The sequence below is a fragment of the Sideroxydans sp. genome, assembly GCF_054604835.1.
Genome location: NZ_JBTSFG010000006.1, coordinates 1 through 210,101 on the forward strand (window position 1 = coordinate 1; position 210,101 = coordinate 210,101).

The window sequence follows — 210,101 nt, forward strand, 5'->3', positions numbered from 1 at the left end:
CTTTCAGTTGACCCCTGTCGGTGCGGCAGTCACGGGGTTCGGTGACTGCCGCACAGCCGAGCCGCGATTATTTCTGCGGCGTAATGTGCGTGACGAAATACATGCGAGGTCCTTCATTGACCACTTCGAACATCACTTTCTGGCCGGGCTTGATGCCCTTCAGGATCGCGGCATCCTTGACCTTGAAGTCCATGGTCATGCCGGGCCAGCCGAGCGACTGGATCGGGCTGTGCGTCATGTTGACCTTGTTGTGCTGCATGTCGATCTTGTTCACCACGCCCTGTCCCACATGTTTCTGAACGGCATGCGCATCGGCCAGATGCATGTCGGCCTGGGGCATGTGCTGCATATGATCGGCTGCCAGTGCGGCAGTGGAAGTGGCGAGCAAGAATGCAGAAAAGCTGAAGGTTGCGAATTTCATGTTTGATCTCCTGATAAAAATTGAATGGTGCGAACTTGATGCCGGTGCTTGCGCCAGGGCTGCAAATGCAACGCGCAGACGCAAGCCGACAGAATCGGTAAGCTCTGGGCACAGTTAAGTTGGACAACGCCTTGACGATCACCTGTTCCCAGTCCATCCGATCAGGTTCGAAACCGTATCTGAATGGGACTCGTCAGCCGCGATAGTCCTTGTTCAAATAGTCGTCGAGGCGCATCACTTCATCGCCATGCATCATGATTTTCTGCCCGTCCTTCGTTTCCATGACCTGATTCTCCTTCATGCGAGTAGCACGGCCATACTTGTCCTCCATGCTCATTTTCCCATCCTTAAAAATGTATAGCGTAGTTCCGTCCTTGAGTGGAATCGACTTGTCCACCTGCGCAGCATCGACAGCGAACACAGATGTGGACATGGCAGCGAAAATTGAGGCAATCAGCAGTTTTTTCATGGTAGTTGCTCCTTTTATGTTGCGTTCTAATGGATTCATTGCGAATGAATTGGCTGGGACGAATGGCTTCCCAGTTGTTGCCATGTTAGTCACTTTACTCCTACAGCGAGGTGACCCGCTCATTACCCTTTTGTCATGGTTTTGTCACCCTGCGAGCCTAATTGAATGGTGGCTAACATGCCGCCCTCCCGATTACATTTCCGTAAGGAAGAGGATTCTGGTGTAATGTGAGAGCATAATTTCGGCGTAATTCATTCAGATATTGGAGATAGTTCAATGAAGATTCTTGTCGTCGAAGACGAGCTCAAGACTGGGGATTACCTCCGTCAGGGGCTATGCGAGGCTGGTTTTGTTGTCAATCTGGCGCGGGATGGGCTGGATGGTCTGCATCTGGCCCTAACCGAAGCTTATGACCTAGCAATCCTGGACGTAATGCTGCCCGGCATCGACGGTTGGCAGGTGCTTCAGGGTGTGCGTCGGTCAGGCAAGGAGATGCCCGTACTTTTCTTGACTGCCAAGGACGCCATAGACGACCGTGTCAAGGGGCTGGAACTCGGCGCCGATGACTATCTTGTCAAACCGTTCTCTTTTTCCGAACTGTTAGCGCGCGTTCGTACCTTGCTTCGCCGGGGGAATAAGCTTAGGGAGCCCGATGTCCTGCGGGCGGCTGATCTCGAACTAGATCTGCTGCGCAGGCGTGTGACCCGCTGCGGGAAGAAGATCAATCTGACCGCGAAGGAATTTTCCCTGCTCGAACTTCTGCTTCGCAGACAAGGCGAGGTGCTCCCACGGTCCATGATCGCCTCCCAAGTTTGGGACATGAACTTCGATAGCGACACCAACGTCATCGAAGTGGCAATCCGCCGGTTGCGCGCTAAGATAGATGACGGCTACGTGCCGAAGCTGATCCATACGGCACGAGGCATGGGGTATGTCCTAGAGGTCAGCGAGTGAGACTCCCGCATGGAAAATCGGTTACGTTACGCCTGACCCTGCTGTTCGCTGCCGTTTCTTCGTTCGTACTTCTATTGCTTGGGCTGGTCGTCGGCCATCTGGTCGACCGGCATTTCGAGGAACTCGATGGCGAGTTGTTGGTCGGCAAGCTCGAGCTCGTCCGTGGTGCGCTGGCAGAAGTGAAGTCAGACGATGATCTGAAATTTCTGGCTACGCGCCTGGAAGGAGCTCTCGTCGGTCACCACGGACTGTTTGTACGGATTCTGGCGGCGGACGGTCAGATTGTCTATGTCACTGCAAATTCCGATATTCTGCCTCCGCCAGCCAATTCTTCGGTTGTCACACAACCGATACGCATGACCGGGCGCGATGGTACTTCGCTCAGAGTCTTGTCCGGCGTCGCTCCCATGGATATACCCGGGTTTTCACCGGCGATCATAGAATTGGCGACTGACCTGGCTCATCACGAAACCTTCATGGCGTCATTCTGGAATGCGTTGTGGACCATCGTTGCGCTGGCGACCGTTGCGAGCGGCATGTTGGGTTGGTTTGCCGCAATGAGAGGCTTGGCTCCGTTGAGAGTCATCAGTCGGGACGCGGCACAGATTACCGCCCACCGATTGAACCAGCGGCTGCCTGTTGAGTCCATTCCCGTCGAATTGGCGGAAGTGGTACGCACGCTCAACGAAATGTTTGCCCGCCTCGAGGAATCTTTTCACCGATTGTCGGATTTTTCTTCCGATCTCGCCCACGAACTACGGACCCCAGTCAGCAATCTGATGACGCAGACACAGGTGGCTGTATCCAGGGAAAGGTCGGTTGATGAATATCGCGAAGTGCTGTATTCGAACCTAGAGGAATTCGAACGGCTGGCGCGCATGATTGCCGACATGCTTTTTCTGGCGAAAGCCGACAACGGGTTGATCATACCGAACAGAGAAGCGGTAAATTTGGCCGCTGAGGTGCGAGAAGTATTCGGCTTCTATGAGGCTATTGCTGAAGAGCAAAACGTCAGCTTGATTCTTGCCGGAGAAGGTTATGTGCAAGGGGATAAACTGATGCTCCGCAGGGCATTCAGCAATTTGCTCTCAAATGCCATCAGGCACACGCTCCGCCACGCCATGGTCAAAGTAATCATCGCGCAGGAGGCGAAATCCGGCAAAGTCCGGCTTACCTTTGAGAATCCGGGTGAGAATATCCCGGCTGAACATCTACCCAAGCTATTCGACCGATTTTACCGAGTGGATTCTTCGCGCCAAAAAGCCAGCGATGGCGCGGGTCTCGGGCTTGCAATCACAAAATCCATCATTGAAGCGCACAAGGGAACGATCCGGGTATTCTCAGCTGATGGATTGACGCGATTTGAGATTGTTTTTCCTGCTGTAGTTCCGAGTTAACTGATAACTACCTTTCCTCTTCCTGTAGCCTACAGAGGCAAGCATCAAAACTTGATTGCCGAAAAGGGTTTTGTCCCGTCGAACCGATAGCTTGCAAAGGTTTGATGTTTGCTGCCTGGCACCACCGGATGCAGCGTCAAGCAGAGTCAGCAACCATGCAAATTCAGCCAAGCTCATCTCCTGCATACGGCAGAAGCCTCGCTGCCTCGTCTTGTCCCCAGAGCCACGGCAAATAGCAACCGACGATTTCCGCAATCGCCGTGACGAGATAAAGAAAAAACGTTTTCATGCCGCCGCGACAACCCCTGCGGGCACATCGGAGCAATAATGAATCTCGATGGTCGAATGGACGATTTCCTCGTGCATTGACAGACGCTCACGCACGACGTTTGGTGTCAGGGTCGCATCGTGGGTCACCACGGTCATGGCGCACGAATAGACCTTCTTGCCAACACGCCAGACGTGCAGGTCAGTGATTCGGGTGTCACCGGCATCGGCAGCCGTTTCCACCACTTCCCGAATCTCATCGACCACCGGGTGATCCATCTCGCGGTCGAGCAGCACCTTGCCCGTGTCGGCAATCAGCCCCTTGGCCCATATCGCCACAAGTACCGCTCCGACGATGCCCATGACCGGGTCTAGCCACGACCAGCCATAGAGCCACCCACCGAACAACGCCACAATGGCAAGAACCGAAGTGGCCGCGTCGGCGATGACATGCAAGTAGGCTGACTTCAGGTTGAGATCGTGATGCTGGCTGTGGTGATGGTCATGACCATGATCGTGTCCATGCGAATGACCATGATCGTGATGGTGCGCCTTGCCGAGAATCAAAGCGCAAACGACATTCACGGCCAACCCGAGGATGGCAATCACAATCGCTTCCCGGTACTGGATGGGTTGCGGCGAGATGATTCGCTCCGCCGAGCCAACCAGCATCATCACGGCCACGCCGAGCAGGAAGATAGCGCTGGCAAAACCGCCCAGAATCTCGACCTTCCATGTGCCGAACGCGAAGCGCGGGTCTTTCGCGTAACGCCGCGCTGTGACGTAGGCCATCGCGGAGAGGCCAATCGCGACGGCATGGGAGCTCATATGCCAACCGTCCGCGAGCAGGGCCATCGAGTTGTACCACCAGCCCGCAGTGATCTCGACCACCATCATCACAGCCGTGATCCACATCACCACCCACGTGCTGTGCTCGGCGGCCTCGTTACTTGTATCGAAAACGTGGTCGTGCATCCAGTTGGACAAATTTTCGGTATTCATGCTGGATTTCCTTGATGGAAAGTCATGGCTGATATCCTCTTGGTGCAGATGGTTTGTTACAGGGATTTTCTGTATGCGGTTATCTCTTCGTCATAACTGGCCTTGTTGCTCAACATCTGTAACCCGGAAAATCCCTCTTCCCGTCAATCCGCAATCGGCAGCGCGCAGGCCCCGCAATACTTCGTCCACGTCTTCGTTCTTGAGCAGAATGTCAACGCGCACATGCGGGGTATAGCCAACCACACGATCGCGTGCTGAAAGCGCGCTGTTGTACTCGTCTTGTGTGCCATGCCCCTCGACGCGGGTAAATGTGAAACCCGTCACCGGCTCAATACTGCGCAATGTGTCGGCCAGCGCCTGTTCAATATCGGCGGGTACGATCAACATGAGATTCTTCACAATATGCCTCCTTTGGTGTGTTTACTGGGTATCTCGGTGCGTGTTTCAAGCCAGACATAGAGTGTGGGCAACAGCACCAGCGTGAGCAGTGTCGAGGTAAACAGCCCGCCGATCACCACTATCGCAAGCGGTTGCTGCAATTCTGAGCCGGGACCGGTGGCAAGCAACATCGGCACGAGACCAAGGCTGGCGATGAGCGCTGTCATCAGGACTGGCCGCAGCCGCCGTTCCGCGCCTTCCTGCACCGCTTGCAGCACCGTGCGTCCGGATGAACGCAACTGATTGATATAGGTCACCAACACTACACCGTTCAGCACTGCTACGCCGAACAACGTGATGAATCCTACCGATGCAGGGACCGAAAGATAGAGTCCGGAAAGGTACAGACTTACCACGCCACCTATCATGGCGAACGGGATATTCAGGATGATCAGGCCCGCTTGGCGCACCGAACGGAAGGTCGAGAACAGCATAAAGAAGATTAGTGCGACCGACACGGGAACGACTATCCCCAGCCGCTGTGCCGCACGCTGCTGATTCTCGAACTGCCCGCCGTAGTCGATGTAATAGCCCTGCGGAAGTTTGATTTCCCGTTCGATTGCGGTGCGTACTTCCTCTACCAGACTAACCACATCGCGACCCGCCACATTCACCTGCACCACGGCAAGACGCTTGCCTGCCTCGCGGGTGATTTGCACCGGCCCTTCTACCTCGCGGATATCGGCCAGCAAGGAAAGCGGAACCTTGGCACCACCCGGCGTTCCGATCAGCAGATGCGCAAGCGCTTGCGGCGTGGTACGCGCGGCTTCCGGGAATCGCATCAGTACTCCGGTGCGTCGATTAGCCTCGATCACATCCGTGACCACCTTGCCGCCGACAGCAGTTTCGATCAACTTGTTGATGTCTTCAACCCGGATCCCATAGCGCGCGATTCGCTCGGCATGTATCTCGATTTGCAGGTACTGCTGCCCGAGAACGGGTGATCGAACGATGTCCACTGCGCCGGGTATCTTTGCCGCCAGTTCCTCTATCTGCTGCGATTTTTCCTCTAACACCGCGAGGTCATCACCGTATATCTTGATCGCCAGTGCGGCGCGCACGCCGGAGAGCATCTCCGATACGCGCATGTCGATAGGTTGGGTGAAAGCGACCTCAATATCTTCGAACTGTTCGAGTTTATGGCGCAGCGCCTCTTGGAATTCGCCTAGGCTGCGTGTCCACTCGCTACGGGGTTTGGTAAGCACGAAGTTGTCGGTCTGATACAGTCCCATCGGATCAAGCCGCAGTTCGTCCGCTCCGGTGCGTGACACAACACCGATGACCTCCGGCAATTCCATCATCGCACGATGGTACTGCGCATCCGCTGCCAGCGAGGCTTCAAGCGTGATGTCGGGCTTCTTCTCGATAATCACCACGGTCGATCCCTCATCCATCGCCGGCATGAATTCGCTGCCTATGAGGGGGACCAGCATCGCTGTGGCGATCAGCGCAACAAGAGCGCCGCTCACTGCGGTCTTGCGGTATGTGATGGCCCAACGCATCACCGGCAGATACAAACGCTTGACCGCCGCCAGCAATCGTTCATCGCCGTGCGCACCGCTGCGCATGAACAGGCTGGCAAGTACCGGGATGACGGTGAGTGACAGCAGCAGCGAACCCGCAAGCGCGAAACAAATAGTCAGTGCGAGCGGTGCGAACATCTTGCCTTCCAGTCCGGACAGCGTGAACAGCGGCAGGAACACGATGACGATGATGAGCACGCCGGACAGTACCGGCATGCCGACCTCGGTAGTGGCGCGGTATACCAGATGCAAGCGGCTCACCCCTTTCGGCGACTGAGCAAGCTGGGCGTGGATGTTCTCCACGATCACCACGGCGGCATCCACCAGTATGCCGATCGCGACCGCCAGCCCTCCGAGCGACATGAGGTTGGCGGAAACATCGAACAATCGCATCATCAGGAAAGTGAACAGTACCGATAAGGGCAGAATAAATGCCACCGTGAGGGCAGCGCGCAGGTTGCCGAGCAGCACGATGAGCACGATCAACACCAGCAACACGGCTTCGCCAAGTGCCTTCTCAACCGTCCATACGGCCTCATCTATCAGTTCGGTGCGGTCGTAAAATGGCACGATCCTGACGCCTTCCGGCAATGTAGAGGAAAGTGCGGCAAGTTCGCGCTTCACGCCCTCGACCGTAGTGCGTCCGTTCGCGCCCTTGCGCAACAGAACCAGACCGGTGACCACTTCACCCTTGCCATCGGCAGTCACGCCGCCGTAGCGTGTGAGCGAACCCATGCGCACTTCCGCCACATCCTTAACGAGTACCGGCATACCGCTACGCGTGGCGATGACCACCCTGCCGATGTCGTCCAGACCACGCAGTACGCCTACTGTGCGCACCAGCAGCGTCTGCTCCTGCCGGTTGATCCGATCTCCGCCGGCATTGCGGTTGCTCGCTGCAAGCGCCAGTTCGACATCGTCGAGTACGAGGCCATGACGTGCGAGTTTTTCGGGTTGCACGATAACCTCGAATGCACGCGCTTCGCCGCCAAGCGAGTTCACGTCGGCGACGCCGGATACGGTGCGCAAGCGCGGCCGGATCGACCAATCCTGAAGCGTGCGCAATTCGGCGTTGCTCAACCCTCCGCCCTCGATGCGATACATGTAAATCTCGCCGAGCGGGGTCGTGATCGGTGCCAGCACCGGCTCAACTCCTGGCGGCAGGCTGGCGCGCACCTGATTCAGACGCTCGGCCACCTGCTGGCGCGCCAGATATATGTCGGTGCCGTCCTCGAACCAGACAGTCACCAGACCGAGTGCGTATTTGTTGAGCGAGCGCAGCGCCGTCTGGCGCGGCAGACCCTGCATCTCGATCTCGATCGGGAAGGTGATGCGGCTTTCGACCTCGGCCGGTGTCATACCCGGCGCATTCACAATTACCTGCACCTGCGGCGTGTAAATATCAGGGAAAGCGTCGATGGGGAGCGAGCGAAATGCCCACAGGCCACCGACAACAACAGCCACGGCGATCAACAGCAACATCAAGCGCTGGATCAGGGCAAAACGGATCAGAGCGGCGATCATGGCGCAACCTCCTTCGGGAAATCGATCACGGAAATGCCGGCTGCAAGGCGCAGGTCGGCAGCTGCGAGCGCGCTTTCTTGCTGTAGCTGCAGGTGACGTGTATGGGCATCAAAATAGGTGTTGTTGGCATCAACCAGCGTAAGGACATTCAACTCGCCCGCACCAAAACCACGGCGCGTGAGCGCATATACCTCGCGCGCAGGTTCAAGCAGATTCACGCGTAACCGTTCGGTCTGTTCGAGCAAACGCACTAGTTGAAAATGTGCTTGTGCAAGACTGCTGTAGGCATTACGTTGCATCGTCGCAAGTTGTGCCTGCGCCCGCCCGGCATCTGCCCCAGCCTTGGCAACCAGACCGCTGCTGTTGTTCCACAGCGGAATCTGCACACTCACGCCAATGCCGGTCACATCGCGTCGCTGGCCCGCTAGGAAATCGCGTTCACGGAACAGGTTCAATGACGGATCGGCATAACGTTGAGATTCGGCGACGGCAATTCCAGCCTGCGCCGCCTCGGACTGTTTGCGTGCTGCCGCCAGTGCCGGATGGGTATCCAGCGCGCGCACATACACATCCAGACTGGCAGGTGTTTGGGGAGGAGCGATCTTTGTCAACTTGACTGGTGCGCCATCCTGCAAGGCGAGTAAAGCGCGGAAATCAATGAGCGCTTTTTGCTGCTCTCGCTCGGCCGTCACAGCGGCCTGGCTTGCCTCCTCGCTCAGGATTGCCAGCCGTTGGCGCTCAAGAGGGGTGAGGTAGCGGACCAGTCCGTCTGCGCTTTTCTTGCGCGCGATGCCGGGCGGTTCCGCAACGAGTTGCAACCGTTCCAGGGAAAGCTGGCGTTTGGCTTCAGCCAGTTGCAACGCATGAAAAGCCCGCGCGACTTCGCGTTCCAGCAATAGCTGCTGGTTGCGGAGATTTTCGCGCGCACTGTCAAGATTAGCTTCGGCAACGGCTCGCTGGCGGACAAGCCGGCGTAGCGGAAGCGGCTGGCTTAGTGCGAACTGGGTAAGCCCGCTCCCGCCGCTTCCATCTTCGATACCAAGCCTGTTATCGGCGCGAATATCCACGGTCGGATTCGGCCAGACATCGGCCTGTTCAAGCTCTGCCTCGCGTGCGGCAATCTCCGCTTCGGCGGTACGAAGCTCAGGTGCTATGTCATGTATGCGTTGCACACTGTCCGCAAGCGACCATACGGTAGCTTTATGTACCAATAGTGGCGGCGAGTTATCGTTTCCTACAGCGTCGGCAGGTGCTGCTGTCAGGGTTTGTGCAAATACCGGATTGAAAAGCTGCGCCGCCAACCCAAGCGGCAATAGAAATTTGCGCATCGAATTCTCCTGATTGAAAGAGGAATGAATTCGGCGAGACGCGTGAGGTCGCTAAATAAGGGTGAACAACAAGAGGCGTCTCGCCGGATCAGGCAAGAGCGGTTCTTGGGGGACGTTCGAGTCGAGAAGGTGCTACCGAGATGAAAGTGTCGGATGTAACTACCGCCAGCGTGCTCCCACCTGTTAGTGGCACAACGCCGTTCATTTCCGTGAGCAGGTAAAGGAAACTGGGATGCACATGTGTATGGTGGTGATCACTTGCCGCAGCAGAGTTGCCAGCTTCTGATATGTCCGCTTGATGTTCATCGTGGTGATGATCGTCGCCGTGTTCATGGCTGTGATGCCCCAAATGTGCCGTGAGGCCAGATGAGTGTTCCAGCGTATCGCAAATACCTACTGCAATCGCATGAGTGGCATTCAGCGAAAGCATAATAGAAAAAATCAAGGTAAAAACGGCGCGCATGCTGGAAAGTATAACAGACAAAAAAGTACGTTTGCTTGAGGGGGCGAAATCGGCACTCTCGTATTCATGATTCCAGGTCGCGTTTCATCCGCTCGTATTCTTCCCGGTCCATCTCGCCGCGCGCATAGCGCTCCCGTGCAATCTCCAATGGTGTCTTGTCGCGCGGACTCCTGTCCGGCGACGGCTGCTTAATCAACCATCGAATCAAGGCGACTATCCCGAGTATGACCAGGCCCCAGAACAGCAGCATGAAAACGAAACCAAATCCCATACCCCATCCGCCGAATCCGTTCCAATTGTTCATCATGTCGCTCCCCCTCTAGGTCGCATCTTAAACCTCGCATTGTTCGAGTGCGTAATGCTGCTTTCGTGCCCATCGATTCAGACGAGCCACAGTATCATGCAGTTTCGGGGGCGGGAACCGGCTGCGTCATCAAACTCAAGATCATTATTCCGCCCCGGTACAGGCGCAACTCGCCCGGCTGGAAAGCGGTCCACGCTGCATTCTCGTCCAGAGGTTCAGTTGCGATCAGAACGCTGTTGCCCAACCCGCCATCGGTCTGGCCGCTATCGGCGCGTTCCAGATAATGCAGCCAGTACTGCCCGTAGCCGGTGTAGAGACCGCAGCGCCCACCCGGTGGAATTTGCGAGATCACGCGCACATCAATCATTTCTCTTATCCTCTGCAGGGTTAATGCGCGGATGCGTCTCCTCTCCGAACAGCCAGAGCCAGCCTCCCGACAGGAACATCGAGAGCACCACAAACCAGAACGCCGCGTCCACCGAGCCGCTGAAGTGCGCGGCGATGCCCAGGCCGAGTGCGCCGATGCCGTAACCCAGATCGCGCCAAAAGCGGTAGATGCCGATGGCGGAGCCGCGCCAGTCGGGATGGGAGATGTCTGCGATGGCGGCCGACAGGTTGGGATACAGCAGCGCCATGCCGATACCGGAAACGGCGGCGGAGAACGACCACCACACCATGCCTTCGCCGAACAGCATCATCGCCACGCCCGCACCGCAGATCCACATGCCGAGGACATTGGGAATATGACGGCCGATGTGGTCGGACAGTTTGCCGGTGAAGAATTGCGAACCGCCCCAGACGAAACCGTACACGCCGACGATCCAGCCGATGTCGGGCAGGCTGATGCCGCGCTGGTAGAGGAACACCGGATAGAACACCCACACCAGCGCATCGACGAACTTCTCCACCAGCCCGGCCTGGCTGATGGCAGCGAGGCGCTTGTCGCGCCACGACACCAGCGTGAACACTTCCCACGTGGTCGGCTGTGCGCTGATATTGGTCGGGTAACGTGCCAGCGGGCCGCTACTCAAACCGGCCTTATCCTTGGCCGCCTCATGCCTCGCCCAAGGCAGCGTGTCCTTGACCCACAACAGGGTGAGCAGGATGGCGAGCAGGATGGTGGTCATGCCGAATATCAACAGACCGCTGCGCGGACCCAGCATGGTCGCCAGATAGGCGGTGATGATGCCCGCCAGCGCAAGGCCGACATAGCCGGAGAACTCATTCAGACCAATGGTCAGGCCGCGCTGGTCGGCGCGGGTGATGTCGAGTTTGGAAGTCTGCGTCATCGACCACGTCAAACCCTGGTTGATGCCGAGCAACACGGTGGCGGCGACGATCCAGCTCCACGATGGCGCGAAATACACCATCAAGGGAATCGGCAGTGCTGCGGCCCAGCCCAGCAGCAACACCTTCTTGCGCCCGATGCGTTCGGACAGGCGACCTGCCACGAAATTGAGCGTGCCCTTGACCAGCCCGAACGCCACCACGAACGCGGTGAGCAGCATGAAGGAATCCTTCGGCACGCCGAATTCGGATTCGGACAGCGCGGGCACCACTGTGCGCATCATGCCGATGGTGAAACCCACCAGCATGACTTGCAGCAGTTGGTGCAGGAACTGGCCCAGGTTGTCGCGGATGCCGTGGGTCAGTGTGACGTGCGTCATCATCAGCCCGCGATGTTGGCGGCGACCATCTTGTCCATCTCGGCGGGGCGCGGCGGGATCTCCTGCAACAGCGATTCGACGAACGCTTCCTTGCTGCCCGCCAGGGCTGAGTTCCAGCGTTTCTCGAAACCGATGGTCGAACTCGGCTTGCCGGACAAACCGGCACCGCAGACGCTGCCTGCCTGATGGCCGGGATATATCTCGACCTCGTTAGGCAGGGTCAATAATTTGGCATGGATGCTGTCGTAAAGCTGGGAGGCCATCTCCTTCTCGCGGCCGAGCAAGTCGGGGCGGCCGATGGCACCGACGAACAGCGTGTCGCCGGTGATGACGAACCAGGGCAATTCGCCGCGACGCATGTCGGTCACCAGCAGGCAGATGCTGTCGGGCGTGTGGCCCGGCGTATGCAGCACTTCGACGTTGACGTTACCGAGGTTGAGCGATTGACCGTCGGTCAGGGATTCGAACTCGAACTTCACGCGCCCCTGATCGGATTCGTGCAGGCAATAGGGCGCGCCCACCATCTGCGCCAGCTTGCGGCCGCCGGAGTAATGGTCGGCGTGCACATGCGTGTCGATCACAAAATTGATGGTGACGCCCGCCTTCTTCGCCTCTTCGATGTACCACGCCTCGTCGCCTGCCACCACGTCCACCGCCATGGATTTACCCTTGGTGCCGCAGCCGAAGAAATATGACAGTGAAGATTCCTTTGTTGCCAGTTGTTTAAAGAACATCGCTCTCTCCCTGAAGTTAAAACACCAGAACCTTGTCGGCCCAGATGGTCCATTCGGCCAGTTCGGCCAATGTGCTACGACGGGTGCCGTCGGCGATCCCGTTTTCGTTTATGCCGCGCGCATCCATGCAGGTGCCGCAGACGCCGATCTCGCCGCCGTGGCGTACCACATTGCCGATCATCACTTCGGCGTTGTAGAAACCCTGCGGGACCTTTTGCCCCTTGTTCGCGGCTGCGGCGGCATCGCCGATCAGGAACACGCGCACCGTGTTACCTTCCACTTTAGAGACCGCGCCCGCCAGGCGCAGTGCGTTATAGGTTCGTTCGCTGCCGTATGGGGCGTCGTTGAGGATGTACAGGTGATTCATGGTGACCTCCTGATGTTGAACAATCTAGGAACCACTGGAATGATTAGAGCACCGCTTGTTTACGCATGTCAATCTGTATTACAGTGGCAGATATACATTCTATAAATCAATGGATTGATAATATGAAAGACGCCCGCAAGATCAAGGATCTGCTGTACGAACAGGTCGCCCGCATCGGCAAGGTGTTCTCCAGCCCCAAGCGGCTAGAGCTGATCGAATTGCTCTGCCAGGGTGAGAAGACGGTGGAGACCCTCGCGCGCGAGGCCTCGATCAGCGTGAAGCTGACCAGTTCGCATCTGCGCGAATTGCGTATGGCGCAATTGGTCGAGACCGAGCGGCAAGGCAAGAACATCCTCTACCGTCTGGCCAACAAATCGGTGGCCGACCTGTGGGTGCAGGTGCACACGCTGGCCGAAGACCGACTGGTCGATCTGCAACTGGCATTGCAGAAGATCGCCACACAGCCGCACGACCTCATCGCCAGCGACCGCGATAGTCTGTTGAAGGCTGCACGCAAGGGCGAAGTGGTGGTGCTGGATGTGCGTCCGTCCGAGGAATACCTGAACGCGCACCTGCCGTTCGCCAGATCGATCCCTCTGGAAGAGTTGCGCCAGCGCCTGAGCGAATTACCTAAGGATCGCTCTATCGTTGCCTACTGCCGGGGACCGTATTGCCTGATGGCAAAAGATGCCGTTGATCTGCTCAAGAAGGAAGGATATTCAGCGATTCATCTGCGGGAAGGTGTCGCCGAGTGGGCGACAACCAAGTAACTCGAATACTAAATACTCCGCAACTCACAAGTGAACATCTGCTTCCAGAGAAGCGCTTACTATAAATATGCACATAGTGAATGACCATTATGAGGCAGCGTATTTTGGATACTGAAGGGCCGTTGTGGGTTAGCAGGCGACGGTCGATCACCATCAAGCTCTTAGTTTTGAACGACCGCTGTTGAGCAAGCAGCGGACATCTCCTTAGCCTGCTCGGGCAATCATTTCAGCAAACCGAAGATGTCTCCTTTGGCCGATGATCTGCCAGGTCGGCAATTCGTCCTAATGTGAAGCTTCGCATTAAGACGAACCGGACAGCACATTTAGATAAAACTGAACTGTTGCGCCTTTAGGCATCGAGAGATGCTATCAAACCGATGAACAAGAATTGCATCTCACTGTTCTTCAATGATCAACATTCCGTTGTCGATAATGTTTGGATCATCCGTCCTTGGCTTGAATGCAACTACGCGCCATCCATGCTTGTAAATTTCATCAATGCCGACAAGTTTGTTCCCGAACATTCCCCAGCAAGTGAACATGCTGGCCTTGCTGCTTTCCTGCACGCAAGAGGCTCCTTTCTTGTAGGGTGAGGGCGAGGTGCTGTTGTCTGGAATGTTTCCTGCATGAGCTAGCGGTGCCAGGGCCAATCCAAGCATCACGAACCCTGCTGTTACTTTACGAAGATTATGGCAATTCACAGAAAGTCCCCTTTCTAAGTTTGAGCGTCTTTCATAATCTCCGAATCCCGCTTCTACGCAGGGCCCGGACCAGCATATCTTCTTGCGCTTTTTCCTCGGCGATCTCTTGGTAGATCTTCCTCCAGTCGCTTGGCTTGAGGTTTCTGCATCTTTCAGCGGAGCGTCGAGATGCGCGGTTTGCTGCAGGTGTGAGCCATAGCAATGACCAGGCATAGAACAGGCCGGAAAGTATCAATACGGTGATTATGGGCGCCCCAGCCAGGATGAACATCACTGGAAAAAACAGTTGATATGCAATCCCTTTGGCATCCAAACCACCTGAGAAATTGGATATCACGTCATACACGTACTGTTTGATTGGATGATCCATGTATTCCACGGTTGCATAGCTGTGCTTGTCTGGCACCTTCACGTCGCGATAGTGGGGGAGGCCAAAGTGCATTGTGCGGCCGTTGTATTGCGGAAGGTCTTCCCATCTCGTCAGCTTGTTCTCCCACATTTCTTCTGTCCTGCAGACTTTAAGTAATGTCCCCGTTCCATTTGGCTTGAAACAATTTGCGAGTGGCAACGCTCCCCGCTGATCGCGGTGCAGCTTCACCACTTCCCTGTATAGCCAAGAAAGAACGGACATGGCGCCGATCGCACATACCACCAACATGACAATTCCGAGAACAGTAGTCATTCTGGTTATCTCCTTATCTGTAGGGCTCCAATTTAGCACAAATGAGAAGCAAACTCCGTGGAAACAAACACCGCAAGCACGGATTCTTCGCGGCATGGCAAAACGTACAGCAGTCAATGTTGGGCAATCCTCGGAGGAGCAAGATCTGCGAAGCATTCTTGCGCAGAATGTTCGTCGCATTAGGCGTGAACAGTCTCTTTCGCAGGAAGACTTGGCATTCAGATGTGATTTGGACCGCACCTATATTTCTGCGGTCGAGCGCTGCATCTGGAATGTATCGTTGGGGAACATCGGGAAGATTGCCTTGGCGCTTGGAGTTGAGCCGTGGCAGTTGCTTATGCCTGAGGAGTAGCTGGCCTACTTATTCAGTTTTGCAAGAATCGAACTTGGTGTCAGATGCGTGTACTTCCGCAACTCCGAAAGCGTCTTGTGCCCAGTGATACTTTGGACCTCAAATACGTTGAGACCTTTTTCGAACAGTCTCGATGCGCCTTCATGCCTCAAATCATGAAAATGTAGGTCGTGGGCGCCGATGTCATCTCTGGCGGCCTCCCATGCTCTCCTGAGCTGCCCTTTGTTGATCGACCATACCTCACCTTCATCTTCCCAGCCAACTGCATCAAGGGCGTTCATGGCAACGCGAGAAAGGATGGTGGTACGAGACTCGCCGTTCTTTGTGTCGGTGAGTAGGGCTGTGCATTTCTTTTTGTTTATATTCTCCCAGCGCAAGGAGAATATTTCCGATTGGCGCATGGCCGTTTCTACCGCAATGATGACGAATTGCTTCGGCTCGCCGATTAGCGCTTTCATCAGCTTGTCGTATTCCCCTTTTTTGAGCCGCCTGGTTCTCGCCACTCCGTTATCTGGCAGGTCCATCTGGCCGGTGACTGGATTCGTCACCGGCAGGCGCCACTGACGTATTGCTACGCGATACAGGTGAGAGATGAGTGAGACATACTTGCGCTGATTGTTTTCGCTTCCGCCAATCTCTCCCATGAAAGCGATTACGTCGTCAGCGGTGACCCCATGGAAAGGCTTCTTTGCCAACTGCATGCGCTTCGCTTTGCCGATTCGCCATTCCTCGGTATCGGCACCTTTCTTGTGTGGAGTTATCTCCAGCAGGTAGCGATCAAGCGCATCGCTGACTGATAAACCCTTTATTGTCTGTTTTTTTATGCGACTCTCAATTACTGCGCTCTCATGTACATCGAGCGCTTGAGAGAGTTTGTGACTGTCACGAAAGACGCGCGCCTCTGCTAGACTGTCGAGCGTCTTGTCTAGCTTGTGGCCGTTCACCATCATGCGTACGCGGAAAGAGTACAAACCTTCTTGGTATATGCCTTTCTCGACCTTTTTCCACATGATGGTGCCCACGAACTATTTGCCGGATTTTGCCGGATAATTATTATTGAATCAATATAAACAGCGCAGGCAATGGGTTTGGTGGGATTTAATCTATGGATTTAGGTTCCAGCGCCGCAAGGCGTGAGAGTTCGAGTCTCTCCTTTCGCACCAGTTATACCCCCTGCTTTCCGCCAGGTATTCATACCTTCACATTGTCGTGCCGGCCTTTAAAGGCTATATTGCGTCACAGGAGCGATAAATGTCGAACGAAAGCCAGAATAAGCGCGCCGTATTAGAAGCGCGTCACCATGACCCCTTTTCTTACCTGGGGTTGCACCAATCCAAATCCGAATACGTATTCCGAGTGTTCCAGCCTTACGCCACCGAAGTCTCGGTGTTCGATGGAAAGGTTTGGCTGCAACTGGAGCGTGTCGATGCGGCGGGACTGTTCGTGTGGCACGGCAAACAGGATTTGCCCACACCTTGCCGCCTGCGTCTGAACTATTTCAATCATCTGCTGGAAGTGCATGATGCCTTTACCTTCGGCAGCAGCATCAGCGAACACGACCTGCATCTGTTCTCGGAAGGCACGCTGCAACAAGCCTACCGCACACTGGGCGCACATCACATGGAGCTGCAAAGCGTGTGGGGCGTGCGTTTTGCGGTGTGGGCGCCGAATGCGGAACGTGTCAGCGTGGTGGGGGATTTCAACGGCTGGGACGGACGTGTGCATCCGATGCGCTCATTGGGCAGCAGCGGGATCTGGGAGATGTTCATTCCCGACATCGGCATCGGTGAACTGTACAAGTTCGAGATACGCAGCCGCCATAGCGGTGCCTTGCTGACCAAGACCGACCCCTACGGCTTCAGCTTCGAGATGCGTCCGGGCACGGCATCGCGCGTCGTCTCGTTGGCAAACTATGATTGGCGCGATGAGTCATGGATGAAGCAGCGTGCCGAGAACGATTGGCAGCATCGGCCGCTCAATGTGTATGAGGTGCATGCGGGATCCTGGAAGCGGCATTGGAACGGAAGTTTCTACAACTTCCGCGAACTGGCTGAGACGCTGGTGCCTTACGTGCAGGAGATGGGCTTCACGCATATCGAGCTGATGCCGGTCAGCGAACATCCGCTGGACGAGTCCTGGGGTTATCAGACCACCGGTTATTTCGGCGTGACCAGCCGCTTTGGCACGCCCGACGACTTCCGCTATTTCGTCGATTGCTGTCATCTGGCGGGCATAGGTGTGCTGCTGGACTGGGTACCGGCACACTTCCCGAAGGACAGCTGGGCGCTGGCACATTTCGACGGCACGGCTTTGTACGAACATGAGGACCCGCGTCTGGGCGAGCATCAGGACTGGGGCACGCTGATCTTCAACTACGGTCGCAACGAGGTGCGCAACTTCCTGCTGACCAATGCCTATTTCTGGCTGAAAGAATTCCATATCGACGGTCTGCGCGTGGATGCGGTGGCTTCCATGCTTTATCTGGACTACTCGCGCGAAGCGGGGCAGTGGCTGCCGAACAAATACGGCGGACGCGAGAACATCGAAGCCGTGGATTTCTTCCGCCAGTTGAATGTGATGACGCACGAGCATTTTCCCGGCACGCTGACCATGGCCGAGGAATCCACCTCGTGGCCCATGGTGTCGCGCCCCACTTATCTGGGGGGCCTCGGCTTCTCCATGAAGTGGAACATGGGCTGGATGAACGACACGCTGGCCTATATCAAGCACGATCCCGTGCACCGCCGCTATCACCAGAACATGCTGACCTTCGGCCAGCTGTATGCCTACACCGAGAACTTCGTGCTGCCGTTCTCGCATGACGAGGTGGTGCACGGCAAGCATTCGCTGCTGGACAAGATGCCGGGCGACGGCTGGCAGAAGTTCGCCAATCTGCGTCTGCTGTTCACCTATCAGATGACCATCTCGGGCAAGAAGCTCAACTTCATGGGCAACGAGATCGCACAGGGGCAGGAGTGGAAGGTCGGTGCCGAGCTGGAGTGGTATCTGCTGGACCGCGCCGAGCACAGCGGTATCAAGACCCTGGTGCGCGATCTGAACATGCTGTACCGCGATGTGCCGGCGCTGCATGAACTGGACTTCTCGCATGAGGGTTTCAGTTGGGTCGACTGTAACAACGCCGACCAGTCGGTACTCATCTATCGCCGCATCGCCCGCGACGGTTCGGAAGTGATCGTGGCGCTGAACTTCACCCCGGTGCCGCGCGAGAACTATCGCGTCGGCGTGCCGAAAAAAGGCGGCTACCGCGAGATATTCAACAGCGATTCGCATTTTTACGGCGGCAGCAACATGGGCAACGGCTTCGGCATGTATTCGAACGATGTCGAATGCGACGGCATGGCGCAGTCCATAGCGATCACTTTGCCGCCGATGGCGGGCGTCGTATTGCAGCGGATGGCTTGATGCAGGACTGGGTCGAACAGGTATAACAAAAGCAGGCAGGGTTCAGGATATGTCTCAATTAACGCAATCTCCGGCATGGCAGGCGCTGCAAAAGCATAGAGCATCGTTACAGGATTTCTCATTGCGTCAGGCGTTCGCCGCCGATGCGAAACGTTTCGAAGACTTCTCGCTGCGCTTCGATGATCTGCTGCTGGATTACTCCAAGAATCTGATCACCGGCGAGACGATGTCGCACCTGATGGCCTTGGCGCGACAGACCGATGTGGCAGGCATGCGCGAGCGCATGTTCGCCGGTGACAAGATCAACTTCACCGAAGGCCGCGCGGTGCTGCATACCGCGTTGCGTGCGGCCACGGTCGCCGATCATGCGCCGGTGCGTGTGGACGGTCTGGATGTGTTGCCCGGTGTTCGCTATGTGATGGAGAAGATGCGTCTGTTCTCCAACAGCGTGCGCAACGGCGTATGGCGCGGCTATAGCGGCAAGCCGATCACCGATGTGGTGAACATCGGCATCGGCGGTTCGTATCTGGGGCCGCTGATGGTATGCCAGGCTTTGCAGCCGTATGCCTCGCCAAACTTGCACGCGCATTTCGTCTCCAACGTGGACGGTGCGGACATCGCCACCAAACTGGCCACTCTGGATCCTGAGACGACGCTGTTCATCGTTGCTTCCAAGACTTTCACCACACAAGAGACGCTGATGAATGCCCGTTCGGCGCGCGACTGGCTGCTGGCCAGTGCGGTCGACGAGGCGCATGTCGCCAAACACTTCGCGGCCCTGTCCACCAATGCCGCGGCGGTCAAGGCGTTCGGCATCGATCCCAACAACATGTTCGAGTTCTCCGACTGGGTCGGCGGCCGTTACTCGCTGTGGTCGGCAATCGGCCTGTCCATCGCGCTGTACGTCGGCATGGACAGGTTCGAGGAGTTGCTGCAGGGCGGCAACGACATGGACGAACATTTCTGCAGCGCGCCGCTGGAGCAGAACATGCCGGTGATTCTGGCCATGCTCGGCGTGTGGTATCGCAACTTCCATGACGCGGCTTCCATCGCCATGCTGCCCTACGACCAGTCGCTGGAATATTTCACCGCCTATTTCCAGCAGGCCGATATGGAGAGCAACGGTAAGCGCGTGGACAGGCAGGGCAATGCGGTCGATTACGCTACCGGCCCTATCCTGTGGGGCGGCACCGGCACCAACGGGCAGCATGCCTACTACCAGTTGATCCATCAGGGCACGCAGATGATCCCGGCGGATTTCATCGCGCCGGCGAACAGTCACTATCCGCTGGGCGAGCATCACGCCACGCTGCTGTCCAATTATTTCGCGCAGACCGAAGCGCTGATGAAGGGCAAGAGCGAAGCCGAGGCACGCGCCGAACTGGAAGCGAGCGGCATGGCTGCTGCAGACATCGAAGTGCTGCTGCCGCACAAAGTGTTCACCGGCAACAAGCCGACCAATTCCATCCTGTTCGAGCGCCTCACACCGCGCACGCTGGGTCGTCTGATCGCTTTGTATGAACACAAGATATTCGTGCAGGGCGTGGTGTGGAACGTCAATTCCTACGACCAGTGGGGCGTGGAGCTGGGCAAGCAACTGGCTTCGCATATCCTGCCCGAGTTGCGCGATGCGCAGCCGGTGAGCACGCACGATGCTTCGACCAACGGCTTGGTCAATCACTACAAATCAATCAGACAATAACTACCATGCGCATCCTGTTCGCCACTTCCGAAGTGCATCCGCTGATCAAGACCGGCGGTCTGGCCGATGTCAGTGCCTCGCTGCCCGCCGCCTTGCAGGCGCTGGGGCAGGATGTGCGGGTGCTGCTGCCTGGCTATACGCAGGTGCTGGATGCGCTGAAGAGCAAGAAGGTGGTCGCCACCTTCAAGCCGTTCGAGGATCAGGAAGAAGTGCGCCTGCTGAGCGCGAAGATGCCGGGCACCGGTGTGCCGCTGTATGTGCTGGATGCGCCGCACTACTATTGCCGTGTGGGCGGGCCCTACCAGTACCACTTGGGCGGAGACTGGCCGGACAATCCGATGCGTTTCGGCCTGCTGTCGCGCGTGGCAGCCATGTTGGGTAGTACTTCATCACCGGTGAACTGGCAGGCTGAGCTGGTGCATTGCAACGATTGGCAGACAGGGCTGGTGCCCGCCTATCTGCATCTGGAGCAGGAACCCCGCGCGAAGACCGTGATGGCGATCCACAACATCGCCTTCCAGGGTAATTTCGACCGCGAGTGGACCAAGCATCTGCATCTGCCGCAGTCGCTGTATCACATGCACGGTGTGGAGTTCCACGGTCTGCTGTCCTTTCTCAAGGCCGGTCTGCAATACGCGGACCGCATCGTCACGGTCAGCCCGACCTATGCGCACGAGATCCAGGCGACGGAGATGGGCTATGGCATGCAGGGACTGCTGACGGTGCGCAGCGCGCAAGTCAGCGGCATCCTCAACGGCATCGATGACAACGAGTGGGATCCCGCCACCGATCCGCATCTGCCTGCCCATTACGATGCGCAGGATCCGTCCGCCAAGGCGCAGGTCAAGCAGGCCTTGCAGCAGCGCTTGGGCTTGGAAGTGAATGCGCAGGCCCCGTTGCTGGGCGTGGTCAGCCGACTCACCTATCAAAAGGGATTGGACCTGTTGCTCGAATGTCTGCCGACCCTGTTGGACAGCGGCGCGCAACTGGCGGTGCTGGGCAGCGGCGATGCGGAGTTCGAGCGGCGCTACAAGTTGCTGGCGCAGCGCTATTCCGGACGGGTGTCGGTCACGACGCGATTCGACGAACCCTTGTCGCACCAGATCATGGCGGGGGCGGACATCTTCCTGATGCCGTCGCGCTTCGAGCCGTGCGGTCTCAATCAGATGTACGGCATGCGCTACGGCACGCCGCCGGTGGTGCGCCGTACCGGTGGGCTGGCCGATTCGGTGACCAACGCCAGTCTGGAAGGCGGCACAGGTTTCGTGTTCGACGACCCGGGTGTGGCCGCCTTGCAGCAGACCATCAAATGGGCGATCGAGTGTTATCACGATGCGCCGACGTTCCGCCGCATACAGCTGAACGGCATGAACAAGGATGTCAGTTGGCGTCACAGTGCCCAACTGTATTTGGATCTGTACGAATCAGTATTGAAAAAGCAGCATCAATAAAAGGGAGAGCAACATGGCACAGGATGCACAATCACCACGTTTCATCAGCGCGCTCACCAAGAACACCGTCGCCTTGATCCTCGCGGGCGGGCGCGGCAGTCGCCTGCATAACATGACCGACTGGAACGCCAAACCGGCCGTGCAGTTCGGTGGCAAGTTCCGCATCATCGACTTTCCCCTGTCCAACTGTATCAACTCGGGCATCCGCCGTGTCGGCGTGGTCACCCAGTACAAGGCGCATACGCTGATCGAACACATCCAGAAGGGCTGGGGTTTCCTGCGCGGCGAGTTCAACGAGTTCGTCGCTTTGCTGCCGGCACAACAGCGTATCCAGGAAGAGTGGTATCGCGGTACGGCGGATGCGGTGTTCCAGAACATCGACATCCTGCGCGGCTACAGTCCGGAATACATCGTCATCCTGGCCGGTGACCATATCTACAAGATGGACTACGGCGAGATGCTGGCCGCGCATGTGCAGTCGGAGGCGGACATGACCGTGGGCTGTATCGAAGTGCCGGTGACAGAAGCAAGCAGCTTCGGTGTGATGACGGTAGGCGAGGAAGACCGCGTCGTTAAATTCTCCGAAAAACCGGCCAATCCGACCGAGATCCCGGGCAAGCCGGGAGTCGCACTGGCCAGCATGGGTATCTATGTATTCAATGCCAAGTTCCTGTATGAGCAACTGGTGCGCGATGCCGATACCAAGTCATCCACACACGATTTCGGCCACGACATCATCCCCTACCTGATCGAGCGCTACCGCGTGTACGCGCACCGTTTCGAGAAGAGCTGCGTGGGTATGACCGATGCGGGCGGCGCATACTGGCGCGACGTGGGAACCATCGACGCCTACTGGGAAGCCAATATGGAGATGGTCGATGTGGTGCCCGCCCTCGATCTGTACGACAAGACCTGGCCGATTTGGACCTATCAGGAGCAACTGCCTCCTGCCAAGTTCGTGTTCAACGAGGATGGGCGGCGCGGCGAGGCCATCGACTCCATGGTGTCCGGCGGCGACATCATCAGCGGAGCGCGGGTATTCCACAGTGTGCTGTTCTCCGATGTGCGCGTCGGCGAACGCAGCGAAGTGACGGACTCCGTCATCCTGTCCGGTTGCCGCATCGGCGGCGACGTCAAACTGAACCGCGTGGTGCTGGACAATCGCTGCGAGATACCCGACGGCATGCAGATCGGTTTCAATCGCGAGGAAGATGCCAAGCGCTTCCACGTCTCCAAGGGAGGCGTCACACTGGTCACGCCGGACATGCTTGGCCAGTCCATCCATCACGTCAGATAATTCGAGAGAATCAAAGTAACTTATGCCTCATCGCAAGAAACAACCAACTGAGAAGAAGTTGCAACTGGTGTTCTGCTGGCACATGCACCAGCCGGACTACCGCGATTACCTCACGGGGGAATTCACCCTGCCGTGGACCTATCTGCACGCCATGAAGGATTACGCCGACATGGCTTATCACCTGGAGCAGCATCCCAAGACGCGTGCCGTGGTGAATTTCGTGCCCATCCTGGTCGAGCAGTTGCAGGATTATGAGCAGCAGTTCCGCACGGGCGAGATACGCGACGGCCTGCTGAAGATGCTGTGCCGCGAGGATCTCGACTCGCTGGGCGATGAGGAGCGATTGCATATCCTGGATAGTTGTTTCAAGAGCAACCATACCAAGATGTTGCAGCCCTATCGTGCCTACCAGCACTTGTTCGATCTGCAGAAGATGATGGAGGAGCGCGGACGCGAGTGCGTGACCTATCTTTCCGGCCAGTATCTGGCGGACCTGCTGGTGTGGTATCACTTGGTGTGGTCGGGCGAGAGCGTGCGCCGCGAGAACGAAGTGGTCGCGCGCCTGATGACCAAGGGCGCACAGTTCACTTATGCCGAGCGCATGGAACTGTTCAAGCTGATCGGTGAGTTGATCGCAGGCATCATCCCGCGTTATCGCGCCTTGTCCGAGCGCGGTCAGGTTGAGATATCGACCACGCCTTACAATCATCCCATCCTGCCCTTGCTGCTCGATTTCAAGACTGCGCGCGAGAGCGAGCCGGAAGCGCCGCTGCCGCAGGGGGCCAACAACTACCCCGGCGGTCTGCGCCGTGCGCAGGCCCATCTGAACAAGGCGGTGGAAAGCCATCAGCAGAACTTCGGCAGCAAACCGAACGGCATGTGGCCGTCCGAGGGCAGCCTGTCGCGTGCCACGGTGAAGTTGCTGGGCGAGCACGGCTGTCACTGGACGGCGACCGGGCAGGCGGTACTGGCGCATAGCCTGCAGCAGGAATTGAACACCAATCCGCTACCGGACAAGTCCGAATATCTGTACCAGCCCTATCTGCTGGAGGATACCGGCAAACCGGTGTATTGCTTCTTCCGCGACGACCATCTGTCCGACCGTATCGGTTTCGAATACGCGAAGTGGAAGGGTGACGATGCGGCGGCGGATTTCGTACATCAGCTGGAAGACATCTACAAGAGATCGCACGGTGACCACGACCCGGTCGTGTCCGTGATCCTGGATGGCGAGAACGCCTGGGAGTATTACCCCTATAACGGCTATTACTTCCTGTCTGAACTGTATGCGTTGCTGGAGGATCATCCCTTCATCAGTACCACGACCTTCAACGAAGTGTCGCGCGGCCTCAGAGAGGGCAAGAGCCGCAGCCGTAGCGGCAAGTTGAAGCAGATGGTGGCGGGTAGTTGGGTGTACGGCACGTTCAGCACCTGGATCGGTTCGGCGGACAAGAATCGCGGTTGGGATCTGTTGTGCGAGGCCAAGCGCAGTTACGACATCGTCGCCAACAGCGGCCGTCTGAATGACGCAGAGCTGAAGTTGGCGACCGAGCAGTTGGCCGACTGCGAAGGTTCGGACTGGTTCTGGTGGTTCGGCGACTACAACTCGGCGCAGAGTGTTTCCTCGTTCGACACCCTGTTCCGCAAGAACCTGAGCAACCTGTATCGGCTGCTCAAGTTGCAGCCGCCGGTCGATCTGCAGCATGTGATCAGTGTCGGCGGCGGGGCCCCTGCGGCTGGCGGCACCATGCGCCGCTCCGAATAAGGTCTATCGAATCAATCCAATATGGATGCGAGGGGGGAAGGGGTGGGCAGTTTGATAGAATCCCCGCCTCTCGCACCATTCAAATAGCAGGAATCCCATCGTGAACGTACCCACCAAGCCATTCATTGAAAAACACCACAGCATCATGAGCATGCCCCCTTTGGGCACCGATGCGATCAGCGTCATGGAAGACTTTCGGCGCTATTTTAGTCACACCCTGGGTTGGGGCAAGGCTACGATCTCGGGTTATCCGGTCTATTCCTCGCTGGCGCACACGCTGCGCGACCGACTGATCGAGCGCTGGCGCCACACGCAGCGCGCGCATGACGAATCGGACTGCAAGCAAGCCTATTATCTGTCGCTGGAATTCCTGATGGGACGTGCCATGGGCAATGCCATGCTCAATATGGATATGGAACAGGAGACCGCCGATGCGATGCGCAATTTCGGCGTGATGCTGGAAGATGTGCAGGAGCAGGAAAGCGATGCGGGCCTGGGCAATGGCGGTCTGGGTCGTCTGGCCGCTTGCTTCCTCGACAGTTGCGCCACCCTGCAATTGCCGGTGACCGGCTACGGCCTGCGCTACGAGTACGGCATGTTCCGTCAGCGCATCGAGCACGGCAAGCAGGTGGAGGATCCCGACCACTGGCTGCGCAACGGCAATCCCTGGGAGGTGGAGCGTCCCGAACACGCGGTGCGCGTCAAGTTCGGCGGCCGCAGCGAGATGTTCACCGATATGTCCGGCAAGTTGCATGTGCGCTGGGTGGATACGCAGGATGTGATGGCCTTGCCGTTCGATATGCCCATCCCCGGTTACCAGAACGGCACGGTGAACACCTTGCGTCTGTGGAAATCCACGGCGACCGAAGAGTTCAATCTGGAAGAGTTCAACGCGGGCAGTTACACCGAGGCGGTGGCCGCCAAGAACGCGGCAGAGCACATCACCATGGTGTTGTATCCCAACGACGCCAGCGAGAACGGCAAGGAGCTGCGTCTGCGCCAGCAGTATTTCCTGGCTTCGGCCAGCTTGCAGGATATTTTGAACCGCTGGGTGCGCAGGCATGGTCAGGACTTCAAGCAATTCGCCGCGAAGAACGCTTTCCAGCTGAACGACACCCACCCCACCTGCGCGGTGGCAGAGTTGATGCGCCTGCTGATGGACGAGCAAGGTTTGTCCTGGGCTGATGCATGGCAGATCACTTCGAGCACCATGGCCTACACCAACCACACCCTGTTGCCGGAGGCGCTGGAGAAGTGGTCGGTGGGCATGTTCGGTCGTCTGCTGCCGCGCCTGCTGGAGATCATCTACGAGATCAATGCCCGCTTCATGGAGCAAGTCTCGTTGCGCTGGCCGGGCGATGTGCCGCGTCAGCGCCGCATGTCCATCATCGAGGAAGGTGATGTGCCGCAAGTGCGCATGGCCTATCTGGCCGTGGCGACCTGTCATTCCGTGAACGGTGTGGCTGCGCTGCATTCCGCATTGCTGCAGCAGAACCTGTTCCGCGACTTCTACGAGATGTGGCCGGAGAAGTTCAACAACAAGACCAACGGCGTGACACCGCGCCGCTGGATGGCCTCCAGCAACCCCGAGCTGAGCGCGCTGATCGACCACACCATCGGTGATGCATGGCGTACTGACTTGTCGCAATTGCAGGGCCTGCGCGAGTTCGCCGATGACAAGACGTTCCGCGGCAAATGGCGCAGCATCAAGCACAACAACAAGCAGCGTCTGGCCGAGATGGTGTTGCGCGACTGCGGGGTCGAGTTCGACACCTCGGCGCTGTTCGATGTGCAGGTCAAGCGCATCCATGAATACAAACGCCAACTGCTCAACGTGCTGCATGTCATCCATCTCTACAACCGTATCAAGAACGGCGATACCAAGGACTGGACACCGCGCTGTGTGCTGATCGGCGGCAAGGCGGCACCGGGCTACGCGATGGCCAAGCAGATCATCCATCTGGTCGGCGCGGTGGCCGAAGTGGTCAATCAGGATCCGGATACCAAGGGGTTGCTGCAACTGGCGTTCCTGCCCGACTATCGCGTATCCGCGATGGAAGTGATCTGCCCGGCAGCCGAGTTGTCCGAACAGATCTCGACAGCGGGCAAGGAAGCGTCCGGCACAGGCAACATGAAATTCATGATGAACGGTGCCCTGACCATCGGCACGCTGGATGGCGCGAACATCGAGATCCGCGAAGAGGCGGGTGACGACAACTTCTTCCTGTTCGGTCTGACTGCCGAGGAGGTCGAGGCGACCCGTGGACATTACGATCCGGCGGCCATCGTGGCGGGGGACGACGATCTGCAGCGCGTGGTCGAACTGTTGTGCTGCAATCACTTCAACCTGTTTGCGCCCGGCCTGTTCCAGCCCATCGTGGATGCCATCCTCAATCCGCACGACCCCTGGCTGACCGTGGCCGATTTCCGCAGCTATGTGGATGCACAAGAGCGTGTGGCCGAGGCTTACCGCGACCAGGATGCCTGGACCCGCATGAGCATCATCAATACGGCGACCAGCGGCAAGTTCTCCAGCGACCGTACCATCATGGAATACAACCGTGATGTATGGGGGCTGTCGCACATTCCGCCGCATGAGGCCTGATTAAGGCCGATTTATCCGCTTTGATGTATCATTCGCTGCGACTCAATCGTCGCATGTCTCCCTATATTCGAAGGAATCAGTATGTCTAACGTAGAAACTCTGACCGGCCTGCAGCGCCGTCTGACCGCAACCATTCCCCAGCAACAGATCCGTACCGAGGTCGAGAGTCGCCTGAAGCGTCTGGGCCGCACCGCCAAAGTCTCCGGTTTCCGTCCCGGCAAGGCACCGATCAAGGTGCTGGAGCAGCAATATGGCGATTCCGTGCAGCAGGAAGTGCTGGGCGAATCCCTGCAGCGCTCGTTCGCTGAAGCCGCGATCGCCAACAAGCTGGATGTGGCCGGTTATCCCGAGTTCGAGATCAAGACCACCGACCTGAAAGCGCCCGAGATCGAGTTCAGCGCGACTTTCGAGGTCTATCCGCAAGTCGTCATCGGCGATATCAAGGGCGAAAGCATCACCCGCGTCGCTTTCAAACTGAGCGAAGACGATGTCGCGGACACGATCAAGACCCTGCGCAAACAGCGCGCTGTGTACAAAGCCGTGGATCGTGCCGCAAAGAACGACGACCAATTGCTCATCGATTTCACCGGCACGCTGAACGGCGAGCCGTTCGAGGGCGGCTCGGCCAAGGATTTCAAGGTGTTGCTGGGTTCCGGCCGCATGCTGGCCGACTTCGAGAACGGTATCGTCGGCTGCAAGGCCGGTGAGACCAAGTCCTTCGACATGACTTTCCCGGCCGATTACCACGGCAAGGATGTGGCGGGCAAACAAGTCACTTTCACCATCACGGTGCATAAAGTGGAAGAGCCGCAACTGCCCGAGGTCGATGCCGACTTCGTCAGATCCGTCGGCGTGGCGGACGGCGATGTGGAGAAGTTCAAACAAGAGATTCGCGACAATGTCAGTCGTGAAGCACAGCGCCGCGTCAAAGTGCGCAACAAGGAAAGCGTGATGGCCGTGCTGCTCAAAGTGGCGCAACTGGAAGTGCCGACTTCCCTGCTGCAAGGCGAAGCACAGCGTCTGATGGAGCAATCCATGCGCGATATGGAAGCCCGTGGCATGAAGATCCCCAAAGGTATGAAGCTGCCGGCGGAGATGTTTCTGGAGCGTGCCGAGTCGCGTGTGAAGCTTGGCCTGATTCTTGCTGAACTTGTTAAGCAGCAGAACCTGAAAGCCACCCCGGAACAGGTCGAGGCTTTGATCGAGGAATATGCGCAGAGCTTCGAGCGTCCGGACGAGGTGCGCAGCTGGTACCGCGCCGAACCTGCCCGCATGCAGGAGCTGGAGAATCTGGCACTGGAAGATAATGTGGTCGCTTGGGTGATGGCGGGTGCCAAGGTGACCGAGCAAGAAGTAAAACTGAACGAACTGATGGGGAACTGAAGATGACGTACGGCGCACTCGGCGGCATGATGGAACCGCAGGATTCGGGCTTGGTCCCGATGGTGGTAGAGACCAGTGGTCGCGGCGAGCGCGCCTACGACATCTATTCGCGCCTGCTCAAGGAGCGGATCATCTTCCTGGTCGGCCCGATCAACGATCACGTGGCGAACCTGGTGGTGGCGCAACTGTTGTTCCTGGAGTCGGAGAATCCGGAAAAGGACATCCATCTGTACATCAATTCGCCCGGCGGCTCTATCTCTGCCGGTATGGCGATCTATGACACGATGCAGTTCATCAAGCCGCAGGTCTCCACTATGTGTATCGGCATGGCCGCTTCCATGGGCGCCTTCCTGCTGCAGGCGGGTGAGAAGGGTAAGCGTTACGCGTTGCCCAACTCTACCGTGATGATCCATCAGCCACTGGGCGGCTTCCAGGGGCAGGCGAGCGATATCGAGATCCATGCCAAGTACATCCTCAGTCTGCGCGAGCAACTGTACAAGTTGATGGCCGAGCACACCGGTCGCACGGTGGAAGAGATCGCACGCGACAGCGAGCGCGACAACTTCCTGCCGGCGCAAGAGGCGATGGCGTATGGTTTGATCGACAAGGTGTTGGATAAACGAGCTTGATAAGGCCGGCAGACTGCCGCTGTCAGGTATGGAGGTGAAGAGATGACATCTGAAAAGAACAAGGGTGAGAAGCTGCTGTATTGCTCCTTCTGCGGCAAGAGCCAGCACGAGGTGAAGAAGCTGATCGCCGGGCCGTCGGTGTTCGTCTGCGACGAATGCATCGCGTTGTGCAACGACATCATCCGCGAGGAGACGCAGAACGCCATCGGCACCGAGAGCGCCGAGAAGAAGGACCTGCCGACCCCGCACGAGATATGCGCGCGTCTGGATGAATATGTGATCGGCCAGCCCATGGCCAAGAAGATCCTTTCCGTGGCGGTCTATAACCACTACAAGCGGCTGAATCACAAGAATGACGACGGCGTCGAACTGTCGAAGAGCAACATCCTGCTGATCGGTCCGACCGGTTCCGGCAAGACGCTGCTGGCGCAGACCCTGGCGCGTCTGTTGAATGTACCGTTCGTGATGGCCGATGCCACCACGCTGACCGAGGCCGGCTATGTCGGCGAAGACGTCGAGAACATCATCCAGAAGCTGTTGCAGGCCTGCGATTACGACGTGGAGAAGGCGCAGCGCGGTATCGTTTACATCGACGAGATCGACAAGATCTCGCGCAAGTCGGACAACCCTTCCATCACGCGCGACGTGTCGGGCGAGGGCGTGCAGCAGGCATTGCTCAAGCTGATCGAAGGCACCAAGGCATCCATCCCTCCTCAGGGCGGGCGCAAGCACCCGAACACCGAGTTCCTGCAAGTCGATACCTCTAACATCCTGTTCGTGTGCGGCGGTGCGTTCGACGGTCTGGAGAAGGTGATACGCAACCGTTCCGAGAAAGCCGGTATCGGTTTCTCCGCCAACGTGGCCAAGCGCGACGACAACAAGGATGTGGGCAAGACATTCAGCCTGGTCGAGCCGGAAGACTTGATCAAGTTCGGTCTGATCCCCGAGTTCGTGGGTCGTCTGCCAGTGGTGGCGACCTTGGAAGGGCTGGATGAGGCGGCGCTGATCCAGATCCTGTCCGAACCGAAGAACGCGTTGACCAAGCAGTATCAGAAGTTGTTCGCGATGGAAGGCGTCGAGCTCGAGTTCCGCGAGGGCGTGCTGAACGCCATCGCCAAGAAGGCGCTGGCACGCAAGACAGGCGCACGCGGCCTGCGCTCCATCCTGGAACTGGCACTGCTGGACACCATGTTCGATCTGCCGACCGCAGAGAATGTAGAAAAAGTTGTGCTGGACCAGAACGGTGCTGGCGAGATCCAGCCTATCGTGATGTACGCGGATACCCCGAAAGCCGCATGAAATCCATGTGATGGGAGGGGTTGATTTATCCGGCCCCGGCCCAATGTGGCGAACACAACCTTTTATAGCGAAGTGACTGCCATGACCGAATCCGAAAAAACACCCTCTTCAGACCAGTATCCATTGCTGCCCTTGCGCGATGTAGTGGTGTTTCCGCACATGGTCATCCCTCTGTTCGTCGGGCGGGCCAAGTCCATCAAGGCGCTGGAGGCCGCGATGGAGGCTGGCAAGAGCATCGTGCTGGTCGCGCAGAAATCGGCGGCGAAAGACGAGCCTGCCACCGAAGACATCTACCGCATCGGCAGCATCGCCAACATCCTGCAGATGCTGAAGCTGCCCGACGGCACCGTCAAAGTACTGGTGGAAGGTACGCAGCGCGCGCGCGTGATCGATGTGTTCGATGACAAGTCGCATCTGGATGCCACCATCGAAGCGATCCCGGTGGACGAACATCCGGACAGCGAAGCCGAGGCGATGCGCCGCGCGCTGATCAGCCAGTTCGACCAATACGTGAAGCTGAACAAGAAGATTCCGCCCGAGATACTCACCTCGCTGGCGGGTATCGACGATGCCGGTCGTCTGGCCGACACCATTGCCGCACACCTGCCGCTCAAGCTCGAGCAGAAGCAGGAAGTGCTGGAGATCTTCGACGTGCGCAAGCGTCTGGAGCATCTGCTGGGTCTGCTGGAAGCCGAGCTGGACATCATGCAGGTCGAGAAGCGCATCCGTGGTCGCGTCAAGCGCCAGATGGAGAAGAGCCAGCGCGAGTACTACCTGAACGAGCAAGTCAAAGCCATCCAGAAGGAACTGGGCGAGGGCGAGGACGGTGCCGACATCGAAGAGATCGAGAAGAAGATCAAGGCTGCGCACATGCCCAAGGATGCGCGCGCCAAAGCTGAAGCCGAGTTGAAGAAGCTCAAGCTCATGTCGCCCATGTCCGCCGAAGCGACCGTGGTGCGCAACTACATCGACATCCTGATCGGTCTGCCGTGGAAGAAGAAGACCAAGATCGACACCGATCTCAAGCACGCCGAAGGCATCCTGGAAGCCGACCACTACGGTCTGGAAAAAGTAAAAGAACGCATCGTCGAGTATTTGGCGGTGCAGCAGCGCGTGGACAAGATGAAGGCACCCATCCTATGTCTGGTAGGTCCGCCGGGCGTGGGCAAGACCTCGCTGGGTCAATCCATCGCGCGTGCCACCAACCGCAAGTTCGTGCGCATGTCGCTGGGCGGTGTGCGCGACGAATCCGAGATCCGAGGTCACCGTCGCACCTACATCGGTTCCATGCCGGGCAAGATTCTGCAGAACATGAGCAAGGTCGGGGTGAAGAACCCGCTGTTCTTGCTCGACGAAGTGGACAAGATGGGCATGGATTTCCGTGGCGATCCGTCGTCGGCGCTGCTGGAAGTGCTCGATCCCGAGCAGAACCATACCTTCGTCGACCACTACGTCGAAGTTGAATACGACCTGTCCGACGTGATGTTCGTTGCCACTTCCAACAGCATGAACATCCCCGGTCCGCTGCTGGACCGTATGGAAGTGATCCATGTGTCGAGCTATACGGAAGACGAGAAGGTCAACATCGCCATACGCTATCTGCTGCCCAAGGCGATCAAGAACAGCGGCCTGAAACCGGAAGAGGCCAGCGTCTCCGAAAGCGCCATCCGCGACATCCTGCGTTACTACACGCGCGAGGCTGGTGTGCGCGGACTGGAACGCGAGCTGTCCAAGATATGCCGCAAGATCGTCAAGGCGTTGCTGATCAAGGGCGAAGCGAAGAAGGTCACGGTCACCGCGCGCAATCTGGACAAGTATCTGGGCGTGCGCCGTTACAGCTACGGTATCGCGGAGAAGAACAATCAGGTCGGTCAGGTCACCGGTCTGGCATGGACCGAGGTGGGCGGCGAGTTGCTGACCATCGAGACTGCGGTGCTGCCGGGCAAAGGCAAGACCACCACCACCGGCAAGCTGGGCGAAGTGATGCAGGAATCCATCCAGGCGGCATTGAGTGTGGTGCGTCGCCGTGCGCGCACGCTGGGCATCGCGGACAACTTCTACGAGAAGAAGGACCTGCATATCCACCTGCCGGAAGGCGCGACACCCAAGGACGGTCCCAGTGCCGGTATCGGTATCTGCACCGCCATGGTGTCCGCGCTGACCGACATCCCGGTGCGAGCCGATGTGGCCATGACCGGCGAGATCACCTTGCGCGGTGAGGTGTTGCCGATCGGCGGCCTGAAAGAGAAGTTGCTGGCCGCGCAGCGCGGCGGCATCAAGGTCGTGCTGATCCCGGAAGAGAACGTGAAGGACCTGGTGGATATCCCGGACAATGTGAAGAACAAGCTCGACATCCATCCAGTCAAGTGGATCGAGCAGGTGCTGGAGATCGCCTTGGAACGCAAGCCGGAGCCGTTGCCGGAGACGGCGGCCGACACCGCAGCCCCCGCCATCGTGGACGCTGCAACACCGGTCGCAGTCAAGCATTGATGTGTCGAAATACGCGGCGGCGAGCACATCGCCGCCGCGTATTTTTTTGCCAGCTGGAACGTGTGGAAGTTTTTTTGTGCAGGGCCGTTGGCAAAGAGCAAAGTTTCTGTATAATGCGCCGCTTTCCGAGGGTGCTTAGCTCAGCTGGTAGAGCACCGCCCTTACAAGGCGATGGTCGGCGGTTCGAACCCGTCAGCACCCACCAGTAAAGGAAATTGCAGCAAAGGTTTATGGAGTGGTAGTTCAGTTGGTTAGAATACCGGCCTGTCACGCCGGGGGTCGCGGGTTCGAGTCCCGTCCACTCCGCCAAACAAAGGCGAACGAAAGTTCGCCTTTTTTCTTATGTGGTGCACGTTTCGCATCAATCTTTTGACACAGGTGTCTCTATGTTCAATTTTGTGCATGAAAGAAAGCGTGTAGTACAAGTCGTACTAGTGCTTATCATTTTGCCTTTCGCATTCTGGGGCCTTGATTCGTACCAGAACTCCGGTGATGCCGGCGTGATGGCGACGGTGAACGACACCCAGATCGGCCAAGCGGAATTCGAGGATGCGCTCATGCAGCAGCGTCGTCGCATGCAGGAGCTGGCCGGCGAGAATTTCGATCCCGCATTGTTCGACCGCCCGGAGATCAAGCGCTCCGTGCTGGAAGGTCTGGCCACCCAGCATCTGTTGCTGGCGAACGCCAAAGCAGAAGGCCTGACGGTGAGCGACGAGCAGATCGCCCAGATCATCGCCGGTGTCGGCGCATTCCAGAAAGACGGCCGTTTCGACAAGCAGATGTACGAAGCCGCTTTGCGCGCACAGGGCATGTCGCCCGAGCTGTTCGAATATCGCGTGCGTCAGGACATCCTGAACCGTCAATTGACCGATGCCTATGCACAGAATGGTTTTGCCGCCGATACGACTGCGGAAACGCTGATCCGTCTCAATGAGCAGCAGCGCGTGGTTTCGGTCAGCACACTCGCTATGGACGATTTCCTGAAGAACGCGGTCGTGGCGGATGCCGATGTACAAAAGTACTACGAGCAGAATCCTCAGCAGTTCGAGTTGCCGGAGCGCGCGCAAGTCGAATACGTGCTCTTCTCCGCCGATGCATTGGCAGACAAGATCGAGCCGGCGGCTGCCGAGATCAAGGCTTACTACGACGAGCATCTGAGCGAATTCAGCACGCAAGAACAGCGCCAGGCTGCCCACATCCTGATCTCGGTCGCAGCACAGGCGAGCGAAGCGGAAAAGCAGGCGGCCAAGCAACAGGCCGAGCTACTGCTGGCAGATGTGAAATCTGCGCCGGCAAAGTTCGCGGCATTGGCCAAAGAGCATTCGCAGGATCCCGGTTCGGCAGTGAACGGTGGCGATCTGGGTATGTTCGCGCGCGGCATGATGGTCAAGCCGTTCGACGACGCGGTGTTCTCGATGCAGGTCGGCCAGATCAGCGATCTGGTGCAGACCGATTTCGGTTATCACATCATCAAGGTGACAGCGGTCAAGCCGTCCAAGGCGCAGCCCCTGAAAGAAGTGAGCGCGCTGATAGCACAGCGCCTGCGCGCGCAACAGGCGGCAGACCAGTTCGCCGAACTCGCGGAACGATTCAACGATATCGTCTATGAGCAGAGCGACAGCCTCAAGCCGGCGGCCGAACTGGTCGGCGCCAAAGTGGTGTCGGGTCAATGGCTGAGCCGTGACCAGCAACCCGGCGAACTGTGGACTGCCAAGGTTCTGGAAGCGGTCTTCTCTGAAGATGCGGTGAAGAACAAGCGCAACACGGCTTCGGTGGAAGTGAAGCCGAACACCCTGCTGGCTGCGCATGTCACGACCTATCAGCCCGCTTCGGTGCGTCCCTTCGCGGAAGTCGCTTCCGGTATCCGCAAGTTGCTGCAGCATCGCGCAGCGCTGCAGGCTGCAGAAGAGCAGGGCAAGCAGACCCTGGCAGGCTTGCAGGCTGGCGAGAAGAAAAAGATGGTCTGGAAGAGCGGCCTGAAGTTGTCGCGTGCGCAGCGTTCCGATCTCGAGCCGACCCTGTTGCAGCAGATCTTCCTGGCGGACACCAGCAAGCTGCCGGCATATGTGGGCATGGTCGATGCGAAGAGCGGTTATGTCATCGCGCGTATCGACTCGGTAAAGGATGTGGAGAGCACCGATCCTGCCAAGCGTGAACGTTATACGCAGCAGATGCGTCAAGTCACCGGCGAGGCGCTGCTGTCCGCTTATCTGGCCGATGCCAAGGCGGCTGCCGATATCACGATCAAGGCCTTTGCCGACGACAACGTGAAATAAACGATTATTGAAGCACCGAACGAACGCCGCTCACCGAGCGGCGTTTTTCATGGTGAAAAGCCTTTGTGAACGGCGGTCAAGGGGCGGCGCATGGGGCTGGCGCTATCGTATATAATCCCGCGTTCTTTTTTATTGAGCCGAACCTGCAGATTCCATGCAAGCGTCCCCCAAACTGGAAGTGATCGATCTGGCCTGCGAACGTGGCGACCATCGCCTGTTCAGCGGCCTCAGCTTCACGCTTTCCAGCGGCGAACTGATGCAGGTGCAGGGCGAGAACGGCAAGGGCAAGACCACCTTGCTGCGTGCGCTGTGCGGTTTCGTGCAGCCGGTGGCTGGTGCGGTGCATTGGTGCGGTCGCAACGTCGAGGAATGGGACGAGGATTTCCATGCGCAGACTTGTTACCTCGGTCACCTGAACGCGATCAAGGATGAACTGAGCGCGCTGGAGAACCTGCTGCTGACGGCGGGCCTGTCCGGTGTGCAGCTCGGCGAGAAAGCGGCGCTGGATGCCTTGCGCCGCATGGGGCTGCGCCGCAAGGAACACCTGCCGGTGCGCGTGCTGTCACAGGGCCAGCGACGCCGTGTCGCGCTGAGTCGCCTGCTGGTGGTCGATGCCGCATTGTGGATATTGGACGAGCCTTTGACCGCACTGGATGTGGGGGCAGTAGACCTCATGCAGGAACTTATCGGAGAACATCTGTCGAACGGCGGCATGACGATATTCACCACGCATCAACCTTTGCATGTGGCGGGTATCGAAACACGGGAGTTGATGCTGTCATGACGCGTTGCGTGGGAGTAAAGGATGAAGGAATGACAGCATGGCGCCTCCTCCCGCAAACGGCTGGCTGCGCCAGTAACGTGTCGGAGGCGCTGCAGTCATGAGCCGTCTCTCCGTGTTCGGTCTGTTGGGTTTGGTGATCCGGCGTGATCTGTTGCTGGCGATGCGTCGCCGTGCAGACGTGCTGACCACGCTGATCTTCTTCGTGATGGTGGTCAGCCTGTTCCCGCTCGGTGTGGGGCCGGAGCCGGACATGTTGCGCAAGATGGCCGGTGGCGTGTTGTGGGTTGCTGCGCTGTTGGCGTCGATGTTGTCGCTGCCGCGCATGTTCTCGGCGGACCATATCGACGGCACGCTGGAGCAGATGATGCTGGCGCCGCAATCGCTGACCATGATGGTGCTGGGCAAGATCGTCGCGCACTGGATGCTGTCCGGTCTGCCGCTGGTGCTGATCGCCCCGGTGCTGGGTCTGCAGTTCGACATGCCTGCCGATGCGATCGGTGTGCTGATGCTGGCTTTGTTGCTGGGCACGCCGGTGCTGAGCATGATAGGCGCGGTCGGTGCGGCGCTGACGCTGGGCTTGCGCGGCGGCGGTGTGCTGGTGTCGTTGCTGGTGTTGCCGTTGACCATCCCCGTGCTGATCTTCGGCGCGGGCGCGGTCGAAGCAGTAAGTGGTGGTATGGACGCGGCATCCAACTTGTCGTTGTTGGGTGCGTTCTTGTTGTTTGCGCTGGTGTTCTCGCCCTTTGTGGCAGCCCAGGCGTTGCGAATTTCGATGGAGTGATGAAGATTGGCGATCAACTGGTTTAAATATTCTGCCCCCTCCACCTTTTACGGTCTGGCGGGAAAACTGACTCCCTGGTTCGCGTGGCCCGCAGGACTGTTGTTCGTGGCCGGCCTGTACATCGGCTTCTTCGTCGCGCCGACCGACGCCATACAGAGCGAGGCCTACCGCATCATCTTCATCCATGTGCCGGCCTCCATCCTGTCCATGTTCCTCTATCTCATTCTGGCCGGTTATGCCGCGCTCGGACTGATCTTCAAGACCCGACTCTCTTCCATGATGGCCTCCGCGCTGGCACCGACCGGTGCGTTGTTCGCCTTCATCTCGCTTTGGACCGGCGCGCTGTGGGGCAAGCCGATGTGGGGCGCGTGGTGGGTGTGGGATGCGCGCCTGACTTCCGAACTGATCCTGCTGTTCCTCTATCTCGGCTTCATCGCGCTGCAGGCCTCCATCGAAGACCCGCGCCGCGCGGACAAGGCCAGCGCCTTGCTCGCCATCGTCGGCTCGGTGAACGTGCCCATCATCTATTACTCGGTGCAATGGTGGAACACGCTGCATCAGGGCGCGACCATCAAGATGACCGGCACCAGCATGCATGTCGCCATGCAGCAGGGTATGTTCTTGGTGCTGGCCGCCTGCTGGCTGTATGCCATCGCCGTGGCGTTGACGCGCGTGCGCAGCATCATCCTGGAGCGTGAAGCGAATACGCAGTGGGTTAAAGAATTGCAGGAGGTGAAGCAATGACAATGTCCGAATTCTTCTACATGAACGGTTACGCGTTCTATGTCTGGGGTTCCTACGGCGTGACGCTGCTGGTACTTTTGATCGAGATCGCCATGGTCAGGCACAGAAGGCAGTTGGCATTGCGCCAGTTGCGATTGATGAACGAAAGCGGGGACGAGTGATGACACCGAGACAGAAACGACTGGCCTGGATATTGGTAGGTGTCGCCCTTGTGGCGGCAGCGGTAGGACTGGTGCTGTTCGCGCTGAAGAACAACGTCAGCCTGTATTTCACGCCGACCCAGGTCTACAACAAGGAAGCGCCGCAGGAACGCAACTTCCGCATCGGCGGCATGGTGGAAGAGGGCAGTGTGCAGCGTCAGAAAGACGGACTGACCGTACACTTCAAGATCACCGACACTGCAAATTCCATGGAAGTGGAATACAAGGGCATCCTGCCCGACCTGTTCAAGGAAGGTAAGGGCGTGGTCGCGCAGGGCAAGCTCAACGCCGACAATATATTCGTGGCCGAGGAAGTGCTCGCCAAGCATGACGAGAACTACATGCCGCCTGAAGCGATGGATGCGATCAAGAAAGCCGAAGACGCCAAAGCCGCAGCCGGCAACGCAACACCCGCCACAACAAAATAATCTTAGAAAGCGCCAGCATGATTCCAGAGATCGGTAGTTTCGCACTCGTCGTCGCCCTGTTCATCGCCATTGTGCAGGGCGTGTTGCCCATCCTCGGTGCGGCACGCGGCAACGAGGTATTCATGGGCACGGCGCGCACGCTGGCGAACGGGCAGTTCGTGTTCGTCGCCATCGCCATCGCCTGTCTTACTTACTCCTTCATCATCAACGACTTCTCGGTGCTGTACGTGGCGCAGCATTCCAACTCGCAGCTGCCGGTCATTTATCGTGTGGCGGCGGTGTGGGGCGGACACGAAGGTTCGCTGCTGCTGTGGGCCTTCATCCTCACGCTGTGGACGGTCGCCGTTGCCGCCTTCAGCAAGCACCTGCCGCTGGAGATGGTGGCGCGTGTGCTGGGTGTGATGGGTCTGGTCTCGGTCGGCTTCCTGATGTTCATGCTGTTCACCTCCGATCCGTTCGACCGCCTGCTGCCGGCCGCGCTGGACGGGCGCGACCTGAATCCGCTGTTGCAAGACCCCGGCCTGGTGATCCACCCACCCATGCTGTACATGGGTTACGTCGGCTTCTCGGTGGCGTTCGCCTTCGCGCTGTCCGCATTGTTGGGCGGCAAGCTCGATTCCACCTGGGCGCGCTGGTCGCGTCCGTGGACCACGGTGGCTTGGGTGTTCATGACAATCGGTATCGCGCTCGGTAGCTGGTGGGCGTATTACGAATTGGGCTGGGGCGGCTGGTGGTTCTGGGACCCGGTCGAGAACGCTTCCTTCATGCCGTGGCTGGTCGGCACCGCGCTGATCCACTCGCTGGCTGTCACCGAAAAACGCGGCGCGTTCAAGAGCTGGACCGTGCTGCTCGCCATCGCCGCCTTCTCGCTGTCGCTGCTGGGCACCTTCCTCGTGCGTTCCGGCGTGCTCACCTCGGTGCATGCCTTCGCCACCGATCCCGAGCGCGGCGTGTTCATCCTGACATTCCTGGTCGTGGTGATCGGCGCTTCGCTGCTGCTGTTCGCATGGCGCGCGCCCAAGGTCGGTCTGGGCGGCAAGTTCGACATCATCTCGCGAGAGTCGATGCTGCTCTCCAACAACGTGCTGCTGTCCGTGGCCTCCGCCTCGGTGTTCCTCGGCACGCTGTATCCGCTGTTCATGGACGCACTCGGCTTCGGCAAACTGTCGGTCGGCCCGCCGTACTTCAACACAGTGTTCGTGCCGCTGATGGTGCCGCTGGTGATGATGATGGGTCTGGGTCCGGTGGCTCGCTGGAAGAAAGCCAGCCTGCCCGACATCTGGCTGCGCGTACGCTGGGCGCTGGCGACCAGCATGGTGGTCGCCATCCTGCTGCCGCTGGTGATGGGTGAATGGACGCCGCTGATCGGTCTTGGCATCCTGCTGGCCGCCTGGGTCATCACCACCGGGTTCGCCGATCTGAAGCGTCGTATGGGTAACGAAGGCTCGTTCATGCAGCGTCTCAAGGTGCCGTCGCGCAGTTACTACGGTATGCAACTGGCGCACCTCGGCATCGCCGTGTTCATCATCGGCGTCACCATGGTGAAAGGCTACGAGAGCGAGCGCGACGTGCGCATGGACGTGGGCGACACGCTCACCACCGGCGGCTATGTGTTCCGCTTCGACGGCGTGACCGAAGAAGAAGGCCCTAACTACGTCGCAGCGCGCGGCATCGTCAGCGTCAGTCGCGACGGCAAGCCGGTGACCGTGCTGCATCCGGAGAAACGCCAGTACAACGCCTCCGGCATGCCGATGACCGAAGCGGCTATCGACACCGGCTTCCTGCGCGACCTGTACGTGTCGCTGGGTGAGCCTATCCCCGACAGCGAAGCCTGGGCGGTGCGTATCTACCTCAAACCCTTCGTCGACTGGATCTGGGCAGGTTGCCTGCTGATGGCGCTGGGCGGGATGCTCGCAGTGACCGACCGCCGCTACCGTATCAAAGGGCGCAAGGCACAGACCGTCGCCACTGAAAACAAGGAGCAGACAGCATGAGCCGATTCCTGTTACCGCTGGTCATCTTCATCGTGCTGGCCGGCTTCCTGTTCGTCGGCCTCGGTCTCAATCCGCGCGATGTGCCGTCGCCGCTGATCGGCAAACCCGCCCCGGCCTTCACCCTGCCGCAGTTGCACAACGAGAAGAAGAACTTCTCCCCGGCCGACATGAAAGGGCAGGTATGGTTGCTCAACGTGTGGGCCTCCTGGTGCGTGTCCTGCCGCGAAGAGCACCCGGTGCTGATGGAGCTGTCTCAAAGGAACATCGTCCCTATCTACGGCCTCGACTACAAAGACAAAGCGGAAGACGGCAAGATGTGGCTGGCGCGCGGCGGTGATCCTTACGTGCTGAGCGTGATGGATCGCGAAGGCCGCATCGGCATCGACTACGGTGTGTACGGCGTGCCCGAGACCTACGTCATCGACAAGCAAGGTGTCATCCGTTACAAACACACCGGCCCGGTAACCCAGTTGAGCCTGATCGAAAAGATCCTGCCACTCGTCGCGGAGCTGCAAAAGAAATGAAAAAACTATTCATCCTGATGTTGTGTATGTTGCCGACATTCGCTATGGCCGGTGAAGCACAAGACATGGCAGCCGACCCTGTGCTGGAGAAGCGCATGATCGGTCTGGCCGAAAAACTGCGCTGTCTGGTGTGCCAGAACGAATCACTGGCCAGCTCGCACGCGGACCTGGCGGAAGACTTGCGCCGCGAAGTGCGCGAGCTGATGCAAAAGGGCATGAGCGACCAGGAGATACTCGACTATCTGGTCGCCCGCTACGGTGATTTCGTGCTGTACGAGCCGCCCATGAAGAGCTATACCATGCTGCTCTGGTTCGGCCCGTTCGCCTTGCTGTTCGTGGCCGGTCTCGGCCTTGTGATGCAGTTGCGCAAACGCCGCGAGACCGTGCCCGAGGCAAACCTGACACCCGAGGCGCATCAACGCGCCGCCGCCCTCCTTAACGAAGAAGACAAATCATGACCCTGTTCTGGATCCTCTGCGCGGCGCTGGTCGCCATCGCCATCGCCTTCATCGTCTATCCGCTCTGGCGCGGCGCACCCAAGCGCAACGACGTCGCGCGCGACGCCGCCAACCTCGAGATTCTGCGCGACCAGATCGCCGAGATGGATACCGACTTGAAGAACGGTCTGCTCACCCCCGAACTGTACGAGCAAGGCAAGCGCGAACTCGAAACGCGCGTGCTGGAAGAAGTGGTGCCTGCCGCCACAACACCGGCAGGCAGCCCGAGCAAGACACTGGCCATCGTGCTGGCCGTGCTGCTGCCGATCATGTCGGTCGGCGTCTATCTGGTGGTGGGTGACGTCGGCGCGCTGTCGCCTGCCAACCCGCATGCCGGCATGAGCTCGGGCGGCGAAGTGCGCACCGACACCGGCATCAGCGCGCTGGAGAAACGCGTCGCAGCCAACGATCAGGACGGCGAAGCGATGGTGTTGCTGGCGCGCAGCTACATGGAGATCGACCGTTTCGCCGACTCCGCCAAGGTCTATGCCAAGCTGGTCAAACTGATCCCTGATGAGGCCTGGGTATGGGCCGACTACGCCGATGCGCAAGCCATGGCAGCAGGCCAGACCCTGCGCGGCAAGCCGACCGAATTCATCAACAAGGCGCTCCAGCTCGACCCCAACCACATGAAGGGTCTGGCGCTGGCCGGTTCCGCCGCCATGGAACGCGGTGATTTCGCCGCCGCCATCAAGTACTGGGACAAACTGCTCAAGCAGTTGCCACCGGGCAGCGAGGACGCCATGGCCATCCAGGGCGGCATCAACGAGGCACGCCAACTGTTGTCGCACATGAAGAGCGGCGGCAAGACGGCGCCGATGCTGGAACAGATCGCACCGCCAGAGCAGATGGCGCCCGCTGCCGCAGGCAAGGAACGCATCACCGGCCGCGTCACGCTCGATCCTTCACTGAAGGGCAAGTACAGCCCGGACGACACCCTGTTCGTGCTGGCCCGCGCAGCCGAAGGTCCCAAGATGCCGCTCGCCATCGTGCGCATGCGCGTGGCCGACCTGCCGCTGGACTTCGAGCTGGACGACAGCATGGCCATGGCGCCGCAGATGACGCTCTCCGCCTTCGACCAGGTCGTGATCGTGGGCCGTATCTCCAAGTCGGGCACGGCCATGCCGCAAGCGGGCGACGCCGAAGGCTTCAGCGTCACCGTCAAACCGGGCACCAGGAACGTGAAGCTGAAGATCGACCGCGTCGTGCAATAGGTTGTGAATGCGCCGCGAAAAAGCCGCCCCGATCTTCCGGTGCGGCTTTTTTGTTGGCGGTAACAATATAAGGAGCGTGATATGAGATCGAAACTGATGACAACTTGCCTGACCGCTGCGATGTTGCTGTGGCAATCGACAGCCGGTGCTCAACCCTTGCAGACCGTCGCCGAGGTCGACCTGCAACGCTATCTCGGTCGGTGGTTCGAGATCGCCAGCATCCCGCAATATTTCCAGCGGCAATGCGTAGGTGATGCCATGGCTGAATACGCGCAAGCCGGTGAAGACATCGCCGTCACCAACAGTTGTCGCACGGAGAACGGCGAACGCTCGGTAGCGCAGGGGCGGGCGAGGGTGGTCGATGCGGCCAGCCGCGCCAAGCTCGAAGTGACCTTCGTCAAACTGTTCGGCTGGCTCTACCTGTTGGGCGGAGACTACTGGGTGATCGATCTCGCATCCGACTATCGCTACGCCGTGGTCGGCCATCCCGACCGCGACTACGCCTGGATACTGTCCCGGCAGCCCGCGTTACCGATGCCGGACCTGATCGCCATCGAACAGCGTCTGCGCGAGAACGGCTACGACAGTTGCGCCTTGCTCACCACCATCCAGACCGGCGGCCTGTCGGAGAAGATGCCGCTGTGCAAAGTCGTCAAGAAGGAATAGCACCATGTCTGCCAAACCGGATGCGAATGGTCGCGTCTCACTGCTGATCGATGACAGATCGAGTGACTCGCTGCATATTGCCGGCGACCGTGTATGGCGCATCGTCACCGACACCGTGATGGGCGGCGTCTCCTCGGCCACGCTGGAGCCGGCACGGACACAAGACAGAAACTGCCTGCGCATGCGGGGGGATGTCTCGCTTGAGAATAACGGTGGGTTCGTTCAGGCGACGCTTGATCTGCTGCCGAACGGATTCCTCGATGCCAGCGCCTACCTCGGGATAGAGATCGATGTATGCGGCAACGGCGAGTCCTACAACTTGCATCTGCGAACGGCGGACACCCGCATCGTGTGGCAATCCTATCGGGCCGGATTCATCGCCGACAGTCGCTGGCAGACATTGAAGATCCCTTTCCAGTCGTTTCACCCGCACCGTATCGACACGCCGCTGGATACAGCCCATCTGCGCAGGCTGGGCGTGGTTGCGATAGGCAGAGCGATGCAGGCCGATATCAGTATCGGTCGTCTGGCACTGTACGCATGACTGTCATACACGGACGATAAGTCTTTGGCATTGTCAGTAGGTCCGACATCGCATATGACAAGGTGCCGTTAGCTTAGTATTGCTGCGCCTTATCCACGTTCAGCTGCAACCAGTATTCCAGCAGTGCCAGATGCCACAGCTTGCTGCCATTCAGTCGCGTGAAGTGCGACTCCGGTTCTGCCAGCAGTTTTTCCACGTAAGCCTGATTGAATAATCCGCGTTTCTGGCAGGCATCCGACAGCAGGATGTCGCGCATGAATTGCAGGAATTCGCCGCGCACGTATTTGAGGGCGGGGACGGGGAAGTAGCCTTTGGGGCGGTCGATGACGCTGTCGGGGATGAGGCCGCGCGCGATGGCTTTGAGGGGGAACTTGCCGCCTTCTTTCAGGCGCAGCGAGGGCGGCATCTTCGCTGCCAGTTCCACCAGTTCGTGGTCGAGGAAAGGTACGCGCGCTTCCAGTCCCCAGGCCATGCTCATGTTGTCCATGCGCTTCACCGGATCGTCCACCACCAGCGTGCTCACGTCGAAACGCAACACCTGGTCGAGGAATTCGTCGGCATGCGGCTTCGCCAATTCTTGGGCGACCAGTTCGCTGGTGACATCCTCGGTGCGGTAAGCGTCGCTCACCGTCTCCAGATATTCGGCGTGGTCGCGGTCGAAGTAGTGGTTGCGGAACTTGTCCAGCGCGCTGCCTGCGGCCGCATCCATCTTCGGATACCAGAAATAGCCGCCGAACACTTCGTCCGCACCTTGTCCGGCCAGCACCACTTTCACATCCTGCGACACTTGCTCCGCCAACAGATAGAAGGCGATATTGTCCTGGCTCACCATCGGCTCGGACATGCTGCGCACCGCTTCCGGCAGGCGCTTCAAGACTTCGCTGTTGGGGATGAGCATCTTGTGATGTTGTGTGTCGTAACGCGCCACCACCTGATCGGAATATTCGAACTCGTCGCCTTTTTCTGCATCACCGCCGATGTCTTCGAAGCCGATGGAGAAGGTGCGCAGGTCGGGCACATGGTCGGCCAGCAGCGCCACGATCAGGCTGGAATCCAGCCCGCCGGAGAGCAACACGCCGACCGGCACGTCCGCCGCCAGACGGTGGCGCTCAACCACTTTCTTCAACACATGACGCGTGGCGTTGAGCCAGTCCTGTTCGCTCAGTCCCACATCGGGGCGTGTCGCATCCAGTTCCCAGTAACGCTTGAGTTCGACGTCGCCCGCCGCCGTGATGCGCATCCAGTGCGCCTGCGGCAGTTTGCGGATGCCGTTGAGCAGGGTACGCGGTGCGGGGACGGAGGAGTGCAGCGTGAGGTGATGGTGCAGTGCGATGGGGTCGATGCTGGTGTCGATGCCGCCGCCCGCCAGCAGCGCTTGCGTGCTGGAGGCGAAACGCAGCGAGGCGCCATCCAGCGAGTAATAGAGCGGCTTGATGCCGAAACGGTCGCGCGCCATGAACAGTGTGTTGTCGCGCATGTCCCAGATGGCGAAGGCGAACATGCCGTAGAAGTGCGCCACGCAATGCTCGCCCCAGGCGTGGTAGGCCTTGATGATGACTTCGCTGTCGCCGTCGGAGAAGAAGTCGTAGCCCATCTCCTGCAACTCTTCGCGCAGCTCGCGGTAGTTGTAGATGGTGCCGTTGAACACCAGAGCCAGATGCAGCGCCTCGTCCACCATCGGTTGGCGCGAGCGGTCGGACAGGTCGATGATGGACAGGCGTCTATGGCCGAAGGCGAGCGGCCCGTCGGCATACATGCCGGAGGCGTCCGGCCCGCGCCGGGTCAGCGCGTCGGTCATGCGCAGCAGTCGCGCGTGGTCGGGAGTTTGTTTATCGAAGCGTAGTTCGCCGCACAGGCCGCACATGGATGGTTACTTTCAGAATTCGATGGAGGGACGGATCACGAAGGTCAGCGTGTTGTCGGTGATGCTGCGCAGACTGCCGGCATACTCCTCCGGACTGGTCCAGATGAAACCGGCGCTGAGCGTCGGCGTAAAGCCTTTATCGGGCAGCGGCAGCTTCTTGCCGGCAATCAATTCAGTGCGCACCAGCTTGCCGGTCTGCTGCAGGAAGTGCATGCGGAACTCGGCGGTGGTGTTGTCCAGCCAGTCGAGACCAGGGGAATGCAGTTCGGTATTGCTGCGCGACAGGGCGATGTAATACACATCGTTCACTTCGACATTGTTGTGGAACTTGGCACCGCCACGGAAACTCCAGGAAAGTTTCTTGTCGGTGTAATCGAGCTGGCCTTTGATCTTCCATTCCAGTTCGAACCAGTGATCCTCGACCAGCATGTTGTTCTTGATGTGCTTCTCGCCCATGCTGATCAGATAGCCGGTGTAGCCGTAGTTGTTGCCGATACGAGTTTCGCCGGGACGCTTCAGCTTGGCCACGTTGCCGAAGAACAGCGACACAGCCCACGGCTCCTGGAAACCGGCGGTCAGTGACTCGATGATGTTGAAATTCTTGCCTACCGCCGCGCTGTCGTAAAAGCCGCGATGATGGGTCTTCAGCCAGGTGCCCAGTATCGGCATCGGATACAGACTGGCTTCCACCGTCATATAGCGCGGCACGACAGAGTCCTTGATCAGCTCGCGGTAGATCACCGCTTCGCTGCCGGATTCGATGGTCGGGATGGGTTTATCCGTGAGCGGGATGTTGTAGCCCGCGTTGGTGTAGTAAGGGTCGAACTCGTAGACGAACTCGGACTGCGCTGACTCTTCCTGTGCCTGGGCCGTCCCGAATGCCAGAGCGGCGAGGGCGGAGAGCAGGTAAGGGCGCAGGGATAGAGGCATGGCTGGATTCTATAGGGCATCTCTAAAAATCCAAACTTCGTCGTAATACTGCGTTGCTCGCAAAAAATTACTCCTTACATATCAATCATATGCTGCGTCGCAATTTTTTGCTCGCGCCTTGTCTTACTTAGAATTTTGAATTTTTAGAGACGCCCTTATCGGCAGATGCCCCGGCCGCAAAGCAAAGCCGACTGCCGCAAAGGGTTTCGGTAGAATGAGCCATCACCAACAGGAGCGAACCTTGAAACGACTCACCACCAGCGATCTGGCCGATCTGGGCCAACAGGCGCAAAACGCGCCGCGCCTGCGCATGAACAGCAACCTGCATACCGACCTCGCCGATCCCGTCCAGCGCCTGGCCATCGCCATGGAACCGGACACCCTGATCCTGCCGCACCGCCATCCGCATACTTGGGAAGTGCTGACCGCGCTGAAAGGACGCTTCACCGTGCTGGTGTTCGACGATGCGGGCAGCGTTACCGAGCGCGCCGAGCTGGGCGAGGATTGCAGCGTGGTCGAGATCCCCGCCGGCGGCTGGCATGCCGTGTTGTCGCGCGATGTTGGCGCGGTGATCTTCGAAGTGAAGCACGGCCCGTATGCGCCCATCGCGGAAGCAGACGTGGCGGCGTGGGGCAAGGGCCGCACGGCCACGGAATTGAACGCGTGGTATGCCAAGGCACAGGTGGGCGAGCGTATCGCCTGACGAAGCGATCCATGGAGGAGCGATGCGACTGATGTGGCATGTGCTGGGTATGTTGCTCGCGGTCTATGTCGGCCTTGCGTTGCTGCTGTTCCTTTTCCAATCGCGACTGGTGTTCTATCCGCAGATGGATCGAACGCTTTCCACCACGCCCGCGCAGATCGGCTTGCCTTTCGAGGAGGTAAATCTTAAGGCCGCCGATGGTGTCGAACTGCACGGCTGGTATGTGCCGGCCGTAAAACCGCGCGGCACGATACTGTTCACGCATGGCAACGCGGGCAACATCTCGCATCGTCTCGACTATGTGGCGATGTTCCACCGTCTCGGCTACAACACCCTCATCTTCGACTACCGCGGCTACGGCAACAGCAGTGGCTCGCCTTCCGAGCAGGGCACCTATCTCGATGCCGAATCGGCATGGGCATACGTCACGCAGATCAAGCATGAACCGGCCTGTCGCATCGCATTGCTCGGCGAATCGCTGGGCGGCGCGGTCGCCGCGCAGCTGGCCTCCCGGCATCGACCGGCCGCGCTGGTGCTCGCCTCCAGCTTCACCTCCGTACCCGATCTCGGACAGCAACTCTATCCCTGGCTGCCGGTGCGCTGGCTGGCGCGCATCCGCTACGACACGCGCGCCTATCTGCAGCAGGCGCAGGTCCCGCTGCTGGTCGCCCACAGTCCGCAGGACGAGATCATCCCCTATGCGCATGGGCAGGCGCTGTACGCCGCAGCGCGCGCGCCCAAGACCTTCCTCGAACTGGCCGGTGGTCACAACGACGGTTTCATCTTCATGCGCGAGGACTGGGTCGGTGCGCTGCGCGATTTCCTCGATCACCACGTGGGGGCCGGCTGCGGGCGCTGAGCGCGACATTTGGCAGGCGGACGCGGTAGTATCGGTATGCGTGTCAGGCAGACACGGAACAGAGGAAGAACATGAAAGTCGGCATTCCTAAAGAGATCAAGACCAACGAGAGCCGTGTGGCGATGGTGCCGGCAGGTGTCGAGGCGCTGGTCGCCGCCGGTCACAGCGTGCTGGTGGAAACGGGCGCGGGCATCGGCAGCGGTTTCGATGACTTCTCCTTTATGGCGGTGGGCGCGCAGATCGCGCGCGATGCCGATGCGGTATGGGCGGCAGCCGATCTGATCGTGAAAGTGAAAGAGCCTATCGAGGCGGAATGGAAACGCATCCGTCCCGGCCAGATCATCTTCACCTATTTCCATTTCGCGGCCAGCGAACGTTTGACGCAGGCCCACCTTGTATCCGGTGCGATCTGCATCGCCTACGAGACTGTGGAACTGCCCTCGCGCGAGTTGCCTTTGCTGACGCCGATGTCGGAAGTGGCGGGGCGCATGGCGGTGCAGGAAGGCGCCAAGTATCTGGAGAAGCTGCACGACGGTCGCGGCATCCTGCTGGGCGGCGTGCCCGGTGTGGCACCGGCTAAAGTGGTGGTGCTCGGTGCCGGTGTGGTCGGCGTCAACGCGGCCAGGATCGCCGCCGGAATGGGTGCCAATGTGGTCATGCTCGATGTCTCGCTGGAACGGCTGCGCTACCTGAGCGAAGTGATGCCGGCCAACGTGCAGCTGCTGTTCTCCGACCGTCACCAGTTGCTGGCGCAGATCGCCGATGCCGATCTGCTCATCGGCGCCGTGCTGATCCCCGGCGCGGTCGCGCCCAAGCTGGTGCGTATGGAAGACCTCAAGCTGATGCGCAAGGGCGCGGTCATCGTCGATGTCGCGGTCGATCAGGGCGGTTGCGTCGAGACCACGCGCCCGACCACGCACGAGCATCCCACCTATGTGGTGGACGGCGTGGTGCATTACGCCGTGGCCAATATGCCCGGTGGCGTGCCGGTCACTTCCACACTGGCGCTGACCAACGCCACCCTGCCGTATGTGCTGCAACTGGCGGACAAGGGCTACCGCGAGGCGCTGAAACAATCGCCGGCCTTGCTCAACGGCCTGAACATCATCGCGGGCAAAGTCACGCACCGCAAAGTCGCCGAAGCCTTCGGCATGCAATACCATCCCGCAGAATCCCTGCTCGATTGAGAAGATAAACAATATGCCGACACCCAGCCTGACACCCGCCGAACTCCGCCTTTCCATCCAGCCCGACGCGCTCGGTTTCGCCGACACCAGCGAACTGCTCGACCACCCCTTGCGCTGGATCGGTCAGGAGCGCGCCGAGATGGCCGCGCAATTCGGTTTGCAGATGGCGCAGCCGGACTACAACCTGTTCGTGCTGGGCGAGGTCGGCAGCGGCCGTACCTCTTTGCTCAAGCGTGCGATGCATGCGGCAGCCGTCAACCGTCCGGTGCCGCCCGACCTTTGCTATCTGCACAACTTCGATGTGCCGGAGCGTCCGCTGGCCCTGCGCCTGCCTGCCGGGCAGGGGCGGCAGCTGCGCCAGATGATGGTGCAGATGGTGAAGACGCTGATCAAAGAGATCCCGCTACGCTTGAACGGACAGGACTTCAAGACCGAGAGCGAGCGCATCGAGAGCGAGTACAAAGCCGCCGAGGCGAAGGAATACGCCGCGCTGGACGCATCCGCCGAGCAGCGTCGTTTCACCCTGCATCGCGAGAGCGGCCACATGGTGTTCACCTATCGCAATGCCAAAGGCCGCACGCTGACCGAAGAAGAGATGCTGGCGCTGCCCAAGGAACAACGCGCCCAGATCGACCAGGCCGAACTGGAACTGCGCGGCGAGATCAGTGTGTATTTCGACAAGACGCTCGCCATGGGACGCACCAAGGACGAAGCGCTGGCCGCGCTGCGGCGGCAGGTGGTGAAACCGCTGCTCGATCACGAGCTGCAGGAGATACGCACCGCACTGAAGAAACAGATCAAGGACTCGGTAAAACTCGGCACTTATCTGGATCAGGTATCGCGGGATATTCTGGACAAGGTGGAATTGTTCGACCCGCTGCCCAGCGATGACGACATCCGGCTGGAGGCGCTGAACAAGCTGTTGTCGCGCTACCGCGTCAATCTGGTGGTGGACAACGACGGACTCACCGGCGCGCCGGTGATCGTCGAAGACAATCCCATGTACCGCTCGCTTTTCGGCAGCATCGAATACCAGTCGGAGAACGACGTGCTGATGACCGATTTCTCGCGCATCCGCGCCGGCAGCCTGCACAAGGCGCACGGCGGTTTCCTCATGCTACATCTGCGCGACCTGCTGGCGGACGGCTTGGTGTGGGAGAAGTTGCGCCGTCTGTTGCGCAGCGGCCGCCTGCAGATCGAAGAGCCGGGCACGGCCTTCACGCCCATCGCCACCGTCTCGCTGGAACCGGAAGCGGTGGATGTGGATATCAAGATCGTACTGATCGGTTCGCGTGAACAATATTACGAACTGCAGGAGAACGACCCCGAGTTCGCGCGCCGCTTCCAGGTCAAGGTGGACTTCGCCGGGAGTTTCTATGCCAGCGCCGAGACGCGCCATGCCACGGCGATATTCGTCGCCGACGCCTGCAAGCAGCGCGGCCTGCCGCATTTCACCGCCGCCGCCGTGGCGCGTCTGCTGGAAGATGCGCACCGCGCGGTGGACGACCAGTCGCGCCAGAGCGCGAACTTCGCGCGCATCGAAGCGCTGGTGATGGAAAGCGCCTCGTTGTGCACGGCGCGCAGCGCAAAGCTGGTGGAAGTGGCGGATGTCGATGCCGCGCTGGCCGCGCGCATCAAGCGCCACGACTATCCCGAGCAACGCATGCACGAAGCCTTCGCCGAGGGCGACCTGCTGGTCGATGTGCACGGTGCCAAGGTCGGGCAGATGAACGCGCTCACCCAGATCGATCTGGGCGAATACCGTTTCGGCTTCCCGGTGCGGCTCACCGCGCGCACCTACGCCGGCGAGGATGGGCTGGTCAACATCGAGCGCGAAGTGGAACTGTCCGGCCCCATCCACGACAAGGGTGTGTTCATCCTGCAGAACTATCTGTCCGCCCTGTTCGCGCATAACGCGCCGCTAAACTTCAACGCCTCCATCGTGTTTGAGCAGGAATACAACGGCGTGGAGGGTGACTCGGCCTCCTGTGCCGAGCTGTACACCCTGCTGTCGTCACTGTCCGGATTGCCCATCAAGCAGGGCATCGCCGTCACCGGCGCGGTGAACCAGCACGGCGAAGTGTTGCCGGTGGGCGGGCTGAACGAAAAGATCGAGGGTTACTTCAACGTTTGCGTGGCGGCGGGTCTGGACGGCAGTCAGGGCGTGTTGATCCCGCACCGCAACCGCCGCCATCTGATGCTGTCACGCAAAGTGATCGACGCGGTCGATCAGGGCTTGTTCCACATCTACACGGCGGAGCATGTCAGCGAAGGCATCGAATTGCTCACCGGCCTACCGGCGGGTGTGGCGGACGAACATGGCGAATATCCGCAAGGCAGCGTGCTGGGCCACGCCCAGCAGACCTTGCTGGCGTTCCATCACGCGTGTCAGGAATCAGGGCACCACAAGAAAGAGGACTAGGGAAGGGCGGATTAAGTCCGTTCGTGGTGAGTATTTTTCGTTCGCTCCCTCGATACACCGCGCAAGCGCGGCACTCGGGACGAACGGAAAATGTATCGAACCATGGCTTGCGGATTTAATCCGACCTTCCCCGTCCGTTCAGCGCGACCAGCTCACCCGCAACAGATTCTGGTCCGGGTTGTAGTGGTATTCGAGATCTCCCTGATAGGCATGCTGCAATGCCTCGCCGATGCCGCGCGCGAGATGCATATCGGTGGTGGTCACCATGAGACCGTCGGGTGTCTCATCGATATCCATGACGCGCTGTAAAGGGTGTTCGGCTTTCTCGTGATCTTCGTGATGGCTGATCAGTTGCCGGATCTCCGTCTCGTGCGCAGTCAGAAAATCCCCGCTCAGTGCCAGGAAGCCCGCCGGGAATTTATCGCGTATGCGCTGGCAGGCCGGGCATGGCGTCTCGTGCGCGCCGGCGGGCGCGTCCATCCATTGCCAGCGTCCGCCATGGAACACGGCACCGCAATCCGGGCAGCGGGTCGGTTCGGCGGGTTTGCCTTTGCTCTGATAGGTGTCGTGCACCGCTTCCTGCATGAGCTGGTCGCGACGGACGAGATTGAAACCGGGGGGGTGCTTGGACATGACGATCTCCTTTTCTTAGCAACGGGCTGCCGTTTCGAAACAATCCTCACGCCAGCGGCAATTCAACTGGTCGCATCGGCCTTCTTTGGCCGTGGCGAAACAGTCGAAATTCTTTTCGGCGGTCTGGATGCTGCGGATCAATTCGATCTTGTACATATGATCGGGGCGGACGCCGCGAGATTTGGCGATGCTGTGTAGCTCTCGCATATTCATGACGATTCTCCTTGTTGCAAGGCGCTGGTCACAATAAGCTTGCACGCGGTGATCAGCGTGGGCGGGAGGATTATTCTTCTCCTATAACAATATGATTGCAAGGAGCAATTTATACCCATGAAACGGGTGTTCGGCAGAGCTGGGCAGGACGGCTTGAATAGTCCCGTATCAATGCATCCGGCATCTGTGCTGTTCCGAACAGATACACTCGACACGAATCGTTAGGGATGGAAAGGACGGGGAAATTGAGCAGGTTTTTGCTGTTTTTGCTGTTCTCGCTGCTGTCAGTAACGGCGAGTGCAGTGTCGGACGTGGCACCGACGGCGGACATCGAAGCCTTCGTGCACGAAGGCTGTCCGCACTGTGCCAAGGCGCAGGTGTTCCTTGCGCAGTTGCAGCAGGAACAGCCGGACTTGCACATCGTCGTGCGCGATGTGGGCAAGGAAGATGCCGCCATGCAGCGCCTGCAGCAGATCGCCGCCGGCCACGGCCCGGTGCGCGTGCCGACCCTCTATATCGGTGGACAGCTCATCGTTGGTTATTCCGCAGAGAGCGGCACCGACCGCCTCATCCGCGACACGCTGGCGAACCACCGCCAGCACACGCGCGAGTTCAGTGTTGAACTTTTCGGGCAGGTGCTGACGCTGGAACAGATCGGCCTGCCGCTGTTCACGCTCACACTGGGTCTGCTGGACGGTTTCAATCCCTGCTCGATGTGGGTTTTGCTGCTGATGCTCTCGCTGCTCGCGCCGCTCAACGACCGCAAGCGCATGTTCGCCGTGGCGGGCACTTTCATTGCAGTGCAGGGCATCGCCTACTTCCTGTTCCTTGCCGCGTGGCTCAACCTGTTCCTGCTGGTCGGGCTGTCGCGAATTTCCGAGCTCGTCATCGCGGCGCTCGCGCTGTTCGCTGGGGCGGTCAACCTCAAAGACTTTTTCGCCTTCGGTCGCGGGCTGTCGCTGTCCATCCCGCAAGCGGCCAAGCCCGGCATCTACCAGCGCATGCGCAACATCCTGCAAGCCCGCAACCTGGGGGCTGCCATCGTCGCCACCATCGTGCTCGGCGTGCTGGTGCAGTTCGTCGAGCTGATGTGCACCTCGGGTTTTCCCGCGCTGTTCACGCGCATCCTCACCCAGAACGAACTGGACGGGGCGAGCTACTACGGCTATCTGCTGTTGTACGACCTGGCCTACATGCTGGACGATCTGCTCATCCTCGCCGTCGGCGTCTATACGCTCAGCCAGCATCGGCTGCAGGAGAAGGAAGGGCGCGTGCTCAAACTGTTGAGCGGGCTGGTGATGGTGGGGTTGGGGATATATTTGCTGCTGCCTTGACGCCGGATGCACCGGCGTTTCGCTGATGATAGAAAGCCAGGGAAGGTCTGATTAAGTCCGTTCGTGGTGAGTATTTTCCGTTCGCTCCCTCGATACACCGCGCAAGCGCGGCACTCGGGACGAACGGAAAATGTATCGAACCATGGCTTTCGGACTTGATCAGGCCTTCCCTAGGCGGTATGCAACGCCAACCTGAACAAGGCCCCGCCGTCCGGTGCATCCGTAAGGGAGACATCGCCGCCGCCGTGCGCTTCGACGACCGCTTTGCACAAGGCCAGCCCCACGCCGGTCGACGGCGCATTGCCTGACGGGTGATGCAGTCCGGGGCCGTCGTCCTGCACGAAGAAGGTCACCGTTTCTGCATCCTGCTCGAACCATACCCGCACATTCCCGGCGGCATAACGCACCGCGTTGTTCAACGCCGATTCGATGGCCATGCCGGTCAGGTACTCGTCCAATTGCGCGGTGCCGCCATGTTTCAAACCGGGCGCGATGCGGATGCGCGCTTCGTCCACTTCCAGCGCGAATTCGTGGCCGTGTTTGCCGCTGGCGGAAGGGCTCACATCCAGCGTGTCCTGCAGGAACTCGTTCAGATCGACCTCGGCCAGATTGGGCTTGAGTCCGAACTGTTCATGCTTGTAGAGCGTGAGGAATGAGACCAGCCGTCCCTTGAGTTCGCTGCAACGCTGGTAAGCCTTGCGCGCCTCTTCCGGCATGTTCGGGTGATGGTTGAGCTGCTCCAGATCGGCTTCCAGCAGGGCTAGCGAATTCTTGATGTCGTGGATGACCAGTGTGGATAGTGCTTGCTTCATCAGGCCCCCGATAGTTGGTTATAGAAGCGGTAGAACGCCATCACCTTCTCGTTCTGCGGCACCAGCTTGTCCAGCGTCGCCAGATACTGCTTGGCACGTGCGTCGATCTCTTCATCCATGCCGTCCTTCTTGAGCCACAGCAGATGCAATTGCGCGGCGGCCAGCAGGGCTTCGATGTTCTCGTCGTGGATGGCCAGTGCTTCGTTCACCTTGCTGAACGCATCTTCGAAACGCGCATCGCGCATCAACTTGTGCGCCTCGTCCACCAGCACCAGTATCCGTCGTTGCCCCGCGTCGATCACGTCGTGCACCTTGTCGTGCCGGCCGGTGTCGTGCATCGACTTGCTCACATGACGCGCGATGCGATGGCGTTCCTTGCCGCTGGCCTGCACCGCCTGGGTCATCAATTTCAAGCCGAGGATCTCGTCGCCCAGTTTCAGTGCCGCCTTGCCTAGCCGGTTCATCGCGGCGCTGGTGTTGTTGTCCGGCGTGATGAGGCGCTGCGAACGCTCCAGCAGCTTCTTCGCCTTGTCCTCATCACCGCTGTCGAAATACGCCTGCGCCAGAATGGCGTTCTTGGAGATGCCGAACTCGTCCTTCTCGGCATATTTGCGCGCGTTCTTCTCCAGCGTGTGGATCGCGCCCAGCGGATCGCCCAGGTCGGTCTGTATCTGCGCCAGCGCCAGAAAGTCATCCGGCTTCTCCGTGATGGAGCCGTTGGAAAGCTTGATGGCGGATTCCGAGAACTGTTTGGCGTCATCCAGCTTGCCCAGCAGAAAGGCAGATTCCGCCGTGGTGCGGAAGCGCTTCGCCGTGGGCAGGATCTCGGCAGCACGCGCCGCCATCTCGTGCGCGCCTTCCTCGTCGTGCAGCTCCAGGCGGATGTCGGCCAGCAACTCGTAGGCCGCCACATAGCTCGGATGGCTCTCGATGATCTCGCGTGCAGACTTCTCGGCCGCTTCCAGATCGCCGGACATGCGCTGCGCCCGCGCAAAACCGATCTTCACCCAGGGCACATTGTCGTGTTTCTCGAGTGCCTGCCGGTAAGTGGCGAGCATGTTCTGCACATCGTTCAGTTCATGCTGTGCCTCGGCCTTCAAACGCAATGCCGCCATCTGCCAGCGGTCGATGCTTTCCATGGCCAGCAACTTGTCGCATTCGCTCACCACCTGTGCATAGTCTTTCGCGTCCATCGCCGTCAGCGCGGGCATCAAAAAGTTGCGGCGGTCGAACAGGCGCTCAAGGCGCGCACGCAGCTTCTTTTCGGGGCAGGGCTTGAGGATGTAATCGTCCGGTGCAAACTCGGCCGCGTTCGCCACATAGGCGTATTCCGCCTCGGCGGTGACCATCACGAAGATGGTCTTCGCGCTCAGCATGTTTTCGTTGCGCAGGAATTCGAGGAAGTGCTGGCCGGAGCTGGCACGGTTCAGGTTGTAATCGCACAGGATCAGGTCGAACTGGCGGATCTCAAGCTGGCGCAGCGCCTCTTCGGCATTGGATACGCCTTTCACCGAATTGATGCCCATCCATTCCAGTTGTGAGGTCAGCGCATGGCGCATCGCGCCCATGTCGTCGATCACCAAAGCGGTGAATTTGTCGAACTGGATGAACTCGCTCTGAACGGTCGGTTTGGTGCCGCCGATGATGTCGGCCATCGTCCCTGCGCCGGACTTTTCCTGCATCGATACGCTCCCTGATCGATATTGCGAAGTGTCGTAACGTACGTTGCGTTACGGTAATGACCAGAATCATAACGAAAAACACAGACGTGTCAGGGTTTTTCTCGGTGAACATAGCGGAGCTTTGCGGTAAGCTACGCCACCTTTTTGAATCAACTTCCAGCAAAGAAAGCACAAGCAAATGGCACAAGGTCAATATGTAATGTCCATGCTCCGCGTGAGCAAGACAGTCCCCCCCAAGCGTCAGATCATCAAAGACATCTCCCTCAGCTTCTTCCCCGGCGCCAAGATCGGCCTGCTCGGTCTGAACGGCTCGGGTAAATCCACCGTGCTGCGCATCATGGCCAAGCAGGACAAGGAATACGACGGCGAAGTGCAACACCTGCCCGACATCAAGATCGGCTACCTGCCGCAGGAACCCGTGCTCGATCCAGAGAAGACCGTGCGCCAGGAAGTGGAATCCGCCCTTGGCGAAGTGATGGAAGCGCAGTCCAAGCTGGACGCGGTGTACGCCGCCTATGCCGAAGAAGATGCAGACTTCGACGCGCTGGCCGCCGAGCAAGCACGGCTGGAGAACATCCTCGCCGCCAGCGGCAGCGATGCCTCGCACCAGATGGAGATCGCTGCCGACGCATTGCGCCTGCCGGAGTGGGACGCCGTGATCAAGAACCTTTCCGGTGGTGAGAAGCGCCGCGTGGCGCTGTGCAAGCTGCTGCTGGGAAAGCCCGACATGCTGCTGCTCGACGAGCCCACCAACCACCTCGACGCCGAATCCGTGGAATGGCTGGAACAATTCCTGGTGCGCTTTCCCGGCACCGTGGTCGCCGTCACCCACGATCGCTACTTCCTCGACAACGCCGCCGAATGGATCTTGGAACTCGACCGTGGCCACGGCATCCCGTGGAAGGGCAACTACTCCAGCTGGCTGGAGCAGAAGGGCGAGCGACTGGCACAGGAACAGAAGCAACTCGACGCGCATTCAAAAGCGATGAAGCAGGAACTGGAATGGGTGCGTCAAAATCCCAAAGCGCGCCAAGCCAAATCCAAAGCGCGTATCGCACGCTTCGAAGAACTGAACTCGCAAGAACACCAAGCGCGTAACGAAACGCAGGAGATCTTCATCCCCGTCGGCGACCGTCTGGGTAACGAAGTCATCGAATTCGAGAACGTCAGCAAAGCCTACGGCGACCGTCTGCTGATCGACGACCTCAGCTTCAAGATCCCGCCCGGTGCCATCGTCGGCATCATCGGCCCCAACGGTGCCGGTAAATCCACACTGTTCCGCATGATCACCGGCAAAGAGACACCGGACAGCGGCACCATCAAGATAGGCCAGACCGTGAAGGTCGCCCACATCGACCAAGCGCGTGACTCACTGCAAAACGACAAGACCGTGTTCGACGCCATCTCCGGTGGAAACGACATCTTGACCGTCGGCAAATACGAAACTCCGGCGCGTGCGTACATCGGCCGCTTCAACTTCAAAGGTGGCGACCAGGCAAAACTCGTCGGCCAACTCTCCGGTGGTGAGCGTGGCCGTCTGCATCTGGCGCAAACCCTCATCGCGGGTGGCAACGTCCTCCTGCTGGACGAACCCTCCAACGACCTCGACGTGGAAACCCTGCGTGCGCTGGAAGACGCCTTGCTGGAGTTCGCCGGCTGCGTCGCCGTTATCTCCCACGATCGCTGGTTCCTCGACCGTATCGCCACCCACATCCTCGCCTGCGAAGGCGATTCGAAGTGGACGTTCTTTGATGGTAACTATCAGGAATACGAAGCGGACAAGCGGAAGCGTTTGGGTGAGGAAGGCGCGAAGCCTAAGCGGATTCGGTATAAGCCGATTAGTCGGTAATTTACTAAATTAAATGGGGTAAGTATGGAACCGTTAACGTTTCGGGAAGTAGCCAAGCTCATTAATAGAGCTGGTTCAATTCGCATTCAAGAATCACCCATTCGCGATGAGCGAGGGCAGTGGGTTGCGCACGATGCAACTATCCAGACAGGGTCGATACAGATTGGAGTAACGATTGTCTATGTTTATGCTGATGCCACAGTAGAGGGCACTCGATCTGCTCGCTCTTTCATAAAAACACGTAACAGTTCAAATAATCAAGTGCAGGTTGTGCTGGCATCATCGCACCGAAAAGACTCTTCGTTAAAAAGTAGGTTTGAAGAAGTTACTCAGAACTGCCTTTACCTCGAGGATTTTTTTAGTTCCTTTATTCGAAATCAACTTGATGTATACCTTCGCAAAGTATCGGCGCTGGCATTCAAGAATTATGTTGATCCTCAGATTGAAGTATCGCAGACATTCAAAATCGGAGGGGGAGCTAATCCTGTATTAAGGTTCTTGATTACCCCTCGAATTTCTTCAGAAGTTTTCTCAAGAGAAATTGGAGTTTTGTTTGCCGAACCTGGGCAGGGGAAAACATTTATGACGCGATATCTTGCAAGTGAGATATCTAAGAAGCAAAAAATCCCGTTGTACGTGCATTCTGAGCAATGGTCACGTATGCAAACTGATGAAATATCCTCGCTGTGGAAAACTCTCGTACACTCATTTAAATATTTTGAGTCGCCAATTGGGTGGGCTGATGGAGCTGAAGAGGATTTTGTGAAGGTGGCGCTTAAAGCTGGATTGTTTGTGGTTATATTTGACGGCTTTGATGAATACGTTCTTTCGAATGCTGGGAAAGTAGATGCAATCGAAACTATAACCGCACTTCAAGACCTCACCGAAGAGAGCGGCGCTCCGATTTTGCTTACGACGAGGACGAGTTTCTGGGATTCTGAGATTGAACAAAATCCCAGGAAAGATGACATTTCATTGCCAGTGAAATTCGAAATCAAACCATTTGATGAAAATAAGGCGCGTGCATATTTTAATCAGAGACTTAAGGATTTGGCTGCACAACAAGAAGCATTAAAACTCTTTAGCGAACTGAAAAGACGGACTGGAAATAATGTTGATTTTGTCGGTCGAGGATTTTTCTTGTTCCTAATAGCTGATTTGGTAGAAAGAGGTTTTTCACTTAGCAGTTTAAATCTCGCTAATAAAACAACTCTCCAATGGGTAATGGAGCAGCTATGCGAGCGGGAACGAACGAGACAGAAGGTTGTTATGTCTGCACAAGAGCAAATAACCTCACTGCGTGAATTTGCAACATGCGTTCTTGAGGGCATGCCAAGCACAACAGAAACCCTGCGACTTGCGATTCAATGCTGTGCTGCAATTTCGGAAGCTGAACTCGAGGCTTCTTTATCTTCGACGGGAAAGCTGAAGGATCATCCGCTGATTAGGAAAGTGGGCCAAGAATCTTGGGAGTTTACTCAAGATCAAGTACGAATTTCCCTTTTGGCGGAAAGATTTTTGGAATTGTGTAATCCGCAGAATAACAACACGAAGCAGCTAGCTAAATTTCTTACTGCAAGCAGCTTTGATACAAATCTACAAACCGAAGTGGCAGCAAGTATTGTTAATAGCCTCATAGAGACTATGGGGCATTCGCGTACTAAAGACCGCCTGACTGAAGTAGTAAAAATGGTTTTTGCAGCCGGGGAGAGTGGCCGCGCGGAAAAAATCTATGCTTTTGGAACCACCTTGGCACTTATTGTAATCAACAAACTTCTGCCAGATGGCTCTGCTCATATAGATCGGACGCTTGAGCTTATTTCTCTACATCCCCAAAAGACATTAGATAACCTCTGCTTCTCTGGGACAGTATCGCGTTTTGATTTTTCTGGAGTCAATTTTTCGGACTGTCGTTTTGTCAATGTTAACTGGGCGAACTGTACGTTTGATCAAAGTACGACGTATTCCCACTGCCAATTTTTTGGTGGTGCTGTTTCGGGCTGTAAGGGCTTTGGAATGGCAAATTGGTCTGCAGATTGCACTCAGGATGATGAGGCTCGCGCACTTATTGATTCAGAGAAGATTCGTGCTGGGAAAAGAATGTATAGCGAAGAAGACCTCAAGTTGGACATACAAGCTCTTCTGCGTAAGTTCGTCCCTCGAGAAAGTTTGGGAACAAAATCTATCATTGATAAACACCTTATGTCGGGGCAAATTGCCACTTCAATTAATGGAGGGATTGTTGCTGATGAATTTAAGAAGAGGATCGTAGATATTCACGATATTTCCGGCCTTGAATCGAAGGGGCTTCACATAAAAGAGGAAGCTAAAGATGCAGTGGTTCACTGGGCTGCAAATGGGGTATTTACGGGGCTTTTGGCTGAGTTGTTCGATCGACTTATGGAGAGGCTGAATATCCCAAATTAAAGGGGCAGCCTCGCAATTGTTTTGGCACTGGGCTAAAGGGGCCAGGCTCGAAATAGTTTTGAGATGAGCGGAGATCATGACTTCCACGGCACACAACAAGCGCATCGTCATCATTGCCGCGCCAAAAAACTCAAAAGTGATATGGGGTCAGCATCGCATTACCTTCACAGCCTTATCCACAAAAAACAATTCGATGCTGTCCTCTTTGATTTGCTTGATCGAAAAAAAAGCGCCTGCGGGCGCTTTTTTCATTTCCGCTTGCGGGGTTTTGCGGGCGTTCGCATAGGCAGCCCAAGGGCGCTGCGGGAAAGATAGTCTGCCTCTGTATTGCGGTGCTGCGGAATCCAGCGTAACTCGAATTGGTCAAAACACTTTATCTGCGAGCGGATTTCGGCGAATAAGGGGGCGAGGCGGGCAGCTTCGGTGCTACTGGCATTTTGCGCGAGGCGTACGACGACGTCGCTATCGCAGTGAATGAGCAAGGCGCTGGCTTGCAGTGTACGTGCCAGTTGCAGGGTGGCCAGCAGGGCGCGGGCTTCGGCTTCGTTGTTGCAGCCGCTGTGTGGGCTGCGTTGCGAGAGTTCGTGGCGGCTACCATCCGGCCCCAGCAGGAGGGCTCCGAGGCCGATATGGCCGGGGTTAGGGCGGGCGCAGCCATCGCACCAAGCTTGCCAGAGATGCTCTTCGTTCATGCCCACATGGTAGCGAGCAAGGCGGTGTTTGTGCTGATAAAAAGGAATCAAAAAATTAAAGGGGGCAGGTTCGAATTGATTTCAGAATCAATGGGGCCAGCATCGCAATCGTTTTCCAAACATCGCCCGCAAGGGCAATGTTCATTTTAAGGCCAACGATCTCGCTTACTGGATGAGTCCGGCGTACAGGAAGTAGCCGTAGGCCGAGACGAGTGCACCGCCACCGATGCGCGGGAGACGCCCGAGGATGCCGATGGAGAGCAAGTGCACCAGCCCGGCGCCGAGGATGAGGTAAGTGCCCATCAGGAAGGTGCCGGGTAGCTGGATGGGGTTGGAGAGGGCGAACAGGCCGATGCACATGGGGATGCAGATGTGGCCGTCGCCGATCTGCGAGCTGACGACGATATCCGTGCGGCCTTTATGTGCGTAGTAGAGGGCAATGAAGGCATTGGGCAGGACCATGAGGAGGCCGCTGAACCAGCCGATCTTGGCGATGCTGAACAGGGGGCTTTCTGCGGTGGTGACCCAGTTGATGAGGTGGTCGACGGAATAGTAGATGCCATAGGCGGCGAGGCCGATGAGGGCGAGGTCGATGACGATGGACCAGTGGGTACTGCGCTTCTTGCGGATGTTGTCCTTGAGCACTTCGAACACGTGCAGGATCTGCCAGAACACGAACAGGCCGACCAGAATGAGTCCGTCGTAGAAGTTCAGTTCACCGTCCTTGCCCAGTGCCCAGAGCGTGCCGGTGAACAGGAACAGGGCGATCAGGGTGACCAGCAGGTTGAGGCGGTTGAGGCGGGCGAATTCCGCCTGTTTCTGTTTGCTCTTTTCCTTCGACGCTACGGCGGCAGCGCCGAACAGGGCGGTTAGGCCGAGGATGAGGGTGAGGTTGGTGACGTTGTTGACCAGACTGTTCTCGATGACCGCGCCGCCGTTGCTGGCGGATTTGCTCATGATCAGCGCGAACATCAGGTTCGCGAAGCCGGAGCAGTAGGGCATGATCAGGGTGCCGAGCACGGTGCCTTCGAAACCTTTGCTTTCCATGACATGCAGCCGCCAGATCATCAGTGCATTCGCCAGCGCGAAGATGAGGAGCAGGCCCAGCGGGTGGTCTATGTAGGGCAGGGCGTTGGCCAGGCTCGGTAATTCGTTGGGCACGGTCGGCAGTCGGAAATTTTGTGCGCGGGATTATGGTGGCGGGGCGTGGCGCCGTCAATTTATGGGCAGCGGCCGCTTTGTTTTGGCGTAGCCAGGGCGGTTTGGGTACACTGCCAGCCTTCAGGGAACGGGTGGATTTCGATGAACAACACAGATATTCAGGCACGGCATGAAGCCGAGGCTGCGAACGCGGCGGCTGAGCGCATCGTGCGGCATTTTCAGAGCAAAGGCTTCACCCGCATCACGGAGGCGCTCATCCTGCATATCCGCCATATCGCGGGGAATCGCGCGGAAGTGGACAAGGCTTTCGAGACAGCCCATAAACAGGGACGGGTGCCGCCGCTGAGCATGTATTTCAGCATCCACCCCTATGCGCATTATTCCGAATTCCGCAGTTTCGATGAGGCCAAGGCCGCCCTGGCCCACGACTTCACCCTGTCGCTGATCTATGACATCCCGCAGGTGTTCTTCGACCCGGCACCGGTACTGGCCGACGATCCGCTGGCGACCGGTGCGAAATACGATGTAATCATGAAGGTGTGGGATAACGACGAGGGCTGTGCGATCGCCATCCTGCTGAACGATCCCGATGCGTCGTTCGTCGATTACATCGGCACCCACCCGGGGGCCGACTGGCAAAAGATCATGGGCGATTTCAAGGTGGCTTCGTCCTTGCTGAGTGATGTGTTCACGCTGGAGTGAATAGGGCGGCAACGCAATAGTTTTCTCTCATCGCCCGCAAGGGCGATCTTCTTTTGCAAAGGTAATAAATGACAGCGATGCGCCAAAAGACATGGCTCAGTTGGAGCAGCGGTAAGGACAGCGCGTGGGCGTTGCAGGTGTTGCGCCAGTCGGATGAATACGCAGTCACGGGTCTGTTCACCACCATCAACATGGCTTTCGACCGGGTGGCGATGCATGCCGTGCGTGTCGATCTGCTGCGCGAGCAGGCCAAGGCGGTGGGGCTGCCGCTGTACCTGATCGAGATACCCTATCCGTGTTCGGACGAACAATACGCCGCTGCGATGGCGGACTTTGTGGCGCGTGCACTCAGCGAGGGCGTGCAGTGCATGGCGTTCGGCGATCTGTATCTGGAGGATATCCGCCGCTACCGCGAAGAACGCATGCAGGGCACGGGCATAGAGCCGGTGTTCCCGTTGTGGGGCAAGCCGACGCGCGCTTTGCTGGAGGAGATGCTGGCCAGCGGTTTGCGCGCCTGTCTGACCTGTGTCGATCCGCGCGTGCTGCCTGCCGAGTTTGCCGGGTGCGAGCTGTCCGCGGACCTGCTTGAGCGTTTGCCTGAGGGCATCGATCCCTGCGGCGAGAACGGCGAGTTCCATACTTTTGTGTTCGATGGACCGATGTTCGACTACCCGCTTGCAATCGAAGCGGGCGAGGTGGTCGGCCGCGATGGTTTTGTATTTGCCGATTTCCGTCTGCATGGGCAATATGTCGCGTAATGCCCGAAGCGCGAGCTGGCCCAGCTCGCTTTTGTTTTGAATAACTTTCTCGGAGTCCAGGCATGCTAAAGAAATCGTTGTTCCCGGCCGCGTTGTTGCTTTCCTTTGCGCCCTTCGTCGTTGCGGCGGAGCCGGAGAACAATTGCAGGCTCAAGCATGGTTCGATGGTGATGCTGGATACAGCGGCTTGTGCGATGGAAGGCGGTGTGGCCGTTACGCGTTCTGCGCCGCCTGTGCTGCCTGTCGCCAGCCTTCAGTTGTCTGCCAAGCCCGAGCTGGCCGCCGCGCAACGGGCGGTGGCTGAGCTGTTGATGAAGCCGGTGGTGGATGCGAATCCGAACAAGCGGACGCCGGAGGAGATCTCGCGTACGGTGAAGTTCGACGGTTGCCGCTTGCTGGTGGATGAGGATATGTTCGTCGAGCACGGCAATGCATTCTCTTCGCGCAAGCATTTCAAGATCAGTTCGATGGTGGATATGGGCAAGGTCAGCCGTTCTGCCTTGGGTGAGCTGGGCAAGGTGACTTCTTACGGGGGCGGCTTGGAGGCCTATGCCAATTACGTTGAAGAGCGCAAGGAAGGTGATGGCAACAACATCTCTGTTTCGATGCAGTTGCAGACCGAGAGGGGCCCTGTCAGCCACAAGGTGCGTGCTTCCGGCATCTACTGGGACGCGCCCAATGATGATCTATGGATGGTGGATGGATACGGCTACCCTGTAGATGTCATCGACCGCGGCGCGGCGACCGACAAGGTGAGGCTGTTGTTCCTGATGAACACGGCTGACGGTTCCGCCGCGCTGAACAAGGCTTTGGGCGAGGTGCATGCACTGTGTCGGCGTTAGTGGACAGCCAGGCGAATTAAACGGGTCAGGTTCGAATTGATTTCCGAGCAGTCGGAGACAGGCGGGATTTCAGAACAGAAACTAATGGGGACAGCATCGCAATCGTTTCCGCGCTGGAATAAGACGATTGCGATGCTGTCCCCGTTTGGTTCAGTTTCTCAGGACTTTCGTTCAGAGATGATCAGTAGCGCGCATCCTTGGGTTTGTCGCCATTTGGCCAATCCTTTTTCTTGGCGGCATAGTCCGGTCGTGGCTGCTGGGTGAAGTACGCTGCGACATCGTAGGCCTCCTGATCGGTGAGGCTACCGCCTTGCCCCAGTGGCATGTTGGCTTTGACGAATGCGGCTGCAGTGTTCAGGCGTGCCATGCCGGCTGCGATGTTGAAAGACTTCGGTCCCCAGAGCGCCGGGAACATGTATTCCCCTTCTGGCCCTTTCATCCCTTGCCCATCGGCTCCGTGACAGGCCGAGCACTTCTCGGCATAGATAGCCTTGCCCTTGGCAGTGTCCGGCGCACGTTCCGCTTTGATGCGCTTGAAGCCGCGTCCCGCCACGTCCACGCCAGTCGGTACATCCTTCGATAGCCACCACATGTAGGCCAGTATCCCGTTCATCTCCTTGCTGTCCACCGGCAAAGGCTTGCCGTTCATCGAGCGCTGGAAGCAGTCGTTGACGCGATCCTGCAGCGTGTTGACCTGGGCGTTGCGGGTGCGGTATTCGGGGAATACGCCCCAGATGCCGACCCAAGGCGCTGCGTTGGGGGTGCGGCCGCCATTGAGGTGGCAACTGGTGCAGTTCAGTTCATTGCCCACGTACTTCTTGGCGTAGACCTGTGTCTGGGTCGTCAACTGATGTCCATAACGGATCGCGTCGCCCATGGGGCCGGATGGCATAGATTCCTCGGACGGCGGAGTGAAGGGGGCAGCGGCTTTTCCGGCATCGCCAGCCAGTGCACTGGAACCATGCATGGCCATCAAGCCTGCCATCAGCCAAGCTGACAACGAAAGGGTGGATCTCATAATTACCTCCTGTGATTGTTGGGTGTTGCAGATATCTTCGTCAGACTCGCTGTAGATGCCAGTTCTAATATTAAAATATCAGCAATTGCTAATGTTACTCAAAACGGCCTGCATGTCAATGTTGATTAAATTGGTCGGGATTAACCTTCTTGGAGAAACAACTAATCGGGGACAGGCCACGATTTCAGAACAAGTAGTGCAAGAACCTCGTCTGGGCTGCAGTGACACTGATTGAAAAATGGTTGATGGATTGTCTGCATAGGTACAAAGTGGAACGCCTGTAGTTGGCTTGAGCGGTTCTATTTAACCTGCTTCACTTCAACAGGAGGTCATCATGTTCTCACCTGTCACTATCCCTTTCGGGGCGAAGATGCTTTTCAATACGGCCACGATCAAACCCGGCGTGGCTTTCGAGGATGTCGAGGTGGCGCTGGCCGAGATGTGCAACGTGGTGAAAGACACCTACGGCGGCGACAAGGGCGGCTTCATCGCCGGCCAGGTCTATGCTTTCTCCGGTTTCCTTTCGGCGGAGGGCTCGCTGGGCGATCCGGGCTCGGCGGAGAAACATATCGCAATCGTGACGTACTGGAAGTCGTTCGAGGAGCATGAGCGCTCGCACGCGGACAAGGCATTCAAGGATAAATTCGCGGCCCTGGCCAAGCTCTGTGTCGAGACCAAGGAACTGGGTTATGACATGCTCTGGCAGGGCGCGCTGGAATAGGCGTTCAGATGGCGTGACCGTGCCGGGATGGTTGCCCTGCGGGTGTGCGATGATCGGTGGGCATCGTGAGTGGGAGTTACTCAAGGGCTAAAGGAGGTCAGGATGGGAAGCAAAGTTGCGCGGCGGGAATCCAGGCGGGCAGGTGCAAGCTTCGCCGGTTTCGATCGCCCCATGAATATCCGTTTTTGTTCCTGCCAACGATCCGGTACCCGATCATGATGAATCCGCAACTGAATGAATCCATCGAGCGGCAGCGCAAGATACTGAAAGGCTGGCTCTCTTCTTCGCTCTCCATCCTGGCGGAAGATTGCATGCAGGTATGGCCGCAGCGTGAGGCGCTCGAAGCGAGATTGTTGCAGGGGATGAGCGAGCTGCCTTATTGCAAGTATCTCTACTTGCTCGACCCGAAGGCGAAACAGATCACTTCCAACATATACCGCGGTGGCTTGATGGAACGGCAGTTCGGTCGCGATCGCAGCCACCGTCCTTATATCGCCGAGGCGCTCGCCGGAAGCGATTTCTCGCTTTCGGATGCCTATATCAGCCAGAACGTCAAACGTCCTTCGCTCACCGCTGTGCAGGTGGTTCGCGGGGAGCAGGGGGAGTTGCTGGGTTATCTGGGGGCGGACTTCGACATGCGCGAACTTCCCGCCACCCAGGCGCTGTATTCCCAGCCCGGGCAATGGATGCAACTCAAGGGCGATCCGGCGATTCGTGGCGGGCTGTTCCATCAGCAGCGCGTGGAAAGCCTGATGGACCAGCAGATCGAGACCGTGCTGCATATCATCAACGAGCTGATCACGATACACGGCGTGTTCCATGCCGAGCTGCACTTCTCCAGTTCGCGCGCCACGATCTGGGAAATGAGTGACCGCTTCCGTTTCCGTCTGCATGGTATCGACGAGCTGGGCAGGCCCGATCTGTGTCTGGCTTATCCGCGCGTGGATTACCCGGCTGATGCGGAGATACCGGCAGAGGCTGTGCACTCGATACTGAACGGTTTCCGCGACCTGCGTTTCATGGATGAGACGATCTATCTGCGTTCTGGCCGGCTCAATATCTTCAATGGCATGATAGGCCTTACCTTTTCCTGCGATGGTACCCATTACATGCCGTGGCAGGAGTTCCTGGACAAGAAGCTGGACTTCCTGACGGGCGCCGCTACGGAGCCCAAGGTTTGCTGAGGGGATCTATCGGGCCGGCTGGGGTTCCAGCAGCCGGGTAGCCATCAGGCATAGACCACGGTTTCTATTGAAGGCAGGAAACCAAAGTGGCTCGAATGGGTAACGCAGCAGCGCGACGAGTTTAAGGGGAACTGGAAGCTATGATTGTCGAAACCGAGATGCGCTCGTTCGCGAAGCCGAAACAGCTTCCTGCGCGCCAACATCCAAGCTGCGCATCCATTGAATGACCCAAGCTATCGCACTGGCCAAGATCAGCCGACCGAGACTGTCCCATATGGTGTCGCGGGAGCGGTTGTTCGGCTTGCTGGATCAGGCGAGCATGCGGCCGGTCATTTGGATCACCGGGCCGGGGGGCGCGGGCAAGACTTCTCTGGCGGCCAGTTGGCTGGACGCGCGTAACAAATCACATCTTTGGTATCAGGTGGATGCGGGCGATGGCGATCTCGCCAGTTTCTTCTATTACCTGAGCCTCGCCGCGCAAAAGCTCCCGTCTCGTTCTGAATCACCACAGCCTGTCTTCACCCCGGAATTCATGCAGGGTGTGGCCGTTTTCACCCGGCGCTATTTCGAGTCGCTGTTCTGTCGTCTGCCACCGGCGGCGACTTTGTTGTTCGACAATTTCCAGGATGCGCCGGAGGATTCCGGTTGGCACGAGATGATGGCGCATGCGCTGGAGACGATCCCGGAAGGGAGCAATGTCATCGTGTTGAGCCGTGAACCGCCGCCCGCGGCTTTTGTGCGGCTGCAGGCGAACAATCTGATCTCGGTCCTCGGGTGGGAAGACATCAGGTTCTCGCGTGAGGAATCGCGCGAGCTGCTGTTCTCGCTGGGCGCGCAGCAAGAGTCGCTGCGCTTGCTGGATGATCTGTATTACAAGACCGAGGGCTGGGCGGCGGGACTGGTGTTGCTGACTTCGCAGTTGCGCGCCGGGGCGCTGTCGCATCTGAATGAGCGTTCGTCGCAGTACGAGATATTCAATTATTTTGCCAATGAGATATTCGCCCGCACCGAACCTGATGTGCAGGATGTATTGCTGAAGACGGCATTCCTGTCGCGGGTCGAGCCGGAGATGGCGGTGCAACTCAGCGGCGTGGCCGATGCGGCGGAGATCCTTGAGCGCCTGAATCTGATGCACTACTTCACGCAGCGGTACGGCGCGGCGTTCCAGTATCACCCTTTGTTCAAGGAGTTTTTGCAGGCGCGCGCGGCGGCGACGCTCCCGCCCTCTGAGGTTTTACGTATCAAACAGCATTCCGCCGGCTTGCTGGCGGAAGCGGGGCAGATCGAGGAGGCAGTGCGTCTGTATATCGGCGCAACAGATTGGAACGGTGCTTTGAGTTTGATACTGGGGCAAGCCGCTGCGCTGATCGCGCAAGGCCGCTGCAGCACGCTGGAAAATTGGCTGCAGGCATTGCCGCCGCCGCAACTGGGCGCTTCGGCCTGGGGGCTGTACTGGCTTGGCATCTGTCGCCTGCCGTTCGATCCGGTGGAAAGCCGGGATCTGTTTGAACGGGCGTTCGAGCTGTTCCAGGCCGACGGTGACATCAGCGGTGTCTTTCTGAGCTGGGCCAGTATCGTCGATACCTTCCTCTATCAATGGAGCGATTTCTCACCGCTGGATCGATGGATCACGGTCATCGAGCAGAAGCTGGCGAAACACCCCGGATTCCCCTCGCCCGAGATCGAGGCGCGGGTGGCGGCGGGCATGTTGAATGCGCTGGCCTGGCGTCAGCCGCATCGCGCCGATCTACCTGTGTGGGCAGAGCGGGTGCGGCAGATCGTGCACCATCATCCTAGTGTGCAGTTGCGCGTCATGCTGGGCAGCTATCTGATGATCTATTACCTTTGGATGGGTGACTTTGCGAAGTCCGGCTTGCTGATCGACGAGTTGCGTCCGGTGCTCGACGGGAAAGAGCGAGACCCGCTGACGCAGCAGAATTGGCATGTGATGGAGGCGATGCATGCCTGGTTCACGGCGGATGAGAAGGCGTGCATGGCCGCAGTCGAAAAAGGTTTGCGCAACGCCGAGGTGAGCGGCGTGCATCTGCTGGATATGTATCTGCTGGGGCAGGGCGTCTATGCGGGGCTGTCGCTGGGCGACCCGGAGACAGCGATCGCCTGTCTGAAGAAGATGGTGCAGATCGATAGCCCGCGCATCATGGATAGATCGTTCTATCAGTATCAGGCGTCTTCCGTGGCATGGTTGCAGGGCAATCTGAAGAAGGCCATCGAGCATGGCCGGCTTGCCGTGCAGTTCGCGGATGCGACGGGCAGCCATTTGTCGCAGGCCTTGTGTCATATCGAATTGGCGGTGGCGCTGTTCGACGATGGTCAGCACGCGGAGGCTGCTCTGCATCTGGCCAAGGGCGAAGCATATGGGCGCGGCATGCATCACATCGGCTTCATCGCGGCCTTGCATGCGGCCAGATTCGCCTTCGCGCTGGGTGATGCGTCGCACGGGCTGGCGATGTTGCGGCAGGGTATGACGCTGGGCGCGCAGCAACACTATGTGAACTTCCCGCGCTGGAACGATGAAAGCATGTCCATGCTGTGCGCGCAGGCCTTGCAGCACGGCATCGAGTTGCCCTATGTAAAGATGCTGATCAAGTTGCGGAATCTGGCGCGGCCGGAAGCGGCAAGCGGGATCGACTGGCCCGTCAGGGTGCGCGGTAGCGGCAGGGATGTCGCGGACGAGGCCGCGCTGGAGGCGCAGATCGAGGCGCGCACGCGCGCTTTGCTGGAGCAGAACCGCCGCCTTGAGAGCATGGCGCTGACAGACGAGTTGACTGGCCTGTCCAATCGCCGCCATGCATTGCTGACATTCGCTCAGGAATGGGAAGTCTCCATGCAGCAAGACACGCCGCTGTCGTGTTTGATGATCGATGCCGACGGGTTCAAGCAAGTCAACGACGCGCATGGCCATGATGCGGGGGATGAAGTGCTGCGCAGCCTGTCGGATTGCCTCCGGAGCGCAGTGCGCGCGGGTGATGTCGTATGCCGGCTGGGCGGCGATGAGTTCCTGGTGATCTGTCCGGGCGTGCATCTGGAAGATGCGATGCAACTTGCGGAACAGATACGCTTAAGGGTTTCCGGCATGCGCGTGCCGGTCGGCGAGGGCGAATGGAGCGGAAGCATCAGCGTCGGCGTCGCGGCCCGTCTCCCAGATATGGACAATCTTGAATCACTGATCAAACAGGCGGACGCGGGCGTTTACATGGCTAAACGTCGCGGTCGTAACTGTGTCGCGGCTGGCTGCTGAGCGGGAACGACAAAGCCAAATTCATTCAGTGCATCCCCGGAGGGATGCAACAGACCGAGCCTTCCTCTTCAGCTTGCTTCTTCCTTCGCCATCTCCAGTTCCAGCCAGCCTTCTTCCAGCTCCGCCACTTTCGCCTGTAGCCGCGCGTGCTCGGCATTCAGCTTCTCGACTTTTGCGCGGTCGGGGTTGGCGTAGGTTTCGGGATCGGCGAGTTGCTGGTTGACGGCGGCGAGTTCGGTCTGCGCCTTGTTCAACTCGGTCTCCAGTTTGTTCTGTTTCGACTGCAATGCTTTGCGGTTCTGTCTGGGCGCATTCTGCGCTTTGGGCTTCTCTTGCGCAGTCTGCGCCACCGTTTCGCGCGGGCGGCGCGTCTCTATCCAGCGCTTGTAGTCTTCCAGATCGCCGTCGAACAGTTTCGCTTCGCCGTCGGCCACCAGCCACAGTTCGTCGGCCACGGCGCGGATCAGGCTGCGGTCGTGTGACACCAGCACCACGGCACCGGTGTATTCCTCCAGCGCGATGGTGAGCGCGTCGCGCATGTCGAGGTCGAGGTGGTTGGTGGGTTCGTCGAGCAGCAGCAGATGCGGCTTCTGCCAAGCCAGCAGTGCCAGCGCGAGGCGGCTCTTTTCGCCGCCGGAGAAGGTGGCGACCGGGCGGTCTTCGCTGTCGCCGGCCAGACCGAAGCGGCCGAGGAAGCTACGCAGTGCAAGCGTGGTCTCTTTGGGCGCGACGCGTTCCATGTGTTGCAGCGGCGTGGCGGCGCTGTCGAGGTTCTCCAATTGGTGCTGGGCGAAGTAGCCGATGCGGATGTCGGGCGTGAATTCGAGCTTGCCGATGGTGGGTTGCAGTTCGCCTACCAGTAGTTTGATCAGCGTGGATTTGCCCGCGCCGTTGGGGCCGAGCAGGGCGATGCGCGCGCCTGCGCGCAGCATCAGTTCAATGTTGCTGAACAGGGTCTTGTCGCCGTAGGCGAAGCCCATCTTCTCCGCGCGCAGCAGCAGATCGGGGCTGCGCTCGGGCGCTTCGATCTCGAGTTCAAAATGGCCGTCGGTGATGTGCACGGCGGCGATGCGTTCGATGCGCTCCAGTGCCTTGATGCGGCTCTGCGCCTGCTTGGCCTTGGTGGCCTGGGCGCGGAAGCGGCGCACGAAGTCTTCCATGTGCGCGATCTTTTCCTGCTGGCGCTCGAAGGCCTGGTTCTGCTGCGCGATGCGCTCGGCGCGGGTGCGCTCGAAATCGTCGTAGTCGCCGGTGTAGCAGTCGATGGTGCAGTCGTGCACATGGGCGATGCGGTTGACGCAGGCGTTGAGGAACTCGCGGTCGTGCGAGACCAGCAGGATGCTGCCGGGATAGCGCGCCAGATATTGTTCGAGCCAGAGGATGGCCTCGAGGTCGAGGTGGTTGGTGGGTTCGTCGAGCAGCAACAGGTCGGCGCGGTGCATCAGTGCGCGCGCCAGATTGAGGCGCATGCGCCAGCCGCCGGAGAAACTCTCTACTTTGCGTTCCAGCGTGTCGTTGGCAAAACCCAGACCGTTGAGCAGTTGCGCGGCGCGTGCCTTGGCACCGTAGCCGTCGATGGCTTCGTAGCGGTGCTGTGCGTCGAACCACGCGGCATCGTGGTTCTCTTTCGCCAGCGTCTTTTCCAGCAGGCGCAGCTCCACGTCGCCGTCGAGCACGAATTCCAGCGCGGCCATGTCGGAGTTGGCGATCTCCTGTTCGACGAAGGCGATGGTCTTGCCGGATTGCAGCGAGACTTCGCCGCCGTCCGGCTTGATCTCGCCGCGGATCAGGCGGAACAGCGTGGATTTGCCGCAGCCGTTCTTGCCGACCAAGCCGATGCGCTGGTCGGCGAAGGCCTGAAGATTCACGTTCTGGAGTAGCGGGGTGCCGCCTTGCAGGTAGGTCAGATTCTGGATGTTGAGCATGGGCGCGATGATAGCAGAGGGGGCGGGGCTTTCAGGGCAGCGAGGGGGTATGGCAGAAACTCGGGGGGGGGGCGGCTGCAGGCTCTGGCGGACGAAGGTAAATGCAGCAGTTAATGGGGGCGGCATCCCCGGTTGAATATGCAGACGGTCTGCAGCGTTACAGTTTATCCGCAAGCGTTTTTTCCAGCTTGATCTGATCCGCGGTAAATCCGCGGATACCGTCGGCCAGTTTTTCCGTGACCATCGCATCCTCGTTCATGTCCCAGCGGAACCCGGCCTCGCTCATCGGCGCGGGGCGCGGCTTGATCGCTCCCGTGTAGTGCAGGCGGCGTTGCAGCGTGCCTTGGGTGTTTTGCAGTTCCTGCAGCAGCGCCGGGCTGATGGTCAGGCGGTCGCAACCGGCCAGCGCCAGTATCTCCGCGCTGTTGCGGAACGACGCCCCCATCACCGTGGTCGGGTAGCCGTGTTCCTTGTAGTACTGGTAGATCTTGCGCACCGACAACACACCCAGATCTTCTTCCGCCGGAATATCGCTGCGTCCCTCTTTGGTTTTCTGCCAGTCGAAAATACGCCCGACAAAAGGCGAGATGAGCGTCACGCCCGCTTCGGCACAGGCGCGCGCCTGCGCGAAACCGAACATCAGGGTGAGATTGCAGTGGATGCCTTCGCGTTCGAGAAGCTCGCCCGCGCGTATGCCTTCCCATGTTGCGGCAACCTTGATCAGCACGCGGTCGTTGCGAATGCCCGCCTCGTTGTATAACTGCATCAGCTTGCGGGCTTTTGCCAGTGTGGCCTGGGTGTTGAAAGACAGGCGCGCATCCACTTCGGTCGAGACGCGTCCGGGCACGATCTTCAGCACTTCCAGCCCGGCATTCACGGCCAGCTTGTCCATCGCGTCGTGCACCTGTTGCTCCTTGTCCTTGCTTTGCGATTTCGCCCATGCCAGGGCATCGGTGATCAGCGGCGCATATTCGGGCAGGCTTGCCGCCTTCAGCAGCAGGGAAGGATTGGTGGTCGCATCCTCCGGTTTGTGGGTGGCTATCGCCTCGATGTCGCCGGTATCGGCAACGATGGCAGTCATGGATTTCAATTGTTCAAGCAGGTTGGGCATGGGTATTTCTCCGGGTGGATCGTTATGCGGCCGAGACCGGTCAGGCAAACAGGTGGGCGAATCGGCGCAGGATGACACATATTGAGTCGTTCCCGCTTCTGCCAGTAAATAAATGCTCGAATAGTGGGTTGAGACACAATATCTGCAACATATACATGCGACACTAAAGCGGTCATTTAAACACGTTCCCATTACAATATCGCAAACAGGTAGAACATCATGAACACTCCATTCGTACCTTTATCTTCCGAAGAAGTTAAAAATATCGACGCCTACTGGCGCGCCTGCAATTACCTCGCGGCCGGCATGATCTATCTGCGCGACAACCCGCTGCTCAGGGAACCGCTCAAACTCGAACACATCAAGAGCCGCCTGCTCGGTCACTGGGGCTCCAGTCCGGGACTGGCGTTCGCCTACATCCACATGAATCGCCTGATCGTTAAATACGACCTGGACGCGATCTTTCTGGCGGGGCCGGGGCACGGCGCGCCCGGCGTGCTGGGGCCGGTATATCTGGAGGGGCGTTACAGCGAGGTGTATCCGAACAAGGCCGAGAACATCGACGGCATGCGCGAGTTCTTCAAGGAATTCTCCTTTCCGGGCGGCATCGGCAGCCATTGCACGCCGGAAACGCCGGGTTCCATCCATGAGGGCGGCGAACTCGGCTACAGCATCTCGCACGCGTTCGGTGCCGCGTATGACAATCCCGACCTGATCGTGACCGTTATGGTGGGCGACGGCGAAGCGGAAACCGCGCCGCTGGCGACATCCTGGCATTCCAACAAATTCCTGAACCCGATCCGCGACGGCGCGGTGCTGCCCATCCTGCATCTCAACGGTTACAAGATCAACAACCCGACCATCCTCGCGCGCATTTCGCACGAAGAACTGGAGAACCTGTTCAAGGGTTACGGCTGGACGCCGTACTTCGTCGAGGGCAGCGATCCAGAGACGATGCATCAGGCGATGGCGGCCGCGATGGAACAATGCGTGCTCGAAATCCGCCGCATGCAGACTGAAGCGCGCAGCAGCGGCAAACCGGTGCGCCCGCGCTGGCCGATGATCGTGCTGCGCTCGCCCAAAGGCTGGACCGGCCCGAAAGAGGTGGACGGAAAGAAAGTGGAAGGCTTCTGGCGCGCGCACCAGGTACCCATCGGCGACATCAAAACGCCGGAGCATTTCGCTAAACTGGAAGAATGGCTGAAGAGTTACAAAACAGCCGAGTTGTTCGATACGAACGGCACGCTGCGGCCCGAACTGAAAGCGCTGGCGCCGAAAGGTAACCGCCGCATGAGCGCCAATCACCACGCCAACGGCGGGCAGTTGCGCAAAGCCCTGCACATGCCGGACTGCAAGGACTACGCCATCGAGGTGAAAAAGCCGGGCACGACCCTGGCCGAGAACACGCGCCCGCTGGGCAAATTCCTGCGCGATATCATGCGCGACAACATGAGCAACTTCCGCGTGTTCGGCCCGGATGAAAATACATCGAACAAACTCGACAACCTCTACGAAGTGAGCAAGAAGACCTGGCTCGCCGATTACTTGCCGGAAGACGCGGGCGGCGGCGAACTGTCGCCGGACGGGCGCGTGATGGAAATGCTGTCCGAGCACACGCTGGAAGGCTGGCTGGAAGGCTACCTGCTCACCGGTCGCCACGGTTTTTTCTCCACGTACGAAGCGTTCGTGCACGTCATCGACTCCATGTTCAACCAGCATGCCAAGTGGCTGGCCATGTCCAAAGCCGTGCCGTGGCGCGCGCCGGTGTCGTCGCTGAACCTGCTGATCACTTCCACGGTCTGGCGCCAAGACCACAACGGCTTCACGCATCAGGATCCCGGCTTCCTCGATCTGGTGGTGAACAAGAGCCCCGAGGTTACACGCATCTACCTGCCGCCCGATGTGAATTGTCTGCTGTCGGTCGCCGACCATTGCCTGAAAAGCGCCGACTACATCAACGTCATCGTGTGCGACAAGCAGAAGCATCTGCAATATCTGGACATGGATGCCGCCACCAAACATTGCACCAAGGGCATCGGCATCTGGGATTGGGCCAGCAACGACCAGGGCGGCGAGCCGGACGTGGTGATGGCGAGTGCGGGCGATGTGCCCACCAAGGAGGCGCTGGCCGCCGTGGTGCTGCTGCGCGAGCACTTTCCAGACCTGAAGATACGCTTCATCAACGTGGTCAATTTGTACAAGCTCGTCCCCTCCAGCGAACACCCGCACGGCCTGAGCGACCGCGATTTCGACAGCCTGTTCACACTGGACAAGCCGGTGATGTTCAACTTCCACGGCTACCCCTGGCTGATCCACCGCCTCGCCTATCGCCGCAACAACCACCGGAATTTCCACGTGCGTGGCTACAAGGAAAAAGGCAGCATCAACACCCCGCTGGAACTGGCGATCCAGAACCAGATCGACCGCTTCAGCCTGGTCATCGATATCATCGACCGCATCCCCGCGCTGCATGTAGCGGGCGCGCATGTGAAGGAGAAGATGCTGAACATGCAGATCGAGTGCCGTAACTATGCTTACGAGAACGGGACTGACCTACCGGCGGTGGACAACTGGACTTGGCCGTATTAGGCAGCATGCCCACCATCCTCACCATCAATAGCGGCTCCTCATCCGTCAAGGCCAGCCTGTTCGACATCGACGGTACGCGGCGCGATTACAGTTACGGGCATTTGCGCGATCCGCAAGCCGGGTTCGATCAGTTGCTGCAGGAGCTGTCCGGCCACGCGCCGGATATCGTGGGGCACCGGTTCGTGCATGGCGGCGAGATAGAGGATGCGGCGCGTCTGGTGGATGCGACCGAACGCGAGCGGCTGCAACACATCGTTCATCTTGCCCCGCTGCACCTGCCGGGCAATCTGATGGGCGTCGATCTGTGCAGCAAGTATTTCGATGTGCCGCAGGTCGCCTGCTTCGATACCGCATTCCACAACACCATGCCGCCGTTGGCAAAACGTCTGCCCATCCCGCAGGAATTCGGCCTGCGCCGCTTCGGCTTTCATGGTCTGAACTACGCCTACGTCGCCTCGCGTTTGCCCGACATGCTGGGCGCAGCGGCGCACGGGAAGATCGTCGTTGCCCACCTCGGCAGTGGTGCCAGCCTGTGCATGCTGGACAAACTGAGATCCGTCGACACCACGATGGGCTACACCCCGGCAGGCGGCATCGTCATGGGCACGCGCAGCGGTGACCTCGATCCCGGCGTGATGCTGGAACTCGCCAAACGCTACGATAGCGCGCAACTCGGCGACATCGTGTTCCACAAAATGGGTCTGCTTGCCTTATCCAACGGCGAAAGCAGCGAAATGTCCGACCTGCTCGCCAGCCCGGGTGAACAGGCAAGATTCGCAGTGGACTATTTCTGCCACCAGACCCGCGCCGCCATCGGCAGCCTTGCCGCCAAGGCGGGCGGCATCGACGCGTTAGTCTTCACCGGCGGCATCGGCGAGCATTCCGCACAGATCCGCCAGATCATCTGCGCCCCGCTGGATTTTCTCGGCATCGCGCTGGACCAGGACGCCAACCAGGCGTGCTCGGCCAGAATCGAAAGCAAGGGCAACAAACCCGTGCTGATCATCCCCGCCGATGAAGAGGCAATGATCAAGGATTTGTGTTTACCGTTCGGGCGGTAGGCTGAAGGTTCCGGATCTGTATCTTTCTGTATTGATCATACTGCAGAGCTCTCTGCGTTAATAAATCCTGACCACCTCGTGCGCTACTGGCACGTCATTGCGATGTCTGGCTGCAAGCTCATCGGATGGTCAGTGTGCGATAGCGCACGGATACAAACGACCAGTTTCAATAAGGTTCCCGCCATGAGACAAGTGGCTCCCGATAACTGTCAGTCACAAAGACATTTCGCATGCGGCTTGGTGGAGTGCATGAAGGATGACCTGTGCGAATTCAGCATCGATTGCGCAGACGCGGGTAATTATTGCGGCCACCCGAGTGTCGGATATTCCGAAACGGTGCATCGGGCATTGATTGCAATGCGAGATCAAGAGCGCGCTATTGGTTCGGCAGCAATGCTGTAGCTATTTGGCCATTCACATAAACCGACCCGCTATGGAGCAGTCATGGATCAATCTGAACTTGTTGAAAGAGTCGCATTGGAGTTGCGCATATCGCACGCTGCATCGCAGCGCTTGCTGAAGGCGACACTGCGCGAGATCCGTGACCTGCTCCGCGTCGGGCACGCGGTGACCATCCCGCACCTTGGCACTTTCGATACGGCGACGTACGAGGCGCACCGTGGTTATCGGCCGGTCAGTAACGACTTTGCGATCTTCCCGAAGCGGCGCGTACCGGTGTTTCGCACGGGCACTTTGCTGCGCGATGAAGTCTACGACATCGAAGCGGACGAAGCAGGTGCGCCGACATGAGCGACGACAACAAGATCGCGCTCCATGACTTTGCGGCGCTGGTGGCCAAGCGTGCCAAGGTCAGTACGGTCGAAGCCAACACCTATATCCACCAGTTGGCGAAGAGCATGAGTGAGGAATTGGAGGCGGGTGGCGACATCCACCTGTATCACTTTGGCCGTTTCCATACGACCCATGTCGATGAACAGGCGGGGCACGATCCCAATTCCGGCGCGCCGTTGACGATCCCGGCGCACTCGCGTGTCCACTTCCGCGCCTATGGCGCATTGCGTCTGGCGGTCAACGCGCCTTTCAATCAGTTGCGCATCCGTGAGCTCACCCCGGACAAAAAAGCCTGGCGTACCAGAACCGGTTTCTGGATATTGCTGTTGCTTGTATTGTTGCTGATCTTGCTTGGCATCCGGGCAACCAGTTGGGTAGTCCCTCTGGATGCGTCCCCGATCCCGACCGCGATCGTTCCGGCTGCTCCCGTAACGCCGGAATCTATCCTGCCGGTCGCTGCGACGACGGGGTTCATCGTATCGCCCGGTGATACCTTGTGGGGGATCGCTGCGACCAGCCTGGGCGATCCTTATTGGTGGCCGGTCATCTATGCGGAGAACCGACCGGAGCTGTCCCACCATAACCCCGACCTGATCGATAGCGGCATCACACTGCGCATCCCCGTGCTGGCCGGTAGCGTGAGCGACCCTGATGGGGCCGATCTCCGTCTGCGAGCGAACGGCTACCAAATAGCGGCCGACGATTACCTGAAACTCGGCAATCCCCGTGCCGCAGCGTATGAGCAGGCCGCGACTCACTGCTATAAAGAATGATCGGGTAGCTGCGCTACCTTGTGAACGCCCGTCCTCATTGAACCTTGCATTCAGGCCGCACCGATCGCGCATGGCGATCGGTGCGGCCTGAACTGCCTTCACGGGTACATTCGCCTAACTTCCACTGTGTGCAAGCAAGCAGACTCTATGCAGGTCGATTGCGTAGGTACGTGCTATTTACTACTATGCGGCCAGCCCGATACTTTTCGTTGAGGGATATAAAGGGGCCAAGTTCGAATCGTTCCAGAAAGGACACTTCCGCCACACCACGCATTGAATCGAAAGGAGGTAGACCATGACTACAGGCACTATCCGTCTTCATCGCGTGCTCCGCGCCAAACCCGAGCGTATCTACAAAGCCTTTCTCGATGCGGACGCGATCGTAAAGTGGTTGCCGCCTTATGGCTTCACCTGCAAGGTCGAGCATATGGATGCGAAGGAGGGGGGCACGTTCAGGATGTCGTTCACGAACTTTTCCACGGGCAAAGGGGAATCGTTCGGCGGAGAGTATCTAAAGCTCGTGCCATCGAAGAAGATCAGCTATTCGGACAAGTTTGACGACCCGAACCTGCCCGGGGATATGAAGACGACGGTGACCTTTTTGCCGGTGTCGTGCGGGACCGAGATCGTCATCTTGCAGGAAGGTGTGCCCGAGGCGATCCCGCTGGAGATGTGCTATCTCGGCTGGCAGGAATCACTCGCGCAGCTCGCGAATCTAGTCGAGCCTGAGATACCAGGTTGAAGGGCAGCAAAGTCGAAGTAGTAGAGTCTTTGGCAGTAAAGGGCAGTTGAACAATAACCAATGGAGACCATCATGGGCAGCAAGGACAAGAAGAAAGAATCAAAGGGCAAGAAACCGCAACCCAAGCCGGTACCGGCAGCGAAGTGATCCTGAGTTGAGGATCCTGCATTGAAATAGCTTTCACACATCGCCCGCAAGGGCGATGTGCTTTTGAGAGACACGCGATGGAATTGAAAGAACTTGGTTGGAATACGCAACTTCAAGCCCAGGCTGAAACGCTGTGCGATACCGGCCTGCATCTTGCGCGGGTGACGGCGGTGGATCGCGGGCGTTATGTCATCCGCAATGAGCAGGGCGAGGTGCCCGCCGAGTTGCGGGGCAAGTTCATGCATGCGGCCACCTCATCAGTGGATATGCCTTGCGTGGGGGATTGGGTGTGCGCGGAATATCTCGATGCGGCGTCGCATGCGCCCATCCATGATGTGGTGCCGCGCCGGTCTTTCCTGCGGCGCAAGTCGCCCGGCAAGAACATCGATTTCCAGATGATTGCGGCGAACATCGATGTGGCGTTCATCGTGCAGTCGTGCCATTTCGATTTCAATGTGCGCAGGCTGGAGCGTTATCTGGTGATGGTGAACGAGGGGCGGATCGAGCCGGTGCTGCTGCTGACCAAGACCGATCTGGTGAGTGCGGATGAGTTGGAGAGAATGATCGGCAGCATCCAAGCGGCGGGCATCACGGCGCGCATCATCGCGCTCAGCAATATGACGGGTGAGGGCGTGGCGCAGGTGCGCGAGGTGATGAAGGCGGGCAGGACATATTGCCTGCTGGGCTCATCCGGTGTGGGCAAGACGACGCTCATCAACCAATTGCTCGGACAGGATGCGCTGGAGACGGGCGCGGTGAGTGGCACGGGCGAGGGCAGACATACCACCACGCGCCGCCACTTGGTCGCCCTCGACAACGGCGCGCTGCTGATCGACATGCCGGGCATGCGCGAACTGGGCATCCTGAGCGCGGGTGAGGGGCTGGATGACAGTTTCGCCGACATCAAGGCGCTCGTCGGCCAATGCCGTTTCTCCGATTGCAGCCACAGCAAGGAGCCGGGCTGCGCGATCCGCACGGCAATCGAACGTGGGAGATTGAATGCGGCGCATTATCAGAGCTATCTGAAGCTCAAGGCCGAATCCGATTTCAACGAGATGTCGTATCTGGACAAGCGCAACAAGGACAGGGCGTTCGGCAAGATGGTCCGCACGGTGCTGAAAGAGAAGCGGAAGTGAGATAATCCGGCGCCATATCGCTGCATACAGATTTATTCAGGGAGTTGATGAGATGACTGGAATTCAAGGATGCATCGTTGCACTGGCTGCATTGGTCTTGGTCGGCTGCGGTCCGAAGGAAGATCAGTTCGTGGATAGCAAGGGGGCTGCCGAGCGGCAGGCACGCGGCGAATTGTTGCTGGATGTGCGTGAGGCCGACGATTACAAGGAGTTCCATGTCCCCAACAGCACGAACATCCCGTTCGGACGCCTGGAATCTCGCCTGGCAGAACTGGAACCCTACAAGGCCAAGCCCATCATGGTGATCGACCATTCCGGACTGCGTTCGCCCCGTGCATGGGAGCAGCTGAAAAAGGCCGGATTCTCTCAAGTGGCAGTCGTCACGGGCGGGATCGCCGAGTGGAGAAAAGCCGGGCTGCCTATCCAGACGCTGGAGATGCAATTGGAGCAGGAGCGGTTGCAGCGGGAGCAGGAGCAGATGGAGGAAGAGGAATGATGTCCGCATCGCAAGCTGCTGCGCGATGCAATCAATCTGAAACGAATATGAAGAACATGACGATCAATTCATTGGGTGCCACTTTGTTGGCCGTTCTATTTTTGGGGCTGGGCGGCTGTACTTCCGTGGTGAAGCTGAACGTGAAGCATGCGCCGGAAATGGATCTGGGCGCGGCGCGGACATTGAGCGTGGCGCGCTTCACGGTCTCCGGGCAGGTGCATCTGGATGCGGCCAATGGCAGGGATGCGTGGAGCAATCTGTTGAAGAACGCCGTGGTGGGCAGCTTTGCGGCGCCTTCGGATGTGAGCGTGCAGGAGACACAGTATGCGGGGCTGGTGGACGTGCTGGTGCGCAACGGCTATTACCAGGTCAGCACCGCTGCGGCGGACGCCAAGGTGAGCGGGCATGTGGATTATCGGGTGGATGACAGATTGTCTTCGCAGGAGAACAAGAAAGCCGAAGAGGGCAAGCGGATGACTTACACCTTGACGCGCACGGTGGAGGTGTCGCTGAACTTCATGGTGACGGACAGCCGTGGCATGGTGCTGGGCAATTCCCAGGTGCGGCATTCCTCGGAGAAGAAGTGGGAAGACGACAGCGAGGAAGCGGTGCGCCAACATGCGCAGCAGTTTAGCGTTTCATCCTATGTGATGGATGAGATCGCGGCGGCGAACGCGCTGCTGGTGAAGAAGATCGCCCCGCACTATGTGCTGGAAAGCCGCGTGCTTGAGGAATGTGATAGCGAGCAGCTCAAGCAAGGTAACAAGGCTGCAGAGGATGGTGATTGGCTGGCGGCGGCGAGCCACTGGCAGGCGATGAGTCGCAGCGGGGATGCGAAATGCCGCCATGCGGCGGAATACAACCTGGGTGTGTTCGACGAGAGCGAGGGGCGTTTGGGTGAAGCGCTGATGCGCTTCGAGAACGTGCACGCTTTCACACACGATAAGAAGTTCGCCGCCGATGCGGAGCGCATCCGTCAGCGCATGCGGGAGGAAGAACGGATGAAACAGAACGAGGCGAAGCGGCAGCAGGCTGAGCCGCTTTGACTCTTTGCTGAACGGATCGACACGTAATGATCTTCGAAGCCATTCAGGGGAATTAGATGTTCGATTCGATACTCCGCTTGTTGGGTTTTTCACCCAGGTTCTCAGATCAGGATTCATTCCAGCAATTGAATGAAGTGGCGCCGCTGAAGCCCGAGCAGGCAGCGGTGTCGGGTGTGGAGGTGCAGAAAAGTTCTTCCTTCATCCGCCGTGAGGCGATCCTGGACCGGAACGAGCGCATCGCGGGCTATGAGTTCGCCCTGGGGCAGAAGGTGCAGAGCCGCTTGATGGACAAGAGCGCGCTGATCCGGCGCGTGTACGACGAAGCGATGCTGGGCAATCTTGCGCCGCTGGGGGTGTCGTCTTTGCTGGGCGGGCGCAGCGCGTTCATCCGTCTGTCGCTGGATTCGTTGCGTAGTCCGTTGCTGGCTGCCATCGCCAATCCCAATATGGTGATCATGGTCGCACCGCGTCCTCTTGCCGAAGTCGATCTTGCCGCGTTGCGCGATAGTCTGGCGCATGTGGCGGGGATGGGGTTCAAGCTGGGCTGGTCGATCTGTCGGCCTTGTCCTGAATATGCCGAATTCCTGCGGCAGGCCGCTTATGTGGAAGTCGATACCACTGGTATGGATGGCATCCAGCTGAAGGCCCTGCTGGCGGAGCTGCGTGCAGCCAATCCAGCGCAGAAGCTGATCGCCAGCCGTTTGCAGACGCTGGATGATTTTAAATACTGTTTCGAGCGTCGCTTCGATCACTTCATGGGGCCGTTCGTTTCCAGTCGCGAAAATTGGCATCCGGCCAAGAGCGATGTGAATTATTTGCCGGTGTTTAAGGCGCTGGAGAGGATACGCGCCGGCGCAGAGTTCGATGTCATCGCCGAGGGGCTGCGTACCGATCCTGTGCTGACCTTCAAGTTGCTGCGCTACATCAATTCTCCCGGCATCGGTCTGCTGCAGAAGATCGACGATATCCAGCAAGCCTTGATGCTGCTGGGGCGGGAGCGCTTCTACCGCTGGTTGTCGTTGCTGTTGTTCGATACCAGCAAGTCTGGTTTTCAGGAGAATGTGATCCGTGAACAGGCGCTGACACGTGGCCGATTGATGGAGATGCTGGCGGGCAAGGGGCGGGTGCCCGCCAATGCCGATCAACTGTTCCTGGTCGGACTGTTTTCTCTGATGAACCTGATGCTGGCCCTGTCGCTTGAGGAAGTGCTGAGACAAGTGGCGTTGCCGGAAACGGCGGCGTCCGCACTCAGGGGTAAAGCGGGGCCGCTGTATGATGCACTGGCTTTGGTTGTCGCGGTCGAGTCTGACAATGGCGAGATGGAGGCTGCTGCTGCACAATGCGGTCTGGAAGCCGGCGAAGTGACGGGCATGATGATCGAGGCACTGGCCTGGGCGCAGGAGATCGTGGAAGTCGGTTGAGAACGAGGCAATTTTTATGAACGTGGACAGAGGAGTCGGTAAATGAGTGCAGTCGCAGATCACAGGATCGTTCGAAATTCCACAGTGGGTACAGAGCTGACAGAGGACAAGGCCAAACTGCTGGCCGGGAAACTGGGCGTGCGCCAGTTGAAAGACGGCGAACTGCTGGTGAAAGAAGGAGAGGCCGACCAGACGCTGTTCATCCTCGCCACCGGCAAGCTTGCGGTGACCAGCAAGGATGCGCAGGGCGTTGAACAAGCCGTGTACACCATGAAAGAGGGCGAATGTGCCGGCACCCGCGCCTTCGTCGAACAATCCCCGCGCAAGGCGACGCTACGCTCGATGGGCGATTCCACCGTCTACACACTGACGCCGGCCGATTTTGAGACCTTGCTCGAAGAAAATCCGCGTCTCGCCTTCAAGGTGATGCGTGCCCTGTTCCGCGTCACCCACGCCAACCTCTCGCGCATGAATCAGGAGACCAGGGAGCTGGCGAACTACATCTCCAAGACGCAAGGGCGTTATTGATCCACCACTTTTTCGGGTAATACAAAGATGACTCTGTTGCTGAAGCAGTTGTTCGCGCTGTTCCGCCTGCTCAATTCCGACACGGGCACCAACCAGATCGCGGCGGGCGTGGCCTGCGGCCTGATCCTTGGGTTTGCGCCCATGCTGTCGCTGCAGGGGCTGCTGGTGTTCCTGTGCATGTTCCTGTTCCGCATCCAGATCGGGGCGGCGCTCACTTCGGCGGTGTTCTTTGCGATGGTGGCCTGGTTGTTCGATCCGGTCTCGCATGCGCTCGGTGCGGCCATTCTGGAAACAGAATCGTTGCAGCCCATGTTCACCACGCTCTACAACCTGCCGCTGGTGCCGCTCACGAAGTTTTATAACAGCGTGGTGATGGGGGCGGGTGTGATCAGCCTGTTGCTGGCACCGCTGGTGTTCTTTGGCAGCAAGCTGCTGATCGCGCTGTATCGCGAGAAGGTGGTGGCGCGATTCAAGAGCAGTCCGGCCTGGAAGCTGTGGAGCGGGACGACTTTCTTCAAGTGGTATTCAAGCTATGAGAAGTTCCATGGATAAGACGACCGAAAACAAGAAGCCTGTGAAAAAACAGGGCCCGATCCGCGTCGAGGCCGTCGTGCCGATGCTTATCGTGGTCGGTGCGACCGTGCTGTATTTCTCGCTGTTCTTCGATGCGCACCTGCGGCGCGGGCTGGAGTACGGCGCGACGCAGGCGAATGGCGCGGAGGTGAACATCGGGCGGCTACAGACCAGTGTGTTCAAGGCGACGGTGCTGATCGGCGATGTGCAGATGACCGATCCGCTGCAACCGCTGCGTAACCGGGTGCAGATCGGTGAAGTGCGCTTCGGCATGTTGTGGGACGCTTTGCTGCGCGGCAAGGTGATGATAGACGAGGCGATGATCGAGGATGTGCAGATCGACACGCCGCGCAAACAGGCCGGCAGGGTGTTGCCGCCGCCTGCGCCGCAGTCTGGACCGAGCGCCTCCGACAAGATGCTGGCGACGATGAAGGAGGAGTTCTCAGGCAACGTGGTCGGCGATCTGGCCGCCATCGCGGCGGGAGCGAATCCTTCCGAGCAGTTGCAGCAGATCGGCGGCGATCTGAAGAGCGATGCCTATATGGCAGAGCTGCAACGCTCGATGGACGAGACCGAGCAGCAGTGGAAGACGCGCATGGCGGCATTGCCGCGCGGCGAGGACTTCAGTGCCTTGCGTACCCGACTGGGCAATGTGAAGGTGAAAGACGTCAAGGATGTGGCGCAGTTGCAGGCAGCGGTCAAGGAGCTGCAGGCCATCCGCGACGAGTTCGAAGCGAAGAGCAAACCCATCGGCGAGGCGGGTACCGGTCTGGCGGGTGACCTGAAGGGGCTGCAGACTTCGTTCGCCGGCCTTGATGATGTGGTGCGCGAGGATGTGCGGGGGCTGCAGGCACGCATGAAGCTGCCCTCGCTGGATGCGGGCAACCTGTCGCGTGCATTGTTCGGCATGGATGTGCTGAACAAGGTGCAACAGGCGCGCGCTTACATGGAGCAGGCGCGCCAGTACATGCCGAGCAAGGGCAAGCAGGCGGACAAGCCCGCGCCGCGCAATATCCACAAAGGCCGCGACTATGCATTCGGTCATCCCAAGGGTTATCCGGCTTTCTGGCTGCGCCGCGCGCTGGTGACTTCGACGCTGCCGGGCGGTAAAGGTCTGTCGGGCGAGATCCGCGATGCGGCGACCGATCAGGCGCTGGTCGGCCGCCCCATGATCGCGACACTGAAGGGAGATTTCCCGCAGCAGGGCGTGTCAGGGATCAAGGCCGAGCTGGTCGTCGATCACACCAAAGCTGAGCCGGTGGAACGCATGGAACTGTCTGTTGCGCGTTATGGCGTAGCCGGCCGTTCGCTGGTGAACAGTCCGAACGTGACACTGGGATTTGCGCAGGCAGTCGCCTCGGCGTCTCTCACCGCCGAGTTGCGCGGCGAGCAGGTGAAGATGCAGGTGAGCAACCAGTTCCGCGACGTGGCGTTCGAGACGACAGCGCAATCCACTGTGGTGCGCGAGATGATGCAGGCGTCCCTGGCCGGATTGAAGACCGTGCGTATGGATGCCGGTGTGCGCGGCACTTGGGGCGATCTGGACTGGAACCTGTCCACCAACCTGGGCGATGCACTGGCGCGCGGCATGAAGCGCTACCTGCAGGAAAAGATGGATGAGGCACGCAAGCGCATCCAGGCGCAGGTGGACCAGCGTATCGCTGCTCAGCGCCAGAAGTTGACTGCACGCCGCAACGAACTTGAATCGCGTTTGAGATCATCTCTGGCCGAGAAGCAGGCGCAGGTGGACAAGCTGCGCGCCGATCTGGAAGCCGCCCGCCGCGATCTGGAGCAGCGCAAGAATGCCGCAACGGATGCCCAGAAGCAGAAACTGAAACAGGATGCGAACCAGCTGTTGGACAAGTGGCGTCGCTAGCACTGCGCGATGGCGAACGGAGCCCAGACCTTCATCAATGAGCTGACATTCCGCAAAGCGTTGCATGACGATGTGGCGGCCATCGTTGCATTGGTCAATTCAGCCTACCGTGGCGATTCCAGTCGCGCGGGCTGGACGACCGAGGCGGATATCCTGGGCGGGCAGCGCACGGATGCGGAGGAGATCGCGCAGTCGATCGCTGAAGCGGGGTCGGAGTTCCTGCTGTGTATGCACGACGGCGAGACCATCGGTTCGGTACATCTGCTGCGGCAGGATGCGCAAACCGCATACCTGGGGATGCTGGTGATCAAGCCGGGTCTGCAGGGGCGCGGGCTGGGCAGCCGTTTGATGGACGAGGCGGAACGATTCCTGATGGAACAGTGGAGCGTCTCGCGTTTGCAGATGCAGGTGATCACTTTGCGCGAAGAGTTGATCGCATTCTATGAGCGACGCGGTTTTTCTCGCACGGGGGAATTCAAACCGTTCCCTGAAAGCGAACCACGATTCGGCTTGCCAAAAGTTATGGGTTTGAAGTTCGAGGTGTTGGAGAAGGGCTTGTCGTAGATCGAAGTGAAGACTGGGGTCGAACCGGGATATGGTGTGCTGAGTGAGGGGATAAGATGAAACCGAAATCAAAAATCAGGGCTGATCTGGATCTGGCGCTGTATGTCTCATCTGCGATGCTGGCAGTAGGGGTGTTCCTTCCGCTGACCAGCATCCCCGTTTATGGTGATGTCAGCTATCACCGTATTGCGCAGATCGAAGCGTATCTGGTGGTGATCTTCACGCTTGCGGCACCGGTGATGCTGTATCTCGGGCAGACCAAACGACTGTTCTTCGCACCCGTCGGCGTATGGATCGTGCTGCTGTTTCCGGCCATCAAGAGCGCGCTCACACCCAAGGGCGGCAGGAATATGTTCAGCGGAATAACTGATAGTGCATCGGGCGTGATGGGGGAATTCGCAGCCAGATTATTCCTGAACATCACTGAATTTAAATGGGGTGGGCTGATCTTCATCGCAGGGTTGCTGATATTCACCGCAGCATGTGTCCTTAAAGCACTGAAGAGATGATGTCCTGATCAGAGTCATGGAGTAGACATTGAATAGTGTGCCCAGGGCGCTACTTGCCGCGCTCAAGACCTTTTTCCATCCCCGCATGCTGGCATTGGTGCTGTGGCCGATGTTGCTGGCGATCGTGTTGTGGGTGGGCGCGGCGTTCATCTTTTGGGGCAGCTGGATGGCGGGGCTGACCGGGCTGGTGCAGCAGACTTCGCTGGAGCAATGGCTGGCGCAGAGCTTTCTGGCAGTGGCGACGCATTATCTGATCGCGACCGTGCTGGTGTTGCTGCTGTTGCCGGCGATCTTCGTGACGGCGTTGCTGATCACGGCGATCTTTGCGATGCCGACCATGGTTGAGCATGTCGCAGCAAAGGAATATCCGGCGCTGGATCGCAAGCAGGGCGGCACAGCGGCGGGGAATGTGTCGAATGCGCTGATGGCCGTGTCGGTGTATTGCATGGGCTGGATCATCAGTCTGCCTTTGTGGTTGTTCACGCCCTTTGCGCTGGTGTTGCCCATCGTGCTCATGGCTTATCTGAACCAGCGCTTGTTTCGCTATGACGCGCTGGCCGAACATGCCAGTCGCGAAGAGATGGCACAGGTCTTCGAGCGTGCTTCGGGGAAACTCTATCTGCTGGGCGCGTTGGCCGGACTGTTGCAGTTCGTGCCGCTGCTGAACTTCATTGCGCCGGTGTATGTCGCGCTGGCTTTCATCCACCTGTGTCTCGATGAGTTGCAGCAACTGCGTTTGCAATCTGCCGGGCGTATCGGCATTTGAATAGCGCCATGATGGCGCTGTGAGGTGATGCAGACCCTTGTCTTCTAGCTGGCGGAGCGGATGCTGCAGAAATTCAGCAAGTCGCCCAGTGCTTCATAAGCATCGCGCATCGAATGGAACAGCCCCATGAATCGGGATTCACTGTCATACAGTGCGCGGTGCGTGTGCGGGTCGGTGGTGAGGTAGATATTGACCATGATGCCCTCCGTTTGAACCTTATATCGGATATATTTCCCGCTACTTTAGGGGCGAACACATAACCGGCTGGAATATGCAGGGGGAACGATGAACGAATCAACTGGACCGACGGGCAGCAAGCGCAACATCTGGGTGCGCGGGCTGTTCATGCTGCTGATGGGATTGGCGTTCCATGTGAGCGGCACCGTGTTGGGTATCGTTACGATCATCCAGTTCGTGATCGTGCTGGTGAATGACGCACCCAATGCACGTTTGCTTTCGTTCGGTCGCAGTCTGGGCATCTACTTGCGGCAGACCGTGGACTATCTGACCTTCGTGACAGAAGACATGCCATTCCCATTCAGCGAATGGCCGTCTGTCGAGAAATAACTGCTTGTCCACTCCGATGGAATTGAGACTGGCTGCCTGCCAGCTGTTGGCTGAACGGGATGCGGCCGCAAAATGTGACGGCGTGCGGAAGCTGGTGCAGCGCTGGTCGGACGGCCAGCTTGCGCTTGACGCCGATACCAGCCTGGCGTGCGCACTACCCATCCCCGGACATCCCGCCAGACCTGAATTGATCGCGCCGCGCGACGTGGTGCGGCGCGCCATGCATACCCCGGAAGGTCGCGCGGCGATGGTGCATGCAATGGCGCATATCGAATTCAATGCGATCAATCTGGCGCTGGATGCGCTGTGGCGCTTCGCGGGTATGCCGCGTGAGTATTACGCCGACTGGTTGCGGGTGGCGGAGGAAGAAGCGCTGCACTTCACCCTGCTGGACGATCACTTGCGCACGCTGGGTTTTGCCTACGGCGATTTCCCCGCGCACAACGGGCTGTGGGATATGGCGCAGAAGACGCGGCACGATGTGCTGGCGCGCATGGCCTTGTTGCCGCGCACGCTGGAGGCGCGCGGGCTGGACGTGACGCCGGGCATGAAGGCGCGGCTGGTGCAGGCGGGCGATAAGGCGATAGCACCCATCATGGATGTGATCATGCGCGACGAGGTGGGGCATGTGCAGATCGGCATTCGCTGGTTCGATCATTTGTGCGCGCAACGCGGGCTGGAGCCGCTTGCGACCTATGCCGGTTTGTTCGCGCAACATCATCCAGCGCCCTTGCGCGGGCCGTTCAATCTGGAAGCACGACGGGCGGCAGGGTTCAGCGAAGCGGAGTTGCAGGCGTTGTCGGAACAGGGCTCATAAGGGGACGGTTACAGCATGGGATATACGGTCGAGGTGAAGGAGATCGACGGCTTGCGCACGTTGCATTTCGGTTCGGCATGGATGCAGGGCGCGATGCGCATCGATAGTCCGTTCGATCTGGCATTCGAATACACACGGGTGATGATGGCGGCGCTGCTGTTGCGCACCGGCGATTTTCCGAAACGGGTCTTGCTGATCGGTCTGGGTGCGGGTTCGCAGACCAAGTTCCTGTACAAACACAGACCGGCCGCGCATCTGACCGTGGTGGAGATAGAGACCAAGGTGGTGAATGCGGCGAAGGAATCGTTCTGTCTGCCGGACGATCCGGCAAGGCTGGAAGTGGTGGTGGGCGACGGGGTGGAGTTCGTTTATCAGACTGAACAACAATTCGACTTGATCATGGTGGACGGTTTCAATGATCACTCGCATCCCGGCGATCTGAACACCTTGCCGTTCTACAAAGCTTGCCGCGAGCGACTGACCGATCAGGGCATCCTGGCGGTCAACCTCATCGGCTTGAGCGACGGGGTGAAGGGCGGTTTCGCGTTCATCGAATCGGCCTTCGCGCAGCGCGCGGTGAGGTTCCCGCGCTGTGCCAGCGGCAACACCATCGCCTTCGCGGCGACAGGTGAGCCTATAGATATTTCCCTGGAAGAATTACATAAGAGAGCGGCAAAGGAAGATGCCGGTCTGGCGCTATCGCTGATGCTGGACAGGCTGGCGACGCTGCCCGGCTGCGAGGAGGGGCGCCTGATTCTTTAGTTGCTGGAGAGCACGACCTGACCGGTGGTGCGTTCGTCTTCGTGCCGGATCACGGTGGTGGTGACCGTGATGTGCTCGTCCTTGCGCAGGCCGTAATGCTCGGTGAGCAGATGGGCGATCAGGGTGGCATTGTTCTCGTCGGGCACCAGTGCCATGGTTACGCTGTCCGTAGGGTTGTGCAGCGTGACGCGATAGAAGTGGGCGGGGATGCGTATGTATGTGCGGTGCATGGTGATCCTTTTCGGGCTGGATTATTGATTTGTGCATACCAATAGCCCATATCGTCGCAGCTCAGTGAATGGGCGTTCTGCTGACTCGGGCATAAAGCTACCGTTTGGGCTCTGCTTTGTAAACAAATAAAAATATATAGGCCTGCGGATAGCCTGATTGCTCAGGCTTGTGGTGGCAGCCAAAGATGGGCGAACCGGCCTCCTTGAGGATGTCGATGACGCCGCAACTTCCTTCCATATGGGATATCGCGATCTCCACCATTGGCTCTTCGTGGCGTCGTCGCTGGATGCGGAACAGGAGGTGAATATTTGACCCTGACCGGCTGGCAACCTATGCTGCGTGCATTCCGCTTATTCTTCGCGACTCTTTTTATCTGCCTTTTCCTCCATGCTTCTCGATCCGCGCACCCTGTTGTTCTCCCTGATACTGGCCAATTCGCTCATGGTGTTGAGCCTGTTCGTTGCGGCTTCCGTCAAGGGGCGCGAGCAGGGATTGAACAAGTGGGCGATCGCGGTGCTGCTGGAGACGTTGACCTGGTTGCTGGTCGCCGCACGTGGGACAGTCCCGGATGAGCTTTCCATCGTTGCCGCGAACATGTTCAAGGCGGCTTCCCATGCGCTGATCCTGGCCGCCATCTACGAATTCCAGCGCCGCGAATTTGCACTCTGGAAGTTCTTCGTGCCGGTCGTGCTGATGCTGGCTACGACCGGCATGCTGATCGACGACATAGCGGGCCGTTTCATCTGGTGTGGATTGATCTATGCATTCCAGGTGCTGCTGATCGCGCATGCCTTGCTGTCGGATACCGAGACGCGCAAGGGCCGGGCATGGCGCTTGCTATTCGGCGGTGTGCTGATGATCCTGCTGGTACTTGCCATGCGGGCAGTGGCGGCTTTGTCCGGTTTAGTTGATTTCGCGCAACCGCAGAACCATGTCGCCATCCATTGGGTGCAGGTCATCTCGTTCATCGCGGTGATGGCTACCGCCTTGCTTGGATCGGTGGGTTTTGTGCTGATGATCAAGGAGCGCACGGACCGGGAGATCATGCATCTGGCGATGACCGACAGTTTGACCGGCGTGCCCAATCGCCGCGCATTGATGGATCAGGGGGAGTTGGTGCGGGCGCAACGCAGCGGTCACCCGATGTCCTTGCTGATGATCGATATCGATCATTTCAAGCGCATCAACGATATCTACGGCCATCCGCTCGGTGACGAGGTGTTGCGCCAGGCTGCCGCGCTGATGGGGCAGCGACTGCGCGCGGGCGATGTGCTGGGGCGTTACGGCGGCGAGGAATTCTGTGTGATCGCCCCGGATACCGATGCCGAGGGTGCGCTGATATTGGCCGAATCGTTGCGTGAGATACTGGCGGCCACGCCGCTGCAGACCGAGGCTGGCGCGATCGCCATCACGATCAGCATCGGCTACACCTGTTGCGCGACCACCGGTGCACGTGAGATGAAAGACCTGCTGGCGGAAGCCGATGTCGCGCTGTATCAGGCCAAACAGGCCGGGCGCAACCGGGTCGTGCGTGCCACTGCCTGCGTGGTGTAGTTGGCCGGGCAGGCTCCGTAAAGGGCTGAACAGATCAGAGGCTGGGTAATGGAATGAGATATCGGTGCCCGAGTTGTAACTTCCCGATCTTCAATCGCCGCGTACCGCGTTGCGAATCGTGCGGTGCTGCCTTGCCGCAGGCACTGTTGTATTCTGCGCAACAGATCGAGTCCATCGATGCAGAGTTCGAGAAGAACAAGGCGCAGGTGGATCGAATGAAGCGGAATATGGGCGTCCCGAGTACCGGCGGAAGTGACGGCTGAGGAGGAGACTGGGGCGGAAGTTGCGGCGGGGATGGCGGAGGCTGCGATTGATCGGTAGCACGTCATCGCCATGAAACGATAACGGATGAGACGGGAGCATCATGAGTCAGGAATTCCTGAATCGAATGAAAGGACCTTTTCGCGGCATGCTGCACTGGACCGATCTGGATATCTTGTGGGCGGCGGTGCGGGCGAAGCCGGAGGGCTGGTATATCAGTATGGTCGGCGAAGAGCCGGTGCCGCAGACGATGACGGTCGAGGCATTGAACGAGTTCATCACGGAGGTGGATGCATTGCTGCGGCGCGAACATGACTGTACGCACTGCGGTATCGTGTATGCCGACGATATGGAGCACCCTACGCTGATCAAGATCCACGACCCGGCCAGCGTCGGCAGTTCATGCAGCAGCACCCCGGTGCCGCCACGCTGGATGCTTAGCCGTATGCCGCCGTCGCTGATCGCGGACGAAGCGCCCTTGCCGGGCAATCGCCGCCGCTGGTGGCAGAAGCTGTTCGGGTGAGGCTACTGTGTTACAGTTTTGATGCGGTGCGTTTGGTTGCGGCAGTCTGAGGGGGCAGGCCGATTATAGAGGGGGAGATTCAAATGGAAATGCTTCCGTTTCTGCGCAGAAATAGATACCTCTATCTGCGATACACCCTGCTCGGCTTGGTCATCGTACTGTCTTTCGCCTCATTCCAGATTTTCTTCGTCTTACCCGAGTACCAGCCCCAGCAATTCATCGTTCCGGTCGTGCTCGGCACATTCATCGGCTTTCTGTTGTCCACACTGGTCGCGATGCGGCGCGAGATCATCAATAGACAGCATCTGTTTCGTGCGGTGGCCGATCTGGCGCAGGAATTCATCTATGTGCGCAACATCGAGGGTGTGTACGAATATGTGTCGCCTTCCTGTCTGACGATCACGGGCTACAGTCAGGCGGATTTCTATGACCAGCCGCATCTGATGTCGCGTCTGGTGCTGGAGGAAGATCGAGAAGTCTGGGACCAGCATGTCTACCAGATGCACGAGCAGGGCAAGCCGGAGAGGTTGCTGATCCGCATCCGCGCACGGGACGGTGCGATACGCTGGCTGGAACATATTTGCAGCGACCTGCGCGACGAGCAGGGAAAGTTGCTTGGGGTGCGTTCGACAAATCTGGATGTCACCGAGCGCATGCTGAAGGAACGGCAACTGGCGATCGCCGCGACCGCGTTCGAGACGCACGACGCCATCCTGATCACCGATGCGGAAAGTCGGATCATCCGTGCCAACACAGCTTTCACCGAGATCACCGGCTATGAGCCGGGTGAGGTGATCGGCAAGACGCCGGCCATCCTGAAGTCGGGTAAGCACGACAAGTCGTTCTACGAGGAGATGTGGGCGACGCTGGCACGCGAAGGTAGATGGGAAGGCGAGCTATTAGACCGCCGCAAGAATGGTGATATCTATCCCAAGCAACTGACCATCACGGCCGTCAGGAACGAGCAGGGTAAGGTGACGAACTACGTTGGGATATTCAGCGACATCACCACCCGCAAGGCCGCCGAGGAGGAGATCAACCGCCTCGCCTATTACGATACGCTCACTTCATTACCCAACCGTCGTCTGCTGATCGATCGCTTGCAGCTGGCGATGGCGGCCTGCGATCGCAACCAGAGTTACGGCGCGGTGCTGTTCATCGATCTGGATAACTTCAAAGAGCTCAATGACACGCAGGGACACGATGTCGGTGACCAGTTGCTGGTCGAGGTGGCGCACCGGCTACTTGCCTGTGTACGCACGGGAGATACGGTGGCTAGACTGGGCGGGGACGAGTTCGTGGTCATGCTGGCCAACCTGTTCGATACCGAGCTGGATGTGGTGCCGCGCGCGGAGTCGGTGGCCACCAAGGTGCTGGCGTCGCTCAATCTGCCCTACCTGCTCAACGGCCAGCAATACCACGGTACTGCCAGTATCGGCGTGACGCTGTTCCATGGCAGCGAGAAGAGCATAGACGAATTGCTCAAGCATTCCGATGTGGCGCTGTATCAGGCCAAGAACAGCGGGCGCGCGACACTGCGCTTCTTCGATCCCTCCATGCAGCAGGCGCTGGAGCTGCGGGCCAGACTGAACAAGGATATGCATCTGGCCTTGCAGGCGCAGCAGTTCCAGTTGTATTTCCAGCCGCAGGTCGATGCGGCAGGGTGTTGCATCGGTGCCGAGGTGCTGCTCAGATGGGAACATCCCGAGCGCGGCTTGCTGTTCCCGAACGCGTTCATCTCGCATGCGGAGGAGTCGGGGATGATCGCCGACATCGATTTCTGGGTGCTGCGCGAGGCCTGCCAGCGGCTACAGCGCTGGCAGGAGAAAGCGGACTTCGCGCGTATCCCGCTGGCGGTCAACGTTTCGGCAGCCGCCTTCATGCGGGCCGATTTCGTCGAGGATGTGCTGTCCATCGTGAATAGCTGCGGGGTCGAGCCGGGGCTGCTCAAGCTGGAGCTGACCGAGACCTCGCTGGTGGACGGCGTGGATGAGGCGATAGGCAAGATCAGCCGCCTCAAGTCGGCCGGCATCCGCTTCTCGCTGGATGATTTCGGCACGGGGTATTCCTCGCTCTCCTATCTGCGCCAGCTGCCGATCAGCCAGTTGAAGATCGACCGCGCGTTCGTGCGCAACGTGGTCACCGAACCGGGCGATGCGATGATCGCCAAGACCATCATCGGCATGGCGCAGAACCTCGGTCTGGAAGTGGTGGCGGAAGGCGTGGAGACACAGGATCAGCTCGACCTGCTGGTATCCTTCGGATGTCGCACGTTCCAAGGCTATCTGTTTTCACGGCCTTTGACGTTGTGGGACTTTGAGGGTGGCAACTGGACGAACATGTAGGTGCGGGCAATTGCCCGAGGCGCCGGATATTTTTTGATGGGAGGCGGGGCGTGAAGATCCGTATCATGATGACGGAGGACATCGAGGCTGCGACTGATCTGCAGCAACGGGTCTATTCGGCTATCCCGCCTTTCACGCAACAACAGTTCGAGAGCCTGCTTGATCATTTCCCTCAGGGGCAGTTCGTCGCTGAACTGGATGGCAAGATCGTCGGGCTGGCGGTGTCGCTGGTGATCATGTGGGACGATTACAGCCTGCATCACACCTGGAATAGCGTGACCAACAATGGATATTTCGACACGCACGACATGAGCGGGCGCACGCTCTATGGTGCCGAGGTCTGTGTCGATCCGGCGGTACGTCATCATGGTGTGGGACACGGTCTATACGAGGCGCGGCGCAAATTGTGCCGCGCGATGAACCTGAAGCGCATCATCGCGGGCGGGCGCCTGCCCGGTTATCACAAGGTGGCCGAGCGCATGCCGCCCGAGGAATATGCCAAGCGCGTGGTCTGGGGAGACATCTACGATCCGGTGCTGCGCTTTCAGCTGGGAGAAGGTTTCAACTATTGCGGCATCCTGAAAGGCTATCTGCCGGCGGATGACGATTCACTGGGCAATGCGGCGCTGATCGTCTGGCTCAATCCGGATTTCGATGCGGACCGTCCGACCGTGTTGCCGACCACCAAGCTATTGCAGGAGGGGATATGAGAGTTCGCATCGCGGCAGTCCAGTACAAGTTGCGCCACGTCGATGATTGGGAAGGGTTTGCCAATCAGGTGCGCTTCGTTCTGCATAGTGCAGCCGACTATGAACCGCATTACGTGTTGCTGCCGGAGATATTCACCACGCAGATATTGTCGTTCATGGACAATGAGGATGTGCCCAAGGCCGTGCGCGAGTTGAGCGAGTACACGGCGCGTTATATCGAACTGCTGCGCGGTCTGGCGATGAAGCACAAGTTCTTCCTGATCGGCGGCACTCACCCCACCATGCGTGAAGGACGACTGTTCAATACCGCCTATCTTTTCACGCCGGACGGCGAGGTGCATACGCAGGACAAGATCCACCGCACGCGCTGGGAGAAGGAGAAATGGCACACCGACCACGGCGATGCACTCAAGGTGTTCCACACGCCGCACGCCAAGATCGGCATCCTGATCTGCTATGACATCGAGTTCCCGGAGCTGGCGCGTCGTTTGTCGGAAGAGGGCGCGGAGATCGTGTTCGTGCCTTCCTGTACGGATGACAGGCAGGGTTTTCTGCGTGTGCGCTACTGTTGCCATGCGCGCGCCATCGAGAACCAGATCTATGTTGCCATGACCAGCACGGTGGGCAATCTGCCGGTGGCCGGTTTGCGTCTGCATTACGGTCAGGCGTCCATCATCACGCCTTCCGACTTCCCGTTCGCGCGCGACGGTATCGCTGCCGAGGGTGTGATGAACGAGGAACAGATCGTGGTGGCGGATGTGGACCTCGCCCTGCTGGACGAGAACCGGCTCAAGGGCACCACCATCCCGTTGCTGGATAAACGTACCGATTTTTACGATGAGAAAGCGGTGAATGTCACCGTATCCTGAATATGTCTGAAACAAGCAATAGTTCGAACTTGAGTGAACTGCCGCCCTCTCTGGTCTGGTCACACTTCGCCACGCTGTGTGCGATCCCGCGTCCCTCCTATCGTGAAGAAGCACTGAAGCGGCATCTCGCTGCCTGGGCCGATGCACGCGGCATCGCGCATTTCGAGGATGCGGTCGGCAACCTCATCCTGCACAAACCCGCCAGTCCCGGTTGCGAGTCTGCGCCCGGCGTGATCCTGCAAGGTCATCTCGATATGGTGTGCCAGGCCAATGCCGGCACGGTGCACGATTTCGAACGCGATGCGATCCAGACCGTGCTGCGCGACGGCTGGGTGGTGGCGGAGAACACCACGTTGGGCGCGGATAACGGCATCGGTGTGGCGCTGGCATTGGCGGCGCTGGAAGCGCAAGGGATCGAGCATCCTGCGCTGGAAGTGTTGCTGACCATCAATGAAGAGTCGGGCATGGACGGCGCGCGCGGTCTGGTGCCCGGCACCTTGCAGGGCCAGTCGCTCATCAATCTGGATACGGAGGAATGGGGACATTTCTATCTCGGCTGCGCGGGCGGGGTGGATGTGGAGGTGCGCCACATCAGTGAGATGGAAGCGCTGCCGCCGGACTACGCGGTGTTGCGTTTCGATGTGTCCGGTTTGCGCGGCGGACACTCGGGCATAGACATCCATCTCGGGCGCGGCAACGCCATCAAGTTGCTGGCTGAGGCTTTGCGCGATCTGGCCGCGCACACCGATGTGCGCCTGATCGAGATGCAGGGCGGCACAGCGCGCAACGCCATCCCGCGCGAAGCGTTCGCGATCTGCGCCGTGCCTCTCGCTGCGGTGTCCGGTATAGACGAATGGGTGGAGCATCGCCTGACTTCCTGGCAGCACCGCTTCGCGGATGTCGATGCGGGCGTGACTTTCCGCTACGAGCTGGATGAGATGCCAGTGGGTCAGGCGGTGACCGTGGCAGAGCGGGATCGCCTGCTCGGCTTCCTCGATAACGCGGTCAACGGCGTCTCGCGCATCAGCGATGACTTCGCCGGTGTGACCGATACATCGAGCAATCTGGGCGTATTCAAGTTGGCGCAGGGCGAAAGCAAAGTGACTTTCAAAGTGCGCTCGCTGCTGGATGCGCGTGCGGATGTGCTGGCCGACAAGCTGGTCTCGTTCGCCTCCGGCTACGGTCTGCGTGCTTACAAGGATGGTGCTTATCCGGGCTGGACGCCCGATCCTGATTCGGCATTGCTGGCCTTGTGTCAGCAGGTGTATGCGGCCCAGTTTGGCGCGCCTGCTTCCCTGCAGGTGATCCATGCCGGACTGGAATGCGGCCTGCTGGCGGCCAGCCATCCGCATCTGGACATGATCTCGTTCGGGCCGGACATACGCGGCGCGCATGCGCCGGGCGAACGGGTGGAGGTCGAGTCGGTTGAGCGCTGCTGGGACCTGCTGCAGGCGGTGTTGCAGGCGCTGGCGCGCGCCTGAGCCGGATCATCCGTATAGCTGCGATACCAGCGAATACTCGGTGATGGCGGCATAAACCAGCTGCCAGTTGATGGTTTGATCCTCTGCCTGACTGGCTAGTGCGTCGTGCAGACTCAAGGTCTGTAACTGCGGCAGACCCGCGAGCAGATCGCTGTTCGAGGTGGTCTGCAGGAATGCTTCAAACGACGGGAACTGGCTGCCGGAACGGCTGATGAAATTGCCGGCTACTGTGCTGAATGCATCGGCAGCGCTGGCAAGCAGGGCCGTGGCACTTTGCGCATCGCTGGTGAATGCCGCTTCCAGTTTGTCGGTGTCCAGCTTCAGTCTGCTGCTTCCCGCCGGGAAGATGTCAGGCTGGAGTTCGATACCCAGCTGCGACAGATCGGTCAGTGTCGCGCCCCCGTTCGTATAGCTGCTTAGTGCTTGCGCATCGAGAGAACGCGACAAGTCGCTTGCAGTGGTGATGCTGCCCGAGGATGGCAGGTTCATCTTGTCGACAACGGCGATGGTGCTTTGCAGTGTGTTGAATGCATCGACCAGACTTTGCGCACGGGTGGTGAATTCGGCGAGATCGACGGTTTCCTCGGTCGTGCCGGATTTCAGCGGGCGCAGCGCGTTCTGGAACGTGACGCTGGCGGACAGCAACTGCCCTCTCGCCGAGATGCCGACCATGGTCGACGAATATCCGAACAAGGCCGGCGTGGACAGGCTGAGTTGGGCGGACAGCAAAGCATAGGAAGGCGTAACGGCAGGGCTGGCAAGGATGCCGGCCACCGATGCATTGGGGTTGATGCCGAGCAAGGGATCCATCTTCTTCTCCCCGGTCTGAATTGCGGAATGACCACTGGCTATCACATGGTACTCCTGAAGATCAGGCACTTAAAGCGCGCTGCCGCACGGATGCTGGCAAAACACGCGCCAGGGAATTAGACTCAGGCCGCTTGGAGGAGATATGCAAGATAAGTGGATGGATAGCCTCTCACCTGAAGATGAGGCTGAATTAGAAAGATTGTGTTTCCGTACGCTGCTGGAGCGCGCGCGTCTGGCTTCGATGATGGCGCCGCTAGGCACACTGTACATCGCCTGGCTGGTGTGGGAAACCACGCCCTGGTTCTGGATCTTCGGTTGGATGTTGCTCAACAGTCTTTCCGACGGTATCACCTATGTGCTCTCCACCCGTTGGTTGAAGCAGCCCATGCCGCATGCACGCATCAGCGCTGCGCTCAACTGGCAGATCGTGTTGCGCGTGTTGCAAGGGCTGAGCTGGGGCGCGGCCATCGTGTTCTTCCACGGCGAAGGTGAAACTGCAGCGATCGGCGATATGATCATCCTGCTGCTGTTGATCTCCATCTCGGCGGTCAGCGTGACCAACATGGCGCCTTCGTTCATCACCATGCTGACCTTTTGCGCGTCCATCTTGATTGTGCCCTTCCTGTTCTTCCTGTCATTGGGGGAGTCGCTCTACATCAATCTCGCCATCGGTCTGGGGGTGTTGTTCCTGGTCGAGATGCAGATCGGCTGGGATGCCTATCGGCAGTTCGAAGAGGGGATGCGCCAGCTAGTGCAGAACCGCAGCAACCGCCGCCAGCTGGAGTTGCGCAACGGGCAGCTCGACGCGCTCAACCAGACGCTGCAAGTGCTGGCGGTGCATGACCAGCTCACCGGTCTGTATAACCGCCACTTCATCGTCGAACAGCTGGAACGCCAGTATGAGATGTTCGGTCGCTACGGCAGTGTGTGCTCCATTGTGCTGATCGATATCGACCACTTCAAGAACGTGAACGACAGCTTCGGTCACGGGGTGGGAGATAACGTGCTGGTGTCGTTCGCGCGTTGTGTGGAGACGTTGTTGCGGCAGGGGGATTTCTTCGGGCGCTATGGCGGCGAGGAGTTCATGCTGGTGTTGCCCATGACGGATAGTGCGGCCGCCGCGCAACTCGCTGAGCGTATCCGTAGCAAACTGAAGGACAGCGATCTGCTTGCCGGCCAGCAGGATGCCTGGTGTCTGTCGGCTTCGTTCGGCGTGGCAGAGATACGTTCGGGTGAATCGCTGGATAGCTGGCTGGTGCGCGTGGATCAGGCTTTGTATCGCGCCAAGGACAATGGCCGTGATTGTGTGGTCGAGGAATGAGCGGTGCTACGCCTTGAGTCAACCCTATCGGTGTGGGGACGTCCCGAGTTCGAGGAGACGCTCAAGCGCGAGCTGATGCAGCTTGGTATCGCGGCTCTTCCGCTACAGGCGGGGCTGACTTCGGGAAGTCAGGCGCTAGACCGGCCGATCAGTGTGATCATCAAGCACATCGAAGATGCCGGCCCGGTCATCCGCGTGATGGCCGGGATATTCTTCAAGAGTGTGATTGCGGGCTGCAGTTGTGCCGATGACCCCACGCCGACGAACGAGCTGGATGAATTCTGCGAATTGCAGCTCGATATAGACAAGATGACGGCTGTCGCCACCATTACGCTGCAGGATTGAGTCGCGGCGGGATGTGAACACCTAAGGCGAGCCGTATCAGCCCCTTATTCTGTACAATTGCGCCCTCGCGAGCGGCCTGCAAGGCTCGCCTTGCCACAAAACATTAAACGGAGTCTATCGCATGCAAGCACCGATCCCTTTACGCAACGTTCCGCAGTCCAACATCTTTCGCAAGGGCGATGTCTTTGTGTTGTTCGGCGAACTGTTCGGACGGGGCTATGCCAACGGGCTGATCAATGAAGCGCGCAAGGCCGGTATGACCATCGTCGGTATCACGGTGGGGCGCCGCGACGAGAACAACGCGCTGCGTGCTTTGACAGCGGAAGAGCTGGCGACTGCAGAAGCCAATCTGGGCGGGCGCATCATCAATGTGCCGCTGATGGCCGGTTTCGATCTGGATGCACCGGCCGGTGAGCCGACCCCGACCGACCTGATCTCCGACATGACCCTGAAGAGCTGGCAGACCGACAAGCTGGATTGGGCGCAGGTCGAGAAGTGCCTCGCGGCCGGTGTGCTTCGCTTCACGGATTCCGTGGCCAAGGTGATGGCCGAGCTGGACGGCATGATCCCGGACGGTGCCAATGCCTTCTTCGCGCACACCATGGCGGGCGGCATCCCCAAGGTGAAGGTGTTCCTCGCCATCGCCAACCGTATCTACAAGGGACGCGGCGAGCGTTTCATGCCGTCCAGCGCGCTGGTCAACAGCGACCTTGGCAAGCTGATCCTGATGAATTTCGACGAAGTCACGGCCAACACCTTCCAGCATCTGATCGAGGGCAGCGCCGCCATCCGTGCACGTCTGGAGAAGAGCGGCGGGCAGGTGCGTTACACCGCCTACGGTTACCACGGCACCGAGATCCTGATCGGCGGCAAGTACGAGTGGCAGACCTACACCAACTACACGCAGGGCCGCGCCAAGATGCGTCTGGAGCAGCACGCGGAAGCGGCCTGGAAGCAGGGTATCAAGGCGACGGTGTACAACTGCCCGGAGATCCGTACCAACTCGTCCGACATCTTCGTCGGCGTGGAATTGTCGTTGTTCCCCTTGCTGAAAGCTCTGAAGCAGGAAGGCGGCGGCGCTTGGGCGGAAACACAGTGGAAAGCCTGCCGCGAGGTGTTACAGGAAGGCGAATCGCTGGAGAACCTGCTGAGCACCATCGACGCTTATAACGACAGCGAAGTGATGAAGGGTTTCCGCAATTTCACGGCCTGGCCGATGGACAACACTGCCGAACTGGCGGATGTGATGATCGGCACGTCGGAAGCGATCACCAAGATGCACAAGACGCGCGATGCGCTGGTGACGGATGTGTTGAGTTCACTGGTGCTGGAAGGTACCGGCCCGCTGATGTTCCACGAGACATCGAACCCGGCCGGTCCTGTGCTGTGGCTGAACCATGACGTGATCGCCAAGCAACTGAACCAGATGCACGCCTGATCGATACGGTCCAAAGCCGCGAGCGTCCTGCTCGCGGCTTTTTTCATTTCAGGCCAGCTGTATCACTCGATGCGGCAGGCTTCCTCGAAACTCAGTCTCGGATTGCGCGGATAGACACCCTTGGGGTCGCCGTAGCCGAGGCTGCAGACGAAGTTCGATCGCACATTCGTTCCCGCAAAGAACAGTTCGTCCACCTTGGTATTGTCGAAGCCGGACATCGGTCCGCAATCGAGGCCGAGCGCGCGCGCCGCGATGATCAGATAAGCACCCTGCAGCGTGCCGTTGCGGAAGGCGTTGGTGAAGGCGGTCTTCTCATCCCCGTTGAACCAGCTCGGTGCATCCGGTGCGTTGGGGAACAGTTTGCCCAGTTTCTCGTAGAAGTGCAGGTCATAGCCGATGATGGCCGTGACGGGCGCAGCCATGACCTTGGCGCGGTTGCCTTCCATCAATGTCGGCAGCAGCTTTTCCTTGGCTTCCTTCGTCTTCACGAACACGATACGGGCCGGGCAGCTATTTGCCGAAGTCGGCCCCATGCGGAAAGTGTCGTAGAGTTGGAGTAGCAATTCGTCAGGCACCGGCTGGTCGGTCCAGGCGTTGTGGGTGCGTGCCGCGAGGAAGAGTTGATCCAGAGAAGCTTGATTCAGGGCGGTGTTGGGCATGGTGGACTCCTCGTTAGTTGTCGCCTGCAGGGGATATTGAGTGCGATTATCACCCGATAATCCGCAGCAGGCCATGCCGTTTCAGGTTGTCATGTTTCCTAAAAGATAAAAATCGCATGAATGTATCAATTCTCAATTGTCTCCCCGAATGAAATGTGTCTTAATGCGTGCAGTTCGGCGCAGTGCAGCAGATATACAGATCGGACATGTGAAGGGAGCGACGGTAGATGGAAAAAGGTCAGGAGAAGCTTGCGATAAGCAAGCTGGTCTTTGAGTTGACAGTGTCCGGAAATGATTCGGGCGATCTGGACAATCTGCTGGAACATCTTTTCATCCTGTTGAGAGAGCATCGCGAGATCCCCGTCGAGTCGCGCGGTGCGATCCTGTTGCTCAACCCCCGCGGCAAATATTTCCAGGTTGCACAGTTTGGCATGCCGCCCGCATGGGACAACACGCTGAATTGGGAGGATCTGAAACTGCCCGAACCCGGTGCAGTCGAACGCTGCCATACCAAGCAAGTCTCCTATGAAGATCCCTCTGTCGGTGCTGTCGTACATACCCGCATCATGCTGCTGCCGTTGCGCGTCGAGGGGAAATACATCGGTTACGTGACCCTGTTCGTCCCGATGGGATACGAGCTGTGCGAGGTGTATGAGGATTTCTTCAGCGATCTGTCGCGCGCCCTGTCCGGTCTGGTGCAGCGCACCTTGTCCATGGAGACCTTGCGCATACGCGAGCTGGAACTTGAGGAAGCCCGGGCGGATGCCATCCGCAGTCTGGGCGTGGCGTCCGAATACCGCGACAACGAGACCGGCTGGCACATCATGCGCATGACCAACTATGCGCAATCCATCGCCAAAGCGATGGGGATCGCCGATGAGCAGCGGGAACTGCTGTATATCGCGGCACCCATGCATGATGTCGGCAAGATCGGTATCGCCGATGCGGTGTTGCTCAAGCCGGGCAAGCTGACCGACGAAGAGTATGAGGTGATGAAGACGCATACCGAGATCGGCGTCACCATCCTGGAAGGCAAGGACGAACTGATCAAGGCGGCACGCGATATCGCCGGTTGTCATCACGAACGCTGGGATGGCAAAGGCTACCCCAACGGGATGAAGGGCGAAGAGATCCCCATGCTGGCGCGTATCTGCGCCGTCGCCGATGTGTTCGATGCGCTCACCTCGACCCGCCCCTACAAAGAACCCTGGACGGTGGAACAGGCCCATGACTGGGTGATGAGCGAGGCAGGCAAGCACTTCGATCCGGAAGTGGTGCGCGCCTTCGAGGCGTCGATGCCCGAGATCCTGCGTATCCGCGAACTGTACCGGGACGACATCATCGATCCCAAGCAGGTGCTGACGCTGCCTCCTATCCGCCACCGCGAGAACGAATGGATCCCTTGGGACGACAGCCTGAGTGTGGGGATCGATGTCATCGACGAGCATCACCGCTATCTGTTCGATCTCATCAACGATCTGTATCAGGTCGTGATCAAAAAGCGCGGCGCGCGCGAAGTTGCGCGGCTGATCAAATCGCTGGATGCCTATGCCAAGATCCACTTCCGTTCGGAAGAGCAGATGATGAATCACTACGCATTCGCCGGTATCGATCGCCAATTGCACCAGCATCATGCCTTCGAAGAGAAGATCGCGGAATTCTACGAAGAACTGCACGCCAATCCGCTGGTCGCCCAGTTCGACGTGCTGACCTATCTGCGTGACTGGTTGATCCACCACATCCGTGTCGAGGATGCGAAACTGGTCGAGCTGACCCGCCACTAATCCTTTGGTGGGTGATCCATCATCTGCCCCCCCCCCAATAAGAGTAATTGACTAAATTACTCGGGTTAGGTTAAATGGCTGCACTTTTTCACTAGAGAGGGGCAGACCATGCAATTACCAGCACGTGACGGTGACGGATATCTCGTCGATATGAGTGATTGGACCGAAGAGATCGGCCGTGCCATGGCCGAGGCGGACGGCTACGAGCTGACCGACAAGAAGTGGCAGCAGATCATGAAGGCGCGCGAGTATTACGAGGAATTCAACTCGGTGCCACCCATTCGCAAGTTCGCCAAATACATCGACGAAGACCAGAAAGATGTGTTCGAACTTTGGATGACCGGCCCCATGAAGCCGATCACCAAATACGGTGGCATGCCCAAGCCGACCGGCTGCGTCTGAGGATCTTCAATGAAAGTCACACCCGACAACGTCAGGGATTTCATCCTGCAGGGACTGCCGTGCGAACACATCCAGGTCGAAGGCGACGGTCGCCATTTCGATGCGGTGATCGTGAGCAAGGATTTTGAAGGCAAGGGCATGTTGCAGCAGCACAAGCTGGTGTATCAGGTGCTGGGCGACAAGATGGAGAAGATCCACGCCCTGTCGATGAAGACGATGACGCCCGCGCAGTGGGCCAACATTCAATAAGGAATCAAAATGGACGAAAAAGAGATCGCACTGGACATCATCCGCAAGACGGTGACCGAGAACCCCATCGTGCTGTACATGAAAGGCACGCCGCAATTCCCGCAATGCGGATTCTCCGGCCGCGCCGCGCAGGTGCTGAAGGCGGCAGGCGTCAACAAGTATGTGGCCGTCAATGTGCTGGAAGACCCGGTGTCCTGGAACTATCTGAAGTTCTACGCCGATTTCCCCACCTTCCCGCAGCTCTATATCAACGGCGAGCTGATCGGTGGTTCCGACATCATGCTGGCGATGTTCGAGCAGGGCGAATTGCAACCGCTGATCGAAAAGGCCACCGCAACCGCCTGATCACTGGGCGCTTCAGCGCAGTTTGACGCGCTGGATCTCCATGCTGTGATCGCCGTCGCTCAGCCATACCTGTCCATCCTGGATGGTGCATTGCAGATTCATGGTGCGGTGCACCAGCTTGGGCAGCTCGCGCGTACTCTCGGGAGGCAGGTTGATGATGGTGAGGTTCTTCTGGCGTTCGAACTGCGAGCGGTTCTGCGCGAACCAAATGTCGGCCACGCGCCCGCCGTAGCAGTACACCACCACTTGCCGGGCGCGACCGCAGGCCTTGCGGATCAGCTTCTCGTCGGGGATGCCGACATCGATCCATAGTTCGATGCTGCCGGTCAGGTCTTTCTGCCACAGGTCTGCCGCATCTTCGTCGGTCATGCCTTGCCCGAACTCGAGATACTCATGCGCATGCAGGGCGAAGGCCAGCAGGCGCACCATAAGTCTTTCCTCCGTCTCGGAGGGGTGCTGCGCAAGCGTGAGCGCGTGGTCCTGATAATAGTGTCGCTCCATATCCGCGATCTGCAGATTGGCCTTGAATACGGTTGCTTTGATTGCCATGTGATTTCCTGATACGGCAGCATTGCTGCACAATGCACGGGGGGCGTAAGCATAGCGCATTGCGCCGCGTCCCCCGGCACTTTGCCATAGCCAATAACAGGGAAGACAGCAACTCATGTTTGAACAGACATACTTTGGGAATACGGTACTGGCTTACCTCACATCGCTTGCCATCCTGTTGGGCGGAATGGGCGCGATCTATGTGTTCAAGCACTATATCCTCAGCCGTCTGAAGAAGCTGGCCGAGTCGTCGGCCACCACTATCGACGATCTGCTGGTCAAGGCGATCGAACGGACAGTGGTGCCTATCCTGTATTTCGGCGTGCTGTACGCTTCGATCCATACCTTGCAGTTAAGCAAGGATTTCGAGCGCGGTCTCGACATCGCCGCCATCGTGCTGGTCACCATCCTTGTCGTGCGCACCCTGACCGCAGCGGTGCATCACCTGCTGCGTAGCTATTCCAATGCCGCCTCCGAAGAGGGGGGCAAACAGATCAAGGGGATAGGCGGGCTGCTCAATTTCCTGATCTGGATGCTGGCGCTGCTGTTCCTGCTGGACAATCTGGGCGTGAAGATATCCGCGATGGTAGCCGGTCTGGGTATCGGCGGCATCGCGGTGGCGCTGGCGGCGCAGGCGGTGCTGGGCGATCTGTTCAGCTACTTCGTGATCTTCTTCGACAAGCCGTTCGCGGTAGGTGACTTCGTGGTGGTGGGCGACAAGATGGGCGTGGTGGAGCATGTCGGCATCAAGACCACGCGCCTGCGCGCGCTGGGCGGCGAGCAACTGGTGTTCTCCAACACCGACCTGACCAACTCGCGCGTGCACAACTTCAAGAAGATGGATAAGCGCCGCATCGTGTTCAAACTGGGGGTGACTTACCAGACCTCCGCCGAGAAGCTGAGGCGCATCCCGCCGCTGGTGAAGGACATCATCGTGGCGCAGGAAGACGCCGAGTTCGATCGCGGGCATTTTGCAAGTTACGGTGATTCCAGCCTGAACTTCGAGTTCGTGTATTACGTGCATGGTGCCGATTACGCCAAGTACATGGACATCCAGCAGGCAATCAATCTGGCCGTGTTCGAGGCGTTCGAAAAGGAAGGCATCGAGTTCGCCTATCCCACGCAGACGCTGTTCGTGAACCGGGCGGCCTGAACCATGCTGAATACCCACCAAGCCAGCCAACTGGTACGCCTGCGCTGGACCGCATTCGGGATCGTCGGTCTGGCTTACGTCCTTTCGTTCTTCCACCGCTTCGCACCGGCGGCGATCTCGTCCGACCTGCAGCTCGCATTCAATACGACGGGCGCTTCTTTGGGCGGTCTAGCCGCGACCTACTTCTATGTCTACACCGTGATGCAGATCCCCACCGGCATCCTCGCCGATACGCTGGGGCCGCGCCGTGTGGTTGCCATCGGTGGCGTCATCGCCGGCATCGGTTCGATCATGTTCGGTATGGCGGATACACTGGCGATGGCGTCCGTCGGCCGTCTGCTGGTCGGCCTCGGCGTGTCGGTCTCCTTCATCTGCATGCTCAAGCTCAATGCCGTGTGGTTCCATGACCGTCACTTCGGCACGGCGACCGGCACCACCATCCTGCTGGGTAATATGGGTTCGGTATTGGCAGCAGCACCGTTGGCCTGGGCACTGGGCTTCGTCTCATGGCGCACGGTGTTCGTCGCGGTGGGTATCGCATCACTCGTTCTGGCTGCACTGTCGTGGTGGTTCGTGCGCAATCATCCCGGCGAAGCAGGGCTACCCAGCCTGCGCGAACTGGACGGAAAAGCTTCACACCCCGCGCATCAGGGACACTGGTACGACGGTCTATTGGTCGTGATGAAGAACCGTGCCACCTGGCCTGGACTATGGGTGAACATGGGACTGGCGGGCACACTGTTCGCCTTCGGTGGCCTGTGGGCGGTGCCCTTCCTGCACGATGTGTACGGCATGGATCGCGCAGTGGCGACCGATCACACGACCCTGTTATTGGCCGGCTTCGCCATCGGCGCGTTCTTCATCGGTACGCTGTCGGACCGCTTGGGCAGGCGCAAGCCGGTGATGTTCGCCGGTGCGCTGGTGTATAGCCTGTGCTGGCTGCCGCTGTTGTTCGGCATGCAGATGGGCAGTGTGGTCAGCCACACGTTGTTCTTCGTGATGGGACTGGCGGCGCCCAGCTTCACCCTGAGCTGGGCCTGTGCCAAGGAAGTCAATCCACCCGCACTCTCCGGCATGGCCACCAGCGTGGTCAACGTCGGCGCATTCCTCGGCACCGCCATCCTGCAACCATTGGTGGGCTGGGCCATAGACCGCGCGCATGCAGGCAACGCGGCGCCGCTTGGTGTGGTTGACTATCAGGTTGGCATGGGCATCATGCTGGGATTCTCGTTGATGGGGTTGCTCGCCATCCTTTTTGTGCGCGAGACGTATTGCCGCTACGCAGAATGATCCGCTACCTTTGCTTGCTGCTGTCGGGCGATCCACAGTCTAGAACGTGGTATGCCAACTGACCGAGCTCGAATCGGACTGCACTGCAACTTTCAGATGTTCTGTCTCCATCACGGCTGCGCCCGGTTGGAGCGAAAGTTTCATCTGTTCGTTTTGCAGGTTCAGACGCTGCTGATGTAGCGCGCTCAATACGTTGACAAGGTTCTTTTGACTCTGGGTCAACGCGGCGACCGATTGACTGGAAGCCGCCAGACGCGGCGCGGAAAAGTTCGTGTCACCGGACTTTACGTCGGAGAACACCACGCTGTTGTGCGCATGTTCCTCCGGAACGTAATGCGTGTAATGCATCGCAACAGGCGCGTGTTTGGCGGCATGGGAATGTTTGTGCGTCTCTGCTGCATGTGCGGCAAAGGACGCCCCGAAGAACAACAGACCGGTATAGAAGCGGCGCATTTTAACCTCCGTTTTGTTTGAAGGAATCCGCGTATCTACCTGTGGGTATTATGCGCCTCTGATCTCACAATACAACTGGTCAGGGACCATCTTGTCCAGCGTCACGCCAGCGGTTTGAGCAAGGCCAGTTCCTTGTCGTTCAAATAGCACCACTCTCCCGCATCCAGTCCCAGGGCTTCCAGTGTGAGCTCGCCTATCTGTGTGCGGCACAACGCCGTGCAATGGTTGCCGGCGGCGGCCAGCATGCGTTTCACCTGATGGTATTTTCCCTGTTCCAGCACGATCTTCAACTGCTGTTCATCCAGCTTTTCGCATAGCACTGCGGATAGCGGCGCGGGCTCATCGTTCAGCTTCACACCCTTTAGCAAGTGCTCGATCAATTGCGGCGTGACCGGATTGTGCGTGGTGGCGACGTATACCTTGGGCACATGGTGTTTGGGCGAAGATTGTTTGTGGATGAACGAACCGTCGTCCGACATCAGCAGCAGGCCGGTGGTGTCGTGGTCCAGCCGTCCCACCGGCTGCACGTCGCGGTTGGTGAATTGTTCCGGCAACAGCGAGAGCACGCCGGGGTGGTGTGAAGGTTTGCGCGAGCATTCATAGTCGGCTGGCTTGTGCAGCGCGATGTAGATATGCTCGCGAAACAGCCACGATTCGTCGTAAACGCTGAACTCGAGCCCGTCGGTCTCGAAGCGGGTGCGGTCATCGGTGACGGTCTCGCCGCCGACGCGCACATTGCCGTCGGCGACCAACCCGGAACACCATTTGCGGGTGCCAAAGCCTTGGGATTGCAGGATGCGGTCGAGAGATTGCTTGCTCATATGATTCGAATGTGACGCATTTCAGCAGGTGAATGAGATAAGTTGAATGCAGCCAATTGTACGGTAACGGAGGGCGTTGATCTTTTCACGCGATCTATATGCAAGGTATAGCCCGTAGTGGTGGATATATAGGCCATAGTCTATATACCCACAAAACTATATAGGCTATTCGACATATTGACGCGATGCATGCACGGCGGATACTCCAACTGAACAGAATCCCGTGTGATGTTGCTTTGGAGAGGCGCCATGACAGAAGCACATGTAACCCGTTATCCAGCGAACTGGCCGGTTCGATTCCTGTGTGATTGCAAGAAACAAGGTAAGCCGATCACCATACGTGAAGGTTTTGCCCACGATATCTCTACCAGCACTATGCGCATCCGTAGCGATCACCACATCTGCAGCGGGAAGGAAGTGGCGATCATGCTGAAGATACCGCCTCTGGATCAGAGCTGCGGCCATGCCTTGGTGAAGCTAGTGGGGCGTAGTCTGATCACCGTGGTGCATGAAGGTGATTTCCTGACAGAGATCGAATTCTCCCGCTTCGAGGATGATGGGCTCGAACGTTTGAAGAACCATCTCAGTCGCCGATTCGACAGTCTCTTCTTCGCCAGCCTGACCAGGATGGCTTAACTCGGCATCTACAGCCGCCGCGTATAATCCGCCGCCCCAGTTCCAGAATATCTACAGGCGGGTGACTCCGCCGATCACACCATGCTCGAATGGAAAGACGGCCAGCCATTCTCATCCCGTTTCGGCGATGTGTATTTCTCTACCGAATCCGGTCTGGAAGAGACGCGCCATGTGTTCTTGCAAGGCAATGAACTGACCCGTCGTTTTGCGGTGTTGCATGATGGCGACAGTTTTTGCATAGGCGAGACCGGATTCGGCACCGGGCTCAATTTCCTATGCGCTTGGCAGTTGTTCGAACAGACTGCGCCGCCCGGTGCCAGTCTGGATTTCTTTAGCACCGAAAGATTCCCCATCGACGATGAGGATCTGCGCGCCGCACTGGCATTGTGGCCGGCGCTGGCTGCACAGGCGGAGGCTTTGCTTGCCAGCTGGAAGCGCCGCGTACCGGGTTGGAACCGCTGGCATTTCGCCGACGGGCGCGTCCGTATGACTTTGGCGATGGAAGATGTGGCACAAGCTTTGCCGCAACTGCAGCCCGCCAGCGTGGATGCATGGTTCCTTGACGGCTTCGCTCCTGCGAGGAATCCCGAGATGTGGAACGAAGCCGTGCTGGCCGCCGTCGCCCGCGCCTCGCATGAGGGGACGACGCTGGCCACCTACACCAGCACAGGCTGGGTGCGGCGCAGCCTGCAAGCCGCAGGCTTCGAGGTGAAGCGCGTACCGGGCTATGGCCGCAAGTGGGAGATGACATGCGGACAATTCTTTGCTCACTCCCCAGCAAGCGGGCGAAGGGTGATGCCCCGTAGCGCTCTCGTCGTTGGCGGTGGCCTTGCCGGTTGCGCCGTGGCAAATGCCTTGGCACAACGCGGTATTCAAGTCACGTTGATCGAGTCCGCCGCACAACTCGCCAGCGCCGCCTCCGGTAATCCGCGCGGTATCCTGCATGCGCGCTTCGGTGCGGGCATGAACACATTGCATCGTTTTGTGCTGGCGGCCTACGGTCACGCGCTGGCGTTGCTCGACGCAGTGTTGCCTGTGGATGGTGTGCATCGTGCCGAATGCGGATTGCTACAACTGGCGGCTACCGATTCAGAAGCGAAGCGCATCGGCAAGCTGGCGACGCAGGAATGGCCGCCGCATCTGCTGCAGGTGGTGGATGCGGAGCATGCATCGGCGCTGGCGGGCTTATCCATGTCGCACGGCGGCATGTGGTTCCCCGCCGGAGGCTGGGTAGTGCCGACGGAAGTCTGCGCCCGACTGGCGCAGCATCCGAACATCACGCTGCGACTGAATAGCGAAGTCACTACACTGGAGCGGACTGCAAACGGTTGGCGCGCGCGCGGAGAGGGCTTTGCCATCGAGGCGCAGCAAGCCGTGGTGTGCTCGGCGCATCAGGCGAAGCAACTGGCACAGTTCGCCGCTTTGCCGTTGCAGCCGGTGCGCGGCCAGATCAGCGTGCTCCCCGCCACAGCAGCCAGCGGCATGTTGAAAGCCGTGCTGTGTGCCGAAGGTTATTGCGCTCCTGCGCTGGACGGCGAACATGTAGCCGGGGCGACCTCCGCGTTCGACGATGATGCAAGGGATGTTCGCGCGGCCGACCATGCCGAGAATATCGCCAGGCTATCCGCGCATATGCCTGCGCTGTATCAGGCATTGGGCGGTGCAAAGCCGTTGAGTGGACGCGCCGGTGTGCGTTGCTCCGTACCCGGTGCGATGCCGCTGGTGGGCGAGGTGGAGCCGGGTTTGTATTGCAGTCTCGCGCACGGCACGCGCGGCCTGCTCACTGCCGGGCTGGCGGCCGAGATCATCGCGGCGCAGATGTGCGGAACTGTGCCGCCTTTGCCGCAAGATCTGCTTGATGTGCTGGCGCCGTTGCCAAGGATGCGGCGGCAGGGGTAAGGTGCGCATGTGTCGGAAGGAGGAGGCGGTCATGGGCAAATATCTGTTTTTTATAGCAGGCTGGATGGTGTCGGCATGGGCATGGGCGGCACCCGGTGCGAATCTGGTGGGGCGCTGGGATTGTCAGGGAGAGGAAGGAGCGACGGTGCTCGATTTTCGTAGCAGTGACCGCTTGGTCTATGACGGCGAAGAGAACAGCTACCGCATCCAGGGCAATGCGATCATGATCCCCGGCCTGTTCGGCGAGGAGGCCTATCGATTCAAGCTGAAGGGCAAGAACCTGGCGGTGACCTTCCCGGAAGGTGAGACGATCCGCTGCCTACGAGCAGGCAGCACCAAACAGAAGCCGGGCAAACAGCAGGCGGGTGGCAACGCTGGCGCTTTGCGCGGTCGGTTGTGTCAGTGGACCGGCTCGTCCAGCAGCTACAGTGGCACCAGTTCCAGTCGCACCCAGTCGGCTCAGTTCGACGGACAAGGGAATTTGGTCTACAGCAGCGAATCGTCGTTCAGCAGCGGAGCGGGGATGGCCTACGGTAGCGGGGGCGGGACGCGCGGTGTGTATCGGGTACAGGGCGACCGGGTCCTAATCCGGCTGGAAGACGGCAGCGAAGTGAACGCCACAGTCAACATGCGCCAGAATGACGGCCGCATCACGGAACTGATGATCAATGGAAAACTATGGGCGAGTGGATTGTGTGAATGAGAATGGAAAAAGTATGAGCGGTAAAGAACAGTATCCCGAGATCCGTCCCGGCCAGTCCGTCGAACTGCTGATGGCGTTGCACATCCTCACGCGCGACGGCAAGATGAACCAGGATTCGCGCCGCAAGCTGAAGCAGGTGTATCACCTGTACCAGTTCATCGAGCCCTTGTTGCAGGAGGTGAAGAACGAGCGTGAGGCATTGACGCTGGTCGACCACGGTGCGGGCAAGTCCTATCTGGGCTTCATCCTGTACGACCTGTTCTTCAAATCATTGCAGGATGCTTCGCATATCTACGGCATCGAGACGCGCGAAGAGCTGGTCACCCATTCGCGCGAACTTGCGGAGAGTCTGCATTTCGGCGGCATGTCCTTCCTCAACCTGTCGGTGGCGGATTCCATCACCTCGGACCAGTTGCCCGCGGAGGTGGATGTGGTGACTGCGCTGCATGCCTGCAACACCGCGACTGACGATGCCATCCGGTTCGCGCTGGCCAAGCAGGCCAAGCACATCGTGCTGGTGCCGTGCTGTCAGGCCGAAGTCGCCTCCGTGCTGCGCAAGAACAAAGGTTCCGCGCTGAAGAACACGCTGACCGAACTGTGGCGGCATCCCATCCACACGCGCGAGTTCGGCAGCCACGCCACCAACGTGCTGCGCTGCCTGCAACTGGAAGCGCACGGTTATCAGGTGACGGTGACCGAGCTGGTGGGCTGGGAGCATTCGATGAAGAACGAGCTCATCATCGCCAGCTACAAGGACCTGCCGCGCCAGAAGGCGGCGCAAAGATTGAGCGAGATGCTGGAGATGCTCGGTCTGCAAGAACTGAGTACAAGATTCTTTACGGAGTGAACATGCAAGCGACAGAACCCCAGAACGACCATTACCAGCGCATCGGCGGCGAAGCCAAGATACGCGAGCTGGTGCAGCGCTTCTACCAATTGATGGACGAGTTGCCCGAGGCGCATCGCATCCGCAAGATGCACCACATCAGCCTGAAAAGTGCGGAGGACAAACTGTTCATGTTCCTCAACGGCTGGATGGGCGGGCCGCAACTGTATGTGGAGAAGTTCGGCCATCCGCGCCTGCGCCAGCGTCACATGCCGTTCGCCATCGGTGACGAGGAGCGCGACCAGTGGATGATGTGCATGTCGCAGGCGCTGGACGATGTGGTGGAAGACGAGGCATTGCGCAAGGATCTGATGGCCGCTTTCCAGAAGGTCGCTGATTTCATGCGGAATCAGGCAGAATAAAGCCATGCAGAACGCGCCCCGCACCCCAGATAGACAGAGCGCCCAACACATCGGGCTGGCTTTCATGTTGCTCGCTTTGCTGGAGCTGTTGTTCCTGCATGCGCTGTCTCCGCTGGAGAACCGGTTGTCGGACGCCTTTGTGCGTATGCAGGCAGCGGCACTGACGCCCGATCCAGACATCGTCATCGTCGACATCGACGATACCAGCCTGGCGCAGATGGAGAACGACGCCGGGCGCTGGCCCTGGCCGCGCGCCATCCACGGCGAACTGCTGCAAGGCATCGCTGCCCAGCAACCCAAAGCCATCGTGTTCGACATCCTGTTCAGCGAGCGCGATGCGTTCCGCCCCGATAGTGACGAGGCCTTCAATCAGTCGCTGCAAGGTCTGAACAATGTCTACTTCCCCATGGTGCGGCGCGATGCGGCGATGGATGCGCAGGGTGCGCCGGTCACCGACATCGCACCCTTGCTCGGTCTGCAACGCAGTGAAGAGGCTGACGACGATGCGAAGCTCGCCGTACTGCCACCGCTGGCGTTAGACCCCGAGCATTGGCGCGTCGGCACTATCAACTTCGAAGAAGACGAGGACGGCGTCGGCCGTCGCTATCAGCTCTACAGCGAAGCCTACGGCTGGCGCATCCCCTCGCTGCCTGCCCGCGTTGCGCAAGATCTGGGCTATGACGTGCCGCAGCAGGCAGATATGATCCTCGCCTGGCGCGGTAAGCCGGGCGCGTTCAAACATATCTCCTATGCCGACCTGTACACCGACTTCGGCCGCGAGCAGCGCCAGCGTCCGGCGGGCGAACTGAAAGACAAGATCGTCATCATCGGCACCGCCGCCACCGGCATGCACGATGTGCGCGTGACGCCGCTGGCCAGCCTGTATCCCGGTGTGGAGATGCTGGCCACCGCCATCGACAACCTGAAGAGCGGCCGCGCCATGCGCCGCGCCGATGAGGGGTTCCCGAGCGGCCTCGCGCTGTTACTGATCGGTGTGCTGAGCATCGTGTTCATGCGCGGCATGAACGCGCTGAAAGTGGGGCAGGGCATGGTGCTGGTCACTGTGGCGCTATTGCTGGCGCAATATTTCGCGGTCGGCAACCTGCTGCTGTTGCCGGTTTTGTCGCCCTTGCTGTTGGTGTGGCTGGCCTATGTCGCTTTCGCCCTGCGCGCTTATCTGCGCGAACGAAAATCGCGCGAGCAGGCGGTGCAGTTGTTCAGCCGCTTCGTCAATCCGCATGTGGTGCAGGAACTGGTGGCGCACGGCGGTCTCAGCCGCCAAGGCGAGAGCCGCCAGATCACCATCCTGTTTTCCGACATCCGCGGTTTCACGACCCTGTCCGAGAAGCGCACGCCGGAGCAGGTGGTGGAGTTGCTCAACCGTTATTTCAGTTTGCAGGTGGAGGTGGTGTTCCGCCACGGCGGCTCGCTGGACAAGTTCATCGGCGATTGCATCATGGCCTTCTGGGGGGCGCCGCTGGACGATGCCGATCATGCCAAACACGCGGTGGAAGCCGCGCTGGAGATGGGCGAGGTGTTACAAAAGTTCAAGAAGGAACTGGGCGAAGAGGATGCGACCTTCGATGTCGGCATCGGCATCCACAGCGGCCCCGCCGTGGTCGGCCTGATCGGCAGTGAGCAACGCCGTGAATATACCGCCATCGGCGACACTGTGAACCTGGGCAGCCGTATCGAAGGACTGACCAAGGGCGTGTCGCGCATCCTCGTCTCGCGCGAGACCATGCAGGCATGCGGGGATGCGTTTGAATTCCAGTCGTTCGGATCGTTCAAGGTGAAAGGGCGCGAGCAGGAAGTGGAACTGTTTGCCCCGTCCAGGAAAGGGGAGTCGGCATGAAGAGATTGATCGCAGCCTGTCTGGCATTCGGCTTGGTCGCCAGCGCCGCAGCAGAGGAGGCCGTCACCTTGCGCAGCACCGAGATGAAGGCAAAACCCTACAGCGATGCGCAGACGCTGCTGACCTTGCCGGAACGCAGCAAGGTGCAAGTGTTGCAGCGCCGCGCCTCGTGGACGCAAGTGAAGAGCGGCGAAACCAGCGGCTGGGTGAAGATGCTCAGCCTGCAATTGGTGCGCGGCACCACGCAGCGCCGCGCCGACAACGGCTTGCGCTCACTGTTCAATGTGGCGCAGACCGGACGCGGCGGCGGTACCGTCACCACCGGCGTGCGCGGCCTGTCGGAAGAGGATCTGAAGAATGCCAAGCCCAACCCGCAGGAACTGGAAGAGGCCAAACTGTACGCAGCCAGCAAGGCCGAGGCGAAGCGTTTCGCCATGGCGGGAAAACTGAAAGCCCAACAGGTCGACTATCTGCCGGGAGGTGAGAGATGAGAACACTCATACTGATGCTGGTGCTGAGCCTGTCCGTGCCGGCGCAGGCGTTCGATTTCGGCAACTTCGATCTGGAGAAAGCCGTGAAGACGGTGCAGAAGATCAAGAAGGCCAACGAGGACGTGAGCGAACCGCAGGAGATCGAGCTTGGCAGCGGCATCGCCAGCAATCTGCTGGGTGCCGCGCCCTTGCTCGACAACCCCGAAGTGCAACGCTATGTGAACCGCATTGGTCGCTGGATCGCGTTGCAGACTGAGCGCCCCGACATCCCGTGGACGTTCGGCGTGCTGGACGACCCGGACATCAACGCCTTCGCCGCACCGGGCGGTTACGTGTTCATCACCAAAGGCCTGCTCGCGCGCATGAACAACGAGGCGGAGCTGGCCGGTGTGCTGGCGCACGAGATCTCACATGTGCTGCGCAAACATCACTTGATGGCGTTGAAGAAAGGCGCACGCTCGGAACTGTTCAGCGATCTCGCCAACGACGCGATCAAGACCCACGGCGGCGACCCGCGCTTGACCAAGCTGGTCAGCGCCGGTACCGAGATCTACGCACGCGGTCTGGATAAACAGGACGAGTTCGAATCCGACCGCATGGGCGTCGTGCTTGCCGCCCGCGCCGGTTACGACCCTTACGGTCTACCCGCCGTATTGCAGACCCTGCAATCCATCAACCCCGGCGACTCCAATTTGGCACTCATGTTCAAGACCCACCCCTCCTTCGACAAGAGGCTGGCGCTGCTGTCGGACGAGATGACGCCCGCGCTGGATGCGTACGAAAGACAACCTGCTCTGGATGCGCGCTTCGCGGGGGTGCTGGGCGCGAAGCGGTAAGGGGCGAGCGATGCAAAAACTGTCCGCGCATATCGAGACGGCCGCCGCGGAATATCGGCAGGAAACCGGCAAGGACGAACTGGCACCGCTGTGGAGCGCCGAATATTTTCAGGATTGCGGCGTGATGGACGACTATCCCGGGCTGAGTCTGATCGAATTACACGCATTGGTGCAAAAGGCCCTGACGCTGAATGCCGAAAGGGAAGAAAAACGCGCCCGATTGGAGCAAGATAAGCATAAGCGCGCCGTAAAAAAATAGGGCAGGCCGCTCCTGCCGGAGTGAGTTCGCCGCCGTCCGGGGTGTATGCCAGATTTCATTTGAATTGCCAGGAGGTCGCTATGAAAATCCTGTACAACAAAAACGAGGTCATCGCGGCGGCCCACTTCATCGCCGAAAACAATCCCAGCCGAAAGATCCCCTCGCTCATTCCCCATACCGATCGCGGTTATCAACCCGTGCGCGGGGAAGTCGATGAGATATTGGGGAACATGCGCAACTTGGCCAAAGAGAACAGGGGCGTGTTCGAAGAAGTTCAACGGAAGCTGGCTGCCGGTGAGGCGGATGTGAATACCGTTCTGCAGAAATGGGTCGAGGTGTTGGGCGTGGGCGGCTACTGGATCATCGCCGAGATAGAAGACCACACCATCCTGTTCGCCATAGCTGTCTCTCCCTGGTTCGGCGAAGAATTGATCGTCGAGGAAGCGGTATAGAGCGAATGGCTGGGAATAGACCTTAAGGGGTGTACTCGGCCCGCCGGCTGAACAAGGTCGCAGCAACGGGGTGTTACGCAGCCCCAGCGCGCCGAATCATGTTTGAAGAATGGGTTATGATCCGTCTACCTTCTATCTGCGCAGGTGATGAACTGAGTCAATGATGGCAAGTGCATATACCAAGTCATTCGCTTGGTTCGGCAATCTTTCGCTGAGATTGAAGATCCTGCTGCTGACCAGCGTTGTGTCGATAGCGACACTGTTGGCTGGCTTCTCTTATTTTGCATACCAAAGTTACTGGCTGAATGTTCAGACCGCATTGGGCGGTTTGATGAATTTCACCGATGCGAAACAGCAGGGGGTGATTCGGTTCATCGATCAAAACGAAAAGCTGGCCAGACAGTTGGCAGAACTTGCGGGGAAAGCGGATTCCAGAATACTGCGAGGGCATTTCAAAAGTATCGTTTCGACCGACGTCTTCAGCTTGGAAGAACATCCTTTCAAAGCGGAGATCACGGCCCAGAACCGGGAGATACCGACATGGGAGGTCTATCACGCAATCGACTATGTGGTTCGTGGCCGCATTGTGGTCTCATCGGATCCGCAGCGTGAGGGCAGAATGTGGGCGCTGGGCATCAAGCTTGGTCCCGGATACTCCGATCCGCATCTTGAGGATGGCATACCGGTCATGACTTTCGCTTCCCAGGCTTCCAGAGGAACGGTCTATGTCCATGTGGACGCGCGGATGCTGACCAATATCGTCAATGGCGAGATCGGCAACCTCGCCGGCGATATGGGGGCCTTCTATCTGGCTGGAGTCGGCAGGACCTTTGACTACTACATCGTCAACAGGGAAAACCTGCTGATCACCGAATCCCGTACACGTCCGGGGCAACTCATGAAAGGGCATGGCAGCGAACTGCCCTGGCGGACCACTCTGCAACAGGCTGGCGTGATATGCGGGAACAGTGGCACTTATACGACCGACGCACGATGCACGACCGGATGCCGTGAGACGATGGGATATTACATCGGGCACACGGGCAAGCAGATGCTCGGTACCTCGATGCCGTTCTACGATTCCCAGTGGACGCTGGTCGTGGAGCAGGAAGCGGACGAATTGCTGATGCCGATGTGGACTTCGCTGGCATATGCCTTCGGCATCCTGTTTGCGATGGGCATGCTGGGTATATACCTGACCCTGAGATTGATCGATAAATTCGTGATCGCACCGATCCATGCCCTTCAGGCCTCGATAAAGGATGTTGAGAGCACACGGTTCGGCAAACAGAGTCCGATCCACTATGGCGATGAGATCGGAGAGCTCGGCAAAGACTTCAATGTGATGTCCGGGAAACTCCGCGACATCTATCGGACCCTAGAAGAGAAGGTCGAGGAACGCACTAGAGAACTCAACGTTTCCAATGAGCAGCTTCTGGAGGAGATCAACGAACGCGAATTCATCGAGAAGGCGTTGCGGGAAAGTAATGAATACATGCGTGTCGCGGCAGTGGCCTTTGAGACAGATGAGGCCATCGTGATTACCAATAAAGATGGTGATATCGTCAGAGTGAATCAGGCCTTTCATGACATCACTGGTTTCAGTGCGGAAGAAGTGATCGGAAAGAATCCGCGCATACTGAGCTCGGGCCGCCACAGCAAGGAATTCTATGCAGAGATGTGGGCTCAATTACTTGGCAGGGGAAAGTGGTCCGGTGAGGTATGGGACAGGCGCAAGAACGGAGAGATCTATCCGAAATGGTTGACGATCACTGCCGTTAGAAATGATGAGGGAGAAACGACAGAATATGTCGCTATATTCAGTGACATCACCCTGCGCAAGAAGGCTGAGGATGAGATACGCAATCTGGCGTTCTACGATGCCCTGACAGGGTTGCCGAATCGCCGCCTGTTGATGGACAGGCTGGAGGCTGCACTGATCGCCTCGGGGCGCAGTGGGCAATATGGCGCCATCCTGTTTCTGGATATGGACCGGTTCAAAGTGTTGAATGACACGCTGGGACATGACTTGGGCGACATCATGCTCATTGAGGTCGCCCGGCGCATCAAATTCTGTGTGCGCGAGGTCGATACGGTCTCCCGTTTGGGCGGTGACGAGTTCATCGTTTTGCTGGAGGACGTCGAGGCAGATGCCGGGCAGGCTTCACGGAAGGCGGCACAGATTGCAGAGAAGGTCAGATCTTCATTATCGAAAACTTACCAGCTTGAGAAACTGGAGTATCACAGCTCCCCGAGCATCGGTGTCTGTTTGTTCAAAGGTAATGACGAGTCACTGGATGCGCTGTTGAAGCATGCCGATATGGCCATGTATCAGGCCAAGGATGCTGGCCGGAATGCCGTGCGCTTCTACGATCCAGCCGTGCAGGAAGCAGTCGAGTCACGGGCGTTGATAGAGTCGGAATTGCGCAGAGCCCTTCCCGAAGGGCAGTTGCGGCTGTATTTCCAGATTCAGGTCGATAACGAGGGCCGACCTATCGGGGCAGAGGCGCTGATCCGCTGGCTCCATCCCGAAAAGGGCATGATCCCTCCCATGCAGTTCATTCCCATCGCGGAAGAGAGCTCGCTGATACTGGAGATCGGCCATTGGGTGCTGGAAACCGCCTGCAAGCAACTGGCTGCCTGGAGCAGGAACGAAAAGACCCGCAATCTGATCTTGGCTGTCAACGTTAGTGCCGCACAGTTCAAGAAAATGGACTTTGTGCCGGCTGTGTCATTGCTCCTGAAGAAGCACCAGGTCGATCCTACATTGCTGAAACTGGAATTGACGGAGGCGGTGGTGCTGGAGGATGCCGCAGAGGTGGCCATCAAGATGCAGGCCCTGCAGGATATTGGCGTTCAACTGTCTCTGGATGATTTCGGAACGGGTTATTCATCCCTCTCTTACCTGAAGAAACTACCGCTCGATCAGATCAAAATTGATCAGAGTTTTGTGCGTGACATCGGCATAGATGCCATCGACGCGGTGATGGTGGAAACCATCATCAATATGGCCAAAGCGTTCCAGTTGCATGTCATTGCGGAAGGCGTGGAGACAGAAGATCAACTGAGATATCTCAAGCAGATGGGGTGCATGGCGTATCAGGGATATCTGTTCAGCAGACCGATACCGATAGATGAATTCGAAGCCTTGCTGCAGACCGATGGTCCATCGGCAGCCCTGAATTTTGAAATCTGAAGCAAGGGTGTCTGGATCGAATAGGATCAGCCCAGATGCAGCAGTGCATCGCGCAGCGTCAATCAATCGTGCGTCATGCTTCTTGGTAGAAAATCCATCAGCGGTGATCTGCTGAACGGGCAGTTTGTCAGAACGAAAATCGGAAAGTGCTTCCCCCATGAAAGATGTCATTGAAGGCATTCAGGCCGTTCTCGGCGAGATCCTTGATGCCCACCCGGCCGGGTTCACCGAACATGAGCTACTGAAAAAACTGGCTGAACACGAAGTCAGTCTGTTCGGCGAGGAATATTTCAATAGTCCTCTTGGCCTGTTTCAGCGCCATTTCCTGCTGTTCCATTGTTTGTATGTGCTGCGCGACAAGTTGCGCGCGGCGCAGCGAAGCGATCTGGAAATACATTGTCTGGGTATACGGCAGATAGCTTATCGCAACACGCCATCCGACCATCCGGCACAGTTTGACCCCTTAGCCGCTTACTACCTGGAGCTGGACAACTTCACCAATACCGATGAACAGGAGGTGTTGCGCCTGTTAAACGACTTTTGGAAAAGATTCTCCGGTGACGAACAACGCGACAAAGCCTTGGCCGTGATGGGGCTCGCGCATCCCGTCAGCTATCCCGAGATCAGGCAGCAATACCGTCGCCTTGCCATGCAGTGCCATCCTGATCGCGGGGGCGAACTCGCCCAGTTCCAGAGACTTGAATGGTCGATGGGGATATTAAGGGTTTTGTACCGGGCAAACTAATGCGGGATGGTTAGATCGTCGGCCTGCTATCGCCCGCATTGCGCGGGCGTGAGTTGCAGTCTCTAGCGCGTACTTTCTGCCAGCGCCTGATCCACCAGTTCGGTCAGTTGTTCAAAGCCGAAACTCGGCAGGGGTTTGCCGTTCACAAAATATTCCGGGGTCATGGTCACGTTCAATGTGCGCGCATCCTCAAGGTCCTGCGCGATCAGTTTGTCGATCTCTGGGGCGGTGATGTCGAAAGCCATTTGCTCCATGTTCAACCCCAATCCATCCAGATGTTTCCATACCTTGCCAACCTGTGCGGTGTGGTTGGCTGCCCAGTCGCGCTGGGATGCAAACAGCGCTTCCAGCGCAGGCCAGAACTTGCCCTGCTTGCGTGCCGCTTCCAGTACGGCGACTACTTTGTCCGAGCCATTGTGGAACGGTGCGTAACGCAGCACGAGCCGTATCTTGTCCGGATGTGCTGCCATGAGTTTTTTGACTCTGGGGTAGAAGGCGCCACAGGTCTCGCAGGCAGGGTCGAAGAATTCGACGATGACGACCGGCGCATCGGGATTGCCCATCGTGGGCGAATGGATGCGCATCAGTGCGGCGCGATTGGTTTCGGCGAGTTGTCTTGCGGCTTCTTCCTTTTGCCCCGAATAGAACACGGCAGCGGCGACAAAGGCCAGCAACAGAACGACGGCGGATACGATGAATAGGGTTTTCTGTTTCATTTGGAACCTTTGATATGGGTGATCAGGAGCAGGGCGGCGATGGCGGCGAAGGCCATTACAGACAATAAGGGGATGGTCACAAAACCAAACCACACGACAACCACGTCGGAACAAGGTACACCTTGCTGGCAGGGTTTGATGCTTTCCGGTATCCAGCCGGCGATGAGTGCCAGATGGAATAGCGCCAGCCCCAAACCGGCCAGTGCCAGTGGCAGCGCGTATCGCACGACGCGCGCATCGAAAGGGAACAGGCCTGCAGCCAGCACCAATACCAAGGGGAACATGGCGATGCGCTGATACCAGCAGAGCAAACACGGCGTGTAGCCCATCACCTCGCCGAGGAACAGCGCACCCAGCGTGGATGCTGTGGCGATCAGCCAGGCGATGAATATCAACGTCCAGCCGATGGAAGCTTTGTCAGCGGGCGTTTCAATATGTGCTGGGGTGTTCATGGCGTGCAGATGAATTCAAGTTCGTGGGCCTTCAAAGCCAAACACTTTCAGGCTCTGGGCACGGGTGGCGCAAGGTCGCCGCTATGCAGTTTGAATTCCCCCCGCTTGCGGTCGGCGAAGTAGTGTTCCAGCGCGTAGCGCACCGGGCGGAAGGCGAGTTGCTCCCAGGGGATGTCTTCTTCCTTGAATAGCTGCACATCCAGACTTTCCACGCCGGGCGAGAAGTCGAGGTCGAGCAGGGTGGCGCGGAACAGCATCTGCACCTGGTTGATGTAGGGCAGGTTGTAGAGGCCGAGCAGTTCGTGGATGTCGACGCGGGCGTTGGCTTCTTCCAGTGTCTCGCGCGCGGCACCTTGGGTAACGGTCTCGCCGTTCTCCATGAACCCTGCCGGCAGCGTCCACAGTCCGTGGCGCGGTTCGATGGCGCGCAGGCAGAGCAGGATGCGGCCGTCTTCCCATTCGGGGATGGCACCGACGATGATCTTGGGGTTCTGGTAGTGGATGGTGTCGCAGGCAGAGCAGACGTAGCGCTCGCGGTTGTCGTCCTGCGGGGTGCGCAGTTCGACCGGGGCGCCGCAGTCTGCGCAGAATCTCATCTTAGATTTCCCAGAACTTCCACCACGGCGTCTCGCGTTCCTTGAAGAAGGTCTGCGAGGGCTTGATGCCGTCCTTGGCGATGCTGCTGTCGAGTACGCGTTGCGTGTCCTGGCTGAGGTCGTTCATGCCGAGACGGGTATAGGCTTGCACCATGATCTGCAGCGCGTCGCGCGTCTGCATGGTCTCCGGGTAGTCGGCCAGCACGCCCTGTGCGCGGTTGAGTGCGGCGATGTACGCACCGCGACGCAGGTAGTAACTGGAGATGGCGATCTCGTGTTTGGCCAGTGTGACCAGCAGGTATTGCATACGCTGGCGCGCGTCTTCCGCATAACGGCTGGCCGGATAAAGCGTGACCAGTTCCTTGAATGCGTCGAACGAGGCGCGCAAGGCGACCGGGTCGCGTTCGGCGGGGTCTTGCTGGAACAGGGTGCTGAAGTAGCTGTTCAGGTTTTCGTCGAAGTTGATCAGGCCTTTCAGGTAGAGCACGTAGTCCAGTGCGTCGCTCTTGGGGAACTGTTTGATGAAGCGGTCCAGTGTGGACAGTGCGGGCGCCGGTTCGCCCTGTTTGTAATAGGCGTAGGCGATGTCCAGTTGTGCCTGTTGCGCATAGCGGCCGTAGGGGTAGCGCGATTGCAGGCGCTCCAGCAGCTTGACGGCGCGCTCGTAGCTTTCGTCCTGCATCTCTACCTTGGCCATGGCATACAGCTCGTCGGCAGTGAGCTTGGTATCTTCAGCTTCGGGAAGCGAACTACAAGCAGCTAACGTGAACAGGAGGAAAACAGCTAAACTATGACGCATGATAGAACCCGAAGAAGAATTACCCGATTATAGCAAAGACGACGATAGCGCCGACCCGCTTGAGTTCAAAGTGCCGACCGAGCTCGGTGGACTGCGTCTGGACCAGATCCTGGTCAAATTGCTCCCTGAATACTCGCGCAGCCGCCTGCAAGACTGGATAGGGCAGGGGCTGGTGTCGATCAACGGCAAGACAGCCACGACCAAACAGAAGGTGTGGGGCAACGAGAAGCTGACAGTCCTGCCGCAGGTACACCCTTCAGAGATGGTGGCCGAGCCGGAAGACATCCCGCTGGACATCCTCTACGAAGACGACGCGATCCTCATCATCAACAAGCCGGTGGGGCTGGTGGTACATCCCGGCAGCGGCAACTGGCAGGGCACGCTGCTGAACGGTCTGCTGTTCCATGCGCCCGAGCTGAACGAAGTGCCGCGCGCGGGCATCGTGCATCGTCTGGACAAGGACACCAGCGGCCTGATGGTGGTGGCGAAGACGGTGGTGGCGCAGACCGCACTGGTGCGGCAGATGCAGGCGCGCAGCGTGAAACGCGAATATCTGGCGCTGGTGTGGGGCGAGGTGGACCGCGATTACACGGTCAACGTGCCGATCGGTCGCCATCCCACGCAGCGCGTGAAGATGGCGGTGACCGAGAGCGGCAAGGAAGCGATCACCCATGTCCATGTCGAGCAACGTTTCCACAGTTGCACGCTGGTGCGTTGCAAGCTGGAGACCGGTCGCACCCACCAGATCCGCGTGCACATGTCATACCTCGATCATCCGCTGGTGGGCGATACGCTTTACATCAAGGGCGTGCAGAAATGCGTGCCGGCCTTGCAGGAGATCCTGATCCACTTCCCGCGCCAGGCCTTGCATGCCTGGAAACTGGCGCTGGACCATCCAACGACCGGCAAGCGGATGGAGTTCGATACGCCGCTGCCGGACGACATGGATGCGTTGCTGGAGGCGATCGAAGAGGCGAGCGATGAAGTCGTGTGATCCCTTTATCGCCCCCGACTGGCCGGCACCGGCCAACGTCAGGGCGATGCAGACCACCCGTGCCGGCGGTGTCAGTCAGGCCCCTTACGATTCGATGAACCTCGGTCTGCATGTGGGCGATGACCCGCTGCGGGTGAATCACAACCGCCAGTCACTTTCCGCCTTGCTGCCCACCGAACCGGTATGGCTGGAACAGGTGCACGGCACCGAAGTGGCGAATGCCGATGCAGCCGCATGCAGAGTGGTGGCCGATGCCAGTATCGCTCGGCATCGCGGTTCTGTGTGTGTGGTGATGACAGCGGATTGTCTGCCGGTGCTGCTGTGTGACGAGGATGGCACGGTGGTCGCTGCGGTGCATGCGGGGTGGCGCAGTCTGTGCGATGGTGTGATCGAAGTGACGGTGAAAGCGATGGATGTCGCACCGCACAAGTTGCTGGCCTGGTTGGGCCCGGCCATCAGCCAGACACACTTCGAAGTCGGCGCGGAAGTGCGCGAGGCTTTCATCGCGCAGCATGCGCAAGCCAAGGAAGCCTTCGTTGCGCAGGGCGAATCGGGCAAGTATCTGGCCGATCTCTATCTGCTGGCGCACCAGCGTCTGAACGCACTCGGTATCACGTCCATCCACGGTGGCGGGCGCTGTACCTACGGCGAGCCGGACTGTTTCTTCTCTTACCGCCGCGACGGTGTGACAGGCCGCATGGGCAGCTTCATCTGGCTCGTCTGAATCAAAGCTTTACTGTTTTCCCTCACGCACTTCCAGCAAGAATTCTTCCGCATCGTTCACGGTGGAGAGCAACTCCATATCCTGTGTGGAGTTCGGGTCGATGAACACGCGCGTCCAGCCGCCTGCCTTTTCCACCACGCGCCCGTCGTCGCCACGGAATGCGGCGCGCACTTCGATCAGCACGCGCTGGTCGGTGAGGTTCTTCAACTCGCCCCACACGCGCAGCGTGCCGGTGGCGGTGCGTCCGGATTGCACGCCGTTCACTTCGACCACGTCTTCCAGATGGTCTTCGTCGATCATGATGATGGTGGCATCGGGCAAGGACTGGCACGCGGCCATGAAGCTCAATAGCAGGATGGAAAGTGTCTTTTTCAGCATGATGTTCTCCTGTGGGTAAGGTGGGGTTGTCCGGTCAGTTCGGGTTGGTGAGGAATATTCTGCGCTTGAAAGTGACGCCAGTATCAACATTGTCGGGAACCACGTCTGGCGCGGCGAGTGGTGCGAGCGAGGTATTGAAATTCTTGGCATCGAGTGTTGCCTGTTCGGCGATCGCACTGCAATCCCCTTTGCAGCGCTCATGCACCGCTGCTTCGTGTCGCAGTGAGCTGTCCGTCCAGCTGGAGGGATAACTGCCCGGATATTGTCGCCCCCACACCAGCATGCAGGCGCCGGAACGGAAGGACTTCATCTCCACCGCACTTTGCAGCGCGCCCTTTGCATCATGGAAACCCAATGACCACGGCAGCTGCTCGGCATTCATGTCCGCTTGCGTGGTCGCCACATAGATGCGGTCGGGCAGACTGGACCAAGTGCGCGTATCGGCTTCAGGATGGGTGGAGGCGGCGACGATGTCGCTGCCGATGCTGACCAGTATGCCGAGCAGTGCCAGTCCGGCGTACTGGTTGGCATCATCACTGTCTCTGCGTCGGGCTGCATTGCGCGCAAGATCGGAAGAGATGTGCGCGAACACGGCAGCGCCGGTCGCGATGCCTTCGGCGGTATTGCGGAACGAAGCCTTGCCCGCCAGTATCTTGTCCACCGCGCGCCCGCCGCGTGTGGAGGCTTGCCAGTACACGTCCTCGATCTGTTGCCCCACCAGCAGTTGCGCGTCCTGTGTGTAGGTGACGCCGCGTATCGTGCCGTCGTCGCGCCGCGCGTAGCGCAGTTCTTCCTGATGGCGTCCAGAGGCGACCTTGCCCGGTGCCCGGCCGACCTCGGCGATCAGCAGCACGTTGTCGGTGGCGGCGGGTGTTTTGATACCCGGCTTCGCTTTGCGTACGGCGGCGAATTCATCCTTCGCCTGTGCGCTGCGTCCCGAGCAGTTATACAGCCAGCCGCGAATGAACGGCATGATGACCATGTCGCTCTGGAAGGTCTCGGAAGCGGACATGGTGTCCTGTATCTCGGCGAAACGCAGGTCGGCGCGCGCGTTGTCCAGATCGGGATCGGAGAAATCGGCGAGGGCAAGGTAGTAGCCGACCATGGCGCGTTCGTAGGGGTCGCCCTTGAAATCCTTGTTGGCCTCCGGCACGAAGTTGCTGCGCGCGCGGTTGGCTGCCGGATCGTGCGCATAGATAGTCTCGATCAGCGCTTGCGCGTCGGACAGCAGGCGCTGGGCGATTTCCGGTTGCGACAGTTCCAGTGCGGACAGCCCGGCCATCGCCTCGTTCAGCACACGGTCGCGGCGGCCTTGTTCCTGATCGCGCAGCACGAAGGGGCGCAACGCGGCCGGCACTTCCGCCTTAGGCTCCAGCAGTTGTTCGAGGCGTCCCGGTTGGACCAGCTCGTTATCGATTCCCGTCGAAGCGCAGCCGGACAGCGTCAGCCAGAGTGCGCACGCCAGCGCGTGTGGAACGAAGCGGGTCGTCGCTGAAGGATCAGCGATAGACCGCATCGTCCTGGCCGCCCTTCTTGAACTCATACAGGTTGGACCAGATGCTGAGTGAAGTCTCCAGATCGATCAGTTCGAAGGTGATCTGGGTGTAGCGTTCCACCGTGCCGCTCTGTGCGCTGCGCGCATCCAGCGAGTTGATGCGGCCGATCAGGCGATAGTCAGCACCGGCGGTTGCCTTGGCTTGTTTGAGTGTGCCGGCGTCGGTCGTACCCTGGCGCTTCATGTCACGTTCCTGCGCGACCATGTCGGCGGATTCGCGAGAGACGAATTGCAGTTTGCCTTGGGCTGCACGCTGCAGATTGATGCGCAGGCGATCCACCAGCAGGTTCTTGTTGATGCGCTGGCTGCTCTCGTTCTCGAAATAGGCCGCATCGAGGATGACGCGTGCCGCCTGACTGCGTTTCACCACTTCGGGCGTGGCAAGGATGTCTTTCACCATCGCATCGGTGACGGCGGTCACATCCTGGCTCTCCACGCCCACACCGGCCACGACGCCGGTGGAATTCACATCCTGATAGGTGACCGGCTTGCCGGCGTCGGGGGTGGCGCAGGCGGACAGCAGCAAGGCGATGGCAGAAAGGGGTAGCAGGGAATGGGTTCTCATCGTGATCTCCGGAAGTTAAGGGCCGCGCATGTGACAGCGGCCTGCGACGAATGGTTCATTGCGGCTACATTGTGTGTCTCGCCACACCGTAAATCAAGCGCTCGGGTGGACAAGCGCCAGCATATGCTTTATATCCCACCGCTGTTTCCATAACGTAGTCAGCAGCTATGAATACAATCACTCCCAAGCAGCGAAAAGTGGTGCTCGCCGCCTGTTTCGGCACCTTCCTCGAGTGGTATGACTTCCTCACCTTCGCCACCTTGGCGACCTACTTCAGTGTGCTGTTCTTCCCGCCGGAAGATGCGACCGCAGCTTTGCTGGCGAGTCTGGCGGCATTCGGTGTGGGCATGATCGTGCGGCCTTTGGGTTCGGCGCTGTTCGGTACCTTGGCGGACCGTTACGGCCGTCGTCCGATCTTCCTGGTGACGATCTCATTGATGGGTGCCTCCACCTTCCTGGTCGGTTTGCTGCCGACGTATGCGCAGGTCGGCATGCTGGCTCCGGCATTGTTGCTGTTGCTGCGCTTGTTGCAAGGTTTTGCGGTGGGCGGCGAGATCGGCGGTGTGGCGGTCTATCTGACCGAACATGCGCCCGAAGGACGGCGCGGTTTCTACACCAGCGTGCTGCAACTGATGGGGCCGCTGGGCATTCTGGTCTCCACCTTCCAGATCGTGTTGTTGCATATGTTCCTCGATGATGCGGAGTTCAGCAGCTGGGGCTGGCGCATACCGTTCCTGTTCTCGGTGGTGCTGTTGTATATCTCGATCAAGACGCGCATGAGTCTGGAAGAATCGCCTGTGTTCAAGGAATTGCAGGAACAGGGGCGCGTGTCACAGGCACCGTTGCGCGAATGTTTCCGCGACCGGCAGACCTTGAAGGGTATGGCGCTGTTGTTCTTCTGCATCTCGGCGGGCGGCTCCTTGCTGTTCTTCACCTCGCAGGTGTATGCCAACGTGTTTTTGAAGAGCGTGGTGCGGCTGGATGCGCAACTCGCCAGCACGCTGGTGATGCTCTCCACACTGGTGCTGTTCCCGCTCACCATCTGGTGCGGCTGGCTGTCCGACCGCATCGGGCGTCGCCCGGTGCTGCTGGCCGGCTTGCTGCTGGGGGCGCTCACCATCATCCCGGTGTTCAATGGGCTGCAGCATTTCGGCAATCCCGCGCTGGAACGATTCAACAGCGAAGTTTCGGTGACCCTGTCCGGCACTGACTGCGACTACAGTCCCTTCCAGAAGGCGAAGAGCGAATGCGCACGCAATCAGGAGTTCTTCATCAAGAACGGCATCGTGCACAGCACCGAGCCGGGCGAGGGCGCTGTGGTGCGTATCGGTGCGGATGTCGAGGTCAGCGGCTTTGACCCTGATGCGTTGAGCGCTGGATTGCGATCCAAAGGCTGGACTGCACAAGCCGACAGCGAGCAGGCCAACACGGTGATGTTGTTCCTGCTGCTGTTGATACCGGTGGTCGCGGTCGGACTCATCACCGGTCCGCAGACGGCCGTGCTGCCCGAACTGTTCAAGGCCCGCAATCGCTACACAGCTGCCGCGCTGCCGCACAACCTGAGCGCGGGCTGGATAGGAGGCCTGTCGCCGTTCATGGTGACCCTGTTGTCGGTGCAGGCGGGGGATGTGATGGCGGGACTTTGGTATCCGGTCGGCATGCTGATCATGGCCTCGATCATCGGCCTGCTGTTCCTGCCCGAGACCAAGGATGTGGTGCTGGGGGAATAGCGCCGCGTCGGGTACAATGCGCGCCCCGTATTCCCCTGACCTGATATGTCCGTCCTGACCTGGATCATCGTCGCCAGCCTGTTCGGCGGCGTGCTGAGCGTTGCCGCTGCCGCGCTGTTCGCGCTGAATGCGCGCACGCACTGGATCGGCATGCTGGTCAGCTATGCCATCGGCGCGCTGCTGGGCGCGGTGTTCCTCGACATCCTGCCGGAAGCAATAGAACTGGCCGGCGACACCGCCGCCGTGAGCGGCACGGTGCTGGCCGGCATCCTGCTGTTCTTCACGCTGGAGAAGGTGCTGATCTGGCGTCATTGCCACCATGACCATTGTGAAGCGCACGAGCCGCAAGAGCCGTCATCCCATGATCACGACCACGGTCGCAGCGGCACCATGCTCATCATCGGCGACACCTTCCATAATTTCGTGGACGGCATCATCATTGCCGCCGCCTTCATGGTCGACATCAATCTGGGTATCGTCACCGCGCTGGCCATCATCGCGCACGAGATCCCGCAGGAAGTCGGCGATTTCCTCATCCTGCTGCATTCCGGTTACAGCAAGCTGCGCGCGTTCCAGCTCAACCTGATCTCAAGCTTCGCCACGCTGGTAGGCGGGGTGCTGGCCTATTACGCGCTACAGGGTTTGCAGTCGTGGACGCCCTACATCCTCGCGCTGTCGGCGGCCAGCATGATCTATGTCGCCGTGGCCGACCTCATCCCCGGTCTGCACAAACGCACCCGTATGCGCGACACCGTGCAGCAGGTGGTGTTGATCGTGCTGGGCGTGGCGACCGTGGGTCTGGTCAGTATGGCGACCGGGGTCTGAGATGCATGCCGATCTGACCCGTTTTGCCTGGCTGTCCATCGCGGCGGCTGTCGCCACCATTCTGCTCAAGGGCTTGGCATGGTGGCTGACCGGCTCGGTCGGCCTGCTGTCTGATGCACTGGAATCTTTCGTCAATCTGGCCGGCGCATTGATGGCCTTGTACGTGCTGACACTGGCAGCTATCCCCGCCGATGAGAAGCATGCCTACGGCCACGGCAAGGCGGAGTATTTCTCCAGCGCGTTCGAAGGTTTCCTCATCCTGCTGGCGGCGATCAGTATCGCCTATGCGGCCATTGACCGTTTGCTGCATCCGCAGGCGCTGGCCGAGGTCGGCGTCGGCTTGGCCGTGTCGGTGGTCGCATCGCTCATCAATCTGTTCGCCGCGCGCGAATTGCTCAAAGCCGGACGCGCCTACAACTCCATCACACTGGAAGCGGACGCCAAACATCTGATGACCGATGTGTGGACCTCGGTCGGCGTCATCATCGGCGTGGCGCTGGTCTGGCTGTCCGGCTGGTTGTGGTTGGACCCGGTGATCGCGTTGGCAGTGGCAGCGAACATTGTGTGGACCGGCTGGCAGTTGCTGCATCGTTCGGCTGAAGGCCTGATGGATGCAGCCATCCCGCAGGAGCATATCGACGCCATCGAAGTCGTGCTGGCGAAGTACCGTGCACAGGGTCTGGACTTCCATGCGCTGCGTACGCGCGAAGCCGGACGTCAGGCTTTCATCTCAATGCATGTGCTGGTGCCGGGTGTATGGTCGGTGCAGCGCGGCCATGACTTGGTCGAGCTGATTGAGGCCGAGATCCGCACCGCCGTGCCGTTCAGCCACATCACCACCCATTTGGAGCCCATCGAAGACCCGGTCTCGCTGATTGATGCGACACTGGAACGGCCCGAAGAATCTACAGGAATACGTCATGAGTAAAACTCAACCCAAGATCGGTTTCGTCTCGCTCGGTTGCCCCAAAGCGGCATCCGATTCCGAGCTCATCCTCACGCGCATGCAGGCCGAAGGTTATGAGCTCACGCCCAGTTATCAAGAAGCCGATCTGGTGGTGGTCAACACCTGCGGCTTCATCGACAGCGCGGTGGCGGAGTCGCTGGAAGCCATCGGCGAAGCCTTGCAGGAGAACGGCCGCGTCATCGTCACCGGTTGTCTGGGTGCCAAGGGCGACATCGTGCAAAGGACGCATCCCAAGGTGCTCGCGGTGACCGGTCCGCACGAGACCGAGGCGGTGATGAACGCGGTGCACCAGCATCTGCCGCGCCTGCACGATCCCTACACCGACCTGGTGCCGCCGCAGGGCGTGCGCCTCACGCCGCAACATTTCGCCTACCTGAAGATCTCCGAAGGCTGCAACCACAGTTGCACCTTCTGCATCATCCCCAGCCTGCGCGGCGATCTGGTCAGCCGCCCCGTGCATGATGTGATGGCCGAAGCGGAGAAGCTGGTTGAGTCCGGCGTGAAAGAACTGCTGGTCATCTCGCAGGACACTTCTGCCTATGGCGTGGATGTGAAATACCGCACCGGCTTCTGGCAGGGCAAGCCGCTCAAGACGCGCATGACCGATCTGGCAGGCGCACTGGGCGAGCTCGGTGTGTGGACGCGCTTGCATTACGTCTATCCGTATCCCAGCGTGGATGATGTCATCCCGCTGATGGCGGAAGGCAAGATCCTGCCCTACCTCGACATCCCGTTCCAGCATGCCAACGAGCGCATCCTCAAGCTGATGAAGCGCCCGGCCAGCAGCGAGAACGTGCTGACGCGCATCAAGAAATGGCGCGAGATCTGTCCGGACATCACCCTGCGCAGCACCTTCATCGTCGGCTTCCCCGGCGAAACGGAAGAAGAGTTCGAAGAACTGCTCGACTTCATCGAAGAAGCACAACTCGACCGCGTCGGTGCGTTCAAGTATTCGCCGGTGGAAGGGGCTGCCGCGAATGCACTGCCCGACCATATCGACCCCGAAGAACAGGAAGAGCGCCTCGCGCGCCTGATGTATCTGCAGGAAGAGATCAGTGCCGAGAAACTGGCCAAGAAAGTCGGCCAGACCATGACCGTGCTGGTGGACGACGTGGACGAACAAGGCTCCCTCGCGCGCAGCAGCGCCGATGCGCCCGAGATCGACGGGCTGGTCTACATCGACGGCGAGGACCTGGAAGTGGGCGAGTTCGTCACGGTGAAGATCACCGGTTCCGACGAGCACGACCTGCATGCTGAAGTCGTCAGGGAATGAGTGAGGAAAATCCCTGCCTGACTTGCGGCGCATGCTGCGCGCACTTCCGTATCGTGCTGCATCGCGAGGAAGTGGATATCTCCCCCGGCGGCTATGTGCCGCTCAAACTCACCAATCGACTCAATGAACATTCCTTCTGCATGAAGGGCACGGATATCTATCCGCCGCGCTGCATCGCGCTGGAGGGGGAGGTGGGGCAGGCGGTGCGATGCGGCATCTATGACGCTCGTCCGCAGGTGTGCCGCGAGTTCAACGAATACGAGTTGGACGGTATGCCGAACCCGAGTTGCTTCAAACTGCGCGGACTGGTGCCGCCGACGGTCAGCAGCTAGACGCCCAGCGACAGCCGCTGTGCGGTGATGAAGTCGCGGGTGTTGACGTGGCGCACGAACCAGTCCGAGAACGGCCCTTCCAGATATTCCAGTAATGCCTTTTTGTCCTGCGATTCCTGCCATTGGGCGATGCGGGCAGACAGGCGTTCCAGCGCCTGATCGTGGTCTTTTTTGTGCGCATCCAGCGGGCCGAACTGTGCGGCTTGCATGGCCTGTTCTTCTTTTGCGAATTGTTGCTGCAAGCTGTTCTGCATGGCCGCCAACGCATCGCTCAACGCGGCTTCGGTCGCATCGCTGTCCAGTAGCTCCAGCATGGCCGCATGGGCTTGCACGAAGCGGCTATGGTCGAATATTTCTTCGCTCATCATGCACTCCGCGCCTGGATATAGGCGGCCGTCACGAAATCCATGCTACTCACGTGATTGACGAACCAGTCGCGCACGGCGTGTTCCAGCCAGCTACTGAGGTCTTTGCTGTTGCGTGAGGTCTTCCAGTTTTCGGCGCGGGCGATCATGTCGGCCAGCACTTTGTCGTGCTCGCCCTTGTGCATCGGGTAGGGCGGGAACTGGACCGACAGCATCAGCTGCTCTTCCTCGGCGAAATGGAGGCGGGTGTGTTCCAGCAGGGTGTCCAGCAGGGCATCCACTTGCGTGTGATCCGCGCCCGAATGCAGCAGGTCGAGCAGGTGCTTGCGCAGGGCGACGAACTCGGCGTGGTCGTTGTTCATGAAATCTATCGCAACGCGTGGGTAGTTCAGCATGTTTTACCTTTTTGGCGGGGGTGATTACGGGGTGTAAGGCTGTATAATCCGCGCCCTATGCAGATTCTACGCGGCCTCCATTCTACGGATTTTCGACCTCTGGCGGTCACCATCGGCAATTTCGACGGGGTGCATCTCGGGCATCAGGCGATGCTGCAGGAGTTGCGCGAGACGGCGCAGGCGCGTGGTTTGCAGACGGCAGTGGTGACCTTCGAGCCGCATCCGCGCGAATTTTTCACGCCGCAACAGGCGCCGGCGCGGCTGACCAGTCTGCGCGAAAAGCTGGAGTTGTTTCGCGGGATGGGCATGGATCGCGTGTATGTGTGTCCCTTCGATAAGGTGTTCGCACAACGGACAGCGGAAGATTTCGCGCAGACCCTGGCGCAAGCCTTGTGTGCCAAGCATGTGCTGATCGGTGACGATTTTCGTTTCGGCAGCGGGCGCGGCGGTGACTTTGCGTTGATGCAGCAGGCTGGGACGCAACACGGTTTCGAGGCGGTGGCGATGCATAGTGTGTTGTTCGACGGGGTGCGCGTCTCCAGCACGGCGATCCGTACGGCGCTGGCGGAAGGCAAACTGGATATCGCCCGCGATTATCTCGCCCGCCCCTACAGTATCAGCGGGCGCGTGGTGCATGGCGATGCGATGGGTCGTAAGCTGGGTTATCCCACGGCGAACATCCAGATGAAGCACAACCTGCCGCCGCTCAAGGGCGTGTATGTGGTGCAGGTGCATTCGGACGGTATCGGCGTGTTGCAGGGCGTGGCCAGTCTGGGCCTGCGGCCGACGCTGAAGCACGATGCGAAATATGTGCTGGAAGTGCATCTGTTCGAATTCGCACAGCAGATATACGGCAAGCATCTGCGGGTGGAATTCCTGCATAAGTTGCGCGACGAGATGAAGTTCGACGGTTTGGAAGCGCTGACGCGGCAGATCGCGTCGGATGTGAATAATGCAAAGCAATGGTTTATCGATCATGAGTGAAGACAAGAAGAAATATCCCCTGAATCTGCCCGACACGGCGTTCCCCATGCGCGGCGATCTGGCCAAGCGCGAGCCGCTGATGTTGGCGCACTGGCAGGCGCAGCAGCGCTACCAGCGCATCCGCAAGGCGGCCAAAGGACGCCCGCAGTTCATCCTGCACGACGGCCCGCCGTATGCGAACGGTGACATCCACATCGGTCACGCGGTGAACAAGGTGCTCAAGGACATCATCATCAAGAGCAAGACGCTGAGCGGTTTCGACGCGCCTTACGTGCCGGGCTGGGATTGCCACGGTCTGCCTATCGAGTTGCAGGTGGAGAAAAAGCACGGCAAGGCTATCCCGCCGTCGCAGTTCCGCGAGCTGTGCCGCGAATATGCGAAAGAACAGGTCGAGCGCCAGAAGAAGGATTTCATCCGTCTGGGCGTGCTGGGCGATTGGGACAATCCTTACCTGACCATGGATTTCCAGACCGAGGCGGACATCATCCGCGCGCTGGGTCAGATCCAGCAGAACGGTTACCTGTATCAGGGGCGCAAGCCGGTGAACTGGTGTCTGGATTGCCAATCTGCTTTGGCCGAGGCTGAAGTGGAATACGAGGACAAGGTATCGCCCGCCATCGACGTCGGTTTCGAGGTGAAGGATGTCGAGGCGCTGGGCCGTGCGCTCGGGGTGTCGCTGCCCGGTGACGCGAAGGTGTATGCGGTGATCTGGACCACCACACCGTGGACGCTGCCTGCCAACCAGGCCGTGAGCGTGCACCCGGAACATGAATACCGACTGGCCAAGACCGACAAGGGTTATCTGTTGTTGGTGGGCGAGTTGCTCGAATCCTGCGTGCAGCGCTATCAACTGCAGGCGGAAGTGGTCGGCGCAGGCAAGGGCAGTGCGCTGGAGAACCTGCCGCTGCAGCATCCGTTCTACGACCGCATCGTGCCCATCATCTGCGGCGAACACGTCACACTGGAAGCCGGTACCGGGCTGGTGCACACCGCGCCGGCGCACGGTGTGGACGACTATGTGGTCGGCCAGAAATACAGCCTGCCGGTGGAGAATCCGGTGGGCGACGACGGCAAGTTCATCTCTACCACCTTGCCGGTGGGCGAGACGCCGCTGGCCGGTGTGTTCGTGTGGAAGGGCAACGACATCGTGCTGCAGGCGCTGGCAGCCAGCGGTCATCTGCTGCATCAGGAGAAGATGACACACAGTTATCCGCATTGCTGGCGCCACAAGACGCCGATCATCTTCCGCGCCACGCCGCAGTGGTTCATCGGCATGGAGCAGGGCGAGGAGGGCGTGAGCTTGCGTGCACTGGCCAATGATGCGGTCGCGGATACCAAGTTCTTCCCGTCATGGGGCCGTGCGCGCATCGAGGCGATGATCAAGAACCGTCCCGACTGGTGCGTGTCGCGTCAGCGTAACTGGGGCGTGCCGATGCCGTTCTTCGTGCACAAAGAGACATTGCAACTGCATCCGCGCACGCCGGAACTGCTGGAAGAAGTGGCAAAACGCGTGGAGCAGGTCGGTATCGAGGCATGGTTCTCGCTGAACAGCGCCGACCTGCTGGGCGACGATGCCGCGCACTACCGCAAACTGACCGACACGCTGGACGTGTGGTTCGATTCCGGCGCGACGCACTACGCCGTGCTGGCGAAGCGCGAAGGTCTGCGTTCACCGGCCGATCTGTATCTGGAAGGTTCCGACCAGCATCGCGGCTGGTTCCAGTCTTCCCTGCTGACCGGCTGCGCCATCAACGGCCGCGCGCCTTACGATGCTTTGCTCACGCATGGTTTCGTGGTGGACGGCAAGGGCCACAAGATGTCGAAATCCAAGGGCAACGTCATCGCGCCGCAGAAGGTGATCGACACCATGGGCGCGGACATGCTGCGCCTGTGGACGGCAGCGACCGACTACTCCGGCGAGCTGACCATCTCCGACGAGATCCTCAAGCGCGTGACCGACAGCTACCGCCGCATCCGCAACACCCTGCGTTTCCTGCTGGCCAACGTGAGCGACTTCGATGCAAAACGCGATGCGATGCCGGTGGCCGAATGGCTGGAGATCGACCGCTATGCGCTGGCCCTGATGCAGGAACTGCAAGACGACGTGCGCGCCGATTACGACCGTTACGAGTTCCACCTGGCAGTGCAGAAGCTGCAGGGCTTCTGCTCGGAAGACTTGGGCGGTTTCTATCTCGACATCCTGAAAGACCGTCTGTACACCGCAGGCGAATCTTCGCCAGCACGCCGCTCCGCGCAGAACGCGCTGTACCACGTCACGCAGTCATTGGCGCGTTTGATCGCGCCCATACTCAGCTTCACCGGCGAGGAAGTGTGGGCGACGCTGAACGGCGGCGACGAGGTGAGTGTGTTCGAACAGCAGTGGTATGCATTGCCGGACAGCGGTTTGAGCGGCGAGCAGGTGAGTGCCTGGGCAGACATCCGCGCGGTGCGCGAACAGGTCAACAAGAAGCTGGAAGAGCAACGTGCAGCGGGTGCCATCGGTTCCGCCTTGCAAGCCGAGGTGGATGTGTATGCGGCGAAAGAGACCTTCGAGTTGTTGTCCCGTTTGGATGATGATCTGCGTTTCGTGCTCATCACTTCGCGTGCCAATGTGCATCTGCATGAAGGCGAATTGGACATCAAAGTCACACCAAGCACGCATGAGAAATGCGAACGCTGCTGGCACTACCGCGAGGACGTGGGCAGCGATGCCAACCATCCGACACTGTGTGGGCGCTGCGTGAGCAATCTGTTCGGCGACGGCGAGGCGCGACAGCATGCTTAAGCGCTGGTTGCTGCTGGCAGTCATCGTCATCGTGCTCGATCAGACGAGCAAGCTCGCCATCACCAGTCACTTTGTCTATGGTGAATCGCTCCCCATCACCTCGTTCTTCAATCTGGTGCTGGCGCACAACACCGGCGCGGCATTCAGCTTCCTGAGCGAAGCGGGCGGTTTGCAGCGCTGGCTGTTCTCCCTCATCGCCGTCGTGGCCTCGGTGTGGATCGTGTGGTTGTTGCGTAAACATCAGGCGGAGAAGCTATTCGCTTTGGCGTTGGCGCTGATCCTCGGCGGCGCGCTGGGCAATCTGATCGACCGCATCGCCTACGGCTACGTGGTCGACTTCTTGGATTTCTACGCGGCGGGCTATCACTTCGCCGCCTTCAACGTGGCCGATTCGGCGATCACCTGCGGCGCCGCATTGCTAATCTGGGACGGCATTCGAGGAAAGAGACATGAACGTACTGCTAGCTAATCCGCGCGGTTTTTGCGCAGGCGTAGACCGCGCCATCGAGATCGTCGAGCGCGCTATCGCACTGCACGGCGCACCGATCTATGTGCGCCACGAAGTCGTGCACAACAAGTTCGTGGTCGAAGGATTGAAGGCCAAGGGTGCGATCTTCATCGAAGAGCTGAAGGATGTGCCGTCCGGCAGCATCCTCATCTATAGCGCCCATGGCGTGTCGCAGGCAGTGCGCCGTGAAGCGGAAGCGCGCAACCTCACCGTATTCGATGCGACCTGTCCTTTGGTGACAAAGGTTCACCTGCAAGTGACGCGCATGCACGATCAGGGCAAAGAGATCGTGATGATCGGTCACAAGGGTCATCCCGAAGTGGAAGGAACGATGGGGCAGAGCGAAGGCGGCATGTATCTGGTCGAATCACCTGCGGATGTAGAGACTTTGCAGGTGAAGGACGAGCAGAACCTGTCCTATGTGACGCAGACGACGCTGTCGGTAGACGATGCCAGCACCATCATCGCGGCCCTCAAAGTACGCTTCCCATCCATCACCGGCCCCAAAAAAGACGACATCTGCTACGCCACGCAGAACCGGCAGGATGCCGTGAAGTTACTGGCTCAACAGTGCGATCTAGTCATCGTGGTCGGCTCCCCGAACAGCTCCAACTCCAACCGCCTGCGCGAAGTCGCCAAGAACATCGGCGTAACGGCTTATCTGGTGGATAACGCCAGTGAAGTGCAGCCGGAATGGCTGCAAGGCAGACAGAACATCGGCATCAGTGCCGGTGCATCAGCGCCAGAGGTGTTGGTCACTGAGGTGATAGCCCGATTGCAAGAGCTGGGTGTGGGTGAGGTGAAGGAGTTGGATGGGATAGAGGAGAATGTGGTGTTTCCTTTGCCCAAATCACTTATTTCCTAAAATTTTGCCGTTCGTCGGCGCGCGATACCGCTCGTGCAACTGTCGCTGGCTATCACGATTTCATCGCTTAATACTGCGCACTAAACAACCTTGGAAAAAATTCGTGCCTATTCAGACTACACAACGAGGCGTCACACTGGTTGAGCTGCTGATCGTCATTGCAATTTTCGCAATCCTTGCCTCGCTGGCTGCGCCCTCATTTAGCGAACTCATCAGCCGCACTCGGCAGGACTCGGTGTTCAGTCAGCTGGTGAGCGATTTGAATCGCGCACGCAACGAAGCAATCAAGCGCAACACCTCGGCCATCCTCTGTGTGCGTGGCAGTGATACTGCCTGCGGCAATACCACTAACTGGCAAAATGGCTGGCTGGTGTGTGTGGGCAGTGGCATTACTTGCAATGCCGTTCTAGCAGTGCATGCCCCCTTGTCGTCTGAACTGTCTTTGGTAACGACGGTGACTTCTGTGCAGTTCCATCCTGATGGCAGCAATGCTTCCGGTGCCACGACGCTGACCTTGGATGGAACGTTTTCCGGCCATCAAGCACGCCAGATCAAGGTGGCAGTGACCGGCAATATTGCAAAATTGTAGGAGGTTCAAATGTCAGCATTGCGGCATGCGATACACCCCTCACAGCGCGGATTCTCCATGCTGGAGATTTTGATCACGCTGGTGATCATCGCCACAGCATTGCTGGGCACGGCCGGGCTGCAACTGTATGCGATGAAAGTCGGCAAAAACAGCGAGTTTCGTACCCAGGCGGTGTTTTTGGCGGCGGATCTGGCCGAGCGCATGGAAGCCAACAAGGCGGCGGCCATCACCGGCGCTTATGCCGCCAGTTCTGTTGCTGCCGCCAACGCGGTGGCGGATTGCTGGAACAATGCCTGCAACGGCGACAGCATGGCGCAATTCGATTTGTCTGAATGGGAAACCCTTGTCGCGCAATCCTTGCCCGGTGCAAGCTGGAGTGTGGCACCAACGATTACCAATACCCCGCCCAGTGTCACCGCGACCTATGACATTCAGGTACGGTGGTCGGATCGCGATTCCAACATTCCCTTCAGTTATACCCTGGCACGCACGCTGCATTTTTGTCCGCCCGCCAATTCGGGATGCAGTTGAGGTAAAGGAGAAGATTAATGAAAACTTTTCGCGCCCCCTCGCGTTTTGATCGCGGTCAGCGTGGTTTCAGCCTGATCGAACTGATGATTTCCATCACCATCGGTCTGGCGATCATCGCCGGCTTGGTCGGGGTGGTGAGCAGCAATGCCCGCAACAGCAAGACCAATGACAACACGGCAGAATTGAACGAGAACGGCCGCTACGCTTTGAATCACCTGCAAAATCAATTGCGTCATGCCGATTACCGTGGTTACACCTGGGTGACGCCGCTGGCAAGCAGTTTGAGCGTAACCAACGAGTGCCTAGCCGGTGGTGCAGCTGGCAGTTTTGTGAATAACATTAGCCAGGGCGTGTGGGGCAGTAACGACAGCAACCCGTTTACCGGCAACTGCCTGGCAACCGGATATGTGGGTGGGGATGTGCTGGTGATTCGCCGTGTGGCCTCTGCCGCACTGGTGCCGCCCACAACATTGATTGGCGGCAATCTCTATTTTCGTTCTTCCTTCGTCAAGGGGATTATGTTCAAGGCGACAGCCGGAGATGTGGCGGCCAACTTTGATCTACCAGATCACACCGTAGCTTCTTTTGGTACGCCGCTGGCTGATTTCTTGGTGCAACAATACGTGTATTACATTGGCCAGGGCGATTGCATAGGCGGCGGCGATGCCAATCGTCCGGCGCTGTGCCGTCTCGCTTTGAGTGGCGACGCTTTCGTCAAGGAGTTGGTGGTGGACGGGATTTCCCAGTTGCAGGTGGAGTATGGGCGCACCCCGTTTGCTGCCAATACCACACAGTGGTTCAACGCGGACGATATCAGTGCAGCCGCCAACCCGGACGCGGCATGGGAAGATGTGAGCAGCGTGCGTATTAGTCTGCTGTCCGTTAATTCCAAGGCAGAGCAAGGCTACAGCAATAGTACGACTTACACACTGGGCGACTGGAACGACACTTTTAACGATGGTTTTCGCCGTCAGACTTTCAGCAGCACGGTGCAGTTGCGTAATTTTCACGAACTATGAGCGGAGCAGCCAAAATGAACATTTCTGCACAGCGCGGTTCCACCCTGGTCATCAGCATGATCATGCTGGTTGTGCTGATGTTGCTGGGCGTGATGTCGATGTCGACGTCGGATACCGCCTACAAGCTGGCGGGTAATCTGCAATTCCACAACAACGCCCTGAACAATGCCGAGGCTGCCTTGAGTGATGTCGAGAATGGCCTCAAGTCAGGGGCCATCGATATAAATCATGCCGATTTTACTGCGGCTTCGATGGTTGCCGCAGCGAGCGGTTTTTATCCGATGGGCGCGGACGCCATAAGCATGGTGAATTGGGATAATGCCGATTCGGCGGCAACGGCCACCGGTCGCCGCATCGTGCAGTTGATGTCCACAGAAACCGTGCAGTTCGGCGAGAACTATATCAACGGTATCCCGCAGAGTTCGGAATGCAAAAAGGTTAATACTTACCGTATCACAGCGCGTGGTGAGGGTGGACGCGGTGCGCAACGCACCGTTCGTTCGTATTACAGCGTCCTGATGGCTTGCTGAAGGAGAGGTGCATCATGCTTGAATCTATTTTGAAAAATGTTCGCCCGTCGGCGTCCGTACCCTGGCTGGCGCTGTTGGCCGCTTTGGGGATAGGTGCCAATCTGGCTTATGCCATTACGTCAGCCAATACCGCGTTCACGCCCCAAAATCAGCCGGTCGGTTATGTGGGGCAGGACGAGGTGACCAACTTCAATCTCACCTCGGGCAACGAACAAATCTACCGCCCCGATTACGAGCGTGAATTCTGGAGCGGCAATCTGTTTGCCTATCCGGTGAATGCCGGCGGCAACGTCAATTTTTCTGCCGAACCGTGGATAGGCGGGGCAGCCGCACAACTGGCAGCGCAGGATTGGGATGTCGGCCGTTATATTGCCACCCGCAATGCAGCCATCCCTTCTGTTGGCATTCCCTTCCGCCATACCAGCCTGTCGGCTTTGCAGCAAACCTTGTTTCCTGCCACGACCATTGGCACGACAGCCTACACCGGCACGCAAATTGTCAATTTCCTGCGCGGCGAGCGCGTCAACGAAAGTCCCGCCGGCATGCGCAACCGCTCCAACGAGCCGAACGGGGCGGGCGGCCCCACGCTGGGCGACATCATCCACTCGCGCCCGTTCTACGTCGCGGACAGCACCAATCCCACCGTGTTTGTAGGTGCCAACGACGGCATGCTGCATGCCTTCAATGCGACCACAGGCGCGGAACGCTGGGCCTATGTGCCTTCCATGCTGCTCGGCAAGATGGCAAAACTGGCCAAGCCCTATGGCGGCGCGAGCAATCCGCACGATTATTATGTGGATGGCCGCATCAATGTGCGCAGCATCGATATTAGTGGCACGCCGACGCGCATTCTGGTGGGGAGCTTGGGTGCCGGTGGGCGCGGCCTGTATGCGCTGAAAATAGATAGCCTGACTGCGGGCAGTGAAACCGATGTAGTCAACAAGGTGCTGTGGGAGATCGACGGCTTGGATGGCGATCTCAACAATGCCGCCCCGACCGTCTCCACTGCTTATGACAACCTTGGTTACACGTACGGCACACCGGCTATGGTCAAGGTCAATGACGCTGGCAAGGATGCGGTGATTGCGGGTAATGGCTACAACGACAGTTCGCTGGGCGATTATCAGGCGCATCTGTATGTCATAGATGCGGCCAGCGGCCAGCTTATTGCCAATGTTGCGGCGGGCAGCAGCGGCACCGCAGCCAGCCCCAACGGACTGTTCAATCCGGCACCGGTGGATACCAATGCCGATGGCAAAGTGGATCGTGTGTATGCCGGTGACCTGAAAGGCACGCTGTGGAAATTTGATATTTCCAATACCTCGACGGCGAGTTGGACGGCAACGGCCTTGCATACGGTCAGTCCGCTGCAACCCATCGTCGCCACACCCGGCGTCTCGCTCCACCCCAGTGGCGGGTTCATGGTCACGTTCGGCACAGGCACGATGTTCGATGATGCCGATGCTGCGGATACATCGACCTACTACGTGTATGGCATCTGGGACGGCGCGCCGGTTGCGAATACCAACCTGATGACTGCCAATCTGCAAGAGCGTGCCTATGTGGACGCGGGGGTCACCACGCGCGTGCGGCGCGCCCTGAACATCCAGACGCCGAACTGGGCGAGCGGTGGCGACAAGGGTTGGCAGGTTGCCCTGCCCGCCGGAGAAAGGATTGTGGGTGAAGGCAGCTTTATTGCCAGCAGCCGCTTTTACTTCAGCAGCCATAATCCCACTGTTTCCGTGCTCTCCGGGGCATCCACGGTAACCTCGGTGAGCGTGACCAATGGCGGTTCGGGCTATACGTCAGCGACTATTAATTTTTCCGGCGGGGGCGGAACCGGTGCAAGTGCGGCACCGGTGATTGGTACGGGCGGGGTGATCACCGCGATCAACGTTACTTCCTCCGGTACCGGTTATACCTCAGCCCCCAGTGTGTCAATTGTCGGCGATGGCAGCGGGGCAACGGCAACTTCAGGCTTGAGCGCAGGCACCACGGTGCATGGCGAGAACTGGTTGATGGAATTGGATTACCTCACCGGCGGCAGCAAGAATTCCCCCTTCCTTGATCTGGACAACAATCAGATATTGAACGATGGTGACCGGATCAAATACATTTTCAGCGATACCTTGCCCGGCGGGGCTGCTGTGGGCGACGCGATACAGGGTACGGATGGCATTCCGGTCGGCAAGTTCCTCGCCAACGGCGTGATGTCGCAGCCCATCCTGGTGCAGCTGCAAACCCTCAACACCACCTTCTTTAACCGCAACAGCGATGCGGTGTTCCCGGTGAGCGAAGTGACCTATGGCGTGACGGGCGGTCACTTCGATACCGACATCTTCTATAACGGTTCTGCCGGTAATCTTTGCACAACCACCACCGGGGTGAATGTACCGGCCGCCAAGGCGACGGCCACGATCACCGTGGGCACGGCCGGACAAACGGACTATTTGCCCGCCACGCTAGGCGGTGTCGAAGTGGAAGGCGCAACGGTGATCCCGACCCAGACCACCGCCAACATTACCAATGGCACGGCCACCACGACCAATGCCGCCACGCTCAGGAATGCCGTGACCGGCGGTTATACCGCAACCGTCAGCGGCAATGTCATCACCATCACTGCGCCATCCGCTGGCCCGGCCTACAACGGCAAGGTGCTGACCGTGCTGGATGGCACTGCGCAGGCAGGTTCGCCCGGCTCTCCCGGCTCTGCGGCACAGCCGCCGACTTATCCGACCGGTCTGATTACGTTCAGTGGTGGCAGAACCGAAGACCAGAATCCGGGCAGTGTGATCGCCGCCGACCTCGTCGGTCCCGCCAGTGTGAAGGTGGGTGCCATCATCGCCAAGTCAACTTCGATTACAGTAGGTAAAGATAAACGCGAACGCCAGACCGCGGCAGCCATCGTTAGTGCCATCGGTACCAGCGGGGTCATCAAGGCTTATGTCGGGGGGAATTCCGTCACCCCTACCTGCGCCGCAATGGATGATAAGTCGGTCTGTCTGGTGGACACTTCCACATATGCCAATGGCAGCAGCGTGGAAATGGGAACCCTGTCGCTGCCAAAAGCTCAAGTGGCGACTTTCACTGCGACGGCGGGTGGCACGCCGGGCACAGCGGCAATCACCGCGGTACCCGCCACCGGCTGGAGCAATTTCAAGCCGGCGCTCACCGTGACGCCATTCAGCGGCGGGGCGGATGCGTTGACCAATGTGACGGTTACCTCCACTTGCAAGGCCAAGAACGGCAATAACAATGCCCACATCCACCAATATGACGATAAATATGACCGCACCGGCCTGGATATGCTCAACCCGAGTGCGACCTCGCATCTTCTGTCGAATGCCATCAGCAGTGTCATCAAATACAAGGTGCTGGTGCACAACCAGTACCTCAATCCGGCAGTGAATCTGCACATCGGCGATGCGACTTACGATCCGGGCGTGGATCACGGCTATGTCAGCGTGAAAAATTATCAGACCACGGCGACGCTCAATCTGGCTGATTTGCCTACCTACAACGGCACCAGCAATACCACGGGTGGCACCGGAGCGGGCTTCGTACCGATCGGCAGTCTGGTCTATAACATGCCCACTGATGCGCTCTCCGCCAAGGACTGGTGGGGCAATGGCGATGTGCGTGTCGGTCTGCATCCGATCAACCCGGGCTGCGGCGGACGGGACGGCAATACCACCGACGGTAACATGTACCAGCCGGTGATTCCGCCCCCCAATGGGGTGGATGGGCCGGGCACCAAGGGCTGGTCGGCCTCCACGGTGTCCATCAACTCGAAAGGGGTGCGTCATGGCGGAGCGCTGACCGTTCAGATCATCAAGGACACCACACCTCAGTCGGCAATCGAACTGAACGATCCGTTGGGTCGCCCGGAATACGGCTGGCGCGTGAAGAGTGCCGAGCACAGCGCTAATGTGTTGGTCGAATACACGGTTTACTGGCACCACCCGGACAATGGCTGCTATGGTGATGCGGGCTGGATCAAGAGCCCCGGGCCGGACAATGGTGGCAGTACGCCCACAACGCCTGCGGCTGGCTCGACCGATCCCAAGATTGGCAATTTGAGTGGCAGCGGTGGCGGTTCAGTGACCAATGTCACGCGCACCGTGGTGGGTAATGTGACGACCACTGTGATCACCTATAGTACCGGTGCGCAGGCGACCATCACTCGCACGGAAACCTACAATGCCGATGGCAGCACGACTATCACGACCGAGACCTGCGATGCAGATGGCAACTGTGTGACAGATGCTGTCAAAAAGGAACGTCCTGAAGATGACTTCGTCAATGGCGGTGACGAGCGCGGTACACGCGCGCATACTGGGCGCGTGTCCTGGCATGAACTGATCAACGACAATTAAGTGAGGCGCACATGAAATCGCAACAGGGATTCACCTTGGTGGAATTGATGATTGTGGTGGTCATCGTCGGCATACTCACCGCCATCGCGATGCCTAGCTACAGCAGCTATCTGGTGCGCAGTGCGCGTGCCGCGGCACAAACTGAATTGCTGCAACTGGCCAGTGTGCAAGAGAAGATTTACCTCAATTCCAGTGCCTATACTGCCAATATGACCACGGCATATGATGGACAGGCTACTGGAGGCTTGGGAAAAAGTCCGGCAGAAACCGAAGACGGGCGCTACACCATGCAATTCAACGGAACACCCGGTCAGACCTTTGAAATTCAGGCAAAACCCAAGGCAGGCACGGCGCAAGTGGGCGACGGCTGCCTGACCCTCAACGAGAAGGGGCAGCGTCAGTGGTATCAAAGCGCGGACAACTGTACGGGTAGCGCCATTGCTTGGCGCTAATGGCTGCGTTCCGCCACACAGATAGCCCCCGCTGTCTGTTTATTTACACTCGGCAATGTGCGCCTTGCAAGCAGATTGGAAAATTTTAGTGAAAGCGCATTACCTTGTCATTGGCGCTGGGGCGTTGGGTTTGTCCACGGCCGAGGCGTTGTTGCGCGCGGGTGCGGCGGTGACCGTGCTGGAGCGCGGCGAGGTCGGGCAGGAGGCATCCTGGGCGGGAGGCGGCATCATGTCGCCTTTGTGTCCTTGGGATTATTCTGAGGAAGTCACGCGTTTGGCTTTGCTGGGCATGTCGCGTTTCGAGCGTTTCACTGCTGAGCTGACGGCCGAGACGGGTGTGGATACCGAGTATCTGCGTTGCGGTATGCGAGTGTTGTCGCCGTTCGATCCGAAAGTGGCTGTCGATTGGTGTGAGGCGCATGGTATGCGCTACGAGCTGGCCGATGATTCCATCTTTTTGCCGGAGATCGCACAAGTGCGCAATCCGCGTTTGTTGCACGCCATGCGTGAAAGAGTGCTTCAGCTCGGCGGGCGTATCGTTGAGCAGTGCGAGGTGTTGGCGGTCGAATCACTTGAGGGTAGGGTGCGGCATGTGCACACCACCCAGGGTGATTTTAAAGCGGATGACTATGTGTTGACGGCGGGCGCTTGGAGCAAGGCGCTGCTGGGCGAGCATGCACAGCAACTAGATATCAAACCCATCCGCGGGCAAATGCTGTTGTTCAAGTTCGACGCTCCTCCGCTACCCCACATCCTGCTGAAGGGTGATCTGTACTTCATTCCACGCAAAGACGGCCATCTACTGATCGGCAGTACGCTGGAAGATGTCGGCTTCGATAAATCCACGACGGAAGAGGCGCGCGAGTCTATGTTGCAGCGCGCTATCGCGTTGTTGCCTACTTTGCAGGACATGCCGATCGTGCGTCATTGGGCAGGCTTGCGTCCCGGCTCTAACGGCAACATTCCGACCATCGATCGTCATCCCTCTTTGGAGAATCTGTACATCAACGGCGGGCATTTTCGCTACGGCGTCACCATGGCACCGGCCAGTGCTGAAGTGCTGCTCAATAAGATCTTCGATAAGCCGCAGACACTCGATGTTTCGCCGTATCGCTGGCGTTAGTCGTTGCCCGTAGACGCGCTATCCGCTTATACTCAGCGCCGAAACGCCGATGTAGCTCAGTTGGTAGAGCAACGCACTCGTAACGCGTAGGTCAGAGGTTCGATTCCCCTCATCGGCACCATTCTTTTCGCCATTTCGCAGCGAACAGTCAGGAGTAACAATGACCTTACCGACTTCCGGTTCGCCTTATTCCCGCCGCAAAAAGATCATTATTGCTGTTGTAGTAGCGGCTCTTGTTGCAGCAGCCTTTCTACTGTTTCCGAAAGCCAAACCGATTCCCGTGGTCTTGCAGAAAGTAGAGCGCGGCATCGTGGAGTCCTCGGTCAGCAATACGCGTGCGGGGACGGTGAATGCCTGCCGCCGCGCCAAGATGTCGCCCTCGGCAGGCGGGCAGATCTCTAAGCTGCTGGTGAAGAAAGGCGAGCGCGTAAAGAAGGATCAGATATTGCTGGAGTTGTGGAACAACGATCTGCACGCGCAGGAGAGTCTGGCGCAGGAACAACTCAAGGTCGCGTTGTCGCGTGTGCAGGAAGTGTGCACGCTGGCCGACGCCGCACAACGCGATGCCGTACGCTCGCAGGAGCTACGAGCCAAAGGTTTCATCTCGGTACAACAGCTCGATCGTGCGATGACAGAAGCTTCGGCGAAGCGCTCTGCATGTGCTTCCGCGAATGGCGATGTGGAGCAGAGTCGCTCTCGCGTCAGAGTCGCCAAGGCCACGTTGGAACGCATGGTGTTGCGCGCGCCGTTCGACGGCATCGTGGCGGACATCAGCGGCGAGTTGGGTGAATACGCTACTCCATCACCGCCCGGTATTCTGACGATTCCCGCCATCGATCTTATCGACGATAGTTGCATGTATGTCAGCGCGCCTATCGACGAGGTGGATGCTTCCAAATTGAAAGTCGGGCAGGTCAGTCGCATCACGCTGGATGCGATCAAGGGAAGAAGTTTCAATGGCAAGGTACGCCGCATCGCGCCCTATGTACTCGATCTGGAGAAACAGGCGCGCACGGTCGAAGTCGAGGTCGAGTTCGACAAGCCAGCGGCAAGCGACAGCCTGCTGGTCGGCTATAGCGCCGATGTCGAGATCATCTATGAGACACGGCAGAATGTGTTGCGCATCCCGACGTCGACTTTGCTGGAAGGTGATCGCGTGCTGCGCTACGGTGACAAAGGCGTGCTGGAAGAGCGCGTCATCACCACCGGCCTGAGCAATTGGGAAAAGGTCGAAGTGCTGGCCGGTTTGGCGGAGGGTGACCGGGTGGTGTCATCGCTGGACCGAGACGGCGTGGAAGCCGGCGCGAGCGTCCAGCCGGAAGCCGCTCAACCCGCAGCAAAATGATCGAACTGCAGAATGTATGCCGTACATTCACGGTCGGCGACCAGGAAGTCGCGGCTTTGCGCGACATCGATCTCAGTTTCGGGGCGGGCGAGTATATCTCCATCATGGGGCCGTCCGGCTCCGGCAAATCCACCATGCTCAATATGCTCGGCCTGCTCGATCGGCCGAGTTCGGGTACCTATCTGCTGGACGGCGGCAACGTCACCGACCTGAACGACGAGCAACTGGCACGCGTGCGGCGCGAGAAGATCGGCTTCGTGTTCCAGTCTTTCCATCTGGTGCCGCGCCTCACCGCCGCACAGAACGTCGAGTTGCCGATGATCCTGGCCGGCATCCCCGTCGAGGAACGCAAGGAACGGGTAAAGGTGTTGATGCGCAACTACGGCCTGTCGGATCGCGCCGACCACAAGCCGGACCAGCTCTCCGGCGGCCAGCGCCAGCGCGTGGCCATCGCCCGTGCCACGGTGATGAATCCTTCGGTGTTGCTGGCAGACGAGCCGACCGGCAACCTCGATCAGGCCACCGGCTGGGAAGTGCTCAAGCTGCTGGAAGGTTTGCTGGAGCAGGGCATCACGCTGGTGCTGGTGACGCACGATGCCGAGATCGGCGCGCGCGCCCATCGCCGTATCCACATGCTGGACGGGCGCATCCTGTCCGATGAACAGCAGGCAAAGTGAGACTGTCCGATACATTGCAATTCGCTTCCGGCAGCCTGCGTGGCAGCCCCACCCGCACGCTGTTGATGATGCTGGCGATGGCCATAGGTGTCGCCGCCGTGGTGGTGCTCACTGCTTTGGGCGAGGGTGCACGCCGCTACGTGGTCGATCAGTTCGCTTCGCTTGGTACCAATCTGGTCATCGTGTTGCCGGGGCGCACCGAGACGTCCGGGGTCGGCCCCGGCCTGATGTCCGGCCAGACGCCGCGCGAGATCACACTGGATGACGCGCAGGCCCTGCTGCGCAGCCGCGCCATCAAACGCTTCGCGCCGCTCACGGTCGGCTCCGCTTCGCTGTCGCGCGGTGCGCTGAACCGTGAAGTGGTGGTGCTGGGCTCTACTTCCGAGTTGTTGGCTGTGCGCCATATGGAGATGGCGGTCGGACGCTTCCTGCCGGAGGGGGATATCCACGATACGACGTCGGTGTGCGTATTGGGCAACCAGATGAAGCGCGAACTGTTCGGAAACGAGCAGGCCGTGGGGCAGTGGGTGCGCCTTGGGGATCGCCGCTTCCGCGTCATCGGTGTGATGTCTTCGCAGGGCGAATCCATGGGCATGCGCACCGACGAACTGGTCATCATCCCGGTCGCGGCGTCGCACCAGTTGTTCAACAACTCTGGCCTGTTCCGCATCCTGATCGAAGCCAAGAACCGCGATAGCGTCGAGCAAGTCACGCGTGATGCGGAAGTCATCATGGTTGAACGGCACAGCGGTGAGCGCGATGTGACCGTCATCACCCAGGATGCGGTGTTGCAGACCTTCGACCGCATCCTCGGTGCGCTGACCATGGCAGTGGGCGGCATCGCTGCCATCAGTCTGGCGGTGGCGGGCGTGTTGATCATGAATGTGATGCTCATCGCCGTGGCGCAACGGGTCAAGGAGATCGGTCTGCTGAAAGCATTGGGTGCGCCGGGCAAGCAGATACGGCATCTGTTCTTTGCCGAGGCCGCGCTGCTATCCGCAATCGGCAGTGTCGCTGGACTGGCATTGGGCTATGCCGGCAGCTTCATCATCGGACAGATATACCCCAGTCTGCCCGTTTCGCCGCCCTGGTGGGCGGTGGTCGCGGCTACCGCCACCGCACTGGGCACCGGCATCCTGTTCAGCGTGTGGCCGGCGCGACGCGCGGCGAAACTGGATCCGGTCGCCGCGCTCGCGGGGAAATGATCATGTATATCCGCGACCTGATCACGCTCACCTCTTCCAGCTTCCTCACCTACCGGATGCGCAGCTTCCTCACCGGGTTGGGCATCGCCATCGGCATCGCCGCCGTGATCCTGCTCACCTCCATCGGCGAAGGGCTGCACCAGTTCGTGCTCAGCGAGTTCTCCCAGTTCGGCACCAACATCATCAGCGTGCAGCCGGGCAAGACCCAGACGCAGGGCGGAAATGTTGGCATCTTCGGTTCGGCCCGTCCGCTCACCCTGGAAGATGCCGATGCCTTGCGCCGCCTGCCCTATGTGGAATATGTCATTCCGGGTTTGATGGGCAACGCGGAAGTGAGATTCGAGGGCAAGACGCGCCGCACCATGGTGCTGGGCGAGGGGCGCGATTTCGGCAAAGCCTTCACCATGAAGGTGCAGAGCGGCAGCTTCTGGACGGATGCGGATGACGAGCAGGCGCGCGCGCAGGCGGTGATCGGCTCGAAGATACAACAGGAACTGTTCGGCGACACCAATCCGCTGGGACAGTATCTGCGCGTCGGCGGACAGCGCTACCGCGTGGTCGGCGTGATGGAATCCAAGGGCCAGGTGCTCGGCATGGATATGGACGACGCGGTGTTCATCCCGGCGGCACGGGCGATGGAACTGCTCAACCGTCCCGGACTGATGGAAGTCAACGTCAGCTATCGCGCCGATGTCGAGGCGGATGTATTGATCCGCCTGATCAAGAACCGGTTGATCGAAGTGCATGGCCGCGAGGACTTCACCATCATCTCGCAGGAGCAGGCGCTGGAAGTGTTGAGCTCGGTGCTGGATATCCTCACCTTCGCCGTCGGCGCCTTGGGGGCTATCTCGCTGCTGGTCGGCGCTGTCGGCATCCTCACCATCATGACCATGGCCGTCACCGAGCGCACCGCCGAGATCGGCCTGCTGCGCGCGCTGGGTGCGCGCGAACAACAGGTGCTGGTGCTGTTCCTCGGCGAAGCCATGATGCTCTCCGCATTGGGCGGTGGCCTGGGTTTGCTGCTGGGCATAGGCATCGCACAGGGCCTGCATCTGCTGGTTCCCGCGTTGCCGGTGCATACCCCGTGGATGTTCGCCGCATTGGCCGAGCTGACCGCCGTGTCCATCGGCCTCGCTGCCGGTGTCATCCCGGCCATGCGCGCCGCAAAGCTCGACCCGGTCGAAGCTTTGCATGCAGAATAGCGCCCCTTTCAAAGGTAAAGAACCATGCTGAGTTATCGCCACGCCTTTCACGCCGGCAACCATGCCGACGTGCTGAAACACTTTGTGCAGATGCAGTTGCTGCAGTATCTGGCGCAGAAAGACAAACCCTACTGGGTCATCGACACCCACGCCGGCGCGGGGTGTTACGAGTTGCTCAGCGGCTACGCCGCGAAGAACGCGGAATACGAAAGCGGCATCGCGCGTTTGTGGGAAGCCAAGGGTTTGCCGCCTGCGCTGGCCGAGTACGTCGCGCTGGTGAAACGACTCAATCCCGAGGGCCGGCTGAAGCTCTATCCCGGTTCACCGCTGGTATCGCAGATGCTGCTGCGCGATCAGGACCGGTTGCGCCTGTTTGAATTGCATCCCTCCGATTACGAGATCCTGACGGAGAACTTCATCGCGCACGACAAACAGGTGATGGTGCAGAAGTCGGACGGATTCGCCGCACTCAAGGCGCTGCTGCCGCCGCCGCCGCGCCGCGCGCTGGTGCTGATCGACCCGCCCTACGAAGAGAAGCAGGATTACAAGCGCGTGGTCGAGGCCTTGCAGGAAGGCTTGAAGCGTTTCGCCAACGGCACCTACGCCGTGTGGTATCCCTGTCTGCAGCGTGAAGAAGCAGAGCGCCTGCCCGACAAGCTGAAACGCCTGCCGGTGAAGAGCTGGCTGCATGTCGCGTTGCATGTGCAATCACCGTCCGAAGACGGTTTCGGTATGCACGGCAGCGGCATGTTCGTACTCAATCCGCCGTGGACCTTGCATGCCACCTTGCAGGAAGTGATGCCCAAGCTGGTGGCGCTGCTGGGGCAGGATGCGGGCGCGCGCTTCGTGTTGGAGCAACAGGCGGCATAGTGATGGAGAAGGATTTTCCGCGCAGCTGCGACATCTTCTGCACCGTGGTGGACAACTACGGCGACATCGGCGTGTGCTGGCGGCTGGCGCGGCAGCTGGCGAACGAGCATGGGTTGGCGGTGCGCTTGTGGGTGGATGACCTGCATAGTTTCGGGCGGATGTTGCCGGAACTGGATGTCGCCCTGTCGCAGCAGACGTGTCGCGGTGTCGAGATACGGCTATGGACGGCGGACATGCCGGAGTTTGCCACGGCGGAGCTGGTGATAGGCGCGTTCGCCTGCAGATTGCCGGATAGCTATATCGCGTCGATGGCGGCGTGTGAGCGCAAGCCCGTCTGGCTCAATCTGGAATATCTCAGCGCGGAAGACTGGGTGGAGTCACACCACAAGCTACCTTCTCCGCATCCGCAGTTGCCGCTCACGAAGTATTTCTTTTTCCCGGGGTTCACCGTCAGGACGGGCGGCTTGCTGATCGAACGCGGCTTGCTGGCGCAACGCGATGCCTTCCGTGCAGACGCACAGATGCAGGCGCGCTATTGGCAAGGACTGGGGGTGCCGCCGCAACGGCAGACGGGGGAGCTGCGCGTATCGCTGTTCAGCTATGAGAATGCGGCTATTGCGCCGTTGCTGCAGGCTTGGGCGGATGGGGTATCCCCGCTGCGTTGCCTGTTGCCGGAAGGGCGCGCTATGCCGCAGGTGGCGGCTTTCTTCGGCCATGCGGGCGGGCGGGCAGGCGATGTCTGGCAGTGCGATAGCCTGACCGTGCATGTGCTGCCGTTCGTCGAGCAGCCGGAATACGACCGGCTGCTGTGGGCTTGCGATGTCAATTTCGTGCGCGGCGAGGATTCCTGCGTGCGGGCGCAATGGGCGGCCAAGCCCTTCATTTGGCAGATATATGCGCAGCAGGACGGGGTTCATCTGGAAAAACTGGAGGCTTTGCGGGCGCGCTATGTCGAGGGGCTGCCGGAAGATGCCGCGCTGGCGGTGCGGGATCTATGGCGGGCATGGAACGGCGGGACGGATGTCGCGGCTGCCTGGGAGCGGTTCAATGAACGGCACAAACTGCTGGCGGAGCATGGCCTGGCGTGGGGGAAACGACTGTCAGGGAATGATCTTGCATTGAATCTGCTGGATTTTTCCCGCCAAGTTGCATAGAATCCGCGCCTCAAAATTTTAGGGCAGTAAACATGAAAACAGCACAAGAACTCCGCGCCGGTAACGTGATCAGTGTTGGCGGCGAGCCGATGGTTATCCTGAAGGCCGAATACAGCCGTTCCGGCCGTAACGGTTCCGTGGTGAAGATGAAGATGAAGGGGTTGCTGAGCGGTTCCGGCAAAGAAACCGTGTACGCGGCCGATGACAAGTTCGAACAGATCATCCTCGACAGGAAAGAGTGCACCTACTCCTACTACTCGGACCCGATGTATGTGTTCATGGACGAAGAGTACAACCAGTATGAAGTCGAAGCAGAGAACCTCGGTGACGCAGTGAACTATCTGATGGACGGCATGGAAGACAAGTGCGAAGTGACCTTCTACGAAGGCAAAGCTATCTCCGTCGAGTTGCCGAACACCATCGTGCGCGAAGTCGAGTACACCGAGCCTGCTGTGCGCGGCGACACTTCCGGCAAGGTGATGAAGCCGGCCAAACTGGTGGGTTCAGGTTTTGAACTGCCTGTGACCGCATTCATCGAGATCGGCGACAAGATCGAGATCGACACCCGCACCAACGAGTTCAAGCGCCGCGCGAACTAAGTTTGTCGATGCAATGAAAATAGCCGCTGCAAAGCGGCTATTTTTTCGTCTGTCATTCCCGCCTGCGCGGGGATGACGTGGACACGTTACAGTTTTTCGACGCTGTACTCCGCCACCAAGCGATGCGTCTCGCCGGGCTGCAGGGTGATGACGTTCTCCAGTGCATTGCCGCTCTCCACACACACCATGTCGCGATGCAGGGCGGGGCCGAAGTCGCCCATCTTCTCGGCCTTCTCTTTCCACGGGTTCCACACCACAGTGGAGCGGCTGCCTTGTTTGGCGATACGGATGGCGCGCTTCAAACCTTTGTCCTCGATCACGCAATCGGCCTCGGTGTTCACATACACGCGATCCACTTCACTCTCGATCTTGATGCCGCCCTGCTGGGTGCAACGCGTGAAGTCCAGCACTTTGTCCAGGTATTCGCAGTCTTCCAGCCCGGTTATGGTCATGTTGTCGACATCGCTGATCTGGAAGTAGGTATGCAGGGCTTCGCCCAGCTCGAACGGTGCATCGCCGGTATTGGTGGTGACCAGTTCGACTTTGAGCGATCTGCCCACGGTCACTTCCAGTTGCGCGGTGCTGGCATGCGGCCATTGCACGCGCGTGGTGTCGTTCTCAATCAGGCCGAAGCGCAAGCTGGTGGAGCCGTCAGAGTGGGCCTTTGTTTCCAGCAGTTCCCACGGCACGGTGCGGGCAAAACCGTGGCCGGGCAGGCTGCTGTCGGTCTTGTGCGGGCCGAACCATGGCCAGCAGATCGGCGCGCCACCGCGTATGGATTTGCCAGGTGCGAACTTGGCGTTGGGTGACAGCCACAGTACGGGCTCTTCGCCGCGCGGCTGGAAGGTGGCGATGTGCGCACCCTGCAGCGCGATGTTGGCCAATGCGTGCTGGTTGGCGACCTCGGCGATGATCACGCCGTCGGCGATCTCGCGCAGTTGTACGTGGTTCTCGATGGCGTGTTGCTGATTGAGACTGTCCAAAATACTCATTTCAATGCTCCCCTTGTTATCTAAGGGCATCTCTAAAAATCCAAACTTCGTCGCAATACTGCGTTGCTCACAAAAAATCACTCCTTACATATTCAGCATATGCTGCGTCGTGATTTTTTGCTCGCGCCTTGTCTTGCTTAGAATTTTCTATTTTTATAGACGCCCCTAGGTTGTTATCTATTCTGTTCGGCTGGCGGTGCGCTCTTGAGCACTTCTTCCAGAGTGGTCGTGCCGTTGGCGATCTTTTGCGCCCCCGAGATGCGCAGCGGCTTCATGCCTTCGCGTCCGGCCAGATCGCGCAGCGCGGCGATATCGGTGTCGGCCGTGATGAGTTTGCGCAGCTCGGGCGACATGAGCAGGATCTCATAGATGCCGATGCGACCCGAGTAGCCGGTCATGCGGCATTCCAGGCAGCCCTGCGGGCGGTGCAACTTGGCTGGGCGCGCCGCTTTCCACGGAGAGACCAGATTGTCCCACAGCACATGGTCTGCATCGCTGGCCGGGTGCGGCTGTTTGCAATGCGGGCACAGCGTGCGCACCAGACGTTGCGCCATGATACCGAGCAGCGTGGCATTGAGCAGGTAAGGCGGTACGCCCAGGTCGAGCAGGCGCGTGATGGCGGAAGGCGCATCATTGGTATGCAGGGTGGAGAGCACCAGATGGCCGGTCAGCGCCGCTTGGATCGCCATGTCGGCCGTCTCCAGATCGCGTATCTCGCCCACCATGATGATGTCCGGGTCCTGGCGCATCAGGGCGCGCACACCGTCGGCGAAGTTCAGACCGATGTCGGGCTGCACCTGCATCTGGTTGAAGGCCGGTTCAACCATCTCGATCGGGTCTTCCAGCGTGCACACGTTCACTTCCGGTGTGGCCAGATGCTTCAGGGTCGAATACAGCGTGGTGGTCTTGCCTGAGCCGGTAGGGCCGGTGACCAGAATGATGCCATTCGGCCGGCCGGTCATCTGTTCCCAGCGGGTACGGTCGTCTTCGGAGAAGCCCAGTTCGGCGAAGTCGCGCACCAGCACTTCCGGGTCGAAGATACGCATCACCAGCTTCTCGCCGAAGGCGGTAGGCAGGGTGGACAGGCGCAGCTCGATCTCCTGCCCTTCCTCGGTGCGCGTCTTGATGCGGCCATCCTGCGGGCGGCGTTTCTCCATCAGATCCATGCGGCCCAGCAGCTTGATGCGGCTGGTCATCGCGGCGATCACCGACATCGGCAACTGGTGCACCTGATGCAGCACGCCGTCGATGCGGAAACGCACGATGCCCGCCTCGCGGCGCGGCTCGATATGTATATCCGAGGCGCGTTGCTCGAAGGCGTATTGCCACAGCCAGTCGACGATATGCACGATGTGCTGGTCGTTGGCATCGAATTGCTTGTTGCTCTTGCCTAGCTCGACCAGTTGCTCGAACGAGGCGAGGTTGCCGGAGGGGGCGTTGGTGTTCGTCGCGCTCTTCACCGAGCGCGCAAGATTGTAGAACTCGACCAGATAGCGCTTGATATCCAGCGGGTTCGCGACCACGCGGCGGATGCTCTTGCGCGAGGTCTGGCGCAACACGGTCTCCCAGTCGCGCAGCCACGGTTCCGCCGTCGCCACCACCAGATCGCCGCCGTCGATGCGGATAGGCATGATGGAGAAGCGGTTCGCGTAATCGATGGACATCAACTCGGTCAGATTGGAGAAATCGATCTTGAGTGGGTCGATGTGGAAATACTCCAGACCGGCCTTGCCGGCCAGCCATTCGGTCAGGGATTCCAGCGTCAGGATGCGATTGGGCGGCAGCAGCGATTTCCAGCTCTTTTCCGCGATGACGACCAGCGGGTGATGGTCGTTGCGTTGTGCACGGCGCTCGGCGACCAGAACATCAGCCTCCGCCTTGTCCACCATGCCGTCCGAGACCAGCATGTCGAGCAGCTCGGTCAGTTTGAGTTTGTGATTAGGAACGTCTGGTGCGCCCATATGCATGCCCTGAGAAAGTTCGGCGACTATACCGGCATCGGGCTGATGCTTCAATGACGAGGAGGGCGGGGGCGCAACAAAGCGGCCTGTCGTGCCGCAGTCAGCGAGGCTCTGATTCTCCCCCGGTTTTGTCACCTTTTGCCTCGCGGCGAGAGGTGAGCGCGGAAAGGATCTTGGAGCCCGCGAATATCGCGGACGGGTAGAGGTAAGTGAGCGGCCAGTCGTGCTGGGACGAACCGGAGACCTTCTTGAGACGCCAAGCCAGCAAGGCAGTCAGGCCGCTAGCCAGCCATGCGGGATGGCTGCGCAGGACGCGGACCACCTTCAGGCCGGAATCGGCGATAGCCATGGGTCTTTGCCACTGCCGCATAGATTCGGTCAGATCCGTACGCTGTTCACAAATCTTTTGCACCAGCATGCCGCGCCGCTCTGCAAGTGCTGTCAATTTCCGGCTCATGGTCGAGACACCAATCCTTCACGGTCTTCCGCCAGTGCGGAAAGGCTGGTCGAAAACAGTACGAGCCTGCTGCGGGAGACTTTGCGGAATGCGAACCACGCGACCGTTCCAGCAATAAGGAACAGCGCGATCAGTCCGCTCAATACCAGTAACAGGTGGTTATCCCAAAAGACTGCCACGACCAGGAAAGTGAGCAGCAGGACAGCCATGGCGAAGAAAAAGAACGCGATAGCGCCGTACAGCAGCAGCTGTCCGACACGCACGCGTTCTTCCTCGATCTCGGCCGACAGCAATTCCAGACGCGTCTGGATGATGGATAACAGCGTGTCCACCATCCGTTTCAGCGATTCCATCAGTCCTGTCGAATCGGACATGTTCAGCGTCTGGCGATGAGCATGCCCACGATGACGCCGGCACAGGCAGTGATGCCGAGCGCCTTCCAGGGATTCTCATGTACATATTGGTCGGTAACCTTGGCAGCATGTCTGGTGTGATAAATGACAGCTTCTTCCGCATCGATCAAACGTTCTTTGGCGATATGCAGACTCTTCTCGATGCGGGCACGTGCTGCAGTCGCTCCATCACCCGTCTGGTTGGTTGTGGCCTTCAGTAGCGCTTCGGCATCGTCAACGACTGTGCGCATCTCATCCATAAATTTATCTTTCGAAACTGAGAGGCTCTTCATATCGATTGCATTGGTAGTCATTACTTCACTCCTTGGTGGAACAGGTTATATGTGGTGGTTCTGGATCACATTGCGGGAATGCTTCTGTCATCTTCCGAGAAGATGATCTCCACGCGGCGATTGGCTTGGCGATGGGCGGCTGTGTCATTGTTGGCCACAGGACGTTGTTCGCCATATCCTTTGGTGGAGATCCGATCGCCGCGCACGCCCAAGCCGATCAAGGCTGACCGCACCGACTCGGCGCGACGTTCGGACAAGGCTTGATTGAAACTCTCACTGCCGACACTGTCGGTGAACCCTTCGATCAGGACATTGCGTTTCGGGTATTGCATAAGGAAGTCGGCCACCTTTTGCACATTGCGTGTGCCGCCGGACTTGAGTTCAGACTTGCCGGTATTGAACAAGACATCGCCCAAGGTGACGACCAGGCCGCGTTCGGTCTGCTTAGCGTTCAGTTCGCGGATCTTCATCTCTTGAAGAGCGATGAGGGTCTGGTCACTTTGCGCATTCGCATCGGCGGCAGCCAGATCCTCGGCTTGGCGATTCATGGTCTTGTCGGCGATCGCCGCTTTACGTTTGGCTGCATCGGCTTCGGCAGTCCTGGCCTCAAGGCGGATCTGATTGCGATTCGCACTCGCATTGGTCACAGCCAGCTCGTATGTCTTCTGATTCGCCGTTTCTTCAGCGATGGAGACCTGTTGTGCTGCCACATAAGCCAGCTGATCGACCGTGGCCGAGTCATCGCCCTTGCTCAATGCGCTATCCGCCCGTTCGAGGGAGTTGGCGGCAACTTCCAGTTCGGCGGCCGCCAGCGTGGTGACCTGCGGATTCCCTTGGGCGCGCGTGTAGCGCTCATGGGCGTCCTGCAGCTGGGCGTTGTGCGTCGTGGTATTGCAGCCGGCCAGGATGGCCAGAACGATGATGGACAAAGGTACATAGTGAGAATTTTTCATGAATGACTCCATTTATATTTAATTGGTCTTGCGGTCGATCTCTTGGCGCAGGATGCGGCTATCTTCTTGCAGTGCATCCGCAGCTTTCTTCGCTTTGGCAGAACGTGCCATCGCCGTCGCCAGTTGCGCATCCACCAGCGCCTGTTCGGCCTGTTGCGTTGCGACCGCGTAGTTCTTGTCGGACATCGCCTTCTCGGCGAGCGTCATCTTCTCCGTGGCTGCCTTTAGCTGCGCCGGTGCGAATTCATTTGCGCCGGTACTGATCGCCGTATTCACCGCGGCTTTGGAAGTGGCCATCTGATCAAGCGGCGGCTGCACACTTGTGCATGCGGCCAGCATGACTGCACTGCCCATCACGATGCCGATCCTGGCCAGCAGAGACTTTGTTCTGTAGTTCGTAGAGGTCTTCATTTTTTTCATCCAATAAGTTCAGGGAGTCGCCATCAGACTCCACGCCACGCACAAGAACTGTGCGCTCGCACACACAGAGACAGGAATTCATGAATATGCGGGCATATGTGCGACAGCGTACCGAGCTGCCGGGCGAAAGCGGTGATAAGCCATCTTGCAAGTTTCGTACTGGAGATGTGCCGATAGTCATATCCGCTGGATACACGACTCGCTCATCACCAAACACTAAGGAGAATCAAATGATCAGTACCAATTTCACATCAAAACCACTGACGTGGTTCATGGCGGTGCTGCTCGCAGCATTCGTGGCAGGTTGCGGCGGGGGCGGGGGAATCCTTGCGCCTGCAGAAACCGTCGCTCCCTCAGTGAGTTTAACCGCTCCTCTGACTGCTGCGACTGGTGTTGCGATCAACGCGAACATCACCGCCATTTTTAGTGAGGCAATGGACGTTGCGACGATCACCACCACGACTTTTTCTTTATCGCAAGGCGCCACAGCTGTTCCAGGGGCTGTGACTTATTCTGGAACAACCGCAGTCTTCAACCCGACCGGCAATCTCGCAGTCAGCACGGTCTATACAGCCACGATTACAACCGGAGCCAAGGATTTGGCAGGTAACGCATTGGCGGCTACTAAAACCTGGAGCTTTACCACAGGTACATCGGCAGACACCACCGCGCCAACCGTGATTTCCACAGTTCCTGCAAGTGGAGCCACGAGTGTAGCGGTCGGCGCGAACATCGTCGCAACCTTTAGCGAAACGATGAATGCTGCAACAATCACTGCCGCCTCGACTTTTACTTTGAAGCAAGGAAGCACGGTTATTCCAGGCGTAGCGACATTCCCCGGCACAACAATCGCGACCTTCAATCCGACTAGTGATCTTACGGCCGGCCTTGTATATACGGCCACGATCACCACTGCGGCCGAGGACCTGGCCGGCAATGCATTGGCTGTCGCTAAGACTTGGAGCTTTACAGCGGCCTCAGTGGTAGGCCAAGTCGTCTGCGGAGGAGCTAGCGGTACGAACTGCGTGAATCTGTTATCTGCCGCGAACTATGTGATTCTGGATGAAGCAACAGTCACGTTCACGCCTATCGCCACTACTACAACTACCGCCACGATCACAGGAGACATCGCTGTCAGTCCGGCCGCCGCCTCATTCATGACGGGATTCGCGTTGGCACTTGATCCGGCTAAATGTTTCTCTACATCGACCCAAGTCGTAGGCAAGCTCTATGCGGCCGACTACAGCTCCGTCAATGGTTGTGCAACGGCAACGACGGATACGGCAACCCTTCTGACGACTGCTGTCAGTGATAAGAATGCAGCCTACAATGCGGCGCTAGCAAAACCAGCATCAGGTGGCGGATTGATAACTGCCTGTCCGGGTACCGGTGCGATGAGTGATGCAGGCATCGGTGCGCCGATCGCTGCAGGTGTCTATACCTGTGGTGTCAATGTCACCATACCTGGCGATCTCACGCTCAATGGCAATGCTACTGATGTATGGGTATTCCAGATCACCGGATCGCTGACTCAGACCGCAGCAAAGAATGTGCTGCTGACGGGTGGTGCACTGCCTCAGAACGTGTTCTGGATCGTTTCGAACGGTGTCTCTGTGGGAGCAGGTGCGCATATGGAAGGTGTGGTGATGTCTGCCACCAATATCTCTCTCGTCACGGGTGCAACCGTCACGGGGCGTTTATTCGGTAGAACAGGTGTCTTGATGGATAGCAATACAGTTACCCAACCGTAATTGGTTTTCAGTAGAAAAGGCCGTCGCAAGACGGCCTTTTTCTTGCGCACGTCAAACGAAAATATTTTGTATGGATGTTCGGTAACGCACGGAGTGATTCTAATGAATGGCGCATAAAGACCACGGGTACGACTTGTGCGAGTCGCTTGTTATGACTCTTTTTTGGATCAAATTTAGAGGTGAATAAAATGAAGAAATATTTTGAACGACTCAGCAAGCCACTCGGGTGGCTTATCGCATTGGTACTGGCTAGTGCGTTAGCAGGATGCGGTGGTGGTGACGCATTGCTCGGTAGCGGCGGCGCTAGCGCAGTCTCAGGCAAGGCGATCACCAGTTATTCTCTGAATGGCGTAGCTGCTACTATCAACGAACCAGCCAAAACAATTGCCGTGAGGGTTCCTTATGGAACAAACGTCACCGCGCTGGTGGCGACTTATATCCAAAACGGGGCTAGCGTAAAGGTTGGCACTACAACTCAAGTGAGTGGTACGACACCGAATGACTTCACCAGCCCGGTGCTCTACACGGTGACCGCGCAAGATGCCACGACGGCGATCTACACCGTCACCGTCACTGTCTCGTCGATCACCGCCAAAGCGCTGACCGCTTTCTCTTTTGTGGGGTATTCGGGGGCAACGGGCGTGATCAACGAGGTGGCCAAGACGATTGCCGTGACTGTGCCTAACGGCACCAACGTCACTGCGCTGGTGGCGACTTTCACCACGACCGGGGTAAGCGTCAAAGTGGGTACGGCAGTGCAAACCAGCGCAGTCACCGCGAACAACTTCACCAGTACGGTGGCCTATATCGTCACCGCAGGCAATGCTTCGACCACGACTTACACTGTCACGGTCACCGTCGCATCTGCCACAGCCAAAGCGTTGACTGCCTTCTCGTTCGCCGGATACACCGGGGCAACCGGTGTGATCACCGAACCGGCGCATACCATCGCGGTCACCGTGCCGAGCGGAACGGATGTCACGGCGCTGGTGGCAACGTTTGTCACCACCGGTGCGAATGTCAAAGTGGGCACGGCAGTGCAAACCAGCGCCACCACCGCGAATAACTTCACCAGCCCGGTGGCCTACACTGTCACGGCAGCCGATGCGACCACAGCGACTTACACCGTCACCGTGACTGTCGCATCTACTTCCGCCAAAGCGCTGACCGCATATTCCTTGCTCGGGGTTTCCGGTGTGATCGATGAAGCGCTCAAGACCGTCGCGGTCACTGTGCCGAGCGGTACCGATGTCACGGCACTGGTGGCGACATTCACCACGACAGGGGCCAATGTCAAAGTCGGTGCAGCCGTGCAGACCAGCACTGCCACACAAAATGACTTCACCGCGCCGGTGGTCTACACAGTGACGGCAGGCGATACCACCACGGCGGCCTATACTGTAACCGTGAGCTTGGCCGCGGCAAACCCGACTCCGCCAGTCCTTGGCGAAGCCGGCAGATTCGTGATTCTGGGCAACCAGGCCGTCACGACAACGGGTGTCACCGCGATTACAAACGGGGATATCGGCATCACGCCCGCCGCCCGCTCGTTCATCACAGGGTTTACCCCGACAGGCCCGGCCGGTGACTTTACCGAGCTTACCGGTGAGACTTGGGCGGGTATGGCATCGACATCCTATGCGCCTGCTGATGCGAATCCAGCGCCATTCCCCTATCCGTTGCACTATGCCTTGCCGCATGCGGTATGGACTACGACGGGAGCGATGCTGACTCAGGCCAGTACCGACTTGGGAACTGCCAAGACCTTCCTCGATGCGGATCCGAATCCGACTGCACCGACTCAGGTTTTGGCTACGGAGCTGGGAACGCTGACCATGACGCGGGGTGTCTACAAGACCGCTTCCAACGTCGGCATCACCACCGGAACGCTTACGCTCGACGCACAGGGTGATCCGAATGCGGTGTTCATCTTCGTGATCGGTGGCACGCTGACTACCGGTGCCCCCGGCGGCAGTATCGTTCTGGCTAATCAAGCACAAGCCAAGAATGTCTTCTGGTCAACGGGCGGAATCACGACGATCGGAGCGGGCACCATTTTCTACGGCAGCGTGTTTGCCGCGACGCAAGTCAACGTGCTTTCAGGTGCTCAAATTACAGGCAGCCTGTATGGCATATCGGATCGGGTCACCCTGATTGCAGATACCGTTACCAAAGCCCCGTAAGCCGCAGCAGGAGTTGTAACGCAGTGATTAAAAGGCCGTCGCAAGACGGCCTTTTTTTGTTCAACAAATGTTTTGTCTATGTTCGCTATCGAACGGAGCGCCGTCGGCGAACAGAGGATAAACACTATGCGCGAGATGCATCTATTTGCGTCATCGGATGTGACGTGGCATCGCAGCGAATGAACAGGCATTGACTAGAAATATTTGCAGTACGCAGTGCCCGCAGAAGTGGACCCTATCTATCAGGGGCTTTTCGGGATCAATCAAAGGAGCAAGAAATGAAAATTTTACACAGTATTTATCGACCGCTTAAATGGCTGGCAGCATTGCTGCTGGTGTCATCGGTGGTGGGGTGCGGTGGTGGTCAAAGTCCCATTCTGGGCAACGGTGGCGGTACTTTGCAAACCACGCTGGCCGACACCTCGCGACCACTCGTGTCGCTTACTGTGCCGGCCAATGCAGGCACTGTCGCGGCCAACGCATCGATCACTGCCACTTTCAACGAGAAGATGGCTCCGGCTTCCGTTACAGCCGCAACAACGTTCACTGTCAAAGAGACCGTCAGCGGAAATAACGTGGCGGGTGCTACCGTCAGCTATAACGCGACCAGCCGCACCGCAGTTTTTAAGCCTACGGTAGCATTGACACCGGCGATGGGTTACACCGCAACGATCACGACAGCGGCGACCGACCTTGCGGGTAACGGCTTGGCTGGGGTGACTGCCTCGCCAAATGTGGCGAATAGCCGGGTTTGGACTTTCACAGCCGCTGCGGCGGATGTGACAGCGCCTACCGTGACGCTGACTTCGCCTTCCTCTGCGGCGACCGGTGTCGCGCTCAACAGTGCCATCAACGCCACCTTCAGCGAAGCGATGGATCAGGCGACTATCAGCACCACGACGTTCACTTTGCAAGTGACGGCCGGCCCGGGTCCATTGTTGTCAGGCACGGTCACTTATGACGCACTCCACAATATCGCAATCTTCACGCCGGCCAGCAATCTGTTGGCCAATACGCAATACACAGCTACCGTGACGGCAGCGGCAGCCGACTTGGCCGGAAATCTATTGGTCGTACCCGCAGCAGGTGGTTTGCCAAAACCAAACCCTTGGAACTTCACCACGGGTACCGGTCTTGCGCCGGGTGCAGTGGCGCTAGGTTCAACCGCCACCTTCGGTATCATGGCGACTTCCGCCATCACCAGCACGGGCAACTCCATCATCAATGGTGATGTATCGCTGGATCCAGGTACGTCGATGACCGGCTTCCCGCCTGCCATCGTGAACGGCTCCACCCACATCAACGATTCTGTATCCGCCCAAGCGAGAGCAGACCTGTTGACTGCCTACGACTATGCCAAGGGACTTGCACCGGGAACCACCATTTCCGCTGGTGCCGATCTCGGCGCGCTGTATCCGTCAGGTATCGCACCGGGAACCTATACATCGGGTAGCACGATGCTGGTCGCCACACCACTCGCCCTCGATGCCGGTGGGGATACCAATGCAGTGTGGGTGTTCCAGATCGGCTCTTCATTGACTACAACAGCAAATGTCACGCTGACGAACGGGGCGCAGGCCAAGAACGTGTTCTGGGTTCCAACCTCGGATGCAACGATAGGCGTGGGGTCGACATTCGAAGGCACCATCGTGTCAGGTCGTGATGTCACGGCGGTGACAGGAGCCACCATCAACGGGCGCATCCTGGCAGGTGCGATCACAGCCGGCACCATCGCCTTGCAATCGAGTGTCGTCAATGTCCCGGCGCCTTGATCCGCGAGTCCATCGAACATAAAAGATCTATCAACCAATTGGAGAATCACATGAAAAACACCAAAAGTGTATTTAAGACATTAAGTGCTATCGGACTCGCGGGATGCACGGTCATGGGCAGTTCCGCCGCGATGGCGGTGGAGGAAGGATGGCTCATCGGCATCAATGCGGGGCAATCGATGGCCAAGATCGACGCTGCCAGCATCCGTGCACAGTTACTCAACTCGGGATTGACCACGACCACGCTGACTGAGCGCGACCGCAAAACGGCATTCAAACTGTTTGGCGGCTACAAGTTCAGCAATAACTTTGCAGTCGAAGGCGGCTATTACGATCTGGGCGAGTTCGGATATACCGCTACCACAACCCCAGCAGGGACGCTGATCGGCAATATCAAACTACGTGGGGTGAATATCGATGCAGTAGTGATGTTCCCCTTTACGGAAAAGTTTTCCGCTTTCGGGCGTCTGGGGCTGCAATATGCCGAGGCTAAGGACACCTTCACCAGTACCGGGTTGGTGCCGACCCCGGCAAACCCGAACCCAAGCAAGACCGCGGCGAACTACAAGGTAGGGGGCGGCTTGCAATACGACTTCACCCCGTCGCTGGGCATGCGTCTTGAAGGCGAGCGATACCGTATCGATGATGCGGCAGGCAGCAAAGGCGATATCAATATGGTGTCGCTGGGCTTGGTCTATCAGTTCGGCAAAGAGAAGCCGGCACCCGTCAAGCAGGCTGCAGCCGCACCGGCTGTAGCGCCCGCTCCCGTCGTGGTCATCGTGCCAGTGAAGATGCAGGAATACTGCACCATCCTGGATCTGCAGTTCGAGATCAAGCAGGACAGCATCCAGCGCGACGACAAAGAGAAACTCGCGGTCGTGGGCACGTTCATGAAGAAGTATCCGAAATCCACGGCAGTGATCGAAGGGCATTCCGACAGTGTCGGTGCGAGCGCATACAACCAGAAGCTTTCCCAGCAGCGCGCGGACAGCGTGGTCGAGTATCTGGTCAATGACCTGAAGATCGATGCATCGCGACTGAGCGCCATCGGCTATGGCGATACACGGCCCATCGCGGACAACAGCACGCCAGAAGGCCAGCAGGCGAACCGTCGTATCGGTGCTGTCATCGCCTGTGCCACCGACTATGCGGGCCTCAAGGTCGCACCGGCCAGATTCACGGTGGCGATGGAGGTCGGCTTCGATTCGCTGAAGTCCGAAGTCAAGCCTGAATACTTCGCTGAGCTGGGCAGAGTCGCCGAATTCATGCAAGCGAACCCGACTGTCCTGGCGACGGTGGAAGGTCATGCGGCCATGTTCGACGGGGCCGGCAAGGACCAGACGCGCGTCTCTGCTAAAGATGCGATGGCGCTCTCGCAGCGTCGTGCCCAGAGCGTGGTGAACTATCTTGTGGACAAGCGCGGGGTGTCGCGTTCGCGTCTTTCTACCTCGGCATTCGGACAGACACGCCGCGTCTCCTACGGTACTTCGGCTGAAGGCCGCCAAGAGAACCGTCGCGTCAACATCATCTTCAATTACGCAAAAAGATGAACGGCAGCTTCGGCATCTCGCCGAAGCTGTTTGATTGAAACAAACAAATAGAAAAGGAAATGCAATGAGCGCCTCTAAAAACATCCTGACCATCACTGCCGCGATATTCCTGGCCGCGGGCGTGGTCGCTTGTGATAAACCCGGCCCTGCCGAATCGGCAGGCAAGAGCATCGACCAGAAGGTCGATCAAATGGGCGACAAGATCGAGAAGGCGGGCGATTCCATGTCCCATGAAGGCGAAAAAGCGGGTGTCGCCATCGACGATACCGGCATCACCGCCAAGGTCAAAGCGGCCATCCTCGCCGAGCCCGGTCTGAAGACTTTGCAGATCAGCGTCAAGACGATCAACGGCATCGTGACCTTGTCCGGCTCGGTCGGTACAGCGGCGAACCGTGACACGGCCGAAGGGCTGGCAGGTGCAGTAGCCGGTGTCAGCCGTGTGAAGAACGATCTGGTCGTCAAGAAATAAGACGATCAACACTTAAGGACGGTGCACATCATGGATATTCAGGAAGCCTACAAACAAAAGCGAGCGGCCCAATTGAAAGAATGGGGTGCGCAGATCACTCTGCTCGAAGCCAAAGCGGAGAATGTCAGTGCAGACTTGAAAGTGAAGCATGCCGAAGCCATGCAGGCATTGCGTGTGAAACAGCGCACTGCCTCTGAAAAGCTGCAAGAGCTGGGTAGCGCCAGTGCCGAAGCGTGGGAAGACGTCAAGACGACTGCCGACAAAGTATGGGACGAACTCAAGAGCGGCATGTCGGATGCGCATGCCAGATTCAAATGATGCGGGTATCGGTCAGCTACTGATCTCGTCAAGGAGAATCTCATGATGGATATGAAACTTGCACTGATCTTGCTGCTGTCCACGCTGGCAGCAGTGTTCATCGCCCAGAACATCGCGCCAGTGGAGGTCGGATTCCTCTATTGGACCGCGACCATATCGCGCGCATTGCTGATCTTCTTCACCTTGCTGCTCGGCTTTGTGATGGGGTGGTTCCTGCACGCATTCATGTTGCACAGGAAGAACAGGGGTCGGGTGTATCTGCCATAGGCAACTGATGTTTTTACAATCAATAATGAGGAGAAAATAATGAACAATCGTTTCATGCGTATAACCAGCCGTTTCCTGATCGCCACAGTCCTGAGCTTTAGCTTGCCTATACAGGCAGCTTATGCCGGGATGATAGGTGTGGACCAGATCGCCCAATCGGAGCAGTCGCAGAACCAGCGTGACCGCATCAAGTCCTTCCTCGACCGCGAAGATGTCGTCAAGGCGATGCAGGCTGAGGGCCTCGATGCAAGCACCGCCAAATCCCGCGTCGATGCATTGACCGACCAGGAAGTTCAACAAGTCGCAGGCAAGATAGACACGCTGCCGGCCGGCGGGGATATCCTCGGCATCCTGTTCACGGTCTTTATCGTGCTGTTGCTGACAGACATCCTGGGTGTCACCAAAGTGTTCCCGTTCACACGCTCGGTCAGATAGGTTCGATCATGTTGTGTGCAAATAGCGCCCGCCTGATCGCGGGCGCTATTTTTATTTCCGGAAGGCAGGGTGTTGCCGCGACGGTCCGATGATGAATGGCTGATGTGAGAAAGAAACCAGGGCAACCACCATGCAAAAACGCTTCGAACAAATAGCCAAGCTCTTCGCCGTATTCATACTGGTGGTGGGTTGCTTCATCGTGATGCGGCCGTTCCTGGTCGCCACGCTGATGGCGGCAGTGGTGTGCATCTCCAGCTGGCCCGCTTATGAATGGTTGTTGCGGCGTTTCAATGGGCACAGGAATTGGGCAGCGACCAGCATGACTTTCGCATTGATCCTCGTTGTCATCCTGCCCCTTGCGCTCGTTGCCTACAGCCTCAGCGACAACGTGATGTCCATCTATGGATACATCAGCGAGATTGTCAGAAGCGGGCCGGTGGAGCCGCCAAAATGGGTCGCCAAGTTACCTTTGATCGGCACTTCGGTGCACGACTATTGGCACACGCTGGCATCGAATCAAAAAGAGATGAATGCCCTCACCGATCGAATATTGGTACCTGCCAAAGAGATGTTGATCGCGAGCGGGGCAGTGTTGGGGCAGGGCCTGATCGAGATGAGTCTGGGCACCTTCATCTGCTTCTACTTCTATCGTTACGGTGTCGAGCTGATGCGCTTCCTAGACGGGGTGATGGATCGCGTGATAGGTCTTCAGGCGCAGGACATCAGCATGATCATCGTCAAGACGGTGCGCAGTGTGATGTACGGATTGTTCGGATCTTCGCTCGCCCAGGGCATCGTCGCGACCATAGGGTTCGCGATCGCGGGCGTCCCCGCAGCTCTGATGCTGGGCTTCGCCACGGCCGTGATCGCCCTGGTACCTATCGGTCCGCCGCTGCTGTGGGGAGGTGCCGTGGTCTGGCTGCTGATGCAGGGGGACATCGGGTGGGCGTTTTTCATGCTCGCCTGGGGGGTGATCCTGATCAGCGGTATAGACAACATGGTATTGCCGCTGATCATGAGCCGGGGCAGCGACCTGCCATTCATCATGCTGCTGCTGGGCGTATTCGGGGGCGTGATGGCGTTCGGCCTGGTCGGTGTCTTCATCGGCCCGACCCTGCTTGCCGTGGGTCTGAGCCTGTTGGAACGGTGGCTCGCCCGGGATGAAGTGACAGGGCAGGAGCCTGCCACCTGAGAGGATGCGCCAAAGCAGTAAGCGCTGTTCATGCGCGGCTTGGCGGTGGATACGCCGGGCTGCCACATGATTCATATCCATATGTTAGCTGCCGAACATATGCGTCCCCTATGTTTTGCTATAAAGCGCGCGCTTTAAGTTGGCAGTATTTCATTGCCAACAACAGCACAACACTATTCCAATGGACAACGCCTTATAGGGATTATCAGATATGTTAAAGACAGCCAATGAGTTGCCTCATGATCCGAAAAGGAATCTCATACTTGCCGCCCTGCCGGAGGAAGACTATCAACGCATCCTGCCGGAGTTGGAGTTCATTGCCATGCCGCTGGGTTTGCGGGTGGGTGAAGCGGGCGACCATATCAGTTTCCTGCATTTCCCGACCAGCGGCATCGTCTCGCTGATCTATGACTTGGAGAACGGCGCATCGAGTGAAGTTGCGCTGGTCGGCAATGAAGGCATGGTCGGCATCTCCATTTTCATGGGGGGCGACAGTATGCCGAGCAGTACCGAAGTGCAAAGCCCGGGCTATGCCTATCGGCTCAGCAGGAAAGTCATGAAGAAGGAGTTCGCCATAGGCGGGCAGCTACAAAGATTGTCACTGCTTTACACGCAGGCGCTGATCAGCCAAACCTCTCAAACCGCAGTTTGCAATCAGCATCACTCGAACGACCAGCGGCTTGCCCGCTGGTTGTTGATGAGTCTGGACCGGATGCACGATAACAAACTGACGATCACACAAGCGCTGATTGCGAGCCTGTTGGGTGTGCGGCGGGAAAGTGTGACCGAGGCTGCCTGCAAGTTGCAGAAACAGAACATCATCACCTACACACGCGGCGTCATCACCGTAACGGATCGTCCAAAACTTGAAGCGCAAGTATGTGAATGCTATGTAGTGGTGAAGCAAGAGTACGACCGCTTGCTTCCCCACCCTGTTGTATAAAATTGAAGGGCAGGCTGCTGTAAAACTGACGCATCGGAAACAAGTGCCCCGTGCTCACGCTGAGGTTGAAAGATCGTCGCGGCGCTTTCTTATGGCGGGGTCTGTTGCCGGTGGATGCTGTCCGTCACATCCCTGCCGATCCCACGGTAGCCGGTGAAACGCCCTGTCTGATCGAACATGGGCTCGCCGCTCACCATCAGGAACTGTTCCGTGCCATCAGCTTTGGTGCGGCTGTATACGAAGTCGATGAACGGCTTTCTGGCGGAGATGAATTCTTCCAGCATCTTCTGCTTGGTCTCGCTCCAGTAGGCCCCCTGGTCTTCACGCATGGGGGCGGTCGCTTCGCCTTCCTGCACACCCAGCATCTCGAGCGCGGGGCCGTACACACGGGTGAAGTGCCCGTTCTCGTCCTGCTCCCAGTACCAGTCGGCAGACAGCTCGGCCAGACGGCGGAAACGCGCTTCGCTCTCGCTCAGCTCCGCCGTGCGTGCCGCGACTTGCTGTTCCAGTTGCTTGTTGTAGACGGCGAGTTTCCGGTTCAGCAAGCGCACTTCCAGCATGTTGTGGATGCGTGTCTTGACCTCGACCAGATCCAGCGGTTTGGAGATGAAATCCTTCGCGCCGGAGGCGAGGGCGCGCAGTTTGTGGCCGGGTTCCGCGGTGATCACCAGGATGGGCACATAGTCATCCGTCACGATCGCGTTCAAGTCGTCCATCACGGCAAAACCATCCTTGCCGGGCATCACCAGATCGAGCAGTATCAGGTCGTAATGATTGGCGCGATGCATCTCGCACACCGCGCAGGGATCTGTGACCGACGTCACGTTGAGGTAACCGGCGTCATGCAACAGCTCTTCCAGCAGCGTCACATTGGCCTGCTGGTCGTCCACGATCAGGATCGTGGCGCTCAAGATATCTTTTTCTTCTATCATTTTTCCTCCTGCATACTTTGGTTCAGGACGGCGTCCTGACTACATGAACCGCATCGCTCACATCGCATACTGGTTCGAATCAAGGTCGGATGCGATGCTGAATCTGTTCTTGCCCATATGCTTTGACTGATACAAAGCCATATCGGCACGCTTCATCAATGTCTCGGCCGACTCGCCGTGCATGGGGTAGATGCTGCCGCCTATGCTGGTCGTGACGCTCACATCCGAACCGTTGATGTGGCAGGGGCACGTTACTGCCGCGATCACCTTGCCTACCAACATCTCTATGTCCGCGATCTCTTTGAGCTCGGACAGGACAAGCACGAACTCGTCCCCTCCCAGTCTGGCCACGGTATCCACTTCACGCACTGCGGCCACCAGCCGCCTGCCCACTTCTTCCAGCAAAGCATCACCCGCATCATGTCCCAAGTGGTCATTGACCCCTTTGAACAGGTCCAGGTCCAGATACAGCACCGCCATCAGGTTCTCGTTCCTGTGAGCATGCGCGATAGCCGACGATAGACGGTCAAGCAGCAGCCGTCTGTTCGGTAGGCCTGTTAGCTCATCGTGCAAGGCCATGAATTCGAGCGTCCGATTGGAGGCTTCCAGTTGCATGTAGAGCAGACGTACTTCCAGCATGTTGTGGATACGTGTCTTGACTTCGCTGATATCCAGCGGTTTGGAAATGAAATCCTTCGCGCCCGATGCCAGTGCCTTTAGTTTGTATTCCGGTTGCACCGTGATCACCAGGATAGGTACATAACCGTGGGTATCTATCTCCTTCAATTCCCGCATCACTTCGAAGCCGTCCATACCTGGCATCTCGATATCCAGCAGGATCAGGTCGAAGTCATTTGCGCGATGCAGCCCGCTTGCGGCACAAGGGTCAAAAGACCTTGTCACGTTCAGATAACCTTCGCCGTGCAGCAGGTCCTCAAGCAAAGCCACATTGCTGGCCCGATCATCCACGATCAGTATCTTGGCGTTCATGAAGTCCTGTTCGCTGATCATGATCGACCATCCTCGCCGCTCTTTTTGGTGCGGATGTGCTGCGCGTATTCGAACGCCTGATCCAAGGCTGCCATGAACTCGACCACTTTGATCGGCTTGGTGATGTAGCCCATGAAGCCGGCCTCAAGACCTTTTTCGATATCGCGCGGCATTGCGTTCGCGCTGATGGCGATCACCGGGATATGCGCCGTGAGCGGATCGGCGCGCAGGATGTGCAGGGCCTGTATGCCGCTGATGCCGGGCAGATTGATGTCCATCAGGATCACTTCAGGAATATGGATGCGTGCCAGCGCGATGCCGCTCGTGCCGTTGCCGGCCTTGTAGAGTTTGATGCCGGAGCGCCGCTCCAGTATCTGTTCCATCAGCATCATGTTGGCGGTGTTGTCCTCCACATACAGGACGGTGCGCGGTGCCACTTCGGGACGGACCTGCTCCTGCAGTTTCTGCACGGCCGCCTGGATGGCCGCCTCGACAGCCGCCTGTACCGGTTCCAGCAACACATGACCGTTGGCGGCGCTGTGGCTCATGTCACTCAGGTGGATCTCTATCCAGAACACACTACCGATGCCGACCACACTTTCCACGCCGATGCGGCCCCCCATCAATTCCACCAGACGCTTGCTCACCACCAGACCGATACCCGTGCCTTCCACGCAGCCCGTCTGCTGCCCCAGTCGGTTGAACGGCTGGAACAGTTGCTTGAGCATCTCCGGGGGCAGGCCTTGGCCGGTGTCCCTTACGCCGATGTGGACGCGCCCGTCGATGTTGGAATGCAGTGCGACATCGACCGTGCCGCCCGTGCGGTTGTATTTGATGGCGTTGGAAAGCAGGTTGATCAGGATCTGCTTCAAGCGTGTGCGGTCGGCATAGACGAAGCAGGGTTCATCCAGCCTGGGGAAATCGACACGGATGCCCGCCTTGTCCGCCTGCGGCTGGATCATGGACTGGCAATCGAGCAGCAATTCGTTCAAAGACAATGATTCCATGGTCATGGGTTGGCGGCCCGACTCGATCATGGCCAGATCGAGGATCTGGTTGATCAGTCCCAGCAGATACCAGCCCGCATGGATGATCTGGTCGATGCGGGCTTTTTGCGGCGGCGTGGGCAGGGGGGGGCCGGCTTCCAGCAACTGCGCGAAACCCAATATCGCATTGAGCGGGCTGCGCAGTTCATGGCTCATGCTGGAGATGAAATCGGATTTGGCCAGATTCGCCTTGTCCGCCAGCGCTTTTGATTTGATCAGGTCGGCGTTGTTCTCCTGCAGGATATGCTCCAGACGCTTCTGCTCCGACACATCGGTCAGCGCGATACGCAGTTCGGTAGCGGCTGCATCAGTCGTGATGAGCAGGCTATCCAGGCGCACATCCATGCGACTGCTGTCTTTGTGTCGCAGGGTGAGTTCGCAAGTCTGCTTGTCCGTGGTGGCCAGCGCCGCAGCAAAGAAGCGCTGCCACAGATCGTAGTGCTCCGGCACGATCAGGCGCGAGAAACTGCGCTGCAGCAGCTTCTTCCTGTCCTCGCCCAGCATGGTGGCACCGGTCAGATTGATGGCGCTGATGCGGGCTTCGTGCGACAGGGTGAGAAAGCCGACCGGCGCGAACTCGTAAAGATCGACATAGCGATCACGCGCTGTTTCCAGCGCCAGCTGCGTGCGGCGCAACTCCTCGTTCTGCATCTCCAGTTCGATCTGGTTCACCTGCAGTTCGTGCAACAGTTCCTCGGCCGAGCGGGGCGGCAGGAGGGGGGCACTTTCGTGCTCGAGCCGCGCTTCCGCTTTCGCTCTTAACAGCTCGGATGGAGGAAGCTCGCTCATCGCCGGGGTGTATTCATGTGACGGCCTGCATGGACAGCAGGATCATCTGGGTATTGCCGTCCGCGCCGACGATGCGGCGTGCATTGAGCATCATCTTGTGGTGTCCGATCACGGGGAAATCGTGCTCGACGGCGAAGTCATCGAAACTCCGGTTCTCGGGCAGGATGTTTTCCAGCAGTTTGCGCAGATCGGGGATGTTCCATTGCCGGTTCCCCAGGTCATAGATGAGTTGCCCCACGGTCTCTTGCTCGCTGACCTTGAAGTGCTGGTAGAACGAGCGGCTGGCGGAGACGACTTTCAGCCCGCCATCCAATACCACCAGCGGCTCGCGCACGGTGTTCACGATGCCTTCGGCCAGCATGCGTGCCTGCCTGACGGCAGCCTCCGAAGCCACACGTTGCGCGATGTTGGAAAAGGTGATCACCACGCCCCGGATCACATTGTCCAGCGTGCGGTAGGGCTGGATGCGCGCCGAATACCAAACCCCGCCCATGGTGCAGACCTCGCGTTCGCGCGCCCTCAGATCGTCCAGCACCGCCTGTGCGTCCGTCAGCAGGTCGTCATTCTCCAGATTCGACTTGATATCGATCAAGGGGCGGCCGATGTCGGTGGCGACCAGGCGATAGATTTCTATGGCTTCGCGGGTGTAGCGTTTGATGTTCAGCTGGTCGTCGAGGAAGATGGTGCCCACGTTGATGTTGTCGAGCAGGTTCTTCATGTCGTTCTGCATGCCGGCCAACTGTTCGATCTTGGACTGCAGCTCGGTATTCACCGTGATCAGCTCTTCGTTCACCGACTGCATCTCTTCCTTGGAAGTCTCCAGCTCTTCGTTGGTCGATTGCAATTCTTCATTGGTGGACTGCATCTCCTCGTTGATGGATTTCAGCTCCTCGCTGTAGGCCTGATGTTCCTCGACGGTCGAATGCAGATTGTCTTTTGTATATTTGAGTTCACTTTCCAGCGCTTCGATGCGCGCCATGGCCGCCGGGCCGGTCAACCGTTTGCCGCCAGCCTTGGTGCGCGCGACAGGTTTAGCGTTCGCTTCATCGCCCAGTATCTGGAAGCTGACCAGCAGATAGCCCTGGCCGATGTCCGCATCGGGCAGGGGGCGCACGCTGAAGCGCACGTTGAGGGTCTCGCCGTCGGACTTGATCGCCACATCGTGATCGAAGGTCGGCTCGCTCTGGCCATCCGCCTGGTGCAGGGCGGTGCGCAGCGGGATCTGCATCTCGTCGCGCGCCATGTCGACGACATTGAGCGACGCTTCACCCGGCGCCGGGCGCAAGAACTTGCCGGTCTCGCCATGCACGTAAAGGATGTTGCCACGCAGATCGGTCACCACGGAAGCGGGCGCATAGGATTGCAGCAATTGACGCCGGGCAAGCTCCGCAAAATTCCCCGGCTTGGTGATCGCCGTCTTTTCTTCCGGGGCTTTCACTATCTTCTCTGAGGCCAGGTTCAGTCCATCGATCAGCATCGCGCGTTTGGAAGCGATGGAGTGGATGGCGCTGTACAGCTTCCATTTGCGATTGATCGGCGCGAACAGGTCGGTGTGGTTGCCGATGCTCTCCGATGGCGACAGGAACAACACCCCGCCGGGCTTGAGCGCATAGTGGAAGGCGGGGATGAGCCGGTTCTGTAACTCCGGCTCCAGATAGATCATCAGGTTGCGGCAGCACAGCAGATCGAGCTTGGTGAAAGGCGGGTCCTTGATGACGTTCTGCACCGCGAACACCACCATCTCGCGGATATCCTTCTTCACCCGGTAACCGGACGGCTCCTTGGTGAAGAAGCGGCGCAGGCGCTCGGGCGAGATGTCCTGCGCGATGTTGGGCGGGTAGACGCCGGCACGCGCGATAGCGATGGCATCGTCGTCCAGATCGGTAGCGTAGAGCTGTATCTTGAACTCGGGCCGGGTCTCCTCCATCAACTCGCGCAACAGGATGGCGACGGAGTAAGCCTCCTCACCGCTGGCGCAACCCGCCACCCAGACACGGAACACATAGCCATCCGGCTTGTCCTGAAAGAGCTTCGGCAATACTTCGCTGCGCAACACATCGAATGCTTCGGGGTCGCGGAAGAAACTGGTGACGTTGATCAGCAGTTCCTTGAACAGGATCTGTGTCTCGGCCGGATGCTCTTTCAGGAAGCGCGCATAGATCTCGGTGTCCGCGATGTCGTGTTGCAGCATGCGGCGCTCGATGCGGCGGCCGATGGTGCTCTTCTTGTATAGCGAGAAATCGTGGCCGGTGGACGTGCGCAACTGCATCAGGATGCGGTTCGTGCCGCTTGCCGATTTTGGCGCGGGGTCCGTGGGTATCTTTGCAGAAGTGTCACCCAGACGGCGTTTTGCTGCCTGCAATGCTTGCGGCATCTTTTCGGGCGGCAACACAAGCGTGGCATAGCCCGCATTGATCGCGCTCATCGGCATGCCGTCATATTTCGCGCTTGCCGGTTCCTGCGCCAGTGTCACGCCCCCGGCACCGAGGATGGCGCGCAACCCCAGTGTGCCGTCGGTGCCTGTGCCGGACAGGATGATGCCGAACGAGGACTCGCCCCGGTCATCGGCCAGCGTGCGCAGGAAGGCGTCGATAGGCATGCGCTGTCCGCGCGGCTGGTCGGGCAGGCTCAGTTGCAGTGTGCCATGGAAGATGGTCATGTCGCGATTGGGCGGGATCACGTAGACGTGGTCGGGCGCGATGACCATCTGATCCTCGGCTTCCGATACCGTCATGCGGGTGGTGCGTTGCAGGATCTCGGTGAGGATGCTCACATGGTCGGGGTCGAGGTGCGACACCAGCACGTAGGCCATGCCGCTGTCGGTCGCTGCATGGCGGAAGAACTGTTCGAAGGCTTCCAGTCCGCCGGCTGAAGCGCCCAGGCAGACGATGGGGAAGTTCGCCGCAACGGGCTGTTTCGTCGCGTCAGGCGCGTCGGCCTTGGTGACGGGTTCTGCCTGCACCATGGCAGGTGCCGATTTGCGAGCCGGTGTCTTGCGTTTACCGGTTGCGACTTTCTTGCTAAGCATGGCTATTCCTCATTCGCGATTGCCCGGATACTTTTCTTGCTTCGCCCGTTTCATCGAGCAAACGGTGCATCTCTTTTCTGACGACCTCATAACATTCGCAGGCATGACGCTCCAGTCCAGCCCTGTCCAGGACGGTGATGTGGCCGCGACGGTAGCTGATGAGGCCCGCCCGCTGCAGATTCCCTGCCGCTTCGGTGATGCCTTCGCGCCTCACCCCCAGCATGCCGGCGATGAGTTCCTGTGTCATGGTCAACTCGGCGGAGGGCAGGCGATCAAGGGTCGACAATAACCAGCGACACAGTTGCTGCTCGACCGAGTGGTGACGGTTGCACACGGCGGTCTGCGACATCTGGGTGATCAGGGCTTGAGTGTAACGCAGCATCAGGCGCATCGTCGCGCCGGCGAGGTTGAATTCTTCCATCATCGATCTGGATTTGATCCGGTAGCCGTAGCCGCCCGTTTGTACCGTGGCCAGACTGGGGGTGGTGTTGCCGCCCAGGAAGAGCGCGACACCGAGTACGCCCTCGTTGCCGACACCGGCGATCTCGGCCGATGAACCGTTCTCCATCACGTAATGCAGAGACACGATGGCGTCGGTGGGGAAATAGACGTGCTGCATCACGCCGCTGGATTCATACAGCACTTCCCCCAGCGGCATCCTGACGAGTTCAAGGTCGGGAAAGATGCGGTCGAATGCTTCCCTCGGTAGTGCCGCGAGCAGGTGATTCTGGTCAGGCGCATGCGGCAGGGAAGTGATAGAACCCATTTTCTTGCCCTCGGCTTTGCAGCGGTGGTTGATGATGCAGACAACCTGCGGATAAGGAACGGTCTTTGGGAGTCGCTCCTTTATACACGCATCGACTATACAGGAACGAAGTATGTGGGCTGGCGGATACGGGGTATGTGCGGCAACGCACGGTCTCATTGCAAAGATAGGCAGATTATCCGGTCAGATATTCATCCTCCCCTTTTGGATATCTGATGTAACTTGGCCCGGATCGGCTCCCCCCTTTCCGGGCCATTCTTTTGCCTGCGGAAGTTGAAGTTGAGATGCGTCAATGAGGCAAGGGAGCTTAAGCGCTATTGCCGGGAGAGGGGGGCTCGGCAAAAGAGACATTGGATGTTTGCTGGAATGTCTGCCTGATCTGCATTTCGATCAGGTCTTTACTTATGTAAGGCGTTGCTTTACAGTTTGGCCATGATTGAATCGTTCTCCCACAAAGGTCTGCAAGAACTCTTTGAGAAGGGCAAGAGTGCCAAGGTACAGGCGTCTCTGGTTGATCGGATCGTCAGGCGACTCGATGCCATTGATATTGCCAAGACTCCTGAGGCATTGAACTTGCCGGGCTTCGACTTCCATCCATTACAAGGCAAGCCTAAACGGTACAGCATTCATGTAAACGGTCCGTGGTGCATCACTTTTGAATGGAATGGCGAGAATGCGGTAAAGATCGATTTGGAAAATTATCACTAGGAGTCATCATGCGTAAACGTAAACCGACACATCCAGGTGCAATCCTGCGCGAAGACGTTCTACCTAACTTGGGAATGTCTGTAAGTGAATTCGCCCGGAATCTCGGGGTATCTCGCCAAACGCTTCATGCGGTATTGTCAGAGCGGAGTGGCGTTTCTCCAGAAATGGCGCTTCGCTTGGGTGCGCTATTGGGTAATGGCCCGCAGCTATGGGTCGATATGCAAACGAAACATGACCTTTGGTTGGCCGAGGAAAAGCTTCACAAAATATTATTGGGCATGCACCGCATCACCAGTCCTGCGATCGCCTAGATTCGAGGGGCGGCTCTTGATTGAGCAGCCGCCTCTCGCGAAACACCTGGTTCCCAACACAATCATCAAGCCCGCTCTGCGGGCGTGTGGATCTCGCGTCTTTTGTTCAGGAACCAGGTGTTCATCTCGCCTTTACCCTTGACTTCGATGGGGCCGCGCGCTTCAAGCGCGAACATCGATTCGAGCCAGCGCTGCGTGGAATCCGTCACTTGTATGCGTCCGGGCACACCGTGCGATTCCATGCGGCTGGCGGTGTTCACCACGTCGCCCCACAGGTCGTACAGGAATTTGCGTTTGCCGATGACGCCAGCCACGACCGCGCCCGTGCTGATGCCGATGCGTACTTTGAGGTGATAGTTGTGCTGTTGATTGAACTTCTCCATTGCTTCCATCATGTCCAGTGCCATGTTGGCCGCGCGTATCGCGTGATCCTGGGCGGGAACGGGTAGTCCGGCTGCGGCCATATAGGAATCGCCTATGGTCTTGATCTTCTCCAGTCCGCGTTTGTCGGCGATGCTGTCGAAACGGGTGAAGATGTCGTTCAGCACGCCGACCAATTCCTCGGGGCTGACCGACGTGGAGAATCTGGAAAAATCGACGATGTCCGCGAACAGCACAGTCACGTCGGAAAATCTGTCGGCGATCACCTCGGTGAAGCAGTCCTCCGTGGCTTCGGGCCGCCCCTTCAATCTTTGCGCGATGGCCTGGGGTAACACGTTGAGGAGCAGGCGTTCCGATACGCGCTGCTCGGCCAGCACTTGCTGATAGAGCTGTTTGGTCTGCAGGTGCAGCAGGCGTACCTCCAGCATGTTGTACACGCGTATCTGCACTTCGGCCATATCGAACGGCTTGGTGATGAAGTCTCTTGCGCCCGCCTGCAGGGCGCGCAATTTGTGATCCGGCTGGGCTGTGATGACCAGCACCGGCAGATAGTCATCCGGTGCGCTCGCCTTCAGTGACTGCATCACCTGAAAGCCATCCATCTCCGGCATCTGCAGGTCGAGCAATATGAGGTCGTAGCGGTGGGCGGCATGCAGCGCCGCGACCTTGAGCGGGTCGGTGGTGGAGGTGATGGAGACATAGCCCGCATTGCGCAACACGCGTTCCAGCAGGCGGACGTTCGCCTCCTGGTCATCGACGATCAGTATCTTGCCCTGATGGATGTCGTCCGCGTCGATCATGCGTGCACCAGTGCGGGCGCGGCGGCAAAGGATTCGAATATTTCCCGGAAGATTTCGTGGTTCTTGGTGAATACGGTGTGGATGACCGGGTCGAAGTGCTGCGGTGCAGTGCGCCCGTCCCCGCGCACGATGATGTCCATCGTCTTCTGGTGATCGAAGGCGGGTTTGTACGGCCGTTTGCTGCGCAGCGCGTCATAGATGTCGCAGATGTTCATGATGCGCGCCGAGAGCGGGATGGCTTCGCCGTGCTTGCCGCCGGGATAGCCGCCGCCATCCCAGCGTTCGTGGTGGTTGAGGGCGATCTCGGCCGCCATCATCAGGTACAGCGATTTGCTGCTGCCCAGTATCTTGGCGCCTATCTCGGCATGGCCTTTCATCACCTGCCATTCTTCGGGTGTGAAGCTGCCGGGCTTGAGCAGGATGTGGTCCGGGATGCCGATCTTGCCGATGTCATGCATGGGGCTGGCGATGAAGATGCGGTCCACGAAGGTCTCGTGCAGTCCCAGTCTTTGCGCCAGCTCGCGGCTGTAATGGCTGATGCGCTGCACATGCGCACCGGTGTCCTCATCTTTGTATTCTGCCGCGCGTGTCATGGTGAAGATCGTCTCCAGATTGCCTTCGAGCAGGTCTGCGGTGCGTTCTTTGACACGCTGCTCCAGCAAGTCGTTGTAGTTGTGTAACTCCTTGTAGAGCAAGCGTACTTCCAGCATATTGTGGACACGTGCCAGAACTTCGGAGATATCGAATGGCTTGCTGATGAAATCCTTTGCCCCCGACTTCAGGGCGTGCAATTTCTCATCCGGCTGCGCCGTGATCACCAGTACCGGCAGGTAGTCACCCCGTTCGATTTCCTTGAGCCCTTCCATCACTTGGAATCCGGACATGATGGGCATCTGTAGATCGAGCAGGATCAGGTCGTAGTGGTGCTTGCGGTGCAGATCACACACTGCGTTGGGATCGGTGGTCGAGCTGATGGCGGTATAACCTGCTGAAGAGAGGATGCGCGACAACAGTTGGACGTTGGCCGGAAGATCGTCCACGATCAGGATGGTGGCTTTGAAAAAGCTAGTTGTATTGAGCATAAGAATTATCCCTAAATCACTTGATTGATTCCGTGGTGTGCTTGATCAAATGCCTCATCCAGCGCGTGCATGAATTCATCGACTTTGATCGGCTTGGTTATGTAGCGTAAGAAACCCGCCTGCAAGCCGCGCTCGACTACGTGCGGCATGGCATTGGCGCTGAAGGCAATGACGGGGATGTGCGCTGTAGCGGGGTCTGCGCGCAAGATCTTCAGGGCTTCGAAACCGTCGATGTCGGGCAGATTGATGTCCATAAGGATCACATCCGGCACGGATGCGCGTGCGATCTCCACACCGCTATTGCCGTTCACCGCGGTCAGCAAACTGATGTCGGGGTGGCGCGCGACGATCTGCTCGACCAGCTTCATGTTCGATGGGTTATCTTCTACATAGAGCAGCGTGTGTTGCCTTTTTCCACGCGGCGCCAATAGATGAGGCAGTGTCTCCGCTTCTACTCCTGCAATTTCAAGATGCGGATCGGCCACCGTGGTGAGTTCGAACCAGAACACGCTGCCCACACCGACCGTACTTTCCACGCCGATGACGCCCCCCATCAGTTCAACCAGACGCTTGGCCAATACCAAGCCGATGCCGGTACCCTGCACCACACCGGCCTCCTGACCAAGACGATTGAAGGGCTGAAACAGTTGCGCCAATTGTTCGGGAGACAATCCTGTTCCGCTGTCCCTGACGCTGATGCGTGTGCGTCCCGGCGAGCTGCTGCTACATTGCACTTCGATTGCTCCATCTTTGCGGTTGTATTTGATCGCGTTGGAAAGCAGATTGATGAGTATCTGCTTCAAGCGGATGCGATCGGCACTCACAAAGCAGGGGGTGTCGAACTGGGGCAAGGTCAGTTTGATGCCGCGTTGATGCGCTTGCGTATCGATCATTCTCTGGCATTCGTGCAGGATTTCGGCCAGCAAGACCGGTTCCTTCGACATGGGCACATGCCCGGACTCGATCTTGGTCAGATCGAGAATCTCATCGATCAATTGCAACAGATGCCATCCCGCTTGCAGGATCTGCGCGATACTTTCCTTCTGCGATGCAGTGGGTGGAGTGATATCGATCTCCATCAGTTGCGCAAAACCGAGGATGGCATTGAGCGGGCTGCGCAGCTCATGACTCATGCTTAACAGAAAGGAAGATTTGGCGAGGTTGGCTTTTTCCGCCATGAACTTCGCATGCGCCAACTCGGTATTCTTGTCCTGTAAGGACAGATGGTTCTTCACGCGCGCCATGACGATGGAGGGACTGATCGGTTTGCTGATGTAATCAGCTGCGCCGAGTTCCAGCCCTTTTCTTTCGTCCTCGGCTTCTGTCTTGGCAGTCAGGAAGATGACCGGGATGTTCCGCGTCTTGGGGTCGAGCTTGAGTCGGCGGCACACCTCGTAGCCGTCAATGTCAGGCATCATGATGTCGAGCAGGATCAGTGCCGGCGGCGTATCGGATAGCGCTATCTTCAGTGCTTTTTCGCCGCTGTTGGCAACCTTGACCTTGTATTCGTCCTTGAGCAAGCCGTTCATCAGGATCAAGTTGTCCGGCGTGTCATCGACCACCAGTATCGTGACCTTTTCCGGAAGGCTGGCTTCACACGCTGCAGCAATCTCAACGGCCTGTGTGGGTGCTTGGGAGTTCATGCTGTTACCTCTGAATAGCGGGGCAAGCTCACGCTGACGGTTGTCAGGTTTTTCGCTTCGGATATGTCTAATGCAACATTGCCGTTTTGTGCTTCGGTCAGCAACTTGGCAGAATAGGTGCCGATTCCGGTCCCATTCAACTTGCTGTGGGTGACGAATTTGTCGAAGAAACGCGGGCGAATCTCGGCGGGAACCAGCCCCTTGTTTTGGATCAGGATGCGCAACGGGGTCTCGTCTTGCAGGATGACCGACACACGGCTGTTATCGGGCGCCGCTTCGCAGGCGTTCTTCAACAGATTTTGAAAGATCGAATAACAGAACAGGGAATCCCCCAGCACCTGCGGCACTTCAATGCCAACTTGCATATCGCTATCTACCTCCACGGTGAGGTGCTTCTCGGCATAGGTGGTGCGGGCGATTTCCACGATACGACGCAGGAGGGGCACGATCATGACCGGTTGGGCATCAAGGTGGAAACGTCCCTTCTCGATTTTGAATAGTTCGGAAGACAGGTTGATCATGTCGAGTACCTGTAGCGTGGTCTCCTCGATCCGGCGCAATTGCGAAAATTGGGGACTGCTTGCCGAGCTGTCGCTTTCCATCTCATGCAGCATAGCGATCACGCTTGCCAACGGCCCTCTCATGTCATGCCGCATCATCAGTTCGACATCCTCGTGCAATCGCGCGGACTCCAACATGCCGTCGTAGTCGGCCTGCAATTGTTTGCGAAGATTGACGAAGTGCAGAAAATTGCGCACGCGCGGTATCAGCGTGTCGGGGTCAACCGGTTTGCATACAAAATCCACCGCCCCCAATTCCATTCCTTGCAGGCGTGCTTCCTCATCCACCATGGCGCTGACGAAGATAACGGGAATGTTTTCCGAACTTGGATGGTTACGCATGCGTTTGGCGACTTCGAAGCCGTCCATGCCGGGCATCATGATGTCGAGCAGAACCAGGTCGGGCGGATCCATTGAGAGGCAGATACTTAATGCCTTGTCGCCGTTGTGCGCGATCCGTACCCGGTATTCGTCCGTGAATAGATTGGAGAGCAATTGCAGATTGTCCGGCATGTCATCGACGATAAGAATCGTCGTGCGCACGTATTCATGCAAATCATCGCGTACGGGGGCGGGTGAGGCGGCGGGGGGCTGGAAGGTTGCAGGGGCGGCAAAGACCGCGCGCGGTTGCGTCGTCAGGGCTTTGCCCACGCGCGAGGCAAGACAGCTGGCGGTATAAGGTTTGACCAGCAGATCACTCACGCCCGCGCCAATCGCCTCCTCGATGCGGTGTCGTTCCGCTTCGGCCGTCACCATAATGAAAGGCAGGCCCGCCAGTTTGTCATCGCTACGCATTGCCTTGAGCAGATCGAGCCCCGACATGAGCGGCATGCTCCAGTCGGAAAGCACGATGTCCACCGGCTTGTTTTGCAAAATGCGTAGCGCCTCGGCGCCGTTACTCGCCATCAGGATGGTCTCGGCTCCCAGCGAACGTAACTGATTGGCGGTGACTTTGCGCATCGGCTCCAAATCGTCAACGACCAAAAAGATGGTGCGCTTGTCTATCCGGTAGGTGTCATTGGGCATTATTTCGCGGCACCTGAAGGCGTGGTTGAATTGACCGCAACACTCAATAGGGAAAGCGCGGTCTCGTAATCGAACGCATGGATGCGATCTTCAATCTTGCGGATGTGCACAGGAAAGGCGGCAGAGAGCAGATCGGCATTTGTTTCCAGAATATCTCCGGCTGTCGCGTCGTCATCCAGTAACAGTGATTTCAATTGCTCACATACCCGTTCCAGCTCATTCATATCCACGACGACCGCGGTTTTTACTTGATCTGGTGGCAACTTTTGTTGCAATTGATCCACGAAATAGTCGAGCTGTTTTTTCAAGCCGTGTAGTTTTTCGTCGATCACATTGCGATCCTGGCGTTGCTTGATCGCACTCTCCAGATATCCCGCCTGCTGTTGCAAATGGTTGGCACCGATGTTGCCGGCAACTCCTTTGAGTGAATGGGCGAGCCGTTCTGCCAACTCCCACAGTCCATCATCCATCGCGCGCGTGATTTCTTGTGCGGCAGATTTTTGTCCGGCCACGAACTTGCGCAACATCGAAAGATAGAGTGACTTTTTGCCGAGAACGCGGCGCAGGCCGTTGCTCATGTCCAGTCCCTCTATGGCGGATGGCAATTCGATTTCCTGCGGCAGTATTCCAGACGTGTAGGCGCCGGCTTGGCGGCGCGTGATCTGTGCCGCCAGATCCGCTTTTAGTGTGTCATCTGATTTGGGTTTGATCCACTTCAGCAAAGCCGTCCAAAGATCCTCGGGTTCGATCGGTTTGGCCACGTGATCGTTCATGCCTGCCGCCAGGCAACGATCGCGGTCTGCCTGCATGGCGTTGGCGGTCATCGCCACCACGGGAAGTTCGTTGAAACGCACCTCCTTGCGAATCTCGCGCGTCGCGGTCACGCCGTCCATCACCGGCATCTGCATGTCCATCAGCACGATGTCGTATGTGTTCGCCCTGACCTTGTCCAGTGCGATCTGCCCGTTCTCTGCCAGATCCACGATGAACCCGGCATCGGTCAGCAGTTCACTCGCCACTTCTTGGTTAAGGTCGTTGTCTTCGACCAGCAAGATGCGCGCCCCTTTGATGCGGTCGAGTTGATCGAATGTGCCGGATGAAGTATCAAGCAAGATATGCGGGGTGTCGCTGGTGCCATCCATCAGGTGGAGTACCCCGTCGAACAACACCGATGCACTGACTGGTTTGATCAGCACATCCACAATGCCCGCTTCTTCTGCCGCCTTGATGACTTCTTCGCGGCCGTAAGCGGTCACCATGATCATATGGGGCATGCGGTTGAGGGGACGTTGCCGGATGATCCTGGACGTTTCGATGCCATCCATGTCAGGCATGTTCCAGTCGAGGAATACGATCTCGTAAGGTTTACCCTGTGCTTCTGCCGCTTCCACTGCAATGATGGCGTCCTTGCCGGAATCTACCTGATCCACACTGAAGCTCATGCTGCCAAGCAGCTCGCCCAATACCAAACGGGCGCTCTCGTTGTCATCCACCACCAGCACACGCTTACCTTGCAAATCACCGGCTAGCACCAACTTGCGGTGTTGGCGTATGCTTTTGCCCAAGCGTGCCGTGAACCAGAACGTGCTGCCTTTGCCTGGTTCACTTTCTACTCCCACCGAGCCGTCCATCAACTCCGCTAGTTTCTTTGAAATGACGAGTCCCAGACCGGTACCGCCGAATCTGCGGGTGGTGGAGGCGTCGGCCTGCGAGAAATTCTGGAACAAGCGTCCGATCTGTTCTGCGGTGAGGCCGATACCGGTGTCGCGCACAGTGCAGTAAAGCAGGACATCGGTCGCGGTTTCTTCCTTCACGCTGATGCTGATATCTATCTCGCCGTGCTCGGTGAATTTGACCGCGTTGTTGCTATAGTTGATGAGGATCTGTCCCAGGCGCAACTGATCGCCAACGAGGACAGGGGGGACGTTCTTGTCGATGTCAAAGATCAACTCCAATCCCTTGACGGTGGTCTTTTCCCCGATCAGGTCGGCCACATTGTCGAGCACTTTTTCAAGTTCGAACTCGGTATGTTCCACCGTCAATTTTCCCGCTTCGATCTTGGACAGATCCAGGATGTCGTTGATGATGCCCAGCAGATGGCGGCTGGAACCTTTGATCTTGTTGATGTAGTCGCGTTGACGGGTGGTCAGCTCGGTTTTCAATGCAAGATAGGACATGCCGATGATGGCATTCATCGGAGTGCGTATCTCGTGGCTCATGTTGGATAGGAAGTCGGATTTGGCCACGCTGGCCTGTTCGGCCGCTTCTTTGGCGTACCCCAATTCCATGTTATTTTCCTGCAGCGCGCGATCCATGCGTTTGCGTTCGGTCACATCGCGAGCGGCGGCGAATACCCCCTGCAACTTGCCCTCGTGGTTGTTGAACGTGCTCGCGTTGTAAGACACATCGGTTTCTTTTCCACTTTTGCTGCGGGCGGTCAGTTCGTAGTCAGAGAGCTTGTTGTTGCTCAACACCAGTTTGATGCCCGCCTCGGCATGCTCGGGGTCGGTAAAGAAATCCTTGAAGGGCGCGCCGATCAATTCCTCGCGCGTGCAGCCAGTCAGGATGCCCATCTGCTGATTGACGTCGGTGATGATGCCCGATGAATCGGTCGTCATGATGGCATCGATGTTGGATTCGATGAGTGAGCGTGTGTACAACTGCTGGTCGTTCAGGCGCTGATCGAGCTTCTTCTGCTCTGAGATATCGCGCGCGGCGGCAAACACGCCGAGGACGTTGCCCTTGTCGTCTTTGTAAACGGCGGCGTTGTAAAGCACGTCCATGATCCGTCCTGACGTGTGCCGGATGGCGAGCGGGTAATCGCGCACAAAACCCTCGGAGAAGGCCTTCTGGTAACCCTCGCGCGCTTTGTCCGGCTCGGTGAAATAGTTGGAGAAATCCGTTCCGATGAGCTGTTCGCGCGGCACGCCGGTCGCCTGCACGGAAGCTTCATTCACGTCGGTGATCTTGCCCTGCGCACTGATGGTGACCAGCGGGTCGAGCGAGGATTCGATGAGCGAGCGGGCGTATTGCGATGCCTGCTTCTGCACCGTCACGTCGCGCGCGGCGGCAAACACGCCGAGGACATTTCCCTTGTCGTCCTTGTAAACGGCGGCGTTGTAAAGCACGTCCGTGATCTGTCCAGACGTGTGACGGATGGCGAGCGGGTAATCGCGCACCAAGCCTTCGGAGAACACCTTGAGGTAGCCCGCGCGTGCTTTGTCAGGCTCGGTGAAATAGTTGGAGAAATCCGTTCCGATGAGCTGCTCGCGCGGCACGCCGGTCGCCTGCACGGAAGCTTCATTCACGTCGGTGATCTTGCCCTGCGCACTGATGGTGACCAGCGGGTCGAGCGAGGATTCTATGAGCGAGCGGGCGTATTGCGATGCCGTGTTCTTGAGCCGCTGCTGTGTTTCACGGTAGGCCAACCAGGCAAAGGAAAGTACAAACAGAAACGTAAATACACTGGCGATGATGAGGAGGGTGAACAGCAGGCGCATGTTCGATCGGAACTCTGCATCGTGCTGCGCCTGCACGTCTTCCTGTAGCCGGATGAAGCCCTTCATCTCGGCACGAATCGAATCCATCAATTGCTTGCCCTGACCACTGCGTACCATCGCCACTGCGGCAGTCTCGTCATGGTTGCGGCGCAACTCAATGGCCTGCGACATATGCGCCAGTCTGGCATCCACCATTGGTCCCAGTGCATCCAGGTGGTCATTGGCGGCAGGGACTAAGCTAAGCTGACGCAATTCTTTCAGCTTGACGCTGATGCTATTGCGCACCGCTAAATACGTTTCCAGAAAGGCCTCGTCACCGGTAAGCAAATAGCCGCGTTGACCGGTCTCGGCGTCTTTCAACGCGGACAACAAATCGTCCGCGCGGTTCAATGTAACGCGGGAATGCTTCCGCATCTCGCCCGCTTCCTCGACCTGACTGAAAGCCCAGAATGATACGGCCACCAACGACGCAACCAGCAGTGCCGATCCAGCGATCGCGGCAACGATTTTATGAGTGCTTTTCAAGTCGAAATTCCTTTGATCGAGTTCTGAGAAATCGGAAAGTTAAGCAGGTCGGATAGCTCAGCTCTTCCATCATCAAGATCGAGCCGAATAGGATGCTGCTTGTGTTGAGCATCGTGATTGACCTATCTAAAATATCCCGGTATTTGATGTTCCGCATCACGCACGCTTTCCTCAAGCGAACTGATGTAGCGTCGTGTCTCCAATTGCAGCAAACGCATCTCCAGCATGTTGCGCACGCGCGCCAGCACCTCGGTTATCTCGAAAGGCTTGCCGATGAAGTCGCGTGCGCCTGCCTGGAATGCTTCCAGCCTGCGCGCCGGGTGCGCGGTGATGACGATGACGGGGGGCATGTCGTCGGGGTTGGCGCGCTTCAATTCCTCCAGCACCTGGAAGCCGTTCATGCCGGGCATCTCGATATCCAGCAGGATCAGGTGGAAATCATGCTCGCGGTGCAACTCGCACACCCGGCCGGGTTCGCTGGTGGTCGAGATGGAGACGAAGCCGCCGCTGTGCAATATCCGTTTGAGCAACACCACCATGGGCTGCATATCGTCCACGACCAGGATCTTGCCTTTCAGGATATCTGCTGTGTCTACCATGGCATCACGCTCCTGTCTCTACGGTCTCTGCGAGTTGTTCGGCCTTATCCAGTGCCACACCCAGCGTTTCCATGAACTCGTCGACCTTGATGGGTTTGGTCATGTAGCGGAAGAACCCGGCATTGATGCCTTTTTCGATGTCGAGTTGCATCGCATTGGCGCTGACGGCGATGACCGGGATGTGCGAGGTCAGGGGGTCTGCCTGCAGGATGTTGAGGGCTTCGAAGCCGCTGATGCCGGGCAGATTGATGTCCATCAGGATCACATCCGGTTGCTTGTTGCGGGCGATCTCTATGCCCGTGTTCCCGTTCACCGCAGCCAGCAGACGAAGATCGGGGTGGCGCGAGATGATCTGTTCGACCAGTTTGAGATTGGCGGGGTTATCTTCGACGTAGAGCAGGGTATGCACTTTGTCCGAGCGCGGGGGGTGTTGTGGCAGCTGGGCAGATCCGCTCACCTCTTCCATCACCAGCCGTGGCTCGGTCGCCACCATGAGCTCGAACCAGAACACACTCCCTGTGCCGACTTCGCTTTCGACGCCGATGGTGCCGCCCATCAATTCCACCAGACGTTTGGCGACGACCAGCCCGATGCCCGTGCCTTCCTCGCCGCCGGCCTCCTGCCCGAGCCGGTTGAAGGGCTGGAACAGTTGCGCCATCTGCTCGCTGGAGAGGCCCGCGCCGGTGTCGCGGATGCTGACGCGGAGTCGGCCGGCGTTATGGGTGTCGAACTTCACCTCCACCACACCCTGCTTGGAGTTGTATTTGATGGCGTTGGTCAGCAGATTGATGAGCACCTGTTTCAAACGGGTGCGGTCGGCCTTGACGAAATATGGGGTGTCGAACGCGGGCAGCGTAAGTTGGATGCCGCGCTGCTGCAGCTGGGGTTCGACCATGCCCTGGCATTCGAGCATGACCTCCGACAGGGAGACCGGCTCCTCCGAGAGCGGGATCTGTCTGGATTCCACTTTGGCCAGATCGAGGATCTCGTTGATGAGTTTGAGCAGATGCCAACCCGCCTGCAGGATCTGTTCGACGCTCTCCTTCTGCGCGGGCGGCGCGTCGGGTGAGTCGGTCTCCATCAACTGCGCGAACCCGAGGATGGCGTTCAGCGGGCTGCGCAATTCGTGACTCATGCTGGAGAGGAAATCGGATTTGGCAAGGCTGGCTTTCTCCGCCACCAGTCGCGCACCTTCCAGCTCGACGTTCTTCTCCTGCAACACGTGATCCAGCTGCTTGCGTTCCGTGATGTCACGCGCGGCGGCGAACACACCCTGCAACTTGCGGTCGCGGTCGTAGAAGGTGGTGGCATTGATGGACACCACGGTCTCCTTGCCGTCGCGCGTGCGTGCCGTCAGTTCGTAATTGGTGACGTGCTTCTGGGTCAGTACCAGCTTGATGCTGGCTTCGGCTTTATCCGGGTCGGTGAAGTAGTTCTTGAAGGGTGCGCCGATCAGCTCGTCGCGCGTGCAATCGGTGAGCGCCTCCATCTGGTTGTTGACGTCGGTGATGATTCCGGAAGGGTCGGTGGTCATGATGGCGTCGATGTTCGATTCGAACAGGGAACGCGTATAGAACTGGTGGTCGCGCAGTCGCTGGGCGAGCTGTTTCTGCTCGGCTTCTACCTGCTTGCGCGCGGTGTTGTCGGTGCCGATCAGCAGGTAGCCGATGATGGCGTTATCCTCGTCACGCAAGGCGGTGACGGAGACGATGGCGGGGAAACGGCTGCCGTCCTTGCGGATATAGGTCAGCTCGTAGATGTCCTCGATGCCGCGTGAAGCTTTGAACACCAATGCCTCGAAGCCGGGGGTGATGGGGGTGTCCAGTTCGCTGCTCAGGGCGGCGGCCCGTGCGATCACTTCCTGCGGGTCGGAGATGTCGGCCGGGGTGATCTTGTTCATCACCTCGGCGGCGGTGTAACCGAGCATGCGCTCGGCACCGACGTTGAAGATCTGGATCACACCCTTGGCATCGGTGGCGATGCTGGAGAAGTTGGCACTGTTGAAGATGGCGCTCTGCAACGCGCCCGCTTTCTGCAAGGCGGCTTCTGCCTGTTTGCGTGCGGTGTTGTCGGTGCCGATGAGCAGGTAGCCGATGATCTCGTTCTGCGCATCGCGCAGCGCCGTCACCGAGACCACGGCGGGGAAGCGGCTGCCGTCCTTGCGGATATAGGTCAGCTCGTAGATGTCCTCGATGCCGCGTTTGGCCTTGAACACCATCGCTTCGAATCCCGGCGTGATGGGCGTGCCCAGCTCATCGCTCAGTGTCTCGGCACGGGCGATCAGTTCCTGCGGGTCGGAGATGTCGGCGGGGGTGTTCTTGTTCATCACATCGGCGGCGGTGTAGCCGAGCATGCGCTCCGCGCCGACGTTGAAGATCTGAATCACGCCCTGCGCATCGGTGGCGATGCTGGAGAAGTTGGCGCTGTTGAAGATGGCACTTTGCAGCGCGCCCGCTTTGAGCAAGGCTTCTTCCGCGCGTTTGCGCGCCGTGTTGTCGGTGCCGATGAGCAGGTAGCCGATGATGGCGTCCTGATCGTCGCGCAGGGCTGTGACGGATAGCACGACCGGGATGCGGCTGCCGTTCTTGCGGATGGAGGTCATCTCATAGATGTCCTCGATGCCGCGCGAGGCTTTGAACACCAGCGCTTCGAATCCCGGTGTGATGGGGGTGCCCAGCTCCGCACTGAGTGCTTCGGCACGGGCGACCAGCTCATGCGGGTCGGAGATGTCGGCCGGGGTGATCTTGTTCATCACCTCGGCGGCGGTGTAGCCCAGCATGCGTTCCGCGCCGACGTTAAAGATCTGGATCACGCCCTGCGCATCGGTGGCGATGCTGGAGAAGTTCTCGCTGTTGAAAATGGCGCTCTGCAACGCGCCCGCTTTCTGCAAGGCGGCTTCTGCCTGTTTGCGTGCGGTGTTGTCGGTGCCGATGAGCAGGTAACCGATGATCTCGTTCTGTGCGTCGCGCAGTGCCGTTACCGAGACCACGGCGGGGAAGCGGCTGCCGTCCTTGCGGATGTAGGTCAGCTCGTAGATGTCTTCGATGCCGCGCTTGGCCTTGAACACCAGTGCTTCGAAGCCCGGCGTGATGGGGGTGCCCAGCTCCGCACTCAGCGCTTCCGCGCGGGCGATCAGCTCCTGCGGGTCGGAGATGTCGGCCGGCGTGTTCTTGTTCATCACCTCTGCGGCGGTGTAGCCGAGCATGCGTTCCGCGCCGACGTTGAAGATCTGGATCACGCCCTGGGCGTCGGTGGCGATGCTGGAGAAGTTCTCGCTGTTGAAGATGGCGCTCTGCAGACCGCCGGCTTTGAGCAGGGCTTGGGCGGCCTCTTCCCTGATGGTGATGTCGCGCAGGATACCGGTGTAGTGGCGCTCGCCACTCAACCACATCTGGCTGAGCGAGATCTCCACCGGGAAGCTGCTACCGTCCTTGCGCCGCCCCGGGATGTTGCTGCCGATGTCTATGGTCGCTTCATCGTCACCGGCTCTCAATCTCTCGAACATCTCCGAGCGTCTGGCCTGCTCTAGATCGGGTATGAGCAGCACGAAATTCTGGCCGACCAGTTCGGCGGCCGAATAGCCGAACATGCGCTCGGCGGCCGGGTTCACTGTCTCGATGATGCCGTCTTCGGCGCGCAGGGTGATGATGCCGTCGACCACGCTGTTGAGGATGGTCTGTATCAGCGATGCATTGTCGCGCATCGCCTGCTGCGTGGCGTATTCGTCCGTGACATCCCTGAACACCAGCACCGCGCCGATCACTTCGCCATTCGGCATGGTGATCGGTGCGCAACTGTCGGCGATGGATTTCTCACTGCCGTCGCGTGCCACAAGGATGGTGTGGTTGGCGAGTCCGTGTACCGTGCCATGGGCCAGGGTGTCCAGAACCGGGATGGCAGCGGGCAGCCGGGTGTCCTGGCTGATGATATGGAAGATGTCGCCTATGGGTAGTCCGATGGATTCCTTTTGCACCCAGCCGGTGAGGTTCTCCGCTTGGGGATTCAGGTAGGTCACGTTGCCGTCGGCATCGGTGGTGATCACGGCATCGGCGATGGAGTGCAGTGTGACGGCGAGCTTCTGGTCGGTCGCCTGCAGGTCGAAGTAGGCGTGTTGCAGGCGTTGATTAGCGTCTTCCTGAATATCGAGGAGATGTTTCGTCTCCAGATGCACGGCGTCTTTGAGCTGTTGCTGTGCTTGCCGATAGAACAGGTAAGCGAACATCAGCGCGAACAACAAGGCAGACAGGCTGGCAGCGACGATGAGGCTGAAGAGTCGCAGCATATTCAATTGGAATGCCGCATCGTGCGCGGCCCGTGATTCTTCCTCTATCTTGATGAAGCGCCCCATCTCGGCGCGTATCGATTCCATCAGCAACTGGCCCTTGCCGTTGCCGACGATGGCGAATGCTCCCGCCATGTCATGCTTGCGATTCAAGGCGACAACGAGTTTCAGCTCCTCCATCCACGCGTCCACCATGGGGGTCATGTTATCCAGGTGTTTTTGGGCGGCTGCGACAGTCGTCATCTTGCGCAACGCCTGCAGGCGTTCTTCCATGCCTTCTCTGACCCTTAGATAGGGTTGCAAAAATACTTCGTTACCGGTCAGCAGGAATCCGCGTTGTCCCGTTTCGGCATCCACCAATTCAGACATCAGGCTGTTGGCGTCGCGCAGCACGGTGTAGTTGTGCATGCGCAGGATGTCTGCCTTGTCGATCTGATGGTATGACCAGAAGGTCAGGCCGATGCCAAACATGACCGAGAGTGTCGCAGCCATGAACCACAGTATTGTTTTATGGGATTGTTTCAAAGTGGATGATTCCTTCAACTGTAAGTGCCCCGCGTCGTGGATGCGGCCATGGGATTCGGAGGACGCAAAGATGATTTGCGCATTGGAGCGGATAGTGATGATTCGGGGTTTTGTGTTCTGTGCGCCTACGCACATACCCCGCCTGAAAACCCCGGAAACTTCCTTGCGCGTGCGTTAACGCACAGAGTCTGGTCGCCGTGTGCGCAATGATGTGCGCAGTTTTCGGATGCAGGAGGATCGGCTATGAACTGGGATCAGGTGGCGGGAAGCTTGAAACAGATCAAGGGGCGCAGCATGCAACTATGGTGCGGCATCACCCATGATGAATACGGTGCGATGCTGGCCAGACACTTGTGCACCGACGGCCGTATCCAGTGCTCCAAGGGCATCCATTCGGAGGAGGAAGAAGACCAACTCGACGAGTGGATGTCGGAACACCAACTGCTGCCGCGCCCGGACAAGCACTGATATGAATCTGCCCGGCCATGCTGCGGCCATCCTGATGCTGACACTGGTGTTCACGGGATGCACCACGGTCGGGATAGGCGTCGGTGTGACCATCGGGGCTGCGCTCGGCGCTGTGGTGGGCACGGGCGGGACGGCGAGCATCGTCGGCGGCGCTTTGGCTGGCGGATTGATAGGCAGCGATATTGGCGATGCGACGGATGACAATGCCGAGACACAAAAGGAATCATCACAGCCGGAAGTCTTATAGAAAGGAATACCATGCTTTATACCGTTGCATTGATCATGATCGTCTTGTGGTTGTTCGGGCTGATCACCGCCAACACCATGGGGGGCTTCATCCACGTACTGGTGATCATCGCCATCGTGGTCGTTCTGGTCAGGGTCATCCAGAAGTAAAGATCGCATCGTGCAGAACTTCACCTTTTACAACCCGACCCGCATCCTGTTCGGAAAAGGGCGCATCGCCGATCTCGCGCGAGAGATCCCCGCGCAGTCGCGCATCCTGATCACCTACGGCGGTGGCAGCGTCATCAAGACCGGCACGCTGGATGAGGTGAAGGCCGCGCTCAAGGGTTACACCCTGTTCGAGTTCGGCGGCATCGCGCCCAATCCCAGTTATGAAGAGTTGATGGACTCGGTCGAGCTCGCACGACGCGAGAGGATCGATTTCCTGCTGGCCGTGGGTGGCGGTTCTGTCATCGACGGCACCAAGTTCATCGCGGCCGCTATCGGCTTCGAGGGGCTGCCGTGGGACATCCTTGCCAAGCAGGCGAAGATCAAGACAACCATTCCTTTCGGCTGTGTGTTGACGCTGCCGGCGACGGGGTCTGAGATGAATGACGGTGCGGTGATCACCCGGGAAGCGACCCGCGACAAACTCGCGTTCTCCAGCCCGCTGGTCTTCCCGCGTTTCGCCATACTCGACCCGGCCAAGACGCTTACGCTGCCGCCGCAGCAGGTCGCCAATGGCGTGGTGGATGCTTTCGCGCACATCATGGAGCAATACCTCACTTATCCGGTCGATGCGAAAGTGCAGGACAGGTTCGCCGAAGGATTGTTGTTGACGCTGATCGAGGAGGGCCCCCGGGCCTTGGCGGAACCCGCCAATGAAGCGGTGCGCGCCAATCTGATGTGGACGGCCACACTGGCGCTCAACGGCCTGATCGGGGCCGGTGTGCCGCAGGACTGGGCCACGCATATGCTGGGGCACGAGATCACCGTACTGCACGGCATGGACCACGCACAGACGCTGGCGATCATTCTGCCGGCCATGATGCAGGTCAGGCGTGATGAGAAGCGCGCCAAATTGCTGCAGTACGCGGAACGTGTCTGGCGATTGCATGATGGCGACGAGGACGGTCGCATCGACCGGGCGATCGCTCTGACGCGCAGCTTCTTCGAGTCGTTGAACGTGAAGACCCGCCTGTCGGATCACGGCATCGGCAAAGACGCCATCCCGGCACTGGTCGCGCAATTGAAACGCCACGGCATGACCGCGCTGGGGGAGCATCGCAACATGGATATCGAGGTTTCCCGGCGCGTGTTCGAGGCGGCTGCGTGAATGCTTCTGAAGATTCTTGAGATAGCGGAGCGCTGGTTCTCTGTGTGTTGCCGTACAAACCTGCAGCGCAGGTTCGTCTAAGCTGATATCCCCGCTCTTGGTATTCATCCATGCCCGACCTGTCGGCCGCCTCCATCACGCTTTCCGAATCCACGCCACAACAGATCGTGTTGGCCGGGGCTTGGACTGCGGGTGGCATCACCGGTCTGGGGAAGGCTCTGGATGGGATCGAACCGGTATCGGGCGCAGTCGTGGATGGCTCGGGTATCCATGCGCTGGATAGTGCGGGTGCCTGGATATTGCATGCTTTCCTGAAGCGTATCGGGGAGGGGACTGATGTCCTGCCGGTGCGGGAGATGAGCCCGCCCTTCGCACGTCTGCTGAAGGAAGTGGCAACGCTGGAAGGTGCCATGCCCGTATCTCGCGAGCGGCCCATGCCGATGTTGGAGGGGTTTGGCCGCTTCGTCGCGGCCGGATTCGATCAGGCGTATGCACTGTTCAGTTTCGTCGGCGAGTGTGCGGTGGCCTTCGCTGGCAGCATCCGTCACCCTTCGCGCATCCGCTGGCGTCCCATCCTGTTCAACATCCGCAGCGCCGGGTTCGATGCGCTGCCCATCGTGGGTCTGCTTTCGTTCCTGCTCGGTATCGTGGTCGCCTTTCAGGGGGCGGACCAGCTCAAACAATACGGTGCGAACATCTTTGTGGCGGACCTGATCGGGCTTTCCATGCTGCGCGAGTTCGCCCCATTGATCACCGCCATCATCATCGCGGGTCGTTCCGGTTCGGCCTATGCCGCGCAGATCGGCTCGATGTCGGTGAGCGAGGAGATCTCCGCCATGCGTACGCTGGGTATCGCGCCGCTGGAACTGCTGGTGCTGCCCAAGATCATCGCGTTGGTCATCGCTTTGCCCCTGCTCACGGTGTTCGCGGATGTGATGGGGGTGCTGGGCGGCATGCTGATGGCCGGTTCGCAACTCGATGTTGGCTTCGTGCAATTCTTCGATCGCTTCGTTTCGGCAGTCAGCGTCACCTCCTATCTGATCGGGATATGCAAGGCCCCCGTGTTCGCCGTCATCATCGCCATAGTCGGCTGTTTCCAGGGGTTCCGCACCAGCGGCGGTGCGGACAGCGTGGGGCGTCAGACTACGCGTAGCGTGGTGCAGTCCATCTTCCTGGTGATCTCGGCGGATGCTTTGTTCTCAGTGGCGTTCAGCCTGTTGGACATGTGACATGCATACGGCGACCAACCATGACGAAGCAGTGATCGAGGTCAGAGACGTCAGGACGAGTTTCGGCGACAAGGTCGTGCATGACGGCCTGGACCTTGAGGTACATCGTGGCGAGATATTCGCGCTGATCGGCGGCAGCGGTTCGGGCAAATCCACGTTGCTGAACGAGTTGATCCTGCTGCAGCGCCCCGATTCCGGCTCGATCAAGGTGCTGGGTTCAGACCTGCTGCAGATCGACACGGCCGAGATGCTGGACATACGTAAACGCTGCGGCGTGATGTTCCAGCATGGCGGACTGTTTGGCGCGCTCACGGTAAGCGAGAACATCGGGCTGCCGTTGCGCGAGCATTCCGATCTGGATGACGCACTCATTGACGCGCTTGCCGCGTGGAAACTCTCCATGACCGGATTGGCGCCGGAGGTGGGGGCGATGTATCCGACCTCGCTCAGCGGCGGCATGATGAAACGCGCTTCACTGGCGCGCGCGCTGGCGCTGGACCCCGAACTGGTGTTTCTGGACGAGCCGACATCCGGTCTTGATCCGGCGAGCGCGGGTGAGGTGGATGAGCTCATCCTCAAGATGCGCGACCTGTTCGGTCTCACCATCGTGATGATCACGCACGACCTCGACCTGCTGTGGCAGGTGGCCGATCGTGTCGCGGTGCTGGCCGGGGGAAAAGTGCAGGGGGTCGGTTCGATGGACGAACTGGCGCAGTCCAAAAATCCCGAGATACAGAAGTTCTTCGCCGGACCGCGCGGTCGGGAAGCGCAAGCCCAGGAAAACCCTCAAACAGAAAATCAACTCGCCGGGAGCCCATCATAGAAACCAAAGTCAACTACGCCCTGGTGGGTGCCTTCGTCCTCTTGCTCGGCTCGGTGCTGGTCGCGGTCGCGCTATGGCTGGCCTCGGGCGGTGCTTACCAGAAGAAGTACGACCTTTATCTGGCCATCGTGGACGAATCGGTGTCGGGCCTGAATGTGAACGCGGTGGTGAAATACAACGGCGTGGATGTGGGCAATGTGCGGAAGATCAGTCTCGATCACAGCGACCCGGACCGGGTGATATTGCTGTTCGCCATCGAGCGGGGCACGCCGGTCAGAGTCGATACCGTGGCGGTGCTGAAGACACAGGGGCTGACCGGATTCGCTTATGTCGAGCTCAGCGGCGGGAGCAAGGGTTCGCCCCTGCTGCAAAAGACGGCGGGTAACAAATATCCCATCATCCAGACCATACCCTCGCTCAGCGCGCGGCTGGAGAACGTGCTGACCAGTGTGATGACCAAGCTGGATAGCACATCGGACAACATCAATTCGATACTGAGTGCCGAGAATCAGGATGCCTTCCGGCGCGCGCTGGCCGACATCGCCGTGGTGGCGCACACCTTTGCCGAGCGCAAGGATGAACTCGATAGCGCGATGACCGATATCGCGCATGCGGCGAAGAACGCTTCGCATGCATCGTTGCAACTCAGTCCCGTGCTTACGCAGATCGACCAAGGGGCGAAAGCGGTGGAGAAGATGGGTAACGAGATGGCGCAGACGAGCATCACGGCCGGCAAGCTGGTGGAAACTGTCGGGGCCGATGCGCAACGCTTCACAGCGGAGACCCTGCCGGAACTGGAAAGATTGCTGGGCGAGCTGACGGTGTTATCCACTTCGATGCGCCGCCTGAGCGAACAGATCGAACGCAATCCGGATGGCTTGCTGTTCGGGCGCACACCACTCCGGGAAGGACCGGGAGAAACATCAAAAGGAGCCTCCGCACCATGAACAGATATCACTATCCATTGGGCGCATTCGTACTCACGCTGCTCTTGAGCGGCTGCGGGGTCGTGGGACCTTCCGCAAGCGTGCAACCCACTTTCTATGCCCTCGATGCGCTGCAATACGATGCGGCGCAGACGGCTGAACCGGCATACACCACAGCGCGCCGACCGACGCTCATCGTCAATCCGACCCATGCGGCGGCCGGCTATGACAGCCAGCACATCCTCTACGCGCGCTTGCCGCACCAGCTTGAATACTTTGCACACAGCGAATGGGTAGACACACCGGCGCGCATGTTGACGCCGCTCATCGCCAACGCGCTGGCGCGCAGCGGTGGCTACCGGGCAGTGGTGTTGACGCCCAGTGCGGCAGTGGGCGAGCTGAGACTGGATACCGAGATCGTGCGTCTGCATTATGAAATGGATATGCAGCCGAGTCGGGTGCGCTTCACTTTGCGTGCCTACATCGTGGACACCGCGAACCGTCGGGTATTGGCATGGCGCGAGTTCGACGAATCGGTCGGGCTGGAGACCGCAGGCCCTTACGGTGTGGTGGTGGCATCCAACCGTGCCGTACACAACGCGCTTGAAAAACTGACTGTCTTCGCCGGTGAGGAAGCTGCCCGCTGGACGGCAGCATCACCGTGATCGGGTTGTTGCCGGATGGGACAGGGTGATGTTTACCTACCCATGCCCGCACATTCAACTTATCGCATCATAGAACCGGATCTGATTACGTCCGGCTTCCTTGGCCTGATACATCGCGATATCCGCCCACTTGAGAAGATCTTCGGTGCTGGCCTGACGGCCAAGGAACACCACCACACCGATGCTCGATGTGCAGCAATGTTTGATTGCGGCTTCTTTGTTCCCCTCGCTTTGAATCGTCAGTTCATAAGGCTCGGCCAATGCAAGACGGATCTTTTCGGCCACGATGGCGGCTTCTGCAGCAGAGCGGTCTTTGTCCGTATCCAGCTCGCGCAGCAACACCACGAACTCGTCACCGCCAAAGCGCGACACCGTATCCGTTTCCCGCACGCAAGCACCGATACGTCGCGCCACTTCGACCAGCAACAAGTCGCCCGAGCTGTGCCCGTGCGTATCATTCAGCGCCTTGAAGTTATCCAGATCCAGAAACATTAGCGCGCCATAACGACCGCTGCGTTTACCGGAAGCCATCGCCTGTGCCAGCCTGTCGGCCAATAAACGCCGGTTGGGCAATTGCGTCAACGCATCGTAGAAGGCCAGCGTGTGAATGAGCTCTTCCGCCACTTTGCGCTCGGTAATATCGTAGAACCAACCCAAAACGCCCGCCTCATTCCGGTAATCCAGGTTGAAGTAGGACGACAACGCCCATTTCTTCTTGCCACCCGGGATATTCAGCTCGATCAGTTTGTTGCTGACACTTTCCCCGCGAGACAAAGCCTCGAGCACTTCCTGGTATTCCTGCGGCTTGGCGTAGTACATCTTCGGGTCGATCCCGTCCACTTGATCGGCGGGCGCCTCGATCAGCTCGGCATAACGCTGATTGGAGAACATCACCTTGCGCCCGCTCGCATTGGCAATGCGCACGGCAATAGGGCTGGTCTCCAGCATCAGGCGAAACCGCGCCTCGTCTTTTAGCAGGATCTTTTTTGCGCGCCGCAGGGGCAACCAGAAGCCTAGCGAAACCAGACTGAATACAACGGTCGCGATACCGTACTTCCAAATGCGTCCATGCCATGCAGCAAGATAGTCCTCCTCGGAAATGCCCGCGAAAACGATCAGCGGCAGCTCGCCGACCTGTTTGAAGCCCAACTGTCGCTTGATACCGTCCACGGACGACCGGTTCAAGTAAACGCCATGTGTGTCCCCGTTATCGATATATTTTTTTACGACCAGGGGCACGACTTTTCCCATCAATTGCTGATTGGGCGGATAGCGTGCCACCAAGTGCAGTTCCTTGTCGTACATGGCGACTACGCCATGTGCCCCCAGATCAAGCTTGCGGTACAGGGTTTGGAAATGGTCCAGATCCAGAATGACCACCGCGACACCGGCAAAGCCGCCCGTTTCAAAATTCAGCCGGCGCGTTAGCACAATGGTCCATTTGTTGAAGGTGCGCGAAATGATCGGGGAAGAGATCACCAGACCGGCATTCTGGTCGCTTTGGTGGGCAGTGAAGTGGGAACGATCGGCGATATTGATACGTGGGGTCTGATCAAGCGAGCTGTATATATGATTTCCCTCGGCATCTGAAATATGGATCGCCTCCACTTCGGGCTCGCCTTCAGTCTGCGATCTCAGCAAAGCATGGATCTGCTGCTGGCGTGCGCTACGCTCCCCGTGCGAAACGCGCATGTCATTCGGCTGCAGATTCCTTTGCACTTCGCGCAACAGCAGATCGCCTTTATCCACGATAGCCAGCGCATGCTCTTCCAGCAGCATGGTGAGATTCTCGACCTCAACCCTGGCATGCCGGGTCTCGTCCCGATATTCACTGGCTAGACTCGCCAATAGCAAAACGATGAAGCCCGCCAAACCGGCAACACCGGCAAATACCGTTAGGCTGAAAAATCGACGGTAAGTGGCGGGAGCATCCTTCATATGGTTTTCACCTGTAGATATATTTCGCGCGCAAGATGTTGCATCGCACAGGTACTTATAAACGGTTTTACAGGCGGGTCTGTACGGCATGGCACACAGCCTGCTTCCGGTATCCGGGCTGACCTTGCATCCAACGTGTGCCTGCCTTGGTTAGCTAGCGCACAGACTGCAACGGGGGCTGGTCGTATCTTGCAACTTATGCAGGGCTTTCCTGCCAATCAAGCCGAAGGGATGCGGAATGAACAAGGATCAAGTCAAAGGTGTCGTGAAAGACATCGCAGGAAAAGTACAAGAGGAAGCGGGCAAGTTGGTGGGTAACAAGGAGCAGCAAGCCAAAGGCCTGGGAAAACAGATCGAGGGCAAAGCCGAGAAGGCTTATGGCGATGCCAAAGAAGTCATCAAGGATGCGACCAAGCATGCCTGAGCTTGCTTAGTGAGGAAGATGGCCGCGATATGCGGCCATTTTTGCGTGTGGATCGAGGATAGAAGATGAATACCAATCCAGAAAGTGCGCTTTTCAGCAGATCGGCATTCCCGGCCTTGTTCTCGATGATGCCTATCTTGGCGCTGTCTCTCACCGTCGCCGGCGATGTCTTTGCGGCACCGGCGGGCGTAACCGTCACCAAGCATAAAGCCGTCAAATCATTTAGCAACTGTGCAGGCTGCCCCAAGATGGTGATCGTTCCGGCCGGCCATTTCGAGATGGGTTCGCCTGAGGCCGAGGCGGGGCGCGGCGACGATGAGGGGCCGCTGCATCAGGTCAAGGTGGCCAGGTTCGCGCTGGGAAAGTATGAGGTTACACGCGGTGAGTTCGCTGCATTCGTCAAGGCCACGAAGCACAGCTCGGGCGACCGGTGTGGGACGCTGGAAGAGGGCATGGTGGAGGACCGCAAAGGCGATTGGCTTGTACTGCACTACGGCCAGAGCGAGCGTCATCCCATCGGTTGTATCAGTTGGGACGATGCGCAGGCGTATGTCAAATGGCTCTCGCGCAGGAGCGGGAAGAAGTATCGCCTGCCGACCGAGGCTGAATGGGAATACGCGGCGCGTGCGGGAACGACCACTTCACGTTTCTGGGGTGACGATGCGGATCTCGCCTGCGGCTACGCCAATGCCGCCGACAAGACCGCGCAATCCTTGATCGAGGGGGCCAGTTCGTGGGGGATACATGCTTGCGTGGACGGTTTCGACTTTACTTCTCCCGTGGGCAGCTTCAAAGCCAATGCCTTTGGTTTGCACGATATGTTGGGCAACGCTTGGGAGTGGACCGAGGACAGTTATCACGAGAGTTATGTCGATGCGCCTTTGAACGGTAAAGCCTGGCTGGGCGATGGCGAGAAGCGCGTGCTGCGCGGCGGGTCCTGGAACAATGGTCCGCGCAATGTCCGTTCCGCCGGGCGCAACAGTTCAGTCCCCGGCAAGCGATTCAGCTTCTTTGGTTTTCGGGTGGCGCGCACGCTGCCATAACGGGCGAACGGCGCTTATGTCATGTCAGGCTTAATGTGGATATCGCGTTTTGCGAGGATGCTGTTGGCGGTCCTGGCGGTGAGCTATGCCATGCAGGCACAGGGAGAGGCGCAGGTGCAGGGAGAGGATGCGGTCGTTACCGAACCCATCGTCGCAGAGACGCCGCCCGTGACACCAGTGCCTGATGTGTTCGACCCCCTTGAGGGAACGCGCGACTATCTTTCCGGCAGGTTGACGCGATTCGCCAGTTACATCGACAGTTTTTTCGGCGGCAACCAGCATTTTCAAGAGCGCAACTCCAGCGTGATGCGTGTGGATCTTTCGCGGGCGACGGGATATGGCGGTACTGGGCAATATGACTTGTCTGCCAATCTGAATCTGCGTCTGCCTATCTCGGAAGGGAAGTTGCATCTGCTGGTCGAGACCGATCCGGAGCGGAATCTGGAGGATGAACCGGTGAGGAGTTCGACCGTCATGAATACCAAGCCCTCGACCCGTAAGAGCCTCGCGTTGGCAGCCCGCTATGCCGTGGAGCAGGAGAATGACTGGAGCTATCGCACGGATGCGGGCATCAGGTTCCCGCTACCTTTGCAGCCTTTCGTACGGTCCAAGGTCGGCTATTCGACACCGTTGGACGATTGGCGGCTGACCATAGGGCAATCAGTCTATTGGTTCAGCCAGACCGGCGTGGGTGAGACGACCCAACTGGACCTGCAGCGTCAGGTCAGTCCGTCGATAATGTTCCGTGCCACCAGTCTGTCCATCTGGCTCAAAGACAATCCGAACTTCAATATGAGCCAGAGTTTTTCGTTCTATCACACGGTGAGTGACCGGACATCGCTGATCTATCAGGCCAGCGTATTTGGTGTCAGCGAGCCGAGCACGCAGATGACGGACACGGTGTTCCTGGTCCACTACCGTTATCGCCTGCATCAGAAATGGCTGTTCTTCGAGTTCACACCGCAGTTGCATTTTCCCAATGCGAATGACTACAAAGCCAGCCCGGCAATGAGCATGCGACTGCAGATGCTGTTTGATGATGCGCGGGCATCACCATGATGGGGAGGGGATAGCGCGGGAATTGGCCTTGCAGGCCGCTTCGGGCTACAAACAGCACGCAGGTGCTGTTTGTTTAACGCCCTTCGCCCCGCGTCCGTCCCGGACGGGAATTCAATTCCCAATGTTCGCTTAACAAACAAAAAAGCCCACCCTTACGGATGAGCTTTTTTGTTTGTTGGTGGAGGCGGGGAATTGAAAGTTGCGCGCATGCTTTACTTTCAATCAGTTGCCGCTGAAGCGTGACTAAACTGTGACCATTGGGCTGCAATCCTGCTTCCAGCGGAATTATCTGCCGAGGGAAGCCAGCGACCATATCGTCTGCGAATCATACCCCAGTCGGCATGCCCCATCTGTTGCGCCACCCACATCGGATTTTCTCCCGCGGATAGTAGCGAACTGGCGTAGGTGTGCCGTGTTTGATAGGGATTTCGGTAGGGAATGTTGGCCGCTTTTAATGCCGGAATCCAACCGACCTTGCGAATTTGTCCGTCTGTCTCCCAAGGCTGGTTTGACTGGTCGCAGTGAAAGATTCTCCCACCCTTGGAAAAGGTGTATTCACGCTGGCTCCGCAATGCTTCGCGTGAGAGCGGGGTAAATTGGACGTCCCTTACCCCTGCTTTGGTTTTCGGTTGCTTGATGATTTTTCTGACGCTGGCACGAGTGACTCGAATGACCTCCCTATCCCAATCTATATCGCCCCACTCAAGCGCAACCAATTCTGAGGAACCAAGGCCTGAGCCAAATGCGAATTGAAATAGGTTTCGCGTCTGTGGCAGACAATTTTTCAGAATCGCCTGAATCTCATCCATTGCAAATGGTTGTGGTTCATCTAAACGATGTGGAATGTTCTTGATGCGCTTCGCAGGGTTGGAGTCTATGAGCTCATCCAAAAACGCATCTTCAAGCACGATACGCAAGGGAATGAGCACGTTGTTGATTCGTTTTCCCGATATTGAAAGCCCCGCAATCCAAGTTTTGATGTCGTTTGCCGTTAATTTTCGGATTGGTGTGTCGCCGAAGGCGGGAATCAGATGGTAGTAAATTGCGCTTTGGTAGCCGCGAAGAGTGCTGGCCTCATATTCCCTTCTTGGATTACGTAGAAAGTCTTCCAGAGCCTCCCTAACCGTTTTCTTGGTGAGTTTCCCTAAAGTTGAGGCGTGTCGGCTCTCTGGGAAATGTTCGGCGTAATTGAAGATGCCGAGCGCTATTTCATGAAGAACGGTAGAACGCTTTCGCGAAGCATGCAGGAGGTTGGGCTTTGTAGGTGGGAGTTTGATTGTTTCTCGGCAACGTCTGCCTTGATAGTAGAAATCAATCTCAATGCCTTTTCCGCTTTTGGGGCGGACGCCTTCTAGCTTTCTATCCATCTCTGAATCTCACGCAGATTGAAATGGATGCGACCGTCAGGTGCCTTGCGCCAATGGATGTTGCGCAGCCATACGCCTTTCTTCATCTTGGCGCGGATGGCGTCTTCCGTGTAGCCGATGAGCTCTACGACCTTGTTGATTAAAACCCACTGCATTGCACACCTCATAAGGGAACTTTATGTTCCCATTGTGAGGGCGACAAAAGGGTATGTCAAGAACCTTTAGAGGGAATTCATTTCCCTTCTGTTCTCAATCTTAATGTCACCACTGACGACTTTCCAGAAGTTGGAAATTTTCTTTGCCAACGAATATCCGATGCTTCTATCCGAAGATGCGGTTTCTTCGGGGAAAAGCTCTTTGGCATTTATTCCTAGGATGGTCTCGTACTTCTTGAAGGTTTTTTTGCTGTGGATGATGGCGAGCGGCTTCCAGCCTATCTGGAACCCCAAGCGCATAAAGCCAAACGCAGATTCCAATTCATCGAAATTGCCATGAAACTTGGCGATGGCCATCAACTCGATTTCTTGGAGTTGCTTAAGTTTTTCGGATGAGAGTGGTTTGAGGCGCGAAAGGTTGTACTTGATGCGTTCCTCTTCGGTCATGGCTTTGCTCATAAGTTATACCTCGACTCAATTTTGAATGACGATAGCCGATTAAGGGGATTTCAGCAACCTTTAATCGATTGTGATGAAGGTTGAGCGGCTATTGTGCGAATATGACGAATAAATGCATCATGATTCATTGAGACTTAAGAGGACATCATGGAAATAAATAAACAGAATCCCTTTTCGTTCTATGACTTCTTAGGGTATCTCACGCCTGGAGCAGTATTTCTTTATGGAGTTTGGCTGAGTGTTTCCCATGGGCAGCAACCGTTACAAGGGAAATCCCTAGATTTTCTTTCTCAATTTTCTTTTGAAAAGCCTCAGATATACATTCCCTTGGTTCTATTAGCTTACATAGTGGGACATTTTCTTTCATTTATCTCATCAATCACAATCGAGCGTTTTTCAATCTGGGCACACGGATACCCGTCAAAGTATTTATTGGGAGTTCCCAAAAAAGATTATTTTCCAAAAAACGAACACCAGAGAATAGTACTTAGATTTTTAATTGGCTTGGTCCTCACACCAATAACAATCATGGATTGGCTCCTTGGTGAAAAGCTAAAAATGCGGGAGTTGTACGCAAAGCAAGTTGATAAGTACTTGGAAGAAATACTAAGAAGAAAGATGTTCATATTGACGAAGCGTCATATTGGAGTATTTCCAAAAATCGAAAAGCATGGAAAGGCTAGTGAGGTTGATTTGTTTATCTACGCATACCACTTTGCCGTTGAGAATGCCCCGAACCACCTCCCGAAAATGCAGAACTATGTCGCGCTATATGGCTTCCTCAGAACATTAACTCTGTTGTCTATATTGTCTTATTGGTCAATATGGTGGCATATAGCGACAGACTCAATATCAGCGAAAACAGGATTCATTATTATGGGGGTCGTTTCGGTCATCTGCTACCTGTTATTCATGGCGTTCGTAAAATTTTATCGGCGGTTTTCCTTGGAGGCGCTTATGGCAATGGCGGTGACGATCGAGGACGGGCACGACGCTATAATGCAAATAGGAACTGACAAGGAGGATGTTAAGGATGTTGAGGATGTTGCGCCAACAAGTTCTAGCACGAGTTAACCCAACATTTTCTTGAGATGGTGTCTGTATTCGAAATGGAGGGTGTCCGGAATTTTGTGTAAACGGGGTTTCTCTACTGCTGCGACATCCGTTCCTCGAACTGGATGGTAAACCGGTTTAGCGCAGACTTCCAATCTCGGATCGGCATCGTCCACTTCTTGCTG

Annotated in this window: 201 protein-coding genes and 3 tRNA genes; 137 read left to right on the plus strand and 67 right to left on the minus strand. The window is 58.5% G+C overall.

What is annotated here, in order from left to right:
• Positions 1–67: 67 nt before the first annotated feature.
• Both ACYCZ5_RS10350 and copK read right to left on the minus strand, forming a co-directional pair.
• Positions 68–421, minus strand: a complete 354-nt coding sequence (locus ACYCZ5_RS10350; protein ID WP_461544720.1) for a copper-binding protein — start codon at positions 419–421, stop codon at positions 68–70.
• 193 nt (positions 422–614) lie between these two features.
• On the minus strand, positions 615–890 hold the full coding sequence (gene copK / locus ACYCZ5_RS10355) for a periplasmic Cu(I)/Cu(II)-binding protein CopK (protein ID WP_461544721.1): 276 nt from the start codon (positions 888–890) through the stop codon (positions 615–617).
• A gap of 276 nt (positions 891–1,166) precedes the next feature.
• Between copK and ACYCZ5_RS10360 the strand changes: the two genes are divergently transcribed.
• Positions 1,167–1,844, plus strand: coding sequence for a heavy metal response regulator transcription factor (locus ACYCZ5_RS10360; RefSeq protein WP_461544722.1), 678 nt, complete (start codon positions 1,167–1,169; stop codon positions 1,842–1,844).
• Positions 1,841–3,241, plus strand: coding sequence for a heavy metal sensor histidine kinase (locus ACYCZ5_RS10365; protein ID WP_461544723.1), 1,401 nt, complete (start codon positions 1,841–1,843; stop codon positions 3,239–3,241). The genes ACYCZ5_RS10360 and ACYCZ5_RS10365 overlap by 4 nt, the downstream gene beginning before the upstream one ends.
• A gap of 163 nt (positions 3,242–3,404) precedes the next feature.
• Here the strand turns inward: ACYCZ5_RS10365 and ACYCZ5_RS10370 are convergent, their stop codons facing one another.
• From ACYCZ5_RS10370 to ACYCZ5_RS10420, 11 genes are all read right to left on the minus strand, one after another.
• On the minus strand, positions 3,405–3,530 hold the full coding sequence (locus ACYCZ5_RS10370) for a hypothetical protein (protein ID WP_461544724.1): 126 nt from the start codon (positions 3,528–3,530) through the stop codon (positions 3,405–3,407).
• Entirely contained in the window at positions 3,527–4,510 is a 984-nt protein-coding gene (gene dmeF / locus ACYCZ5_RS10375) for a CDF family Co(II)/Ni(II) efflux transporter DmeF (RefSeq protein WP_461544725.1), read from the minus strand. Before dmeF ends, ACYCZ5_RS10370 begins: the two co-directional genes overlap by 4 nt.
• Before the next feature lie 90 nt (positions 4,511–4,600).
• A complete protein-coding gene (locus ACYCZ5_RS10380) occupies positions 4,601–4,909 on the minus strand; it encodes a P-II family nitrogen regulator (protein ID WP_461544726.1) in 309 nt (102 codons plus the stop codon).
• Positions 4,906–7,995 carry an efflux RND transporter permease subunit gene (locus tag ACYCZ5_RS10385; protein WP_461544727.1) on the minus strand — a complete coding sequence of 1,030 codons (3,090 nt, stop codon included), beginning with the start codon at positions 7,993–7,995 and terminating at the stop codon, positions 4,906–4,908. Before ACYCZ5_RS10385 ends, ACYCZ5_RS10380 begins: the two co-directional genes overlap by 4 nt.
• Complete coding sequence (locus ACYCZ5_RS10390; RefSeq protein WP_461544728.1) at positions 7,992–9,323, minus strand: TolC family protein; 1,332 nt, start codon at positions 9,321–9,323, stop codon at positions 7,992–7,994. Before ACYCZ5_RS10390 ends, ACYCZ5_RS10385 begins: the two co-directional genes overlap by 4 nt.
• 88 nt (positions 9,324–9,411) lie before the next feature.
• The gene (locus tag ACYCZ5_RS10395) at positions 9,412–9,807 is read right to left on the minus strand and encodes a hypothetical protein (RefSeq protein ID WP_461544729.1); all 396 of its coding nucleotides are present in this window, start codon (positions 9,805–9,807) and stop codon (positions 9,412–9,414) included.
• Positions 9,808–9,850: 43 nt separating this feature from the next.
• Positions 9,851–10,093, minus strand: a complete 243-nt coding sequence (locus ACYCZ5_RS10400; RefSeq protein WP_461544730.1) for an SHOCT domain-containing protein — start codon at positions 10,091–10,093, stop codon at positions 9,851–9,853.
• A 91-nt stretch (positions 10,094–10,184) separates the two neighbouring features.
• Positions 10,185–10,457 carry a class II glutamine amidotransferase gene (locus ACYCZ5_RS10405; RefSeq protein ID WP_461544731.1) on the minus strand — a complete coding sequence of 91 codons (273 nt, stop codon included), beginning with the start codon at positions 10,455–10,457 and terminating at the stop codon, positions 10,185–10,187.
• Entirely contained in the window at positions 10,450–11,760 is a 1,311-nt protein-coding gene (locus ACYCZ5_RS10410) for an MFS transporter (protein ID WP_461544732.1), read from the minus strand. Before ACYCZ5_RS10410 ends, ACYCZ5_RS10405 begins: the two co-directional genes overlap by 8 nt.
• Positions 11,760–12,491 (minus strand): MBL fold metallo-hydrolase, encoded by a 732-nt coding sequence (locus ACYCZ5_RS10415; protein ID WP_461544733.1) that lies wholly within the window; start codon positions 12,489–12,491, stop codon positions 11,760–11,762. Before ACYCZ5_RS10415 ends, ACYCZ5_RS10410 begins: the two co-directional genes overlap by 1 nt.
• Before the next feature lie 16 nt (positions 12,492–12,507).
• Positions 12,508–12,858, minus strand: coding sequence for a DsrE/DsrF/TusD sulfur relay family protein (locus tag ACYCZ5_RS10420; RefSeq protein WP_461544734.1), 351 nt, complete (start codon positions 12,856–12,858; stop codon positions 12,508–12,510).
• Between the two features lie 122 nt (positions 12,859–12,980).
• Between ACYCZ5_RS10420 and ACYCZ5_RS10425 the strand changes: the two genes are divergently transcribed.
• Positions 12,981–13,628 (plus strand): ArsR/SmtB family transcription factor, encoded by a 648-nt coding sequence (locus ACYCZ5_RS10425; protein ID WP_461544735.1) that lies wholly within the window; start codon positions 12,981–12,983, stop codon positions 13,626–13,628.
• 395 nt (positions 13,629–14,023) lie between these two features.
• Here the strand turns inward: ACYCZ5_RS10425 and ACYCZ5_RS10430 are convergent, their stop codons facing one another.
• Together ACYCZ5_RS10430 and ACYCZ5_RS10435 are read right to left on the minus strand one after the other, a co-directional pair.
• Entirely contained in the window at positions 14,024–14,287 is a 264-nt protein-coding gene (locus tag ACYCZ5_RS10430) for a hypothetical protein (protein WP_461544736.1), read from the minus strand.
• Between the two features lie 73 nt (positions 14,288–14,360).
• The gene (locus ACYCZ5_RS10435; protein ID WP_461544737.1) at positions 14,361–15,011 is read right to left on the minus strand and encodes a hypothetical protein; all 651 of its coding nucleotides are present in this window, start codon (positions 15,009–15,011) and stop codon (positions 14,361–14,363) included.
• A 94-nt stretch (positions 15,012–15,105) separates the two neighbouring features.
• Here ACYCZ5_RS10435 and ACYCZ5_RS10440 point away from each other — a divergent pair, with 94 nt between their 5' ends.
• Positions 15,106–15,363: a helix-turn-helix domain-containing protein gene (locus tag ACYCZ5_RS10440; RefSeq protein WP_461544738.1), complete on the plus strand. Its 258-nt coding sequence runs from the start codon at positions 15,106–15,108 to the stop codon at positions 15,361–15,363.
• Positions 15,364–15,368: 5 nt separating this feature from the next.
• On the opposite strand, the gene ACYCZ5_RS10445 is transcribed toward ACYCZ5_RS10440, so the two are convergent.
• On the minus strand, positions 15,369–16,385 hold the full coding sequence (locus tag ACYCZ5_RS10445; RefSeq protein WP_461544739.1) for a tyrosine-type recombinase/integrase: 1,017 nt from the start codon (positions 16,383–16,385) through the stop codon (positions 15,369–15,371).
• Positions 16,386–16,614: 229 nt separating this feature from the next.
• Between ACYCZ5_RS10445 and glgB the strand changes: the two genes are divergently transcribed.
• The 24 genes from glgB to ACYCZ5_RS10565 all read left to right on the plus strand — a co-directional run bounded on the left by glgB (position 16,615) and on the right by ACYCZ5_RS10565 (position 44,059).
• On the plus strand, positions 16,615–18,786 hold the full coding sequence (gene glgB / locus ACYCZ5_RS10450; protein ID WP_461544740.1) for a 1,4-alpha-glucan branching protein GlgB: 2,172 nt from the start codon (positions 16,615–16,617) through the stop codon (positions 18,784–18,786).
• Positions 18,787–18,835: 49 nt separating this feature from the next.
• A complete protein-coding gene (gene pgi, locus ACYCZ5_RS10455; RefSeq protein ID WP_461544741.1) occupies positions 18,836–20,488 on the plus strand; it encodes a glucose-6-phosphate isomerase in 1,653 nt (550 codons plus the stop codon).
• Positions 20,489–20,493: 5 nt separating this feature from the next.
• Positions 20,494–21,939, plus strand: a complete 1,446-nt coding sequence (gene glgA, locus ACYCZ5_RS10460) for a glycogen synthase GlgA (RefSeq protein ID WP_461544742.1) — start codon at positions 20,494–20,496, stop codon at positions 21,937–21,939.
• Positions 21,940–21,952: 13 nt separating this feature from the next.
• Entirely contained in the window at positions 21,953–23,236 is a 1,284-nt protein-coding gene (gene glgC / locus ACYCZ5_RS10465; protein ID WP_461544743.1) for a glucose-1-phosphate adenylyltransferase, read from the plus strand.
• A gap of 22 nt (positions 23,237–23,258) precedes the next feature.
• Positions 23,259–25,001: a glycoside hydrolase gene (locus ACYCZ5_RS10470; protein WP_461544744.1), complete on the plus strand. Its 1,743-nt coding sequence runs from the start codon at positions 23,259–23,261 to the stop codon at positions 24,999–25,001.
• A 100-nt stretch (positions 25,002–25,101) separates the two neighbouring features.
• Positions 25,102–27,606 (plus strand): glycogen/starch/alpha-glucan phosphorylase, encoded by a 2,505-nt coding sequence (locus ACYCZ5_RS10475; protein ID WP_461544745.1) that lies wholly within the window; start codon positions 25,102–25,104, stop codon positions 27,604–27,606.
• An 81-nt stretch (positions 27,607–27,687) separates the two neighbouring features.
• On the plus strand, positions 27,688–28,989 hold the full coding sequence (tig, locus tag ACYCZ5_RS10480; RefSeq protein ID WP_461544746.1) for a trigger factor: 1,302 nt from the start codon (positions 27,688–27,690) through the stop codon (positions 28,987–28,989).
• 2 nt (positions 28,990–28,991) lie between these two features.
• Positions 28,992–29,618: an ATP-dependent Clp endopeptidase proteolytic subunit ClpP gene (clpP, locus tag ACYCZ5_RS10485; RefSeq protein WP_461544747.1), complete on the plus strand. Its 627-nt coding sequence runs from the start codon at positions 28,992–28,994 to the stop codon at positions 29,616–29,618.
• 42 nt (positions 29,619–29,660) lie between these two features.
• Positions 29,661–30,917: an ATP-dependent Clp protease ATP-binding subunit ClpX gene (gene clpX, locus ACYCZ5_RS10490; protein ID WP_461544748.1), complete on the plus strand. Its 1,257-nt coding sequence runs from the start codon at positions 29,661–29,663 to the stop codon at positions 30,915–30,917.
• A gap of 81 nt (positions 30,918–30,998) precedes the next feature.
• Entirely contained in the window at positions 30,999–33,407 is a 2,409-nt protein-coding gene (gene lon / locus ACYCZ5_RS10495; RefSeq protein WP_461544749.1) for an endopeptidase La, read from the plus strand.
• Positions 33,408–33,536: 129 nt separating this feature from the next.
• Positions 33,537–33,612, plus strand: a tRNA-Val gene (locus ACYCZ5_RS10500).
• 27 nt (positions 33,613–33,639) lie between these two features.
• Positions 33,640–33,716, plus strand: a tRNA-Asp gene (locus tag ACYCZ5_RS10505).
• A 77-nt stretch (positions 33,717–33,793) separates the two neighbouring features.
• Positions 33,794–35,683, plus strand: a complete 1,890-nt coding sequence (locus tag ACYCZ5_RS10510) for a SurA N-terminal domain-containing protein (RefSeq protein WP_461544750.1) — start codon at positions 33,794–33,796, stop codon at positions 35,681–35,683.
• Between the two features lie 154 nt (positions 35,684–35,837).
• Positions 35,838–36,467, plus strand: a complete 630-nt coding sequence (ccmA, locus tag ACYCZ5_RS10515; RefSeq protein ID WP_461544751.1) for a cytochrome c biogenesis heme-transporting ATPase CcmA — start codon at positions 35,838–35,840, stop codon at positions 36,465–36,467.
• 97 nt (positions 36,468–36,564) lie between these two features.
• Positions 36,565–37,248 (plus strand): heme exporter protein CcmB, encoded by a 684-nt coding sequence (gene ccmB / locus ACYCZ5_RS10520; RefSeq protein ID WP_461544752.1) that lies wholly within the window; start codon positions 36,565–36,567, stop codon positions 37,246–37,248.
• 6 nt (positions 37,249–37,254) lie between these two features.
• Entirely contained in the window at positions 37,255–37,992 is a 738-nt protein-coding gene (gene ccmC, locus ACYCZ5_RS10525; RefSeq protein WP_461544753.1) for a heme ABC transporter permease CcmC, read from the plus strand.
• On the plus strand, positions 37,989–38,153 hold the full coding sequence (gene ccmD, locus ACYCZ5_RS10530; RefSeq protein ID WP_461544754.1) for a heme exporter protein CcmD: 165 nt from the start codon (positions 37,989–37,991) through the stop codon (positions 38,151–38,153). The genes ccmC and ccmD overlap by 4 nt, the downstream gene beginning before the upstream one ends.
• The gene (gene ccmE / locus ACYCZ5_RS10535; RefSeq protein ID WP_461544755.1) at positions 38,153–38,620 is read left to right on the plus strand and encodes a cytochrome c maturation protein CcmE; all 468 of its coding nucleotides are present in this window, start codon (positions 38,153–38,155) and stop codon (positions 38,618–38,620) included. Before ccmD ends, ccmE begins: the two co-directional genes overlap by 1 nt.
• A 17-nt stretch (positions 38,621–38,637) precedes the next feature.
• Positions 38,638–40,614, plus strand: coding sequence for a heme lyase CcmF/NrfE family subunit (locus ACYCZ5_RS10540; RefSeq protein ID WP_461544756.1), 1,977 nt, complete (start codon positions 38,638–38,640; stop codon positions 40,612–40,614).
• Positions 40,611–41,138 (plus strand): DsbE family thiol:disulfide interchange protein, encoded by a 528-nt coding sequence (locus ACYCZ5_RS10545; protein WP_461544757.1) that lies wholly within the window; start codon positions 40,611–40,613, stop codon positions 41,136–41,138. Before ACYCZ5_RS10540 ends, ACYCZ5_RS10545 begins: the two co-directional genes overlap by 4 nt.
• Positions 41,135–41,596 (plus strand): cytochrome c-type biogenesis protein, encoded by a 462-nt coding sequence (locus ACYCZ5_RS10550; protein ID WP_461544758.1) that lies wholly within the window; start codon positions 41,135–41,137, stop codon positions 41,594–41,596. The genes ACYCZ5_RS10545 and ACYCZ5_RS10550 overlap by 4 nt, the downstream gene beginning before the upstream one ends.
• Complete coding sequence (gene ccmI, locus ACYCZ5_RS10555) at positions 41,593–42,849, plus strand: c-type cytochrome biogenesis protein CcmI (RefSeq protein ID WP_461544759.1); 1,257 nt, start codon at positions 41,593–41,595, stop codon at positions 42,847–42,849. The genes ACYCZ5_RS10550 and ccmI overlap by 4 nt, the downstream gene beginning before the upstream one ends.
• A gap of 81 nt (positions 42,850–42,930) precedes the next feature.
• Positions 42,931–43,515 (plus strand): lipocalin family protein, encoded by a 585-nt coding sequence (locus ACYCZ5_RS10560; protein WP_461544760.1) that lies wholly within the window; start codon positions 42,931–42,933, stop codon positions 43,513–43,515.
• Positions 43,516–43,519: 4 nt separating this feature from the next.
• Positions 43,520–44,059: a CIA30 family protein gene (locus ACYCZ5_RS10565; RefSeq protein WP_461544761.1), complete on the plus strand. Its 540-nt coding sequence runs from the start codon at positions 43,520–43,522 to the stop codon at positions 44,057–44,059.
• Positions 44,060–44,132: 73 nt separating this feature from the next.
• On the opposite strand, the gene ACYCZ5_RS10570 is transcribed toward ACYCZ5_RS10565, so the two are convergent.
• Both ACYCZ5_RS10570 and ACYCZ5_RS10575 read right to left on the minus strand, forming a co-directional pair.
• Complete coding sequence (locus ACYCZ5_RS10570) at positions 44,133–45,923, minus strand: N-acetylglutaminylglutamine amidotransferase (RefSeq protein ID WP_461544762.1); 1,791 nt, start codon at positions 45,921–45,923, stop codon at positions 44,133–44,135.
• Positions 45,924–45,935: 12 nt separating this feature from the next.
• Positions 45,936–46,853 (minus strand): hypothetical protein, encoded by a 918-nt coding sequence (locus ACYCZ5_RS10575; protein ID WP_461544763.1) that lies wholly within the window; start codon positions 46,851–46,853, stop codon positions 45,936–45,938.
• A 241-nt stretch (positions 46,854–47,094) separates the two neighbouring features.
• On the opposite strand from ACYCZ5_RS10575, the gene ACYCZ5_RS10580 reads away from it, so the two are divergent.
• From ACYCZ5_RS10580 to ACYCZ5_RS10595, 4 genes are all read left to right on the plus strand, one after another.
• On the plus strand, positions 47,095–47,556 hold the full coding sequence (locus tag ACYCZ5_RS10580; protein ID WP_461544764.1) for a WbuC family cupin fold metalloprotein: 462 nt from the start codon (positions 47,095–47,097) through the stop codon (positions 47,554–47,556).
• 22 nt (positions 47,557–47,578) lie between these two features.
• Positions 47,579–48,415: an alpha/beta hydrolase gene (locus ACYCZ5_RS10585; protein ID WP_461544765.1), complete on the plus strand. Its 837-nt coding sequence runs from the start codon at positions 47,579–47,581 to the stop codon at positions 48,413–48,415.
• Between the two features lie 71 nt (positions 48,416–48,486).
• On the plus strand, positions 48,487–49,602 hold the full coding sequence (gene ald / locus ACYCZ5_RS10590) for an alanine dehydrogenase (RefSeq protein ID WP_461544766.1): 1,116 nt from the start codon (positions 48,487–48,489) through the stop codon (positions 49,600–49,602).
• A 13-nt stretch (positions 49,603–49,615) separates the two neighbouring features.
• Positions 49,616–52,024: a Lon protease family protein gene (locus tag ACYCZ5_RS10595; RefSeq protein WP_461544767.1), complete on the plus strand. Its 2,409-nt coding sequence runs from the start codon at positions 49,616–49,618 to the stop codon at positions 52,022–52,024.
• A gap of 138 nt (positions 52,025–52,162) precedes the next feature.
• Here ACYCZ5_RS10595 and ACYCZ5_RS10600 read toward each other — a convergent pair whose 3' ends face one another.
• Together ACYCZ5_RS10600 and ACYCZ5_RS10605 are read right to left on the minus strand one after the other, a co-directional pair.
• A complete protein-coding gene (locus ACYCZ5_RS10600; RefSeq protein WP_461544768.1) occupies positions 52,163–52,657 on the minus strand; it encodes a BCAM0308 family protein in 495 nt (164 codons plus the stop codon).
• 15 nt (positions 52,658–52,672) lie between these two features.
• On the minus strand, positions 52,673–52,870 hold the full coding sequence (locus ACYCZ5_RS10605) for an SAP domain-containing protein (protein WP_461544769.1): 198 nt from the start codon (positions 52,868–52,870) through the stop codon (positions 52,673–52,675).
• 245 nt (positions 52,871–53,115) lie between these two features.
• Between ACYCZ5_RS10605 and ACYCZ5_RS10610 the strand changes: the two genes are divergently transcribed.
• Positions 53,116–54,204: a glutaredoxin family protein gene (locus tag ACYCZ5_RS10610; protein WP_461544770.1), complete on the plus strand. Its 1,089-nt coding sequence runs from the start codon at positions 53,116–53,118 to the stop codon at positions 54,202–54,204.
• A gap of 170 nt (positions 54,205–54,374) precedes the next feature.
• Here the strand turns inward: ACYCZ5_RS10610 and ACYCZ5_RS10615 are convergent, their stop codons facing one another.
• Together ACYCZ5_RS10615 and ACYCZ5_RS10620 are read right to left on the minus strand one after the other, a co-directional pair.
• On the minus strand, positions 54,375–55,016 hold the full coding sequence (locus ACYCZ5_RS10615; protein ID WP_461544771.1) for a sensor histidine kinase: 642 nt from the start codon (positions 55,014–55,016) through the stop codon (positions 54,375–54,377).
• Positions 55,016–56,698, minus strand: coding sequence for a response regulator (locus tag ACYCZ5_RS10620; RefSeq protein WP_461544772.1), 1,683 nt, complete (start codon positions 56,696–56,698; stop codon positions 55,016–55,018). The genes ACYCZ5_RS10615 and ACYCZ5_RS10620 overlap by 1 nt, the downstream gene beginning before the upstream one ends.
• A gap of 178 nt (positions 56,699–56,876) precedes the next feature.
• Between ACYCZ5_RS10620 and ettA the strand changes: the two genes are divergently transcribed.
• Entirely contained in the window at positions 56,877–58,547 is a 1,671-nt protein-coding gene (gene ettA / locus ACYCZ5_RS10625) for an energy-dependent translational throttle protein EttA (RefSeq protein ID WP_461544773.1), read from the plus strand.
• 24 nt (positions 58,548–58,571) lie between these two features.
• Positions 58,572–60,974, plus strand: coding sequence for an NACHT domain-containing protein (locus ACYCZ5_RS10630; RefSeq protein WP_461544774.1), 2,403 nt, complete (start codon positions 58,572–58,574; stop codon positions 60,972–60,974).
• A 248-nt stretch (positions 60,975–61,222) separates the two neighbouring features.
• Here the strand turns inward: ACYCZ5_RS10630 and ACYCZ5_RS10635 are convergent, their stop codons facing one another.
• Both ACYCZ5_RS10635 and ACYCZ5_RS10640 read right to left on the minus strand, forming a co-directional pair.
• A complete protein-coding gene (locus ACYCZ5_RS10635; RefSeq protein ID WP_461544775.1) occupies positions 61,223–61,666 on the minus strand; it encodes a ribonuclease HI family protein in 444 nt (147 codons plus the stop codon).
• A 165-nt stretch (positions 61,667–61,831) separates the two neighbouring features.
• Positions 61,832–62,827, minus strand: coding sequence for a sodium:calcium symporter (locus tag ACYCZ5_RS10640; RefSeq protein ID WP_461544776.1), 996 nt, complete (start codon positions 62,825–62,827; stop codon positions 61,832–61,834).
• Between the two features lie 141 nt (positions 62,828–62,968).
• Between ACYCZ5_RS10640 and ACYCZ5_RS10645 the strand changes: the two genes are divergently transcribed.
• From ACYCZ5_RS10645 to ACYCZ5_RS10655, 3 genes are all read left to right on the plus strand, one after another.
• Positions 62,969–63,529 (plus strand): hypothetical protein, encoded by a 561-nt coding sequence (locus tag ACYCZ5_RS10645; protein ID WP_461544777.1) that lies wholly within the window; start codon positions 62,969–62,971, stop codon positions 63,527–63,529.
• Positions 63,530–63,597: 68 nt separating this feature from the next.
• A complete protein-coding gene (locus tag ACYCZ5_RS10650) occupies positions 63,598–64,287 on the plus strand; it encodes a Dph6-related ATP pyrophosphatase (protein ID WP_461544778.1) in 690 nt (229 codons plus the stop codon).
• A 62-nt stretch (positions 64,288–64,349) separates the two neighbouring features.
• Positions 64,350–65,129, plus strand: a complete 780-nt coding sequence (locus ACYCZ5_RS10655; RefSeq protein WP_461544779.1) for a hypothetical protein — start codon at positions 64,350–64,352, stop codon at positions 65,127–65,129.
• A 181-nt stretch (positions 65,130–65,310) separates the two neighbouring features.
• On the opposite strand, the gene ACYCZ5_RS10660 is transcribed toward ACYCZ5_RS10655, so the two are convergent.
• Positions 65,311–66,147 carry a c-type cytochrome gene (locus ACYCZ5_RS10660; protein ID WP_461544780.1) on the minus strand — a complete coding sequence of 279 codons (837 nt, stop codon included), beginning with the start codon at positions 66,145–66,147 and terminating at the stop codon, positions 65,311–65,313.
• A gap of 334 nt (positions 66,148–66,481) precedes the next feature.
• On the opposite strand from ACYCZ5_RS10660, the gene ACYCZ5_RS10665 reads away from it, so the two are divergent.
• From ACYCZ5_RS10665 to ACYCZ5_RS10675, 3 genes are all read left to right on the plus strand, one after another.
• Positions 66,482–66,868, plus strand: coding sequence for a hypothetical protein (locus ACYCZ5_RS10665; RefSeq protein ID WP_461544781.1), 387 nt, complete (start codon positions 66,482–66,484; stop codon positions 66,866–66,868).
• A gap of 215 nt (positions 66,869–67,083) precedes the next feature.
• A complete protein-coding gene (locus ACYCZ5_RS10670; RefSeq protein ID WP_461544782.1) occupies positions 67,084–68,052 on the plus strand; it encodes a PDC sensor domain-containing protein in 969 nt (322 codons plus the stop codon).
• A 223-nt stretch (positions 68,053–68,275) separates the two neighbouring features.
• Positions 68,276–71,311, plus strand: a complete 3,036-nt coding sequence (locus ACYCZ5_RS10675) for a diguanylate cyclase (protein ID WP_461544783.1) — start codon at positions 68,276–68,278, stop codon at positions 71,309–71,311.
• Between the two features lie 68 nt (positions 71,312–71,379).
• Here ACYCZ5_RS10675 and ACYCZ5_RS10680 read toward each other — a convergent pair whose 3' ends face one another.
• Both ACYCZ5_RS10680 and tal read right to left on the minus strand, forming a co-directional pair.
• Positions 71,380–73,236: an ABC-F family ATP-binding cassette domain-containing protein gene (locus ACYCZ5_RS10680; protein WP_461544784.1), complete on the minus strand. Its 1,857-nt coding sequence runs from the start codon at positions 73,234–73,236 to the stop codon at positions 71,380–71,382.
• Positions 73,237–73,393: 157 nt separating this feature from the next.
• Positions 73,394–74,347, minus strand: coding sequence for a transaldolase (tal, locus tag ACYCZ5_RS10685; RefSeq protein ID WP_461544785.1), 954 nt, complete (start codon positions 74,345–74,347; stop codon positions 73,394–73,396).
• A gap of 219 nt (positions 74,348–74,566) precedes the next feature.
• Between tal and ACYCZ5_RS10690 the strand changes: the two genes are divergently transcribed.
• The 15 genes from ACYCZ5_RS10690 to ACYCZ5_RS10760 all read left to right on the plus strand — a co-directional run bounded on the left by ACYCZ5_RS10690 (position 74,567) and on the right by ACYCZ5_RS10760 (position 89,366).
• Positions 74,567–76,936 (plus strand): phosphoketolase family protein, encoded by a 2,370-nt coding sequence (locus tag ACYCZ5_RS10690; RefSeq protein WP_461544786.1) that lies wholly within the window; start codon positions 74,567–74,569, stop codon positions 76,934–76,936.
• Positions 76,924–77,997 carry an acetate/propionate family kinase gene (locus ACYCZ5_RS10695; protein WP_461544787.1) on the plus strand — a complete coding sequence of 358 codons (1,074 nt, stop codon included), beginning with the start codon at positions 76,924–76,926 and terminating at the stop codon, positions 77,995–77,997. The genes ACYCZ5_RS10690 and ACYCZ5_RS10695 overlap by 13 nt, the downstream gene beginning before the upstream one ends.
• A 444-nt stretch (positions 77,998–78,441) precedes the next feature.
• Entirely contained in the window at positions 78,442–78,747 is a 306-nt protein-coding gene (locus tag ACYCZ5_RS10700; protein WP_461544788.1) for an HU family DNA-binding protein, read from the plus strand.
• Positions 78,744–79,562 (plus strand): HU family DNA-binding protein, encoded by an 819-nt coding sequence (locus ACYCZ5_RS10705; protein WP_461544789.1) that lies wholly within the window; start codon positions 78,744–78,746, stop codon positions 79,560–79,562. Before ACYCZ5_RS10700 ends, ACYCZ5_RS10705 begins: the two co-directional genes overlap by 4 nt.
• A 295-nt stretch (positions 79,563–79,857) precedes the next feature.
• Positions 79,858–80,304, plus strand: a complete 447-nt coding sequence (locus ACYCZ5_RS10710) for an SRPBCC family protein (protein WP_461544790.1) — start codon at positions 79,858–79,860, stop codon at positions 80,302–80,304.
• Positions 80,305–80,528: 224 nt separating this feature from the next.
• Positions 80,529–81,587, plus strand: coding sequence for a ribosome small subunit-dependent GTPase A (rsgA, locus tag ACYCZ5_RS10715; protein ID WP_461544791.1), 1,059 nt, complete (start codon positions 80,529–80,531; stop codon positions 81,585–81,587).
• A 52-nt stretch (positions 81,588–81,639) separates the two neighbouring features.
• Positions 81,640–82,083, plus strand: coding sequence for a rhodanese-like domain-containing protein (locus ACYCZ5_RS10720; RefSeq protein ID WP_461544792.1), 444 nt, complete (start codon positions 81,640–81,642; stop codon positions 82,081–82,083).
• A 47-nt stretch (positions 82,084–82,130) separates the two neighbouring features.
• A complete protein-coding gene (locus tag ACYCZ5_RS10725) occupies positions 82,131–83,129 on the plus strand; it encodes a DUF6340 family protein (RefSeq protein ID WP_461544793.1) in 999 nt (332 codons plus the stop codon).
• A 56-nt stretch (positions 83,130–83,185) separates the two neighbouring features.
• Complete coding sequence (locus ACYCZ5_RS10730; RefSeq protein WP_461544794.1) at positions 83,186–84,550, plus strand: EAL and HDOD domain-containing protein; 1,365 nt, start codon at positions 83,186–83,188, stop codon at positions 84,548–84,550.
• Between the two features lie 42 nt (positions 84,551–84,592).
• A complete protein-coding gene (locus ACYCZ5_RS10735; RefSeq protein ID WP_461544795.1) occupies positions 84,593–85,078 on the plus strand; it encodes a Crp/Fnr family transcriptional regulator in 486 nt (161 codons plus the stop codon).
• A 27-nt stretch (positions 85,079–85,105) separates the two neighbouring features.
• Positions 85,106–85,630, plus strand: a complete 525-nt coding sequence (locus tag ACYCZ5_RS10740; RefSeq protein WP_461544796.1) for a TIGR03546 family protein — start codon at positions 85,106–85,108, stop codon at positions 85,628–85,630.
• Positions 85,623–87,527 (plus strand): TIGR03545 family protein, encoded by a 1,905-nt coding sequence (locus ACYCZ5_RS10745; protein WP_461544797.1) that lies wholly within the window; start codon positions 85,623–85,625, stop codon positions 87,525–87,527. Before ACYCZ5_RS10740 ends, ACYCZ5_RS10745 begins: the two co-directional genes overlap by 8 nt.
• A 9-nt stretch (positions 87,528–87,536) precedes the next feature.
• Positions 87,537–88,091 carry a GNAT family N-acetyltransferase gene (locus ACYCZ5_RS10750; protein WP_461544798.1) on the plus strand — a complete coding sequence of 185 codons (555 nt, stop codon included), beginning with the start codon at positions 87,537–87,539 and terminating at the stop codon, positions 88,089–88,091.
• A 56-nt stretch (positions 88,092–88,147) separates the two neighbouring features.
• A complete protein-coding gene (locus tag ACYCZ5_RS10755) occupies positions 88,148–88,600 on the plus strand; it encodes a hypothetical protein (protein WP_461544799.1) in 453 nt (150 codons plus the stop codon).
• A 37-nt stretch (positions 88,601–88,637) separates the two neighbouring features.
• Entirely contained in the window at positions 88,638–89,366 is a 729-nt protein-coding gene (locus ACYCZ5_RS10760; protein ID WP_461544920.1) for an EI24 domain-containing protein, read from the plus strand.
• Between the two features lie 44 nt (positions 89,367–89,410).
• Here ACYCZ5_RS10760 and ACYCZ5_RS10765 read toward each other — a convergent pair whose 3' ends face one another.
• Complete coding sequence (locus tag ACYCZ5_RS10765; RefSeq protein ID WP_461544800.1) at positions 89,411–89,563, minus strand: hypothetical protein; 153 nt, start codon at positions 89,561–89,563, stop codon at positions 89,411–89,413.
• An 88-nt stretch (positions 89,564–89,651) separates the two neighbouring features.
• On the opposite strand from ACYCZ5_RS10765, the gene ACYCZ5_RS10770 reads away from it, so the two are divergent.
• From ACYCZ5_RS10770 to ACYCZ5_RS10780, 3 genes are read left to right on the plus strand one after another with little or no spacing between them, the layout of a single operon-like run.
• Positions 89,652–89,933, plus strand: a complete 282-nt coding sequence (locus ACYCZ5_RS10770; RefSeq protein WP_461544801.1) for a DUF4389 domain-containing protein — start codon at positions 89,652–89,654, stop codon at positions 89,931–89,933.
• Positions 89,934–89,937: 4 nt separating this feature from the next.
• Complete coding sequence (locus ACYCZ5_RS10775) at positions 89,938–90,750, plus strand: ferritin-like domain-containing protein (RefSeq protein WP_461544802.1); 813 nt, start codon at positions 89,938–89,940, stop codon at positions 90,748–90,750.
• A 15-nt stretch (positions 90,751–90,765) separates the two neighbouring features.
• A complete protein-coding gene (locus ACYCZ5_RS10780; protein ID WP_461544803.1) occupies positions 90,766–91,512 on the plus strand; it encodes a fused MFS/spermidine synthase in 747 nt (248 codons plus the stop codon).
• On the opposite strand, the gene ACYCZ5_RS10785 is transcribed toward ACYCZ5_RS10780, so the two are convergent.
• Both ACYCZ5_RS10785 and ACYCZ5_RS10790 read right to left on the minus strand, forming a co-directional pair.
• Positions 91,509–91,742 (minus strand): hypothetical protein, encoded by a 234-nt coding sequence (locus ACYCZ5_RS10785; RefSeq protein WP_461544804.1) that lies wholly within the window; start codon positions 91,740–91,742, stop codon positions 91,509–91,511. The two genes, ACYCZ5_RS10780 and ACYCZ5_RS10785, sit on opposite strands and share 4 nt — an antisense overlap.
• Positions 91,743–91,839: 97 nt before the next feature.
• Entirely contained in the window at positions 91,840–92,004 is a 165-nt protein-coding gene (locus ACYCZ5_RS10790; protein ID WP_461544805.1) for a hypothetical protein, read from the minus strand.
• Positions 92,005–92,130: 126 nt separating this feature from the next.
• Between ACYCZ5_RS10790 and ACYCZ5_RS10795 the strand changes: the two genes are divergently transcribed.
• From ACYCZ5_RS10795 to pepD, 7 genes are all read left to right on the plus strand, one after another.
• Positions 92,131–93,297, plus strand: coding sequence for a GGDEF domain-containing protein (locus ACYCZ5_RS10795; protein WP_461544806.1), 1,167 nt, complete (start codon positions 92,131–92,133; stop codon positions 93,295–93,297).
• A 53-nt stretch (positions 93,298–93,350) separates the two neighbouring features.
• Positions 93,351–93,560, plus strand: coding sequence for a hypothetical protein (locus ACYCZ5_RS10800; RefSeq protein WP_461544807.1), 210 nt, complete (start codon positions 93,351–93,353; stop codon positions 93,558–93,560).
• A 101-nt stretch (positions 93,561–93,661) separates the two neighbouring features.
• On the plus strand, positions 93,662–94,081 hold the full coding sequence (locus ACYCZ5_RS10805) for a hypothetical protein (RefSeq protein ID WP_461544808.1): 420 nt from the start codon (positions 93,662–93,664) through the stop codon (positions 94,079–94,081).
• A gap of 83 nt (positions 94,082–94,164) precedes the next feature.
• Positions 94,165–96,426 carry a sensor domain-containing protein gene (locus tag ACYCZ5_RS10810; RefSeq protein WP_461544809.1) on the plus strand — a complete coding sequence of 754 codons (2,262 nt, stop codon included), beginning with the start codon at positions 94,165–94,167 and terminating at the stop codon, positions 96,424–96,426.
• A gap of 50 nt (positions 96,427–96,476) precedes the next feature.
• A complete protein-coding gene (locus ACYCZ5_RS10815) occupies positions 96,477–97,136 on the plus strand; it encodes a GNAT family N-acetyltransferase (RefSeq protein WP_461544810.1) in 660 nt (219 codons plus the stop codon).
• The gene (locus ACYCZ5_RS10820) at positions 97,133–98,005 is read left to right on the plus strand and encodes a carbon-nitrogen hydrolase family protein (RefSeq protein ID WP_461544811.1); all 873 of its coding nucleotides are present in this window, start codon (positions 97,133–97,135) and stop codon (positions 98,003–98,005) included. The genes ACYCZ5_RS10815 and ACYCZ5_RS10820 overlap by 4 nt, the downstream gene beginning before the upstream one ends.
• Positions 98,006–98,034: 29 nt before the next feature.
• Positions 98,035–99,486 carry a beta-Ala-His dipeptidase gene (gene pepD / locus ACYCZ5_RS10825; RefSeq protein WP_461544812.1) on the plus strand — a complete coding sequence of 484 codons (1,452 nt, stop codon included), beginning with the start codon at positions 98,035–98,037 and terminating at the stop codon, positions 99,484–99,486.
• Between the two features lie 6 nt (positions 99,487–99,492).
• Here pepD and fliD read toward each other — a convergent pair whose 3' ends face one another.
• Positions 99,493–100,296 (minus strand): flagellar filament capping protein FliD, encoded by an 804-nt coding sequence (gene fliD / locus ACYCZ5_RS10830; RefSeq protein ID WP_461544813.1) that lies wholly within the window; start codon positions 100,294–100,296, stop codon positions 99,493–99,495.
• A 142-nt stretch (positions 100,297–100,438) separates the two neighbouring features.
• Between fliD and ACYCZ5_RS10835 the strand changes: the two genes are divergently transcribed.
• The 3 genes from ACYCZ5_RS10835 (at position 100,439) to ACYCZ5_RS10845 (ending at position 103,400) form a co-directional block, all read left to right on the plus strand.
• The gene (locus ACYCZ5_RS10835; protein WP_461544814.1) at positions 100,439–101,617 is read left to right on the plus strand and encodes a GGDEF domain-containing protein; all 1,179 of its coding nucleotides are present in this window, start codon (positions 100,439–100,441) and stop codon (positions 101,615–101,617) included.
• Positions 101,618–101,620: 3 nt separating this feature from the next.
• Positions 101,621–101,962 carry a hypothetical protein gene (locus ACYCZ5_RS10840; RefSeq protein WP_461544815.1) on the plus strand — a complete coding sequence of 114 codons (342 nt, stop codon included), beginning with the start codon at positions 101,621–101,623 and terminating at the stop codon, positions 101,960–101,962.
• Positions 101,963–102,083: 121 nt separating this feature from the next.
• A complete protein-coding gene (locus tag ACYCZ5_RS10845; RefSeq protein WP_461544816.1) occupies positions 102,084–103,400 on the plus strand; it encodes an enoyl ACP reductase FabMG family protein in 1,317 nt (438 codons plus the stop codon).
• 62 nt (positions 103,401–103,462) lie between these two features.
• Here the strand turns inward: ACYCZ5_RS10845 and ACYCZ5_RS10850 are convergent, their stop codons facing one another.
• Entirely contained in the window at positions 103,463–104,059 is a 597-nt protein-coding gene (locus ACYCZ5_RS10850; RefSeq protein ID WP_461544817.1) for a malonic semialdehyde reductase, read from the minus strand.
• Positions 104,060–104,286: 227 nt separating this feature from the next.
• Between ACYCZ5_RS10850 and ACYCZ5_RS10855 the strand changes: the two genes are divergently transcribed.
• From ACYCZ5_RS10855 to grxD, 4 genes are all read left to right on the plus strand, one after another.
• On the plus strand, positions 104,287–105,843 hold the full coding sequence (locus tag ACYCZ5_RS10855; RefSeq protein WP_461544818.1) for a bacteriohemerythrin: 1,557 nt from the start codon (positions 104,287–104,289) through the stop codon (positions 105,841–105,843).
• 108 nt (positions 105,844–105,951) lie between these two features.
• Entirely contained in the window at positions 105,952–106,245 is a 294-nt protein-coding gene (locus tag ACYCZ5_RS10860) for a TusE/DsrC/DsvC family sulfur relay protein (RefSeq protein WP_461544819.1), read from the plus strand.
• A gap of 9 nt (positions 106,246–106,254) precedes the next feature.
• A complete protein-coding gene (locus ACYCZ5_RS10865; RefSeq protein ID WP_461544820.1) occupies positions 106,255–106,494 on the plus strand; it encodes a BolA family protein in 240 nt (79 codons plus the stop codon).
• A 9-nt stretch (positions 106,495–106,503) separates the two neighbouring features.
• A complete protein-coding gene (grxD, locus tag ACYCZ5_RS10870; RefSeq protein WP_461544821.1) occupies positions 106,504–106,839 on the plus strand; it encodes a Grx4 family monothiol glutaredoxin in 336 nt (111 codons plus the stop codon).
• A 12-nt stretch (positions 106,840–106,851) separates the two neighbouring features.
• Here the strand turns inward: grxD and ACYCZ5_RS10875 are convergent, their stop codons facing one another.
• Complete coding sequence (locus tag ACYCZ5_RS10875; protein WP_461544822.1) at positions 106,852–107,388, minus strand: YaeQ family protein; 537 nt, start codon at positions 107,386–107,388, stop codon at positions 106,852–106,854.
• A 115-nt stretch (positions 107,389–107,503) separates the two neighbouring features.
• Here ACYCZ5_RS10875 and ACYCZ5_RS10880 point away from each other — a divergent pair, with 115 nt between their 5' ends.
• Both ACYCZ5_RS10880 and ACYCZ5_RS10885 read left to right on the plus strand, forming a co-directional pair.
• Positions 107,504–108,541: a mechanosensitive ion channel family protein gene (locus ACYCZ5_RS10880; RefSeq protein WP_461544823.1), complete on the plus strand. Its 1,038-nt coding sequence runs from the start codon at positions 107,504–107,506 to the stop codon at positions 108,539–108,541.
• A gap of 3 nt (positions 108,542–108,544) precedes the next feature.
• Positions 108,545–109,831: an MFS transporter gene (locus ACYCZ5_RS10885; RefSeq protein ID WP_461544824.1), complete on the plus strand. Its 1,287-nt coding sequence runs from the start codon at positions 108,545–108,547 to the stop codon at positions 109,829–109,831.
• Positions 109,832–109,870: 39 nt separating this feature from the next.
• Here the strand turns inward: ACYCZ5_RS10885 and ACYCZ5_RS10890 are convergent, their stop codons facing one another.
• Positions 109,871–110,284: a hypothetical protein gene (locus tag ACYCZ5_RS10890; RefSeq protein WP_461544825.1), complete on the minus strand. Its 414-nt coding sequence runs from the start codon at positions 110,282–110,284 to the stop codon at positions 109,871–109,873.
• A gap of 101 nt (positions 110,285–110,385) precedes the next feature.
• A complete protein-coding gene (locus ACYCZ5_RS10895) occupies positions 110,386–111,105 on the minus strand; it encodes a pseudouridine synthase (RefSeq protein WP_461544826.1) in 720 nt (239 codons plus the stop codon).
• A 249-nt stretch (positions 111,106–111,354) separates the two neighbouring features.
• Here ACYCZ5_RS10895 and ACYCZ5_RS10900 point away from each other — a divergent pair, with 249 nt between their 5' ends.
• From ACYCZ5_RS10900 to ACYCZ5_RS10955, 12 genes are all read left to right on the plus strand, one after another.
• Positions 111,355–111,741, plus strand: a complete 387-nt coding sequence (locus tag ACYCZ5_RS10900) for a hypothetical protein (protein ID WP_461544827.1) — start codon at positions 111,355–111,357, stop codon at positions 111,739–111,741.
• Positions 111,742–111,822: 81 nt separating this feature from the next.
• Positions 111,823–113,640 carry a bifunctional tRNA (5-methylaminomethyl-2-thiouridine)(34)-methyltransferase MnmC2/FAD-dependent 5-carboxymethylaminomethyl-2-thiouridine(34) oxidoreductase MnmC1 gene (gene mnmC, locus ACYCZ5_RS10905; protein ID WP_461544828.1) on the plus strand — a complete coding sequence of 606 codons (1,818 nt, stop codon included), beginning with the start codon at positions 111,823–111,825 and terminating at the stop codon, positions 113,638–113,640.
• A gap of 31 nt (positions 113,641–113,671) precedes the next feature.
• Positions 113,672–114,343: a hypothetical protein gene (locus ACYCZ5_RS10910; RefSeq protein ID WP_461544829.1), complete on the plus strand. Its 672-nt coding sequence runs from the start codon at positions 113,672–113,674 to the stop codon at positions 114,341–114,343.
• A gap of 13 nt (positions 114,344–114,356) precedes the next feature.
• Positions 114,357–115,190 (plus strand): class I SAM-dependent methyltransferase, encoded by an 834-nt coding sequence (locus ACYCZ5_RS10915; RefSeq protein WP_461544830.1) that lies wholly within the window; start codon positions 114,357–114,359, stop codon positions 115,188–115,190.
• 2 nt (positions 115,191–115,192) lie between these two features.
• A complete protein-coding gene (locus ACYCZ5_RS10920; protein ID WP_461544831.1) occupies positions 115,193–115,591 on the plus strand; it encodes a group II truncated hemoglobin in 399 nt (132 codons plus the stop codon).
• Positions 115,592–115,595: 4 nt separating this feature from the next.
• Positions 115,596–117,446, plus strand: a complete 1,851-nt coding sequence (locus ACYCZ5_RS10925; RefSeq protein WP_461544832.1) for a CHASE2 domain-containing protein — start codon at positions 115,596–115,598, stop codon at positions 117,444–117,446.
• Positions 117,443–117,937, plus strand: coding sequence for an SH3 domain-containing protein (locus tag ACYCZ5_RS10930; RefSeq protein ID WP_461544833.1), 495 nt, complete (start codon positions 117,443–117,445; stop codon positions 117,935–117,937). The genes ACYCZ5_RS10925 and ACYCZ5_RS10930 overlap by 4 nt, the downstream gene beginning before the upstream one ends.
• Positions 117,934–118,773: a M48 family metallopeptidase gene (locus ACYCZ5_RS10935; RefSeq protein ID WP_461544834.1), complete on the plus strand. Its 840-nt coding sequence runs from the start codon at positions 117,934–117,936 to the stop codon at positions 118,771–118,773. The genes ACYCZ5_RS10930 and ACYCZ5_RS10935 overlap by 4 nt, the downstream gene beginning before the upstream one ends.
• Before the next feature lie 10 nt (positions 118,774–118,783).
• Positions 118,784–119,032 carry a hypothetical protein gene (locus ACYCZ5_RS10940; protein ID WP_461544835.1) on the plus strand — a complete coding sequence of 83 codons (249 nt, stop codon included), beginning with the start codon at positions 118,784–118,786 and terminating at the stop codon, positions 119,030–119,032.
• Between the two features lie 80 nt (positions 119,033–119,112).
• Entirely contained in the window at positions 119,113–119,484 is a 372-nt protein-coding gene (locus tag ACYCZ5_RS10945; RefSeq protein WP_461544836.1) for a hypothetical protein, read from the plus strand.
• A gap of 160 nt (positions 119,485–119,644) precedes the next feature.
• Positions 119,645–122,680 (plus strand): putative bifunctional diguanylate cyclase/phosphodiesterase, encoded by a 3,036-nt coding sequence (locus tag ACYCZ5_RS10950; protein ID WP_461544837.1) that lies wholly within the window; start codon positions 119,645–119,647, stop codon positions 122,678–122,680.
• A 157-nt stretch (positions 122,681–122,837) separates the two neighbouring features.
• Entirely contained in the window at positions 122,838–123,425 is a 588-nt protein-coding gene (locus ACYCZ5_RS10955) for a DNA-J related domain-containing protein (RefSeq protein WP_461544838.1), read from the plus strand.
• 62 nt (positions 123,426–123,487) lie between these two features.
• Here the strand turns inward: ACYCZ5_RS10955 and ACYCZ5_RS10960 are convergent, their stop codons facing one another.
• From ACYCZ5_RS10960 to ACYCZ5_RS10975, 4 genes are read right to left on the minus strand one after another with little or no spacing between them, the layout of a single operon-like run.
• Positions 123,488–124,141: a DsbA family protein gene (locus ACYCZ5_RS10960; protein ID WP_461544839.1), complete on the minus strand. Its 654-nt coding sequence runs from the start codon at positions 124,139–124,141 to the stop codon at positions 123,488–123,490.
• Complete coding sequence (locus ACYCZ5_RS10965) at positions 124,138–124,593, minus strand: disulfide bond formation protein B (protein ID WP_461544840.1); 456 nt, start codon at positions 124,591–124,593, stop codon at positions 124,138–124,140. Before ACYCZ5_RS10965 ends, ACYCZ5_RS10960 begins: the two co-directional genes overlap by 4 nt.
• Before the next feature lie 47 nt (positions 124,594–124,640).
• Positions 124,641–125,189 carry an NUDIX hydrolase gene (locus tag ACYCZ5_RS10970; protein WP_461544841.1) on the minus strand — a complete coding sequence of 183 codons (549 nt, stop codon included), beginning with the start codon at positions 125,187–125,189 and terminating at the stop codon, positions 124,641–124,643.
• Between the two features lies 1 nt (position 125,190).
• Positions 125,191–125,988, minus strand: a complete 798-nt coding sequence (locus ACYCZ5_RS10975; protein WP_461544842.1) for an outer membrane protein assembly factor BamD — start codon at positions 125,986–125,988, stop codon at positions 125,191–125,193.
• Here ACYCZ5_RS10975 and rluD point away from each other — a divergent pair.
• Both rluD and pgeF read left to right on the plus strand, forming a co-directional pair.
• A complete protein-coding gene (rluD, locus tag ACYCZ5_RS10980; RefSeq protein WP_461544843.1) occupies positions 125,987–126,982 on the plus strand; it encodes a 23S rRNA pseudouridine(1911/1915/1917) synthase RluD in 996 nt (331 codons plus the stop codon). The two genes, ACYCZ5_RS10975 and rluD, sit on opposite strands and share 2 nt — an antisense overlap.
• Positions 126,969–127,706, plus strand: coding sequence for a peptidoglycan editing factor PgeF (gene pgeF, locus ACYCZ5_RS10985; RefSeq protein WP_461544844.1), 738 nt, complete (start codon positions 126,969–126,971; stop codon positions 127,704–127,706). The genes rluD and pgeF overlap by 14 nt, the downstream gene beginning before the upstream one ends.
• A 9-nt stretch (positions 127,707–127,715) precedes the next feature.
• Here the strand turns inward: pgeF and ACYCZ5_RS10990 are convergent, their stop codons facing one another.
• Genes ACYCZ5_RS10990 through ACYCZ5_RS11000 form a run of 3 tightly spaced genes read right to left on the minus strand, consistent with a single transcriptional unit; the run spans position 127,716 to position 130,204 of the window.
• Entirely contained in the window at positions 127,716–128,084 is a 369-nt protein-coding gene (locus ACYCZ5_RS10990; protein ID WP_461544845.1) for a hypothetical protein, read from the minus strand.
• A gap of 34 nt (positions 128,085–128,118) precedes the next feature.
• A complete protein-coding gene (locus ACYCZ5_RS10995; protein WP_461544846.1) occupies positions 128,119–129,600 on the minus strand; it encodes a COG3014 family protein in 1,482 nt (493 codons plus the stop codon).
• Positions 129,584–130,204: a hypothetical protein gene (locus ACYCZ5_RS11000; protein WP_461544847.1), complete on the minus strand. Its 621-nt coding sequence runs from the start codon at positions 130,202–130,204 to the stop codon at positions 129,584–129,586. Before ACYCZ5_RS11000 ends, ACYCZ5_RS10995 begins: the two co-directional genes overlap by 17 nt.
• A gap of 167 nt (positions 130,205–130,371) precedes the next feature.
• Between ACYCZ5_RS11000 and ACYCZ5_RS11005 the strand changes: the two genes are divergently transcribed.
• From ACYCZ5_RS11005 to ACYCZ5_RS11025, 5 genes are read left to right on the plus strand one after another with little or no spacing between them, the layout of a single operon-like run.
• The gene (locus tag ACYCZ5_RS11005; protein ID WP_461544848.1) at positions 130,372–131,934 is read left to right on the plus strand and encodes an MFS transporter; all 1,563 of its coding nucleotides are present in this window, start codon (positions 130,372–130,374) and stop codon (positions 131,932–131,934) included.
• 45 nt (positions 131,935–131,979) lie between these two features.
• On the plus strand, positions 131,980–132,759 hold the full coding sequence (locus tag ACYCZ5_RS11010; protein ID WP_461544849.1) for a ZIP family metal transporter: 780 nt from the start codon (positions 131,980–131,982) through the stop codon (positions 132,757–132,759).
• Between the two features lies 1 nt (position 132,760).
• Positions 132,761–133,687, plus strand: coding sequence for a cation diffusion facilitator family transporter (locus tag ACYCZ5_RS11015; RefSeq protein ID WP_461544850.1), 927 nt, complete (start codon positions 132,761–132,763; stop codon positions 133,685–133,687).
• Positions 133,680–134,999, plus strand: coding sequence for a 30S ribosomal protein S12 methylthiotransferase RimO (rimO, locus tag ACYCZ5_RS11020; RefSeq protein ID WP_461544851.1), 1,320 nt, complete (start codon positions 133,680–133,682; stop codon positions 134,997–134,999). The genes ACYCZ5_RS11015 and rimO overlap by 8 nt, the downstream gene beginning before the upstream one ends.
• A complete protein-coding gene (locus ACYCZ5_RS11025) occupies positions 134,996–135,331 on the plus strand; it encodes a YkgJ family cysteine cluster protein (RefSeq protein WP_461544852.1) in 336 nt (111 codons plus the stop codon). Before rimO ends, ACYCZ5_RS11025 begins: the two co-directional genes overlap by 4 nt.
• Here the strand turns inward: ACYCZ5_RS11025 and ACYCZ5_RS11030 are convergent.
• Positions 135,328–135,696, minus strand: a complete 369-nt coding sequence (locus tag ACYCZ5_RS11030; protein WP_461544853.1) for a hemerythrin family protein — start codon at positions 135,694–135,696, stop codon at positions 135,328–135,330. The genes ACYCZ5_RS11025 and ACYCZ5_RS11030 overlap by 4 nt on opposite strands.
• Positions 135,696–136,091, minus strand: a complete 396-nt coding sequence (locus tag ACYCZ5_RS11035; RefSeq protein ID WP_461544854.1) for a bacteriohemerythrin — start codon at positions 136,089–136,091, stop codon at positions 135,696–135,698. The genes ACYCZ5_RS11030 and ACYCZ5_RS11035 overlap by 1 nt, the downstream gene beginning before the upstream one ends.
• Positions 136,092–136,148: 57 nt before the next feature.
• Between ACYCZ5_RS11035 and ACYCZ5_RS11040 the strand changes: the two genes are divergently transcribed.
• From ACYCZ5_RS11040 to efp, 19 genes are all read left to right on the plus strand, one after another.
• The gene (locus ACYCZ5_RS11040; protein WP_461544855.1) at positions 136,149–137,075 is read left to right on the plus strand and encodes a bifunctional riboflavin kinase/FAD synthetase; all 927 of its coding nucleotides are present in this window, start codon (positions 136,149–136,151) and stop codon (positions 137,073–137,075) included.
• A complete protein-coding gene (gene ileS, locus ACYCZ5_RS11045; RefSeq protein WP_461544856.1) occupies positions 137,068–139,860 on the plus strand; it encodes an isoleucine--tRNA ligase in 2,793 nt (930 codons plus the stop codon). Before ACYCZ5_RS11040 ends, ileS begins: the two co-directional genes overlap by 8 nt.
• The gene (gene lspA / locus ACYCZ5_RS11050; protein WP_461544857.1) at positions 139,853–140,329 is read left to right on the plus strand and encodes a signal peptidase II; all 477 of its coding nucleotides are present in this window, start codon (positions 139,853–139,855) and stop codon (positions 140,327–140,329) included. The genes ileS and lspA overlap by 8 nt, the downstream gene beginning before the upstream one ends.
• Positions 140,310–141,233 carry a 4-hydroxy-3-methylbut-2-enyl diphosphate reductase gene (gene ispH / locus ACYCZ5_RS11055; protein WP_461544858.1) on the plus strand — a complete coding sequence of 308 codons (924 nt, stop codon included), beginning with the start codon at positions 140,310–140,312 and terminating at the stop codon, positions 141,231–141,233. Before lspA ends, ispH begins: the two co-directional genes overlap by 20 nt.
• Positions 141,234–141,336: 103 nt before the next feature.
• Positions 141,337–141,822, plus strand: coding sequence for a GspH/FimT family pseudopilin (locus ACYCZ5_RS11060; protein ID WP_461544859.1), 486 nt, complete (start codon positions 141,337–141,339; stop codon positions 141,820–141,822).
• Positions 141,823–141,831: 9 nt separating this feature from the next.
• Positions 141,832–142,353 (plus strand): type IV pilus modification protein PilV, encoded by a 522-nt coding sequence (gene pilV, locus ACYCZ5_RS11065; protein WP_461544860.1) that lies wholly within the window; start codon positions 141,832–141,834, stop codon positions 142,351–142,353.
• Positions 142,354–142,370: 17 nt separating this feature from the next.
• Positions 142,371–143,372, plus strand: a complete 1,002-nt coding sequence (locus ACYCZ5_RS11070; RefSeq protein ID WP_461544861.1) for a PilW family protein — start codon at positions 142,371–142,373, stop codon at positions 143,370–143,372.
• A gap of 14 nt (positions 143,373–143,386) precedes the next feature.
• The gene (locus ACYCZ5_RS11075) at positions 143,387–143,902 is read left to right on the plus strand and encodes a pilus assembly PilX family protein (RefSeq protein ID WP_461544862.1); all 516 of its coding nucleotides are present in this window, start codon (positions 143,387–143,389) and stop codon (positions 143,900–143,902) included.
• 14 nt (positions 143,903–143,916) lie between these two features.
• Positions 143,917–148,278, plus strand: coding sequence for a PilC/PilY family type IV pilus protein (locus tag ACYCZ5_RS11080; protein ID WP_461544863.1), 4,362 nt, complete (start codon positions 143,917–143,919; stop codon positions 148,276–148,278).
• A gap of 11 nt (positions 148,279–148,289) precedes the next feature.
• A complete protein-coding gene (locus ACYCZ5_RS11085) occupies positions 148,290–148,730 on the plus strand; it encodes a type IV pilin protein (RefSeq protein ID WP_461544864.1) in 441 nt (146 codons plus the stop codon).
• A gap of 88 nt (positions 148,731–148,818) precedes the next feature.
• A complete protein-coding gene (gene thiO, locus ACYCZ5_RS11090; protein ID WP_461544865.1) occupies positions 148,819–149,853 on the plus strand; it encodes a glycine oxidase ThiO in 1,035 nt (344 codons plus the stop codon).
• A 45-nt stretch (positions 149,854–149,898) separates the two neighbouring features.
• Positions 149,899–149,974: transfer RNA gene (locus ACYCZ5_RS11095), tRNA-Thr, on the plus strand.
• Positions 149,975–150,013: 39 nt separating this feature from the next.
• Complete coding sequence (locus ACYCZ5_RS11100) at positions 150,014–151,198, plus strand: efflux RND transporter periplasmic adaptor subunit (protein ID WP_461544866.1); 1,185 nt, start codon at positions 150,014–150,016, stop codon at positions 151,196–151,198.
• Positions 151,195–151,875 (plus strand): ABC transporter ATP-binding protein, encoded by a 681-nt coding sequence (locus tag ACYCZ5_RS11105; protein ID WP_461544867.1) that lies wholly within the window; start codon positions 151,195–151,197, stop codon positions 151,873–151,875. Before ACYCZ5_RS11100 ends, ACYCZ5_RS11105 begins: the two co-directional genes overlap by 4 nt.
• Positions 151,872–153,080, plus strand: coding sequence for an ABC transporter permease (locus tag ACYCZ5_RS11110; protein ID WP_461544868.1), 1,209 nt, complete (start codon positions 151,872–151,874; stop codon positions 153,078–153,080). Before ACYCZ5_RS11105 ends, ACYCZ5_RS11110 begins: the two co-directional genes overlap by 4 nt.
• Positions 153,081–153,082: 2 nt before the next feature.
• The gene (locus ACYCZ5_RS11115; RefSeq protein WP_461544869.1) at positions 153,083–154,282 is read left to right on the plus strand and encodes an ABC transporter permease; all 1,200 of its coding nucleotides are present in this window, start codon (positions 153,083–153,085) and stop codon (positions 154,280–154,282) included.
• A gap of 24 nt (positions 154,283–154,306) precedes the next feature.
• The gene (locus ACYCZ5_RS11120; RefSeq protein WP_461544870.1) at positions 154,307–155,152 is read left to right on the plus strand and encodes a 23S rRNA (adenine(2030)-N(6))-methyltransferase RlmJ; all 846 of its coding nucleotides are present in this window, start codon (positions 154,307–154,309) and stop codon (positions 155,150–155,152) included.
• A gap of 2 nt (positions 155,153–155,154) precedes the next feature.
• On the plus strand, positions 155,155–156,306 hold the full coding sequence (gene earP, locus ACYCZ5_RS11125; RefSeq protein ID WP_461544871.1) for an elongation factor P maturation arginine rhamnosyltransferase EarP: 1,152 nt from the start codon (positions 155,155–155,157) through the stop codon (positions 156,304–156,306).
• Positions 156,307–156,338: 32 nt separating this feature from the next.
• A complete protein-coding gene (gene efp, locus ACYCZ5_RS11130; protein ID WP_461544872.1) occupies positions 156,339–156,905 on the plus strand; it encodes an elongation factor P in 567 nt (188 codons plus the stop codon).
• A gap of 86 nt (positions 156,906–156,991) precedes the next feature.
• Here efp and ACYCZ5_RS11135 read toward each other — a convergent pair whose 3' ends face one another.
• The 7 genes from ACYCZ5_RS11135 to ACYCZ5_RS11165 form a co-directional block, all read right to left on the minus strand.
• Positions 156,992–157,897 carry a D-hexose-6-phosphate mutarotase gene (locus tag ACYCZ5_RS11135; protein ID WP_461544873.1) on the minus strand — a complete coding sequence of 302 codons (906 nt, stop codon included), beginning with the start codon at positions 157,895–157,897 and terminating at the stop codon, positions 156,992–156,994.
• 173 nt (positions 157,898–158,070) lie between these two features.
• Positions 158,071–159,858, minus strand: a complete 1,788-nt coding sequence (locus tag ACYCZ5_RS11140; protein WP_461544874.1) for a GspE/PulE family protein — start codon at positions 159,856–159,858, stop codon at positions 158,071–158,073.
• A gap of 100 nt (positions 159,859–159,958) precedes the next feature.
• Positions 159,959–160,315 (minus strand): YqjK family protein, encoded by a 357-nt coding sequence (locus tag ACYCZ5_RS11145; protein ID WP_461544875.1) that lies wholly within the window; start codon positions 160,313–160,315, stop codon positions 159,959–159,961.
• Complete coding sequence (locus ACYCZ5_RS11150; protein WP_461544876.1) at positions 160,312–160,689, minus strand: phage holin family protein; 378 nt, start codon at positions 160,687–160,689, stop codon at positions 160,312–160,314. The genes ACYCZ5_RS11145 and ACYCZ5_RS11150 overlap by 4 nt, the downstream gene beginning before the upstream one ends.
• Before the next feature lie 2 nt (positions 160,690–160,691).
• A complete protein-coding gene (locus tag ACYCZ5_RS11155; RefSeq protein ID WP_461544877.1) occupies positions 160,692–161,021 on the minus strand; it encodes an ElaB/YgaM/YqjD family protein in 330 nt (109 codons plus the stop codon).
• A gap of 44 nt (positions 161,022–161,065) precedes the next feature.
• Positions 161,066–161,953 (minus strand): OmpA family protein, encoded by an 888-nt coding sequence (locus ACYCZ5_RS11160; RefSeq protein WP_461544878.1) that lies wholly within the window; start codon positions 161,951–161,953, stop codon positions 161,066–161,068.
• A gap of 18 nt (positions 161,954–161,971) precedes the next feature.
• Positions 161,972–162,364 carry a DUF4398 domain-containing protein gene (locus ACYCZ5_RS11165; protein ID WP_461544879.1) on the minus strand — a complete coding sequence of 131 codons (393 nt, stop codon included), beginning with the start codon at positions 162,362–162,364 and terminating at the stop codon, positions 161,972–161,974.
• Positions 162,365–162,603: 239 nt separating this feature from the next.
• Between ACYCZ5_RS11165 and ACYCZ5_RS11170 the strand changes: the two genes are divergently transcribed.
• The 10 genes from ACYCZ5_RS11170 (at position 162,604) to ACYCZ5_RS11215 (ending at position 173,253) form a co-directional block, all read left to right on the plus strand.
• Positions 162,604–164,124, plus strand: a complete 1,521-nt coding sequence (locus ACYCZ5_RS11170; protein ID WP_461544880.1) for an ice-binding family protein — start codon at positions 162,604–162,606, stop codon at positions 164,122–164,124.
• Positions 164,125–164,312: 188 nt separating this feature from the next.
• The gene (locus ACYCZ5_RS11175; RefSeq protein WP_461544881.1) at positions 164,313–166,307 is read left to right on the plus strand and encodes an ice-binding family protein; all 1,995 of its coding nucleotides are present in this window, start codon (positions 164,313–164,315) and stop codon (positions 166,305–166,307) included.
• Positions 166,308–166,585: 278 nt separating this feature from the next.
• The gene (locus ACYCZ5_RS11180; protein WP_461544882.1) at positions 166,586–168,079 is read left to right on the plus strand and encodes an ice-binding family protein; all 1,494 of its coding nucleotides are present in this window, start codon (positions 166,586–166,588) and stop codon (positions 168,077–168,079) included.
• Between the two features lie 50 nt (positions 168,080–168,129).
• Positions 168,130–169,629, plus strand: coding sequence for an OmpA family protein (locus tag ACYCZ5_RS11185; protein WP_461544883.1), 1,500 nt, complete (start codon positions 168,130–168,132; stop codon positions 169,627–169,629).
• A 64-nt stretch (positions 169,630–169,693) separates the two neighbouring features.
• Positions 169,694–170,098, plus strand: coding sequence for a BON domain-containing protein (locus tag ACYCZ5_RS11190; RefSeq protein WP_461544884.1), 405 nt, complete (start codon positions 169,694–169,696; stop codon positions 170,096–170,098).
• A gap of 30 nt (positions 170,099–170,128) precedes the next feature.
• Positions 170,129–170,416 (plus strand): sll1863 family stress response protein, encoded by a 288-nt coding sequence (locus ACYCZ5_RS11195; RefSeq protein WP_461544885.1) that lies wholly within the window; start codon positions 170,129–170,131, stop codon positions 170,414–170,416.
• A gap of 42 nt (positions 170,417–170,458) precedes the next feature.
• Positions 170,459–170,683: a LapA family protein gene (locus ACYCZ5_RS11200; RefSeq protein ID WP_461544886.1), complete on the plus strand. Its 225-nt coding sequence runs from the start codon at positions 170,459–170,461 to the stop codon at positions 170,681–170,683.
• A gap of 39 nt (positions 170,684–170,722) precedes the next feature.
• Positions 170,723–171,118, plus strand: a complete 396-nt coding sequence (locus ACYCZ5_RS11205) for a PA2779 family protein (RefSeq protein WP_461544887.1) — start codon at positions 170,723–170,725, stop codon at positions 171,116–171,118.
• 130 nt (positions 171,119–171,248) lie between these two features.
• Positions 171,249–172,310, plus strand: coding sequence for an AI-2E family transporter (locus tag ACYCZ5_RS11210; RefSeq protein ID WP_461544888.1), 1,062 nt, complete (start codon positions 171,249–171,251; stop codon positions 172,308–172,310).
• Positions 172,311–172,521: 211 nt separating this feature from the next.
• Positions 172,522–173,253: a Crp/Fnr family transcriptional regulator gene (locus ACYCZ5_RS11215; protein WP_461544889.1), complete on the plus strand. Its 732-nt coding sequence runs from the start codon at positions 172,522–172,524 to the stop codon at positions 173,251–173,253.
• 89 nt (positions 173,254–173,342) lie between these two features.
• On the opposite strand, the gene ACYCZ5_RS11220 is transcribed toward ACYCZ5_RS11215, so the two are convergent.
• From ACYCZ5_RS11220 to ACYCZ5_RS11240, 5 genes are read right to left on the minus strand one after another with little or no spacing between them, the layout of a single operon-like run.
• Positions 173,343–174,185, minus strand: a complete 843-nt coding sequence (locus tag ACYCZ5_RS11220; RefSeq protein ID WP_461544890.1) for a response regulator — start codon at positions 174,183–174,185, stop codon at positions 173,343–173,345.
• A 57-nt stretch (positions 174,186–174,242) separates the two neighbouring features.
• Positions 174,243–175,196, minus strand: coding sequence for a diguanylate cyclase domain-containing protein (locus ACYCZ5_RS11225; protein ID WP_461544891.1), 954 nt, complete (start codon positions 175,194–175,196; stop codon positions 174,243–174,245).
• Positions 175,193–177,010 carry a hybrid sensor histidine kinase/response regulator gene (locus ACYCZ5_RS11230; RefSeq protein WP_461544892.1) on the minus strand — a complete coding sequence of 606 codons (1,818 nt, stop codon included), beginning with the start codon at positions 177,008–177,010 and terminating at the stop codon, positions 175,193–175,195. The genes ACYCZ5_RS11225 and ACYCZ5_RS11230 overlap by 4 nt, the downstream gene beginning before the upstream one ends.
• Positions 177,011–177,023: 13 nt before the next feature.
• Positions 177,024–180,038 (minus strand): CheR family methyltransferase, encoded by a 3,015-nt coding sequence (locus ACYCZ5_RS11235; RefSeq protein WP_461544893.1) that lies wholly within the window; start codon positions 180,036–180,038, stop codon positions 177,024–177,026.
• Positions 180,031–180,804 carry a Crp/Fnr family transcriptional regulator gene (locus ACYCZ5_RS11240; RefSeq protein ID WP_461544894.1) on the minus strand — a complete coding sequence of 258 codons (774 nt, stop codon included), beginning with the start codon at positions 180,802–180,804 and terminating at the stop codon, positions 180,031–180,033. Before ACYCZ5_RS11240 ends, ACYCZ5_RS11235 begins: the two co-directional genes overlap by 8 nt.
• Before the next feature lie 432 nt (positions 180,805–181,236).
• On the opposite strand from ACYCZ5_RS11240, the gene ACYCZ5_RS11245 reads away from it, so the two are divergent.
• Together ACYCZ5_RS11245 and ACYCZ5_RS11250 are read left to right on the plus strand one after the other, a co-directional pair.
• Positions 181,237–181,512, plus strand: a complete 276-nt coding sequence (locus ACYCZ5_RS11245; protein WP_461544895.1) for a type II toxin-antitoxin system RelE/ParE family toxin — start codon at positions 181,237–181,239, stop codon at positions 181,510–181,512.
• An 8-nt stretch (positions 181,513–181,520) separates the two neighbouring features.
• Positions 181,521–181,823 (plus strand): HigA family addiction module antitoxin, encoded by a 303-nt coding sequence (locus ACYCZ5_RS11250; RefSeq protein ID WP_461544896.1) that lies wholly within the window; start codon positions 181,521–181,523, stop codon positions 181,821–181,823.
• Between the two features lie 65 nt (positions 181,824–181,888).
• Here the strand turns inward: ACYCZ5_RS11250 and ACYCZ5_RS11255 are convergent, their stop codons facing one another.
• The 7 genes from ACYCZ5_RS11255 to ACYCZ5_RS11285 all read right to left on the minus strand — a co-directional run bounded on the left by ACYCZ5_RS11255 (position 181,889) and on the right by ACYCZ5_RS11285 (position 196,713).
• Positions 181,889–183,004, minus strand: a complete 1,116-nt coding sequence (locus ACYCZ5_RS11255; RefSeq protein ID WP_461544897.1) for an adenylate/guanylate cyclase domain-containing protein — start codon at positions 183,002–183,004, stop codon at positions 181,889–181,891.
• Positions 183,001–184,086, minus strand: a complete 1,086-nt coding sequence (locus ACYCZ5_RS11260) for a response regulator (RefSeq protein WP_461544898.1) — start codon at positions 184,084–184,086, stop codon at positions 183,001–183,003. Before ACYCZ5_RS11260 ends, ACYCZ5_RS11255 begins: the two co-directional genes overlap by 4 nt.
• Positions 184,087–184,097: 11 nt before the next feature.
• Positions 184,098–185,729 (minus strand): response regulator, encoded by a 1,632-nt coding sequence (locus ACYCZ5_RS11265; protein ID WP_461544899.1) that lies wholly within the window; start codon positions 185,727–185,729, stop codon positions 184,098–184,100.
• The gene (locus tag ACYCZ5_RS11270; protein ID WP_461544900.1) at positions 185,726–187,315 is read right to left on the minus strand and encodes an ATP-binding response regulator; all 1,590 of its coding nucleotides are present in this window, start codon (positions 187,313–187,315) and stop codon (positions 185,726–185,728) included. The genes ACYCZ5_RS11265 and ACYCZ5_RS11270 overlap by 4 nt, the downstream gene beginning before the upstream one ends.
• Complete coding sequence (locus ACYCZ5_RS11275) at positions 187,315–191,340, minus strand: PAS domain S-box protein (protein WP_461544901.1); 4,026 nt, start codon at positions 191,338–191,340, stop codon at positions 187,315–187,317. The genes ACYCZ5_RS11270 and ACYCZ5_RS11275 overlap by 1 nt, the downstream gene beginning before the upstream one ends.
• Before the next feature lie 122 nt (positions 191,341–191,462).
• Positions 191,463–191,939 (minus strand): response regulator, encoded by a 477-nt coding sequence (locus tag ACYCZ5_RS11280; RefSeq protein WP_461544902.1) that lies wholly within the window; start codon positions 191,937–191,939, stop codon positions 191,463–191,465.
• A gap of 4 nt (positions 191,940–191,943) precedes the next feature.
• Positions 191,944–196,713: a PAS domain S-box protein gene (locus tag ACYCZ5_RS11285; protein ID WP_461544903.1), complete on the minus strand. Its 4,770-nt coding sequence runs from the start codon at positions 196,711–196,713 to the stop codon at positions 191,944–191,946.
• A 276-nt stretch (positions 196,714–196,989) separates the two neighbouring features.
• On the opposite strand from ACYCZ5_RS11285, the gene ACYCZ5_RS11290 reads away from it, so the two are divergent.
• The 8 genes from ACYCZ5_RS11290 to ACYCZ5_RS11325 all read left to right on the plus strand — a co-directional run bounded on the left by ACYCZ5_RS11290 (position 196,990) and on the right by ACYCZ5_RS11325 (position 202,418).
• Complete coding sequence (locus ACYCZ5_RS11290) at positions 196,990–197,214, plus strand: CsbD family protein (RefSeq protein WP_461544904.1); 225 nt, start codon at positions 196,990–196,992, stop codon at positions 197,212–197,214.
• 1 nt (position 197,215) lies between these two features.
• On the plus strand, positions 197,216–197,461 hold the full coding sequence (locus ACYCZ5_RS11295; protein ID WP_461544905.1) for a hypothetical protein: 246 nt from the start codon (positions 197,216–197,218) through the stop codon (positions 197,459–197,461).
• 11 nt (positions 197,462–197,472) lie between these two features.
• Positions 197,473–197,610, plus strand: coding sequence for a lmo0937 family membrane protein (locus ACYCZ5_RS11300; RefSeq protein WP_461544906.1), 138 nt, complete (start codon positions 197,473–197,475; stop codon positions 197,608–197,610).
• 10 nt (positions 197,611–197,620) lie between these two features.
• Positions 197,621–198,775 (plus strand): iron-containing alcohol dehydrogenase, encoded by a 1,155-nt coding sequence (locus tag ACYCZ5_RS11305; protein WP_461544907.1) that lies wholly within the window; start codon positions 197,621–197,623, stop codon positions 198,773–198,775.
• Positions 198,776–198,885: 110 nt separating this feature from the next.
• Positions 198,886–200,004: an MlaE family ABC transporter permease gene (locus tag ACYCZ5_RS11310; RefSeq protein WP_461544908.1), complete on the plus strand. Its 1,119-nt coding sequence runs from the start codon at positions 198,886–198,888 to the stop codon at positions 200,002–200,004.
• A 1-nt stretch (position 200,005) separates the two neighbouring features.
• Positions 200,006–200,827, plus strand: a complete 822-nt coding sequence (locus tag ACYCZ5_RS11315) for an ABC transporter ATP-binding protein (RefSeq protein ID WP_461544909.1) — start codon at positions 200,006–200,008, stop codon at positions 200,825–200,827.
• Between the two features lie 23 nt (positions 200,828–200,850).
• Positions 200,851–201,774, plus strand: a complete 924-nt coding sequence (locus ACYCZ5_RS11320) for an MlaD family protein (protein WP_461544910.1) — start codon at positions 200,851–200,853, stop codon at positions 201,772–201,774.
• On the plus strand, positions 201,771–202,418 hold the full coding sequence (locus tag ACYCZ5_RS11325) for an ABC-type transport auxiliary lipoprotein family protein (RefSeq protein WP_461544911.1): 648 nt from the start codon (positions 201,771–201,773) through the stop codon (positions 202,416–202,418). The genes ACYCZ5_RS11320 and ACYCZ5_RS11325 overlap by 4 nt, the downstream gene beginning before the upstream one ends.
• 54 nt (positions 202,419–202,472) lie before the next feature.
• Here ACYCZ5_RS11325 and ACYCZ5_RS11330 read toward each other — a convergent pair whose 3' ends face one another.
• Complete coding sequence (locus ACYCZ5_RS11330; RefSeq protein ID WP_461544912.1) at positions 202,473–204,356, minus strand: bifunctional diguanylate cyclase/phosphodiesterase; 1,884 nt, start codon at positions 204,354–204,356, stop codon at positions 202,473–202,475.
• A gap of 238 nt (positions 204,357–204,594) precedes the next feature.
• Between ACYCZ5_RS11330 and ACYCZ5_RS11335 the strand changes: the two genes are divergently transcribed.
• The 3 genes from ACYCZ5_RS11335 (at position 204,595) to ACYCZ5_RS11345 (ending at position 206,882) form a co-directional block, all read left to right on the plus strand.
• Complete coding sequence (locus ACYCZ5_RS11335) at positions 204,595–204,780, plus strand: CsbD family protein (protein ID WP_461544913.1); 186 nt, start codon at positions 204,595–204,597, stop codon at positions 204,778–204,780.
• Positions 204,781–204,845: 65 nt separating this feature from the next.
• Entirely contained in the window at positions 204,846–205,823 is a 978-nt protein-coding gene (locus tag ACYCZ5_RS11340; protein ID WP_461544914.1) for a formylglycine-generating enzyme family protein, read from the plus strand.
• 21 nt (positions 205,824–205,844) lie between these two features.
• Positions 205,845–206,882, plus strand: a complete 1,038-nt coding sequence (locus ACYCZ5_RS11345; RefSeq protein ID WP_461544915.1) for a hypothetical protein — start codon at positions 205,845–205,847, stop codon at positions 206,880–206,882.
• 218 nt (positions 206,883–207,100) lie between these two features.
• Here ACYCZ5_RS11345 and ACYCZ5_RS11350 read toward each other — a convergent pair whose 3' ends face one another.
• The 3 genes from ACYCZ5_RS11350 to ACYCZ5_RS11360 form a co-directional block, all read right to left on the minus strand.
• The gene (locus tag ACYCZ5_RS11350) at positions 207,101–208,249 is read right to left on the minus strand and encodes an Arm DNA-binding domain-containing protein (RefSeq protein ID WP_461544916.1); all 1,149 of its coding nucleotides are present in this window, start codon (positions 208,247–208,249) and stop codon (positions 207,101–207,103) included.
• On the minus strand, positions 208,234–208,404 hold the full coding sequence (locus ACYCZ5_RS11355; RefSeq protein WP_461544917.1) for an excisionase: 171 nt from the start codon (positions 208,402–208,404) through the stop codon (positions 208,234–208,236). The genes ACYCZ5_RS11350 and ACYCZ5_RS11355 overlap by 16 nt, the downstream gene beginning before the upstream one ends.
• A 66-nt stretch (positions 208,405–208,470) precedes the next feature.
• Positions 208,471–208,863, minus strand: coding sequence for a hypothetical protein (locus ACYCZ5_RS11360; protein WP_461544918.1), 393 nt, complete (start codon positions 208,861–208,863; stop codon positions 208,471–208,473).
• Between the two features lie 147 nt (positions 208,864–209,010).
• Here ACYCZ5_RS11360 and ACYCZ5_RS11365 point away from each other — a divergent pair, with 147 nt between their 5' ends.
• Complete coding sequence (locus ACYCZ5_RS11365) at positions 209,011–209,937, plus strand: hypothetical protein (protein WP_461544919.1); 927 nt, start codon at positions 209,011–209,013, stop codon at positions 209,935–209,937.
• Positions 209,938–210,101: the final 164 nt, after the last annotated feature.

What these genes read in the sequence shown, in the direction of transcription:
- clpP (WP_461544747.1), top strand. Translation starts at nt 28,992, where the DNA reads ATGACGTACGGCGCACTCGGCGGCATGATGGAACCGCAGGATTCGGGC.
- ACYCZ5_RS11165 (WP_461544879.1), bottom strand. Translation starts at nt 162,364, where the DNA reads ATGAAGACCTCTACGAACTACAGAACAAAGTCTCTGCTGGCCAGGATC.
- ccmI (WP_461544759.1), top strand. Translation starts at nt 41,593, where the DNA reads ATGACCCTGTTCTGGATCCTCTGCGCGGCGCTGGTCGCCATCGCCATC.
- ACYCZ5_RS11260 (WP_461544898.1), bottom strand. Translation starts at nt 184,086, where the DNA reads ATGCTCAATACAACTAGCTTTTTCAAAGCCACCATCCTGATCGTGGAC.
- ACYCZ5_RS11160 (WP_461544878.1), bottom strand. Translation starts at nt 161,953, where the DNA reads ATGAAAAATTCTCACTATGTACCTTTGTCCATCATCGTTCTGGCCATC.
- ACYCZ5_RS11185 (WP_461544883.1), top strand. Translation starts at nt 168,130, where the DNA reads ATGAAAAACACCAAAAGTGTATTTAAGACATTAAGTGCTATCGGACTC.
- ACYCZ5_RS10440 (WP_461544738.1), top strand. Translation starts at nt 15,106, where the DNA reads ATGGCAAAACGTACAGCAGTCAATGTTGGGCAATCCTCGGAGGAGCAA.
- ACYCZ5_RS10385 (WP_461544727.1), bottom strand. Translation starts at nt 7,995, where the DNA reads ATGATCGCCGCTCTGATCCGTTTTGCCCTGATCCAGCGCTTGATGTTG.
- glgA (WP_461544742.1), top strand. Translation starts at nt 20,494, where the DNA reads ATGCGCATCCTGTTCGCCACTTCCGAAGTGCATCCGCTGATCAAGACC.
- ACYCZ5_RS10925 (WP_461544832.1), top strand. Translation starts at nt 115,596, where the DNA reads ATGCAGAACGCGCCCCGCACCCCAGATAGACAGAGCGCCCAACACATC.
- ACYCZ5_RS10880 (WP_461544823.1), top strand. Translation starts at nt 107,504, where the DNA reads ATGTTTGAACAGACATACTTTGGGAATACGGTACTGGCTTACCTCACA.
- ACYCZ5_RS11340 (WP_461544914.1), top strand. Translation starts at nt 204,846, where the DNA reads ATGAATACCAATCCAGAAAGTGCGCTTTTCAGCAGATCGGCATTCCCG.
- ACYCZ5_RS11225 (WP_461544891.1), bottom strand. Translation starts at nt 175,196, where the DNA reads ATGATCAGCGAACAGGACTTCATGAACGCCAAGATACTGATCGTGGAT.
- ACYCZ5_RS10660 (WP_461544780.1), bottom strand. Translation starts at nt 66,147, where the DNA reads ATGAGATCCACCCTTTCGTTGTCAGCTTGGCTGATGGCAGGCTTGATG.
- ACYCZ5_RS10945 (WP_461544836.1), top strand. Translation starts at nt 119,113, where the DNA reads ATGAAAATCCTGTACAACAAAAACGAGGTCATCGCGGCGGCCCACTTC.
- ispH (WP_461544858.1), top strand. Translation starts at nt 140,310, where the DNA reads ATGAACGTACTGCTAGCTAATCCGCGCGGTTTTTGCGCAGGCGTAGAC.
- ACYCZ5_RS10650 (WP_461544778.1), top strand. Translation starts at nt 63,598, where the DNA reads ATGACAGCGATGCGCCAAAAGACATGGCTCAGTTGGAGCAGCGGTAAG.
- ACYCZ5_RS11245 (WP_461544895.1), top strand. Translation starts at nt 181,237, where the DNA reads ATGATTGAATCGTTCTCCCACAAAGGTCTGCAAGAACTCTTTGAGAAG.
- ccmB (WP_461544752.1), top strand. Translation starts at nt 36,565, where the DNA reads ATGAGCCGTCTCTCCGTGTTCGGTCTGTTGGGTTTGGTGATCCGGCGT.
- ACYCZ5_RS10680 (WP_461544784.1), bottom strand. Translation starts at nt 73,236, where the DNA reads ATGCTCAACATCCAGAATCTGACCTACCTGCAAGGCGGCACCCCGCTA.
- ACYCZ5_RS11200 (WP_461544886.1), top strand. Translation starts at nt 170,459, where the DNA reads ATGATGGATATGAAACTTGCACTGATCTTGCTGCTGTCCACGCTGGCA.
- ACYCZ5_RS10675 (WP_461544783.1), top strand. Translation starts at nt 68,276, where the DNA reads ATGACCCAAGCTATCGCACTGGCCAAGATCAGCCGACCGAGACTGTCC.
- ACYCZ5_RS10420 (WP_461544734.1), bottom strand. Translation starts at nt 12,858, where the DNA reads ATGAATCACCTGTACATCCTCAACGACGCCCCATACGGCAGCGAACGA.
- ACYCZ5_RS11035 (WP_461544854.1), bottom strand. Translation starts at nt 136,091, where the DNA reads ATGCTGAACTACCCACGCGTTGCGATAGATTTCATGAACAACGACCAC.
- ACYCZ5_RS11285 (WP_461544903.1), bottom strand. Translation starts at nt 196,713, where the DNA reads ATGGCTGCGACACTCTCGGTCATGTTTGGCATCGGCCTGACCTTCTGG.
- ACYCZ5_RS11040 (WP_461544855.1), top strand. Translation starts at nt 136,149, where the DNA reads ATGCAGATTCTACGCGGCCTCCATTCTACGGATTTTCGACCTCTGGCG.
- ACYCZ5_RS11115 (WP_461544869.1), top strand. Translation starts at nt 153,083, where the DNA reads ATGTATATCCGCGACCTGATCACGCTCACCTCTTCCAGCTTCCTCACC.
- ACYCZ5_RS11230 (WP_461544892.1), bottom strand. Translation starts at nt 177,010, where the DNA reads ATGAGCGAGCTTCCTCCATCCGAGCTGTTAAGAGCGAAAGCGGAAGCG.
- ACYCZ5_RS11240 (WP_461544894.1), bottom strand. Translation starts at nt 180,804, where the DNA reads ATGGGTTCTATCACTTCCCTGCCGCATGCGCCTGACCAGAATCACCTG.
- ACYCZ5_RS10750 (WP_461544798.1), top strand. Translation starts at nt 87,537, where the DNA reads ATGGCGAACGGAGCCCAGACCTTCATCAATGAGCTGACATTCCGCAAA.
- ACYCZ5_RS11335 (WP_461544913.1), top strand. Translation starts at nt 204,595, where the DNA reads ATGAACAAGGATCAAGTCAAAGGTGTCGTGAAAGACATCGCAGGAAAA.
- ACYCZ5_RS10405 (WP_461544731.1), bottom strand. Translation starts at nt 10,457, where the DNA reads ATGATTGATGTGCGCGTGATCTCGCAAATTCCACCGGGTGGGCGCTGC.
- ACYCZ5_RS10810 (WP_461544809.1), top strand. Translation starts at nt 94,165, where the DNA reads ATGGAAATGCTTCCGTTTCTGCGCAGAAATAGATACCTCTATCTGCGA.
- ileS (WP_461544856.1), top strand. Translation starts at nt 137,068, where the DNA reads ATGAGTGAAGACAAGAAGAAATATCCCCTGAATCTGCCCGACACGGCG.
- copK (WP_461544721.1), bottom strand. Translation starts at nt 890, where the DNA reads ATGAAAAAACTGCTGATTGCCTCAATTTTCGCTGCCATGTCCACATCT.
- ACYCZ5_RS10360 (WP_461544722.1), top strand. Translation starts at nt 1,167, where the DNA reads ATGAAGATTCTTGTCGTCGAAGACGAGCTCAAGACTGGGGATTACCTC.
- mnmC (WP_461544828.1), top strand. Translation starts at nt 111,823, where the DNA reads ATGCTCGAATGGAAAGACGGCCAGCCATTCTCATCCCGTTTCGGCGAT.
- ACYCZ5_RS10425 (WP_461544735.1), top strand. Translation starts at nt 12,981, where the DNA reads ATGAAAGACGCCCGCAAGATCAAGGATCTGCTGTACGAACAGGTCGCC.
- ACYCZ5_RS11310 (WP_461544908.1), top strand. Translation starts at nt 198,886, where the DNA reads ATGCCCGACCTGTCGGCCGCCTCCATCACGCTTTCCGAATCCACGCCA.
- ACYCZ5_RS10930 (WP_461544833.1), top strand. Translation starts at nt 117,443, where the DNA reads ATGAAGAGATTGATCGCAGCCTGTCTGGCATTCGGCTTGGTCGCCAGC.
- ACYCZ5_RS11330 (WP_461544912.1), bottom strand. Translation starts at nt 204,356, where the DNA reads ATGAAGGATGCTCCCGCCACTTACCGTCGATTTTTCAGCCTAACGGTA.
- ACYCZ5_RS11010 (WP_461544849.1), top strand. Translation starts at nt 131,980, where the DNA reads ATGTCCGTCCTGACCTGGATCATCGTCGCCAGCCTGTTCGGCGGCGTG.
- ACYCZ5_RS11365 (WP_461544919.1), top strand. Translation starts at nt 209,011, where the DNA reads ATGGAAATAAATAAACAGAATCCCTTTTCGTTCTATGACTTCTTAGGG.
- rsgA (WP_461544791.1), top strand. Translation starts at nt 80,529, where the DNA reads ATGGAATTGAAAGAACTTGGTTGGAATACGCAACTTCAAGCCCAGGCT.
- ACYCZ5_RS10920 (WP_461544831.1), top strand. Translation starts at nt 115,193, where the DNA reads ATGCAAGCGACAGAACCCCAGAACGACCATTACCAGCGCATCGGCGGC.
- pgeF (WP_461544844.1), top strand. Translation starts at nt 126,969, where the DNA reads ATGAAGTCGTGTGATCCCTTTATCGCCCCCGACTGGCCGGCACCGGCC.
- ACYCZ5_RS10545 (WP_461544757.1), top strand. Translation starts at nt 40,611, where the DNA reads ATGAGCCGATTCCTGTTACCGCTGGTCATCTTCATCGTGCTGGCCGGC.
- ACYCZ5_RS11155 (WP_461544877.1), bottom strand. Translation starts at nt 161,021, where the DNA reads ATGACTACCAATGCAATCGATATGAAGAGCCTCTCAGTTTCGAAAGAT.
- ACYCZ5_RS11325 (WP_461544911.1), top strand. Translation starts at nt 201,771, where the DNA reads ATGAACAGATATCACTATCCATTGGGCGCATTCGTACTCACGCTGCTC.
- ACYCZ5_RS10845 (WP_461544816.1), top strand. Translation starts at nt 102,084, where the DNA reads ATGCAAGCACCGATCCCTTTACGCAACGTTCCGCAGTCCAACATCTTT.
- ACYCZ5_RS11140 (WP_461544874.1), bottom strand. Translation starts at nt 159,858, where the DNA reads ATGGGCGCACCAGACGTTCCTAATCACAAACTCAAACTGACCGAGCTG.
- ACYCZ5_RS10415 (WP_461544733.1), bottom strand. Translation starts at nt 12,491, where the DNA reads ATGTTCTTTAAACAACTGGCAACAAAGGAATCTTCACTGTCATATTTC.
- ACYCZ5_RS10790 (WP_461544805.1), bottom strand. Translation starts at nt 92,004, where the DNA reads ATGGTGGAGATCGCGATATCCCATATGGAAGGAAGTTGCGGCGTCATC.
- ACYCZ5_RS10940 (WP_461544835.1), top strand. Translation starts at nt 118,784, where the DNA reads ATGCAAAAACTGTCCGCGCATATCGAGACGGCCGCCGCGGAATATCGG.
- ACYCZ5_RS11210 (WP_461544888.1), top strand. Translation starts at nt 171,249, where the DNA reads ATGCAAAAACGCTTCGAACAAATAGCCAAGCTCTTCGCCGTATTCATA.
- ACYCZ5_RS10915 (WP_461544830.1), top strand. Translation starts at nt 114,357, where the DNA reads ATGAGCGGTAAAGAACAGTATCCCGAGATCCGTCCCGGCCAGTCCGTC.
- dmeF (WP_461544725.1), bottom strand. Translation starts at nt 4,510, where the DNA reads ATGAATACCGAAAATTTGTCCAACTGGATGCACGACCACGTTTTCGAT.
- ACYCZ5_RS10705 (WP_461544789.1), top strand. Translation starts at nt 78,744, where the DNA reads ATGAGCGACGACAACAAGATCGCGCTCCATGACTTTGCGGCGCTGGTG.
- ACYCZ5_RS10910 (WP_461544829.1), top strand. Translation starts at nt 113,672, where the DNA reads ATGGGCAAATATCTGTTTTTTATAGCAGGCTGGATGGTGTCGGCATGG.
- ACYCZ5_RS11295 (WP_461544905.1), top strand. Translation starts at nt 197,216, where the DNA reads ATGAATCTGCCCGGCCATGCTGCGGCCATCCTGATGCTGACACTGGTG.
- ACYCZ5_RS10630 (WP_461544774.1), top strand. Translation starts at nt 58,572, where the DNA reads ATGGAACCGTTAACGTTTCGGGAAGTAGCCAAGCTCATTAATAGAGCT.
- ACYCZ5_RS10605 (WP_461544769.1), bottom strand. Translation starts at nt 52,870, where the DNA reads ATGAATATGCGAGAGCTACACAGCATCGCCAAATCTCGCGGCGTCCGC.
- ACYCZ5_RS10560 (WP_461544760.1), top strand. Translation starts at nt 42,931, where the DNA reads ATGAGATCGAAACTGATGACAACTTGCCTGACCGCTGCGATGTTGCTG.
- ACYCZ5_RS10875 (WP_461544822.1), bottom strand. Translation starts at nt 107,388, where the DNA reads ATGGCAATCAAAGCAACCGTATTCAAGGCCAATCTGCAGATCGCGGAT.
- ACYCZ5_RS10950 (WP_461544837.1), top strand. Translation starts at nt 119,645, where the DNA reads ATGATGGCAAGTGCATATACCAAGTCATTCGCTTGGTTCGGCAATCTT.
- tig (WP_461544746.1), top strand. Translation starts at nt 27,688, where the DNA reads ATGTCTAACGTAGAAACTCTGACCGGCCTGCAGCGCCGTCTGACCGCA.
- ACYCZ5_RS11315 (WP_461544909.1), top strand. Translation starts at nt 200,006, where the DNA reads ATGCATACGGCGACCAACCATGACGAAGCAGTGATCGAGGTCAGAGAC.
- tal (WP_461544785.1), bottom strand. Translation starts at nt 74,347, where the DNA reads ATGCCCAACCTGCTTGAACAATTGAAATCCATGACTGCCATCGTTGCC.
- ACYCZ5_RS11080 (WP_461544863.1), top strand. Translation starts at nt 143,917, where the DNA reads ATGCTTGAATCTATTTTGAAAAATGTTCGCCCGTCGGCGTCCGTACCC.
- fliD (WP_461544813.1), bottom strand. Translation starts at nt 100,296, where the DNA reads ATGGATCCCTTGCTCGGCATCAACCCCAATGCATCGGTGGCCGGCATC.
- ACYCZ5_RS10745 (WP_461544797.1), top strand. Translation starts at nt 85,623, where the DNA reads ATGGATAAGACGACCGAAAACAAGAAGCCTGTGAAAAAACAGGGCCCG.
- ACYCZ5_RS10960 (WP_461544839.1), bottom strand. Translation starts at nt 124,141, where the DNA reads ATGAAACAGAAAACCCTATTCATCGTATCCGCCGTCGTTCTGTTGCTG.
- efp (WP_461544872.1), top strand. Translation starts at nt 156,339, where the DNA reads ATGAAAACAGCACAAGAACTCCGCGCCGGTAACGTGATCAGTGTTGGC.
- ACYCZ5_RS11100 (WP_461544866.1), top strand. Translation starts at nt 150,014, where the DNA reads ATGACCTTACCGACTTCCGGTTCGCCTTATTCCCGCCGCAAAAAGATC.
- ACYCZ5_RS10965 (WP_461544840.1), bottom strand. Translation starts at nt 124,593, where the DNA reads ATGAACACCCCAGCACATATTGAAACGCCCGCTGACAAAGCTTCCATC.
- ACYCZ5_RS10770 (WP_461544801.1), top strand. Translation starts at nt 89,652, where the DNA reads ATGAACGAATCAACTGGACCGACGGGCAGCAAGCGCAACATCTGGGTG.
- ACYCZ5_RS11075 (WP_461544862.1), top strand. Translation starts at nt 143,387, where the DNA reads ATGAACATTTCTGCACAGCGCGGTTCCACCCTGGTCATCAGCATGATC.
- ACYCZ5_RS10785 (WP_461544804.1), bottom strand. Translation starts at nt 91,742, where the DNA reads ATGCACCGCACATACATACGCATCCCCGCCCACTTCTATCGCGTCACG.
- ACYCZ5_RS10725 (WP_461544793.1), top strand. Translation starts at nt 82,131, where the DNA reads ATGAAGAACATGACGATCAATTCATTGGGTGCCACTTTGTTGGCCGTT.
- ACYCZ5_RS10990 (WP_461544845.1), bottom strand. Translation starts at nt 128,084, where the DNA reads ATGCTGAAAAAGACACTTTCCATCCTGCTATTGAGCTTCATGGCCGCG.
- rluD (WP_461544843.1), top strand. Translation starts at nt 125,987, where the DNA reads ATGATAGAACCCGAAGAAGAATTACCCGATTATAGCAAAGACGACGAT.
- ACYCZ5_RS10935 (WP_461544834.1), top strand. Translation starts at nt 117,934, where the DNA reads ATGAGAACACTCATACTGATGCTGGTGCTGAGCCTGTCCGTGCCGGCG.
- ACYCZ5_RS10665 (WP_461544781.1), top strand. Translation starts at nt 66,482, where the DNA reads ATGTTCTCACCTGTCACTATCCCTTTCGGGGCGAAGATGCTTTTCAAT.
- ACYCZ5_RS10690 (WP_461544786.1), top strand. Translation starts at nt 74,567, where the DNA reads ATGAACACTCCATTCGTACCTTTATCTTCCGAAGAAGTTAAAAATATC.
- ACYCZ5_RS11145 (WP_461544875.1), bottom strand. Translation starts at nt 160,315, where the DNA reads ATGAGCCGGAAATTGACAGCACTTGCAGAGCGGCGCGGCATGCTGGTG.
- ACYCZ5_RS10670 (WP_461544782.1), top strand. Translation starts at nt 67,084, where the DNA reads ATGATGAATCCGCAACTGAATGAATCCATCGAGCGGCAGCGCAAGATA.
- ACYCZ5_RS11215 (WP_461544889.1), top strand. Translation starts at nt 172,522, where the DNA reads ATGTTAAAGACAGCCAATGAGTTGCCTCATGATCCGAAAAGGAATCTC.
- ACYCZ5_RS11175 (WP_461544881.1), top strand. Translation starts at nt 164,313, where the DNA reads ATGAAGAAATATTTTGAACGACTCAGCAAGCCACTCGGGTGGCTTATC.
- ACYCZ5_RS10955 (WP_461544838.1), top strand. Translation starts at nt 122,838, where the DNA reads ATGAAAGATGTCATTGAAGGCATTCAGGCCGTTCTCGGCGAGATCCTT.
- ACYCZ5_RS10430 (WP_461544736.1), bottom strand. Translation starts at nt 14,287, where the DNA reads ATGCTTGGATTGGCCCTGGCACCGCTAGCTCATGCAGGAAACATTCCA.
- ACYCZ5_RS10550 (WP_461544758.1), top strand. Translation starts at nt 41,135, where the DNA reads ATGAAAAAACTATTCATCCTGATGTTGTGTATGTTGCCGACATTCGCT.
- ACYCZ5_RS10575 (WP_461544763.1), bottom strand. Translation starts at nt 46,853, where the DNA reads ATGCCTCTATCCCTGCGCCCTTACCTGCTCTCCGCCCTCGCCGCTCTG.
- ACYCZ5_RS11015 (WP_461544850.1), top strand. Translation starts at nt 132,761, where the DNA reads ATGCATGCCGATCTGACCCGTTTTGCCTGGCTGTCCATCGCGGCGGCT.
- ACYCZ5_RS11180 (WP_461544882.1), top strand. Translation starts at nt 166,586, where the DNA reads ATGAAAATTTTACACAGTATTTATCGACCGCTTAAATGGCTGGCAGCA.
- ccmE (WP_461544755.1), top strand. Translation starts at nt 38,153, where the DNA reads ATGACACCGAGACAGAAACGACTGGCCTGGATATTGGTAGGTGTCGCC.
- ACYCZ5_RS10820 (WP_461544811.1), top strand. Translation starts at nt 97,133, where the DNA reads ATGAGAGTTCGCATCGCGGCAGTCCAGTACAAGTTGCGCCACGTCGAT.
- pgi (WP_461544741.1), top strand. Translation starts at nt 18,836, where the DNA reads ATGTCTCAATTAACGCAATCTCCGGCATGGCAGGCGCTGCAAAAGCAT.
- ACYCZ5_RS11025 (WP_461544852.1), top strand. Translation starts at nt 134,996, where the DNA reads ATGAGTGAGGAAAATCCCTGCCTGACTTGCGGCGCATGCTGCGCGCAC.
- ACYCZ5_RS11070 (WP_461544861.1), top strand. Translation starts at nt 142,371, where the DNA reads ATGAAAACTTTTCGCGCCCCCTCGCGTTTTGATCGCGGTCAGCGTGGT.
- rimO (WP_461544851.1), top strand. Translation starts at nt 133,680, where the DNA reads ATGAGTAAAACTCAACCCAAGATCGGTTTCGTCTCGCTCGGTTGCCCC.
- ACYCZ5_RS11355 (WP_461544917.1), bottom strand. Translation starts at nt 208,404, where the DNA reads ATGCAGTGGGTTTTAATCAACAAGGTCGTAGAGCTCATCGGCTACACG.
- lon (WP_461544749.1), top strand. Translation starts at nt 30,999, where the DNA reads ATGACCGAATCCGAAAAAACACCCTCTTCAGACCAGTATCCATTGCTG.
- ACYCZ5_RS10615 (WP_461544771.1), bottom strand. Translation starts at nt 55,016, where the DNA reads ATGAAGCAAGCACTATCCACACTGGTCATCCACGACATCAAGAATTCG.
- ACYCZ5_RS11360 (WP_461544918.1), bottom strand. Translation starts at nt 208,863, where the DNA reads ATGAGCAAAGCCATGACCGAAGAGGAACGCATCAAGTACAACCTTTCG.
- ACYCZ5_RS10885 (WP_461544824.1), top strand. Translation starts at nt 108,545, where the DNA reads ATGCTGAATACCCACCAAGCCAGCCAACTGGTACGCCTGCGCTGGACC.
- ACYCZ5_RS11350 (WP_461544916.1), bottom strand. Translation starts at nt 208,249, where the DNA reads ATGGATAGAAAGCTAGAAGGCGTCCGCCCCAAAAGCGGAAAAGGCATT.
- ACYCZ5_RS11195 (WP_461544885.1), top strand. Translation starts at nt 170,129, where the DNA reads ATGGATATTCAGGAAGCCTACAAACAAAAGCGAGCGGCCCAATTGAAA.
- ACYCZ5_RS11235 (WP_461544893.1), bottom strand. Translation starts at nt 180,038, where the DNA reads ATGCTTAGCAAGAAAGTCGCAACCGGTAAACGCAAGACACCGGCTCGC.
- ACYCZ5_RS10735 (WP_461544795.1), top strand. Translation starts at nt 84,593, where the DNA reads ATGAGTGCAGTCGCAGATCACAGGATCGTTCGAAATTCCACAGTGGGT.
- ACYCZ5_RS10835 (WP_461544814.1), top strand. Translation starts at nt 100,439, where the DNA reads ATGCAAGATAAGTGGATGGATAGCCTCTCACCTGAAGATGAGGCTGAA.
- ACYCZ5_RS10700 (WP_461544788.1), top strand. Translation starts at nt 78,442, where the DNA reads ATGGATCAATCTGAACTTGTTGAAAGAGTCGCATTGGAGTTGCGCATA.
- ACYCZ5_RS10855 (WP_461544818.1), top strand. Translation starts at nt 104,287, where the DNA reads ATGGAAAAAGGTCAGGAGAAGCTTGCGATAAGCAAGCTGGTCTTTGAG.
- clpX (WP_461544748.1), top strand. Translation starts at nt 29,661, where the DNA reads ATGACATCTGAAAAGAACAAGGGTGAGAAGCTGCTGTATTGCTCCTTC.
- ACYCZ5_RS10655 (WP_461544779.1), top strand. Translation starts at nt 64,350, where the DNA reads ATGCTAAAGAAATCGTTGTTCCCGGCCGCGTTGTTGCTTTCCTTTGCG.
- ACYCZ5_RS11030 (WP_461544853.1), bottom strand. Translation starts at nt 135,696, where the DNA reads ATGAGCGAAGAAATATTCGACCATAGCCGCTTCGTGCAAGCCCATGCG.
- ACYCZ5_RS10850 (WP_461544817.1), bottom strand. Translation starts at nt 104,059, where the DNA reads ATGCCCAACACCGCCCTGAATCAAGCTTCTCTGGATCAACTCTTCCTC.
- ACYCZ5_RS11170 (WP_461544880.1), top strand. Translation starts at nt 162,604, where the DNA reads ATGATCAGTACCAATTTCACATCAAAACCACTGACGTGGTTCATGGCG.
- ACYCZ5_RS10800 (WP_461544807.1), top strand. Translation starts at nt 93,351, where the DNA reads ATGAGATATCGGTGCCCGAGTTGTAACTTCCCGATCTTCAATCGCCGC.
- ACYCZ5_RS10970 (WP_461544841.1), bottom strand. Translation starts at nt 125,189, where the DNA reads ATGAGATTCTGCGCAGACTGCGGCGCCCCGGTCGAACTGCGCACCCCG.
- ACYCZ5_RS11150 (WP_461544876.1), bottom strand. Translation starts at nt 160,689, where the DNA reads ATGTCCGATTCGACAGGACTGATGGAATCGCTGAAACGGATGGTGGAC.
- glgB (WP_461544740.1), top strand. Translation starts at nt 16,615, where the DNA reads ATGTCGAACGAAAGCCAGAATAAGCGCGCCGTATTAGAAGCGCGTCAC.
- ACYCZ5_RS10865 (WP_461544820.1), top strand. Translation starts at nt 106,255, where the DNA reads ATGAAAGTCACACCCGACAACGTCAGGGATTTCATCCTGCAGGGACTG.
- ACYCZ5_RS10595 (WP_461544767.1), top strand. Translation starts at nt 49,616, where the DNA reads ATGCCGACACCCAGCCTGACACCCGCCGAACTCCGCCTTTCCATCCAG.
- ACYCZ5_RS10975 (WP_461544842.1), bottom strand. Translation starts at nt 125,988, where the DNA reads ATGCGTCATAGTTTAGCTGTTTTCCTCCTGTTCACGTTAGCTGCTTGT.
- ccmD (WP_461544754.1), top strand. Translation starts at nt 37,989, where the DNA reads ATGACAATGTCCGAATTCTTCTACATGAACGGTTACGCGTTCTATGTC.
- ACYCZ5_RS11250 (WP_461544896.1), top strand. Translation starts at nt 181,521, where the DNA reads ATGCGTAAACGTAAACCGACACATCCAGGTGCAATCCTGCGCGAAGAC.
- ACYCZ5_RS10755 (WP_461544799.1), top strand. Translation starts at nt 88,148, where the DNA reads ATGAAACCGAAATCAAAAATCAGGGCTGATCTGGATCTGGCGCTGTAT.
- ACYCZ5_RS10620 (WP_461544772.1), bottom strand. Translation starts at nt 56,698, where the DNA reads ATGCAGGAAAAGTCCGGCGCAGGGACGATGGCCGACATCATCGGCGGC.
- ACYCZ5_RS10860 (WP_461544819.1), top strand. Translation starts at nt 105,952, where the DNA reads ATGCAATTACCAGCACGTGACGGTGACGGATATCTCGTCGATATGAGT.
- ACYCZ5_RS11005 (WP_461544848.1), top strand. Translation starts at nt 130,372, where the DNA reads ATGAATACAATCACTCCCAAGCAGCGAAAAGTGGTGCTCGCCGCCTGT.
- ACYCZ5_RS11300 (WP_461544906.1), top strand. Translation starts at nt 197,473, where the DNA reads ATGCTTTATACCGTTGCATTGATCATGATCGTCTTGTGGTTGTTCGGG.
- ACYCZ5_RS10995 (WP_461544846.1), bottom strand. Translation starts at nt 129,600, where the DNA reads ATGCGGTCTATCGCTGATCCTTCAGCGACGACCCGCTTCGTTCCACAC.
- ACYCZ5_RS11190 (WP_461544884.1), top strand. Translation starts at nt 169,694, where the DNA reads ATGAGCGCCTCTAAAAACATCCTGACCATCACTGCCGCGATATTCCTG.
- ACYCZ5_RS11290 (WP_461544904.1), top strand. Translation starts at nt 196,990, where the DNA reads ATGAACTGGGATCAGGTGGCGGGAAGCTTGAAACAGATCAAGGGGCGC.
- ACYCZ5_RS10400 (WP_461544730.1), bottom strand. Translation starts at nt 10,093, where the DNA reads ATGATGAACAATTGGAACGGATTCGGCGGATGGGGTATGGGATTTGGT.
- ACYCZ5_RS11280 (WP_461544902.1), bottom strand. Translation starts at nt 191,939, where the DNA reads ATGGTAGACACAGCAGATATCCTGAAAGGCAAGATCCTGGTCGTGGAC.
- ACYCZ5_RS10350 (WP_461544720.1), bottom strand. Translation starts at nt 421, where the DNA reads ATGAAATTCGCAACCTTCAGCTTTTCTGCATTCTTGCTCGCCACTTCC.
- ACYCZ5_RS10600 (WP_461544768.1), bottom strand. Translation starts at nt 52,657, where the DNA reads ATGTCCAAGCACCCCCCCGGTTTCAATCTCGTCCGTCGCGACCAGCTC.
- ACYCZ5_RS10795 (WP_461544806.1), top strand. Translation starts at nt 92,131, where the DNA reads ATGCTTCTCGATCCGCGCACCCTGTTGTTCTCCCTGATACTGGCCAAT.
- ACYCZ5_RS11345 (WP_461544915.1), top strand. Translation starts at nt 205,845, where the DNA reads ATGTCAGGCTTAATGTGGATATCGCGTTTTGCGAGGATGCTGTTGGCG.
- ACYCZ5_RS10805 (WP_461544808.1), top strand. Translation starts at nt 93,662, where the DNA reads ATGAGTCAGGAATTCCTGAATCGAATGAAAGGACCTTTTCGCGGCATG.
- ACYCZ5_RS10410 (WP_461544732.1), bottom strand. Translation starts at nt 11,760, where the DNA reads ATGATGACGCACGTCACACTGACCCACGGCATCCGCGACAACCTGGGC.
- ACYCZ5_RS11120 (WP_461544870.1), top strand. Translation starts at nt 154,307, where the DNA reads ATGCTGAGTTATCGCCACGCCTTTCACGCCGGCAACCATGCCGACGTG.
- ccmA (WP_461544751.1), top strand. Translation starts at nt 35,838, where the DNA reads ATGCAAGCGTCCCCCAAACTGGAAGTGATCGATCTGGCCTGCGAACGT.
- ACYCZ5_RS11085 (WP_461544864.1), top strand. Translation starts at nt 148,290, where the DNA reads ATGAAATCGCAACAGGGATTCACCTTGGTGGAATTGATGATTGTGGTG.
- ACYCZ5_RS10470 (WP_461544744.1), top strand. Translation starts at nt 23,259, where the DNA reads ATGCCTCATCGCAAGAAACAACCAACTGAGAAGAAGTTGCAACTGGTG.
- ACYCZ5_RS10370 (WP_461544724.1), bottom strand. Translation starts at nt 3,530, where the DNA reads ATGAAAACGTTTTTTCTTTATCTCGTCACGGCGATTGCGGAAATCGTC.
- ACYCZ5_RS10730 (WP_461544794.1), top strand. Translation starts at nt 83,186, where the DNA reads ATGTTCGATTCGATACTCCGCTTGTTGGGTTTTTCACCCAGGTTCTCA.
- ACYCZ5_RS10765 (WP_461544800.1), bottom strand. Translation starts at nt 89,563, where the DNA reads ATGGTCAATATCTACCTCACCACCGACCCGCACACGCACCGCGCACTG.
- ACYCZ5_RS10585 (WP_461544765.1), top strand. Translation starts at nt 47,579, where the DNA reads ATGCGACTGATGTGGCATGTGCTGGGTATGTTGCTCGCGGTCTATGTC.
- ACYCZ5_RS10780 (WP_461544803.1), top strand. Translation starts at nt 90,766, where the DNA reads ATGGGATATACGGTCGAGGTGAAGGAGATCGACGGCTTGCGCACGTTG.
- ACYCZ5_RS10740 (WP_461544796.1), top strand. Translation starts at nt 85,106, where the DNA reads ATGACTCTGTTGCTGAAGCAGTTGTTCGCGCTGTTCCGCCTGCTCAAT.
- ACYCZ5_RS10390 (WP_461544728.1), bottom strand. Translation starts at nt 9,323, where the DNA reads ATGCGCAAATTTCTATTGCCGCTTGGGTTGGCGGCGCAGCTTTTCAAT.
- earP (WP_461544871.1), top strand. Translation starts at nt 155,155, where the DNA reads ATGGAGAAGGATTTTCCGCGCAGCTGCGACATCTTCTGCACCGTGGTG.
- lspA (WP_461544857.1), top strand. Translation starts at nt 139,853, where the DNA reads ATGCTTAAGCGCTGGTTGCTGCTGGCAGTCATCGTCATCGTGCTCGAT.
- ACYCZ5_RS10565 (WP_461544761.1), top strand. Translation starts at nt 43,520, where the DNA reads ATGTCTGCCAAACCGGATGCGAATGGTCGCGTCTCACTGCTGATCGAT.
- ACYCZ5_RS11000 (WP_461544847.1), bottom strand. Translation starts at nt 130,204, where the DNA reads ATGAGAACCCATTCCCTGCTACCCCTTTCTGCCATCGCCTTGCTGCTG.
- ACYCZ5_RS10900 (WP_461544827.1), top strand. Translation starts at nt 111,355, where the DNA reads ATGACAGAAGCACATGTAACCCGTTATCCAGCGAACTGGCCGGTTCGA.
- ACYCZ5_RS10720 (WP_461544792.1), top strand. Translation starts at nt 81,640, where the DNA reads ATGACTGGAATTCAAGGATGCATCGTTGCACTGGCTGCATTGGTCTTG.
- grxD (WP_461544821.1), top strand. Translation starts at nt 106,504, where the DNA reads ATGGACGAAAAAGAGATCGCACTGGACATCATCCGCAAGACGGTGACC.
- ACYCZ5_RS11105 (WP_461544867.1), top strand. Translation starts at nt 151,195, where the DNA reads ATGATCGAACTGCAGAATGTATGCCGTACATTCACGGTCGGCGACCAG.
- ACYCZ5_RS10645 (WP_461544777.1), top strand. Translation starts at nt 62,969, where the DNA reads ATGAACAACACAGATATTCAGGCACGGCATGAAGCCGAGGCTGCGAAC.
- ACYCZ5_RS11220 (WP_461544890.1), bottom strand. Translation starts at nt 174,185, where the DNA reads ATGATAGAAGAAAAAGATATCTTGAGCGCCACGATCCTGATCGTGGAC.
- ACYCZ5_RS11205 (WP_461544887.1), top strand. Translation starts at nt 170,723, where the DNA reads ATGAACAATCGTTTCATGCGTATAACCAGCCGTTTCCTGATCGCCACA.
- glgC (WP_461544743.1), top strand. Translation starts at nt 21,953, where the DNA reads ATGGCACAGGATGCACAATCACCACGTTTCATCAGCGCGCTCACCAAG.
- ACYCZ5_RS11255 (WP_461544897.1), bottom strand. Translation starts at nt 183,004, where the DNA reads ATGATCGACGCGGACGACATCCATCAGGGCAAGATACTGATCGTCGAT.
- ACYCZ5_RS11135 (WP_461544873.1), bottom strand. Translation starts at nt 157,897, where the DNA reads ATGAGTATTTTGGACAGTCTCAATCAGCAACACGCCATCGAGAACCAC.
- ACYCZ5_RS10570 (WP_461544762.1), bottom strand. Translation starts at nt 45,923, where the DNA reads ATGTGCGGCCTGTGCGGCGAACTACGCTTCGATAAACAAACTCCCGAC.
- ACYCZ5_RS10540 (WP_461544756.1), top strand. Translation starts at nt 38,638, where the DNA reads ATGATTCCAGAGATCGGTAGTTTCGCACTCGTCGTCGCCCTGTTCATC.
- ACYCZ5_RS11270 (WP_461544900.1), bottom strand. Translation starts at nt 187,315, where the DNA reads ATGCCCAATGACACCTACCGGATAGACAAGCGCACCATCTTTTTGGTC.
- ald (WP_461544766.1), top strand. Translation starts at nt 48,487, where the DNA reads ATGAAAGTCGGCATTCCTAAAGAGATCAAGACCAACGAGAGCCGTGTG.
- ACYCZ5_RS10890 (WP_461544825.1), bottom strand. Translation starts at nt 110,284, where the DNA reads ATGCGCCGCTTCTATACCGGTCTGTTGTTCTTCGGGGCGTCCTTTGCC.
- pilV (WP_461544860.1), top strand. Translation starts at nt 141,832, where the DNA reads ATGTCAGCATTGCGGCATGCGATACACCCCTCACAGCGCGGATTCTCC.
- ACYCZ5_RS10635 (WP_461544775.1), bottom strand. Translation starts at nt 61,666, where the DNA reads ATGAACGAAGAGCATCTCTGGCAAGCTTGGTGCGATGGCTGCGCCCGC.
- ettA (WP_461544773.1), top strand. Translation starts at nt 56,877, where the DNA reads ATGGCACAAGGTCAATATGTAATGTCCATGCTCCGCGTGAGCAAGACA.
- ACYCZ5_RS11265 (WP_461544899.1), bottom strand. Translation starts at nt 185,729, where the DNA reads ATGAACTCCCAAGCACCCACACAGGCCGTTGAGATTGCTGCAGCGTGT.
- ACYCZ5_RS10710 (WP_461544790.1), top strand. Translation starts at nt 79,858, where the DNA reads ATGACTACAGGCACTATCCGTCTTCATCGCGTGCTCCGCGCCAAACCC.
- ACYCZ5_RS10510 (WP_461544750.1), top strand. Translation starts at nt 33,794, where the DNA reads ATGTTCAATTTTGTGCATGAAAGAAAGCGTGTAGTACAAGTCGTACTA.
- ACYCZ5_RS10895 (WP_461544826.1), bottom strand. Translation starts at nt 111,105, where the DNA reads ATGAGCAAGCAATCTCTCGACCGCATCCTGCAATCCCAAGGCTTTGGC.
- ACYCZ5_RS10435 (WP_461544737.1), bottom strand. Translation starts at nt 15,011, where the DNA reads ATGACTACTGTTCTCGGAATTGTCATGTTGGTGGTATGTGCGATCGGC.